A 199,240-nucleotide genomic window follows, 5' to 3' on the forward strand; every position below is an offset into this window, starting at 1 on the left:
CGTGAAGAGTGCTTTGGTGTCTTTGTAGCACTACCGGGTTAAGCAAAAGCAGGGCCGGTCAGTGACCGGCCCTGCTCAAAAATTGAAACCCTGAGGCCCCAGTTTCCCTAAGAAATTAGAGAGCCTGGATGTTGGTGGCCTGGGGACCCTTGGGGCCCTGCTCGGTTTCGAAGGAAACCTTCTGGTTCTCTTCGAGTGAACGGAAGCCGTTGGAGTTGATCGCAGAGTAGTGTGCGAAAACATCCTGTGAGGAGTCATCGGGGGAAATGAAGCCGAAGCCCTTTTCAGCGTTAAACCATTTGACGGTACCAGTAGCCATTATTTTTGTCCTTCGTGAAGGTGGAGGAAAAGTCCCGACTTTCGGGTCCTCCGGTGTGGGGTGTTCAAAACCGCTACTTCAGAAGAACGCGGACTTTCGACCGCGCGTACTGCCTGAACTACCAACTGCATAAACACAACAACAGGATCAACCCTACAGGAGTTTTTGCGGACGGATTACCACAGCGGCCGTGGTACCGAAGTTCCGAGACTTCACGCGCGGCAGCCCCACGGCGAAATGGCGGCGGGGTTGGCTACATGATGCCGGTGGGTACCAGCAGGGCCCAGGCCAGGGCCGGAGCAACCAGCACCACGCCGCCGGCGTACATCATGAGCTGCTTGTAGACGCGCTGCCGGTCGTTGTCGCGGGCGTTGGCAACCACCAGGGCCCCGTCGGTGGAGAAGGGCGAAACATCCACCACGGTGGCGGCGATGGCCAGTGCGGCGACGGTGCCGGAGGCGCTCAGGCTGCTGGTGGCCAGCAGCGGACCGGCGAGCGGGATGAACGCGGTCAGCAGGGCGGTGGAGGACGCAAAAGCCGAGCCGACGCCGATCACGTAGCAGAGGACCAGTGCCACGAGCAGGGGCGCACCGAGTGCCAGGGCCTGTTCGGCGAGGGTGTCGATGACGCCCACGTGCTGCAGGAGTGAGACGTAGGTGATCATGCCCGCCACCAGCAGGACGGTGGACCAGGAGACGCCGCCGATGAACGTCTGGTGTTCCTTGATGTTGATGAAGGCGAGCAGGAGCCCGGCGGACAGTGCCACGAAACCGATGGGCATGCGGAAGCCCAGGGTGCAGACAAGCATCGCGGCGATCAGGACGAGGGTGAGGATCTGCTGTCCGTGCGGGCGGCCGGCGCTGGTGGTGTCCACGTCGGCAAGCTGGCCTCCTTCGCCGTCGCGCAGTTTGCCCAGGAGGCCGAACAGCACGATGGTCAGGACGGAAAGGATGAGGTTCAGCGTGAAGCTGGCAATGAAGAGTGAGCCCTGCGAGATGGGGAACCCGTTGTCAACGGCGATGTTGTGCACCAGCACGCCGGCCACGGACAGCGGGGAAAAGCCGCCGGCGTGGGCGCCGTTGATGATGAATGCGCCCATAACAACCGGGTGGATGCGGGATTCGTAGGCGAAACCAAGGGCGGCCGGTGCCAGCAGGGCGACGGCGGCGGGCGAGAAAGTGCCCAGCGAGGTGAGCGCGGCGGCCATCAGGAAGAAGACCCAGGGCAGCAGCATCGTCTTGCCCCTGACCAGGCGGACGCAGCTTTGGACGATGATGTTGATGGTGCCGTTCCGCTGGGCCATGCTGAAGAAGTAGGTGACGCCGATGATGGTCAGGACGATGCTGGCCGGGAATTCTTCCAGGATCTGCTTGTCCGTCATTCCCAGCATGAAGTAGCCGACGCCGAAGGAGGCTACCAGCCCCATCACGCCGATGTTCAGCGGCCACTTGGTGGCGACGACGAACATCACCACGAGGATAACGAGCGGGATGATTTGTACGGCTGTCATGGTGTGCTCCGGGTCCGCGGCGGCCCCCGGGTTGAGGATGCCACCCCCCAGCACGAGGGCGGCCAGGCCCAGGATGGTCAGGCCGGCTACCGCCATCAGTAGGATACGGCGGCGGCGGTTGGGACGCGGTGGCTGTTCGTCCCGGCCCTCCTCAAGAATGTCAGTGGGTCGTTGGGCTGTTTTGGTCATGGCTTACTCCTCATTGAGTGGCTCCCGCGAGGACGGCAGGTGCAGCGCTGCCGGCTACCTCGGGGAGGTGGATGATGGTGGTGGCGATGGTGCGGGCAGTGCGGTCGACGCCGACGAGCAGGCTTCCGCCGTGCTCCTCGCTCCAGGTTTCAATCACGCCGGCGGGGGTTCGCAGCCGCAGGGTGGCTCCGGGAGCGCCGCCCGTGATGGTGTGCAGCACGGTGCCCGGGGTGCGGGCGGCCAGGGTCAGGGCGATGCTGCCGGTGATGGCCAGCGCCGGGTGCGGCCTGCCCATGGAGAGCATCATGACGTTGACGTCCGCGCCTGCTTCAGCGTCGGCGGGCGCGGCCACGATGGCGAGCTTGGGGATGGCCCTGGCAGCTTCGGCAGTGGTGGGAGCCAGGCCCATCCGCACGGCTGCCTGGCGCCGGATGTGCTCCAGGGTGTCCAGCTGCAGTTCCACGCCTGGGCGCCACGTCTCGTAGCGGGCGGGGTCCAGGCCCAGCTCCTCGGCGCGGACCATCACAACCGGCGCACCGGCGTCGACCATTGAAACGGTCCAGCCGGTCCCGCCGGCGGTGATGCTGTCCGTTGCCGCGCCGGTGGGAAGCAGGGCACCGGTGGTCTTGCCGGCCGGGTCCTGGAAGCCGAGGCCCACCGGGTAGCCGGGGAAGGGGACGCCGGGCATCTGTCCTTCCGGGATGACCGGCAGGGCGCCATCAGGGGTGGGGACGCGCTGGACGATGACCTGGTTGGTGTTGGTGTTGCGGGTGACGATCCGGGTGACGTCCCCGGTAGGCACAACCCAGCCCTTCTCGATCGCGTACAGGCCCACTACCGCGGAGCCGTTGCCGCAGTTGCTGCCCCAGTCCACGCCGGCCTCTTCGATCCCTACCTGGGCGAAGGTGTATTCGACGTCGATGTCCCCGCCGGCGGGCCGGTGCAGGATGATCGCTTTGCTGGTAGTGGAAGTGGCCCCACCCACGCCGTCAATCTGGCGCGCGTCCGGACTTCCGAACAGCCGCGGCAGCAGCACATCAAGGCTGGCACCGCCCTCCTGGAGATGCTCCGCTTCGAACACCCAGCACTTGCTGGTGCCTCCGCGCATCCATTCCGCTTCGATCTTCATCGACTCTCCACCTCTCCTTCGCCTCAAAACTGTTGAGGGCCTACGAAAAGGTTGAGCCGGATCACACTTTAGGACAATGTTGGATAATTGAAAGGGGATGTAGAGTTTCTTCAATCATTGGCTGCAAAGGGAAGTAGTCCACGCTTTCGGTCTCAGCTTTCCCGTCCCGGTAGCGGAAAGGGCCCGTCTTTACGGGCATCGTGCAGTGAATGAACGAAAAGAACAGAGAGGCGCACGGATGCTTAACGAAGAGGACCAGCCCTTGTTCGATATCCGCCGGCTTGCCCTGCTCCTGGAGGTGGTGGAGCAGGGGTCGATTACTGCGGCGGCCGAACTGATGATGTACACGCCTTCGGCCGTTTCCCAGCAGCTGCGAAAGCTCGAGCAGGAAGTGGGGCAGCCCCTGCTCAACCGCCGCTCCCGCGGGGTGGTGCCCACCGAGGCCGGGCAGGTACTCGCCGGGCACGCCCGCAAGATCGTCCGCCAGATGAAGGCAGCCCAGTCGGATCTCGGGGAGATCGCCGGGCTGAAGCGCGGATCCCTGACCGTGGGCACGTTCCCCACATTGGCCGGATCCTTCATTCCGATCGTCATCCGGACCTTCAAGAAGCGCTACCCCGCCATCGGCCTTTCCCTTCGCAGCGCCCGCTTCGATGAGCTCGTGGCGGACCTGGAATCCGGTGCCACAGGCTTGTGCCTGCTCTGGGACTATCCCTGGAACCGTTTTGAGGACGAGTCCATCCGGGTCACTGAGGTTTTCCAGGAGAGCACGGTGATCCTGGTGGCCCGTGGACACCAACTGGCAGGCCGGGAGGAGGTCAGCATGGAGGATCTGCGCAACGAGTCGTGGATCGTCCGGGCGGAGGCCCACCCCGTGGTGGAAGTCCTGCAGCGATCCGCCCACGACGCCGGCTTTGAGCCGACCATCGGGTTCCTGGCCAACGACTACCAGGAGGCGCAGGCGATGGTGAGCGTCGGGATGGGCGTGGCCATGGTGCCCAAAACCGCGGTCTCCCTCCAGCATCCCGATGTCAGGGTGCTCAGCCTGGGCGCCGCGGCACCCTTGCGGCGGATCCTGCTGGCGCAGCGCCAGGACAAGGTCTACGCCCCGGCCGAGGTCGCCTTCCACTCCACGCTGCTGGAAATCGCGCGGGAACGCTCCGGGGATTATCTATAGCTTTACGTGCTGACGCGCGTAGGCCACAACTTGCGACACTTGTGTCGACACCTCAGCCGTCCTGAAGCTGGTGATGGCGGAAGAAGAATCCGCAAGTGTTGCCGACTACCTCATGAGCCCGCGGCCAGACGCCTACGGCCCCGCGGTCTACGGTTAACCTCAGCAACGGAGCGCCTGTCAATTGTGAGATTAGCGGCAAAAGGGTGATGGACGCCGACTCCGCAAACAGGTCGTCCTGGACGATGAGCGCAGGACGTGGCTTTTGGGCGTAGGTGCCTCCGGAGACCGTCCATAGCTCGCCACGTTTCACTCCGGCCAGTCTTCCGAAATCTGCTCGATGAAGTCTTGGTCATCGGTAGCCCGGTCTGACGCGGCAACGGCCAATGCTTGCCGGCGCGCCTCACGCTTGAATTCTTCCGTCCGTGCGTCCGGCACCCACATCTGAATTTGCCGGAAGCCCCGCTCCCGCATCGCCAGACGGTGCCGGGCAGCCCAACCCCTTGCGCTCATAGAATCATGCTAGATGTAACGCTGGGCAGGAAGACGCCTGCACCTCCCGGAACACGCGCACATGCTTCCGTCGCGGATGCAGCGATTTACCCAAGTGGCATCCAGCTTCCCGCCGCTGACGCCGAGCCTGATCACCGGGGCCCGCACCACCGCGTCCTTCGAGGGAATACGGATCCGCGCGGACCACTGCGGCCTGGCGCCAATGGTTGCGCTCCCGGCAGGAATTTTCGGCCATCACCCATCCTCCACGCGACGTCCTGCGAATAGCTGGCATACCCCCTTGGGTCAGCCAAACCGGCAGCCCAACAACACAAACCGCATTCAGGAGGTCACCATGGCAACACACACCAGCACCGGCATGGCAGCACGCACCAATGTCCAGAAGGCATCGATGGTTGTGGGGGCGGTGTTCCTGCTGGTCGGCATCCTGGGCTTCGTGCCGGGCATCACAGGGAACTACGACCAGTTGGGCTTCGCCGGCCACCACTCCGAGGCCCTGCTGCTGGGCCTCTTCCAGGTCTCAGTCCTGCACAACATCGTCCACCTGCTCTTTGGCGCAGCGGGTATCGCCCTGGCAAGGTCTGCCGCGGGCGCCCGTTCATTCCTGCTCTACGGCGGGGTCATCTACCTGGTCCTCTTCGTCTACGGCCTGGTGATCCCCCAGGATTCCGTGGGCAACTTCGTGCCACTCAACGGCTTCGACAACATCCTGCACCTGCTGCTTGGCGTGGGGATGATCGCCCTGGCCGTAATCCTCACGAAGGGCCACAGCAAGGCACGCGCTTAAACGTCTTTCCCGGCGGACACCCCCCGGTTGCACAGAGAAGGGTATGGCCCCGGCCGCAGCTACAGCTGTTGCCGGGGCCATACCCGTTCAGGGGCTTGTGCCTGATCGGGTTACCGGGCCGCACGCACCTGTACCGCCTCCGCACCGACGGCGGGGGTGAACCGCAAGGCGTTAACAGCCCGGTCCGCGCTCACCTGGGCATCGCTGCCGGAATCGAGGATGGTATTCCGGGTCGATTCGGAATCCACCATCACGGCCGTGACGGCGAGGCCTGCCGACGTCCCGGTGGTCAACAGGGCATCCACCTGGGCTTCGAAGCAGGAGTCGCTTGATGCGGAGTCAACGTCCAAAGCCACCACGTGGTTGTTGGAGACGAAGTTGCCTGCCCCTGCCATCAGCCGGATGATCACCGGCCTTGCACCTGCCGGCCGGATGCCCTGGGAGTCGATGACCTCGGAGAAGTGGTTGCCGATGACCGAGTTGTTGCTGCCGCTGACGCAGAGAAGGCCGGTGAGATCGTCCAGTCCGTTGTCCACTCCGAAAAAGGGCGTCCACGGCTCATGGTCACGCAGGAAGTGGTTCGTGGCCACCAGGTTTTCCGAACTGTTCGCTGCGAGCATCACCATGCCCGGGTAGAACGAATGCAAACGGTTGTTGGTAACGCTGGACCGCGTAACGCCCTCGAGATGGACGCTGCTCGCACCCCGGGGGAAGACGTTGTTCGCGGTAATCAGCAGGCCGCCATGGTTCTGGGCGTAGATCGAGTGGCCCTTGAAGCCGGCCCCCACCAGATTGTCGGTGATCTTTGACGCCTGGCCCCACCCGCGCAGTTCGATGCAGCTTCCGCACTCCGCGATGAAGTTGCCGTGGATGGAGAGCGCGTCCGCGTGGTAGATAGTGACGGCGTTTTCCAGGTAGACGAACCCCATGCCGGTCACGCGGAAGGAGTCATTGGCGCTCGCCACATAGATGCCGGTCTTGCCGTTGACGTACGTGTTCTCCGCAGGCAGCGCCGAGCCGTCCGGCCTGAAGTGCAGTCCATCGATGCAGAAGTTGGAGAACTCGAGCGAGCTGATCCGCGGGCTCCCGCTCCGCTCAACGTAGAAGGCGGCTCCCTTCGATTCCTCTGCGTCTTCGGCCCGGGGGATGTCCACCAGAATGCGGCTCCCGCCGGGCCACAGCTCGTGCAGGTCGGGCCACTCGTCTTCGGGCACGTTGAACCGGATGCTCGATGACGTAAAGCCGTGCCCCGATCCCTCGATCCGAAGGAAGCTGATGTCGATCACCACCTGCGTACGGAGACGGTAGTCCCCCGGCGGAATGTAGATCACGGCGCCGGGCTTTCCGCCCTGGTTCACATCGGCGTCGGCCTGCCGGTCCTTGATGTCAGCGATGATGCTGTTGATGACTTCCCCGACGTCCTCATACGGGTTGCCGACCGGCCACGTCGTCACGTCGTAGCAGTTGTTGCTTGGCATGGGTTCTTCCCTTTCATTGTCGGAAGTCGTTGCACCAGGTTTCGCTCCGCCAAGATTCACTGTGCCACCGGCTGATGCTCGGGGAGGTCCGCCTGCAGTTCCTCCAATGTGGGAGGGTTGGCGCCCGGGCGGCGCACCGTGATGGCGGCTGCTTTGGCTGCCATGCGGCCCAGTGATTCCAGCACGGACGGTGCCAGCCCGTCTGCTCCGCGCATCAGGAGTCCGTAGATCAGGGCAGACATATACGAGTCGCCGGCCCCGATGGTGTCCACCACGGCAGACCTGACCGAAGGAACGGCTACCTGCGCGGCGCGGGTGGTAAGCCGGGACCCCTCCGCTCCCCTGGTGACGGCGACCAGCCCCGCACCCAACCCGAGGATGCGCTGGGAGATATCTTCCAGGGACACCCGCGGATAGAGCCACTCCGCGTCCTCGTCGCTGAGTTTCACTACTTCCGTGAACGGGACGAGTTCCTCGAAGATGGTTTTTGCCTCGAACTGGCTGCCAAGCAGTGCTGGGCGGATGTTGGGATCGTAGGTGACCACGCAGCGCCGGTGCGACTGCTCAAGAAGCTCCCTCACCGCTGCAGCCCCCGGGGCCAGGAACGTGGCGATCGAGCCGGTGTGCAGGATTTTGGGAAGGGCAGCCGGAGCGGTCCGCGCGAGGTCCCACCGGATGTCGAAGTCGTAGTGGGCGGACCCGTCGGACGCCAGCGTGGCAGTGGCCGTCGCGGTTGCGCCGCTGCCCTTGGACCCTCGCAGGAGATTAACACCAGCGCGGTGCAGGTGCTCCTCGATGGCGGCGGCATGGTGGTCGTCGCCGATCGACGTCAGCAATGCCGTGTCGGCACCCAGCCGTCCGAGCCCATAGGCAACGTTTGCGGGTGATCCGCCGGGGTGCTCCACAGTGCCGTGGGAGGAGATCACGATGTCCACGAGTGCTTCACCCACAACAAGGACATCAAGGCCCGCTCTGGGGTCACCGCCGGGGAGCTGGACTGGTGGCATTTTCTGGACCTTTCATGGAGTCAAGCATGTTGGTTGGAACCGCGCGATCAGGTAAGTGTTGAGACGGATAGCTTCAGTATCGTTGCCGGGCCGCCCTCGGCCGAGAGCCAGTTCTCCCCATGTTCGGCGTCAGGGAAGATGAGGTCCGTCAGGACCACCTTGCCGTCCTGCGCGAATACCTCAACTGAGCAATGGTCGACGACGATCTGCAGCTTGAGCACGCCGTCCTCGAGTACCAGCGGGGCTGATTCCATGGATGGGAACTTCTCGTGGAAGCCTGTGTTGCCCGATTGACGGCGGTCCAGGACCAGCCGGGCGCTGGCAGTGTTGTAGCTAAGAACAGTGCCCTCGCTCCCGTCGTGGCCCCCGAAGAGGCGGAGACCAACACGTTCGGAGGCGCCGGGCACGATCTCGGCGTCAATGATCTGTGCGCTGCCGGGCACCGCATCCGGCAACCGGCGGGCTGAGTTCCGCAGCTCAAAAGTGCCGGCGTTCAGCTGCTCCTCGGAAGCGAGTAACGCTCCCCCAGGCTGGGCCAGGACCGGTTGCTGGACCAGCCGGGCGGAGCCGTTGACTTCTGTCAGCCGCACCTCGCGGGCAAGGGTCATCGAGGACCGCCAAGGAGCGGTGGGCAGGTGGTTGGCGTAGTCCCAGTTGTTCATCCAGCCAATGACGATCCGCCGGCCATCCGGTGCATTGCTGAAGGACACCGAGGCGTAGCAGTCGCGTCCCCAGTCCAGCCACAAGCACTGCTGCAAGGCTGCCGAGCGCGCCTCCGGGTCGGGGAGGGAACTGAGCCCGCCAGGCGCCACGAGTGACCCGGGCTCGGGAACGAACCGGACGCCGTCGAAATGCCCCACGAAGTACTGGCCGCCGGACCCTCCCGCCACGGCACCCGGATTAACGTTGACGATCAGTACCCATTTGATGTTGTCCGGGTCTCCGTCCACCGCCAGGGGAAAGAGGTCCGGGCACTCCCATTCGCCGGCGTCGGCGTTAGCCGGGCCGAAGTCGCTGAGGAACTCCCAGGTCTTAAGGTCTTCGGAACGGTAGAGCACCACCGTCTGGTGCTGCGCTTCGACGGCGACCATCACCCAATAGTCTCCGGCCTCCCCCTGGTAGCGGAAGACTTTGGGATCGCGGAAGTGCGCCGAGTTTCGGGTGAGGACGGGGTTGCCTTCATACTTCCGCCACGTCATTCCTGCGTCCGTGCTGTAGGCCAGGGACTGGGCCTGCGTACCGTTGTATTCTGACGCGGCCTTGTAGGCGCTGGTGTAGATGGCGACGAGGGCAGGTGCTTCCGCGGTGCCGAAACCGGACGTGTTGCCGTGGTCCACCACCACGCTGCCGGAGAAGATGTCCTCGTTCCCGTCGCAAGCAATGGCTACAGGGTGTTCCGTCCAATGCAGCAGATCGCGGGAGGTGGCGTGGCCCCAGGACATGTTGCCCCAGACATTGCCGTACGGGTTGTTCTGGAAGAAGAGGTGGTAGAGGCCGTCGTGGAAAACCAGGCCGTTGGGATCGTTCAGCCAGGTGTCCCTTGCCGTGAAGTGGATGGCAGGCCGGAAGCCGGAGGTCTCGGCCGGGGCTGTTTCCAGGCGTGCGGCATCTAGGTAACTGGACATGTGGTGCGTTCCTCTTGGGACGTTGAAAGGGGGAAAGTGGAAGGGCAGGCTGCTACTGTAGCGGCGCCGCGATGGAATCGCGGGTCACGAGGGGGCAGCCCAGAATGGTCGGGTGGAGTGCCATGAGAGACAGGTCGGTCTTCCCCTCGACGGCGTCAATCAGGTGCTCGGTGGCCCATGCCCCCATCTCGTAATGGGGCAGGGCCACGGTGGTGAGGCCCGGGTGGAGGTTGGCGGCGATCAGTTCCTGGTCATCGAAGCCCACTACTGAAAGGTCGGCAGGAATGCTGAGGCCCAACTCGCCAGCGGCGCGGTAGGCACCCATCGCCATCCGGTCGTTGTAGCAGAACAGTGCCGTAGGCCGGTCATCCCGGGACAGGATCCGGCGGGCCGCCTCATAGCCGCCGTGCACCTCGGAGACCTCGGACTCGACGGGTGCCGCACCGCCGTCGAGTCCTGCTTCGGCCAGCGTGGTCCGGAAGGCATGGAGCCGCTGGCGGGTCGCGGGGACGTCGTCGGTGTTGTTAAGGAAGCCGATCCGCCGGTGCCCGGCCGCGAGCAAAGCCTGCACAGCGGTGCGGGCACCGCCTTCCTCGTCCGGGATGACGGCGGTGATGTTTCCGCCGGCGGCCACCGAGTCCACCAGGACCGAGGGAACGCTGCCGAGATTGGCCGGCAGCTCCACGATGCGGTGGTACATGGTGGCATAGAGGATGCCGTCCACCCGGCGTTCCAGGAGGGCCTCGACGTCGTCCCGCCGGGATTCGAGGCTGGCTGAGCCGGAGGTGTTGATGATCATGAGGTTGTACCCCCGGGCTTTGGCAGCCTCCTCCGCACCGAGGATGATCCGGCCGGCGTGGGGCGTGGTGGCGATGTCCTCGCTCACCAGGCCCAGCATGCCCGTCCTCTGGGTGCGAAGGGCTTGGGCCAGGCGGTTTGGCCCGTACCCCAGTTGTTCCGCCGCGGACCGGACCTTGTCCCTGGTTTCGGGGCTGATCCGGGCATAGGCCACTTCATTGAGGACGTGGGAGACGGTCGTCACGGACACGCCGGCGGCGGTGGCCACGTCCTTGATCCCGATGTTCTTGTTGCTCATCTGTCTCCCACGTCCTTATGGTCGGTGATGCCCCTGGGCGTCATCAGTAGGCTACTGGTTATTGGTGGTCTAGCCCTTGACCGCGCCGAGCGTCATGCCTGCGACGATCTTGCGCTGCAAAAGCAGGGTCAGGAGGATGACCGGGATGGAGTACACGGCGGCCAGGGCCGTCATGGATCCCCAGTCCAGGCCGAACTGGGTCTGGAAGTTCGCGATCACCACTGGCGTTGTCTGGGAGCGGATGGCCGTCATCAGGAGTGCGAACAGGAACTCGTTCCAGGAGGCCAGGAAGGCGAAGATCGCGGTGACCGCGATGCCGCCGGACACTACCGGGATTACCACCCGCCACAGGGCTCCGAGGCGGCTGCAACCGTCCACGGTTGCCGCTTCCTCCAGGTCCTTGGGCACCGCTTCGAAGAAGCTGGACATCAGCCAGATCGAGAGCGGCAGCGAGATGGTGGTATGCGCGATGGACAGTGCGATCGGTGTATCGGACAGGCCCATGGAGGCCATCATCGAGGCCAGCGGAATGCCGATGGCCACCGGCGGCACCATGCGGGTGACCAGCGCAGCCATGATGAAGATCCGGCCGCTCAGGGTCTTGTACCTGGTGATGCCGTAGGCCGCGGGTACCGCCAGCACCAGTGACAACAGGGTGCTGATGATGGCCGTCTGGATGCTGTTGATGAAGGACGCCACCACACCGCTGCGGCCCAACGCGTTGGTGTAGTTCTCCAGCGTCCACTCCCGCGGGAGGATGGTGGGCGGCACCGCGATGGTATCGATGGGCGTCTTGAAGGAGGTGAAAAGCAGGTACAGGAACGGGAACCCGTAGAGCACCATCGCCACGGCGAGGAGGACCCACAGCAGGGTCCTGGTGCTGCGGCGGCCCGCTTCCAGGCCTTCGCGGTTGACGCCGCGGCGCTTCCGGCCGCTGCTGCCTCCGGAGGTTGGCACGGAAGGTCCTGCAACCGCCGCAGGTGACTTCCCGCCGTCGTGCGTTGTTTTTTCAGCGACGCGCATCAGTTGTCCTTTCCTGGCCGCCAGATGGTGGACACCGCGACGAACGCGACGGCGAGCATGGCCAGCAGGTAGAGGGTGCCCATGGCGCTGGCCAGTCCGGGGTCGCCGAACCGGATCATGGTCCGGTAGATCAGCAGGCTCATGGTTTCCGAGGCGGACTGCGGGCCGCCGTTGGTTTGGATGAGGATGGTGTCGAAGGCCCGGGCCGCGTCGATTCCGCGGACCACGAGGGCCACGGCGATCACCGGCCGCAGCAGGGGCAGGATGATGCGGAACAGCATGGCCGGGGCGCGTGCGCCGTCGAGGCGGGCGGCTTCAATCAGGTCACCCGGGATGTTCTGCAGCCCGGCGAAGAGCACCAGGCACATAAAGGACGTGGTCAGCCAAATGTCCGGAATGGCCACGGAGTAGAGCACGATGTTCGGATCCGAGAGCCAGCCGATCTGGTTGGGGTTGGACAGGATGCCGGCCTGGTGCAGGAGGGTTCCGATGAGGCCGAAGTTGTCGATCATCAGGAACTTCCAGAGAAGGCCTGCCACGATGGGGGCGATCATCAGCGGGTACATAAAGACGGTCCGCCAGATTTGCGAGCTTTTGCCCAGCGTGGTGAACAGCAGTGCCATGCCCAGGCCGAGGGCGAATTCGAGCGTGACCACCACCAGGGTGTAGGCCAGGGTCCGCCAGCCGGCGCCGACAAAGGCTTCGGAGGCGAAGGCCCGGACGTAGTTGTCCAGGCCCACGAAGTCCCGGGGACCGCCGGCGATCGGTGAGATCTTGAAGAAGCTGTCCGCCACGAGGCGGAACAGCGGGAATGCGACAAACACTGCCAGGAACAGCGCCGCTGGTGTCATCAGGAACAATGCGAAGCGGCGATCGGAGATGCGCACGGTTTTCTCTTCCGCTGGTTGGGGCCGCGGCCGGCACCGGACTTGCTGTGCCTGTTCGGCAGGTGCCGGCCGCGGGGGTCTTACTTGACGAGGTCCTCGATCTGCTTCTTGGCATCAGCGAGGAGGGTGGCGGAGTCACCGCCGGCTACGGCTTTCTGCAGCATGGGAACCAGGACGGTGTCCACGATCTGCTGCCACTTCTCGGTGGCCGGGCGTGTGGCCGTCGCCGTCCCGTTCAGGGTTTCGATCAGCGGGCCGAAGCTTTCATAACCTTCCTTGTCCTGGTACTTCTCAAAGGCGGAGATGCGGGAAGCCAGGCCGAGGCTGGATTCGATGCCCATGCTGTTGTTGTCGTAAGCGCACTTGATGAACTTCTTGGCAGCATCGGCATTCTTGGTTGCCTTCGGGACGGTGAGGTACCAGGGCCCCGGGACGCCGCCGATGCCGGCAGATCCGGCGATCATCGGAGCGGTACCCACCTTGCCGGCCACCGGTGAATCCTTGGGGATTTGCCGGTAGGCGTGGGCCCAGAAGCGGGTCATGGCGGTCTTGCCCTGGTTGAACAGGTTCTGGGCGGCGGCCCAGTCAACCTGCGCGGCACCGGACGGAGCGGACTTGACCAGGCTGACGTAGAAGTCCAGGGCTTCCTTGTGCGCGGCGTTGTCGATGACCACCTTGTCGCCGTCCAGGACCATGGGCGAGCCGGCCTGCAGGACGTGGGCGAGCCATTCTGTTTCCACGCCGCCCTTCACGTCCGTGCCGTACATGCCGTCCTTGGTGAAGAATTCGGCGATGTCCTGGTACTGCTTCCAGGTGGTGGGGGCGGCCAGCTCGTAGCCGTACTTGGCCTGGAAGTCGGCCTTGTTCTTGGCGTCCTCGAAGAGGTCCTTGCGGTAGAGGATGATCTCGGCGTTGGTCCACGCCGGGAGGCCGATGAAGTGGCCGTCCACGTTCGCTTCCTTGACGAGGGCGGGGAAGATGTCCTTCTTAGCCTCGTCAGTGAAGATTTCATCGATGGGCTGGACAGCGTCCTTGAAGCTGGGCAGCCAGACGGAGTCCAGGGCCGCGACGTCGAAGGAGACGTTGCCGGAGGAGAATTCGCTGGAGAGGCGGTTGAACATGCCGTCGTAGGGCAGTTCGACGAAGTTGACACTGACTCCGGCGTCCTTTTTGCACTGTTCGGCGACACCGGTCAGTTCGGCTTTGCCGCCTGCTTCGACGAGGACGTTGACGGTGCTGGCGCCGGCGCTACCCGTGGTGGACGGGCCCCCTGCGCCGCACCCGGTGGCTGCCAGTGCCACGGCGGTGCAGATGCCGCCGATGGTGACGAACCTGTTGATGGTCTTTCGAGTGGACATCGCTGTCGACTCACTTTCTCTCGAACGGAAAGGGCGAGACAATGCTTGGGGTGAAAAATCGTTTTGCTAAAACGACTTGGCACCAAGATACGGCCACCTTTTGGGAGGTGTCAAGCGTCACTTTCCATCTGAAGAAACGTTTTGGCATTTTGGCAGCTAAAACTGGCGCTTCCGGGGCGCGCCAGGCCGAAGATCGGAACACCCCGAATCCCTACTACAAAAGTAGTGACACCCCGTGGAGAAAGTAGTACCTTGTGCTTACGATCGCTGGGGAGCTTCAAAGGAGAACCCCGTGCCAGCAACAGAAGAAAGCGTGGTCATCAGCCGGCCGATCCAGGAGGTCTTCGATTTCTTGGCGGATTTTGAGAACCTTTCGGCCTTCGATGCCTTCGTCACTGCGTCCGGACAGGTTGGGGACGGACCACCGGGGTTGGGAACGCGAGGTCGGGGAACCAGCCGCTACATGGGCCACCAGTTTGACTGGATGGTGGAGTTCACCGAATTCGAGCCGCCCCGGCGGATGGTGTCCCGCTCGGTCGAAGGAAAGCGCGACGTAACTGCGACCTTCACCTTGGAACCGGCCGGTGACGGCACCCGTGTCACGGAACGGATTGAAACCGCAGCGATGGGTGGCCTCCTGGGCAGGCTGCCTGATCCACTGGTGAACCGGCTGCTGGGCCGGTCTCTCCGTGGCAACCTCAAAACCCTGGGCCGGGTGCTGGCAGAAAACGCCTGAATCCTGAACCACCCGGGACACTTGTCCGACGAACACGTCACACCGGTAGGCTGGAGTTTCCACATCCAGTAAGCGAGGCATAACGTGCACCAGGACGCCGCCCGGTTCCTGTCCCAGCCGGTGGCCGCCCAGCCCGGCTCACCCCTCCGCGTCGCGGTGTACTCCCGGATCGCCGAGGCCATCCGCAACGGCCTCCTCACGCCCGGCTCCATGATCCCCACCGAAACCGAACTCGGGGCCGACATGAAAGTCAGCCGCACGGTGGTCCGCGAGGCCCTCATGCTGCTTGAGGAGGACGGCCTGATCAGGGCGAGGCGCGGCGTCGGACGCTTCGTCTCGGACACACTCCCCCGCATCGGTATCGAACGCATCCGCCCGTTCGAGGAAGTCCTTGCCGGCCCGGGGCAGCAACTCGAGGTCAAGCGCATCCAGGTGGTCCGCCAGCCGGCGTCCGAATTCGCCGCGCCCGGCGTCGGAATCGAGCCGGGCAGCGACACCTGGCTCTGGGAATCCGTCCTGATCCGCGACGGCGAGGCCATCGCCCATTTGCAGGAAAACATCTCGGCCCAGCCCGTCAGCCTCGGCAGCAGTCCTGCCGCACCCCTGGAGATAGAGGACGACGGCGGCACCACCCTGCTTGCCTCGCTCAACAAACAGCTGGGCCGGCTGCCCGGGCCCGGCGAGTGCCAGATCAGCCTCAGCCAGGTGGGCCCCAGCCGCGCCAAGCTGCTGGACCTGCGCCCGTCCGATCCCGTGCTGGTCCTCACCCAGTACGTCAGGTACGGCAACCAGCCGTTCTACCTGGCCAAGTGCCTGATCGCCGCCCGGGCCGGCCACCTTTCGGTGATGCAGTCGCTGCAGTCCTGATCCGGTCCGCGCCCAGCGCTATGGGCAGCCACCCACCGCTTTACAGGCGTTGACCCTGCCGTATGCCCAGTAGGTTTCCTGGCCGGACTTCTTCTCCGAGGTAAGTTCGACCTTTTCACGCACTAGCTTCGGGCCGGCACCAGGATTCTTACTCCAGACAAGCGCGGCGGTAGCAGCCACAATCGGTGAGGACATGGACGTGCCGTTCCCGATGTCGTAGCTCAAGGCCCTTTTATTGGGCGCCCGGAGCGCGAAGTCGTGGTTCGGGAAGGTTGAGTAGACAGCGACTCCAGGCGCCGCAACATCCACCCAACTGGCGCCGAACGTCGAGAAGGTCGCTTTGGCGTCATTGTTGTCCGTGGCGCCCACCGCGATGACGTTGGGGTACGCGGCGGGGTAGATCTTGGTCTGGTTAGCGCCGTTGCCTGCCGCGGCAACCAGTACCGACCCCTTGTTCCAGGCGTTGTTCACGGCAGTCTCCAGCGTGCGCGACGACCGCACCCCGATGCTCATGTTGATCACCTTGGCACCATTGCTGACTGCCCAGTTGATCCCGCTGGCAAGGCCTGAGCTGGATCCAACGCCGCTGTCGTTCAGGACTTTGCCTGCCAGGATGGTGCAATCCGGGCAAACCCCGGCTACGCCCTCCTTGTTGTTCTGTGCAGCGGCGACGATGCCGGCCACATGGGTGCCGTGGCCGTACTTGTCTTCGTTCGTGGTTGCACCGCTGAAATTGGCCCGTGCAACCACTTTGGGGTTGATGTCGGGATGGTCAAGGTCCACACCGGAATCCAGAACGGCAACCTTGATGTCAGTGCCCTTTGCGAGGCTCCACGCTTCGACGGCATCGACATCGGCGTCCGCTTTTCCAGCAGCCACAGGTATCGGGTACTCCGGATTGTTGTTGCTGAACGGTTGACCCACGTTCTGCAGCGCGTATTGATAACCGAAAAGCGGATCATCGGTAGCAGGGGTTACTGTTTGGTCGGGTTCGGCGTACTCCACCGCCGGGTTCCGGCCCAGCGCGTCCACAAGCTGGAGTTCCTTGCCGGCCGGAACCTTGATGAGGTGCGCACCCGTGTCCCCGATCCCGGGCCCGTCAGTCAGCCCGTGCTGGCGCAAAACGCCGGCCGCCACAGCGTTGTCCCGGAACTTCACCATGATCTGCCCGGGAACGTGCGACGGATCAGGCGCCGCGTTACCCACCACTGCCGGGTTGATTGCGCCAAACGCCAACACTGCCGCTGCGAAACCAGCAATCACAAGTCTTTTCATGGGGGAAATCTTGCTCCCACCCTGCACCCGTTGGATAGAGAAACCCACAACATTTCCCTACCTAATCCCCCGCCGGACCGACCGACCATTGTGGGGCATTAGAGGCAAACGTTACGATGCTCGCGGGGAGAGGTGCTGGTCTCGCATTGACGAGCGCAAAGGGGCCCATCCAATGACCGACTTCTTCACCATGCAGCCCGGCGAGACCGCAGCTCCAGTTCCCGCAGGACCCGTCTTGTGCGCAGGGACAGCCGGCATGCGTCGCATCCACCGCTTCTTCCTCTGGGCCTACGAGGAGGCTCCCGGCCTGGTGCGTTCCGCCGCGGCCGGAGACACCGCCCGCGCCGCGTACGTGGGCGAAGTGCTGGGGAACTTCGACAAGGTCCTCCACATCCACCACGAGGGCGAGGACATGCTGATGTACCCGCAACTGAAGGAACGGGCACCGGCATGTGCTTTGCATGTGGGGCTGATGCTCGAGCAGCACCGCCAAGTCACCGAACGGCTCGAAAGCATCGAACCGCTCCGGCTGCGCTGGATGCAAACGGCGGACGCGGAAACGGGCCAGGAACTCGCGGAACGCTACGAAGACCTGAAGGCTGTCCTCAACATCCATCTGCGCCGCGAAGTCACCGAGGTGATGCCCGCGGTGGACAGGGTGCTGACCGACAAGGAAATGCAGACAGCCGCACAGCACGGGATCAACCAGCTCGACAAGAAATTCCTGGTGGGCTACCTCGGCATGGTGCTTTCCACGAATCCGCCGGCGGACCAGAGGGAGATGCTCAAAGAAATTCCCCCGCCGGTCCGCCTCGGGTACCGCCTCGTCGGACGGAGGTTGTACCGCAAGCAGTACGCCACGCTCTTCCCGGGCCGCCCGATTCCCGAAACGCTGTAGGGCCCGTCATGGCCCAGGGAAGTTTCGACAACACCTTCTGGACAGGACGGTTCCCGAGGTGGGCCGGTGCAGCAGCGATACTCGGCGGATTGCTTTGCGCCCTCGCAGCCTTCCTGCACAACCTGCAACCCATCGGCTGTATCGGCATGGACTGCGAGACGACGGCGATGCGTTCAGCCACCGGGTTTGTTTCCGTCGCAGGCGCTGCCGCATCCCTCCTCACCTTGCTGGGCATCGCGGGGATGACCCTGCTTGCCCGGCGATCCGGCCACCACCGGAAACTCGCGAACGCCGGCCTGCTGACAGCCGCCGTCGGCTTCATCCTGCTGTTTGCCGGCTCGCTCATACAAACGGCATTCTTCGCCGGCGACTTCCCCGGTATGCCGTTCTTTGTCATCCCCGGACTGCTGGCCGTGATCGCAGGTTTCCTGATGATCGGAGTTTTTATTCTTCGCGCTGGAGTTTTTCCCCGCTGGCTGGGGATTTTCTTCGTGGTCAGCAGTATCGCTTTGCTGGCAGCCAATGAGCAGACGCCGGCGGTCCTGCTGGCCATACCTTTTGGGCTCGCCATGGTGCTGGCGGGCTACTTCATGCTGGGCGGCGTCCGCAGGCCTGACGCTGCTCCCGCGGGGAGGTAGGGCGCAGGCTCAGCCGATCGGCACGGGCTCAACCGCCGGCCGCAGCGTCAGTAGCGTCTCCACCAGGTGCGGGGCGAAGTCCTCCTCGAGCGAGAGCACCACGCGGCACCGCGCGCCCTTCACTGGCGGATAGCCGGCATACAGGCCACGCATATCGCAGACGGTCTGCCCGCGGCCCGGCCCGTCGGAGGTGTCGACGGCGGCACGCACCACGGGCGCTGAGGCGGCCTTAACAGCACCCACCGCGAGCGCTGCCGCCAGCGGATCGTGCATGGCGGAGCAGGGCCGGCCGTAGATGCCCTCGTAGAACCGGAAGTAATAGCCCAGCATCTCCCCCAGCGCCTGTGCCACCGGCGAACAAGACGCCAGTAGCTCCTGCCGGTGCGTCTCTTCCAGCACCGAAGCCATGGTCACGTCCAGCGGCACCAGGGTGATGTCCCAACCGGCGGCCAGTACCAGGGCGGCGGCCTCAGGGTCGTTGTGGATGTTGGCCTCCGCCACCGGCGTGATGTTGCCGGGAGCCAGGGCAGCTCCGCCCATCACGGTGATCGACTCCACCAGGGACGGAAGGGCAGGCTCCAGCTGAAGGGCCTCGGCGATGTTGGTCAGCGGCCCGATCGCCAGGACCTTCAGGGTGCCAGGGTACAGATGGGCCAACCGGACCAGCATCTCAGCCGCGGATTCCTCCACAACCGGAGCCGCCGCCGTCGTGAGCGCCACCTCACCGATTCCGTTCCCGCCATGCACCCACGGCGCCCCGCCGCCGAAGGAACCGGCGAGGGGGTCGTGCGCGCCGAGCGCCACGGGGATGTGGGCGTGCCCGGCGAGCTGGAGCAGGTCCAGGGTGTTGCGGGCGCCGACGGCGGCACTGACGTTGCCGCTGACGGTCCCGATGCCCACCACCTCGGCGGCGGGGGCGGCCAGCAGGTAGGCCAGGGCGAGGGCGTCGTCGATGCCGGTGTCGCAGTCCAGGTAGAACGGGGAGGTGGCGGTCATGGCGGTAATTCTCTTTCGGTTGAAGCGGGTTAGACGGTCTCGCCCTTGGGGGCGGCGACGAAGAGGCTGACGATGAACGCGGCGGCCGTGATGGCCACCGAGATCCAGAGGGCGGTGGCGTACCCGGCGGCCGTGGCCTGGGCAGCGAACGGTGCCACGAGGACGACGCCGAGGCTCGCCCCGATGCCGAAGGAGGCGCCGTTGATACCGGGCAGCGCGGCCGGGGCTTCCTTGGGCGAGAGCAGCACCGAGAGCCCGTTGATGGCCGTGAGGAACAGGCCGTTGTAGAAGATGCCCAGGGCCGCGACGGCGATCAGCACCGCCGTGTGGTTGGTGGAGAACGTGGCGGCAGCGATGGCGCAGGCCAGGCTGAGCCCGGTTCCAGCGCGGAGGGTCTTGATCCAGCCGCGGCGGTCGGCCAGCCAGCCTGCCAAAGGTGCGGCGAAGACGCCGATGAGCGCGGCCGGGGTGAGGAACAGCAGAGCCGAGAGGGAGGCACTGAGTCCGAAGCCGCCGTCGGGATCCTGGCTCAGCAGCACCACGGTGAAGTTGATGATGGCGAAGATGCCGGCGAGGGTGAGGACGGTGGTGGCGATGACCGGCCATACCTGGCGTGAGCGCAGGTGGTGGACGGCGATCAGCGGGTTGCTGCGGCGCTTTTCGATCATCCAGAAGGCGGTGAAGGACGCAATAGTGCCGGCCAGCAGGGCCAGGGTGGAGGGCGCGGTCCAGCCTGCTGCCGAGCCGTCGGAGACGAAGTAGGTGATGAACACCAGGAACAGTGAGAGGGAGCCGGCGCCCCACCAATCCATGGCGCCGCGGATGCCGGCGGGACGGCCCTTCGGCACCATTTTGATGATGCAGGCGGCGGCGATGGCGGTGAGGACCAGGACCACGACGAAGATGGACCGGAAGCCGAGTGTCTCGGCCATGAGCCCGCCGACGTAGCCGTCCACGCCGCCGATTCCGCCGTTGATGGCGGCGATGATGCCCACGGACGTGCCGAAGACCTTGGCCTGCAGGTTCTCGCTGAGCACGATGTAGGCGAGCGCGAAGACGGCGCTGGAGACGCCCTGCAGGAACCGGCCGGTGACCAGCAGCGGCAGCGTGGGCGCGGTGATGCAGAGGATGGTGCCGGCACCCATGATCCCGAGGACCAGGAGCAGCGCGGCGCGGCGGCCGATGAAGTCGCTCCACCGGCCGATCACGGGCCCGGCGATGGCACCGGCGAGGAAGAACATGGACTGCACGGGGGCGGCGCTGTCCGCGCCCTGGCCGAACTCGGCGGCGATCTGCGGCAGTGCGGGAGTGACCATGCTGGCGTTGAGCTGGAAGGACAGGACGCCGAGCAGCAGCGTGGAGATCAGCAGGGCGGCGCGGCGGCCCTGGAAGGCGGCTGGGTTCGTCTCGGGAACGACGACGGCGGGCGCGGCCTGGGCGGGAGGCGCGGCGGCCGCTGGGGTTGGGGTGTTCACATCAAACTCCTTTGTTTCAGCAGGCGGGTCCTGCGGTTGGGATGTGAGTTGTTATACAACCATGTATGACGGACAAGTACAACAGTGGCGTACACTATTTCCTAATCCGGCCGCTTCCGGCTCCTCCCGCGTAAGGAATCTCATGAGCAACCACCTTCCTGCCCTCACTGTTGTGGGCAGCATCAACCTGGACCTGATCGCCACCGCCCAGCGGCTCCCCACCGCGGGCGAAACCATCGGCGACGCCGTCCTGTCCGAACAGCCCGGCGGCAAGGGCGCCAACCAGGCCGCCGCTGCAGCCCGGCTGGGCGGCAGCGCACGCATGATCGGCGCCGTGGGCAGCGATTCGCACGGCAGGCGGATGCTCGACGCGCTGGCGAGTGCCGGCGTCGACACCGATGACGTGGCGGTCCTCCCCCAGCCGACGGGGACCGCGCTGATTGTTGTGGACCGCGACGGTGAGAACCAGATTGTGGTGTGCCCGGGCGCCAACTCCCACCTGTCGCTGAAGGGAGTGGAGTTCGCTCCGGACGAGGCGGTGCTGTGCCAGTTGGAGGTGGGCCTGCCGGTGGTGCTGGAAGCCGCGCGCCGCTCCTCTGGATTCTTTGTACTGAACGCCGCGCCTGCCATGAACCTGCCGGCGGAACTGCTGGAGCGCTGCGACCTGGTGATCGTGAACGAGAGCGAGTACGCCCTGATCCCCGCCCTTGCGTCGGCGAAGCTGGTGGCGGTGACGTACGGGGGTGACGGCTCGGCGATGTTTGAGCATGGCCGTAAGGTGGCGGAGGCTCCGTCAGCGTCAGTGCAGGTGGCCAACACCATCGGCGCCGGGGATGCCTTTTGCGCCGCACTGGTCCTGGCGCTGCAGCAGGGACTGGATTATGCCCGGGCGCTGGCCGTGGCCAACGCGGTGGGCGGAGACGCGGTGGGCGACCCCTCATCCCAGCCGGAGTTGGCACGACTGGGAAACTATATCGAGCGGACTGCCGCGACCACAGGCGTGCAGTGAGTGTCGCGTTCAGGCGGGCGGCGCCGTCGGACTTTCCGGACGTCCGGCGCATCACCCGCGATGCCTACCTGGCGGCCGGCCACTTCGAGGCCGACCATCCGTACATCGGCGTGCTCGAGGATGTGGAGCACCGGGCCGAGCATGCGCAGGTGTGGGTGGCGGAAGCTGCCGGTCGGGTGGTCGCGGCGGTGACATTGACGTTCTCCGGCGGGCCCTACAGCGAGATCGCCGTAGAGGGTGAGCTGGAGTTCCGCATGCTGGCCGTGGACCCGTCCTTCCAGGGCCACGGCATGGGCCGCGCAGTGGTGGGCAAGGTGGTGGAGCACGCCCGGCAGCTGCCCGGCATCGAGGCCATCAGCATCACCAGCGCCACGTTTATGGAACGGGCCCACGCGCTGTACGAGTCATTTGGGTTCCGGCGGGCGCCGGAGCGGGACTGGTACGTGCCGGGCGAGGACGTGCTGCTATGGGTATTCACGCTCAAGCTGTAATCCGGTGGTTGAGCCCGCCGAAACCGGGCCCGTCCAACCCGGCTCTCGAAGCTCCAATCCCTGCCCAAAATGACGGTGAGCTAGGTAAAATGGGCCATGGTGTTCATCGGGCTCCTGCTATGGATTTCTTTCCTTTTCGTTGCCCTGATCTTTTGCGGCATTATCTGGGCAGGATGCAAAGTGGCGCTCTGGCTGATGGACGTGGTGCCGCGGCTCACCGCGCCAAACTCCGGGCTGAAACCACCGCAGAACCCGGCCATCCGTCTGACGCCGAACGTGCCCCCGGCGCCATCCCCACGGAGCGTTCCCCGGGCTCCGGACCGGCCCGTTGCCGAGGCCCACACCGCATCCGATATCTGGCCGAAATGGACCGCCTCCTACCGGCGGTACGTGGACCAGGAAAAGTCCCTGTGGCAGGAGCAGTTCGACGCCTTGACCAGCCACAAGACCCTGCCGGACAGCCCCTGATAGCGAGCAATCGCTTATCCCTTGACGGAACAGAACCGGCACTGTAACAGTTAGTCGTGGACGGATCGATGGAGAACCACGGCGGGACTGGCGCGGATGCCATCCCTGGTGGGCTCCGCCAGGATTCCGCGGCCCCTCCCCCGCTCCTGGAAGTCCGTGGACTGACCAAAAGCTTCTTCGGCATTCCCGTTCTGGAGGACGCCCACCTGACCCTTCACCGCGGCGAGGTCCACGGGCTCGTCGGCGAAAACGGCGCCGGGAAGTCCACCCTGATGAAGGTGCTTGCGGGGGTCTACCAGCCGGACGCGGGAACGGTGCTCCTGGACGGCCGCGAGGTCAGTTTCAGCCACCCCACCCAGGCCCACGAAGCCGGCCTGTCGTCCGTCTTCCAGGAGTTCAATCTCCTCCCGGACCGGACGGTGGCCGAGAACATCTACCTGGGCCGTGAGCCCCGCCGCGGGGTCCTGGTGAACAAGGCGCTGATGAACGCCAAGACGGCGGAGCTGCTGGAGTCGCTGGGGATTACAGCCATCCGGCCCACGGCCCAGGTGCGGAGCCTGACCGTCGCTGAGCAGCAGGTGGTGGAGATTGCGAAGGCGGTCAGCTACGACGCCCGGATCGTGTCCATGGACGAGCCCACCGCCGCGCTGGCCGGCGCCGAAGTTGAGCTGCTCTACCAGATCGTGTCCCGTCTGCGGGAACGTGGAACGGGGATCCTCTACGTCTCCCACCGGCTCCGGGAGCTCTTTGATCTCTGCGACACCATCACGGTCCTGAAGGACGGCCGCGTGGTGAGCACCGGCCCCGCCTCCGAACTCGACGACACCAGGCTGGTCCGGCTGATGGTGGGCCGGCCTATTTCGGCCTTCTTCCCGGACAAGCTTCCCCGGACCGACGGCGACGCCGGAACCAGCCCTGCCCAGCCGATCCTCGAGCTGGAGGACGCCGGAAACGGACAACTGGACGGGATCAGCTTCAGTGTCCAGCCGGGTGAAATTGTGGGCGTGGCCGGCCTCCAGGGCTCCGGCCGGACGGAACTGCTGCACGCCATCTTCGGCGCCGCCCCCTTTACCCGCGGCACCATGAAAGTGGAGGGCAAAGAACTTCTGCCCAAGACACCGCAGGAAGGCGTCCGGGCGCGGATGGCCCTCATCACGGAAGACCGCAAGGCGGAGGGCCTGAGCCTCAACCAGTCCATCCTGAACAACGCGCTGACCGTCATCAGGTCGGTTTTCCCGCGCCGCACAGGTGCCGTCAGGACCGAGATCCCAGGAGTTTTTTCCTCCCTCGAGGTGGTGGCGCGGGACCTGGACCAGGAGGTGCAATACCTCTCCGGCGGGAACCAGCAGAAAGTGGTCCTTGCCAAGTGGCTGGCCATCCGCCCCCGCCTGGTCCTGCTGGATGAACCGACGCGCGGCATCGACGTCGGCGCCAAGGTGGCGGTGTACCGGCTGATGCGGCAGCTGGCAGCCGAGGGCAAAGCTATCCTGATGGTCTCCAGCGAGCTGCCAGAGGTCATCGGCATGTCCGACCGGATCCTGGTGATGCGCGACGGGCGCCTGGCCGGCGAGCTTCCGGCCGGCACGTCCGAGGAAGCCGTCCTGCAGCTGGGAACGGGAGCCAGAACTGCTTCCGGAGGAGGAGCATGAAACCACGTGGCAGCTTCTTTGACCGCCTGTCCTCCACCCAGATCGTCTACCTGGTGGCGCTGCTGACGCTGATCGTTGGTGCCGTCCTGGTGGGCACGGTGGGACGGAATTTCTTCAGCCAGGGCAACATCTCCAGCATCCTGACCGGAACAAGCGTCCTGGGTTTCATCGCCATCGGGCAGACGCTGGTAATCCTGGCCGGCAGCCTGGATCTCTCGGTTCCCTACGTCGCCAGCCTGGCCAGCCTGATTGCCGCCGGCGTGTTGGCGAACAATCCCGGCAATGTCCTGCCCGGCGTCCTGCTCACGCTGGGTGCCGCGGCGGTCATCGGCCTGGCGAACGGACTGATCGTGGCGCGCCTCAATGTGCACGGTTTCATCGCCACGCTGGGCATGGGCCTGATCATCAGCGGTTACCTCGGGACCAATTTCAAGGGCAGCTTCGGCCAGACCCCGCTCTCCTTCCGGCTGATCGGGGCCACCGGCCTGGGTCCCATTCCCATCTCCACCATCATCATGCTGGCCTGCGCGGGCCTGGCGATGCTGCTGCTCCACCGCACCCGGATGGGCCACCACCTCTACGCCGTCGGCGGTGACATTTCCGTGGCCCGGACCTCCGGGATCCGCGTCGATGCACCCGTTATCACCGCCCATGTGATTTGTTCGCTGCTCGCGGGAATGGCGGGGCTGCTCCTCGCCAGCCGGCTGGGCGTAGGCAGCCCGACGGTGGGTTCCCAGGGCGGCTACGACCTTCTCTCCATCGCCGCCGTCGTCCTCGGCGGCACCCTGCTGGCCGGCGGCAAAGGGACCATCACCGGCACCCTGGGCGGCGTCCTCATCTTCGCCATGCTGGACAACATCATGTCCGTCATGCAGATCAACCCCTTCCTCAAGGACGTGGTCAGGGGCGTGGTGATCGTGGTCGCCGTCGCCGTGTACGCCCGCCGCAGGATCGTCAACAGACCGGAACGGTTCGGCCCGAAGGGCTCCGCGGAAACGCCTGCCGCACAGGCCGTCCCCTCGGAGCGGCCATGAGCACGGCCTTGCCCTCGGAGCGCAGCGCCATTCTGCGGCAGAACCGCGCCAGCCGTTCCCAGCGGCTTTTACGGGCCATGCGCACTCCGGGCGGCGCCGTCTTCGTCCTGTTGATCGCCCTCCTGGCGGCCATCATCGCGCTGAACCCCTCCTTCGGCGAGCCGGGCTCCTTCATCCGGTTCATCGGCCGGACAGCCCCGATCGCCATCGCCGCCATCGGCCAGTACTTCGTTATTGTCGGCGGCGAATTCGACCTGTCGATGGGATCGGTGGTGACCATGCAGGTCATCGTTGCCGGCAACCTCATCCGGCAGGACGATTCCAGGGTGATCCCGGTCCTGGTCCTCATGTTTGTGCTCGGCGCTTTCATCGGGCTGGTGAACGGACTGATCACCACGCTGCTGAAGGTACCCAGCTTCATCGTGACGCTGGGCATGATGCTGGCCCTGCTCGGACTGGTGCTCTACTGGACCGGTGGCGCGGCCCAGGGAAACCCGGCGGACAGCTTCCGCCAGATCGGGCGCGGCGGGATCCAGGACGTGCCGGTCCTGGACATCATCCCCTACCCCGTCATCATCCTGGCGGCCGTGGCCGTCCTGGCATTCGTCCTGATGCGCCGCCCGTTCGGCCGCACACTCATCGCAGTCGGCGACAATCCACGGGCCGCCGAGCTGGCTGGCTCCCGCGTCTGGTGGGTGCGCACGCGGGCGTTCATCCTGTCGTCGCTGTCGGCCACCGTGGCCGGCATCCTGCTCGTGGGATACGCGGGAGTACACCCCTCGGTGGGGCGGGGTTACGAGTTCACGGCGATCACCGCCGTCGTGCTCGGTGGCGTGGTGCTGGGAGGCGGGCGCGGCTGGGTCCTGTCCGCGGCGGCCGGCGCGTTCGCGCTCGAGTCGCTGTTCACCCTCCTGAACTTCATGGGCGTCCAGGCCACGTGGCGGGACACGGTGCAGGGGGTCATCATCATCATCGCTGTGGCAGCAGCGTCCAAGTCATGGCAGCGCAAGCGCAAGGGAGCTACTTCCGCTGCCCATGACGAACGGCACCGGCTAAGCGCAGCACCCATGCCCCACAAGGGCACCCAACAAGGAGGAGATGGAGTCTGATGCGCAAACACTCAATCCGCGCGATCGCACTTGGCGCAGCAGTGCCGCTGGTAGTGCTGACTGCCTGTACAACGGATCCGTCGGTGACTGAAACGACGACGGCGGCGCCTGCCCCCTCAGCCGCCGAAAGCAGTCCGGCGAGCCAGGACTGGTTTGACCAGGCGCTGTACGACGAGCAGTTTGAGCAACGCTCGGCCACCTTTGAAGGGAACGCGGAACAGCCCTACCTGCAGTACATTGCCGGCAACATGACGGACACCGCCAAGTTCGCCTCACCCGGCGCGAAGAAGGCCTGCTTCGCCAATGCCTCCATCTCCAACCCATGGCGCCAGACCGGCTGGATCACCATGAACCAGCAGCTCCAGGTCCTGAAGGACTCGGGGGTCATTTCCGAGATGGAAACCCGGGATGCCAAGGACAACGACAACACGCAGATCGCGGACATCGACTACTTCATTGACGAAGCAAACTGCGACGCGTTCGTCATCTCGCCCAACTCCACGGCGGCCTTGACCCAGGCGGTGGAACGTGCCTGCGAGACCGGCAAGCCCGTGGTGGTGTTTGACCGCGGCGTGGAAACCAAATGCGCCACCACGTTCATCCACCCGATCGGCGGCTTCGCCTGGGGTATCGACACCGCCACATTCCTTACCGACAAGCTGCAGTCCGGTGACAAGGTGGTGGCCCTGCGCATCCTTCCGGGCGTGGACGTGCTGGAGCACCGCTGGGCGGCGGCCAAGAAGATCTTTGAGGAAAAGGGAATCCAGGCCAAGGACTACTTCACCGGCGCCGACCCCACCGAGATCAAGAAAATCATCTCCGATGAACTGGCCACCGGCGACGTCAAGGGTGTGTGGATGGACGCCGGCGACGGTGCCGTCGCTGCCCTTGAAGCTTTCGAGGATGCCGGCAAGGACCTGCCGGTGATGACGGGCGAGGATGAGATGAGCTTCCTGACCAAGTGGAAGGAAACCGGAATCGATGCCATGGCCCCGGTCTACTCCAACTTCCAGTGGCGGACCCCGCTGCTGGCTTTGGAAAAGATCTTCAAGGGTGAGCAGATCCCGGCCGAATGGGTCCTGCCGCAGAAGCCCATCCTCGCGGACGAACTGGACACCTGGCTGCAGCGCAACGAGGGGATGCCGAGCGGGCACTACGCCAAGTTCGGCGGGGAAGACCTCCCCGGCTACCCGGACGTCTGGCAGAAGCGGCAGATCCCCTGACACCGGACAGCCTTGGACGGAGCAGCGTGGAGCGTCCTATCGGGATCAGCACCTGGGTCTGGGATTCGCCCCTGACCGATGCCAACCTGGGCGGACACTTGGCGAGGATCGCCGCGCTGGGGTTTGACGCCGTCGAACTGCCGCTGGAAAACGACGGCGACTTCACAGCCGCCGCGGTGCGTGAAGCCCTGCAGTCCACGGGGCTGACGCCGTACCTTGTGGGTGCCATGGCGCCGGGGCGGGACCTCGTGTCCGCCGCCCCGGCGTCCGTGGAAGCGACGCAGGCCTACCTTCTGGCCTGCGTCGCCATGGCGGCTAGCATCGGTTCACCTACATTGTGTGGTCCTTTCTATGCCCAGACCGGCCGGACCTGGCGGATGTCGCCTGAGCAGCGGCGGGAGGCCTACGCCGAGCTGCGCCGCAACCTGAAGCCGGTGGCGGACCGGGCTTTGGAAGCGGGGGTGGTCCTGGGAATTGAGCCGCTGAACCGGTACGAGACGTCACTGATCAACACGGTGGAGCAGGCACTCGAGGCGCTGGGGCCGTTGCTTGGCAACGGCGTCGGCATTGCCCTAGACAGCTACCACCTGCACATCGAGGAGCGTTCGCTGGCCGCCGCGGTCCGGGCGGCCGGAGAACACGTGGTGCACGTGCAGGTTTGCGGGAACGACCGCGGCGCGCCCGGCGGGGACCAGACCGACTGGGACGGCTTCCTGCAGGCCCTGGACGAGGTGGGCTACACGGGGCCGTTGAACATTGAGAGTTTCACGGCGGACAATGCCGCGATTGCCATTGCGGCCTCCATCTGGCGGCCGCTGGCCCCAAGCCAGGACGAGCTGGCGGCCAAGGGGCTGGCGTTCCTGCGGGATTTGTGACCCCTATTACGACGGCGGGTGGCCGCCGGCCGCTGCCTCTAGACGGATTGCCGGTCCAGCCACTGCCGTACAGTCAAGGCCTCCGGCAGAATCCCGTGGGTGGTCTGCGTGCTCATGTCGAACTGCCCGGTCCGCAGCCACCGCCACATGGTGGTGAGGTCCTTCCCCACGAACCGTTCAAAAAGCTTCTCCGGCATCGGTAACCCACGCGGCTTCCGCCCGGTCCGTTCCTGCCACATGGCGCGGCATTGCTCGATCGACTGGACGTCGGACGCCAGACCCAGCACTGCACCGCTCCATCGAACGGGATCGGCGAACATCCGGGCGGCGATGGCACCCAGATCGTCGACGCACAGCCAGCCCACCGGCCGGGACGGACCCATCAGCTTGGGCATCAGATGCCAGGTGGAAAACTGCGGGTAGTAGCCCTTGTCCGTCATCAACTCCATAAACGCCATCGGGCGGAGCACAGTGAGCGGCAGTCCCAGGTCACGGAAACGCTGGGCAATGACCAGTTTCGAGTCCCACGAGTCCACACCGGTCCGGTTATCACCCACCCCTGCCGCGCCGTACACCACGTGCCGGATGCCGGTCCCGGCGGCAGCCTCGGCCACGTTGCCACCCTGCCTGACCTCGGCGTCGAACCCGATGGCCTGCGGATTCTGGACGTTGAAAAGTCCATACGCGCCCGCGAACGCCCTGTCGAGTGAAGCGGGATCCTCGGTGTCCGCGTGCTGAACCTCCGCGCCGAAATTGAGCAGCGCCTGGGCAGCTTCACTGGCGGGGTTCCGGGTGAGCGCCCGCACCTGCCAGCCGTCCTTTAGCAGGTGCTTGACCACAGCCGAGCCCTGCCGCCCGGTCGCCCCGACCACTGCTACAACGCCGGGACGGCTACCGTCAGAGGAAGAATCCATGGCTCAGTATGGCACTCGTGCACGCGAAAGTTGAGTCAGACAAGCCTGCCTCTTGGAGGTGATGGGGCGTTGGCCGGAAGGCCGCGTTAAGTGAGCGAGCGTCCCGGGATCGGCCGCGTTAAGTGAGAGAGCGTCCCGGGATCGGCCGCGTTAAGTGAGAGAGCGTTTGGGGTTAGAGGGAGCCCTCGAGCCATTCCGCAAAGTCCAACGCCAGCGCATCCGCGCCCGGGCGTGCAACAACCTGGACGGACAGGGGCAGGCCCTCGGATGACAACGCGACGGGCAGCGAAACAACAGGTGCGCCAACCATGGTCACGGCCCTGCATTGGCCCATGATGTCCCAGCCGAAAATGGATTGCCCGTCGATGTCCAGCTTTCCGGACACGTCGCACGCAGGACCGCCGGCCACCGGCAGGAGGACGATGTCCGCGGTATCGAAGACCGCCAAGTCCCGCCTTCTTGCCTGTTCGGATTCGGCAAAGGCCGCGTCGAGTTCGCGTGCGTCAGTTTCCATTGAACGCCGGATGACGTCGAGATTCGCGGGGAGAACCAGGCGCTCCCGGCCGGCGACAGCCGCGGCATGATCAATCATCGGATCAATCGGGCGGAGCCGGTTATAGGCCGCCAGTGATCCCGCAAAGAGATCCGGTACGTGCGTCAACGCCCGGACCTCCGGCCCGATCTGCTGCGCCAAGGAAGCCATCATCGCTGACACTTCACGCCGTACCGGCCCCAATGCGGATCCATCACTCCAAGCCACCGCAACGTTGCCGGGGAGAGCCCCGCCACCCAACGTCCCAACGCCGGGGCGTAGACCCGTAAGAACTGCGAGCGCCGTCCGCAGGTCCCGCACTGACCGCGCCAGCGGCCCCATGACTTGAGTGGCCGCTTGCAGGCGGGCACCGGGCGGGGACGGGTTGCCAACCCCGTACCAGCCGCCCGCTCCGGGAACGATTCCCAGGTCGGGAACCGTCCGCGGGGTGGGCCGCAGGGCGGTGATACCCACGCATTGCGCCGGCCACCGCAGTGATCCGCCGTAGTCGGTGCCCAAGCCGAGCGCCGAGATGCCGGCAGCGACGGCGGCAGCTTCTCCCCCGCTCGAGCCACCCGCCGTCGCGCCGGGAAACCGGGGGTTGAGCGTCCGGCCCCCGACAGCGCTCTCGGTGATGGCACCGAACGCAAACTCGGGGCAGTTGGTCTTCCCGATCATCACGGCCCCCGCCTCCTGCAGGCGCCGCACAGCAATGGCAGTGAATGAGGCGACGTTTCCGGCGTACGCGGCACTGCCGCCGGTCAGCCGCAGGCCTGCCACGGCGATGACGTCCTTGACGCTGAGGGGAACTCCGGCCAGCGGCCCCGGATCCTCCCCGCGGGCACGGCGGCGGTCCACCTCCTTCGCGGCGATGGCGGCACCGTCCCAGTCCTCCTGGATAAAGGCACAAAGAGAAGGAGCTGAATCGGCCCGTGACCGCGACTCCGCCAGAACGTCCTCGGCGGAGGCATCACCGGTGCGGACCGCGGAGGCGATCGCGGTGGCGTCACGGAGCGCTGTCTCCAGTGGGCCAGTGCCCTGCAGGCTATCGTCTTGCACGCCTGCACCGGGCTGGTGTCGGGCCTGGGAGCCTCAGTGTCATGGTCACGTGCAGCGCTCCTTGTGGGTCATTGGTCCCGCACTTCATAGCTCTCGCAGGGCACGTACGGGTGGTTGAACCGAATGTATCAGGACGATGTCTGCCGGAAGACACTCCCCCGCCAGGGCGGTTGAGCCGGCTGAGCTCAGGGCAGCTGATCTTCACCGGCGAGAACCCACTTGAGGCCGCGAGAGCTTTCGCGGCCGCCGATCCCTATGTCACCAACGGCGTCGTGACGTCCTGGACCGCCCGTAAATGGACCACGGTGATCGGACAAGAGGCGGCCACACCCGCCCGGCCCACATAGCCAACAACAGCGGTCCACATTCCCCTTGTTTACGTCCGGTTCGAGCGTAGGGTTCTGTCCATGGAACCGTTTCGGGCCATCCTGCTTCCTGGCGCCGTGCTCCCCGCGCACCTGGCCTACAAAGCGTTGATTGAAGCCCTTGGGCCGGACGTGCAGGCCGTCGCCAAGGAACTTGAGCTCTACAAGAAGGACGAGCCGCCCGCGGGCTGGACGCTGGACACCGAAGTAGAGGGCGTCCTGCGCGAAGCCGATGAACAGGGCTGGCAGACGTTCCACCTCGTGGGCTATTCGGGCGGCGGGGCGGCTGCACTCGCGTTTGCTGCCAAACATCCGGAACGGCTGGAGAGCCTCGCCGTGCTGGAGCCGGCCTGGGCGGGGAACTGGGACTGGAGCCCTGCCTATGCCGAGCATCGGCTGCACTACGAGACGCTGGAGGCGCTGCCTTCGGAGCAGCTCATGCCCGCCTTCATGAGGCTGGGAGTCAGGCCCGATGTCGTCCTTCCGCAACCGGAACCGGGTCCCCCGCCGCCATGGATGGCGCTGCGGCCGGCGGGTATCCTGGCGTTCCTGAGGACCTTCAGGGACTATGACCTGGACAGGTCGCGGCTGGCCGCTTTCACCCAGCCCGTGTTCTTTGCCCTCGGCGGACTGAGCCATCCCGACGACTACGGGGAGGTAGCCGCCCGGCTTTCCAGGGTTTTCTTCCCGGATTTCCATCTCGAGGTGTTTCCTCACCGCCACCACTTCGACCCGCCCCACCGGGCGGAGCCTGAACGGCTGGCCGAAGGGCTCCTGCGCCATTGGGCATCGGCGGAGGGCGGCCCTTCCAGCCGCAGCACCACCACACGGACTGAAACCGGAAAATCCACCGCCCGCCCGGGCATGCACGGCAGACCATGAATGGAGGACAACCTGGCACGGTTCCGCCGGCTCGGCTTCATCCTCTGACCGCCTGCAGAACGCTTCCGCCGCCCCTGGCCCAAGCAACCCAGCAGGACAGAGGCTACTCAGCGATGTCCTCTGCCCACAGCTCCGGGTGGGCGTCCTGAAACCTGCCCATCATGTCCACGCAACGCTGATCATCCAGAACCACCACGTCAACGCCGCGTGACCGCAGAAGCTCCAGCTCGCCGTCGAACGTGCGTGCCTCCCCCACCACCACACGGGGGATTTTGAACTGGATGATGGTTCCGGCGCACATGGCACACGGGGCGAGGGTGGTGTACAGGGTGGCGTCGCGGTAGCTCTTCTGCCGGCCGGCTGCGCGCAGCGCGGACATCTCCCCGTGCGCGATGGGATCAGCGTTCTGGACGCGTTCGTTGTGGCCGCCTGCAATCACCACGCCATCCCGTGCGAGCGCCGCGCCGATGGGGATGCCGCCCTCGGCCAGGCTCTTCTGCGCGGCCTGATAGGCGGCTTCGAAGGCGGAGAGGTCGGTGCTGTCCAGTTCCAGCATGGTGGATTGCGGCTGCTCGTGCGTCATGGCGCCATTGTTGCACAGCTGTTCCCACTCCCCTGGGCCGCCACAGCGCCTGTCGCGGCCACCAATGCGGCAGGAATACTCGGCAAAAACTGGGCTAAACCTGGGACACCGGCCTCCGCCCGGCCTATACGATTTCCGAGACATCCGGGACCCGGGGGCTTCCGGGAAACCAAAAAAATGGGGGAACTAATGCAGGAACTGGGCCGCATCTATTGGACACGGCAGGGCCTTCGCCTGGCCTACTCAGCCTTGATGGTGTGGCTTGCCGTCGCCGTGATGACGGCGCTTCTGCCGAAGGGAACATCTGTGGCCGGAACGGCGCCGTCCTCGGCCGCCGAGGTTCTGCGCGGCTTGGTGGACAGCGTTGTCGCCGCGGCCGCTCTCCCCGGCGTGGCCGTCGTCGTACTGGGCATTGTGGGCGCCGTCATCAGCGCCCGGGACGTCCGGCGCCGGGACCCGGTACGCCGCTTCACCCGCCAGCAGCGCCGCGAGGGGATGGCCCGGGCCGGTGGCCAGTGTGAGATGGAAAGCGGATTCGGCCGCCGCTGCGGCCGCCCGGCCGAGCACGGCGACCACTTCTATCCCTGGTCCAAGGGCGGCTCCACCAGCCTGCAGAACTTCGTCGCTGCGTGCGCCCGGTGCAACCGCGCGAAGCGTGCAAGGATTCCGTCGCCGGCCCAGCAGCAACGGATGGAACGACGACGGCGGGACTACGTTCCGCCGTCGTCCTCCGTCAGTGTCGGTGAACGCCAACCGCTTCCGTAGGTCCTTCCGCCTGGAACTTCCTGTTTCATAGACAGACCGTTCCCCCGGCTGTAACGCCCCAGTAACGCCTCCGGCGGTGTAATGCCCGCAGGGTCTGGGCTCGGTCGCAGAAGGTCGTGGGCAATGACTAGTTCTCTCCCGAACGCTACGGGCCGGATCTTCATCAGTTACCGGCGGGAAGAGACCGCCTACCCGGCCGGCTGGTTGTACGACCGGCTGGCGGACCGCTACGGCGGCGGCCAGGTCTTCAAGGACGTCGACTCGATCCAGCTGGGCGACGACTTTGTCGAGTCAATCACCAGGGCCGTGGGCTCCTGCGACGTGGTGCTCGTGCTGATCGGCGATGAGTGGCTGACCATCACTGACGAGGATGGCCGGCGACGGCTTGATGACCCTGACGACTTTGTACGCCTTGAGGTTCAGGCTGCCCTGACCCGGAACGTCCGGGTCATCCCGATCCTGGTGGACACGGCCAGGATGCCGCGCGCCGACGAATTGCCCGAGAGCCTGGCCCGGCTGGTGCGCCGGCAGGCCCTGGAATTCAGCCCGGCCCGGTTCGAGTTCGACACCAGCCGGCTTTTCAAGGTCCTGGACACCACTCTTGCCGAGGTGCGGAGAACCCAGGACGACGGCGAGACCGCGGCAGCGGCAGCACCTCCTCCAGTCCCTGCACCCCACCGCATGCCCCTCCCGCCGGAACACAACGGCGGAAACGAACCACCGCACCGCCGGCCCCTCTCCAGGCGGGCGCTCCTGCTGGCTGGGGCGGCCGCCGCCGTCGTAATCCTGCTGGTGGTCCTGGTGGTCGCCAATCTCCAGTCGAGGACGTCGCCGAACACCAACCCTGTTGATCGGCAGGTGCCAGTCCAGGGAAGCGGCGGGATCGACGTTGACTCTTCCCCCGTCACGAGCGAAGACGGACTTCAGCTGACGGATCTGCAGGCGGCCAGCCGGCGGGACCCCGATCCTCCCCGCGTCGGTGACACCATCACGGTGAGTTACGCCTTGACCAACACCACGGACCAGCCCCTGCAACTGGAATACACGTTTGTTGGAGCCCGGGATGCGGCAGGGGAACACCACGATGCCGAGGACATGAACGAAGGAAAAGCCCTCGAACCCGGAGAAACCATCAACGCCCAGGGCAGGGTCCTGATCACCAGCGCCGGCGGCTGGGAAATGTGGCCCTGCTACGTGCTGACCGGGGAACGCTTCTGCCCGGATAAGTGGCAGGTGTTTTTTGTCCTTGCTGAGTAGCTGACTTCAAGGGAAGGGAAAGCCCATGGCGCGCCGCGAGGATGGCCAGGAACCGGCACGGCCCATCACGGCCGTGCCCGCTCCCGCCGCTGAGGATCCCACGTGGGACCGGCTGGAGGACCAGATCAGCTGGTATGACGGCAAGAGCGCGGACAACCAGCGCCAGTACAAGTGGCTCAAGCTGCTGGAACTCGCGGTCGCCGCGGTGCTGCCCGTGGTGGCAGGCATCGGCAGCCCTGTCCTGGTGACCGGCGCACTGGCCGCCGCTATCGTGGTCCTGGAGGGCGCCCAGCACCTCTACCAGTTCCAGGAGCGCTGGATTACTTACCGTTCCACCGCTGAAGCCCTCAAGCACGAACGCTACCTGTACCTCGCCAAGGCGGGGCCGTATCTGCGTGCGGACCGGCACCAGCAGCTGGCAGAGCGGATCGAGGGCCTGATCTCCCAGGAACACGCGAAGTGGACCAGCAGCCAGCAACAGACCCCGAGCCACTCGGAGGAAGGCAGGTAGCCAGGATCCCCTCCCCGGCCCAGCAGCAACGGTTGGAACGACGACGGCGGGACTACGTTCCGCCGTCGTCCTCCGTCAGTGCCGGCGAACGGCAGCCGTTTCCCTGGGCAGGTACTCTGCTACCGCGTCTGCCGGGTCATTTTTGTAGCCCTGTTGTGCCGCCGCGACGGCTTCGACGGCGGACCGGGGGCTGGTGAGGACAGGTGTTTCGAGGCCGGCCAGCAGGGCGGCAGCAGGTTCCATGCTCGCCTGGGCGAGGACTACGACGTCGCAGCGGCTGGCGAGCACACGTGCCGCCTGGGCGATGCTCGAGTGGTAAGCCTCCGCGTCTCCGGCCAGGAAAGCGTCCCACGCACCCTCCACGAGGCTGACCTCAACGGTGATGTCAGTTTTCGCGTCCGCGGCCTCCTCGGCGAGGACGCAGGTGGTTGGCTCGATGGTGCTGGTCAGAGCCACGAGGACTCCGATTCGTGGGCCGAGGGTCACGGCCCGGCGAAGCATCGGCCGGTCGATTCTGATGACGGCCAGTCCGTCACCCGAGAGGTCCTCCGCTATCTCGCCCAGTGTGGAGCAGGTGCACAAGACGATTCCGCATCCAGCATTGCGAAGTTCCGCCAGATGGGCGGCCACGACGGCACGTACCCTCTCCGCGGCCCCGTCCTGCCGGGCAAGCTCCAGGGCTTCGGGATCCACGCGGTGGACCGTGGAGGCGGACGGCAGATGCTTACGGGAGAGTGCGTCGAATGTCGCCACATGGACCTCCGCCGTGTGGAGGAAGCCGACCTTACTGGCGGCATCGGTGCGATGATCGGTCATGGTGCCCGACTTTAACAGAGCGTGGGGCTGGGGCGCCCACACCAACCGGCACCCCAGACTAGGGAAGCGGCTTGACGGCGTTGTACGCGTTCACCCGGCCATGCGCCCAGTCGACCCCAATGACGCCAACTGGGTCGGTGGTCGCTTCGACCTTGGCGCGAACGTCCGAGTTCGTCCAGCCAGGGTTGGTACTCCAGGCGAGCGCGGCAACTGCAGCGACAATCGGTGAAGACATGGACGTGCCGCTGCCAATGTCATAACCCTGGGAACGGTTGTACTCCCGAGCAAGGACAAATCTGTGGTTGGGGAAGGTGGAGTAGACGCTGACCCCTGGCGCTGCGACATCCACCCACGTGCCATACGTGGAAAATGATGCCTTCTCGTCCCTGTTGTTGGTTGCCCCCACGGCAATGACGTTGGTGTAGGCCCCCGGGTACATCATGGTGGTGCTGTTTCCGTTGCCGGCTGCGGCAACGAGCAGCACGTTGGCGTTCCAGGCGTTATTGACCGCAGTCTGCAATGTGGTGGATGCCCCTACTGCGAGGCTCATATTGATGATCTTCGCGCCACTCTTGACGGCCCAGTTGATGCCGTTCGCAAGGCCTGAGCTGGACCCCATCCCCGTATCGCTGAGGACCTTGCCCGCCAGGATGGTGCATCCGGGGCAAACGCCGGCGACGCCAATGCTGTTGTCGGCGAAGGCAGCCACGATGCCGGCGACGTGCGTGCCGTGGCCGTAGTTGTCCTCGTTGTTCCTCGATGTGGTGAAGTTGGCCCGTGCCACCACCTGCGGGTTGATGTCGGCGTTGTCAGTTGCGACGCCGGAATCGAGGACAGCAACCCTGATCCCACCGCCCGTCGTGACGTTCCAGGCTTCGACGGCGTCCACATCGGCGTCCACCGCGCCAGCCGATATCGGGATCTTGCCGTCAGTGTTCGTGAAGGGTTGGCCGGTGTTTTCCAGGGCGTACTGGCTCGGGAAGTAGGTGTCGTTTGTGGCCGGAGTGACCACGTAGTCCGGTTCCGCATATTCAACCGATGGGTTCCGGCTGAGTGCTTCAACGAGCTGCAGCTCCTTTCCGGCCGGCACCTTGATGAGGTGCGCGCCTGTGCTGCCGACGCCGGGCCCGTCACTGAGACCGTGCGGGCGGAGGACTGCCGGGGCCGCGGCGTTGTCGCGGAACTTTACGAGGATCTGCCCCGCCGTGATCGAGGGGCCGGGAGCGGCATTGCCCGGGACGACTGCGCCCAGCAGGGCGCCAACAACCATAACAAGAGCGGTGAGACCGGCCAGCACGAGTTTTTTCATAGCGTCATCTTCCGCGCACGGGCACCTGCTGGATAGGGGGAAAGACCCTAATGTCCCGCAGCGGCCATCCGGGGCGAGCGCCGCCGCCCCCTCCGGATAGCCCGCCTCCAGCGCCCGGAGATCGTAATTGGTCTGCCGCGGCCCGGCCCGTCACGGGGCGAGAGCCGTCAACGCATGAGCACACTGAGTGCAACGAAGGCTTGGCGAATGGACTCCTCCGTCAGCCGCGCCAGTGGGACGTTCGGCCTCCGGCTGGCAAATTGCGTCGTGCGTAACGAGTCAGCCACTTCCACTAGCCCCGCAGCCCGTCCTAATTGCTCAAGGAACTCAGTCAGGACTGACATGTCCGGTTTCTCCTCAGGCGACAACTTAGGGATTCTGGTGAAGTCAAACTCCAAGGATGTGCGTTGGCCGGTGTAAAAATACAGCGAAATCCTCCCCAGCTGCTGACCGCTTGCGTTAGAGATCTCAAGACGAGCGGCCGGAGTGGAACTCCTCGAACCGATGAAGGGTAGCCCAGCTCGAGAGGCTTCACTGATGAACAGGTCAAAGTTTCCGATGCTCGTGCTGTCATTCGACTCGAGCCACGAGCGATAGGTTTGGGCATCCCACACCACCAGGTCGCCAGCGGCAGTTTTGCTCGCTCCTGCCCGGACTTCAGCCAGTTCCTGCCCGTAGACGCGCGGCGCCAGTATTTCGATGCTGCCCTGCGTGAGGCGTGAGTATTCGACGGCGACAACTGAAGTGTTTGGACCAGACATGAAGTTGAGGTACTCGACCATTCTCTTCAGGGGCGAGTTGATCGCATCCACGGCCAATACGATCCTGAACCGTCCCTCTGCGAGATTCCGTGCAAGCGCCTCTCGAAGGGGGACCCCGGTCTCGGAGTCTTCGCCGAAGATGGATTCTTGGGTGCGGCTCTGCCAGCGTGCCGCAAAATCATCAACATCCATTTTCCACAAGCGCGACGCATAGTCGAACATCTGCCCGATAATCTCGCGTCTGACCTGCGGGTTGGCCGCCAGCTTGCACTCAACCAGCGTCACGTCCCCTTCGGCACCGACAACCACTATGTCCGCTGGCCCCGCCTCGGATTGAAACTCACGGCATGTCCGCGCACCCTCGCCAACCCCTGGTATCAGGTCCGGGTGCCGAGCAAGTATCGCCTGCAGATCCGATTCCAAGGCGTATCCCGCATATGCAGCCTCGCGCCAATTTCCGTCACCCTGCCGAATCAATATGCCACTCATACGGGCGCCTCCGCTGGAATGATCCGGAGATGCCCATGGCAGAGAAGAACCGGTGGGCGCCCTCCGACAGGATCGCATTAGGCCTCATCGACCCGGTATTCGTCAGTTTGCGGCAGGAGACGAGAATTCTCAATGCATTCAGGCCCGTGGTCCATGCCCTGAATTAGGTGACGCGGGTGGAGCGAAGGTTAGGACCAGTGACACCTGGACACGAAAGAGGCCTCTCGGATCGCTGGTCTGAGAGCATTACGACAATCGGAAATTGAAGTTGATTGACGCTCAACTCGAATGCCTCAGGTTAGCGTCGCGTTCATTTAAAGCCCGCTGTACCGCCGCGAATACTTTGGCCGCAGAGCGAGGGCCCGTGAGGACACCCAGGCAGCTTCCGCCGGACTTCCAACACGCCGCCCACCATCGCATGACATCGGCGGCTGACCGGCTTGAGAGACTGATCCAGTACGTGAACCAGGAAAGAGGGGGCCCAATGGAGGCAGCAGCAGTAACCACGTGGATGTTCGTTGAAGAATGTCCCATCCCACAAGACGTCATGGAGTTGATGCTTGCCGGCGAGCAGCCGGTGGCCGCATACAGAACCTTCCGGGACAGCGCCATTTTCACCACGAAGCGCATGATCGTCCGGGACGCGCAAGGCATTACCGGCAAGAAGGTGGAGGTGTACTCGCTGCCCTACTCCACGATTAACATGTGGTCGTCCGAGAACGCGGGAAAATTCGATCTCGACGCCGAGCTGGAGCTTTGGACCCGGGCGGGACACATCAAGATCAAAGTCGGCAAAAAGGTGGACATCCGTCGTCTCGACATGCTGATCGCGCATTCGGTCATCGGCTCACAGCAGTAACCCGTAGAACCGGGTGGAAAGACGAATGGCTATTCCGAAGCCTCCGAGTTGCGTTGAGACAAGTGTCCCGGTGGATGAAGACCACCGGGGCACTTGTGCTCCTTTAGCCGCCCCTTAGGACGTCTTCTGCCGGCTATGTCAGTCGTCCCCATCGATCGATACGATGAGTCATGACCAGCCAGGACCCATTGGATTTCCTCCGTCAGACACATCAACGCCGCAGCCAAGAGCAATTTGAGCTAGCCGCAGGAGTGCTGGACACATTCAAAGCAATGCATCAGGCAGAGCAGGCCCTCTATCAAGCCAGGAGACGCTATATCGAGTCCTTCAAGAAGGCCACAGGCGGCGAATGGAAGGCGCAGGAACTACGGGATGCAGGATTTCCCACGCCAAAGGTTTCGGTCCTTAAACGGAGGATGGATTATCGCCACCTCATGACGTCGCCAGCTGATCCCATCCCTGAATCAAGCAACGAGGCGCCCAAGAACTGACCTGCCCATTGGGCCTCTACGGGTGCACCAGCACCTTCACCGCCGTGTCCTTGTGGTTGATCAGGATGTCGAAGCCCTGCTCCACCAGGTCCTCCAGCGCGATCCGGCCGGTGATGAACGGTTTGAGGTCCACCTTGCCCTCCTGCACCATCCTGATCACCGCGGGGTGGTCGCGGACGTAGGCGATGGTGCCGCGCAGGTCGATCTCCTTGAGCACCAGCTTCTGCATGTCCACCGTGGCGGGCGCGCCCCAGATGGACACGTTGACCACCACGGCGCCGGGCCGGACCGCGTCGAGCATGGTGTCCAGCACCGCGTTCACGCCCGCGCATTCGAACGCGACGTCGGCCCCGGATCCGCCTGTCAGTTCCCGCACCCGCGCCGGGACGTCCTCCTTGCTCGGGTCCAGCACATGGTCGGCCACGCCGCTGGAGGTGGCCTTCTCTTTGCGGGCCTGGCTCAGCTCGCTGATGATCGTGGTGACACCCATGCCCTTGAGGACGGCGGCGGTGAGCAGCCCGATGGGTCCGGCCCCGCCCACCAGCGCCGGGTCCCCCGCCTTCACGCCGCTGCGGGCCACCGCGTGGTGCGCCACGGACAGCGGCTCGATCAGCGCCGCCTCGTCCAGCGGGATGTCCCCGATGGGGTGCACCCACCGCGCGTCCACCACGATCTTCTCGCTCAGCCCTCCCCCGCCGCCGGACAGCCCGATGAAGCCCATCTGCCGGCACAGGTGGTAGCTGCCCGCCTGGCACATGTCGCAGTCGCCGTCCACAAAATAGGGTTCGACGACGACGTTGTCACCAACTCCCAGCCCCTCCACGCCTTCGCCTACTTCGGAGACAGTCCCGGAGAATTCGTGCCCCAGGGTCACCGGGGATTCCTCGTGGGAGAGCGGGTGCGGATGGCCGGGAGGCGGGCAGAAGATGGGCCCTTCCAAGTACTCGTGCAGGTCCGTGCCGCAGATGCCGCACCACGCGACGTCGATCTTCACCGCCCCGGCGCGGAGTTCCGGCTCCGGGACGTCCTCGATCCGGATGTCCTTGCGGGCGTGGAATCGTGCTGCCTTCATGATGGGTTCTTCCTTCTAGCGGGTGTGGTGGCTGGGCTGCAGTTCGTACACCGGCGTCTCCAGCCCTTCCATCCGGGCCTTGAGCTGCAGGGCCAGGTAGGAGGAATAGTGCCGGCTCTGGTGCAGATTGCCGCCGTGGATCCAGAGGTTGGGGACGTTGGTTGGTTTCCACATATTGCGCAGCTCCCCCTCCCATGGGCCAGGGTCTTTTGGCGTGTCTGAGCCGTATCCCCAGCACTTGCCCACGCGGTCCGCGATTTCCGGAGAGACCAGGTCCGCGAGCCAGCCGTTCATGGACCCGTATCCGGTGGCGTAGACAATCAGGTCGGCCTCCAACTCGGTCCCGTCCGCCATCACCACGGCGTTGCCGGTGATCTTGGAGACCTGCCCGGACTTCAGCTTCACCCGGCCGTCAATGATCAGCTGGGAGGCACCGACGTCAATGTAGTAGCCGGAGCCGCGCCGCAGGTACTTCAGGAACAGGCCGGACCCGTCCACGCCGAAGTCCAGCTCGAACCCGGCGGCCTCCAGCTGCGAATAGAAGTCCGCGTCCCGCTTCGCCATCTCCTGGTACACGGGCACCTGCGCCTCGGGCAGGACGCGCATGGGCAGGGACGCGAACAGCAGGTCGGCCTTCTCTGTGGTCACCCCGTTGGCCAGTGCCTTCTCCGAGTACAGGTCCCCCAGCGCAAGGTCCATCAACGATTCGCTGCGGGCGATATGGGTGGAGGAGCGCTGCACCATGGTGACGTCGGCGCCGTGCTCCCACAGGTCCGCGCAGATATCGTGCGCGGAGTTGTTGGAGCCGATCACCACGGCCTTCTTCCCGGTCCAGTCCCCACCGCCGGGATGCTGCGAGGAGTGCCGCTGCTCGCCCAGGAACGACTGCGCGCCGTCGAACGCGGGGATGTTCGGGTAGCCGGAGACGCCCAGGGCGAAGACCAGCTGCTTGGGCCGGAGGGTCACCGGTTCGCCGTTGCGGAGGACGCTGACCGCCCATTCCTGCGTGCCGTCGTCGTACTCGGCGCCCACGCACTCGGTGCCGGACCAGTAGTTCAGCTCCATGATGCGGGTGTAGTGCTCCAGCCAGTCGCCGATCTTGTCCTTGGCGGCGAAGACGGGCCAGTCGTCCGGGAACTTCAGGTAGGGCAGGTGGTCGTACCAGACGGGGTCGTGCAGGTGCAGGGACTTGTAGCGGTTCCGCCAGGAGTCGCCCGGGTTCTGGTTCTTCTCGATCACGATTGTGGGCACGCCCAGCCGCCGCAGCCGGGCTGCGAGGCCGATGCCGCCCTGCCCGCCGCCGATGATCACGCAGTAGGGCTGCTCCTCGTAGCCGAGCTGCGCTTCCTGTTCCTCCTTGAGTTCCTTCCACGAGCGGCGGCCGCGGATGATCTCGTGCGCCACGCCCTGCTCGCGGCGCGGACCTTTCTTCTCTTCGAAGCCCTTCAGCTCCTGCATGGTGGTGAGCAGCGTCCAGCATTTGCCGTTCCGCAGCCGGAGGTGGCCGTACCCGCGGGCGGCGCCGGTCTCAAACGTGATCCAGGCTTCCACGGTTCCGTCCGGGCTGGCGCTGCCGGTGGCATCCTCGGCGAGCGCCCAGTTGGCAGGCTGCACGTGGTCCAGCCTGGCCTCGAGCATGCGGCGGATGTCCGCCTTGCCTTCGAGGGTTTTCAGGTTCCAGGTGAACGCCACGAAGTCGCGCCAGTAGCTTTCGTCCTCGAAGAGGTCCAGCGCGGCGTCCATGTCGCGCCGCTGCAGCGCTTGGTCCAGGCTGGCAAGCCAGTCCTGCGCGGCGGCGGTGGGTGTTTCGGTCATCTCCACTCCTTTGTGTCGGTCCCTCAGGTGGTCCGGGCGGCTCCGTCCCGCCGGGGTCCCTGCGGTATGCTGGGGCGGTCGTGAGCTGCATCACTATTGGAACGCGGCGGGGGTAACAAGTGCGTTACATGGGCACTGCCGGCAAGGGCGCCGGGGGTGAGGAGGAGACGGTGGACTACGGCCTGAGGTTTTCGGACCCGGCGAAGTACGCGCGTGCCCTGCGCCGCGCCCACGAGCTGGTCATCTCCGGTGTCACTCGCCCGGAGATCCCCACACCCCTGGCCGAGTCGTGGCGCCGGTCCATGGCGTTGGGCATCAGCCCGGACCAGCACAGCCCGCGGCACCTTCACGATCCGTCCGAGGTGCTGCAGCTGCGGCGGGAGCACCGGCTGCAGCGGGTGATGCCGGCCCTGCAGGACCTGCTGGCCGACGATTCCAGTTCCGGCCGGCACCTTCTGGTGCTCACCAATGCCGGCGGCGAGATTCTGTGGCGGGTGGGCAGCCGGGAGGCGCTGCGGCGGGCGGACCGGCTGGAGTTCTCGGAAGGTGCGGACTGGTCCGAGGCGGGGATCGGCACCAACGCCATCAGCGAGGCGCTTGTCACCGGCGTGCCCGTGCAGCTGTTCTCCGCCGAGCACCTCGTCCGCACCCACCACGACTGGGCCTGCACCGCGGCGCCCATCATGGACCCTTTGACAGGCGCGTTGCTTGGTGTGCTCGATGTTTCCGGGCCGCTGGACACCATCAGCGCGGATACGCTCCGGATGGTGCGGTGCGCGGTATGGGTGGCGGAGTCACTTTTGGGAACGTCCGACGGCGGCGCCTCCTTGGGTGCTTCGTCTTCCGCGCGTGCGTCGCGGCAGGATGTCCGGCGGCCTGCTGTTGGGGTCTCGTCGCTGGAGCTGCTCGGGGACAGGCCCGCCGCGGAGTTTGCTGACGGAAGCCGGGTGCCGCTGACGCTGCGGCGGGCGGAGATCCTGGCGCTGCTGGACTCGCGGTCGCAGGGGTGGAGCGCCGAGGAACTGGCGTATGAGCTGCACGGGGATGCCGGCACATCGCAGGCCATACGGACAGAGATGTTCCGGGTGCGGTCGGTGCTGGGCGACGCCGTGGAGTCGAATCCGTACCGGCTGGCTGCCGGGCTGGCCGGGTGCTCGGACTCGGGCCGGGTGCTGCGGCTGCTGCGCGAGGGGCTGGTAGTGGAAGCGCTGGACGCTTACACCGCTCCGCTGCTCAGCCGGTCCGGCGTCCTGGCGGTGCAGCTGCTGCGGGACCAGCTGGACCTGGCGGTTGGTTCGGCTGTGCGGTCCAGTGGTGATGCCGGGCTGCTTGTGCGGTGGCTGTCCACGGACATGGGGGCTGCAGATGCGCAGGGTGTGAACGCGCTGGGACAGCTGGTGGGACATGCTGATCCCCGGTATTCGATGTTCCGCGCTTCCTCTGCGTTCTGTGGGTGAGCGTGCGGCCCGCGCGGGGCACGTCTCGGTGATGCAGCAGTCCCAGTCCTGACACCACGCCTCAGCGCGCCTGAACGCCGATGACTCGGAGTTTAGGAGACTGGGCGGGTTCGTGAAGCCAAGAAAAGGGGGCTCTTATGGAGGCAGCAGCAGTAACCACGTGGATGTTCGTCGAAGAATGTCCTTCCGGGTGACGCGATGGAGCTGATGCTCCCGGGCGAGCAGCCGGTTGCGGCTTACAGGACGTTCCGGGACAGCGCCATCTTCACCACCAAGTGCATGATTGTCCGCGATGCCCAAGACCCCGCTTGCCAAGGCGGCGGCGTGACCCGGGCCGTGGTGCGCGAGATCGTGGAGCACGCGCGGCAACTGCCCGGTATCGACGCGATCAGCATCACCAGCGCAACGTTCATGGAACGCGCCCACGCCCTGTACCGGTCGCTGGGCTTCCGCCGGGCGCCGACCGGGACTGGCACTTGCCGGGCGAGGACGTGCTGCTGTGGGCGTTCACACTCAAACTGGTGGAGGCTAAGCCTGCCGACACGGCAGCTGAGGTGTCATCCGTTAGTACCTAACCGGGCGCGTTCGGCCTGTTCAACTTCGCTGTCCCCCTCCGACCGGAATGGGTTCAGCAATGCATGCCGCCAGTGCGTCCACCTCTGCCATCAGGGCATCGGGTTGCTGATCTAGGTTGAGGGCATGGCAGTAAATGGTGATGACTGGCCGGTATTGAATCCCTGCGGATTACCTGTAGGCGTATTCATGTGCAGTCTTGCCGTAATGATTTGCCGAACGGCCAGTTTCCTACCGAACCCTGAGCACGCGGTGGGTGGTCTGGAAGAAAGGTGTAACAACCTGCCACTTCGGGCGACCGTTTTCCCGGTATTCGCCAGGCGCCACGTTGACTCCTTGACCTTCCCCTTGCAGCCGGTCGAGCCGCTCCACGGGGCGTTTGAGTTGGCGTTCCATCCATCTGGCAGCGAAACTGGCCGTAGCCATCTGGCGGTTTTTCTAAGCCAATAATTGTGAGGCCACCTCCGTCGTAGGCATGGTTGTCTAAGAGGTGGCTATAGCCCCATCCACCCTGCATCTAAGAGATGGATATGAACGCTGATCGCAGGATGTGCCTGACCAACCATCCACATACCCCCAATAAGGATAAGAATCCAAGGATGTCCAGATCGCGGCTTTTCAAGTACAACGTGTCCTCATCATCTAGCTTCCACCCTTTGCCGTGAGACCAGCGAATATCCACTGAGCGGGGCGTGAAGGCGGCGCAAGCTGACGGGATCAACGTGGTGGGCGCTCCTCGCGTAGCCTAGGGGCAAGAACGATTGGGGGGGTAGTAATTAGTTTGAGTCCAGCCTTCGGCATCATTGGCGTCCTATACGCGGTCTTCATGATCGCTGTAGCCTTCCTAGCAGTGTACGCCGTAGTCCTGGCCATCATCTTCCTGCGGCCGCGCATTGCGGAGCTGACGCGGGCTGCACGGCCCAAGGTGACGAAGCAGAACAGTCAATGACCCCAGCCAGGCGGCGACCTGCCCCGGCTGTCGAGTGGGTGCTGATGTACCGCAAAGGTATCCCGACCCCGAAGATCGCGGCGCTCGCCGGCGCTGCCGAGACGACGGTCAGATACCACATCGCGATCGCTGCCAAGCAGGATCCGAGCCTGCGGGACACCCATAAAGCAGCCCTTCCGGCATTCGATCCCAGAACCACCGAGGCCGGCCAGCGGAACGTCGAAGACCTCCTGGCGTTCTATGAAGTGGAAGGCCGCCTTCCGGTCCACGGCCGATCCGCTCGCGAGTCAGCGCTGGCGGGGTGGCTGACACGTCGCCGCGAACAGGCAGCCGCCGATACCCTCTCCCCCGCCTATAGCGAGGCCTTGGACGACATCCCTGGCTGGCGGGACTACCCTGGCAAACGCGGCGCGGACGCAGCCCGCTGGAAGCGGCGCCTAAACGAAGTGGCCTGCTACCTGGCCGCCGGCAACGACTGGCCACGACACAACAAGACCGAGGACAGCGAAGAACGCGTTCTGGGGATCTGGCTGCACACCCAGCGCATCGACTACCGCGCCGGGAAACTAGCGGCAGCTAAAGAAGCGGAACTCAACACAGTCATCCCGGGCTGGCGGCAGGGCCGACCGCACAGGGGCGGGCACGGTCGAGCAAAAAATCAGCAATCACCAGTAACGGGAGATCAGTGAGCATCGAGCAGATTTCTTCACCGTCTCAAGCCCCGCTCTAGGCGAACCCAGCGCGCGATCCTGAACGTTCGGCGTCGCAATATGCCCGATTGGCTATTCCTGGTCGCCGATCTCCGTGCCATCTTCGAGCTCACCAACAGCAATCCGCTCGGCGGTGCGCCGGTACGCCTGCTCAATGTAGTCCTCGACGTCCTGGCGGCCGATGCGCCAAAGGCCCCTGCCACCGACCTGAAAAGCCCGCAACTCCCCTGTCTTGATGAGGCCCTGAACAAGATTTTGCTTCACGTTCAACTCATCTGCGACTTGCGCCATAGTCAGGAAACGGGGCTGGTCTGGTTCAGCAGTCACCGGCCTATCCTACGCGGGTTTGGTTGCCGGTGTTCGAACAAACCGCACCAGCCCCCCCGGTGAACGGCAAGATATGCGCGGCCGCCTGTTTGGAAGGGGAAGCCGTAATTAGGGCCACTGAGAGGCTGAATTTTGACGCCCTGCAGCCGCGCTTAGTGGCTTCAAGAGCACAACTGCCGGCCCTTGTCCGGGAACAGCTGGCGTCGTTCGTTACCTCAGGGCCACGGGTTCTTTGTCCCGGTTAAACCTGTCCAGGGCTGTGCCTTTCACCGCTAGAGGAACCTATGGTTGTGGAGGTATCCTCCGACACGGCATGGCCAGGAAGATCCTTGCGGCACCCCTTACTGATACTTAGGGCCGCCTAGCTATCGTCTGAAGACGTCTCGCTGCCGGAACAGTTTCGCACGGGTTAGCGATCTGTACGAGGGATGAGAGCGCTAGTAATACTCCCTGATATAGCCCAGCGCCGTTTCGAAGACGTCGTTGTCTCGGATCTTGAACTGTATGTAAAGAGTCTTGCGGAGTGCCTGGCGTACCTCTTGATCCCCACGGATGGTTGACTGCCAGCCCACAAAGCGAACGGCTCGGACGACTTCATCGATGCGGCTAACAATGTTTTCGACGATAATCGGCGTTTCATCGGTCTTGACCGCTTCGAACAGCTCAGTGAGTGCTGCCTTGCCTTGTTCCTCGCGGGGAACCTCGTTGACGGCTTTCTCGGCCGCTACTGTGTCACGGGCGAGCTCCAGCAACTCCCGAAGGAACTCGAGACTCGACTGCTGGATGTCCGCGTACTTCGCTCGTAGAGCATTGAGACGCTGGCCGAGCGCGATAAAGACTGGGTTGTTCAGGTGACGGGCGATGCGAGCGGTAATTTGAGTCTCAATCTCTTCCGGGGAGATGTCCTCACGCTTACCGAGCATCAAGTCCTCGACAGTTTGGGCATCAAGCACAATGCTTTCATTACCCTGCGGGAGCTCGACCCGGATGTGCTGGTTGATCAGATCGACCGTCTTGGCACCGAGTGCGTGCCAAACCAGACGTCCCGTGATATCGGACGGACGCACCGACTCATAGACGTCAGTTAGCCAGCGGTAGTCGTCACGGTAAGACGCGAGCATCGGATCGGGACTGAGCGCCTCCCACAGCTGGGAGACGACGCTGTATCCCAAGCCGAAGGCATCCTTAGTAGCATCATCGGCAATCGCGGATTGCGCTTGAACCAAGCCCTCATACCCGCCCACCGTCCGGTCGACCCCAGGGAAGAAAGACAGGGCCGCATTTATCATCGGAGACAACTGCTTCTTGAGGTCCTCGATGTTTGAGATGACCTGCCGCACGGACTTCTCGTCGAAGGCCAGCGACTTGGCTACGTCGTCAAAGATGCCGAGGTAGTCCACGATCAGCCCGTGAGTCTTGTTGGGTGGGTACACCCGGTTGGTGCGGGTGATCGCTTGCAGGAGGGTGTGCTCCTTTAGGGGCTTATCGAGATACTGGCAGTATAGAATCGGTGCATCGAACCCGGTGAGGAGCTTTGCCGTGACGATGATGATCTTGAGCGGGTCCGCAGGGTCATTGAACCTCGCGAGGACCTGCTCCAGCTCCTCTGCACCGGGCGTCCATTTCGCCCAATCAGATGCATCGCCTCGCGTCTTTGACATGACGACCGTTGATGTCTCTGGGCCTAGGTGCTTGTCGAGTTCGCTTTTGTATGCGACACACGATGCCTTGTCGTAGGCGACGACCTGCGCCTTGAAGCCTTCGGGCTGGACCTTTTGCTGAAAGTGGCTAGCGATGTCGGCGGCAATCTTCGCTACCCTTGAAGGCGATTTGATCAGAACCTCGATCGAAGCGGCCTTCTTCGACAGGGTGATCTTGTCGCTATCGGACAGGTGGCGGTCGTCAGCGAGTTCTTCGAATGCGGCGTCGATTGCCTCCTGGTCCACATGAATTTCCGAAAGGCGCGGCTCAAAGTGCAACGGTAGCGTTGCCCCGTCACGGATCGAGTCTTTGAATGAGTAGCGGGACAAGTACCCACCGTCATCCTGCGGGGACCCGAACCACATGAACGTGTTGCGGTCACGCCTGTTGATCGGGGTGCCGGTGAGACCGAACAAGAACGCGTTGGGCAACGCCTGGCGCATCTTCTGGCCGTAGTCGCCCTCTTGAGAGCGGTGGGCTTCGTCGACCATCGCAATGATATTGCCGCGCGGATCCAGAATGCCGGGGGCCTCACCAAACTTGTGGATCGTCGTAATGATGATCTTCCGAGCACCTTGGCTAAGGAGCGTCTGCAACTGTTCTCTTGAGTCCGTCGACACCAGGCCGGGGACATCAGAGGCATTGAATGTGCCGGTGATCTGCGTGTCCAGGTCAATGCGGTCGACGACGACCAAGATCGTCGGGTTGGTCAGCTCCGCCATGGCTCTGAGCTTGAGTGCAGTGAATACCATGAGCAGTGACTTTCCCGAGCCCTGGAAGTGCCAGATAAGGCCCTGCTTGATCTTGCCGAGCAGCACCCGCTCTACAACCAGGTTGGTTGCCTGGAATTGTTGGAACCGCGCGATGATCTTGATTTTCCGGTGTTTATTGTCCGTCGCATAAAGGGTGAAGAACCGTAGGAAGTCCAGCACCGCGCAAGGGGTCAGGACACCCTCTACCGCCTCCTTCAGAGCCGCGAGCCCAATCTTGGCCGGCGTATCTTCGTCAGTGCTCTCTTCACGCCACGGACCCCACAGCTCAATGGGCATCCCAACCGTGCCATAGCGGAAGTCCTTGCCCTCGGTGGCGAACGAGAACACATTCGGCACGAAGAACTGCGGTACGCTCTGCTCGTAGTCGTCGTGGATCTGCGCGGCAGCGTCAATCCACGTATACGCCGGCCGAATCGGTGTCTTGGCTTCCCCGATTACAAGCGGTAAGCCGTTACACCACAGCACCAGGTCGAGACGTTTCTCCAGGCGACCTTGCTTGAATGTAACCTCGGTCGAGATGGTCCAGCGATTAGCTGCATCATCGTCCAGGCGATCAAAGTCGATAAGCCGGACAGTGGTGTGCTCACCATTCGGACCGAACGGCATCGACTTTTGCCCCGTCAGCCATGCCATAAATTCCTCGTTCGCCACCACTGGATGTGGGCTCGTGCGAGCAGACAGCAGGATAGCTCGGAGGTTGTAGATAACCTCATCTGCTTTTGCCGGGTTAGCGGCGATCTCGGGATTCAAGTCCATCAGTGCCCCCTTGAGCACGCCCTCCAGCATCACCTCGTCCGTGCGACGCGGGAGATTGGTACCTGGCACAAATGGCACGTCGGGCGCTTTCACCAGATCGCGCACGAAGTCGCGCACGGAGTTGGCTTCATTGAACTGAACCATCAGCTGCCCCCAAAAATATCCGCGAGAAGAGAAGAACGTAGATAGGCAATCATTACCGCCTCATCCTCGACCGCAGAACGACACGCGTCGAGTTGCATGAGCATGTTGAGGAGACGGTCCTGCTGTTCTAGTTCTACTTCTGGGACGGGCATGGCCTTCAGCACCGTGCTGTTGATGGTATTCAACCCGCTAGTGCTCTTGGCCACTGTCCGGATGTAGGCCCGACCACGCTCGCTGTTGATCCACTCCAATAAGAAAGCAGGGCGGAAACCGGCAGCAGCACGAACCCGGAACAAATGATTTTGGAATAGCGGTGACTCATCCTTATCCCAGATGGCAGCTCGTCCGATTTCATAAACCGATGCGTGCCCCTCCACCACGAGCACATCGCCGCGCTGCAGCCCCTTCGTCTCTATTTCGGCGGCTGTTGCTCCAACTTCCTTAATTTCGTCTAGGTCCAACGATCCTCGCTGTACGTTTGCCACGCGAAGATAGGGAGCCGTGTGGCGTATCGTCCGGCGAGCCGGCCCCAAGGTCACACCTGACACGACCGAGGAGACCGCACCCAGAGAAGTCTGACTGACTTCGCGGGGAAGTCCAGCCTCGATCCATCGATCTCGCACTTGACTCAGTACGGTCGCCTGGTCGGTCACTGACGCCCGGTGGCGCTCCAGAGCCCAGAGAAGATCAGCGATACGTTGCTGCTCGTCAAGGGGTGGGAGTTCAAACTCCTGGATCTTCAGGTCCCGCCAGTTGATTGTGGGCGAAAGCGAACCCACGGAGATAGCGATAGCACGTTCAAGGAAGTAATCGCTTGACAGGAAGACTGGCAAGAAATCTGGGCGAATGTACTCTGGCCGGGCTCTCAGTACTAGCGCGTGTGCTGAGCAGATGCCTTCGAATTCGGCCAGGCCCACCTTCTTCTGGTACGCGCGTCGTCGGCCAAAGATGACATCTTTCGGTTTAAAGCGCAGTTTCTGCGCTGCCACTTTGTCAGGAGTATCCCAGCGTTGGACCGTCATTACGCCGGGATCCAAGTGTTCGAGGCCAACGTAGCGATCGACTCCGGCCTCAGATGGGTCATTAACGCGTTCAGTAACGCTATCAATGACGTCGCCGAAGCTAACCCGCTTCCATGTGGATTTGTCGAGGCTGAGGCTCATGATGAAACCTCCTCGAGCAGAAACCTAACGACATGGCTGACGGCGGAATCCGAGGCCGTCGCAGCAGCGCGCCATTCAGTGGCTGCTTCTAGAACAGCCAAATGCCCACCGTCGGTTGCTGACCCTGCCCCCTGAACATAGAGCGGGATGGCGAGACTGAAGTTCTTGTCCGCAATTTGGTCGATCGTGGCAACCGCTGCGAACTGGTCGATGTCATTGAACTCGCCGTACGTGTTCAGGATCTTTGCTTGGTGTGTGTCACGGAGGAAAGACTGCGCCTGTTCACGGGCAACTTCGTTGACGGCGTTGATGAAGAGGACTTTGCCTTTGCGCTCCTCCGGCTTAGTCGTGCGCAGAATTATGACGACCGCCTCCATCGGGCTGTTGTAGAAAAGACCAGCCCCCAGACCGAGAACGCATTCAATGAGATCGGACTTCACCAGCGCTTCGCGGAGGGCGGCTTCTTCGCGGCGAAAGAGGACGCCATGCGGGAAAAGGATTGCAGCGCGGCCTGTCCTCGGGTCGAGACTCGTGGCTATGTGCTGAAAGAAAGCATAATCCGCTCGCCCCTGGGGTGGCACGCCCCACGTATTTCGGTTGTAGCGGTCTTTCGCGAAGGCGTCGCGGTTCCACGTCTTGATCGAGTACGGCGGGTTTGCGAGCACGACGTCAAACGTCTGGAGGCGGCCTTGGGCATCATGGAAGGCTGGCCGCGCGAGGGTGTCGCCGTGTGCGATGTGCCCGTCAGAGATGCCATGAAGGAATAAGTTCATTCGCGCGATCGCGGAGGTCCCGTAATTAAGCTCCTGACCGTAGAGCCGGAGGTTGCGCCATTCCTTGCTCCGGTGCCTCAAGTCAGCGACGGCGGAGATCAGCATTCCCCCGGTGCCGCAGGTGGGGTCGTAAACCGACTCTCCAGGCTCGGGATCCAGCATGAGTGTCATCAAATGAACCAGGGTGCGGTTTGTATAGAACTCTTGGGCAGTATGACCAGAATCATCGGCGAACTTCTTAATCAGGTACTCGTAGCCATTGCCGAGTTCGTCCTCGGGCAGGTTTGCAATGGAGAGGGTCTCTGTTGAGAAGTGCTCGATGAGGTCAGACAGCGTTGAGTCCGGTAGGAGGTTTTTGTTGCCCCAGTCTCCATCGCCGAACACACCGGTCAGAGTGTCAGGGTTGGCAGACTCGATCGCCCGCATCGCATTCAAGATCGTCGCGCCGATGTTCTCGGTAACGCCGCGGATATCGTCCCAGTGGCAACCTGTCGGGACGGCGAAGCGGTGGTTCTCCGGCAGGTCGGCGAGTTCGGGATCGTCGTAAATCGCCATCGCCGCTAGATGTTCTTCGTCGTACACGTCAGAGATACGTTTCAGAAATACAAGCGGGAAGATGTACTGCTTGTAGTCGCCGGCGTCGATGAGGCCACGCAGCACGACGGCAGCACCCCACAGGTAGTTCTCTAGTTCACGCTGTGTGATACGGGTAGTCACGCCAAAATCTCCTGTCCGACGCCCCACTTCGCGAGTTCGGCTTCGAGTGCTCTGCGGGTCTCGGCTGTCTTAGTATGGGCGGCTTCGAGATTCGCCAGCGCATCGGCCAGCGTCAGTTCCTCCCCTTCGTCCTCAGGTGCGACGTAGAGCGGGATGTTGAGGCTGTAGCCGTGACCAGCAATCTCCGCGAGGTTCACAACACGACTGAGTCCGTCCTGGTCCTGGTACAGCTCGTATGCGTCGAGCAACCGTTCTGCGTGCTCGGTTTCGAGAGTGTTCTGATTGCGTCCGCGCTTGAAGAGCTTGTTGCCGTTGATGAAGAGCACTTTGCCCTTCTTCTCGGGCCGCTTCTCGTGCCGGAGAATGAGAACGCAGGCGGCGAGTCCCGTACCGTAGAACAGGTTTGGGGCGAGCCCGATTACCGATTCGACGAGATCAGCTTTGAGAATATGTGTCCGAATTCTGGCTTCGGCGCCCTGCCGGAAGAGAGCACCCTGGGGCAGGACCACGGCAACCCGCCCGTTCTGGGTGCGTGCGGACGTGAGCATGTGCTGGACCCAGGCCCAGTCGGCGTATCCCTTCGGCGGAACGCCCCCAAGGTTATTCCGCCCCCATTTATCGGATACCCACTCACTCTCGCCCCAGTTCTTGAGTGAGAACGGCGGATTGGCCACGACGCAGTCGAACTGAGCGAGGTGGTTGCCGCTATAGAAGGCGGGTTCGCGGAGCGTGTCCTCACGAACGATTTTAAAGTCCTCGACGCCATGAAGCAGCAGGTTCATTCGGGCGATCCCTGATGTAGCGAGGACCTTCTCCTGACCATAGAGTTTGCCCCACAGAGATTTGGGGCTACCTCCTGCGGCCTTCACGTGCTCGATGACCTCGATCAGCATTCCGCCAGTTCCACAAGCCGGGTCATAGACACTCTCTTGGTCTACCGGGTTAAGGATGTTGATGAGCAGGCGGACAACCGAGCGGGGAGTGTAGTACTCGCCGGCCTTCTTGTTCGACTGGTCGGCGAAGCGCTTTATCAGGTACTCGTACGCGTTACCGAAGACATCTGGGGCAACCGCCGCGTTGGAAAGCGTCTTCGTTGAGAAATGTTCAACGAGGTCCGCGAGCTTGCGGTCAGGCAGCTTATCCCTGTTCGTCCAGCTTGCATTACCGAAGATCCCGTACAGAGTCTCAGGGTTCGCCTTCTCGATCTCACGGAACGCCGTCTGCAAGGCGGTGCCAATGTTCTCAGTCCGGTTGCGGATGTCGCCCCAAAGATGACCTCCGGGGATTGAAAACCGATGGTTTTCCGCGAACAGCGCGTACTCATGGTCGCCGCCGGAGTCCTCCAACGCCTGGGCAAACTCTTCCATATAGACGTCACTGATGCGCTTGAAGAACATCAACGGGAAGATGTAGGCCTTGAAGTCAGCTTGGTCGATGCTGCCCCGCAGGAGATCAGCTGCCCTGGCCAGATAGCTCTCCAATTCGGAAAGCGATAGCGGCTGAACTGCTAAGTGGAAGCCGCCCGCGTACTCCCTTGCCTCGTCCTCAGTCACGTTCTCCCTTACAAGATTCCAGTTCATCCCGCAATGGCGGGGGTAGGTCATCTATTCTGCCGGAATTATTTGGTCTATCAATTCAAGACCATGTGAGACGCGAATAGGCGCAGCACACTTTTACGCGGCACGGACAGGTGTTCCACGCTAGAGCGGTGGCCCGACGCTAGAGCGGTGGCCCGACGCTAGAGCGGTGGCCCGACGCTAGAGCTTGTCGATCCAGGTATCTTCTTCGCGGTTATCCCATGCCGATCCCGTGCTTACTGGCTTGCGACTATGCAAGCCCTCGATGCGCTGAAGAATCCGCTGTGCTTCGACGGCCTTTAGCTCGCGAAGGCTTGCGACCTCACGGACGAGGACTGATTCGATCAAAGCCTTGCGTTCGTCCTGACTGACCATCCCAGCCTCTTCAAAGGCATCACGAATCGTTTGTATTTGCTCGGGTTTGATCGGAAGCGGAGCAAGGACGTTGGGCGACGGGACAGGCCCGTCTATTTCAAACAGCGAGGAAGCTTCGTCGTACACAGGCATCGATCATACTGCCGTCCTGGAGGCTTGGAGGTCTCCTCTTTCCGACATAGCGGCGCCAGCTAATAAGGCTTAGCGCTTCGCCCACTCCAACGGGTGTCTCACTTCCGTTGAAAAAGTGGAAGCGAAGCAGCTGGCAGACATCGATGCCCTCGCAGGCCAGGGCGGCGAAGTCAACGTGTGGTGCGGCGGATCTTCCATCGACCAGATTCTGCCGCCGACACCATTGCGTCACCCACAGCGGACCGCGTCTAACATTTTGAGGATGAACTCGATTAATCTCACATCTGATGAGGTAACCGTCCTCACCGCGCTGATGGGTGACATCCAGGTGGCCGCATCGGCGTTCTACGCGAAAACCGCAACGTCGGCGGATGTGGAGTCACTGGGCACCGAGGTCCGAACATTCCTCTCCGCAGCTCAAACCTTGAATGAGCGCCTGGGCGGCAGCATCACTGAAAAAGAGGCGTACCAATCGGCGCTCTATGGGACAGCCATTGGAGAGCTCATAAACGCCATCAAGTATGTGCGAAACGTCAGCCAACACGTGCTCCATGTCGTCCGCCCTTCGGAGGACTCCGGCGCTCTGGTTGGAGGACTCCATGGCCTCCGAATCTATGTGGCCTGGGACGAAGTGCCCCCAGCAGCGCATGATTCCCTGCGTCCGCGCACTCAGTCGCTACGGCCGGCGTTTGAGGCACGGCTCCGGGGGCAGGAGGTCACTGGCACGATGCTTTCGGTGCTGCGCGCATTCGCAACGCTTGCGCCCCAGATCGTTCATCGTGACCAGCGTGGGGAGTGGACGGGGTTCCCTCTCAAAACTCAGCCGTCCATGCCGGGGCGTCTCCATCCCGATGAGCCTGAGGATCTGGAAGAGTCGTTCGCGTGGCTGAACTCACGCCCACCCAACGGAGATGCACGACTGGTGGTCGGTCAGGTGACCGTTGGGGGCCGTCGGCACCTTCTGGGTTACACCGTCGATGGCCGGCTGCTTCCTGGCAGGTTCGTCGAATCCAGTCGCCAAGTTACGGACGACATCGCTTCGGGTTTCAGATACCTCTCCGGTGATCCGGCGGGGCACGTAAAACTGGAACACGACTGCGTTGCCCGCCGTCACGTGCTCCGCATCCTGGACCCTATAAGCGAATGGGCGGCTCCACTAGGCGCGGAGCGGAGTGACGACTGGGGCGTTGATCTAACGGACCCAGAATGGGCACGCATGGTCAGATTTGCGCAAAACGACTACCTGCCTGACGTTGGCAGGTATGAAGTGCGACGCTCGCAGCGACTCAACGCGTAGCGAAATCATTGCCGAAGGGCAAGGAACTCGGAATGTTGTGCTGCACCTGCAACTACGAATTCCATTTCGAAAACGCCGCCGACTTGCAGCTTGTTTTCGTTCTCCTGCGTGTTCATCTCTTCCTCTTCCTTTGTTGATAATGAAAACGGAGAGGCTCTGTCCCCCGTAGCGAACAGAGCCTCTCCAGGTTCTTGGGATTCGGGAAAATCAGCCGATTCCTCCGCTAACAACAGCGCCCGGGAATCTAGTGGACCTCCTGCCGCGCCTGCACGGTTACAGTCTCCCGCGCGTTGCGTTACACATTCCAACCAGGCAATGACTACGCCACAGCCAATGGAGCACGAAACTGTATTCCGACTGGCACACCTCCTCGGGTCAGCCAATGCCCTGGGCAGTTACAGGGACGTCTCGGCAAAGGATCGTTTGCTGAATATGAGAATAACAGGCATCCGTTACCTGTTGGCCCTCAGAATCACAAGGTGATTGTTTTCTCATAACTCGTCGCATAATCGACGTCCCATAATCTCAAAAAATCCTTGAGTACCTGAGAATTTGGAGTCCACATGGCATTGGTCGGTTACAGGGGAGTCAGCACGGCGGATCAGAACACAGACGTCCAGCGGGACGCCCTGCTTGCGGCAGGTGTCAAGGATGACTCCCGGCATCTGTTCCGAGATCACGGCGTGAGCGGGCCAAGGCAAATCGCCCTGGCTTCGATAAGTGCCTTGACTCGCTGCGAGAAGGGGACACGCTGGTAGTAGCTAAGCTGGACCGCTTAGGGCGCTCCCTGGGGAATCTGGTGCACCTGTTCCAGGAACTAGCTGAGCGGGGCCTGGGCGTGCGGGTGCTGGACAACCCATGCTGGACAACCCATGCTGAGCACCGGCGGGAACAAGGCACAGGCAAAGCTCATGCTGGGCATCTTTGAGGCGCGTCTGAGTATGAACGGACTTGATTCTTGAACGCACTCACACTGGTCTTGCAGCGGCACGGGCCCGAGGCCGTGTAGGTGGGCGGCCCCGGTTGCTGAGCCCCAAGGTGGCGAGAGCAAAGGAACTCCATGCCGCTGGTGTCATGTCCCTAAGGAGATCGCAGACGCAGTAGGAGTCTCTGTCGCCACGCTCTATCGTTACCTGTCAAAGTAAAGCAACTCACAACGTTAACCGTCGCTGGCATCGCTCAGCCGCCCGTGACACCTACAGGGGGAACTGTCGCCCCCATTTGAGGGAAGCCAGCAGGAGCGTCGAGCGAAGTACCCGGCGTTCCTCCTTGTCGAGGGCTGAAAAGGGCCGGAGGTCCAGGTAGACGTGCCCGGGAGGAATCGGGGCAGGGGGCGCCTCGGAAGATTCGGCGTCATCTACCACACGACTTCCAACACTCCTTGCCTCGTCCACAGAGATGCACCACGTTCCCGCAGTGGAACCCTTCTTTTGACCGTTACGGAATTCATAAGCTGCTTTGGCCGTAGCTCTGCGGGATCGAGAGCCAGAAAGCTTTTCCCCATCGGATGAAGATGGTTTGAACATTAGATCGGATGGCTGGCCGGCCCTAAAAAACATTGGGTTGCACTGTCGAAAATACAACTCAGCTCCGTCCTCTACTTCGACCTCGCCGTCGATGAGGGGAACGAAGGGCAGCGGGCCGCCCACGGTGCTAGACATTCAGATGCCTCCTTACAAAGTCTCTCACTGCGGCGATTCCCACAGGATTTGCCAGCTCTCGGCTATCCGTCGAAGCATCCAGGAAAAACGCTTCAATCGTCAGATCAGGCTCCACAGTGATAGCTATATGCCGCTGTTGCGACAGCCACTCCAACTGAACACCGCCGGCCTCCGTTGGAAACACAGCCGGCTGCGCCAGTCGTTCCTCCTGGAGCGTCCCCAACAGGTCGCGAGCGAATTCTATTGACGGTAGCTCAATGATCTCCCCATCACCGTCGAGCCAACCCGGGTTCAGTGAAGCCAGTTCTGCCAACTCGACCGACAGCGGGCCTTTCTGCACGTCAAAAGACTCGAAGTTCTCAACATCGTGGATTCGTACAACGCGATCTTTCCTCTTTCCGTGCTTTATCGAAAATTCACACCGTAGCCGGACCCATGCCGCATCTGTTGGAAGATTCATCGCCTCGTGTAGCTCCTCGAACCTTGCTACATCGGAGTACTCGCCCGGGATCTCACCCCCGGCAGCAGTGCGAAGAACGAACGTTTGATCAAAAGGATCGAGCGACTTTATGTTTCCAACCAGGACACCACTGGATTTGGGAGGGGCGTCATCGAGCTGCCCGAGAAGGCGGCGCCTGAGGCGAGTGTTGTAAACCACTGCCTCTTCAGTGCCTTGCCTGAACTGATACGACTCTTTCGAATCAAGATCGCGGGCGATGGCCTTGAAGGCGCTGATGGTGTCTGGCGAAAGACCCGCAGGCAATTCAAAGTCCTGCACAATTTTCTCAAACGCGGCGTTGATGAACTCCTTGCTTTCCGCAAGGAGGTCGGGCTGCCCCTGCAGTTCCAGTTCCCTTGGTCGAACCGCTACCGGCACTGCACTGCCGTTTCGCACGACTTTCAAGCCGAGCCGCAACTGATCCTCAAAATGGCGTGGCAGCGTTTTCTTGTTTGGGTTTTTACTGCGCCACAGGTCTTTCGCAACTTCAAACAGGAGTCGCTGATAATTTGCCAGCTCGCCCATCGCATCGAGTGGAAATCCATCCACTTCAAATCGGCCACCGGAGAGCTTGAAGTCGAGAAAGTTCTCGACTCCTTCAGCGGGAACACTCTCACTGGTCATTTCTGCATCCTAATCAAACATGTGGTCAAAAGGCGTGAAGCACAGCATCGAGCGCCCCTGCCTTAGTCATAGCGGTTATCTGCTGCCACCGACTATCTTGGAAGCAAGCGTGCCTGTGTCAGAAGGCACGGCTGGTGGGCGGCTCAAAAAGCCTGTACGAGTCCCCCTGCTGAAATCGAATACGAGTCGCCGTCCCCCTCTCGCCAAACAGTGTCAATTTGGTACTCGCTCAATAGCTTCAATAGGTCGGCGTCCGGTCTTGCAGGTAGAAGCAAGCGGCAAGACTTTCCCGTGACATAGCGCCGGTAATCAAGGAGCTGGCCCAGCCCCAACCGCACACTGTGTCGGGTAGCGTCAGCTTTCGCCTCGTACAGGACTCCATTGGTCTTGTCGTGAATATCCGTGAAAAGGGGCTTGCTACTTCCCACGGGGTACACCTTGTGACGGTTCACCACGCTGCCCCGTCCTTCAAGTACCGCGCGGAAAGAGGCCACGAGCGCCAGCTCGCGCTTCTCAGCGATCCCAGCCTTCGTGGCCGCCTGCTCGAACGCGTCAACCTCGTGTTTTTCCATCGGCACTTCAGTCACTGAACCAGCAGCAGTGGGAGCCACACTTTGGTGGGTGACATCCTCAGCACGCCTAAGCACGTCGCCCACTGGCCGGAGGTGGAAGACGAAGACAGTGCGCATTACGCCATCAACTCCCGGGGCGTCCTCTACCGAGTAGGGCTGCTTGTCGTCTATGGCAAACTCTCCGAGATACACGCGAGGCAACCCACCCTTGCCGGATGGCTTATTAGCCACTCCAAAGAGCCTGAGCGCCTTTCCGAGCTTCTTGTGGTCCCGGGTCTGCAGATTGCCCTTCTGCATCTTCTGGGGCCCAACCCGGCCCATTCCTGTGTACGAGAAGACCTCGCCGTCGATAGACCACCCATCGAACTCATATCCGTTTTCACGACCCACCTCGGGATCCGTGAAAAGCAGAATATTCGGCGACGAGCTCGGCGTCTCCATGCCCGCATAGCGCGTTCCGCCGTACATGGCGGCTATCTCTTCCCTCATGCCCGTCCAACCGACAGGCGTCCCCCAACCAATCGTCATGCGTAAACCATAACCGGCACTTCTGGGCTGCCCTGCCACCTAAGGGCATCTGCCGGAGAATGACGGCAAATCACCGGGACGCAAGGCCGCGTCGGGCGGCCTCAGCCCGTCAAACTATAGCCATTTTGTAGCCACCAGCAGGAGAAATGGATAGTTTTCCAGGGAAGACGAGGACTACTCTCCACAGGCCCTTTGTGTCTAAACGCAAAAACCTCGGAATCTCGGGGATTCCGGGGGTTTAGCCTGTAGCGGTGGCGAGGCTCGATCTCCCGGCCTTACGATTACGAGTCATAAAGTCCAGACACCTCAACAACAGCCGCCGCTGTCGCAAACACATCTGCCGGCGTAAAAGCCGGACGGAGATCTGTAGCTCTCAGAAGATTGCTGAGGGAATCCGTGTCAAGGAGCTCGTAGAGACCCACTTGAAGGCGCTCTACCACCCCCTCCCGCAACACTTTCCAGTCATGTGCCACCTTGAGATACTGATAACAGTTCACCAGTAAAATACCGCGCAATGAGCCCTCAATCACCATCGGTCGTGAAAATAATGCAGCTTCATTTGTCGGTGAGGAGAAGGGCTTGCCTCACGCCGGAAGTGCTTGCGACGGCAATCTATTAACCTAATCGCTGATGGATCCTCTGGATCACGGGCATATCATTGAATACAGCCCTATCAACAGCCAACTCAAAAAGTCCGTCCATTTTGTGACTGACTGCTGCATCACCAAACTTCGAACAGACGGCATGGAAGGCTGCCAACAGGTCATGACTGTTCACCAAATAATTGCTCTCCACACTGCGCTGCAATTCATCAGCAATCGCATAAACTTCAGTTTCTTCACCGCTCGTACTCTTCGTTCTCTTCAGAGCTAGCCGCACAACCCGAACTAGGTCAACATGCCCCAATGCATCACCCATTATTAAGTGCATCGGAAAGTTCTCCAGGTAAAGATTGAAAGAGTGCAACCTTGAAACGTATCGAATGAGGCCGACTCTAGCTGCCGCTACGATGGCGGAATTGATACCCTCTTCGGGTGAGACCTTATGGGAACGTTTGAGAAAGCGACGTGCAACGCGCACAAGAGCATCGGGCTCACTAAAGTAAGCGTCCATATAAAGATCGTAAAAGTCCGTAGCCACAATATTATCGAGATAACTACTTGCAGCGCCAGTAAGCCTATCGAAGTCCGCGTCAATCAAGAAAACAACGTCAGGCAAGAGATCGAGGGAAAACTGACTTGCCTCTAGCAGACTCGTTTTCCCATAACCCACGATCACTTCCAACGCTTCATTTTGAAGAAAATCCGCCAAAAGGTTGTAATCGCTTTCGCCTTCGACAACTACAACTCGGGAGGTCCGCTGTCCGCGCTCCAACATAAGGCTGTTGAAGAGATCATTTCCATCAAGATCTTCAAGCATTTTCGCCCGGGCCTAGCTCTACAGTTCTTGACCACCATTTACCTATAATCTGTGGAGAATGGGTGGCCACTATGAAAGAAAAACCTCGCAAGTCTGCAACGCGCGCTACATCCGCAAGGAAACTCTTCTGCCAAGTCACATGTAGAGAGATTTCGGGCTCATCAATAAGAACTAAGGTACCAGGCTCTACTCGAAATAAAAGATTATACATGAGAACTAATTCATGTTGCTCACCGGTAGAAAGGCCACTGGCAGGAATCGGATGTCCGGATGTCAGAGATCGGACCGTCAGACCATTACGTGCATCTATGACAATTTCCTTGCGAAGAAAACGAGCGTTCACAAGCTCCTCGAGCAGACTGATTCGGAGCAAAAGGTCATCAAACGTAGATAGCTTTTGGGCGTTGTCTTGCAGATAGGTTGTTAAAACGGCGCGCTGCCAATCCTTGAGCTCTTTTGCGGGTAGAGGGACATCCATTTCTGCCGATGTCAACCCAATATCTACCAAGCGACGGCGATGCAAGTCCTGCTGCTGATATTGTTCACGAATGTCCTCTTCAGTCATCGCATCCTCAACTTGCTGGTCAATAATACGACGAGGAAAAGACCGATCTAGCCGTTGTGAGGCTAAAGAGTTGTCTGCCAGTGAACGTTCGATCCGCTGCTGGAGATCTCCCGCGTAGGCTTCCACATTCCACTTGGGCGACGACTGACTATCAACTCTGGAACGGTTATTTGGTGGCGGAACGCTTGCTAGTCGTTGAGTCTCAATCAGGTAAGTCTTATTTCTAGCCAAAAACGCTTTTAACGCATCAGGGGGGCTTGTTCGCACGGATCTGCGAGAAGAAGGAAAATGAGGGCTATACCGCTCGCGGAGCTCTGAATACTCTATTATCTCACCGTCGTGCGGATCACGCCAAAGAGTCGGTGAGCCTGGCACCGGTACATAAGGCGTATTCCTTTGAATGCGTCGCCGGAGCGAAAGGTCCTCTTCGAGCGGAGCGATCCATTCGACCAACTCTTCCTGTTCCTCCGCAATGAGCTGATATGTCACCCTCTCCACTGGCTCATCGTCGGTTTCAGCCGCAATCGAAACTTTGCTGACCGTTAGCCTGTCTCCGTTATCGGCCAGCAGATCAAGTCGTGTAAACCATGCGAGTGCGAGGCCACCTAAGTCGAGGTTTATAGAGGCATTGATCAACTCCAGAAATTTTGTCTTGCCCACGCCGTTCAACCCGTAAGCGATGGCGAACTGCCAATCAGGTTCTAGAGCTATCGTGTGGTTAAATTCTCCGACGAGTCCCCGAACGGCGGCCGTTGTCAGCATGTTTCTCCTTAATCTTCCTTGCAGCATCGTAGGTGATGGGTACAGAGTTGCTTGCCCGCACGGCCGATGAGCCGAACCAATAGAAAGGTAGGCTGGCTCACTAAAAGGCTGGCATATCGAAGCTTCCAAGGAACAGGTTCGCCGGTTATCGGCAGGACTGGCGGTAGCGCTATGCATTGCATGCTTCCCCCTCTGTCCGGTCCAGAACCAACGAACCAGGGCATCCGATCAGTCATGACACTTCGGGTGTCAACAAGATCCACCTCTGATTTGTTATTTGCTGGAAAACAGAGCTAGTAGGCGAAGGCGCCGGCCGCCATCCAGCCAGCCGCACCTGCCTCCGAGATAAAGCGAAATGTCTCGGTGATCCTCAGGCATGTACAGATAACTCGAAGTTCTCCCGTCCGTCCAGCATGTCTGTAATCGTCTTCCGTAGGTGCTTTGCCATTGGCCCCGGCTTACTGTGCACTACGACCTGATATCCCTCATCCACCAGTTGCTTGACGTACCGTGCGGTAACCCAGTTGTCACTGCTGTGATCATGCAAATGTCCATGAACGTGGACTTGGGTGCAGCCAACACAGTCCGATTTGAATATCTCCAACTCCACGTCCGTCATGTCGTGCAGATTTATCGCACATGGGTCATCTGCGTAACCGAGCCTGGCAACTGAGCAAATCCACTGGCTGTGACCGCTGGAAGCCCGATAATTCAGGTTGACCCGCCCTTGCGTCTCCGTCTCGAGCATCTCGAGTGAATCGAACCCGCCTCTTCCTCGAGCTTCTGCCATGAGCTCTTCTAACCCATAGTACGTATTAGACTCGTAATGAAGAGCAATATTGTTCGACTGGCTAAAGATCCGGAATGCTCGAGTGCCTTCATGCCTATGGGCGTTCAAAGCAACTTCGAAAACAACGTTCTCAGCTACAGATCTATCGGCCTCGCCGAGAAGCTGTTTGATTCCTACATCACCAAAAAAGTCAGTGATCCAGGAAGAGAGCTGTGCCCTGGCCGTCTTCTCATCCTCGTCGGTAAGAAGCGCTCGTTCATGAGAAAATAGCGATGTGGTATCCATGGCTCCAACGCTCCCCTGCCGCAACCGCGTCAATTCTTCTGCTCGGCTCTTCCAACTCTTGAGCAGTTCGACGGAGTACCGGGAGTACTCGGAGTCAACTAAAGAGGCGTGTTTTTTGCAGAGCCAGATGCCATTATCGGCGTGCCTACGCTCAGCTGGAGTTAGCCGTGAATCGTAGCGGGGCCCCAAAGGAGAAGCCGCAGTTATGTGCGCGGCATCTCCAGTATGGGCAATGCCAGAAACGGCGTCATCTGAAGGCCCGATAGTCTGGGTGTCACAATCAGGATCTGAACATACATAACCGACTCTTGAAGCGAGCTTTCGTTTTGTTGCCATCGTAAAATCGTCTCGCCCGTTCGCGGTACGTGCTGCAGTTGAACTCATGCCGGTCATTCAACCAGAAGCCACAGGGAGTGGCATCAATCTTAGATAGCCGGGGACGCATCATTATGAAATCGAGACGCCGAGGAGGAGCGGCGAGACCCCGGCAACGCGTTACAAGGGACGGGCCGGCCATACGAGGCACGCCCCAGATCAAACGGACGTGCGCTTCGCGGACAGGAACCTCCCGCAATTGCAACAAGCGCGTGCTTCAGTCGATGAGCACCGGCTGCTTGTCACCGTTTGAAGATTCAGCAGGCGGCCGAGCGTCCCGTTTACGGCGATTCATCCAGCACCCCACCGCCAGAACCGCCACGAGCGCGAATGTGCTCAGGAGTTGGGGTCGGGAATCCTCGCCGATGAAGCCCACCGTGAAGATTGCTGCGAGGATGACCAGACCAAGGGAAGTGAGCCACGGGAAGCCGGGCATCCGCAGGGGCAGTTCCGTTTCCTCTCGGTCGGAGCGCAGCCGCAGCGCGAGCTGAGCGAGGAGCGCTGACGTCCATACCAGCAGGCAGGTGGAGCCCACGAGATTGAGCAGGACGGGAAGGACCATCTCAGGGAAAGCCAGCTCCAGCACCACCGTAACAACGCCGAACGCGACGCTGGCCAGGACTGCAACCACCGGAACCCGCGCCTTGGAGACCGCAGCAAGCAGCCGCGGTGCTTCACCGCGCTCCGCGAGAGAGAAAGCCATTCGCGAGGCCCCGTAAAGGTTGGCGTTCAGGGCGGAGAGCAGTGCTGCGACGGCAACCAGGGTGATGGCGGTGGCGGCGCCAGGCATGCCAGCGGCGTCCAGCACGGCAGCGAACGGGCTCTTCAGCCCGGCCGAACCGACGGGAACCACGGCTGCGATCACGAAGATGGCACCGATGTAGAACACCAGGATGCGCCACAGCACGGTCCGGACGGCCTTCTTCACGCTGCGGGCCGGCTCCGCGGTCTCACCTGCGGCCACGGACACGATTTCCGTGCCGCCGAACGCGAACGCCACCACAAAGAGTGCCGTGGCAATCCCGGCAAAACCGCTCGGCGCGAAGCCGTCTCCCGTGAAGTTGGCCAGGCCCGGCGATTGCGCGCCCGGCAGCCAGCCAAACAGCAGGGCAGCGCCTACCAGGAGGAACCCGACGATCGCCGCCACCTTGAGCAGGGCGAACCAGAACTCGAACTCGCCGAAGTTCTTCACGCTCGTGAGGTTCACGGCAGTGAGCACCACGATGAACACAAAGGCCATCAGTCACACCGGCAGCGCCGGGAAGATCGTCGTGAGCAGGCCAGCCGCCCCAAGCGCTTCCGCGGCAATGACCACCACGAGCTGCAGCCACCAGAGCCAGCCCACCGTGGCACCGGCCACCGGCCCGTAAGCCTTGGCGGCGTAGACGGAGAAGACCCCACTACCCGGATTGGCGGCAGCCATCCCGCCGAGAGCGCCACCCTACAACCGCCGCTGCCGGAACATCGGGAACGAGTCCCGAACCCGGTCCACGGTCTCCAGCGAAATTTCCACCGCCCGTACCGCGGGCTCCAGGCCGAGGTCGGCTTCCGCAACGCCCATCGGATCCACCAGCACGCTCCGCCCCACCGACACCGGCGGCGCCTGGCACACCCCCGCCACATACACGCTGTTCTCGATCGCCCGGGCCGCGTTCAGCGCCAGCCACTGCTCCGTCTTATGCTCGCCCGGCACCCAGGACGAGCAGACCAGCAGGACCTGCGCGCCGGCGTCGGCCAGCGACCTGGCCAGCTCCGGGAACCGCAGGTCGTAACAGGTCATCAGCCCGAACCGCACTCCCCCGTGTTCGAACACCACCGGGGCAGTGGACGGGCCCGGCTTGATGAACGTTGATTCCCCGAAGCCCTGCGCGTCGAAAAGGTGGATCTTACGGTAGAAAGCCAGCCGGCCGCCGTCGGGCCCGAACGCCACCAGCGTGTTGTACGCCCTGCCCGGCTCCTCCGACGTTTCCACCACCCCTGCCACCAGCGCGATTCGGTGGCGGCGAGCAATGCCGGCAAGCTCCTGGCAGACGGGCCCGTCCAGCGGCTGCGCCACCCGAGGGAAGGTCGCGTCCACCTTCTTTTTCTCGTAGGTGGCGTACTCCGGGAAGGCGGCCAGCGCGGCGCCGTCGCGCGCTGCCTCGGCGGCGAACCGGTCCATCGCGGCGAGGTTGGCACGTATGTCGGCGCCCGACTCCAGCTGCCCCAACGCAATCCTCACAAGAGTTCCTTCCATCGGCCCACCGGCCGCACTACAAACTGACAGGCTCAGGCAGCCGCCTCGACCGTCGCCTTCTCCGTGGCCGTCATCTCCGGCGGCGCGGCCTTGAACCCGCGCGTGATCAGGGCCAGGACCAGCACGCCCAGCACCAGCCAGGACACCCCCAGCGTAATGGCGTTGCTGTCCAGCCGGGAGAGCAGGTAGGCGCAGATGATCGCGCCGATCACCGGGACCACCACGTAGGACACCGGGTTCAGCTGCTGCCCGGCACGGCGCTGGCGCACATAGTGGAACACCACCGAGGCGTTCACCAGCGTGAAGGCGGTGAAGGCACCGAAGTTGATGAACGACGTCGACGTGGCCACGTCCAGGAAGATCGCGATCAGGCCCACGATGCCCGTGATCACCAGGTTCGCCACGGGGGTGTGGAACTTCTCGCTGAGCTTGCCGAAGACGGCCTTGGGCAGGACGGAGTCGCGCCCCATCGCGTACAGCAGGCGGGAGGCGCTGGCCTGGGCGGCGAGGCCGGAGGCGAACTGCGCCACCACCAGCCCGGCCAGGAACACAGCGCCGAACAGCTGCCCGCCGATCTGCAGGGCGATCGAGCTGGCCGCGGAAGCCGAGTCCTCGAACACACCGCCGGGGTGGACCAGCTGGGTCACGTAGGACACCGCCACGAAGATGCCGCCGCCGATCAGGGCCACCAGCATGATGGCGCGCGGCACGGTCCGGCGCGGGTTGATGGTTTCCTCGGTGAGGGTGGTGACGGCGTCGAACCCCAGGAACGAGTATGCGGCGATGGCCGCGCCCGCGGAGATGGTGGTGAAGCTGGCGGTGTCGTTGAAGAACGGCTGGCCGCTGGCCAGTCCCCCGGCGCCGTTGGCGGACACTACGTTGCCGATGGCCAGCGCCACGAAGAACACGAGGACCAGCAGCTGGAACGCCATCAGCACGTAGTTGGCCTTGTCCGCCACCTTGATACCCAGGATGTTCAGCAGCGTGGTGATCACGATGAAGCCCACGATCCAGACGCCGATGGGGAGGCCAGGGAACTGGGCGGTCAAGTAGGAGCCGCCGATGAGCCAGATGACCATGGGCAGGAAGAGGTAGTCCAGCAGCACGGCCCAGCCCACCAGGAACCCGACGCGGGGGTCGATGGAGCGGCGGACGTAGGTGTAGGCGGAGCCGGCCACGGGGTGGGCGACGGCCATGCGGCCGTAGCTGTGCGCGGTGAACAGCATGGCCACGAGCGCCACGAGATAAGCGGCGGGCGCGGCGCCGCCGGTGGTTTCGGCGATGATGCCGAAGATCCCCAGGACGATGATCGGGGTCAGGTACGCCAGCCCGAACAGGACCAGCGAGGGCAGCTTCAGCGTGCGGGTGAGGGTGGTTGTCACGGTGTTTCCTTAGGGCTTGTAGGACGGCGGTGTCCAGGTGGCCGGGTTGATCCGGCCTTGGTAGACGGAAAGTTCGACGGCGGGCTCCCCCTCGCGGAACTGCGACCAGGGGCGGTTGAGGTTCTCCGTGCCGTGTGTGCGGACGCGGTCGACGGCGGCCAGGTCCAGTTCCGCGGTGAGCAGCTGCGGCTGGTCGTCCGTTGCTTCTGTGAGGGTGTTGCCCTCCGGGTCCACGATGATGCTCCTGCCCTGGCCGGTGGGGCCGGCGCAGTTGACGCTGACCATAAAGACCTGGTTCACGATGGCGTTGGCCTTGGCCAGGATCAGTTCCTGTTTGCGGTCCGGGGTGGTGGTTTTGACGACGTTGAGGATCACCTCGGCGCCCATCCAGGCGAGCTGGCGGGAGACTTCGGGGTACCAGGCGTCGTAGCAGATGTTCAGGCCCACCCTGCCGATGGCTGGCAGGTCCACGGTGGTGAACCGGTCACCGGGGTCGTAGGGCTCGAACGGGCGCCACGGGAAGATCTTCCGGTAATAGCCGACCAGCTCCCCTTCCGGGGACAGGACCAGCTGGGTGTTGAACAGCTGACCTTCCGGTCCGCGTTCGCAGACGCTGCCGGGGACCAGCCAGATGTTCAGGTCTTTGGCGAGCTGTTTGAGTTCTTTGACCCGTGGGCCGTCCAGCGGTTCGGCGCTTGCCTGCAGGATCTCGGTTCTTTGTAGGTCCGGGTTTTCGTCGCCGAAGAGGTGCAGCTCGGGGAAGACCACCAGCTTGCTGTGCGGCTGGGCGTCGAGGGCTTCTTTGACCTCGTCGGCGAAGGCCGAGACTGGTTCGCCGATGAGCCGCGGCCGTGCTTGGGCGGCGATGAGGGGAAGGATGCGTTGCATGGTTTTTCTCCACGGTGGGGGTGTGATCCGGGTTATATTAGATCAGAATGATCCAATAAAGGGAAGGGGCTGGTGTGGGCCGTAAAGTAGCGGATATGAGCCGTCAGCTGGAGGACACCGCCGAGCCCGCGCGCCTTGGTGCCGGCAGGATGTCCGGCATGGAGCGCCGCAGCGCCATGGACGCGGTGCGGATGCGGATCGGGATGGCGATTTCTTTAGGCCTCCTGAAACCGGGCGAGCGGCTGCCGGACCAAGAGGACGTCGCGCTGGGACTTTCGGTTAGCCCCATCACCGCCCGCCGTGCTTTGGCGAGCTTGGCGGAGCAGGGTGTTGTGGTGCGCCGGCGCGGCCGGGCCGGCGGAACGTTTGTGGCGGATTCACCGCCTACGGATGTTTTGGCAGGGCTTTCCGCGTCCCCTGCTGAGTCCCAGGCCGTGAACCGGCTAGTGGACCGGCGGCTGCTGTTCGAGTGCGCCGTTACGCATTATGCGGCGGTCAATGCCACGCCTGAGCAGCTGGATGAGCTGGAGCGGCTGACGCGTGAAATGGCGGAGTCGAACGACTGGTCCTATTACCACCGGATGGACGAGCAGTTCCATCAACTGGTGGGCACGGCGTCATGCCTGGACTCCGCCGTCGAGGTTTACCACGAGACCCTCGCCGAGCTCTACGACTACTTCATCCCCTACCCAATCGAGAAGCTGCACAAGTCCAACCAGGACCACATCGCCCTGGTGGCAGCCCTGCGGGCAGGGGATGTCCAGAACGCCGTCGAGGTGGCCCGGAGGCACGTGGACATCCTGCACCGGACGATGTTCATGGGGCTGGCGCAGGACGCACCCTCAGCGGCCATGCCGGACTGACGGCACTCTGACTACCATCACCTTTCGGCAAAATAGGCAACGCGAATTTCAGCAGAAGCTCGAGTGAGCCCAGAAAACATCAACAAAGAATCAAGATTAGCGATTGCTAATCAGGATTCGCGCAGTTTTCTCCCAGTAACCAAAATGCCGATGTTTTCTCGGATGTAATGAAATGACTTTGACGCTATTGGGGGAAGCGAAGATGCTATGTCTGTCGGCTGGATTGGTGTACCGTTCTGCGGTCGGCGCTCCACGCTGGATTTCCTCTATGTGCGTCCATCACTGCACCCACCCCGCACGCTTCGTAATCGCACGTCGGTCAGGTGTCCTATGGAAGGACTCTCATGAGCCAGCAACCCTACACTGCCCCCTTTCCCCCGAACTACGGCTATGGTCAACCGGCGGTAAGCCACAAGTCGTTCCTGGCCACGTGGCTGCTCTCACTTCTGCTTGGCGTTTTAGGTGTTGACCGCTTCTACCTTGGCAAGGTGGGAACTGGAATCCTGAAGTTGGTCACGCTCGGCGGCTTCGGTATCTGGGCACTGATTGACCTGATTCTGATTCTCACAAACAAGATGCGGGACAAGCAGGGCCTTCCGCTGGAAGGTTACGACAAGCACAAAAAAGTGGCCCTGATTGTCACAGGCGTTGTTATTCTCCTCAGCATTGTCGTCAACTCGGCCCGCGCGGGTTCAGCCCCTTCTGCTGCCCCCGCCGCTTCGACCGACAAGGTCACGACTGCAGCTCAGACCGCTTCGGCCGCCCCGAAGGCCACAAAGGATCCTGCCGTTGCAGCTGCGGAAGCTGAAGCCTCTGCCAAAGCCAAAGCTGACGCAGATGCGGCAGCTAAGGCAAAGGCGGAAGCTGACGCGGCTGCTAAGGCTGAGGCCGATGCGGCAGCCAAAGCAAAAGCCGAAGCTGACGCCGCTTCCAAAGCCAAGGCTGAGGCTGATGCCGCAGCAGCTAAGGCAGCTGCAGAAGCTGAGGCCGCAGCCAAACGGGGTACGGTCAGCCAGCAGAACGCATTGCGCAAGGCTGGGAGTTACCTCGATTTCACTGCTTTCTCCCGTACCGGCCTGATTCATCAATTGGAATTCGAGAAGTTTTCGACCGGAGATGCGACGTGGGCTGCTGACCGCGTCACAGTCGACTGGAATGAGCAGGCAGCCAAGAAAGCCAAGAGCTATCTTGAGTTCACTTCCTTCTCGCGTTCCGGCCTGGTCGAGCAGTTGCTCTTCGAGGGCTTCACCCCAGAGCAGGCCGAGTACGGAGCGAGCACGACAGGTCTATAGCGGCTCGTTCTATCGAGCGCTAAAGGCAACCATACCGATGCCGGCCGCAGAGGTGGGCAATCAAAACTGGACCTAATTCATCCATTAAGGGTGATGCACGAAAGCTCCAAAAAGTGCCTGAACTGGAAAGGGCACGAACAAAGCAAATAATTGTCGAACATTTTCAAGGAGAATTAGTTTGAAACTCATCAAAACTTTCGCGGGCAGCGCGCTTCTTTGTTTAGCCCTTTCAAGCTGCGCGGGATCACCGCAAGCCGTACCCACGGTCACGCATACAGTGACTGAGACGGCCACGGCAACAGTCACCGTGACGGCAACCGCCACTGTCACAGCTGAACCGGTTGCTCCTGCCGTTGCAGCGGCTCCAGTACCGGCTCCTGTTGCTCCAGTGGCTGCTTTAATCCCGGCCAACGCAGCCGGAATGAACGCGGAGGCACTTGATGACGAGCTATCGGCTTTGGGCTTCAAAAAGATCGTTTACAACTCAAACACTGGCAAAACGGTGCTTTTGCTCAGCAACTGGACAGTTACTGGAATCGACAATGCTGGAGCGGAACAATCCGTCGACAAAGCAGTGGTCGTTCACGTAACAAAGTAATTCTGCCGCCTCAAGCCAGCCGCCCCCGGGTACGCGCCACATACGGGCATCGAGGCTCAGGGACGGAAGCGAGTCCCGCGGGCAGGCTGCCTGAGGGGGAACGAGAGGAACAGTTCGGATGACACAAGCAACCGTCACTCATTACGAGGTGCTTGGAGTACCAACGACGGCAGACACAGCCGAAATCAAAAAGGCCTACCAACGCAGGCTCAGGACATCACACCCGGACACGGGCGGAAGCACCGGGTTGTTCCGCCTCGTGCAGGAAGCCTACGAGGTCCTCTCGGACCCGGACCGCAGGGCCGCCTACGACCGCGCTCCAAAGAATAAGAATTCTGGGAACACCGCAGGTAGCACCGGCCAGCGGCCCCAACAGGAACGGTCGGAGCCCCAACCGGATTCCTCCCAGCAGAAGCCGAAACCAGGCTTCGCTGATATGGAGCAGCCACCCGCCCCGCCGCCGTGGACTGGACCGCCCGTGGAGTACCGACCACCACTTGTCCGTCCGTCCGGCGAACCACAGACCGTCCGACGACCCGCACCTGCCTGGACACGCACTTGGCGTACCGTCTTCTTCGTCCTTGGCAGCGTCTGTACCGTCCCGCCCTTGTTCAGTACCATCTGGTACTTCAGCACTACACAGTCAAACCCCAACTGGTTGATCATGGGGCTGACCTGTTTTCTGATCGCCGTTCTGACTGTCGGATTCTGGTTCGTGGTCGCCATGCTCCCAAAGTGGTGGACAACCAGGAAGCGCCCAGCACCTCCCACTGATCTTGCCACTGCCTATTTAGCTGAGGAGATCGTCAGCCGCACCGTCCATGGCGTACCGGGGCGTGGTTTATCCGTGGGGCGGTTCGGCGAGAGGGCAGAAATCGGCGCAGAAGGCGAACGTCGCACCGCAAGACTCATCACTGGCTCGGTACTCCCTGCGATACCGTCCGCGCGGCTCATCAACGGCCTCCGATGGCCCGGCTCCGAACACGCCGACCTCGATCATGCCGTGATCGCTGGAAACAGAATTGCGCTGATCGACTCCAAGCTGTGGGCGGACGGCACCTATTGGTGGGACAACAAGCAGCTTTTCCGCAACGGCCGGGAGCTTAAAGCCTTCGGGCTGGGCGCAGGCGTCGAAGCAATTCGGGCAGCCTATCCCGGATACGTGGTTGACGGGTGGGTTGTGCTGCATTCGCCGTCGGGAAGCCTTACCCTGCCGTCGATCGAGCGTGCCGGCATGTTTCCACTTCCCGGCAGGGCGCCGGTCCGGCTGGTCACGCCACTTGAACTCGTCAAAGAGGTCCATGCCTTCTTAGTACAGGGCGATGCTCCGCATACGGTCCAGGTCCCCGCTCTGGCCGCACTTCTCCGCTCAATGGTGTAGAGCAAGAGCCGGTCGCCTTCGTGTTCCCTGAACCGGCGACGTTGTCCTGGCAAGCGGGCTTTCCCGAACGGCGCCGATAGGTCCCGCGGCCGCGGGAGGATTCCCCGGGGTGGGACCGCTCAAGGCAAGAACGCACCGGTACTGGCCATTTGTCTTTCCTTTCACTGCCTCGCCGAACCGGGCTGGGCCGAGCTCTCCCGCTTTGGGGGATACGTCTCCTCGCTCCGGGTCACCGTCCCAGCGGTGTCACCACCGTCGATGACGAATTCGGCTCCGGTAACGAACGAGGATTCGTTGGACGCAAGGTACAGCACAAGGTCTGCGACTTCCCCCGGATGCCCTATGCGCCCGAGCGCCACATGGCTCATATCCAAGGACATATCAGCCGTCATGGGCGTGGAGATGACTCCAGGGTGCACCGAGTTGACCCTGATGCCCTGGGGGCCCAGGTCCAGGGCAACGCTCTTGCTGAGCCCACGCACCCCGAACTTCGAGGCCGTGTATCCGGGGATCTGCTCATAGCCGCGGATGCCGGCGATCGAGGAAACGTTGATGATCGACCCGCCTTTGGACTGCTTCAGCGCCGGGATGGCAGCCTTGATCCCAAGGAACGTGCCGGTGAGGTTCACGGCGATAACAGTGTTCCACTGTTCCAGGGTGTAGTCCTCGATGGAGGCGAAGTTCACGAGGCCGGCATTGTTCACCAGGATGTTCAGGCCCCCGAAAGTGTCGACGGCGGCGCGCACCGCCGCCTCCCAGTCCTGCGGACTGGTCACATCGAGGTGGACGTACAGAGCGCCGGAGCCCATACGCTCCGCGGTTTCCTTTCCCTCATCGTCCAGGATGTCACCAATGACCACCCGCGCCCCTTCGCCATGCAGCCGCGATGCCACAGCAGCTCCAATCCCGCGTGAACTCCCGCTGACCAGCGCTACTTTGTCGATGACCCGTTCCACGTGATGCTCCTTCGGTGATGCTGGCGGACAGTGACGGAGGGGCCGGCACGTCTGGGCTCGGTTCCAGCTGTCAATGGTTCTATCGGACGCTCGTGCCGGCTTCGAGGGTAGAGTCCAAGGTCCCCGGCGTCGCAGGCCCGGGCATAACCAAGCAGCGCGCCAGCGGCCAGAGTCGCCAAAGTAGGGTATTTCTCCCCTGTCCACCGCCCGACGACGGGACTAACCTGAGCCGCGTCAGTGTCCACCCGCCGTCGAGGAGCCGTCATGGCCGGGTTTGTGCAGATCATCGAATTCAGGACCTCCCGCATCAAGGAGATTGAAGAGCTGGGCCGTCCCTCAAGAACCGAGGGAAGCACTGCGCCCACATTCCGCCGCATTGTTGCCACCGCGGACAGGGACCGCCCGGGGACCTACTTCACCATCGTCGATTTCGATTCCTTCGACTCGGCAATGGAGAACTCCGGCCGGCCCGAAACGTCGGAGTTCGCGGCCAGGATGGCGGCACTGTGTGACGGCCCGGTGATCTTCCACAACCTGGATGTCATGTGGGAGGACACCGGGGACGGTGCGGACAACAGGTAGGAGCAGGACGTGGCTTCTTTAGGACTGGTGCGGGACGACGCCGGAACGGGCCTGGTGGTTGACCTCCTCGAGCTGTCCTCGGCGTCGCTGGAATCAGTGGGCGGCAAGGCCCTTAACCTCGGCCGCCTTGCCGCTGCGGACTTTCCGGTTCCGCCCGGATTCTGCCTGACCACCGCCGGCTACCGGAAGGCGGCACCTGCGGAACTGGACATCATCACTGCCCGTCTGGACGCGGCGGAAAGGTCCGACGGCGGCCGTGGACTTACGGACGAACGGAACGGTCTCGCCCGGCAGGCCCGGGAAGCGATGACCGCGGCGCCGGTGCCGCCCGACGTCGAATCCGCTATCCGCGAGGCCTATGCCGCACTGGGCAGCGGGCCTGTGGCGGTGCGCTCTTCCGCCACCGCCGAGGACCTGCCCTTTGCCAGCTTCGCCGGGCAGCAGGACTCGTTCATGGACGTGGTGGGAGCCGATGCCGTCGTCGAAGCCGTCCGCCGCTGCTGGGCCTCGCTCTGGACCGACCGGGCCGTTGCCTACCGTACGACGAACGGGATCAGCCACCGCGACGTGGGACTCGCCGTCGTCATTCAAAAAATGGTGGGCGCCGGTACCGCGGGTGTCCTGTTCACCGCCAATCCAGTGACCGGCACCCGGACCGAGACGGTCATAGATGCCAGTCCCGGGCCGGGACAGGCGGTGGTATCCGGCTCCGTGAACCCGGACCATTTCGTGGTGGAGACGGCGTCGGGCCGGATCCTGCAGCAGCCGCAGGGCCGCGCGCCGAGCCTGACCGGGCCGCAGCTTCGCGAACTGACCGCCCTCGGGGACGCCGCCCAGCGCCTTTTCAACACGCCCCAGGATGTGGAATGGGTGATCGACGGCGGCGGCACGGCGTGGCTGACCCAGTCGCGGCCCATCACCACGCTGTACCCGCTGCCGGAGGAGGACCCGTTCCACGGGCCAACCGGCGGGGACGGGATGGCCCCTGCAGCCGGCGCAGCCTCCGGCACCGATACCCGTGTATATCTGTGCGGGACGCTGCTCCAAGGCCTCACGCGCCCCATCACGCCGATGGGCCTCCACGTCCTGGCCCTAATGCGCGGAAACAACAAAGGCCCATGGAAAACCGTGAACCCCGGATTGCGGATGTACGTGGACCTGACACCCATCCTCCGCAACAAATCCGGCCGCGAGATGATGGCTAAGGTGCTGCCCCTTGCGGACGGACGGTCAGCTGCCATCCTCCCAGCCCTCCTGGACGATCTGCGGTTCAGCGTGGCCCGGCCAGCTCGCAGGAAATCCGGCCACAAGGACAGCACCGCCTCTGCCCGGACTCACACCAAGGGCGCCGAAGGCACCCAGGGCCTGGGCGTCTTCCTGGGGCTCATTCCCGGCATGGTCCGCGCCCTGCTGTGGCCTGACCGGGAACTGCGGAGGGCACGGCGGTATCAAGACCGGCTTGCAGCCGGGCTGGCCCTCCCCTTGCCTGCCACTGCCGCCAGGCGGCTCCAGCACACCGAGGACATCCTGGCCACGTCGGTCAACAGCTTAATTCAGGCCTCGCTGCCGGCACCGGCCGCGGGCTACCTGACGCTGGCCGCGGCCCGCAGGCTCCTGCGCGGAATTGCCGAGCCGCGGGAACTTGAGGCTGTACTGCGCGGGCTTCCCCACAACGTGACCACCATCATGGACCTGGAGCTCTGGCACCTGGCAGTATCCATCGGGAGTGATCCGGAGGCACGCCGGACATTCACAGAACTGCAGCCCGGAGAGCTGGCTGCCCGCTACAAGGCAGGCGCGCTGCCCGCCGCAGCCCAGTCCGGGCTGCACGCGTTCCTGTCCCAGTACGGCCACCGGGCGGTCGCGGAAATCGACCTGGGGATGCCCAGGTGGTTCGAGGAACCGGACCACATCCTCGGCATGATCTCCAACTACCTCCGGGTGGACGATCCCGCACAGGCCCCCGACCGCCGGTTCGCCAGAGCCGCCGAGCACGCGGAGGCCAGGATCAGCGAACTGGTGGAGCGTGCCGGGACAAAGAGCCGGTTGCGGGGGCGCCTGGTGGCGTGGTGCCTGCGGCGGACACGGCAGCTCGCAGGCCTGCGGGAGCTGCCGAAGTTCTGCATCGTGCTGGTGCTGGCGGAGATGCACCGGCAGCTCACGGAGGTCGGCGCCACACTGGTCAAGGACGGAAGCATCACCGCCTCCCATGACGTGTTCTTCCTGGACTTCGACGAACTGCGCGTGGGCCTTCGCGGTGCGGACCTGAAGGGGATCGTTGCCGGCCGCCGCAGGCTGTACGACGTCGAACTGCGGCGCCGGCGCATTCCGCGCCTTCTGCTCTCGGACGGCACGGACGTGGAGGCAGCCATGATGGCGGTGGCTGCCGCGCTTCCCCAGCCGGTTGCCGCGGACCGGCTGACGGGCACGCCGGCGTCGGCAGGCTCCGCTACCGGGAAGGTCAGGGTCGTCATGGATCCGGTGGGCGCACACCTGGAGCCCGGGGAAATCCTGGTGGCCCCTTCCACTGATCCCGGGTGGACCCCGCTTTTCATGACGGCAGGAGCCTTGGTGATGGAGATGGGCGGTGTCGTCTCGCACGGAGCGGTGGTGGCCCGGGAGTACGGCATTCCCGCGGTAGTGGGTGTTGCGGATGCCACCACGCGGCTGCACGACGGCCAGAGCATCACCGTGGACGGGGCCGCCGGAACGGTGACGTGGTGACGTTGGTTCGCAATGCCCAGAGTGCCCGCGGTCTGCCGACCTGGCCGGGCGAGGGAATCTCATGCGGGGCATGAGTTGATAGGCACCGGCCAAAAGCCTGTTTAACGGAGCACTGAACCTCCCCCCGTCGTCACCTGCAGCCCCTAAGATGAGGCATGGATTTCGCGGACATGCTCTTGACGGTATTGGGGGCGGGGCTGATTCTGCTGATGCTCGCCGACGTTTTCCATACGCTTCTTTATCCGCACGGTTCCGGCCCTACAGGACGGGCCATTATGCATGGCGTCTGGGTCCTGACGAAGAAGGTACGGGGCCGGGCCTCCTCCGCTGCTGCGCCGCTGGCAATGGCGGCTGTCATCGCCGCCTGGGCAAGCCTGGCCGCGGTGGGCTGGGCCCTGCTGTATCTGCCCCATCTGCCGGAGGGTTTTGTGTACGGGGCCGGCGTTCCCCAGCGCGGGGACTTTGCCGAAGCGCTCTACATCTCGATGGTCACTCTTTCCACTGCCGGGTTCGGCGAGATCGTGGCCGCCGATCCGCTGCTGAGGCTGGTGTCCGCCTTGCAGGCCATCACCGGCTTCGGGCTGCTGACCGCCACGGTCACCTGGATCCTGCAGACATACCCTGCCCTGAACCGCCGCCGGGCCCTCGCCCACCAGCTGAACCTCTTCCGGGAGGCGGCAGGACCGAAGGGCCTGTCCGCTTTGGATCCCGGCCATGCCGCCGGGCTACTGGAGTCGATGGCCGCAGACGTTGCCACCGCGAGCATAGATCTGGTGGCGTTCCACGAAACCTACTACTTCCGCGAAGTCGATCAGCGCGGTTCCCTGCCCGCCAATGTCTCCTACGCCCAGCAACTGGCATCGCAGGCCGAGCAGAGCCCAAACCCGGAACTCAGCTTTGCCGGACGGATGCTGCACGCGGCGCTGGATGGCCTCGCGGAAGTCCTTCGCGGCAGGTTCGGCCATTCCGGAACAACATCCTCCGACGTCTTCGACAGCTACGCGTTGCACCACCGGCACCGGCGGGCGGACGAACCGGAAGACTGACGGCATCCCGCCCTGCCACTCTGGTGGTGGGGAAAGCAGAGGCGACGCCCCCGCAAAAGCCGGGGCGTCGCCGTCGTGCATGTCATTCTTTAGTCGATAAGCACCGATGGCTTGGCACGCTCGGAAGGTTCTACAACGGGCGCAGCCTTCCGGTTCCGGTGGTTCAGCCAGTTCGCCACCGCCAGAAGCGCCACGAGCCCGAACGTGCTCAGGAGCTGCGGGCGGGAGTCCTCGCCGATGAAGCCCACCGTGAAGATCGCCGCCAGGATCAGCAGGCCAAGGGAGGTGAGCCACGGGAAGCCGGGCATCCGCAGGGGAAGCTCGGTTCCCTCGCGGTCGGCACGAAGCCGCAGGGCGAGCTGGGCCAGGAGGGCGGACGTCCACACCAGCAGGCAGGTTGAACCCACGATGTTGAGCAGGATGGGAAGGACCATCTCGGGGAAAGCCAGCTCCAGCACCACCGTAACAACGCCGAACGCGACGCTGGCCAGGACCGCGACCACGGGAACCCGGGCCTTGGACACCGAAGCGAGCAGCCGCGGTGCTTCACCGCGCTCGGCAAGCGAGTAAGCCATCCGGGAGGCGCCATAGAGGTTGGCATTGAGCGCGGAGAGCAGCGCTGCGACGGCTACCAGGGTGATGGCGGTGGCTGCGCCGGGCATGCCGGCGGCGTCCAGCACTGCGGCGAACGGGCTCTTCAGCCCTGCCGAACCCACGGGAACTACGGCCGCGATCACAAAGATGGCACCGATGTAGAACACCAGGATGCGCCACAGCACGGTCCGGACGGCTTTCTTCACGCTGCGGGCCGGCTCGGCGGTCTCAGCTGCGGCCACGGACACGATTTCGGTGCCGCCGAACGCGAACGCCACCACAAAGAGTGCCGTGGCAATCCCGGCAAAACCGCTGGGCGCGAAGCCGTCTCCGGTGAAGTTGGCCAGGCCCGGCGATTGCGCGCCCGGCAGCCAGCCAAACAGCAGGGCAGCGCCTACCAGGAGGAACCCGACGATCGCCGCCACCTTGAGCAGGGCGAACCAGAACTCGAACTCGCCGAAGTTTTTCACGCTGGTCAGGTTCACGGCGGTGAGCACCACGATGAAAACGAAGGCCATCAGCCACACCGGCAGGGCCGGGAAGATCGTGGCCAGCAGGCCTGCAGCACCGAGCGCTTCGGCCGCGATGACCACCACGAGCTGCAGCCACCAGAGCCAGCCCACCGTGGCACCGGCCACCGGCCCGTAGGCCTTGGCGGTGTAAACGGAGAAGGCACCGCTGTCCGGGTTGGCCGCAGCCATCTCGCCGAGGGCCCACATCACCAGGATGATGAGGGTGCCGGCCACGAGGTAGGAGATCAGCACCGCCGGGCCGGCTGCCTGGATGCCGGCGCCGGAGCCGATGAAGAGGCCAGCGCCGATGGCGCTTCCAAGCCCCATCATGGTGAGCTGGCGGGGTTTGAGGGCCGCGCCAAGCGCGCGGGCAGACGTCTTTGTCTGTTGTTCCATGGGATTCCTCTAGTCAGTAGGTGGAACGGATTTGGGGGTGAAAGTTCAGGCTCCGTGGGCTGCCAGGATCCGGAGCACGCGGTCGTTGGCGGCGGCGTCGGCAACGGTGATCCGCACGCCGTCGCCCTGGTACGCCCGGACCATGATGCCGGCGCCGTCGAACGCCTCCATCAGCCGCGTCCGGAGCCCGTCGTCGGCGCGGATCCACAGGAAATTGCCCTGGCTCGGCTCCAGCTTCCAGCCCCGGGCTGCCAGCTCCCGAGACATCCGCGCACGCTCCTGCTTGACGACGGCGACCCGCGCCTCCATCTCCTCCCCCGCGTCCAGCGACGCGATGGCCGCCTTCTGGGCCAGCGCGCTCACCGCGAACGGAAGCGCGGTCCGGCGCAGCCCCTCGGCAATCTCCGGCGCCGCCACGGCATATCCCACGCGCAGGCCGGCGAGTCCGTAGGCCTTGGAGAAGGTGCGCAGGACGCAGACGTTCGGGTACTCGCGGTAGAGCGCCAGGGAATCGGGGCCGCTGCCCGCCTCGGCATACTCCACGTAGGCCTCGTCGATCACCACGAGGATGTCGGGGCGGACGGAGCGCAGGAAGGCTTCGATGCGGTCGTGGCTGATCGGGACGCCGGTGGGGTTGTTGGGGGTGCACAGCAGGATGACCTTGGTGCGGTCCGTGACGGCCGCGGCCATGGCGTCGAGGTCGTGGCCCTCCAGGTGGTCCAGCGGGATGCGGACCGGCCGGGCGCCTGCCAGCTCCACCAGGATGGGGTAGGCCTCGAAGGAGCGCCACGCGAAGATGACCTCATCTCCGGCGTCGCACAGTCCGGTGATGATCTGCTGGAGGACACCCACGCTGCCGGGTCCCACCGCGATCTCCCCGGCCGTGACGCCGAGGTGCCGGGCAAGCCGTTCGCGGAGTTCGACGGCGGCCATGTCCGGGTAGCGGTTCATGGCACCGGCCGCTCCGGCCACCGCAGCGATTGCCGCGGGCAGCGGCTCGTAGTGGCTTTCGTTGCTGGCGAGGGCTGCGATGTCCATACCGGCGCTGCGCCGGCCCGGGACGTAGGACGGGAGGCCGGTCACCGCGTCACGAAGGGTGGGGCGCGCGGCGGCCGGTGCCGATTGAAGCTGAGTGAGGGTCATGAGGACCGATCATGATTGTGACCCCGCGCACATTGCAAGATACGCTCAAGGCATTGGGACTTCTGCTCAACTTCTACTGCATGTGGTGAAAATATGACCATCGCTAACTCCCGCGCCCTGGATTCCCTCGACGGCAGGATCATCCTTGCCCTGGACAAGGATCCCGAAGCCAGCGCCCTGGCACTCTCCCGGACACTCGGCGTCGCCCGGAACACTGTCCATGCCCGGCTGTCACGGCTCGAGCGCAGCGGCGCGCTCCGTTCGTTCAGCCGCAGGCTGGACCCCGCCGCGCTCGGCTACGACCTGATGGCCTTCCTCTCACTGGCCATCAGCCAGACCCGGGCGGGCGCGGTGGAGAACGGGCTCGCGGCCATCCCGGAGGTGATCGAGGTCCACGCCACTACCGGGGACGCAGACCTGATGGCCAAGGTGGTTGCGCGGAGCACGGCCGACCTCTACCGCATCACCAACCAGATCCTGGCCATCGACGGCATCCAGCGGACCAGCACCGCCATCTCCGTCGTCGAACTAATGCCGCCCCGGTACGACGGCCTCCTGAACCGGCTCTCGAAGCAGGAATCCCACCCATCGGATGAAACTACGGGTGACGCAGGCCACAAGTAGGCATATTTTCAATTGCTCCTACTCCTGACTGCCAATAATCCCAGCCAGATCCAGCTCTATTGCTTATCCGCAAGCTGGCCCACAGGATTCCTGCATGACTACTCTCACCGTCTCGGGCCGCGTGGCACAGGTTCTCAGCAGCTACCTCAGCGACGTCTTCGGCGTTATGGGCAACGGCAACGTCTACTTCCTGGACGCCGCCGAAAAGATGGGCCTGCGCTTCTCCGCCGTCCGGCATGAGGGCGCCGCCATCGCCGCCGCCGACGCCTATTACCGGACGTCCGGACGGCTCGCGGCGGGCACCACCACCTACGGCCCCGGCTACACCAATGCACTTACCGCACTGGCCGAGGCGGTCCAGGCGCAAATCCCCGTCGTACTGGTCACCGGGGACGCGCCAAGCAGCGGCGCCCGGCCGCAGGACGTGGACCAGGCCGCCATCGCCGCCGGCCTCGGCGCGGCCACCTTCACCGTCACCCGCGATGCCGCCGGCTCCATCACCCAGCAGGCGGTGGAGTACGCACTCACCAAGCGCACCGCCGTCGTGATTGCCATTCCCTACGACCTCGCGTCACTCGAGGCTGCGGACGAGGAACTTCCGGCACCGCTCGCCGCTCAGGTGACGGACGACGTCGACCGCGGCCTTTCGCAGGCAGCCCGTCTGCTCGCCGGGGCCAAGCGCCCGCTGATCCTCGCCGGCCGCGGTGCGCACCTGGCCGGAGCCGGCACCGAGCTGCGGGAACTCGCCGACCGCCTGGGCGCCCTAACCGCCGGAACCGCGCTGGCGTTCAACCTCCTCAACGGCGAGGGGTACCTCGGCGTCGCGGGCGGCTTCGGCACGGATACCGCGGCCGGGCTCATGGGCGAGGCCGACGTGGTGCTAGTGGCCGGGGCGAGCCTGAGCCCGTTCACCATGCGGTTCGGGCACCTGCTTGGTCCGGACAGCACGGTCATCCAGATCGATACCGCCCTGCAGCCCACGAACCCCCGGGTGGACCTGTTCGTCAGCGCGGACGCGAAGTCCTCCGCGCGACGCCTTCTTCAGCTGCTGGATGACGCGGCTTCGGCTCAAGGTTGGCGCGCGGAAGCTTGTAAGCGTCTGGCTGCGGGACCGGGGCACCACCCGGGCTCCGACGAAACGCCGGACGGACGGCTGGACCCGCGCTCCCTTGCCACGGCACTCGACGCCGTGCTGCCGGAACGCCGTACGGTGGTCCAGGACGGCGGGCACTTCGTGGGCTGGGCACCGATGTACTGGAACATCCCGCGGCCGCAGGACCTGGTGATGGTGGGGACCGCGTTCCAGGCCATCGGGCTGGGCCTGGCCAGCGCCGTCGGGGCGGCCCGCGCAGTTGAGGACGGCCGTACCCTGGTGCTGGCCTCCGGCGACGGCGGTTTCCTGATGGGCCTCCCCGACCTCGAATCACTGATCGGTGCGGCGAAGAGCGCCATTGTGGTGATCTACAACGATGCCGCCTACGGAGCCGAGATCCACCAGTACGGCTCCCAGGGCCTGACCGAAAAGCCCATGCTGATCCCCGAGGTGGATTTCAGCGGGATTGCGCGTGCTTTGGGTGCGGAGTCGGCGATCATCCGGTCGCTGGCGGACCTTTCAGCGCTCACGGACTGGATCGACGCCGGCGCCCGGGGAACCTTCGTGGCCGACTGCCGGATCACGTCCAGCGTCCGCGCGCCGTGGCTGAACGAGTGGATGAACGCCAAGCAGGCGGCGAAGGCCACGGTGGCGGGCTAGGTGCGTCAGGGATGGGCCTCGCCGTCGGGGTCCATTCCGAGACGCTTGCCGAGCTCTCCGGCTACTCGTCCTACCCTAGTTTTGTCCTGAAGTTCACAACGCGTTGACACGACTATGCCGGCGGCCCACACTGGCGCTACACCTGCCAGGCAAGCCGCCCCGGCGGGCCTGTTCAGGGAGGGCTCTCATGCCTGTCATCGAAGAAAGTGTCTACATCGACCGACCGCCCGAAGAGGTTTTCGCATTCCTCACCAGGACTGAGAACATCCCCGTTTGGGACTCGTCGGTCACCCAGGCTGAACAGGTGGGTGACGGTCCGGTCGGTCCCGGCACACGCTCAAAGGGAACCAGCAAAATACTGGGCAGGCAGTTCGACTGGGTCACTGAGAACGTCCACTTCGACCCGCCAAGGCTTTCCGTCATCCGCTCCGTCGAGGGCAAATTTGGCTTCACCATCAGCAACATGCTGGAACCGGAAGCCAGCGGAACGCGGCTGACCTACCGCGTGGAAGTCGACACCGGCATGGGCGGATTCTTTGGCAAGCTTGCCGACCCGCTTGTGCAAAAAACACACACCCGGACCGTCCGCGCGAACCTGGAGACCCTCGCGGATCTGTTGGCTGAACATCCCGCCGGCATATGAGCCCGTTGCCGCTGGGGCGGACGGGAGCGGCTGCAATTATTTTAGGCTCGCCGAGGCCGGCGGTCCGGGCGCCCCGTGCACTATCGTTTCTGGGCAGATTCAACAGCTAGCGGCGCTACCTGGCTTTGTGGGTTGCATTCGCGGGGCACGGGAAAGATCAGCACAAGATTGCCGCAGAACGAGCCCTTTCAATCTCGTCCGGAAATAGCATCGAAGCATTAGCCGTATCAATTGTTGGGGGAAAAACGATGATGGGACCCAGTCCTGCAGGCGCACCGATGGAGAATTACCCTTTGGCAACCGATCCCGACAATGCCGGCTCGTTGCCGGTCTTCGATATCTCATTCGACTTCACAACCGACAAGCCTGCGAGGACCAGGCCCGACGCAGACAGGGACAGTCCGAAGCTCCGGTCGCTCCACGAGTTGCTGTGGACCAAAAGGCTCAACTCCGGGGTCCTTTTCGCCCCGAAAGCGCCACCTCGTCGTCGGGACGGCTACCTCATCTTCACCGACACTTCCGGGGCGAGGCATTGGTACGGCAGCGACGCCATCACGAACTCCTACTCGAGGTGGTCACGTCCGAAGTCCCTGGCCGAGGCAACCGCCTCGTTAAGCGAGGCGCAACGGTCCCGCTATCTCAACCCGCCATACACCATCGGCAGTTCCATGATTTGGCCGGTCAGGTCGAAGGACCGGCCCACCATAAATGCGGCACGAGGCTTCGGTCCCTCAGGTCGGCTGATCAGTGACCGCATGGATCTCACACTCGAATGCATTCGGCGCCACTACGCAGGAGAACTCGAGAGCCCCCTTGCCAGCGTCCTCACCGCCTACGCGGACTTCTTCGCGCTCTTCGACGGGTTCACGGAGTTCGTGGACTTCTTCCACTTCCAAGACCTCGTGACGCCCGGCTACAACGAAGTTCAGTTCTTTCTGCCGTTCGACGACTTCAACCGTCCCGGGACACCCACCACAACCGAGGAGTACGTAACGTACCGGGAGGCAACGCTGGATTTTATCGACAAGCGGAGCCGTCGGATGGCCAAGTGGCTTGGCGACAACGGTCCCGACGCCGGTGTTGCCGCGCTGGTCTGAAACCACGGCGGCTGTGGCCGGCTAACGTTCGCGGGGATAGCCTTGCAGGCCCGGAACGGCATCCTCGGTCCGGACGTTGTTGGGGTATGAGGAAGCGCGTTGTCATCCCGGCCCTGCTGCTCGTGGCTGTCATCGCGGTTAGTGTGGGGCTGTACCTTTTCCAGCCCTGGCGCATCTTCACGAGCTCAACGGTGATCGAGGACCTTCCGGCTGCTGCCACGCCAGCCGTCGAGCCAACGACCGAGCCGACAGAGCCCGCAGCACCCTCGGCAGCGCCCTCCGCCGTGGCACCCGTTGCCGCTCCGCGTGAGCGCGCAATAGGCCAACTCATCAGCCATGAACACGCAAGTTCGGGAACGGCGAGGATCCTGGAGCTTCCGGATGGGAGCCGGATCCTCAGGCTCGAAGGCCTTGATACGTCCGACGGGCCCGACCTCCAGGTATGGCTCACCGACGCACCGGTGATCGAGGGGACCGCCGGCTGGTACGTCTTCGATGACGGCGCCTACCTCGACCTCGGCGCGCTCAAAGCCAACAAAGGCGACCAGAACTATGAGATCCCGGCCGCCGCGGAGCTTGGCGACTACAGCTCCGTCAGCATCTGGTGCGCGCGTTTCGCGGTGTCCTTCGCCGCAGCCGAACTGAACACGTAGGCCAAGGCCCGCCGGGCATACCCTGAAACCGGTCAACATTCCCGACAAACCCCGGAAAGGCATGCACCCATGCGGATACTCGTCGTCGGAGCCGGAGCCACAGGCGGGGCGTTCGGTACGCTCCTGCAGGAAGCGGGACGGGACGTCACCTACCTGGTGCGTCCGCGCAAGCAGGAGGTCCTCAGCCGCGACGGACTGCGCTTCATCTCCCCCACCGCTGACCGGACGAACCGGGTGAAAACCATCACCGCACCGGACGCTTCAGGGGCCTTCGATCTGATCCTCGTCACGGTCAAAGCCACGGCGTTCGAGGGCGTACTCAGCGAGATCGGCGCCTTCGTGGGGCCGGGAACCAGCATCGTTCCCATCCTGAACGGCATGGCCCATGTGGACCGGCTGGAGCAGCAGTACCCCGGGCAGGTGCTGGGCGGGCTGGCCCGGATCGTGGCCACCCTCGACGGCGACGTGGTCCGCCAGCAGGTGCCCCTCACTTCCCTCATGGTGGGCGGGCTGAACGGAACTCCTGTCCCTGCGGAGGTTTCTGAAGCTCTGGACGTGCCCGGCGTCGACTTCTCGGTAGTGGACGACGTAGCAGGCGCACTGTGGGATAAATGGGCCTTCATCGCGGCCGCGGGAATCGTCAACTGCCTGTTCCGGGCCCCGGTAGGACGGATCCTCGAGGCCGGCGGACAGTCCAGGATCCTGGAGGCCATCAGCGAAACCGAAGCAGTGGCAGCAGCGGCTGGACATCCCGTTTCCGACGCCGCTCACGCACAGGCGGTCGGGATACTCAAGGAGCCGGGGTCGGCCTTCACGTCCTCCCTGTACCGGGACCTCACCGCGGGGCTGCCCTCCGAAGCGGAGCACATCCTCGGCGACCTCGCGCGCCGGGCCCGCGACCTTACCGTCCCCACCCCGCTGCTGGACCTCACCCTCATCCAGATCAGGGCCGGCCTCCCCCGCTGAGTGCGGGAGCGGGACCAAAGCCAAGCGCCGCCGTCGTACCTTCCAAAGGGTACGACGGCGGCGCTGGGCGTTCCGCTCTTTGCCTCCTGCCGCCTTATGCGGCGGGTGCAGTACGCACTAGATCCGCACGGATTCCTTCTCGCGGTCGGCCTTCTTGTAGGACTCCCAGAAGGTGGCACCGGTGATGCCGAGGGGGCCCGGGTCGAAGACGGGGTCGAGGCCAAGCTTCTGCTGCCGTTCGAAGTCCTTCAGCGCCTGGAACGCGGGCTTCTGCAGGACCAGGATGCCGACGATGTTCAGCCAGGCCATCAGCCCGACGCCGATGTCGCCCATCACCCACGCGTCCGCGGCCGTGTTCACGCATCCGTAAGCAGCGGCGACGAGGATGGCCACCTGCAGTGCGATGGTGGTGGCGCGGCCGAGGCTGGTCCGGAGGCCGGGAATCATCGTGGCTGACGAGTTGCCCAGGAGGAAACGCAGGTTGGTCTCCGCCATGTAGTAGTACGCGATGACCGTGGTCAGGCAGAAGAAGACCAGCGTGACAGCAATGAAGGCGGCGCCGACGCCGGGGAAGACGGAGTCGAATCCAGCCTGCACATACTGTGGCCCGACGACGGCGCTCGCCGACAGCAGGCCGCCTTCGGCGAGAATGTCGCCGTCTTCGCTGCCGCCGGAGAAGACGCGGTAGGCACCGGTGGAGAGGATCAGGAAGCCGGTGGCCGAGCACACGAACAGCGTGTCGATGTACACCGCGAAGGCCTGGACGAGGCCCTGCTTGGCCGGGTGCGAGACTTCGGCGGCGGCAGCCGCGTGCGGGCCCGTTCCCTGGCCGGCCTCGTTCGAGTAGACACCGCGCTTGACGCCCCACATCACGGCCAGGCCGATGATCGCGCCGAGGGCCGAATCCATGCCAAAGGCGCTGCGGAACACCAGCGAGAGGATCTCCGGCAGCTGGGCGGCGTTGATGACGACGACGATCAGGGCGAGGATGATGTAGCCGGCGGCCATGAACGGCACGACGAACGCCGCAACGCTGGCGATGCGCTTCACGCCGCCCATGACCACGAGGGCCAGGAGGATGACCGAGCCGACGGCCACAACCCACGGCTCGAGGGTCCACGCGCCGCTGATGGCGGTGGCCATGGAGTTGGTCTGGACACCCGGCATCAGAACGCCGCAGGCAAGGACGGTTACGGCCGCAAAGACGTAGCCGTAGACCTTGAAGAAGCCGGCGCCCTTGGTGTGGGCGAAGGCCCTGGAGAAGTAGTAGGCAGGACCGCCGCGGTACTCGCCGGTCAGCGGATCGCGGGTTTTGTAGATCTGGCCGAGGGTTGACTCGACGAACGACGTGGACGCGCCCAGGAAGGCGACGGCCCACATCCAGAACAGGGCGCCCGGTCCCCCGAAGGCGATCGCGGTGGCGACGCCGGCGACGTTGCCGGTGCCCACGCGGCCGGACAGGGACATGGCCAGGGCCTGGAACGAGGAGACGCCGGAGGCGGACTTCTCGCCGTGAAGCAGCTGCTGGAACATCCCCTTGACGTGCCGGACCTGCAGGAAGCGTGTCCGGATGGAGAAGTAGACACCGGTGGCGAGGCAGAGATAGACGAGCCAGTCGCTCCAGATCACGTTGTTGATGGCCGATAAGACGTCGCTCATAAGTGTGGGTTCCCTCCATGAAGAGCGTGGGTGATGCGGTTGGTGCTGCGCGGCGCCGGTCGACGCGTTGTGGCGCAGCACACCAAAACCTGTGAAGCCTCTCACAAAGCACGGCGCCCGTCCATTTGGGCATCCGTACGGCACTGCGGCGCCGCCGGACGTTGCCTTCCGTCCGTCCTGGCAATACCGTGAGGGGACCCGGCCGAGGCAGGTGCAGGCATGCGAAGGATTCCGTGGTCCCCGCCGTGTTTCCTGTTGTGCCTCCTGGCTGTTGCCTTGCCCTGCGGACTGAGCGTGCCGGCGCCTGCCGCCGTTGTTTCTAAGGCCGCGCCCGCCGTCGTTCCGGACCAGCACACCTACCAGGCGGTGGACGCTTTCCTGCAGGACCAGCTCGAAAGCATCGGGCTCCCGGGCGCCGCCGTCGTCGTTGTTCAGGACGGGGTCCCGGTGCATTCCGCCGCCTACGGCAGCGCCGACAACTCGGGCCGTCCGATGACCGCCGACACCCCGGTACTGCTGGCATCCACCAGCAAGTCCCTAACAGCCATCGCGGTGATGCAGCAGGTGGAGGCCGGCCGGCTTCGCCTGGACGAACCCGTCCGGACCTACCTGCCGTGGTTCACGCTCCGGGACAGCCTCGCATCCGCCATCACCGTCCGCCACCTGCTGCACCAGGCCAGCGGCATGGCGTCCAAGGACACCGCCTTCGAAGGCTCCTTCGCGCAGGACCCGGAGGCCCTCGAAGAAGGCGTCCGGGACCTTGCCGAGTCCCCGCTGGCGGGAGTCCCGGGTGCCGCCTTCGGCTACGCCAACGCCAACTTCAACGTCCTGGGCCTCCTGGTGCAGACGGTCTCCGGGCAGCCGTTCGCGGACTACATGCGGCAGCACGTTTTTGACCCCTTGGAAATGGGCCACAGCCATGCGACCCGCGCTGCTGCCCGTGCGGATGGTGCCGCCGCCGGCCACTCCCTGTGGTTCGGAACTTTCTGGCAGCAGACGGAGGTGCCCGCGCCCACCGTCGGGATGCCGTCGAGCACCATGTACGCCTCCGTGAATGACCTGGGCCGGGAGCTCAGCATGCTGCTGGGCGAGGGGCAATTCCGGGACAGCCGCATCCTTCAGCCCGGCAGCGTCCGGGCCATGCTCGAGCCCGGGGTCCGGGTTGACGGGTCAAAGATGTACGCGATGGGGTGGTTCACCCGACCGCTCGTCGAATCCGTCCCGGCCGCTGAAGCCCACGACGGCGCGTCCTTGCCGCTGCTCGCCGAGCACCAGGGCGAGTGGGGCAACAGCCACACCTATGTGGCGATGGTTCCGGACTCGGGCCTGGGCGTCGCCCTGGTCATCAATGCGAACGACACCTCGGCCCCATCCCGGCTCAAGGCCATCGACACCAACATCCTGCGGATCCTGCACGGGCACTCCCCCGTCCCCGCGCTGGTCCAGGAGGACTGGCTGCAGCGCTACAGCTGGGCGGTGGCGCTGGGGCTGCTGGTGGCGGAGCTACTGAGCCTGTGGCTGGCACTTCGGGTGCTGCTGCGGAGCAGTGGAACGTACGACGGCGGCGGGCGTCTTCCGCGGTTGGCGTCCGGTTTGGCGGCGCTGGCCCTGGACGTTTTCGCCCTGTGGCTGTGCTTCATCTACGCACCCGCCCGGTTCGACACCAACCTGCTGGTGATCATCCGCCAGTTCCCGGACGTCGGCGTCTCGCTGGTGCCGGTCCTCGGGCTGGCCATCGGGTGGGCTGTTCCGCGGACCATGTGGCTGCTCATCCAGGGACTGCGCCTTGGCCCGCGCGGCGTACCCTGAAAGCATGGCGGCGGACATCAGTGCTGCGCACACACTGGCGGCGCGGCTGAAGGCTGTGTACGAAAATCTTCCGCTGCCGGCGCCCGTCGTTGCCGGGATGGCCCTCGATCTCCTCCTTGCCAGGCTCCGTCCCCTGCCGCTTCCCGGACCCCGTTCCGTCCATAGGCTGGCAGGGGCAGGACTGGTGGTGGCAGGTATGGGCCTCAACGCCTGGGCCCTGGCGGAACGTCGACGGCGTTCAACCGGCCCCTTTGAGTTGGAGCGGCCCGAGGAACTGGTGGCCACCGGACCCTATGCCGTCACGCGCCACCCGATGTACGTGGGGTGGTGGCTCATTCAACTCGGCGCGGGAACCCTGGCCGGTTCGTCCTGGGTCCTCGTGCTGCTGCCGGCCGAGGTGCTGGTGGAGCACCGGTCTGTCCTCGACGAAGAGGCCACGCTCACCGAGCTGTTTCCACAGTCCTACCCGGACTATGCACAGAGGATTCCGCGCTACCTTGGGCTCCCCCGCACATAGGTTCCTTCGGCTGGGACTCAGGTGCCGCCGTCGTACGACCCCGCGTTACATCACCTTCGGCTTCCCTGGCCGCCCCTTGTGCGACTCCCGCGCGACCTCAAAGCTGCTCTCGAACGGCAGGGAGTCCAGGTCCAGCAAGGGGTTGTTGTCCTGCGTCTCCACCAGTTTCCGGGCCGCTTCCTCCGAGTCCACGCTGGGCATGGAGCCGGGCAGGTGCCGGCCGGCCGATTCGGGCAGGAACCGGATGGCCACGGCGGCAATCACGGCAACGGCCATGAGGTAGTAGGCGGGCATCATGTCATTGCCGGTCAACTCGATCAGGGACGCGATGATGAACGGGGCCGTCCCGCCGAAGATGGCCACCGCGAAGTTGTAGGCGATGCCCATGGCGGAATAGCGGTGCTCGGTGGGAAACAGCGCCGGCAGCGCCGAGGCGAGGTTCGGCACCGAGAACGCCACCGGGAAAGCCATGAGGGCCAGGCCCAGGAGCGTCGCAGGGACGGTGCCCACCGATATGGCCAGGAACGCCGGAACCGCGAACACCACGGTGCTGAACGCCCCGATCCACAGCACACGGCGGCGGCCGATCCGGTCCGAGAGGAGCCCGGTAAAGGGAATGCACAACGCCATGGCCACCAGGACCGGGAGGGTCAGCAGCGTCCCCTGCACCTCGTTGTACCCCTTGTTGCTGGTCAGGTAGGTGGGCATGTAGGACGTCAGCGCGTAGGCCACCGTATTGGCGGCCGCTGCCAGGATCATGGCCAGCATAAGCGGCCGCCAGTGCGCCTTCACGATGCCCACCGGGCCCACTGGACGGATCTCCTCGGCGCCGGGACGCTTTGCCGCCACGGCTTCGGCTTCCAGCGTGGCCTTGAAGGCGGACGACTCCTCGATCTTCATCCGGAAGTAGACGGCGATGATACCCAGCGGACCGGCCACCAGGAACGGGATCCGCCAGCCCCACTCCCCCATTGCTTCCTGGCCCAGGGTCAGCTGCAGGGCGGACACCACCGCCCCGCCCGCCGCGAAACCGAGGTAGCTGCCCATGTCCAGGAAGCTGACGTAGAAGCCGCGGCGCCGGTCCGGCGAGTGCTCGCACACAAAGGTGGTGGCTCCCGAGTACTCGCCGCCAGTGGAGAACCCCTGCACCAGCTTGGTAACCACCAGCAGCACCGCCGCCCAAAGGCCCAGCACCTCGTACCCCGGCAGCAGGCCGACGGCGAACGTTGCCGCGGCCATCAGCATCAGCGTCATGGCCAGAACCCTTTGGCGGCCGATCTTGTCGCCCAGCCAGCCGAAGAAAATCCCGCCCAGCGGCCGGGCGATGAACGTGGCGGCGAACGTTCCCAGCAGGAACAGGTTCTGCACCGCCTTGTCCGCCTCGGGCAGGAACACCGGCCCCATGGTGGTGATGAGGTAGCCGAACACACCGACGTCGTACCACTCCATCGTGTTGCCCACGATGGTCCCGCCCAGCGCCTTCCGCAGCGTCCGGTGGTTCACCACGTTGACGTCGGATACCTTCAACCGCCGCTGCCCGTTGCGTTCTGTCATGGCCCGCTCACCGCCGCCTCGCTCATCACGCTGGGCATACGTCGTCGTTCTTCCGGCCCGCCTGGCCGGCAGGAGCCCAACACCTTCGATCATCCTGCCACCGGAGCGCAGTGGCAATGGAAAAGCAGTAGGTGTCCGTAGGTGGAAGGACATCCAAGAGAAGGCCCAGGCCGGATGCGTAAATCAATTTCCTCAAGGTACGCCGAGCTTTCGCCAAGGATCGGGCATCGCGCATCCAGCTGCCCGCAGACTATTAGGAAAGGAGCAAACAGCGCCGTTTCGCTGATGCACCACAGTTATGACCAGAGTTCTTTGGGGGAACCATGAGCAATGAATACCAACTGGCCGACGGCTCGCCACGCTACGGGCACCGGACCGCGCCAACGACAGGCGAGCAGACAACGCCAGCCACTATTGCACCCATCGAAGAGGCAGCAGGTGGCGCCGCAAAACTAAGCCTGGATGCTTTGGCAGCCGCCATGGATCGCCGCCTGCGGAGCGCCTGGGCTGACAAACCGGACCCGGTTGTGGAGGCTCTGCGGGACAAAAATCCGGAGGAACTGGCCGCCGCGCGGGCCCTCGTGCGGATCCACCTCGGTTCGCAGCGGGAATGGCGTATCAAAGCACAGACTGTCCGGGACAAAGCGTTGGCCGGAACGATGACCAGGCGCAGGGCTGCAGGCCGTGCCCAGGAGATCATGGCACTTCGGTTCGTTCTTATGGCTGCGTTGATTGCCCTGCCCACGTTCGTTGTGGTCACAAGCCCGGACGACATCCTGAAGCTCCTTATGGTTGGTGCAGTTTGCATCGCCGCCGCTTTCGCGTGCGGCTACTTCCTTGCCTCCCGTGCCCGGGTGCCGGTCATGCCGAACATCCGCGGTCCCTGGCTAAACGAGCTCCGCGAAGACGTCGTTAACGCGACCCTCGTGGCCATCCTGCAGAACAAGGGGACGCCGGTGGATCCTTCCACTGCAGCGGCTGCCCGCCGAGGCTGGGAAAGCATTCAGGCTGCGTCCAGAGCGGTCGACGCGCTGCATTCCTGATCGCGTCGGGGCTTCTTCCTTGGCGAATCTCGTGTAGGTTCCTTCCGCTGATACCCGACTGCCGCCGTCGCAAGCCAACGGACGACGGCGGCACTTACCCCGCCATGTCCACCCGCACCCCGAGCCCCTGCTCAACGGCGGCGTTGTACAGGAGCCGCCCGATCGCGACGTCCTGCATGCCGATGCCAACGGAGTTGAACAGGGTGATGTCGCTTTCGTCCCTGCGGCCGGGGACCTGGCCGGCCACCACCTGCCCCAGCTCGCCGCGGATGTCGCCCACCGAAAGAGCGCCTTCGGAGACAGCCATCAGCAGGTCGCCGGATTTCTCGGTTACGGTCGCAACGCTGTCCACAAACAGGCTGGACCGGGCCATACCCTCGGAGTCGATCTCCCGGTGCGTGGGCCGCGGCCGGGCGCCCACCGCGTTCACGTGCAGCCCCGGCAGGAACCACTCCCCCCGCGCCAGCGGCTCCACCGACGGCGTCAGTGTGCACAGCACATCGGCGGCCTCCACCGCCTCCCGGACCCCGCCGGCAGCCACCACCTTCACCGGCAGATGGCTGATCTTTGCACGGAAGGCCTCCACCGTGGCCGCGCTGCGCGACCACACCATCACGGTGTCGATCGGCAGCACCGCAAGCATCGCTTCGACATGCGCCACCGCGAGCGCCCCTGCACCAATCAGCCCAAGCGTGGAGCTGTTGGGCCGGGCGAGGTGTTTGCTGGCCACCGCACTGGCGGCGGCGGTGCGCACGCGCGTGGGCACCCGGCCGTCCAGCAGGGCCAGGCACTCCCCCGTCTGCTGGTCCGAGAGCACAATGCTGGACCGCTGGGTGGGCAGCCCGGCGTCACGGTTCCCCGGGATGTCGGCCAGCAGCTTCACCCCGGCCAGCCCCTGCGCGTCGCCCAGGCCGGACATCAGGATGAAGCGGCCATCTGAAGACGGCAGGTGCAGGGACGTAGGTGCCGGCTGGCAGGCGTCTCCCGTGGCGATCGCGGCAAAGGCATCCTCGACGGCGGCGATGGTGGCCGGCATGTCGGCCAGGGTTTCAAGAACGGAAGCAGTGAGCACAAGCGTCATGGATTACCTCGGGTCGGGTGGTTGGAAAAAGGGGCCGTTGGAAGAGACGGACCAAACAGCAGCAGCTAGGCAGGGCTGCGGGTTTTGCGTCCGCGCCGGGGCACGGGCTCGCTGGGCAGGCGTTCACTCAGGTGCGGCAGGGAGGCATGCCGCCCCCGCTCCACATGGGCGCTGGCCAGGGCCTCGGCCAGCGCGGGCCGGCCTTCCGCGATGGCATGGACCAGTTCGGCGTGCTCCTCCCACATCCCCGGGGTATCGCGTTCCGGCGTGAGGCGGAACAGCCAGCGGACCCGGCCGTTGAGCAAACTGGACAGCCGGCGGAGCAGATCGTGGTCGGCCAGCCGGACGATGTCCTCGTGCAGGTCGGAGTTCCGGCCGGACGCCTGCTCCCCCGGAATTCCGGTCCGCGCGTACTCGAGCGACGCCAGCAGGTCCTCCGGACTGGCACCACCGGCCACCCGCAGCGCCGCGCACTGGGCAGCGAACGGCTCCAGCCGCAGGCGCAGGTCAAAGACCTCCACCGCGTCCCGCAGCGTGAAGGTGTGCACAAAGCTTCCGCGCCGGGCTTCCGAGTGGATAAAACCTTCGGCCTCGAGCAGCGGCAGCGCCTCCCGCAGGGGGATCCGGGAAACCTGCAGCTCCGCGGACAGCTCCCGCTCATTGAGCTTGCTGCCGCCCGGAAGGCGCCCGGAGATGATGCGTTCCCGCAGCGCCTCGGCCACCTGTTCGGACAGGCCGGTTCCCACCTCTGAAGCCTCCGGGTTTGCCATGGCTCCTCCTCGTCTTTCAGCATAAAAAATGCGTTTTGGTATGCCAAGCATGCACTTTTGGCTCTCTTAGCGCCAATATTGCTGCTTTTGGTATTCAAAAGTTTCCGGCATGTTTAACCTCGATGACGTTCCGGTCAACTCGGCCGAAAGCCCAAAAACCGCCCTTACGCTGTCATCGGAACCCCTGCCCGGGGGGAAAGCAACAACAACTTCCTGAGAGGGGGCACAGTGCCCCAGTACCTGATCAAACGCATCGGCCAGGCCGTCTTCACCCTTTTCTGCGTGCTGACCTTCGCCTTCGTCCTGGGCCGGGCCACCGGCAAGCCGGCCGGCCTGCTCCTGCCGGACAGTGCCACCCCGGCCGAGGTGGACGCCCTCAACGGCGCGCTCGGCTTCAACGAGCCCCTGCACGTGCAGTACCTGACTTTCCTGGCCAACGTGCTCCGCGGCGACTTCGGCATCTCCTACCGGCAGCGCGAATCCGCCCTGGCACTGATCGCCGAACGGCTCCCCGCCACTTTCGAACTCGCCTTCTGGTCCTTCCTTCTCGGCCTCATCCTCGCGGTCCTGGCCGCCACCGCCATCCAGCTGACCGGCAGCCGCACCCTCCGCTCCCTCTTCATCTGGGGCGGCTCGCTCCGCCACTCGGTCCCGGACTTCTTCTTCGCCCTGCTCGCCGTGCTCCTGTTCTCCGTGGCGCTGGGCATGCTGCCCTCCCTCGGCCGGACCAGCCCGGCAAGCCTGGTGTTGCCCGTCCTCACCATCGCCACGGGGCAGTTCGTCCTCTACGTCCGGCTCATCGACGCCGCCCTCAGCGACCAGGCCAACCAGGACTACGTCCGCACCGCCTTTGCCAAAGGCCAGAGCCGCGCCAGCGTGCTGTTCTCGCACATGCTGCCCAACTCCGTGCTGCCGGTGCTCACCATGGCCGGCCTGAACCTGGGCTCCCTGCTCGGCGGGACCGTCGTCGTCGAAGCAGTCTTCGCCTGGCCCGGACTGGGCCAGGTGCTCACCGAGGCCGTCAGCCAGCGCGACTTCCCCATCGTCCAGGCAGGCCTGCTGGTGGTGGCCCTGATCTTCGTAACCGTGAACCTGGCGGTGGACCTCCTCGCCGCCAAGGTCGATCCGAGAGTGAGCCTGGCATGACCCAGCAACTGCTGCCGACCGACCCCGCGTCGTCTCCCGCCCCTGCCGCCACCGGCGCACCGACTGCTGAAGGCCCGCAAGGCAAGGTACGACGCCGTCCTGCCGCCGGCCGCCGCAAGCGCGCCGCTGCTTCGCCCGCCTTTCTGGCCGGCTGCGTAATGCTGGGCCTGGTCCTCCTGCTCGCCGCCGGCGGGGCACTGCTGCCGGGCTACGATCCGTTCGGCCAGGACCTCTCGGCCGCCATGCGTAAACCCTTCACCGACCCGGACCACCTGCTGGGAACCGACTCACTGGGCCGCGACATGCTCAGCCGCCTGTCCCTGGCCAGCTTCGTCACCCTCGGTATCGCGCTCGCCGTCGTGATCCTCAACGCCGTGATCGGCACCGGGCTGGGCATGGCGGCCGGCTACTTCGGCGGCCGGCTCGACTCCGCCATCACCACCCTGGCCGACGTCAACCTGGCCATGCCCGTGGTGCTGCTCCTGATCGCCGTCGCCGCCGTCACCGGACCCAGCGCCACGGTGACCATCGCCACCCTGGGCCTGACCTACTGGGTGGGGTACGCACGGGTCAGCCGGAACCTGGCAAGGTCGCTGCGGAACCGCGACTTCGTCCTGGCCCCGCTCACCCAGGGCGGCGGGCATGGCTGGGTGATCCGGAAGCACATCCTGCCCAACGTCTTTTCCCAGACCCTGATCATCGCCGCCACGGACATCGCCACCATCATCCTGATCGAATCCTCGCTCGAATACCTGGGCCTGGGTGTCCAGCCGCCCGTTCCCAGCTGGGGCTCCATGATCTTCGAGGGCCAGAAGTACCTGGGCTCCAACCCATGGCTGGCGATTCTGCCGGGCATCGTGATGTTCCTGACCGTGGCCGGCGCCCAGTTCACCAGCCAGCGCTTCACCGCCGAGGGCAGCACCGGCGCACTCCTGCGGAAAGGACGCACAGCATGAGCACCACCAACTCCGGCCCGCTGCTGTCAGTGCAGGACCTCACCATCGAAGTAACGGGCGACGACGGCCCTGTGCGGCTGGTGGACGGCGTCACCTTCGAGGTTCGCCAGGACGAGGTGTTCGCCCTGGTGGGCGAGTCCGGTTCCGGCAAAAGCCTCACGGTCCTGGCCATCATGGACCTGCTGCCGCCGGGCGTGCGGATCGCCTCCGGGCGGATCCTGTTCCGCGGCCGGGATCTCGCCCGGCTGCCCGAGGCTGAGATGCGCGGGCTTCGCGGCAAGGACCTGGCCATGGTGTTCCAGGACCCCATGTCCGCCCTCAACCCGCTGCAGTGCGTGGGCCGCCAGCTCGCCGAAGCCGTGAGACTGCACGCCTCCGGGCTGAACCGCAAGCAGACCGCGGACAAGGTGCACAGCCTGCTGGCCGCCGTCGGGGTTCCCGATCCGGAAGGACGGGCCGCGTCCTACCCGCACCAGTGGTCCGGCGGCATGCGGCAGCGGGCCATGATCGCCATGGCCATGGCGCACGATCCCGGCCTGCTCATCGCCGACGAACCCACCACCGCCCTGGACGTCACGGTCCAGGCCCAGGTGATGGACGTGCTGGCACAAGCCCGGCGCCGGGCCGGCTCGGCCATGATCCTGATTACGCACGACCTTGGCCTGGTGGCCGAAGCCGCGGACCGGGTGGCCGTGATGTACAGCGGCCGCGTGGTGGAAACCGCCCACGTGCACCAGCTCTTCAGCTCCCCGGCCCACCCCTACACTGCCGGGCTGCTGGCCAGCATCCTGGGCGAAGGGACCGCAGGCGGACGAGCCTTCGCCATTCCGGGTTCGCCTCCTGCTGCTGCCGAACGGCCTGCTGGCTGCGCCTTCCAGCCCCGCTGCCACCTCGGTAGTGGCCGGGAGGAATGCAGCACGGCCAGGCCGGTACTCACGCTGCTGCCCACACCCCCGGCCGGCGCCGACGGCCCGGCCCACCCTGGAAACGCCGCACCCGGGAGCGCCGCCGCCTGCCACTTTGCCGGCGAAAGCACCCTGCACCTGCTGAAAGGACAACCGGCATGAGAACCGACACCCCGGCCCCGCCGTTCCTGGACGTCCTCACCGTCCAGGACCTGATGGTCGAATTCCCGGCCCGCGGCCCGCTGTTTTCCCGCCGCACCCTCAAAGCCGTCAACGGCGTCTCCCTGCACGTGGCCCCCGGCGAAACCCTGGGACTGGTGGGCGAATCCGGCTGCGGAAAGTCCACCCTGGTGCGCACCATCCTGGGCATCAACAAACCCAGCGCCGGCACCGTGGCGGTGGGCGGCCGGAACCTCGCCGGGCTGCTGAACGGCCGCCGCCGGCAGGAACGGGCCCGCATGCAGATGGTGTTCCAGGACCCGTACTCCTCCCTGGACCCGCGGATGACCGTGCACGAGATCGTCGCCGAGCCGCTGCGGATCAACGGCCAGTACACCGCCGCCGCCGTGAACCAGCTGCTCGAGCAGGTGGGGCTCACCCCGGCCATGGGCAGCCGCCGGCCCTCCGAGTTCTCCGGGGGCCAACGCCAGCGGGTGGGCATTGCCCGGGCCCTGGCGCTCAAGCCCGAGCTGCTCATCCTGGACGAACCGGTGTCCGCCCTGGACGTGTCCGTGCAGGCCCAGGTAATCAACCTGCTCCAGGACCTGCAGGCCGAACTGGGCCTGTCCTACCTGTTCATCGCCCACGACCTCTCGGTGGTGCGGCAGATCAGCCACCGCGTGGCCGTGATGTACATGGGCCGGATCGTGGAGGCCGGGCCGGTGGCCGAGGTCTTCAGCAACCCGCAGCATCCCTACACCCAGGCGCTGCTGTCCGCCGCGCCCGTTGCCGACCCGGCAGCAGCCGCCACCCGGCAGCACATTGTGCTCCGCGGCGACCTGCCCGACGCCGCCAACCTGCCGTCCGGCTGCTCCTTCCGCACCCGCTGCCCGATCGCCACGGAAGCCTGCGCCGCCGTCGTACCCCAGCTCCTTCCCCCGGTTCCCACGCAGGCGGACTTCCCCGTCCGCCCGGCCCACCAGTCCGCCTGCCTGCTGGTCCATTCCTAGGCACCCGCAGCTCCCGCCCACCCCCCGGCCGCACGGCCAACCACACCTTCAGGAGAACCCATGCCGATGACCCCTGCCCGCTCCCCGTTCCGCCGCGCCCTGCCGGCCCTCTCCGTGGGGCTCGCCTCCGCCCTGATGCTCACCGGCTGCGCCGGCGGCTTCGAGTCCAGCGCCGATTCCTCGGCCACGGCCGGAACCGGCGGCAAGATCGTGGCTGCGCTGCCCACGGATCCCACGTCCATGGACCCGGTCAAGACCGGCAGCCTGGTGGTCCTCTCCGTCTTCTTCAACACGTTCGACCAGCTCACCAAGATCACCGCGGACGGCTCGCTGGAACCCAAGCTCGCCACCAAATGGACGCCCAACGCGGACCTGACCACCTGGGACTTCACCCTCCGCGAGGGCGTCGCCTTCACCAACGGCGAGCCGCTCACGGCCGATGACGTGGTGTTCTCCTTCACCCGGATCCTCGAGGACCCCACCTCGGAAAACTTCGGCTACCTCAGCTCGCTGGCCTCGGTGGAGAAGGTGGATGACCTTACCGTCCGCTTCACCATGAAGGCGCCGTTCTCCGCGTTCCCCCGCAACACGTCCCTGATCTCCATCGTCCCGGACCAGGCGTACGCGGCGATGGGCCCGGAAGCGTTCGCGGCGGCTCCCGTGGGATCCGGCCCGTTCAAGTTCGAGAAGATCCAGCGCGGCGTCGCCTATGATCTGGTCCGCAACGAGACGTACTGGGGCGAACCCGCCAAGCTGGATGCACTCAGCCTGGTGCCGGTGGCCTCGGACGAATCCCGGGTCAACGGAGTTCTCTCCGGCTCGCTTGACGTGGCCCAGATCAGCCCGGCCCAGGTGGAACCGGTGAAGGGTTCGGGCGCGGCGAACGTGCAGTCCGAACTGTCCAACGGCGTGGTGTTCCTCGGGGTCAACTCCACCGCCGGTGTCCTGGCAGACGCGAAGATCCGGCGGGCCATTGGCCTGGCCATCGACAAGAAGGCCATCGTGGACACGGTACTGTCCGGCCTCGGCGAACCGGCCACCCAGATGCTCGCCCCGGCCGTTGAGGGCTTCGTCAGCGGACTGTCCGACGGCGGCTACAAGCCGGACGAGGCGAAGAAGCTGCTGGCCGAGGCCGGGTACAACGGCGAAAGCATTGATTTCGAGTACGCCCTGGACGGCCGGATCCCGCTGAGCGGCGAGGTGGCCCAGGCCATCCAGGGCTACCTCACCACCGCCGGGATCAAGGTGAACCTGGTGGGCGCGGACCAGGCCAGCCATACACTGAAAGTCCGTAACCGGACCATGAAGGGCATCTACTTGAACACCTGGGCACCGTCCACCGTGGACGGCGATCTGCCGCTGACCGACTTCTACGAGAAGGCCGGGAACAACAACTACGCCCAGGATCCCAAGACCGCCGAGCTCGCCGTCAAGCAGCGCGGTGTTGAGGGCGGGGACCGGCTGTCCGTCTTCAAGGAACTCCTGGGACTCAGCAACGGGCAGGGCTACTACATCCCGCTCTACGTGCCCGCCAACAACTTCGCCGTGGACACCAAGCTGGACTGGACCCAGCGCGCCGACGGCCTCTACGACTTCGCCACGACAGGACTGAAGAAATGACCCTGGTTCTCCGCAACGTCCGCCCCTGGGGCGGGGACGCCGCTGACGTAACGCTCGACGGCGGAGTGATCGCCGCCGTCGGGCCCGTCACCCCGGCCGGGGCTGCTGCGGCGGACGCTTCTCCGGCCGGCGTCGCTGCTGGCTCGTATTCAGGGGCACCCGCCGTGGTGGAGGGGCGCGGCCGGATCCTGCTGCCGTCCTTCTCCGACGTGCACGTGCACCTCGATTCCACCCGGCTGGGGCTGCCGTTCCGCCCGCACACCGGGGCGCCGGGGGTGTGGAACATGATGCTCAACGACCGGCACAACTGGCGTGACGCGGAAGCGTCCGTGGCCGAGCGGGCCACCCTCACGCTGGGGGCGATGATCGAGCGCGGCACCACCCGGGTGCGGAGCTACGCGCAGGTGGATGTTGACGCCGGGCTGAAGCGGTTTGAGGGCGTCCTCGCGGCCCGCGAAGCGCACCAGGACCGGGCCGACGTCTCAGTGATCGCGTTTCCGCAGGCCGGGCTGCTGCGGGAGGCCGGCAGTTCCGAGGTGCTCGAGGAGGCCCTCCGGCTGGGTGCCGATGTGGTGGGCGGGATCGATCCCTGTGCCCTGGACCGGGACCCGGTACGGCACCTGGACATCGTGTTTGGCCTCGCCGAAAAGTACAGCCTGCCGGTGGACATCCACCTGCACGAGCCGGGCCAGCTCGGGCTGTTCAGCGCCCAGCTCATCCTGGAGCGCACCAAGGCGCTGGGCATGCAGGGGCTGGTGACCATCTCGCACGGGTACGGGCTCGCGGACCTGCCCGCCGGCCAGTTGCAGGAGCTGATCGACGAGATGGGGGCGCTGGACGTTTCGATGGCCACCATCGCTCCGGCCGGCGCCCCGCTGCCGCTGCAGCAGCTGGCGTCCGCCGGCGTCCGGGTAGGCCTGGGCCAGGACGGCCAGCGCGATTACTGGTCGCCGTACGGGAACGCGGACATGCTGGACCGTACCTGGCAGCTGGCGTTCACCAGCAAGTTCCGGGCTGATGAGCTGATTGAGCATTGCGTTGCCGTTGCCACTGTTGGCGGTTCCAGCGTGATCGACCCGGCGGCGGCGCGGCTCACTTCTGTGGCCGACCGCCCCGGGCTGGCCGCGGGAGACCCGGCCGAGCTGGTGCTGGTGGAAGGTGACACGGTGACGGCGGCGGTAATGGACAGGCTCCCCGGCCGCACCGTCATTCACCGTGGCAAGGTTGTGGCGGACGGGCTCCAGCTGGCCTGAGCCGTGCGGGCCTGCTTGTACCCGTCGGGCGGTGACCGTTTTAGGCCGTTAACCGCTCGGTTGCGTACTTGTTCAGGGGCACCCCGTGATTGGCAGCCTCAATTGCCAACCTGCGGTGAAGTTCCGGAGGTACCCGGAGGTTGAGCCTGCCGCTAAACTTCTGGGTTGCAATTGGCTGGGGCACCTGCTCACCGGACTGGGTAAGTTCATCGATGACATCCGCCACTAACCGCTCAATGCCCCGGAGCGCCTCAAACTGGTCCTCATCCAACCAGGAGAGGGAAGGGAATTCCAGAACAGTGGCCACAAACTCCTGATCCTCCGGCGACCACTGGACAGAGTAGCGATACTGCGCCACCGTAGACGGCCCGGCAGCTGCTTTTTGAGTGGACATCTACTTCTCCTTGCTCCGATCGATGGCGGCCAGTGCTTGCTTCACCTGGTACGGCTTGGCCTTGCCGTTCTTGTTTTGCAGATTGATCCTGGGGTCTCCTGCCCAGGGCATTCTGAAGATTGCGTTATGGCTCCCGGAACCTGACCTGGGTTCGCCGAAATAATGGGTACAAAGCTTGATCATGTCGGTGTACGAGACGTTCTCGGGAGAGTTTCTAGCTTGCTTCTCGATCTTATCGATGCCCGCCACATCATTAATGGTGCCATTTTTGGCACCATACCTCAAGCTTTAGATGAATTGTAAGTGCCACATCTGAGAGCTCGAGGCTGTGCCGACATCGCAAAGCACTCGCGCTTTACCCTTGCGCACAAAGCCAGCGGCCGCCGTCGTAGATCACGACGGCGGCCGTTGGCTTGGGCGCGTAACTCCCCTGCTGCCCGGATTCCCCTACTGCCCCGGGGCCCGGTAGGACGGCGTCTTCTTGGCCGCTGCGTCGAGGTCCTCCACGGTGAGGAGCGGCTTCAGGCGGACGTTGACGTTTCCCGTCGAATTGATCAGCAGCGACAGTGCTGCCGCGCTGGCATCATCGGGCGCCTCGAAAACGCCCAGGACGTCGTAGTAACCAAAGGCGTAGTAGAAGCTTTCCAGCGATCCTCCCACCGAGCTGAGGGCCTCCGCCAGGGCGTCGCGCCGCTTGCTGCCTCCCTCCTGCATCAGCCCCTTGACGCCGGCGCCCACGTACGTTCCTTCAAACAGATACTTCGGCATGCTCTTTCCTTCCTATTTTTCATTCCACCCGCACTGTGGCGGACGTCTGCCGGCCCGTCCCCTGGCCGGGAGCACACGGCTAGGAGTCCCGGGTGTGGGACTACAGATCAGCGAAAGTCGAATTCCGGGTGACGAAGTCATCGTTGAGCGCGAAGCTGCTGTTGTACTTGATGACGGGGCCGGTCCACTTGTGCGTCGGTTCGGGAGAACGGGGGCATTGTCCATAACGAATCCTTGACCCTCAGGCGGTGAGCACTTTATGAGGCCCCAGCCTTCCCGAGCCTTAATAGTGGACCCGGCGCCCGCACCGGTGCAATGGGCTCCTGGGAGCACGTGCCCCGAAACAGCGCCCGGTTCTTCGACGCATTTCCCCAACCGGTCCGGACCGCAAAGGAACACATCGGTTGGGGAAAGTGATCGGATCAGTCGCAGGATGCTACTGACATGGCGCCGGCTGGAAGAAGTGACCGCTGAGCCACGACGCCACCTCGTTGCCCATCTCGGTTCCCTGTACGGCGGCGGTGCGGAAGTGGATGCCGCCCCAGACACGGGAATCAACGACCTCCTGTAACGCCGAGGAGAACCGGTCGAAGTGGCGTGGCACGCCCGGGAAGCGACCGGAGTTCACGTCGAAGGCGACCTTGTCCGTGCCGAAGAACTCCTGCGCCGCGTAGAGCGTGGCGGCGCTGACGCAGCCGTGGCCGGACGGGTGGTCCGGGAACGGCGGTGTGGCGAGCGGCGGGACGGTCACTGTCGATGGATCGAAGAGCGGCTTCCATGCCGGATCGGCTTTCGTCTCCGGATTGCCGTCGGTGTCGGCTTCGCGGATCGCCGCCATCGGCCGCCAGAAGTTCCAGTGGTACCTGTCGTTCCAGCAAGCGACCGCGCCATCGGCGGCGGCGAGGTTGGTCATCGCGAAGAGTCGGGCCGCGTCTGCCAGGTCGAGTCCGTGCTCCACGGCGAGGCCGCGGAACACGCCGTTCCAGAGCGCCACCGGCGGGGCTTGCCAGAAGATCGCGGCGGTGGTCTGGTCATCGGTTCGAGTGGTGCTTACGAGCGCACCGATCTCCTTGACCTCGTTGAAGTCTGCTGCGTACCCGGCACTCCTCAGCGGGTTGGGACCCTCCGAGCGGAACTGGTGGGGACTCTTGATGATGAACGGTTGGAGATTGGCCACCCAGGCGTCCGGATCGAGCGCAGTGGGTGTGACGGGCCGCCAGTCGCCGGGATCGGTTCCGATGTCGAACTCGAACGGGGCCATAAACCCGTCATCGGTGCGGGCGAGGATCATCGCCGCCGCTGCGGCCTCACCGGCGGCAACGCCTTCGTCCTTGTTCGGGCCGTCGGCGACGCCCGCGAGCGTTGCGTGGTACGCAGCGTCGAGGCCAGCTACTTTGCCCGCCGGGACAAGAGTGACGAGCACATGGTGTGCGGCGGTCGAGATCGCTGCATCGAGCGAGGCCTCCGGCCCGACGCCGGCCGAGTCGCCGTCGAGCAGATACGGCTGGTACCCGCGGTCAATGACGTTCACGGCGTCGTACACCGCGCCCTGAACCATCGCCATGCCGCGGAGCTGGCCGTGGGCCGTGGGGCGCAGTGGGATCACGTGGTCTTGGGCGATGGAGCTCCACTCGAGGAGGACTTTCGTGTTCGACGGCGCCGTGTTCCGCGCTTCCGAGGCGCCGGCGCTCGACACTGCCGATAAAACGAGTGCGGCGGTCAGTGCCGGAATCAAGCAGAGCGCCCACCGTCGGCGCGCCCCGTTCCTTGAAATCCGCCATGGTCGCCGGTGATGATCGTAAGCGTTGCTGTTCGTCATGTCGTCGGGTCCTTCAGTCGTGGAGACATGTTCAAGCGAACTCGACGGAGTCGACATCCCAGCCGTGCCCGACAGCGCCGGCACGCGACCGCCCGAGGTCAGCGCGATGCGCGGTGGGGGCGGTTACTCCAAGGGTGAGCCTCTGCCAGCGCGTTGTCCAGTGGAACTATATTCGGCAGCCGGGAGGCAGCGGGCCAGGCCCGGGTACAGCTGATCCAGCCCTCAATCCCCGCCCTGCGGCCGGGAGCCATAGTGCTCTGCCAGCCTCGCCAGCCCCTCATCAATCGAGACGGCGGGGGCCCAGTCGAGGAGCTCCCGGGTCTCGCGCTGGTCGAACCAGTGCGCCGTGGAGAGCTGCTCGGCGAGGAACCTGGTCATCGGCGGCTCTTCATCCCGCCCAGCCAAGGTCCAGAGTTTTTCCACCACGGCTCCCGCCGCCCGCGCCACTGCCCCGGGCACCGACCACGACGGCGGGCGGACGCCACCCGCGGCGCAGATGCCTGCCAGCAGCTCACCCACCGGGCGGGGCTCTCCGTTGCTCACCACCAACGCCCTGCCATGAATGTGGTCCATCCGGTGCAGCGCCGCGACGATGGCCGCGGCGGCGTTGTCCACGTACGTGGTGTCGATCAGGGCCGCACCGGAGTCGAGCAGCGGCAGGCGGCCCTGTCCGGCGCGTGCCAGGACCCGTTCCACCAGCTGGGTGTCCCCGGGACCCCAGACGACGTGCGGGCGCACCGCCGCCACTCGGAAGTCCGAGGCGTCCGCTGCGAGCGCCAGCAATTCGGCCTCGCCCTTGGTGCGTGAGTAGTCGCCGTGCGCGTGCTCCGGGTCCGCCGGTTCCGCGCCCAGCCCGGCGATGGCTGCGCCGGAATTGGCCACCGACGGGGAGGACACAAACACCACGTCCCGCACCCCGGCCTCCCGGGCGCAGCGGAGCAGGCGGCGGGTCCCCTCGACGTTCACCTCATCGAACTCCGCGGCCCGCCCGGTGAAGGAGACCTTTGCGGCCAGGTGGATGACGCCTTCGACGTCGGCCACTGCTCCCTGGACCGCCGCATCATCCGTGACGGCGCCGCGAAAGTCCGTGGCGCCGTCGACCCCTGACGGACGGCGCTGGAACGTCGCCACCTCATGGCCCTGGCGCACCAGCAGCCGGGCCACTTCTCCCCCAAGCAGTCCGCTGGCACCGGTAACGAGGACCCTCATGGCTTGCCAGGCCGTCCGCCGGCCAGCACCCGTGAAGCCCAGCGGGACAGGCGGGTCCTGTCAATCTTGGCGTTGTGCCGGATGTCAGTGGGCTGGGCAGGGACCGCGAGCACCGCGGAGACCTGGACGCCGGCTTGGAGGGCTGCCTTGCGTACCCTCCCGGCCAGCTCGGCCCCGGCAGGGCCGGCTTTCCGTACCGGCGGGACGGTCTCGACGACGGCGACCACGGCCTGGGTGCCCGCCGGTCCGACGCCGGTGATAGCCGCCAGCCGGACATCGTCCAGGCGTTCGATGGCCTGCTCGGCACCCACCGGCGTCACCACGCCGTCGGGCGCCGTGACCACATGGGCGAGGCGGCCTTCCACCCAGAGCCTGCCGGCGGCGTCGAAGTGGCCCACATCGCCCGTGCGGTGCCAGCCGGCCAGGCTGGCACTCTCCCGCTGGATCAGCCACAGCCTGTCGTAGGCTTCCTTGACATGCGGGGCGCTGACCAGGATCTCGCCGGTCACGCCGGGCCCGGTCACAGCTTCGGACCCGCGGGCGGTTCCGTCCGCCGCAAGCGGGACCACGGCCACCCGGGCGCCGTGCACCGGCCACCCCACACACACGCCGTTGCCTGCTCCCGCCACGGCGCCTGCTCCCGCAGAGGAGGCGGCGGCAGCATCGGCGTCGGCGGCAGCATCGGCGTCGGCGGCCCGGATCTGTTCGAGGCTGATGTCGGTGACCGGCAGCGCTTCGGTCATTCCGTAGGGGGTGTGCAGCGAAGCATTCGGTAGCAGCCGCTGGACCTCGGCCAACAGCGGTTCGGGGACGGGCGCCCCGGCGGAGAGCAGCAGCTCAACACGTTCCAGCGCCTTTTGCCCTGCAGCACTCAAACCATCACGGGTGGCAAGGACGTTGCGCAGCGCAGCCGGCGAGGCGAAAACCACAGTGGCGTCAATGGCCGCGGCGGCGTCGGCGAGCGCGCTGGCAGTCAAGGTGCGGGGCGCGGTGACATCCATGGCCGGCGTCACAGACACCGCTCCGAGCGCCGGTCCCAGCAGGGCGAACGGCGCGAAGCCGGCCACCAGCCGGGCGCCGGGCCGGATCCCGAAGGTTGCGGCCACGGTGTCCCGCATCGCGGCCAGTTGCCGGTGAGTGTAGAGCACCCCTTTGGCAGGCCCCGTGGAGCCGGAGGTGAACAGCACGGCGGCCGCGGCATCCGGATCCACCATGTCTGTTGACTGCCCCGTGCCGCGGCCGGCTCCGGAACGGGCCAGAAAGTCGAGGGACGTTTCCGCTCCCAGCAGCCGACGGCGGGCGGCCGGGAGGTCGTGCACGCTGATCCTCCGCCCCGGCCAGCCAAGCACCGAGGCAGCCGCGAGCGCTTTGTCGATGCCGATGATGAAATCAGGGGTGGCGCCTTTGACCGCGCGGCTCAGGCCCTTGGGTCCCAGTCCTGCGTCGGCCACCACCACTACGGCGCCCAGCCGCAGGCAGGCGTAGAGGGCCACGGTCAGGTCCACCCCGGGCGGAACCATCAGGCTCACCCGGCTGCCCCTCTCCACGCCGGCCTCCCGCAGCCCTGCCGCGACATCAAGGATCTTCCGGTCAAGCTGCCGCCAGTTGAGCGAGCGGGAGGCGGTGCCATCCGGAGCCATTTCGACCACGGCGGTGTCCCCTCCGGCCTGCCCTGCTGCCTGCTGCCCGAGCAAATCCCACAGGGGACGGAATTCAGATGGGGCGGGCGGGGCTGAGTCCTGATCCTGCTCCTGGTCCGCTGGGGCTTCAGCATCACCGGTCGCGCTTTCGCTGGCGTCAACGTTACCGGCGAGCCACTGGAAGACCGGGGCGGCAATGTTCCGGTCTTCCGCCACAAGATGGCCGGCGCCTTCGAAGCGGTGCACCTCGGCATGCGGCAGACGGTTGACGAGGTCCTTCAGGTACCGGTCCGAGAAAATGGGATCCCGGGGGCCCCAGAGCATCAGCGCCGGGACCTTCAAGCCGTGCAGCCCCTCGGCCACGCCGGTGAGCGCCGGGAAGCTCGGGTGGGAGGCGTCCACCGGAATGTCGGCCACGAAGTTCCCCACCCCGGCCCGGCGGTCGGCCCCGCGGTAAGGGGCCATGTAGGCGCTGCGGATATCGGCGGGCAGTGGCGGGTGCGCCAGCGAGTGCGTCACGCGCAGGAAAGCGTCCGACGTCGTGGTTCCCCACTTGTGCACGGCGGGGTGCAGGGCGAGCCGCAGGGCGGGCGGGATTTCCGACCCGGCGGGCTGGTGGACGGCTGTGTTCGTCAGGACCACCCCGGCCAGCTGCTGCGGATGCGCGAGGGCCCAGCCCAGGCTGATCACACCGCCCCAGTCGTGGCCCACGGTCACCACGGGCCCGTCCAGGGCCAGGGCGTCGGTGAGGTCACCCAGGTCGTTGATCCTGTCGGCCAGCCGCCGGAACCTGCCGGTCCGCTCCGAGTAGCCCATGTCCAGCTGGTCCACGGCGAGCACGCGCCACGGGTGCGCCGGATCGGATCCGGCAGCCAGCAGCGTCCGCCACAGGTATGACCAGGTGGGATTGCCATGCACGCACAGCAGTGTGCCGGCGGGAACGAGCCCGAGGCGGGAGAGTTGCGGCAGGTTGTCCAGGAGGTGCCAGCGGCGCGTTGTGCCCGGAGCATCGGCGGCGGAGCTGGACGCCACAGAGACCTCGCGGGACCATTCCGGGTCCACGCCGGGCCAGGCGGCGGCTACCAAACGATTTCCATCATGGCGGTGTTCAGGCCGGAGCCGACGCCCATGCAGAGGACCCGGTCCCCCGCCTCCAGCGACTGCGCCTCGGCCGCGAGAGTCATGGGGAGGGATGCCGGTCCCACGTTGCCCCAGTGCGGGAACGTGATGGGCACCTTGGCGGGGTCGAGGTCGATGGCGTCGATGATGGCCTGCGTGTAGGCGTTGCTCACCTGGTGCGTGACGTACCGGTCCATGGTGCCCCAGTCCCACTCAGGCCGGGCCTCATGCCAGGCATCGACGACGAGCTGCAGGCCGCCGTCGAGCAGGCCCTTGGTGTCGGTGTTCATGCCGTCAATGCCCCCCACGCACAGCTCGTGGTGTTCAGTGCCGGCGCGCATCACACCGCCGACGATCCGGTGCGCGCTCGGGTTCTCGTCCGCGGGGCCCAGGACGGCGGCAGCGGCTCCGGAACCCAGGGTCAGCGTGGCGAATTCGCGGTTGAAGTCCTCGCGCGTGGTCTCCGGCCGCTGCAGACGGGCCAGCGTGGCCTCCTGCGTGGCCTGGGCATCCTCGGCGTTGACGATCACCGCGTACTTGATCTGGCCGGAGTCGATCATGCTGGCCGCCAGGGTCAGTCCGTTCACGAACCCCAGGCAGGCGTTGGCCAGGTCGAAGTTCATGGCCGACGACGGCAGGCCCAGTCCGTGGTGGATCTTCACCGCGACGGACGGCTCCAGGTTGCGCCGCGTGACGGAGGTGTTGATCAGCAGGCCCACCTGGGACGCCTCGACGCCGGCCTCCGCCAGGGCCTTTGCACCTGCTTCGGCGGCAGCATCATCAAAGGACGTTCCGGCCGCCCACCAGCGGCGGTGCGTGACGCCGGCAACCCGCTCCAGCAGCCGGGGCGGGAACTTCAGCCGCTGCAGGGTGGAAGCCAACCGGCGGTCAAAATCCGTAGAGCTCACGATCCTCGGAGCCTCGACGCTGCTCACCGAGAGCAGCGCGGTGTTGCTGTGCCGGAAGGTTGCATTCCCTGCCAATTCAAGCCCCTGTTCGTCTGTCCTGCATCACGCGGCGATGTACCCATCAGGGCAAACGCAGAGCTTAATAATGCCGGTCCGTGCCCGGCATCCGCGAAATGCCGATGGTAAGCATGCTTAGGAAAGGATACAGCGGGATCCAGGGACTGCCCCTACGAAACAGGCTTAGGTAGTACTCCTCAGGGCTGGCCGGTGGGAACAAGCCGGTAGGCGAAGCGGCCCTCCAGCCCACCGTCCGGGATCATTGTGAGGTCCGCTCCCTCGGTGGGCAGCAGCACGGGCGCTTTGAACATCGTCCCGGTGCACGGCACCTGGACGGGAGCCAGGACTTCAACGCCGGCCGCTGTGGACACGGTCAGCTTGGCCCCGGGCAGCCAGTCGCAGACGAACTGGAGCTCGTACTGGCCCGGTGCTGCCATCAAAGTGGCGGTGCTGGTGGTCTTTCCGCTGCTGGCGCCACGAAGCTCGCCGGGCAGCCTCGGCTGCAGCTGCTCCGCCGACCACTCGGACAGATCTTCCAGCTCCGATGCCCTGCGGTCCGGGTTGGTCTGGACCTTGACCCCGGTTGCGGCAGGCTTGCCCGACGGCGGGACCGCGCTGATGGTGATCGGCCCGCCGTCGTGCCTGACAAAGCGGTCCAGCGTGGAACCGCACTCAAAGCCGGACGCCTCCGGCTGCCCGTCACCCTTCACGATGGTCAGTTTGGCCCCGTACGTCCCGGCGCAGGCGCCGGACACCAGATAGTCGCCGGGCGCCAGAACCAGGGACAGCTTCCCGGCGGGCTCTGCCTCTGACGGCATGCCCGGGTCTGTTGGGGACGCCTCGAGCCGACGGGCCACCTCATCCGCATTCTCCTCAAAGGACCGGGGCTGCGGTGTTGCTGCCGGCGGGGAGGCGGGAGCCGCTTGTTCATCCGGGCCGCTGTACTCACACCCCGCAAGGGCCATGGCCAGAACGGCCACCCCGAACAACATTCCACCGTGCCGTGCCGGCACTCCCCCAGAAGCTGACATGGCTCCGAGTCTAGGGCCTCCTGCCGGACGCCGTTGCCTGCGAAGACCCGCGGCTGCCCGGCGTAGGAATGCGTGGCGTAGGAAGGAATGGCCAAAGGGCGCATAGTTGAACCATGACCAGTCCTTACACCCGCGGCGACTCCTTGAGCAGCGGTTCTTCCCGGGAACACATCAGGCAGGCGCTCGTGGAATACGGCGCCACGGACGTTGTTTTCAGCCAGCGCGGAAATCAGAGCGCCATCGCCTTCAGGGGCGGCGGAAGGCAATTCCGGATAGTCGTTTCCTTGCCCGACTCTGAAGGGAGCGTGATCATCCCGGGGGACACAGCGCGGGGCCCCATCGGCGAAGCGAAGGAAAAGGCGCTTGAACGCGCCAACCGCAGGTTTTGGCACGCCCTGGCCCTGTCAATAGACGCCAAACTGGCCGCGGTGGCGGCAGGCCTTGCCACCCTTGAATCCGAATTCCTGGCCCATGTGGTTCTCCCGGGGAATCACACCGTATTGGACGAGCTGGAACCCGTCATCGAGTCTGCTTACCGCTCCGGCCGGCGGCCCTCCTTCGGCAATTCGGCCCCGTCGATGAAGCTGGACCCGGCGGTCCCATAGCTTGGCGTAGATTGCCCCGGCTTGACCCGCTGAATGTGCGGTGTTCAAGCGTAGACTCGCTGTACGTCGGGGACGCCGTGACTGGACATCCGGTCCCTGATTAACGAGGACGGCCATGAAGCACAGGCAGGAACGGGCATCAACCGTCGCGCCTCCTTGCAGTGACCCGGCCCCGGGCCGCTGACCCCCCAGCCACAGCCGTTCCACGTTTCCTGCGGACGGACAGTGCATCCACAAGATCGTTGGCACGCAATGACCGACACCTTCATCCAAGACCAGTGGCACCGGCTTCCCTCAACCGTTACGCAGTGGCTGATCGACAACCCCGGCTGCATGATCCTTCCGCGGACCTTGTCTGCGGAAATCAGTGCCGCCACCGGCCACCCCCTCAACCAGGACCCGCACGGCGAAACCGCGCTGGGCCAGGAAGACGTGGATTTCATCCGCAGGAAGTCGCATGAAGCCGAGACCGCGAAGCCTGATGCCGGGTACACGTTCTTCGACTCCGTGCAACCGTAGGTGCCTCCGGCAGACCGCACCAGGACTGACGCTGCGAAGATCCGTCAGATGGTGGCGAGGGCGCCTTTGGCACTCTCCACGAGGACATGCGTGCCCGCCTGGAGATGCACAACTTCGCCGTCGATCTGGCATGGAACGGCGTTGCGTGTGGTGAAGGCATAACTGCTGACGGCGGGTTGATGACCGAGTCCCAGTGTGACGGCCCGCAGTGTCATTAAGGCCATCTTCCACCGACCGGCGTGGGGCAGGGTTACCACTTCGAACCGGCCGTCGTCGGGGCGGTGCGCCTCGCTGACTGTTCCATACTTCGCCATCCGGGAGATGTTGGCCAGGATCAGGCTGTCGAACTGCGCCGTGGCTCCGTCGTCCCGCACCAGCTCGAACGGCCGCAGGTTGGAGAGGGTCCGGGCAACTGAGATGAGTTCGAGGACCTTTCCTTTGCCGCCCTTTTCGATACCGATCGCCATCAACGGCGTAAGCCCGAACCCCACGTAGGAGTGGGCGTACTGGACCTGTTCCCCGCCTGCCCGGCCGAACGTGATCCGCAGCAGGTCGATGTGCCGGACCCGGCGCTCACGGATAGCATCCGTGAGCGGCCTTGCCGGCAGACTTCGATGATGGTCATTGGCGTTACCCGCGGGCAGCACCGTGCATACGGCCATGCTGCCGGGGACGTCCATCACCCCGTTGACCACCTCGTTGTATCCGCCATCGCCACTGACTGACACGATGAGCGGGGCCCCGCGCCCTGCTTCGGACCTCGCCAGATCGCGGGCGTGCCCCGCAAAGTCTGTCGGCAAAAGCTCCACCGGCAAATCCTGCAGATCGAGTGCCAGATCCCGCTGCAGCGTTTCTATCCGCCCGGCCATTCCCGGCCTGCCCGGATTGAAGATCAGGACTAAGCGGTCGAAGGGGGCGGCAGGTGCCAGGTCATCAGCCATGGTGTTCATCCTTCAGGCGCTGCTGCGGTTAAGTCCAGCCGGGGCCCTGTGACCGCCGTTCCGCCGTGCTGAAAGACCCGCCGTGCCGTGGGACCCCAGAACGGGCCGGGCCCCGAAGAACCCGGGCACGCCCCAAGGTTATGGCCACCCGCCCGCGGCAGTGCCAGTATGTGGAGAACCAGATCGCTCCGGGCGCCCCATCCGGGCAGCAAGGACGCGTTCATGAGCTTCATCACCGATTTAGCCAAGGTGGGTCGCGGCGACGTCGCCGTGGCTGGCGGCAAAGCCGTGGGCCTGGGCGGCCTCATCCAGGCCGGCCTGCCGGTCCCGCCGGGGCTCGTCCTCACCACCGCCGCCTACTCGCACTTCGTCCAGGAGAACCAGCTCGAGGCTGCTGTCCAGGAACTGGCCGCGCTGCCCCAGGATGCGTCGCCCCGGGACTATGAGGACGCCTCGCAGCGAATCACTGCGCTGTTCAGGAGCGGTACCCTGCCGGTTTCGATCGAAGCCGAACTCGCCCAAGCATACGAGCGCCTCGGCGGCGGGGACGCTTCAGTGGCGGTCCGTTCCTCCGCCACCGCCGAGGACCTGGCGTCGGCCAGTTTCGCCGGGCAGCAGGAAACCTACCTGAACATCCGCGGCCTGAATGCGCTGACGCGTGCCGTCATCGATTGCTGGGCCTCCCTCTGGACCGCGCGCGCTATGGCCTACCGCACCCGCGAAGGCGTGGCACCGGACGAGGTGAGGCTCGCCGTCGTCATCCAGCTCATGGTGGAGGCAGACGCGGCCGGGGTGATGTTCACCGCCAACCCCACCAACGGGCGGCGGGACCAGACGGTGATCAGTGCCGCGTGGGGCCTGGGCGAATCAGTAGTCGGCGGGACGGTGGGCACGGATGACCTCGTGGTTGACACCGGAACCGGCACGGTGCTGTCGCGGCAGACAGCCGACAAGGACGTCATGACCGTCTACGCGGAGAACAGAACGCAGGAGCAGCCGGTGGCGGAAGCCCGCCGTCGTACACCCGTGCTTGATGACCGCGCAGCCGCCAATCTCGCGAACTACGGCCAGCAGATCGCCGACCATTTCGGTGCGCCGCAGGACATCGAATGGGCACGGGCCGGTGGCAGGTTCCACCTGCTGCAGTCCCGGCCCATCACGGCGCTGCCGGAACCGGCGGCCGACACCCCGGACACCTGGCCGCTGCCCTATCCGAACAGCCTCTACTTCCGCGCGAGCATCGTGGAACAGCTCCCGGACCCGCTCTCGCCGCTGTTCGCCGACATGATTGACGGCTCCGTGGCGCGGTCGCTGAAGTCCCTGATGGCCGAGGCCCTGGGCAGGAACGTCATCCGCGACGGCGACGTGGGATTGCCCACCATCAACGGCTACGCCTACTACCATTACCGCAACGCAGGCATGTGGCGGATGATGCGCAAGCTGCCACAGGCCCTGGGTGCCCTGGCCCGGGGCAAGGCGCACATGGGGGTGGCCGGCTGGCGCGAGGTTTCGCACCCGCGGTACGAACGGGTGATCAAGGAGTGGCAGGCGAAACCCCCGGCGGAGCTTCCGGGCGAGGACCTGCTGGCGGGAGTGCAGGCCCTCCTGGACGCGGGCACCGTCTACTACACCGCCGTGCAGTCCATCATTCCGCTCGCCGCCACCAGCGAAATGTCGTTCCGGGCGTTCTATGACAAGCTGGTCCGGCGCGACGGCGATCCCCCGGCCCAGACGTTCCTCCTGGGCTACGACAGCGAACCCATCCGCGCGGAAAAGTCCCTGTACGACCTCGCCGGCTGGGCCCGCAGCGATCCCGGCCTGACCTCTGCGCTGCTGGATGAGCCGACGGCGGCGCTCGCCAAGTCCCAGCGCACCGGCACCCCGCCCGCCGGCGTGAACGATGCCCTGTGGCAGGAATGGCGCTTCGCTTTCAGGGAGCATCTGGCCCTCTACGGGCACGCCGTCTACAACCTGGATTTCGCCAGCCCGGTGCCCGCCGACGATCCCTCCGCCCTGCTGGACACGGTGAAGTTCTACCTGCGCGGGCAGGGCACCGACCCGCATGAGCGGCAGCGGCTCTCAACGGAGCGCTGGGAAGAGCTGACCGAGCAGATGGCTGCCCGCCTGGGGCCGCGCCGCCGGGCTGCGTTCCTCCGGCTGCTCCGGTGGGCGCAGGACACCGCACCGATCCGCGAGGACGCACTGGCCGACGTCGGACTGGCCTGGCCGCTGTTGAGGCAGATGCTGCTCGAACTCGGGCAAAGGCTGGTTGATTCCGGCGTCATCGCTGCGCCGGACGACGTGTTCTGGCTCCGGTACCAGGAACTGCGGAGCGCGGTGGAGTTCGGCCTCGCCGCGCCCGGGGCACAGGGCGCCGTCGTTATTGCCGGAGCCCGGCGTTCCTCCGCGCCGCCGCCGTGGAGGAACGCAGGATGCTGTGGCGGGGCCAGGCGAAGGCCGCCGCCCCGCAGATGCTTCCCGAGAGCCGCTGGATGGACAAGGCCTTCGGGTCGATGATGCCGGCAGGTTTGCAGCACCAGGTTGGCGATGTGATCAAAGGCGTGGGAGCAAGCGCCGGCCGCGTCACTGCTCCCGCCCGCGTCCTCACCGGCCCACAGGACTTCGGCACCATGCAGCCAGGGGATGTCCTCGTGGCCCGGATCACCACCCCGGCCTGGACGTCGCTGTTCGCGATGGCCTCCGCCGTGGTCACCGACGTGGGCGGTCCGCTGAGCCACAGCTCCATCGTGGCCCGGGAGTATGGGATCCCCGCCGTGCTCGGTACAGGAGTGGCCACGCAGCGGCTTTCCACCGGCCGGCAGGTCACCGTGGATGGCGACGCGGGAACTGTGACACTGGAGCAGGACGTGCACAGAAGCGGTTAGTTCACCCGCTAAACTTGTTGGAGGAACTGTTAGGCCAGAAGCGCCCGGTTCCACACTCCCTCCCCCTTGAATGGAACACCCCTTAATGTCCTCCGCGATTTCCGCGCCGGCGCCCCAGCGTTTCCCGCTGGCCGCCATGATGGTCCTGGCCACCATCGCCTTCACTGCCATCACCACCGAGCTGCTCCCGTCCGGCCTGCTCCCCCAGATCAGCACCGGCCTGAGTGTGTCCGAACCGGTGGCCGGCTACCTCGCCGCCGCCTACGCCGCCGTCATTGTGGTCACCGTGGTGCCCGCCGCCCGGCTGCTCGCCAACATACCGAAGCGGCCTTTGCTGGTGGCGCTGGTCCTGACCTTCGCGCTCAGCAACGCCCTGGTGGGGCTGGCGCCGGACTTCACGTTCGCCATGGTGGCACGGCTGGTGGGCGGCCTGGCACACGGACTGCTCTGGACCACCATGGCACCGTACGTCGCCCGCGTGGTCCCGGCGGACAAGGTGGGCAAGGCACTCGCGATCGTCTTCAGCGGCAACAGCGTGGGACTGGCCATCGGCGCGCCGGTGGGCACAGCGCTGGGTACGGTCCTCGGCTGGCGCTCGGCGTTCCTGGCCCTCGCCGGGTTCGGCGTGCTCCTGGCCGTCCTGGGCTTCTTCTTCCTCCCGGCTGTCCGGCGCGGCGCCGGCGAGGCACGCCCCTCCATGCGAGCGGCCATCGCCCAGCCCGGCGTTAAGTCCGTGGCCATCGCCTGGCCGCTGCTGGTCCTGGCGCACTTCGCGCTCTTCACCTACATCGCCCCGTACATCCGTGAGGCCGGCCTGCCCGACTACGCCATCAGCCTCTCCCTCACCGTGCTGGGCGTCTCCGGCCTGCTCGGCATCTGGATCGCCGGCATGACCGTTGATTCCCACCCCCGCCGTTCGCTGCTGATCACGACGGCGGCAATTGCGGTTTCGATGCTCGCGTTGCCTTTTGTGGGCGGCAACCTGGTCTTCGCGCTGGCTTTGATGACGGTGTGGGGCGCCGGGCTGGGCGCCATCGGCATCTACAACCAGTCCGCCATCCTCCGCGCCGGCCGCGAAAACAAGGACGCCGCCAACGGGCTCACCGTCCTCACCATCCAGTTGGGCATCACCATCGGCGCCCTCTACGGCTCCGCCGCCCTGGTGGTGGCCGGACCCCTGCTGGTTCCGGCAGCGGCTGCCATTCCGGTGATCGCCGCCCTGGTCATCGCCTGGGCCGGAAAGACTGCGGCCTACCCGCCGGGCCCGCGCGAGTCCACCTGGAAGAGCCCGCGGCCTGTCACAGAATCCGAAGGTACGCACTAAGTCCACCGGGACCGGCTGGCTTCGGCTCGGGACCGGCTGGCGGAATTCACAGGTCAACCGCCTAACATGGCCTCCATGAAGCTTGCCCGGGAGGCCCGCTCCGCAGCCGTTGTGATCAATGCCGGATCACGCCGGGGAGCCGCACACGAACTGGCAGTGGACACCATGCGAAAAGCAGGCGTCCCCGTTTCGGCTGTGCACTGCGTACTGTCCGGGGCAGACCTTGCAGTAACGCTTGATCGGGTGATTGCCGACGGACACGACCTTGTGGTCATTGGCGGTGGCGACGGGACGGTGACCTTCGCCGCCGGCCGCCTGGCCGGCTCGAACGTGATGCTCGCCGTCCTCCCAATGGGGACCGCCAACGATTTTGCCCGCACGCTGGAGATCCCGCACGAACTTGGTGCGGCGTGCGCTGCCGTCGCCGACGGCAAGGTGGTGGACATCGACCTCGGCCGGGCCAACGGCGAGCCGTTCCTCAACGTGGCGTCGGTGGGCCTGTCGGTAGCGGTGACAAAGGCCCTCAGCCCCCGCCTGAAGCGCTACATCGGACCCCTGGCCTACAGCGTCGCCACACTCCGGGCTTATGCCCGGCACAAGTCGTTCCGGGCACGCCTCGAGTTCCCGGACGGAGACCACGAAGCCCTGGGGCTCGATGAGCTGCTGCAGGTGGCCGTGGGCAACGGCCGGCACTACGGCGGCGGCAACACGGTCTCCCCCACCGCGGGGATCGATGACCACATCCTTGACATCTACGCCATACCGGCGGGGCCGCTGCGGGAGCACGTGAACATCGCCCGGTTACTGAAGGACGGCAGCTTCGTCGAACACGAGCGGGTGCGCCACCTGACCAGCCGGAGTGTCCGGCTGGTCACCGAGCCGCCGCTGCCGGTGAACCTCGACGGCGAGATCGCCACGCACACGCCCACCGACTTCACCGTCCAGCGCAACGCCATCCACGTTGTAGTGCCCCAAAGCAGCACCGCTGCAGTGTTCGACGCACCCGGCCCCGCGGCGGGCCCCCTCATTTGAGACCCGCCTGGGCCTCACCGCAAGCCGGGGCTAGGAGGCGGGACCGCCGTCGTGCTTTGCCTCATGGTGGCCGGCCAGTGCGGCGCGGACGTCGCCCTCCTCGTGGCCGCCCTTCCCTTTGCCGAACGGCAGCGCCTTCAGCAGCGGGTGCAGCACGGCCATGACCGCGAGGCCCCAGATGATGCCGATCACGGCCGAGCACAGGGTGTTCACGAGCCAGGCCAGGAAACCGCCCACCACGGGGATCCCGGCGAAGGGGTGCTCGAGGGCATGGACCAGGTCATAGGGCGCGTGCCAGCCGAGGTCGTGTGCGCCCTGGAGCATGATGTGGCCGCCCACCCACAGCATGGCGATGGTGCCGATCAGGGTGATCGCCGCGAGTACGGCGGGCATCCCCTTGACGAGGAGCTCGCCAAAGCGCTTGGAACCGGCGGAGTCCTTCGTTGTGAGGTGCAGGCCGACGTCGTCCATCTTGACGATGAGTCCCACGGCACCGTAGACGGCCACAGTGATCACGATGGCCACGGCCACCAGGATGAGCGCCCGGATCCACAAGGACTCGGCGGCCACCTCGTTCATCGAGATGACCATGATTTCGCAGGACAGGATGAAGTCGGTGGTGATGGCGCCCTTGACCACCTTGTCCTCCGCGTCCGGACCACGTTCCACCGCCGGCGCCTTCTCGTCCGCGTGGTCTTTGCGGAGCTTGTGCCAGACCTTCTCGGCACCTTCAAAACAAAGGTAGGTGCCACCCAGCATGAGGATGAAAGGGATGATCCACGGGACGAAAGTGCTCACCAGCAGCAGCGCCGGCAGGATGATCAGCAGCTTGTTGCGGAGCGAGCCCCAGAAGATTTTCTTAATCATCGGCAGCTCGCGGGACGGGTCCGCGCCGGACACGTACTGCGGGGTAACGGCCGCGTCGTCAATCACCACGCCGGCCGCCTTGGCACTCGCCTTGGCCGCTCCGGCAGCGACGTCGTCCACGGAGGCCGCCGCTAGACGGGCCAGCGCTGCAATGTCGTCCAGCAGGGCGACGAGGCCGCCGCTCATCGCGCGCCCTCGGGCTGCTTAAGGGCGGGCGGCTGGGCGTGGAGTGCTTGGTCGAGACGCGTAATCAGCATGCTGGGAGTATACGGTGACTGGCTGAATGGCTGAATTCACTTCCCCTGGGCGTTACGGAAGGTTGGCCGCCTGCTCCCTCAGAAAGTCCGTGGCCTTCCTGGGGTTGATGCCCCGCTGCCGCAGGGGCTCATCGTCCCAAGTTGCCTGGAAAAGGTCCTGGTGCAGCCCGGCCCCGAAAACGGAGGCCAGGGCGTCGTTGCGGCGCCTGAACAGGCGCACCAAAAGACGGGCGACGGGACGGGGCATCCGCTGTATCTTCATCCTGCGGTGGCTGAGGTCCTGGGCTATCGCCACCACCTCGTTCTTCGTCAGCGGCTCCGGACCGCCGAACTCAACCAGTGCCGGCGGGGCAGCCTCGAGCGCCACCGCGCACAGCAGGGCGGCGACGTCCTCCGTGGCCACCCAGCGCCTTTTGGTATTGCCCTTGCCCACGATGGCCGCCTTCCCGCCAGCCATGTCGAAGCGTGCCATGGGGGTCAGGTGGACTTCCTGGAAGGCGTCAGCGCGGGCGATCACCGCCTCCATAGAGGAGTTCCGCAGGCGTTTCTCGACGGCGAGCTTGGCGTGTTCCAGCGGTGAACCGGTGGGAGCGTCAACGCCGGTGAAGGAAAGATAGACAAACCGGTGCACGCCGGCGGCCTCGGCGGCATCGACCAGCGCGAGCATCCCCTTCCCATCCACTTCCCCGATGGATGAGGAGCTGGCCCCGCTCAGGCGCCGGGTGATCGCCGTTGCGGTGGCGATCACGGTATCGACGCCCTCACAGGCAGCCTCGAGGCTGGCCGGTGCGGTGAGGTCGCCACGTACCACCTCGGCACCAAGCCCGCGCAGCGCGGTGTCGTCGGTTCCGGCCCGCACCAGGCAGCGGACCGGCTGCCCGTCGGCGCGCAGCCGGCGGGTAACCCGGCTGCCAAGGTCACCGGTGGCACCTACAACGAGAATCATGACCGCTCCATTTCTATAATTTCAGTCCGCGGCCAGGACGGTTCGCATCTTGACCAGTTCGTTCAACGGCGGGCGTGGCTCGCGGCGCAGCCTGATGTTTTCCGGCAGGCCCCGGACATCGACCGATTCACCCTCGATGTGGATCGAAAGCCGGTTGTCGTCCCCGGAGAAGGGGACATTGTCGAAGTGGAAGTAGGTGTTGTGTGCCGGCAGCGTAGGGGCAAGCCACACCTCGTCCCAGGGCAGCCCTGGGTCGAAGCGCAGCAGCGTCCGCATGAGCTGGACTGGGGCGGCCGACGCCCAGGCCTGCGGGGAACAGGAGGCAGGGTACGGGACGGGCTCGGGGTAGGCTACCCGGTCCAGTCCGCAGAAGAGTTCGGGCAGCCGCCCGCCGAAACGGTCCGCCGCCTCCAGCAGGGAGTACGCCACCTTCCGGGCTTCCCTAACGAAGCCGTGCCGCATGAGCCCGGCAGCGGCGATGGCATTGTCGTGCGGCCATAGGGACCCGTTGTGGTAGCTGGCAGGGTTGTAGGCTCCCATGTTCGATGCCAGGGTCCGGATCCCCCACCCGGTAAACATTTCGGGGGACATCAGGTGTTCCACCACTTTCGGCGCCTTGGAGTCATCAACAATCCCGGTCCACAGGCAATGCGCCATATTCGAGGCGAGTGCGTCAACGGGTTTCTTGTCCCGGTCCAGGGCGATCGCGTAGTACCCGCGGTCCGGCAGCCAGAACTGGTCGTTGAACTTTTGTTTGAGCACGGACGCTTTGGCCAGGCAGGTATCAGCCATCGCTTCGTCCCCCGAGGCGATCGCCATCAGCGCCCGGCCGAGGTAGGCGGCATAGGCGTACCCTTGGACTTCGCAGAGGGCGATGGGTGGCTCCGCGAGGGACCCGTCCGCGAAATTCACTCCGTCGGCGGAATCCTTCCAGCCCTGGTTGCGAAGGCCCTTCTCCGTTTTTCGCTGGTATTCAATGAAGCCGTCGCCATCGCTGTCACCGTAGTCCTCCATCCACCGGATGGCCCTGTCTGCCGCCGGAAGGAGCCGGCGGGTGGCTTCATCGTCAAGCCCCCACCTGCTGAGCTCGGCCAGGACAACGACGAACAGAGGAGTCGCATCGACGCTCCCGTAGTACACACCGCTGCCGCCCAGTGCCAGCCCCGACGTGGCGCCGAGGCGTACTTCATGCAGGATTTTCCCGGGCTCTTCCTCCGAGGCGTCATCCATTTTTGTGCCCTGGTAGTCGGCCAGGGTCAGGAGCGTCCCCTTGGCCAGGGAAGGATCCAGGAGCAGGGACATAAAGGAAGCCAGGAGGCTGTCCCTGCCAAACAGCGCCATGAACCACGGCGCGCCGGCGGCAACCACAGCGCGGTCAGGATGCCCGGGGTTGAAGATGCGCAGGGATCCCAGGTCTTCCTGGCTGCGCCTGATGATCTTCTCCACTGACCGGTTACGCAGGTTGGCGGTGGGCATGGACTTGCGCCATTCCATAACGCGGCGGACAGCATCCGCCGCGGGAGCGCCGGTGCCGGCGCCCGGGTCCCCGGCTGCCCCTTCCAGCAGGGGTGTGGCCGAGAGGGTGAATGACCACTGCCCGTGGGCTGCGATGGTGGTGGCCAGCACCAGCTTGTCCCCCTCGACTGCGGCACCGGGGCAGGCGACCGCGATGCGCCGGGTGTGGCCGTCCCGCACCGACTCCAGCGTCACTCCGTCCTGGATAACCCGGCGCGAGCGGCGCCGGGGAACCCGCTTACCTTCCTTCACCTCGAACAGGCTCGCAAAGTCGGCGTCAACAGACAGCTCCATGTGGCATTGCTGCGGAGTCCGGGAATAGTTATGCACGGTGACTACCTCGGTCAGGCCTGTCCCCAACTTTCGTTCCCGGTCAATGAGGAGGGAAGTGTCGGCACGATCGGGCCTGCGCGCTCTACCTACGAAGACTGCGTGGAATGGATCCGGAGTACTGGCCGACAACGCTTCAACCGGCAGGCCCTGGACTTTCAGGGCCCAATCACTGATGAAGCGGGTGTCCTGGAAAAACACTCCCTGCGGGAGGCCCGCTGCCATATCCCCGTTGGAGGACGATATGCAGAAGGAAGTTCCCTGGATCAGGGTCACTGCTCCGGGACCAGCGGAGCCGGTACTATTCTCGACATCCCCGATGGCCATCCCGGCTTCTTCCACGCACGTCAAGGTCGAAACATCTCCCCTAACTATCGGAGATCCTGCTGCCTCCGGCAAGGGGTCCCTGCCGGCCCTCTGTTCCATGGCAGGACAACCGTCGGCACCAGCCCTGTCGAACCTGAAAAGTCCGCGTCAAAATGAGCGCGGGTTTACCGGTCCAGCTTCACGGCTGTGAACAGCACGGCCGAGTCCTCTTCCGCCTCCAGGCTGTGCATCCCGTCCGGGACGATCAGGAGATCTCCTGCCTTGCCCTGCCATGCCTCGCCGCCGGACTTCAGCCAGACGGATCCCTTGATCACAAAGACCGTGGCTTCGCCGGGGTTCAGGTGTTCGCTGAGCTGGGTGCCCGCCCGGAAGGCCATGACGGTCTGCCGCAGCCGCTTCTCGTGGCCGCCGAACACTGTGTCTGAAGCGCGGCCGCTGGATCCGGATACGGCTGCTTCGAGTTGCTGACGGGCCAGGGCATCAATCGATATCTTCTGCATGAGGACACCGTACCCGCGGGGCACACTCGAATCCCGGCAAAGCTGCCCATTTTCCCCGGCCCACAACAGAACAGCGACGGCGGCACCCGGCCGGGTGCCGCCGTCGTACACCCTGGTCCCGGCCCGCTACGTGAGCTTCGGGACCAGCACCGGGGTGTCCTTTTTGTAGGCCTCATAGTCGGGCTGGCCGCCCCACTTCCTGTCCGCCTTCTCCTCCAGGGGCGGCACGCCGCTGCCCCGGATCAGCAGCAGGGCCACAAACACCGGCGACACCAGGGCAGCCCACTGCCAGCCCTGCAGCACCGGAAGGGCGATGATGGCCACCCCCACCCAGAGCGTGATCTCGCCGAAGTAGTTGGGGTGCCGGGACCTGGACCACAGGCCGGTGCTAATGAAGCGGCCCTTGTTGGCGGGGTCGGCCTTGAACCGGGTCTTCTGGACATCCGCCACCGTCTCCACCGTGATACCCAGCGCCCACACCAGCAGGCCCACCCAGAAGAACCCGTCCAGGCCCACTTGCTTATCCGAGGTGATGGCCACCCACGCCAGGGCGGCGGTGAGCACCACCCACAGCCCTTGCAGGGTCCAGGTGTTCAGGAAGCGGGCGAAGTCCGTTTTGAGCTCATCGAAGCGGTCGTCCTTGCCGTGCTTCATCACCCGCCGGAACAGGTAGCTGCCAAGCCGGACTGCCCACAGCACCACCATGGCCGCCAGCAGCAGTCCGCGTGCATCCACCCCGGGACTCGCCAGCACCAGGAACACTGTAATGGCGATGTAGGTCAGGGCGCCGGCGAGGTCGTAGAACTTTTCCGTCTGCGCCTTGTAGGACGGGACGAACACCAGCCACTGGATGACAAACGCGGCAGCCACCCCCAGCGCAAACACCGGCACCCCGCCAATCGCGGAGCCGCCCTGGCTTCCGGCAAGGGCAATAAGCAACCCCGCCACCACGGCGATGGGGATGCTGATGAGTGCCTTCCGGCTCTTCTCGTTCATTCGGTTGGGTCCTTTCCGGGCGATTGGCCTCGCTCGCTTAGTCTTCGGAGCCGGGACGGTGTTGTATGGGTATCGTCCACCCCCGTCCGACCAAAGGACCAGGCATGAACACCCGCACCAAGAATTGGCTGCTCTCCTATGCCGTCACCGCCGTGATTTTCGCGGTCCTGGACCTGGTCTGGATCACCTTCGTGGCAAGCACCCTGTACCAGAGCCAGATCGGACATTTGATTGCGCCCCGCCCCAACGCGGCCGGCGCCGTGGCCTTCTACCTGGTCTTCGTGGCAGGGATGGTGCACTACGGCGTACGGCCCCTGGACGCCGACGCGTCGGTGCGGCAGCGGGTCACCGGGGCAGGCCTGTTCGGCTTCTTCGCCTACGCCACCTGGGCCCTGACGGCGTTCGCCGTACTCAAGGACTTCACTCTGCTGGTGGCCGTGACGGACATCCTCTGGGGAGCCGGGGCCTGCACCTTGGTCACCTGGCTGACCGTCACCATCCTGCGGCGTGTCCTCGCTCAGTAGGGACGTTCCGCCCGCAAGCCACACCCGCAGAGCCATTCGGTAGTGTCTGATCATGGACAGCGACACCCTGCTCAACTTCCTGTTGGTCCTCTTCTTTGTGCTGCTGGGCGGCGTCTTCGCCGGCACGGAAATGGCGCTGGTCTCCCTCCGCGAGAGCCAGGTGCGCCGGATGGAGAAATCAGGAAAACGCGGCGCCCGGATCGCAGCACTGGCCGGCAACCCCAACCGGTTCCTTTCAACGGTGCAGATCGGCGTAACCCTCTCCGGCTTCTTCTCGGCGGCCTATGGCGCCTCCACCATCGCGCCCGACGTCGAACCCCTCCTGCGGGGCATCGGGTTCGGTGCCGCGGCCGAGTCCGTCTCCTTCATCGGCATGACGCTGCTTGTGGCCTACCTCTCCCTTGTGCTCGGCGAGCTGGTGCCCAAGCGGCTTGCCATGCAAAGCGCCGTGGGCTTCAGCAAAATCCTTGGCCCGCCCCTGCATGTCCTCTCCGAGATCATGCGGCCCGCCGTCTGGCTGCTGTCCGTGTCCACCGACGCCGTCGTGAGGATCTTCGGCGGTGACCCGAACGCCAAGCAGGAAAGCGTCACTTCGGAGGAACTGTGGGACATGGTGGCCGAGAGTGAGTCGCTCGAAGAGCACAGCCGGAGCATCCTGAACGACGTGTTCGGAGCCGGAGACCGCTTATTGCAGGAGGTGATGCGGCCACGCACGGAGGTGACCTTCATCAAGGGCGACCTCACCATCGCAGCAGCGCGCAGCATGCTCCGGGACGGCCCGTACTCGCGCTATCCCGTGATGGACAGGACGCCCGACGACGTCCTCGGCTTCATCCACATTCGTGACCTCATGCCCCGCGACGGAGAGTACGACGCTAGCCTGGTGCGGGACATCGTCCGCGAGATCCTCCCGCTGCCGGGAACCAACAAGGTGGTCCCGTCGCTGTCCCGGATGCGGAGGCAGGGCCAGCAGATCGCACTGGTGGTGGATGAATACGGCGGCACGGACGGCATCGTCACGCTGGAGGACCTCGTGGAGGAGTTGGTGGGCGAGATCTACGACGAGTACGACGCCGGCGCGGATCCCGAGGACCGGGTCACCAGGGCCGGCGGTTCAGTGGACGTCGACGGCGGGCTGATCCTGCAGGAATTCGCTTCGGCGTCCGGCTTCGAGTTGCCCGAGGGCCACTACGAGACGGTGGCCGGCTACGTCATCGACCGGCTGGGCCGGCTCCCCCGGACAGGTGACCAGGTGGAGGTGGAAGGCCACGTGCTGACCGTGACGGCGATGGACCGGCTGCGCATCGCCCGCATCCGGGTCACCCCCGTTGACGGCCAAGCGTAGACTGAGCCCACCCACCCACGGCGGAGGCAGGCAGCCATGAACAGCATCCGGAAACAGGTCCTCGAAGCCGAACAGCACGCCGAGCTGGGGCCCGGGGACGATGAGCGGTTTTCCGGGTACGGCGTGATGGGACTGACCTTCAGTTCCGGCCATGTGCTGGCGATGCGCCGCTTCCCTGTCACCAGCGTTGGCCCCGGCTACACCTCCATCTGGCTGCGCCGGCCCTCCGGTTCCTGGAGCATCTACGCCGACGCCCCGCCCGAGGTTTCCTGCGCCCGCTACTTCGGTGCAGCCCTGGAGCGGACAGTGCAATGCCCCGTCGCCGTCGACTGGAACGCCGACAACGGCTTCCGGGTGGAAGTCCGCGGGGAAGTGGACCTGGTGTGGGACATCGAACTGGAGGCAACGCCCATAACGCGGGCCATGACGGCGGCCCTCAGCGCGATGCCCGGCTCCCTCCTGGCGAGCAAGTCATTCCTCAAAGCCATGGGCGCCGCGGCAAGGCCGGCGCTGCGGGCCGGCCGGCTGGGGCTGACAGGCACTGTGCCCAACCGGCAGGGCTTCCGCGCCAACCCCCGGCGCATGTGGTTCATCTCCCGGACCACCGCCACCCTCGACGGCGAGGACCTGGGGAGCAGGCAACCCCTGCGCGTCCAGACCCGGCTGGGCGATTTCTGGATCCCACAGCGTGGCATCTTCCTGATCGGCTCATCGTCCTTCGACCGGTTCGATCCCGCCCGCCATCTTGCAGCCAGCACACGGTCAACGTGAAAGGGCCCGTCCTAGGAGCTTGAACGGTGATGCATGATCCGCATCTGGTCCCAGGTCCGTTCAGAAGCGGCGATGTTCTTATTGGACCGCTCACGGTCCAGTGAAGCGAGTTCGACGGCGATGGCCTGCACCGCCGCGACGGCGCCGGTCAGCGACGGGAAAAAGCCTGCGCCTTCGGTGGGGACAACGATGCGCTGCTCGGCGTGCTTCGCCACGGGAGACCCCGCGCTGTCCGTGATCGACGCGATGGCGGCGCCCGCATTGTGGGCGATGTCCATGGCCCGCACAGTGCTGTCGTAAACCCGCCACAGGCTGATCGCGATCACCAGATCCTCCGAGGTCACCCGGGCGAGGGTGTTCGTGAGTGCCGCGACGTCGGCGTCGAGCAAACGGACGTTGTAGCCGGCAATGACCGCATTGTGCTCCAGGGCCTTGCCCGGGATGGCGTAACTGCCCGCCGCGACGATCAGGGTCTGCCGCGCTCCCGCGATCGCTTCCGCAATGGAACGGACGGTAGCTGGATCGAGCGTGCGCTCCAGATGGGCGAGGTTTGCCCGGTCCGTGGAGACGGCGGCCTGGGCAGGGCTGCTGACGTGGCCGTTGTGCTCGGCCGCGACTTCGAGGGCGCTCAGGGACGCAAGGAACCGTGAGCGGAGTTCGAACTGGAAGTCGGCCCAGCCTTTGAATTCCAGCGCCTGCGCCGTCCTGGTCACCGTGGAAGCGTTCGACGACGCCGCTGCCGCAATGTCGCTGACTGACCCGTAGGAGGCAAGCCGGGGCTGCGAGCGCAGGACGCCGATGACCTGCATCTGCCGGGCAGCCAGTTTCCTCCCCTGCACCCGGCTGTCCAGCCACTCGGTGACCGACGAAGAGTCGTTTTCCTGTTGCACCACCTATTGACCTACCTCACACTCTGGCGTAATTTCGAATACGTCACATCTGCACAGATCCGTGCATATTCCTCAAAATGTACAACTTGGCCCACTTTGGCAGGAACCCCCAATGTCACTTACAGCACGCTTGGATCGCCTGGCTCTCAGTCGCCCACACTACAAGCTTCTCCTCATCGGAGGCCTCGGTTACTCGTTCGACGGAATGGACGGGGCAGTGGTCGCCTTCCTGCTCCCGCGCATCCAGGAACTCTGGGGCCTCAGCAACGCCAGCCTGGGCCTGGTGGGGTCCGCCGCCCCGCTCGGCTTCTTCTTCGGTGCCATCCTCTCCGGATGGATGGGCGACCGCTTCGGCCGCAAGAAGGTCATGCTGTGGGCGCTGGCCTTCTACTGCGTCATGTCCGTGGTAGCGGCCATGGCTCCCAACTTCGAAGTGTTCCTGATTGCACGGATCTTTGCAGGATTGGGTGCGGGCGCGGAGAGCGTGATCATTGCGCCGTTCCTGTCTGAGTTCATCCCGCCCAAGCGCCGCGGCTGGTTCATTGGAACGCTCGCCGGCTTCTTCTCCTTCGGCTTCGTGGGTGCAGCACTGATCGGCCGCTTCATCGTCCCGCTGGGCGAGGACGGCTGGCGCTGGGCCCAGGTGATCACCGCCGTCCCCATCCTCCTCCTGCTGTGGTGGCGCCGCAGCCTGCCGGAATCCCCGCGCTTCCTCATCAGCCGCGGCCGCATCGCCGAAGCAACCGAAGTGGTGGAGCGCTTTGAGCAGAGTGTGGTGAAGGCAACCGGCAAGGACCTCGCCACGCTCCCGCCGGCCACCGAAGAGATCACCAAGCACGAGCAGAAGATCAGCATCTGGAACGCCCTGAAGTTCATGTGGTCCAGGGCCATGCGCCGGCGGACCGCCGTGATCTGGCTGATCTGGTTCGTGATCACGTTCTCCTACTACGGCTTCTTCTCCTGGATCCCCACCCTGCTGGTGGGCCGCGGCATCACCGTCACCAAGAGCTTCGAGTACTCGATCATCATTTACCTCGCCCAGATCCCCGGCTACTTCTCCGCCGCCTGGCTTAACGACCGGATCGACAGGAAGAACACCATCGCCCTGTACCTGACCGGATCGGCGCTCAGCGCCTTCTGGCTGAGCCAGTCCAACGATTCGGGCATGATCCTGGTGGCAGCGGCAACCCTGTCCTTCTTCCTGAACGGCACCTATGCCGGCGTCTACGCCTACACGCCCGAGCTGTTCCCCACGTGGATGCGGGCCACCGGCGTGGGCCTGGCCAGTGCCGTGGGACGCATCGGCAGCATCCTGGCCCCGTCCATCATCGGCATCTTCTCCGTGGCCCTCGGCTTCGGCGGGGTGTTCGTGATGACAACCGTGGTCCTGACCATCGGCGTCCTGGGCGTGGTCATCTTCGGCGCCTCCACCGCCGGCAAATCCCTCGAGGACATCAACGCCCGCGCCGAGCATGACCCGGCGCCGGCGGGAACGGGACAGAAATGACAGGAACATCAATGAAACCGGACGTCGTCTTCCAGCAGGTCTTCGACGCCATGCGGCAGGACCCCGGCGTCATCCTCTTCACCGTCCTGCAATGGATCCCGGAGCGGTCCAGCCTGCGGCGGCTCTTCACCAGCCATCCGGCTGAATACCCGGTGGGCGGTGAGAAGACAGTGGAAATCTCTCCCGGCTGGCTGGGAACGGTCATCGAAGACAAAAAGCCGTTCCTTGCCCCGGACCTGGACGCGCTCCGCAAGGTCTTCGCCGATTCCGAACTCATCCAGCGGCTCGGCTGCGGCGCCGTCATCAACGTTCCCGTCCTCGACGACGGCGGCAACGTGGCCGGAGTCCTCGCCCTCCTTGACGCGGAAGGCAGCTACACGCAGCACAGCGTGGAAGCCGCCGTCGCCGTCGTCAAAGCGAACCTGACCGACCTCATCGACGCCTTTGCAGCCCATCCCCACGAAGTCCCAGGGAAGGACACCCCCTAAATGAGCACCACCCCGAATACCCAGTCCCCGGCAGAAGAAGCGGGCGGCAGCGCCGCCCTGGTGATCCGCAACGCCAGCGTGCTGGACGTGGACGCAGGCACCTACTCCATTGCCGACGTCGTGAGCATCGACGGGAAAGTAAGCCACGTAGGTCCGGACGCCGAAGCACCCTCCGGCGCCCGGGTCATCGACGGCACCGGAAAATTCGTCCTTCCGGGGCTGATCGACTGCCACGTCCACGTGGTCGCCTCCAGCGCCGACTTCCGCTCACTGACCTACACGCCGGCGTCGTACGTCTATGCACAGACCGCCCGGATTATGGGCGGGATGCTGCGCCGCGGCTTCACCACCGTCCGCGACCTCTCCGGCGCGGACTTCGGACTGGCCATGGCCCAGCAGGAAGGCCTGCTGGAAGGCCCGAAGCTCCACTTCTGCGGGCACGCGCTAAGCCAGACCGGCGGCCACGGCGACATGCGCCTGCCCGGTGAAGACCACGATCCGAACGGGCGGGGATGCTGCGGAATTGGCCGCGTGGCCGACGGTGTTGACGCTGTCCGGGCCGCCGCCCGCGATGAGATCCGCAAGGGCGCCCACCACATCAAGATCATGGCCTCCGGCGGCGTTTCATCCCCCACGGACCGGATCGACTCCACGCAGTACTCCATGGAGGAGATGCGGGCAGCGGTGGAGGAGGCCGAGGCAGCGAACCGCTACGTCGCCGCGCACGCTTACACGGCCCGTGCCATCAACCGGGCGCTGGAGGCGGGCGTCCGTTCCATCGAGCACGGCAACCTGCTCGACGACGAAAGCCTCCGCCTGTTCCTCGAGAAGGATGCCTTCCTGGTGCCAACCCTGGTAACGTACTGGGCGCTCAAGGAGGAAGGCCGGAACTTCGGCCTCACAGAAGAGATGTGGGCCAAGGTGGACTCCGTTCTCAACAGTGGCCTCGAAGCGATCGGCCGCGCCCATGAAGCCGGGGTCAAAATGGCGTTCGGAAGCGACCTGCTCGGCGGCATGCACCGCCACCAGAACGAACAGTTCCGGCTGCTGGGCAAGGTCCAGCCGGCCATCGATGCCATCCGTTCGGCCACCACGACGGCGGCCCGGCTGCTGGAGCGCGAAGGCCAGCTCGGCGTGGTGGCTCCGGGGGCGGACGCCGACATGCTGGTGCTGTCCGCGGACCCGCTCGAGGACATCTCGGTGCTGGCTGACATTGCCGACTACCTGGACGTACTGGTCCAGAACGGGAAGGTGGTCAGTCCCTGACGTGAAGGCCGCAAGCTGTTGGCTTTGCCGGGACGCGCGGCCTGAACCGTAGCACGGCTCGTTGACAGCCATCAGGGGCGGGCGTGGAATGTAATTGGCTCCGGCAAGCAGCCGAAGCCAAACCCTCGAAGCGGCCTCCGCTTCCGTGAGGCCGCCCAAAATTGGAGGTCCGCAATGGGACAAGCACGCGAAGTCATGGATCGCTTAAACCGGGCCATGGAATCAAAAGACAAAGACACACTCGCCAGCAGCTACGCCGCCGACGCCGTGGCCTACACCCCCGACCAGGGGGAGATCCGCGGGCGGGACGCGATCACCAGCTATCTCTTCGACCTTTGGGACGCAATGCCGGACGTCCGGTACAACCAGACGGGACGGCACGAGTCCGGGAACGTGGCGATCGACGAGGGCATCATCATCGGAACCAACACCGGGCCGCTGCGGATGCCCAACGGCGAAACCATGCAGCCCACCGGCAAGGAACTCAGGATCCGCAGTTGCGACGTGGCCACAGTGGAGAACGGCGAGATCAAATCTCACCACTTCTACTTCGACCAGGTGGAGTTCCTGTCGCAGCTCGGACTGATGCGCGAAATGACCTCGCACTGAGGGGTTTGAGTCATAAACAAACGACGATGCCGTGGACACCCGTCAGGGCGTCCACGGCATCTTGTCTAGTAGGCACTCATGCGACCATGAGCCAGTTCGTCAGTGCTTCCTACTTTTCGCACCCGATGCCGTCGCCATCCCTGTCGAGGTGCGTGCCGTAGCCCGGCATTCCGGCACGCACCGGTGCGGCACCTGCCGCCTTGGCGGCGGCACAGTTGGCGTAGTAGACCGACGCCGGTGCCGGCGCAGCGGGAGCAGGAACAGCGGGAGCAGGAACAGCAGGAGCGGGTGCTGCGGGAGCCGGTGCAGGCTTCGCTGCCTGCTGGGCAGCTGCTTGCTGTGCGGCGGCCGCGTCAGCTGCAGCCTTGTCGGCGGCAGCCTTTTCCGCGGCAGCCTGCTCTGCTGCAGCTTTCTCCGCAGCTGCCTGCTCTGCCGCAGCCTTCTCCGCGGCTGCTTTTTCTGCCGCTGCCTTCTCCGCAGCAGCCTTCGCAGCGAGGACGCGCTTTGAATCGGATTCGGTCATCCAGACCAAGCGCTCATCGCTTCCCGTGGTGCAGACATAGGTCTGGCTGTTGTACTTCTGCGTTGCAGCAGCGGTGGTGCACTTCGAGTTCGCGGGGTTCGTGGCGGTGGGTGTGGGTGTTGGTGTAGCAGTGGCCGACTTCTGCACCGGGCTGACGAGGGTTGCCTTGTCGGTGTCTTCGCGCGGAGCCGCCGTCGCGCCAACTATGCCCGAGCCGAGGGCAAACACCACGAAGCCTGCCACAGCTACCAGTCCTCCTGATTTCCGGTGGGGCAGCCCAACCCAGGACCGGCGCTTGAACAGCAGCGCATAAAGTCCGGTCAGCAAGGCAACCAGGCCAAGGAGGAACAGCACAATCCCCAGGCCACCCACTATGGCGAAGGGGATCAGTACCAGCAGCAGGACTGCGGCCACGATCCAGAAGAGCACGGTCGGCTTCCAGCGGCCCTGTTGGCGGCCTGGAATATATGGATTGTTTGTCACTGTTTCCCCCTAGGAATGTTTGTGATGGTGATACAGATGGGGTTTGGACGCCCCAAGACTTTGGGTCAGCTTTCGCAGGCGACGCCGTCCAGGTCGCGGTCCAGCCCCGCCCGGTAACCGGCCTGGCCTTCAAGAATCGGTGCGACGCCAGCGGCTTTGGCCGCCGCGCAGTTTGCGTAGAAGACGGCGGCAGGTGCGGGCGCAGCCGGGGCAGGGACAACCGGCGCGGGCGCCACAGCAGCCGGAGCAGGTGCGGCAGGTGCAGCAATGGCCGGCGCAGGTACAGAGGAGGCTGCAGGTGCCGGCGCACCAGCGGCGGCACCCTGGTTCCTCGGTGCCGGCTGGCCCGTGCAGCCGGCAAGGATGTTTGCCATCGCGTCGTGCTCGGCCTGGGTAACCCACAGGCTGTACGCCGCCTTCACGGAAATCTGCCGTGCGACGTACTCGCACCGGAAACCCTTGTTGGGCGGCAGCCAGGTGGCGGCGTCGCCGTCGCCCTTTTTCTGGTTGGTGGGGCCATCCGTCGCCTGCAGGTTCAGCGGGTCGTTGGCGAAGGCCGTCAGCTGCTCGGCGGTCAGCTGCTGTGCGCCCTTCTGCCAGGCATCGCTGAGGGCAACCACGTGGTCGATCTGGACGGCGGTGCTGGTCCCGCTCCCCCGCTGGAAGCTGATGCTGGTGCCCGTGTACGGGTCCGCCAGCGTTCCGGTCTGCACTTTGCAGGGAACACTGTTGGTGAAGGTGATGCCCGTCAGGTCGCGCTGGAGGATGTCGTTCCGGGTGTCGCAGCCGTTGCGGTCAACGTCCGCCCACGCCTGCCCGAACAGGCCCCGGTCGTAATCCGTTTTGGGTGCCCGGCCCTTGATGGGCAGCGTGGCCAGCAGGTCGACCGCCTTGCTGGCGAAGTCCGGCTGCGGGTTCGGCGCGAGGGCCGCCTGCGCCACCGCGTCGGCAGTTTCGCGGTCAGGCGGTTCCGCAGTTTCCGGGACGGCGGGAGCGGACGACGGCGCGGCGGCAGCTTCTGCAACTGCGCTCGCCTGGGCCGGGGCGGCCGTAGCCGTGCTCGCCGAAGCGGCAACTTCCAGGTCCGCAGACAGGACACGCGGCAGGGCGACAGCACCGGCGATAAAGAGTGCGAAAGAAACGCCCAGGGCGATTGTCCCTGACTTCCGTGCCCGTCCGGGTCTCCGTGCTGCCCCCTGCGCCTTCCCAAACTTTGACAATGTTTTCCCCCATAAAAAAGGCCCGGCAATGAGCCGGGCCTTTTGCCTAAGCCGCGTTGGTTACAGCTGGGAGCCTATGTGCCGGGAAGCGGGTAAAAGCCGAAATTCATCCAAACCTGAGGCAACTTTGACGTTCTCTTGATCCAACCTTGATGATGCTTGTCGCACAGCAATATTCGCGCTTCACAATTGCGGGCCCACAAGATAAAGCCCGCGCGGGCAGGCTGCCCGCGCGGGCTTTATCAAGCGCTAGGCGCGCTGGGTGATGTTGAGGATGTTGCCCTCGCTGTCCAGGAACCAGGCCGACTTTCCCCAGTCGCTGCTCGCAACGCCGTTTTCCGTCTTCAGGCCGGGAAAATCGTAGTCTTCGAACGTGACGCCGCGGCCTCGCAGTTCTTCCATTTCGCGGTCGAGGTTGTCCACTTCCCAACCCATCTGGGTGTTCTTGGCCGAGCCCGCATTGTCTGTCTGGTAAACGAGGAAACTCGTCCCCTTGCCACAGGTGTACATCAGGCTGTCCTCTTCCATGGAACCGCCGGGTTCAATGCCCAACTTGTCCCGGTAAAAGTCCCTTGCCCTGTTGATGTCCTTGGCCGGAAGGACAGCCATGATTGCTGAATCCTTGAGCATAATGAATTCCTTTTGTGCATTCTTATCGCGATGATGGCGATGCTCTCCCCCGGATGCAGTCCTGGAACGTCTATGTCCACGACCGCGTGGCCGTCCACTCCGCCTGCTGTGGGCGGCTACCTGGGACTCTGCAACGCCCCGCCAGCCATACCCGGCGCGAGGGTCCCCGAAGCCTATGTGGCCATTATGGGACTGAATTGCCGCTTCGGAAATAGGGAGCCCTAATCTCCCCGCTTCTGTTGCAGGCCCTTCGCATACGCGGCCTGCCCTGCATGCTGGAGGCAGTCCGCGATTGTGCTGACCAGCCGCACGCCCAAGGTGACCGGCGGGTCCCACCGCGTATCAACCACACGGTCCAGGTCCTCGTCGCTGAGTGTCCGCACATATTCAACCGTCTGCCGGTGAACCGCGCCGTAATACTCCTGCAGCAGCTCCGCCGGGGCCCGGACGGCATCCACCTGGTCACTGGTGTGCCCGTAGCCGGTATCCCGGGGCCGGAGCGGGAGGCCGAAGCGGCCCACGAAGTCCTGACTGAACCAAACCTGTTCCAGCCCTGCCGCATCTGCGACCTGGACATCCTCCACCCGCGCCAGGTGCCAAACCAGCCACGCGATGGAGTTGCCGGTGGCGGCCGGCCGCATGGCGAGGGAGCCGCCGTCGAGCCCTTCCAGCGTTGCTTCCACCGTTTCCCGGATCCTGCCGAACGCATCCAGCAGCAGTTCGTTGGATTTCATTTCGGCTCTTCGTTTTCCGGTTCCGGCTTGTCGCGGGCCTCCCGCAGGCGCTGCTCCAGTTTGGCCTCGGCATCCCTCCGCCGGTACCCGATGGATCGGGCTTGTTCAGCCGTGGGATGGCGGTGTTCCCGCTCCCATGCATGGTCATTCACCCCGGTGGAGGGCGCTGCACCGTCCACCGGTTCGCTGTTTTCACCCATACCGGATGGTCTCACAGGCGGTGAGGGGGTTCCAGAAGGAACAGCCCGGGCGAGCCGCCAGGTCATGCTCGTCAGAGGTACTGGCCGGGAGGTTCGACGTCGTGGGCTGGTTTGGCTTCGCCATGTCCCAGGGGGCCCGCATCCATCCCGGCTGCCGGAATAACGCCTGGCGGAAACGGACCAGGCTGCAGCGGCCCCAGCATTTGGCGTGTTGCCACCTGCTTGGCAGCTATGGCGGTCTGGATGTCCTGCACCAGCCCGCCGATCCATCCGGACAGCTGCGCCTGGCCAATCCGCAGTTCCTCCTCCGAGCCCGGCGATCCGCTGGTCAACGGCTGCCACAGCCGCTCGAGTTCCTCGGCCGGACCGGGCGCGAGGCTGTCCTGGAGTTCTTCGACGGACCGCTGGTGGATTTCCGCCAAACGTGCCCTCGCCTGCTCATCGAGCGGGCCTTTGTGTACTTCGTCCAGCAGGCGGAGGAGGCTGGTTCCGATGCGCATCACCTTGACCGGGTCTTCCACCAGCCGGGCGAGCGGGCCGCTGCCGGCCGCTTCACCGCTGGAATCGGTGGGCTGGCTTTCAGGTCCAATGGTCATGGCTATTCCTCCCAGCTGCTGCAATGCGGGTCGCCGATCAGGGACAAACTAAGGTAAGTATACTTACCATTTCCCGCAATGAGCAGCCGGCGAGGAAAACCCAGGATCAGGTCAGTCCCTGGCTTACTTCCGGATCTCCGCCATCCGCAGCCGGACCATCTCCTCCACCACGTCATCGGGAACGGGCTGGTCCGGGGTGAACCGGACAGTGCCTTTGGAGAGCGAATAGCCGACGAGTTTGGGGGCCACGGCGTCCACCACAGCGGGCGAGAACGGGAAGATGGAGAGGTGCTTGGCCGCCGCCACCACTCCGATCAACGGTTTGCCATCCAGCTTCAACGCGGGCATGCCGTAGCTCATTCCTTCGACGGCCTCAGGCGCGAGGCCGCGCGCAAGCCCAACGATGTGCTCCAGGCACTCGCGGTCAGGCTCGGACATTGCGGCGAGGGATTCGTCAACGGCACCCATGCGGTCATCTTAGCCCTGCAGAGTCGCACGACGGCGGGACACAGCTTCCAGCGCCGGCCACCCCTTCCCCTTGCAGTAAGAACGGTGAACCATGGGCCGTGAGGCCGCCGACGTTTGAAGGACTGCATCAATGAGCTATGAGAAGGACCCCCGCGTTGACCAATACATCGATCCCCTTCCGCCATGGCAGCAGGCCATTTGCCGGCAGGTGCGGGACCTGGTCCACGCGGCCGATCCCGCCGTCGAGGAAACCATCAAACGCACTGTCCAGCCCTACTTCGTCCTGCAGGGCAACATCTGTGCCCTGCTGGCGGCAAAGGACCACGTCAACATCTTCCTTTACGACGGCGGACTCACCCCGGACCCGAACCACATCATCACCGGCGGCCACGGGAACAAAACGGGCCGGATGATTTCCTACTATGAGGGCGACCCCATCCAGGAAGAAGCCCTGCTCGAGATGTTCCGGGCGATCATCAAGGTCAACCGAGCCGGAGGCTGGCGGAAGGCCAAGGCGGGTTCCGGCGATTGAGCCCGGCGCTCCGTCCGCCGGTGGTTGAGCTCGTCGAAACCCGATCGTTGAGCACATTGGAACCCAGTGGTTGAGCCCGCCGTAGTCAGGCGCGGGTTGGTCCAGCCGCCAGCGCCAAGGCAGCCGCGGGTTGAGCATGTCTGACCGCGGGAGGTTAGGGGGCGGCTGGGGGCGCGAAACCCGGCGACGAGTCAGGCGGGTGGGGCGTGCAGGAACCACTCGAGTGCTTGTTCTCCTGGGGAGAGCCCAAGGTAGATAAAGTCCGGCGGATCACCCGAGGCTTCGTGTAGTTGTTGGGGCCAGTGTGGTGGTTCCCAGTCGTGGTGTTCGGCTTTGTAGTGCCGGCCGGTGGGTGAGGTCCAGCCGGGTGGTTCGTTCCGTGTTGCCGGTGTTGGTGTCCAACTGGTGGCATGTTTGAGGCGGTGGTGTTTTGGGCAGAGTTGGGCCAGGTTGCTGATCCCGGTGTTGCCGCCGTGCTGCCAGGCTTGAAGGTGGTCTGCTTCGTTGTCAAGGGAGGGGTTGTTGCAGCCGGGGAAGGTGCATTTTCCGTCCCGGAGTTGCAGTGCTTTTTTCATTGCTTTGGTGAGCCGGTAGCTGGTGCGGCCGATTTCCAGCGGCGCGCCGTCCCTGGGGTCCACCAGTACCCGGTAGAACGAAGTGGCGCCGCCTTCGACGAGTTTGCGGGCCATGGACGCGGGGATCGGGCCGTAGCCATCCAGTATTGCTGGCTCATCGGTCGTGCCCATCAGGGAGAGGGCCGGCACGGTGACGAGGACATCCGCTCTGGGTGCCGGGACGTTGCCTAAGGCGGCACCCGCGTAGGTTTCACCCGGCTTGCCTGCAGCCGCGCCGCTTTGTCCCAGGCTGCTTTGTCCTGTGCCGGCCTGTCCCGCGCTGCTTTGTCCTGTGCTGCTTTGTTCTGTGCTGGTTTCAGGGCTGGCGTGAAGTGCCGTTCCGGCGCCGAGCAGGAGGCTGGCGGCGATGTCGGGGCGGAGTTGTGTCATGGTTCGGGGTTCGTCCGGGCCTTGGAGGCCGCGGGCGAGGGCGGTGGTGCGGTTCCAGATCGCTGAGGCCTGGTCCGCGGGAACGTAGAGGGAAACCCGGGCCATGCCGTCGCGGTCCGGGGTGTATTCCATCCGCCGGTCCGCGGCGCATTTGGCGTGGCGCTTCTCCAGGCTCTCCGGGTGGTGGCGTTCCCGCCAGGTCCTGGCCTTGGCACGGAACCTGTACGCGGGTATCTCCCCGATCGGGGCGGCCGTAGGCGGCCTGGGCACCTCCGGGTCCAGGAACTGCGCCTCCAGTGCCGCCGCACCGGCGGGGTCAAGGCCGGCGGTTTCCTCCACCATGACCAGGGCGTGCGGCCAGCTGATCGTCCCGGCCTGCAACGCCGAGAACGTCAGCGGCAACTCGTTGGCCACGGTGTGGGACGCGGCCAGGAACGCACCCGCTGCCCGGGGACCGAGGGCCAGGAGGGCGCCGATTTCCGCCGCGACAGCCATCTCCAGCGCCTGCACCGGCATGTCCGGCCCGGCGATGGCCTGGGCAGTGTCCGCGTACGTCACAGCAGCCCGGGCCTTCACAGCGGCGAACCCGGCCTCAGCGGTGCGCGCCCCGGCAAGGATGTCCAGGCACCCATCACCCAGGCCGGCCAACGGATCAGCAGCCGAGAACGGCTCCAACCCACAGCCCTCCGCCTCGGCATTGAGCACGGCAAGGGCAGCATTGATGTCCTCAAACGCCTTCATCACCGCCGCTTTCCCCATAACCCCATCATCACAGGGGGTCTGACAATTCCCTCGGCACCGTGAAGCCAGAGGGAGCCAAAGCGAAAAGCCAGGTCGCGCAAGGCTACATTGGTCCCTGCCCCGTGACCCTACTCCCGCACCCAGCCGACCTTCCCCAACCACGCGCGCAGGATCGGCAGGACCACCGAACTGTGCATCGCGCTGAGGTGGTCCAACCCGGGCAGGACCTGCACATCCCAGCCGGCGGCGGCCAGCGAGTCGCGGTGCCTGGCAAGTGGCTCACCGATACTGACGCGGACGCCGCCCCACTGCCCGCTGTAGTCGATCTGGTCGTTGGCCCCGGCAAACGCGAGGCGGGACAGGCCTGCCGGGACTGGAGCACCGACGTCGTCGAAATCCTGCAGCGCCTCATAGAGGGTGACGAACTGGCGGGTCTGGGCCTCAGTGGTCTGCACTGTCACTGAGTCCCAGTCCCCTGGCTCCGCGTCGGCAAGCGGAACGGCAGACGGATCAGGTGCCTGGGTGGACGCGGCATGCGCGGCCCGCGTCACCGCCAGCATGCTCCGGTAGGGACCATCCCACGGCGGGAAGCCACCCATGGCGAGCGCCCCCAGGCGGTCCGTGCGGAGGGCCAGCTGAAGCCCGGCGAGCGCGAGCCAGGAGTAACCGTAGTAGCCAAAATCGTGAGCACCGCCGGCATCAGCGATCGCGAGCAGGTCCACGGCAAGGTTGTCCGGCGTGAGGGTCTCCGCTGCGGGGTGGGCCATCCGATGCCCCTCGTAGTCCGCCACAATCAGCCGGTTCGATCCGGAAAGCCCGTCAACCAGGGCCGGCCCCAGGTCCGGGTCCCCGCCCCACTTCCGCATGGTCTCCGCCTGCTCCGGCGGATACGGTTCAAGCCGGACAGGCAGCAGCAGGGCGGGGCCAGCACCGTGGACGGCGACCCGGATGACAGACCCGTCATGGAGGACAGCGTCAGCAGTTGCAGCCATAACCAACCCCTTTCCCTGGACTTTGCAAACAGTTTCAGAATGGCATCGAAAACCGGCCATGTCCTGGCCGGGATCCCAGAAGGGCCATTCAGTTCGGGCGGGTACGCGCGTAGCATCGTCGGAGCCCGCGTCCGGATCGGGCGATCCCACAGCAAGGAGACAATGATGTGCCTTCATGACCACACCTCCGCCCCCACACCCCACACCAAGCTTCCCCGGCGCGGAATCCTCGCCGGCGCCGCAGCCCTCGCCGGAATCTCCGTTGCCTCCGTCGCCGCACAGCTCGGCGGCGCCCCCGCCGCACACGCCACGGGCAAACCCTCCGGCCCCAGCTACCCCGGCAACCCCATCGCCCATCCCCCGCTGATCATCGAAGGCGGCACCATCGTCGACCCCGAGACCGGAGACGCAGTCGAAGACGGTGTGCTGGTGCTCGACGGCGGCAAAGTCACCGCTGTGGGCACGCGCGACGAGACGCGAAAGGCGGTGGCCGCCGTCGCCGGCCGTGCGCAGGTCCTGAACGCCGCAGGCCGCTGGGTGCTGCCCGGCCTGGTGGACGTGCACGTGCATGCGAACGCACTTGCCGACGCCCGCGCCATCCTGCAGGGCGGGGCCACCAGCGTCCGCAGCGGCTCGAGCAGTTTCTACCAGGACGTGGCACTCGCAGCCCTCCCGGAGTGGGCGCCCGGGGTCTCACCGCGGATGACGCCGGCCGGCCTGTTTATCTCCCCGGACCTGGGCGACTCGCTCCTGGCGGATCCCGATCTTGCACCGCTCGCCACTCTCCCGGGCGGCGTCAAGGAACCCTCGGACCTGGCCTACCTCACGCGCGTGAACCTGCAGCGTGGAGCCAAGGTCATCAAGACCCGCGCCAACCCCCGCGCCGGGCTGCCCGAGCAGGATCCGCGCGAGCTGGTCTACAACCAGGAGCAGCTGTCCGCCGTGGTCAAAGCCGCCAAGGGGGCCGGCGTCCTGTGCCACGCCTACAGCGCGGAAGGGATCGACGGCGCAGTCCGGGCCGGGGTGCAGAGCATCGAACACGGCGTTTTTGTCACGGAAAGCACCATCACGGAGATGGCACGGCGCGGAACCTACTTCACGCCCACCATGGACGCCATCACCAGCATGGCAACATCGACGAACCCCATCCTGGCCGCGCGCGGCAAGGAGTACACACCCATCCTGCAGGCCGCGGTGCGGGCCGCGAAGGAGGCGGGCGTGACCATCGTGGCAGGCACCGACTCGTTCGGCACGGACGTCACACCCATCGGCACGGAAGCGCGCCTGCTCGCCGAAGCCGGCCTGTCGCCGCTCGAGGCGCTGCAGTCCGCCACCGTGCATGCCGCCCGCCTGCTCGGGCAGGACGACGTCGGGCGGCTGGTCCGCGGGTCCCTCGCCGACGTGGTGGTGGTCGACGCCGATCCGCTGGCAGATGCATCCGCCCTCGAGAAGGTGCGCGTTGTAGTGGCGCAGGGCGCCCTGGTGCGGAACGGGCTCTAGCTCACGTTGGGCGGCCGGGCGGGCGGGCAGCCGGCCAGCGCCCGCGACAACCAGGGATCAGTTACTGCGCAACTGGTCCACCAGCCGCCCGCCCCGGACCATCCGCATTTCCGGCAGGGCTTCCCACTCGGGCGGGAGCAGGCCGCGCTTGCCGTCCGGCTGGAAGCCATGCCTGCGGTAGAAAGCCTGTGCCCTGAGGTTGTCCTCCAGCACCCACAGGTACGCCGGCGACTCCCCGATCGCGGCACCCACCAGGGCCGAGCCCAGGCCGATGCCCTGTGCCCGTGCCCGGATGTAGATGGAATATAACTCCAGCGGAACGGGACCGTCCTCGTCCCGTCCGGGGCCGGCGTCGGCAAATCCCACCACGTCATTGTTGGCGTCCACGGCGATCACGCGCGGGTCCTCCACGTCCAGGTGATTCCGACGGCGGGCCACCCGTTCCGGAATCGCCTTCCGGCGGGCGGCGAAAAAGGCCGGGGACAGCAGGTGTGGATAGCACTCCTCGTGCGCCAGCGTATGCATCAGCACGATTGCTTCGGCATCGTCAGGAGTGGCCTGGCGAAGTACGTAGTCCATGCCCCAGCGTAACCAGTGACGCACATCAACCCCTTCAACCCTTGCCCCCGGCGAAGTGCAGCAGCATACTTATTAGCAGGACTAATTAGCATTGCTAAGCATTTTCGGGAGGCGCAAAGCCACAGTGACCAGCACCGCGAACGTCAAAACCAAAGAACCGATCACCGCCGATAACCTCGCCATCGAGCTCCGCACCGCCGTGATGCGCACATCCCGCAGGCTCCGCGTTGAAGCGACCGGTGATGTCATCACGCCGGGCCAGTACACAGTGCTGGCCCAACTCCACGGAAGCGGCGCCGCCACGCTGCGCGAACTCGCGGAGCGGGAGCACGTGCAGGCCCCGTCGATGACCCGCATCGTCAATGCCCTCGCCGACCAGGGCTTTGTGTCCAGGGCGGCCAATCCCGACGACGGCCGCCAGGTCCGCGTGGACATCACCGACGCGGGCCGCGCCGTCCTGGCCGAAGCCCGGAACCAGCGCACCGCCTGGCTGGCACAGCGAGTCGCGGGACTCAGCGAGGAGGACAGGCTGGTCCTGAGCCGCGCAGCCCACATCATGCAGGAGATGAGCGGCAAATGAGCGCCATGTTCCGGGCTTTGGAAAACCGCAACTACCGCATTTGGGCCGGCGGGGCCATCGTGTCCAACATCGGCACATGGATGCAGCGGGTGGCGCAGGACTGGCTGGTGCTGACCGTCCTCACCAACCATTCCGGCGCCGCCCTGGGCATCACCACCGGCCTGCAGTTCCTGCCCATGCTGCTGCTGGGCCCGTACGGCGGAGTGCTGGCGGACCGTTACCGCAAGCGCGTCATCCTGCTGTGGACGCAGGTGGCCATGGGCATCACGGGGCTGGTGCTGGGACTCCTGGTGGTCACAGGCACGGCCCAGCTCTGGCACGCCTACCTGGCCGCGCTCTGCCTTGGAATCGCCGGTGCCATCGACGCGCCGGCGCGCCAGGCATTCGTCTCCGAGCTCGTGGGACAGGACAACATCTCCAACGCGGTGGCACTGAACTCCGCGTCCTTCAACACCGCACGGCTCACCGGCCCGGCCATCGCCGGCGTGCTGATCGCCTGGGTAGGCACCGGACCGGTGTTCCTTCTCAACGCTGCCAGCTTTGCCGCCGTGATCATTTCGCTGTTCCGGATCCGGACTTCGGAACTGGTCCCTGCCGTCCGGCCGTCCCGCAGCAAACACCAGGTGGCCGAAGGCGTACGCTACGTCCGCCAGAGGCCGGATTTGGTGCTGATCCTCTTTATGGTGGGCATCCTGGGCGCCTTCGGCATGAACTTCCCCATCACCAACGCCCTGATGACAACCACCGAGTTTGGGGTGGGGCCGGGCGAATTCGGGCTCCTCGGCTCCATCATGGCGGTGGGCACACTGGCCGGAGCACTGCTCGCGGCCCGCAGGGCCGGCCCGCGGCTGCGGTATCTCCTGGGCGGGGCCCTGGGCCTGGGTGCCTTCACGCTCCTGGGCAGCGTATCGCCGTCGTTCTGGCTCTATGCGGCCGTCCTGATCCCCGTGGGCCTGGCGTCCATCACGTTCCTGAACAGCTGCAACACCACTATCCAGCTTTCGGTGGAACCGCAGTTCCGCGGACGGGTGCTGGCCCTTTACCTGGCAATCCTGCAAGGCGGAACTGCCGTAGGCGCACCCTTGATGGGATGGATCGGTTCCGAGTTCGGTGCGCGCTGGTCTGTTGCCGCCGGCGGTGCCGTGGTCCTGGCCACCGCGCTGTTCGCCATCATCGTGGTGAGCCGCCGGAACAGCCTGAGCCTCCGGGACAACCTGCGGATAGTGTTCCGCAGGAGGCGCGAGCCGGCCCTGTAACGGGCCGGCCGCCGAAAGTCAGCCCTTCCTGGCCGCGACTGCCTCGGACAATGATTTCAGGCCGCGTTCGAAGTCCGACCCCACCAGCTTGTCCATGTTCATAAAGAGCGCGAACAGCTTGGCCGCGCCCTTGTTTTCCCCGGTCATCACCCAGCTGACCTCGGTGCCGCCCGGTGCGGGGGTGAACGTGAAGGCGGTGGGGTTCAGGGCCTTGAACGGCTTGGTGAACTGCAGCCGGACCTTGATTTCACGGGACGGCACGGATTCGACGATCTCCATGGTTCCGCTGCCCGCTTTGCGGTTGCCGCTCCACTCATAGCCCGCGCCCACACCTGATTCGCTGCCGAAGTAGCGCCGGCTCATACCCGGATCCACGGCCTCCCACGGGGACCATTTCGTCCACTCGTGGAAGCTGTTGACCAGCGGAAAGATGTCTTCGGCAGGGGCAGGAATGACCGCGCTGCGGCGGACTTCATAGGTGGACATGGCCCTAAGCATAGGAGCCGCGCCAGGTTCTGAGTAGACCGCCTAGTCCGGCGCGCCGCCCAGCACCACGTTCACCGGCTCCTTGCCCGCCAGCATCAGTCCGATCTGCTGCTTGACCAGGCGGACCATGCGCGGGAACATCGCCGAACTCGCCCCGCCCACATGCGGTGTAATCAGCACGCCGGGCGTGGTCCACAGCGGATGATCAGCCGGCAACGGCTCCGGGTCTGTCACATCCAGGGCTGCCCTTAGCCGGCCGGACGACGTCTCCGCCAGGAGCGCATTGGTGTCCGCCACCGGTCCGCGTGCCACGTTCACCAGCAGAGCGCCGTCCGGCATTGCCGCCAGGAACTTCGCGTCCACCAGCTGCCGGGTCTGCTCACTCAAGGGCACGCTCACCACCACAATCTCGTGCAGCGGCAGCTGTTCATACAGCGAGTCAATCCCAAAAATCTTTCCGCCGGTGTCCTCGCGTTCGCGGCTGGCCATCCGGGTCACTTCGGTTTCGAACGGCAGCAGCCGGGCCTCGATGGCCTTTCCCACTCCCCCGTAACCCACCAGCAGCACCCGCCGGTCGGCAAGGCTGGGCCGTTGGCTGTTGTCCCAGGTCCCGGTGGCCTGGTTCCGGGCAAAATCGGCCATGCCTCGCTGGTTGGCGATCATCATGCCCAAGGCGAGTTCCGCCGTCGACGTCTCATGCACCCCCGCCGCGTTGGCGAAAACGCACCCTTCGGGCAGCACGTCCGCTACGCCGTCGTACCCGATCGACTGGCTTTGGACCAGCCCAACGTCCACGCCCTCCAAAGCCGCCAGCGCACCGGGCTTGCCCATGTAGGGCGGCACCAGCAGGTCAATCCGGCCTTCCGGAGCAGGGCCCGTGAGGTCCCACCGGAGAAGTTCGACGCCGGCACTCCCCTGGAGCGCATCCAGAAGTTTCTGATCGGGCAGGGCCACCCGCAGCGGCGCGCTCACGCGGCAACCACGAGTTTCACGTTGGCTGCGCCGAGTGCGTCCTCGATCTCCGGCGGCGGTGGTGCGTCGGTCACCAGCACGTCCGCGGCGTCGAATGCGGCCAGCCGGGCCAGTGCGTACCGGAGCATCTTCTGGTGCGTGGCCACTACGACCACCTGTTCCGCAGAGTTCATGAGGGCGATCTTAGTGGCGCGCTCCACGTCCCGCTCAATGTAAAACGCCTCGTCGTGGATCCCGCTGACGCCGATAAAGGCCGTTTTGGCACGAAGGCCGGCGGCGGCGCTGACCGTCATGGGGCCGTTGAACGCCTGGCTGTCCAGGAGCAGTTCACCGCCCAGGCAGATGGTTCGCGCCGCCGTCAGCTGCAGGCACCGCTGGATGGCGGGCGCCGAGTGCGTGATGATGGTGCCCGTGAAGGAAGCGGGGAGCTCCTGCGCGATCTGGTACGTGGTGGTGCCGGCATCCAGGATGATGGCGTCCCGCTCCCCGATCATTGCAACGCAGGCCAGTGCCACCCGCTGCTTGGCGTCCGCATCCTCCCGGACCCGGGCCGCGAAGTCGGCGTTCTGGCCGCCGGTGTGGAGGGCGCTGACGCCGCCGTGGACCACCCGGACCAGGCCAAGCTTGGACAGCACCCGGGTGTCCCGGCGCACCGTCATGTCAGAAACAGCAAACGTCTCGGCCAGGTCGGTAGTGGAAATGAAGCCCCGCCGGCCCAGCTCGTCCAAAATAGTGCGCTGGCGGGGCGTCAGCGGGCCCTCTTCACGTGCGGTGCTCATTTCCCCTTCTTCCTGCTCCACGTGCCGGAAATCGGCCCGGCGCAATGTTGCTATTCCAACACCAATCTACTTACTGACCTACTCGGGCACCGGCATTCGCAAGCTCCACGGGGCGCCCCTCCACAATTGAACGCTCTGCGGCCAGGCCCATCCGGACCGACTGGAGGCCGTCGGCAACCGTAACGTCCACCGGTCCTTCACCCAGGATGGCCTTCCGGTAACCAAGGTGCTCATAGTAGGTGGAACCATGGTGCGCGCCCGCTGCCAGGACCGCCTCATCCACCGGAACCTCGTGCTTTTCCGGGCCCAGCGGCGAGCGCGGGCTGAACTCCACCGTGGCTTCGGCTTCATCTCCGGGAATCCAGTGGTTTGCCGCCACCGGGATGAGGGTCTCGATCTTGGCTGCATCACCCACGATGGAGATCCGCTCCTGGAACTTGGATCCCTCGGCGAACATGGACAGCTCCAGCATGGCCCGCCGGCCGCCCTTGAAGTCCACAATCACGTAGGCGTTGTCGATCATGTCCGGGACCCGGCCCTCGTAGACCTCATCCATGTGGTTCACGTCGTGGGCCCCGCTGGCATAGACGCGCACGGGCTCGTCCTGCAGGATCAGCCGCATCAGGTCGAAGAAGTGGCAGCACTTCTCAACGAGGGTGCCGCCGGTCCGCTTCGCGAACCGGTTCCAGGAGTCCACCTTATGAAGGAACGGAAACCGGTGCTCCACGATGGAGAGCATGTAGATATTGCCGAGCTTACCGCTGTGCGCGGCCTGGATGACTTCCTGCACCGGCGGCATGTAGCGGTATTCCATTGCCACCCACACCGGGGCCGGGTAGCCGGCGGCCAGCACCTCGAGTTCATCTGCCTGCTCGGCGGTGGTGCATACGGGTTTCTCCACCAACACCGGGAGGTTGGTGCCGCTGGCGAAGATGTCCTTCAGGATGCCCAGGTGGGTGTCGTTGGGGCTGGCGATGACCAGCGCGTCCACCAGGCCGGAGGCGAGCAAGTCCTGGTGGGAGGAAAAAGCCTGCACCTCGTAGCCGATCTCCGCAGCGGTTTCCGCCAGGGAGGACGGCTGCGGATCGGAGACTGCAGTGATCCGGCTTCCGGGGATCAGGGCAAGGTTCCGGACGTGTTCGCGGGCCATGTGGCCGGCCCCGATAAGGCCGTAACGAATTGTCCGGACCGGTTCCGCAGAAGGCAATGACATGAGCTGCTCCGTTTCTCTACGTTGAGGGGGACCGCGGCGTTGCATCCCAAACACAACTATACAGAAAGTGTTGTTTTTCCAACATAGCGTGTGTATATTTCTTCAATACCAGCCGAAACTACAACGAGGTGGAACGTGCCCCAACCGTCAACCGGAACCCTGCTCTTCGTAGGCTGCGCCACCCTTGACTCCATCGCCCTGGTCCAGGATTACCCCGCCGAGGACAGCCGTACCGTGGCGTCAGACTTCGCGACGGCGGGCGGCGGCCCGGCTGCCACCGCAGCCGTTGCGGCAGCGAGGGCCGGTGCCAGCACAGCCTTCGCCGGTGTCCTCGGAACGGACGAGGAAGGCGAACGCATTATCCTGGGCCTGCAGGCGGAAGGCGTGGACACCTCCGCCGTGATCCGTGATTCGTCCGTCAAGACCGGCGCCAGCGTCATCGTGGTCAGCCAGGCCACCGAAAGCCGCGCCATCGTCACCCGCCCCGTGCCGCCGGTCAGTTTCCCCGCCGGCAGCCGCTTCCACGAATTGCTCGCATCCGCAGCCTGGGTCCACGTGGACCACCTGGGCTGGAACGCTGTCGCTTCCGCGCCTGGATTCACCCCGGGCCGGCTGAACATCAGCGTGGACGCCGGCAACCCCATCCCGTCCTTCAGTCCGCAGGACGTGGCCCTCTACGTCCCCACCATCGAGCGGCTCCGTGCAGACTACGGCGGGGACCACTCCGCCGGGGACCTGCTCCGGAAAGCTATCGACGACGGCGCCTCCGCCGTCGTCGCCACCGCCGGCTCTGACGGTGCGTGGGTCCTTGAACGGGACCGCGAACTTGTCCACGTTCCGGCCACGCCGGCCACTATCGTGTCCACCCTGGGCGCCGGCGATGTGTACCACGGCGCTCTGCTCGCCGCCGTCGCCGCCGGCCTCCCGTTGGTCGAAGCCGCCGCTTTCGCGGGCCGCACCGCCTCCGCATCCTGCGCAGGCCTCGACGGCCGGTCCGCCATCCCCCGCCAAACCATCAAACCCGTCCTAGCCTCCAACCTGCCTAGCTGAAAGAAGCAGCACATGACCGCCACAGACCTTTCCCCATTGCAACGCCCGTCCGGCGCCTTCGCAATGCTCGCCGTGGACCAGCGCGAGGCGATGCGCAACATGATCGCCGAACACCAGGAAGCCCCCGTCACGGACCAGGACCTGCAGGACTTCAAGCTGCAGGCCGCCAGAATCCTCACGCCCTACGCCTCAGGCGTCCTGATCGACCGCCAGTTCGCGCTGGATCAGGCCATCGCAGACAACGTGGTGGACCCCGGCTGCGGACTCATCGCCTCCGCTGACCACTTCGAACCGGCGCACGGCGAACTGGTGGGCGAGGTAACCATCGACCGCCTGGTGGACCCGCACAAATACAAGGCCCTCGGAGTGAAGGCCCTCAAGCTCCTGGTGCTGTACCGCCCGGACGAGCCCGCAGACGGCCGCGTGGCCATGGTCCGCGAATTTGTGGACAGCTGCCGGTCCGCCGGACTCATCAGCATCATCGAACCGGTCTCGCGTAAACCCCTGGCCGGCGGTGACTTCGACTGGAACGCCGGCATCCTCGCCGCTGCCAAGGAACTCGGAAGCCTGGGCGCCGACCTCTACAAGGCCGAGGTCCCCTTCCACGGCAAGGCACCCGAAACCGATGTCAGGGCAGCCTGCGCCGAACTGACCAACGCCATTGACGGCCCCTGGGTGGTCCTGTCCTCAGGCGTCCCCGAGGACGTCTTCCCTGACGCCGTCCGGTGGGCCTGCCTGGAAGGCGCCAGCGGCTTCCTCTCCGGACGCGCCGTCTGGGCGTCCTGCATCGGTGCGCCCGACGTCGTCGAATCCCTGTCCACTGACGCCGTCCGCCGGCTGCAGCGCCTCTGCGCCGTGGTTGACGACGTCGTCTCGTCGCAGAGGTCCAACGCCTAGCGCTTCGGGACCACCACAGCGTCCCGGCAGTGCCCACCCGCTTTTCCGCAGTCATGTAACAAGGCATAGCAAACTCAACGAGGAGATTATTGTGAGTCAGATTTCACGCAGGCAGGCCATGGCCATTCTCGGGGCGCTGGGCTTCGGCGCCACCGCGGCAGCATGCGCCGGACCCGGAGGATCCACTGCGCCCGGTGGCGCCACCGGACCGGCCGCGCCCGCTACCGGCAACGTCACCGGCAGGGTGTCCTTCGCGCACTGGCGCGGCGAGGACAAAGCGGTATTTGACGAACTCATCAAGCGCTTCGCGGCAATGCACGACGGCGTGGAGGTGGCCCAGGACATCTCCACCTCCAACGACTACAACGCCCAGGGCCTGCAGAAGGTGCGGGGAGCAGCCATCGGCGACGCCTTTGCCACTTTCCGCGGTGCCCAGTTCACGAACTTCACCGAAGCCGGGATCTACACCGAACTCAAGAACAGCAAGGCTGTTTCCAACTACCAGGACGGCCTGCTGTCCGCCGGGAAGTCCGGTGAGAGCCAGCTGGGACTGCCGTACCAGGTGGTGTTCCCCATGCCGATGGCCAACGTGGACCTGTTCGACAAGGCCGGTGCCGACATCGCGCCCAAGGACTGGGACGCGTTCCTGGGCATGTGCGAAAAGCTCGCTTCCTCCGGCGTGGTTCCCATCTCCTGGCCGGGCGGTGATGTGGGAAACGGCGGCCAGCTGTTCAACTGCATGATCGCCAACAACGCACCGGTCGATGACATGTGCGCCCAGATCGAGCAGGGCAAGCTCAAGTGCACCGACGACTGGTTCATCAAGATGCTGAACCAGTACAAGCAGCTGGTCCCGTACCTGCAGCCCAACGCCACCGGCACGGCGGTGGAACCGGCGCAGAACCTGTTCTCGCAGGGCAAGGCCGCCATGCTGGCCACCGGTTCGTACCATATCGCCGCAGTCCGCGGGTTGGGCGCCACCTTCCCCATCGAACTGGTGTTCCCCAACACTTCGGACGGCAACGGCAAGTATGAGGGCGCCTATAACGCCACGTTCATCCTGGGCGTCAACGCCGCCAGCAAGAACCAGGCGGCCGCCGCGGCGTGGATCGACTTCCTGTCCGAGCCGGAAAACGCCGGCTACTACGCCAACCAGACGGCCCAGCACGTGTCCGTCAAGGACGTCGAATACACCAACCCGGACCTCAAGCGCCTGAGCCCGTGGCTGGACAAGAAGACGGCCCTGGCCGCCCGGTTCCAATTCCAGAACCTGGACGTCCGCAACGCCGTGGAGGCCAGCGCGACGGCGGTCATCTCCGGCACCAGCCCGGAGCAGGCAGCCGAAGCCGCCCAGAAGATTGTTGATGAGCGGCTATGAGCATCCATCCCGGCACGGCGTCGGAGCGAAGGGCGCCGGACACACACACCGAAACCGGCGCGAAGAAGCGCCGCCGCTCCCCCACCAGGGTGAATCCGGCGCTGTACCTCTTCCCGCTTCCCGCCGTCGCCATCATCGCGTTCTTCCTGGTGATGCCCACCCTGCAGGCCTTCCAGTACGCCATCACGGACTGGAACGGCTTCTCGGCGGCCTTCAACTACGTGGGGCTGGACAACTTCATCCGGGCCTTCACCAAGGACTCGCTGTTCACGAACGCGCTGACCAACAACCTGAAGTTCGTGCTGCTGGTGGTGATCGCTCAGACGCTGTTCTCACTCATCCTGGCGCTGCTGCTGACCAAGAACTCCCGGGGCAGCATCCTGCTCCGTGCCCTGTTCTTCTTCCCCACCATCCTGTCTTCCGTGTCCGTGGCCTTCATCTGGAAGTTCATCTACGACCCCAACTTCGGCCTGGCCAACGCGGTCCTTGGCACTGTTGGCCTGGACGCACTGCAGGGCTCCTACCTCGGCAACAACGCCCAGGCCCTTTATTGGGTGGCCGTCACCCAGGTGTGGTTCCACGCCGGCCAGATGATGGTGGTGTACATCGCCGGGCTGCAGTCCATTCCCCGCGAACTCTATGAGGCAGCGGAGATGGACGGCGCCGGCAGATGGCAGCAGTTCAAATCCATCACCTGGCCGTTCGTCGCCCCCGCAACCTCCATCGTGGTTGCCTACACCACCGTCCAGTCGTTCAAGGCCTTCGACCTGATCCTTGGCATCGCCGGCAACCCGCCCAAGCAGTCCCTGGACATCCTTTCCACCCGCATCTACAGCACCTTCGCCAACTCCGAGTTCGGCTACGCCGCCGCCCAGTCGATCATCTTCATGGCGATGATCGCTCTGGTCACCTGGCTGCAGCGCCGGCTCCTCCGCCTCACCCCGAAGGGGGAATGACAGCATGCTCGCGTCAATAACCCGCCGCGGAATCCTCGCAATCTACGCGGTCATCATCATCGTTCCGCTCACCGTGGTGGGGTTCGGCAGCTTCAAGTCCACACAGGAACTCTTCGCCGGGCCGTTCAGCCTGCCGCAGTCCCTTTCCCCCGGCAACTACGCGGAAGTGATCGGCGGCCAGGACCTGGGCTCGTCCTTTATGAACAGCGTGATTGTCACCGCCGTCTCCGTGCCGGCCACCCTGTTCCTCGCAAGCCTGGCCGGCTACGCCATCTCCCGGCTCAAGGGGTTCATGTCCTGGGCCATCTTCGGTTTCCTGGTCCTGGGCATGGCCATCCCGGCGCAGGCCAACATGGTGCCGCTGTACGTCCTGTTCGGCCGGTTGGGGCTGCTGGACAACCTCACTGGCCTGATCCTGGCCAACGTGGTGTCCACCCTGCCCATCGCCGTCTTTATCCTGGGCGGGTTCATGCGGACCCTGCCCCGCGAACTGTACGAAGCATCCTCCATTGACGGAACCGGCCCGTGGCGGACCTACGTCTCGATCGCGCTGCCGCTGTCCGCTCCGTCCATCGCCGCCGCTGCAATATTCCTGTTCGTCATCCACTGGAACGAACTGCTGTATCCGCTGCTGTTCATCCAGTCCCCCGGCAACCGCACACTGCCGCTGGCACTGCTCAGCTTCCAGGGCGAGTTCCAGACCGACTACCCGCTCCTGTTCGCCGGTGTCATCCTGGCCTCCCTGCCCGTAGTGGTGGCGTACATCTTCCTGCAGCGGTACTTCGTGGCCGGCATCACGGCCGGCGCAAGCAAAGGATGAGGCGCCGGCAAGAGTTGACCGGACCCCGCCTGGCCCAACGAAAGGCACATCAGTGAACCTCAAATCAGCCCGTCACCTGGTGAACGGCACCTGGCATACGGCCGGAACGTCGAAGGACGTCACGGATCCCGGAAACGGCAGCACCGTGGGTGAGGTCGCCTGGGGCACAGCCCAGGACGCCACCCTGGCTGCCGATGCGGCCGCCGAGGCCTTCGCCTCCTGGTCCCGCACCACGGTCCGCAACCGTGCGGACCTGCTCCGCAACGCCGCCGACCTCCTGGCCGAACGCCGGGACGAACTGGCCCACACCCTGGCGCTGGAAGCCGGCAAACGGCTCCCGGAGGCGCAGGGCGAAGTGGACTTCTCCGTGGAATACTTCCGCTGGTTCGCCGAGCAGGTCCGCCGCTCCACCGGCACTGTCAGCCCGCCTGAGCTGCACGGCCGCCGCCACCTCAGCCTCCGCAAGCCGATCGGCGTCGCCCTCAGCCTCACGCCCTGGAACTTTCCCGTGTCCATCCAGGCCCGGAAACTGGCAGCCATGCTCGCCGCCGGCTGCACGGTGGTAGGCCGGGTTTCGGAGAAAGCACCGCTCGCGGCCACCGGGTTGTTCGAGGTACTGCACGACGCCGGCTTCCCCGCAGGGGTGGTCAACCTGGTCCACGGCCCGTCCAGGGACGTTACCGCCGCGCTGCTCCAGCACCGGGCCGTGCGGGCCGTCAGCTTCACGGGCTCCACCGGCGTGGGCCGCCAGATCATGGCCTCAGCGTCCGAGCGGGTGGTCCGGCCGCTGCTGGAACTCGGCGGCAACGCGCCCTTCATTGTGTTCGAGGATGCGGACCTGGACGCCGCCGTCGAGGGTGCTGTGCTGGGCCGGCTCCGCAACACCGGCCAGTCCTGCGTGGCGGCCAACCGCTTCCTGGTACAGGACAGCATCGCCGAAGAGTTCGCCCGGAAGCTGGGCGCCCGCTTCGATGCAATGAGCATCGGGCACGGCGTTCCCGACGGCGGAACACCCGTCCCGGACCTTGGCCCGATGATCGACGCCGACCGGGTCTCGGCCGTCCAGGCCCTCGTTGACGATGCCTTGGAGCGTGGCGCCCGCCGCCTCACGCAACGGACATCGGTCCCTGGGCAAGGCGCGTTTATGGCGCCCACTCTGTTGATGGACGTCCCCGGGGACGCACCCCTGGTGGGTGAAGAAGTCTTCGGCCCGGCGGCCGGCGTCGTCACCTTCTCCTCGGAGGAGGACGCGATCCGCAAGGCAAACGCCACCGAAATGGGACTCGCCGCCTACGTGTGGAGCGGTAATGCCAGGCGCGCCTGGGATGTTCCGGAGCGGCTGGAAGCGGGCATTGTGGGGGTCAACGATCCCCTGCCGTCCGTGGCGTTTGCCCCGATGGGCGGCGTCAAACAGTCCGGCCTGGGCCGCGAAGGATCGGACCTCGGCCTGGAAGAGTTCGAGGAGGTCCAGTACGTGGCCTGGCGGCCGTAAGTGCTGACCACAGGACTGGTGCTGGCCGCCGTTGTGATGGGCGCGGGGATGCAGCGCATCACGGGGATGGGCTTCGCGCTGGTCGCGGCTCCCTTCCTGGTCCTGCTGCTGGGACCGGTGGAGGGAGTGGTCCTGGTCAACCTCTGCGGAGCCGTAACGGCGGGAGCCATCATCTTCCGGGTGGTGCGGGACATCGACTGGAAGCGGTACGCGGCGCTGGCGGCGTCGGCACTGCTGGGGATTGTCCCCGCCGCTTTCCTGATCCGGCTGATCCCGGCGGCGGTCCTGGAAATCTCCATCGGCGTGATCCTGGCCGTGGGGCTGACGGTGCTGCTGGTCCTGAAATCCGCGGTGCTGCCGCCCCGCCGGCGCTACCTGTTGACCGCCGGTGGGCTGAGCGGTTTTATGAACACGGCGGCAGGGGTAGGCGGGCCGGCGGTCAGCATGTACTCCATCGCAACCCGCTGGCAGCACAAGTCCTTCGCCGCCACCATGCAGCCCTACTTCTTCACCATCGGCACCTTCTCCCTGGTGTCCAAAGCCCTGACGGCACCTGCCTCGTTTCCGGCCCTCCCGTTTGCCATGTGGGCAGCTGTTGCTGCGGCCTGCCTCGCCGGCCTGGTACTGGGAGATGTCGCCTCGAAGTTCGTTCCCGCCCGCGCCGCTCAGCTCCTGCTGATCGTTCTGGCCTACCTGGGAGCGGCCGCCACCATCATCCGGGGCGTACTGGACGCCGCCGGCTGACCTGATTTTCACTTGCACCAGCAACTTTGCACCAGCACCAGCACCAGAGAGGAAATAACATGACGTGGCTGAACAGTGCCGCTCACGCACGATGGCTCGAGGCAGAAACCGATCGGCTGATCAATTTCGCCGCGGCTTCAAAGGTCCCCACGGGATTTGGCTGGCTCGACAACAACGGCGTGGTATTTCCAGACAAGCCCACCCATCTCTGGATCACCGCCCGGATGGTACACAGTTTCGCTGTCGCCGCTTTGATGGGACGGCCGGGTGCCGCGAAATTCGTCGACCACGGCATTGCCGCCCTCAACGGAGCCCTCCACGATGACGAGTTCGGCGGTTGGTATGCCGAGGTGGACCAAAACGGTCCTGTGAACGACACCAAGTCCGGCTACCAGCACTCTTTTGTGCTCCTCGCCGCTGCCAGCGCCGTTGCGGCGGGACGCCCGGGAGCCCGGGAACTGCTCGACGAGGCGCTGCGGATAGCCGACAAAAAGTTCTGGGACCATGAGGCCAACATGTGCTTCGACTCGTGGAACCGGGACTTCACCGAAACCGAGGCATATCGTGGCGGGAACGCGAGCATGCACTCAGTCGAGGCCTACCTGATCGTCGCTGATGTGACCGGGGAAGACCGGTGGCTGGAACGGGCCCTCCACATCGCCGAGGTGCTCATCCACAAATTCGCGCGCAACAACAACTACCGGGTCTTTGAGCACTTCGACCCGGAGTGGAACCCCATGCCGGAATACAACACCGATGACAGGGCCAGCCAGTTCCGAGCGTACGGTGGAACCCCCGGCCACTGGGTTGAGTGGGCGCGCCTGCTCCTCCACCTGCGCGCCGGGCTTGAAGCCCGCAGCCTGGAGGTCCCCGCCTGGCTCTTGGAAGACGCGCGGGGCCTGTTCGACGCCGCCATCCGCGACGCCTGGGAGCCGGACGGCAATCCGGGATTCGTTTACACCGTCGACTGGGAGGGCAAGCCGGTTGTCACCACCCGGATTCGCTGGGTTCCGGCGGAGGCCATCGGCGGTGCTGCTGCCCTCTACATCGCCACCGGCGAGAAGGAGTACGCGGACTGGTACGAGCGTATCTGGGACCACGCCCGCGACTGGTTCATCGACTACGAGCACGGCTCCTGGAAGCAGGAACTCGACGAGAACGGCAACGTCACCTCAACCGTGTGGTCCGGCAAGGCGGACATCTACCACCTCTGGCACTGCCTCGTGGTCCCGCGCCTTCCGCTGGCGCCCGGACTTGCTCCGGCTGTCGCGGCAGGCCTGCTGGACGCACGGCTTGGCGCACCAGGGCAAGGCCAGTAAGCAGTTTCAACCAGGCATCAATCGTAAATCCCCTTATGAAAGGACAGCCATGTCTGCCACTTCCTCCGAAGAAACCGTGGTCCGCGTCTCCACCGTCAACCACGAGCCCATCAATCTGAGCCTTGAAGCCGGGCGGCCGGTGATGGTGCGGATTGAAGTCGAAAGCAATTGCAGCTGCCACAGCGGATACCGCAGCCGGCCCGGCTCCTACACTGACATCGATTTGGGCACCGGCAGATAGCGGGCCGCAAGCCCGAGGCACAGGCTGTCACGGGTTCCGGGTGAGTACTTGCGCCGTTGCCAGGATGATGTTGCGTTCCTCGGCGTAGTGGCCGGCCAAGGAGCTGTTCAGCTCCGTGAGCCAGCCACCCTCGGATTCGGGGACAGTAGCGTCCAGATCCAGGACTGCGGAGGCCTCGAGGATTTGCCGTGCTGCGAGCGCCGCCCGGCGAAGGTGCAGGTCCTCAAGGCTCACGGCCAGCCCGGCCCTCCGCTCGTAGCCCGACAGGAACGCTTCCAGGAGTTCAGGGTGTTCCGGCGCGCCGGGACTTTTGCCGAGGAGGTCCCGGACCGCCGACGCCACATCGGCGGCGGCGGGCATCACGCCGCTTTCGTCGAGGTCGAAGCAGGTTGCATGTCCTTGTGACCACCGGAGGTTGTCGAGCTCAAAGTCACCGTGCCCGATCAGGCGCGGCCCCGGTTCCCGGCTTTCGAGCAGCACGCTCAGGGCGTGGGCAGCGTGCGCAAGGTCCTGGTCTGGATGTGAAACCAGGCCGGCAAACACATCCGCCGGCTCGTTACCATCTGCGGATTCCACCCGCCCGGCGGCGAGATGGAAGCGCGCCAAGGCTGTTCCCCAGGCGGCGGCAGCATCGGCGTCCAGCTCTTCCACGTCCAGCTCGTCGCCGTCGACCCTTCGCACTACGCACGCGGCCATCTCCCCGAGCAACGTCGGAATCAGTTCCACCGCCCGGCCCGCGCTGGACCGCACGAGTTCCGCCACCGGCGCTCCCGAGTCGCTGAGCCGCGCATGCAAGCGGGCTCCTCGATGAAGGCGGGCTCCCGCCGTCGAACTGGCCGGGGCGAAGCGCGCGTACAGAACCCCGCGCCCGTCACCACCCGGCGGGATGACGAAGACATGCGCCGCCGAGGATCGCCAGTAGCGGAGGACTCCGGCCGGGATATCCCAGTGCCGGCCAACAGCGTCTGCCACCGGAGAGCGCCAGTCGCCGTCGACGGTGGAACGCATTTCTGCGATCTGGCTCAAAGGCAGCATAAGGACCATCCTGACATGCAGGTATCCCCACTCGCACATGGCGGGGAGCCCCAACCCTTGATATGTGACCAATTAGTCACCTATCATGATTCCTATGGATGCCGTATTCAAGGCACTTGCAGACGCCACCCGCAGGGACCTCCTAGACGAGCTCTTCCGCGAGGACGGCCAGACCCTTGGCGCCCTCGAAGGCCGGTTCGACATGACCCGTTTCGGGATCGCCAAGCACCTCAGGATCCTGGAAGAAGCAGGGCTGGTGGTGACCCGCCGTCGGGGGCGTGAAAAGCTGCATTTCCTGAACCCGGTGCCCATCCGGCTCGTCCACGACCGCTGGGTGAGCAAGTACGCCGAACCATGGGCCGCTGGCCTCAGCGACCTCAAATCAAGATTGGAAAGTCCCATGGAAAAAATCTTCGAGATCTACATCAAGACCACGCCCGAGCGGCTCTGGGAAGCCATCACGGACAGCGGCATCCGCAGCAAGTACCAGTTCGGGAACACCATCGAAACGGACTGGACCCCGGGCAGCAGCTTCACCATGAACAACGTCAAAGCCGGCGCACCCCTGGGCGAAGGCGAGAACCTGGAGGTGGACCCGCCGCGCCGGCTCGTCCAGACGATGCGCGCGCTCTGGGGCGAGGACGTCAAGGCCGAGGGAACCTCGAAGGTCATCTGGGACATCGAGCCCGTGGGTGATTCCTGCCGCCTCACCGTCACCCACAACAACCTCCGCGAAGGCGCCAACGAACAGCTCTACGGCGGCTGGCCCATGATCCTCTCCGGTCTGAAGACCTGGCTGGAAACCGGCGAGAAGCTCACCACGCCGGGTTCGCTGATGTACACCTGAGTCCTGTTGAACAGCTAAGGAACGGACGACGGCGGGAGGCGGGCTGGGTGCCGCCTCCCGCCGCTGTTTCCGAAACAGGCACGCCTCCGGTGTCTCCCCCCTTAGTGTTGTTGAGGCACATCACGTAACCGTTTACGTAAACCGTTTGCGTACTGCCGGCCCAGCAGCAGTAAAGCCCCAAGGAGAACCAGTGGTCACCATCAGGGACGTCGCCATGCACGCCGGCGTATCTCCCGCCACCGTCTCCCGGGTGGTGAACGGGCTGGTGGGCTACTCGGAAGAGACCCGCGAGCGTGTGGAAGAAGCTGTCCGAAAGCTCAGCTATGAAACCGACTCGCTGGCCCGCGGCCTGAAAACCCGGCAGACCTCGGTGATCGGCCTGCTGGCGCCAATGGTGTCCGATGCCCTCGCCTCGCAGGTGATGCAGGGTGTAGAGGAGGAGGCGCAGGAACGCGGCTACGCCGTGATGCTGGGCCGCACCGGTGCGAAATCCGCCTACATCGCCAGCTACCTGCGGACCCTTCGCACGTACCGGGCGGCCGGCGTCATCCTGGTGTCCGCGGTGATCAAGCCCGAGATCCGCCAACTGCTGGGACCCACCATCCCGGTGATCTCGGTTGCCATCAGCGACAAGTCCGGCTCACCCAGCGTGGCCATCGACGACGAAAAAGCAGCCTACGACGCAACCCGCCACCTGCTGAAGCTGGGCCACCGACGCATCGGACTGCTCGCGGGCAACCCGGAGTCCGTTTTTGTGGCGCAACCCCGGCAGCGCGGCTACCTCCGCGCGATGGCCGAGGCCAAGTGTGAGCCGGTCACTGCTTCCGGAACGTTCTTTTATGAAAGCGGCGCCCCCGGCCTGGACCTCCTGCTTCAGCAGGACCCCGGACTCACCGCCATCTTTGCCGTCAGCGATGAGATGGCGGCCGCCGTGGTGAACGAACTGCAGAAGCGCGGCCGCCGCGTCCCCGAGGACGTGTCCGTCCTGGGCTTCGACAACACTTCCACGGCCCTCCATGTCCACCCGCCGCTGAGCACCATGGCCCAGCCGCTTGAGGAAATGGGCCGGATGGCCGTCAAGAAACTCCTCCGCTCCCGCGACCTCGGGCCGCGGATCATGCCGCACAAACTCATCGAGCGGGGCTCCACTGCTCCGCCCGGAGCACAGCCGCCTTACCCGCACACCTAACCCTCTCAACCCCGCCAAAGGCGACAGCCGGCACCTCCGCGTGCGGCCGTCGTCGTGATCCCCTGCGCCCCAAAACACCCCAAAACAGGCAAGAACCCCCACTGAAGGAGCAACACATGAGGCAGCGTCGCCACACCTGGCAGACACTCATCACCACCACCGCGCTGATAACGGCCGCAGCCGTCGGCCTGACAGCATGCGGAGGGTCCTCCGCGGAGCCGAAGGCCGCCCAGAGCGCACCCGCCTTCGAAGGCAAAGGCCCCATCAACTACGTGTCCTCCCGCGATGCCTCCGGCGCCGCCAACAAGAGCATCGAGGAGTGGAACGCCTCGCACCCGGACGAGAAGGTCACCTTCATCGAACTGCCGGATTCCGCCGACCAGCAGCGCCAGCAGCTCATCCAGAACGCACAGATCAAGTCGGACACGTTCAGCGTGCTGAACCTGGACGTGGTGTGGAACTCCGAGTTCGCCGCAAACAAGTGGATCCTGCCGCTGCCCGAGGACGCCGTCCCTACGGACAAGATGATCCCGGCAACCGTCAACGCCGCCACGTACCGCGACACACTCTTCGCGGCCCCGTACTACACCGACGGCGCACTCTTCTACTTCCGCCAGGACCTGCTGGCAGCGGCCGGGATCGCCGCCCCGCCCAAGACCTGGGACGAGATGAAGTCCGCCTGCGAAAAGATCCTGGCCCTTCCGGAAGCGGCCGGCATGTCCTGCTACACCGGCCAGTTCGACAAAAACGAAGCCCTCACCGTGAACTTCTCCGAGGCCGTGGCTTCCGCGGGCGGCTCGGTGGTGGACGCCGAAGGAAAGCCCACCGTTGACAGCCCCGAAGCCAAAGAAGGCTTGAACCTGCTGGTGGACGGCTTCAAGGAAGGGCTCTTCCCCTCGGACGCCATCACCTACCTCGAGGAGCAGGGCCGGCGCGCCTTCCAGGACGGCAAAGTGGTGTTCCTGCGCAACTGGCCGTTCCTCTACTCCTCGCTGAGCGCCACGGACGGCTCCAGCAAGGTGGCCGGCAAGTTCGGCATCACCTCCATCCCGGGAACCGACGGCACCGGCGTCTCCACCTTGGGCGGCCGCAACCTCGCCGTTTCGCCGTTCACGCCCAACAAGGCCACTGCCCTGGAATTCATCAAGTTCTTCACCGGCGAGGAGCAGTCCCGCAAGCGCCTGGAACTCAGCTCCCGCGCCCCGGCCTACGCCGGCCTCTACGAGGACCCGGCCGTGGTGGCCAAGCGCCCCTTCTTCCCCACCCTGCTTGAGTCCCTCGAAAACGCCCAGCCCCGCCCCAAGGTGGTCCAGTACGGCGCCACCACCAAGGCCATCCAGGAGGAGGCTTATGCCGCGCTGACCGGTGAAAAGGACACGGACATGGCATTGAAGGACATGCAGGCCAAGCTCGAGGAGCTCTCCGCCAAATGACCACTGCTTCCATCGACCGCCGGCGCTCCGGCCCACCCCGCACCCCGGATCCGGGACTGAATGCCGGCCGGACCACCGGACGCGCACCCGGCGAAGGCAGGATGGCAGCCCTGCTGCTCTCCCCCACCCTGCTGGTCCTGGCCCTGGTGATCGCCTACCCGCTCATCTCCGCCATCCACCAGTCCCTGTACCGGGCAGAATCGGGCCTGGACGCGGACGGCTTCGTGACGGAGGGCGAGGCGTTTGTGGGCCTGGCCAACTACCTGGACCTGTTCGCCGGTGAATCCGGACAGCGGTTCCTGAACGCGTTCGGCAACACCACGTTCTTCACTGTCACTACGGTGCTGCTGGAGACAGTGCTGGGCCTGGCCCTTGCGCTGGCCATGAACAGGGCGTTCAAGGGCCGGTCCTTCCTTCGCGCCAGCATCCTGGTCCCCTGGGCCGTCCCCACCGCGGTCTCCGGCCTGCTGTGGCGCTGGATCTTCCAGTCGGACGGCATTGCCAACACCCTGCTGGGCAGCGAAATCCTCTGGACTGCCGAAGGTACGGCATCCAAGCTGGCCGTCATTATTGCCGAGGTGTGGAAGACCGCTCCGTTCATTGGCCTGCTGGTCCTGGCCGGAATGCAGATCATCCCCGAGGAGGTCTACGAGGCAGCGAAAATCGACGGCGCGGGCTGGTGGCGGCAGCTCGGCTCCATCACCCTGCCGCTGGTGAAACCCACACTGCTGGTGGCCGTCCTGTTCCGCATGCTCGACGCCCTGCGGATGTTCGACCTCCCGTTCGTCCTCATCGGCCCGGGCAAGGAATCCGTGGAAACCCTGTCCATGCTCGCCTGGGACGAATCCAACCAGCTCCGGTACGGCTCGGCGTCGGCCTTTGCCGTGGTCCTGTTCCTCTACGTCGCCGCCGTCGCCATCGTGTTTGTGAAGGTGCTCGGCGCGGACGTGACCGGAGCCAGGCAGTTGGGCGCCAGACGCCGGGAACGCAAAGTACACCGCATCCAGAAGGCAGAGGCCACCCGATGACCATCTCCGACCTGCGCGGCCTCGCCGCCAACCCTGCCAGCGGCACCGGCAACCTGCCGTCGAACCCGCTGAATCCGAAGCAGAAGCGCACATGGCGCTCCTACTCCGTGTATGCGGGCCTGGCACTGATCTTCGTTTACTGCCTGGCGCCCTTCTACTGGATGATCGTCTCCAGCCTGCGCCGCACCGCCGACATTTTCGACAACACCCTGCTCCCGGCCCCGTTCTCCCTCGAGAACTACGCCAAGGTGTTCGACGGCTCCACCATGTTCGGCCAGGCACTGCTGAACAGCCTGATCGTGGCGGGCGTGACCACAGTGGCCGCCCTGGTCCTGGGCATCTTCGCTGCGTACGCCATCTCGCGGCTGAACTTCCGGTTCAAGTCCGTGATCCTCGGCGTTATTATTGCGACGTCGATGTTCCCGGGGATCTCCGTGGTGGTGCCCCTGCTGAGGTTCTTCACGGATCTTGGCTGGATCAACACCTATCAGGCCATGATCATCCCCAACCTGTCCTTCGCCATTCCGCTCGCCGTCTGGAACCTGACCACGTTTATGAAACAGCTGCCGTTCGACCTCGAAGAGGCCGCGATGATCGACGGCTGCACCAAGTGGCAGGCCTTCCGGAAAGTGCTGCTCCCGCTGGCGGCGCCGGGCGTGTTCACCACCGCGATCCTGACCTTCATCCACAGCTGGAATGAGTTCATCATCGCGCTGTCCATGATCAACGACCCCAAGATCCAGACCGCCACCGTGGCCATCTCCAAATTCACCGGCGCCACCGAGTTCCAGGCGCCGTTCGGTGAGCAGATGGCTGCCGGCGTGATCGTGACGGTCCCGCTGGTGATCATGGTGCTGGTCTTCCAGCGCCGGATCGTGGAAGGCCTCACCGCGGGGGCCGGCAAATGATGCACGACGGCGGCACCCGCCCGGCAGGTCCGGTCACCCATGCCTGGTGGGACTCCGCCGTGATTTACCAGGTATATCCCCGCTCCTTCGCGGACGGCGACGGGGACGGCGTGGGCGACCTCGCGGGGCTGACCGCCCGGCTGCCCTACATCGCATCACTGGGTGTGGACGGGATCTGGATGACCCCGTTCCAGCCCTCACCGCAGGTGGATCAGGGCTACGACGTCAGCGACTACTGCGGCGTTGACCCGTTGTTCGGCACCATGGCGGACTTCGACCAGTTCCTGGACCTGGCCCACTCGCTGGGGCTGCGCGTCCTGCTCGATGTGGTTCCCAACCACTGCTCGTCCGCGCACCCGCTGTTCCAGCAGGCCCTGGCCGCCGGGCCGGGCTCGAAGGAGCGGGAGCTGTTCCATTTCGTGGAGGGCCGCTCCTCGGCACCCGGACCGGACGGGACCGCCCTCAGTGACCTGCCGCCCAACAACTGGCAGAGCGTCTTCGGTGGCCGGGCCTGGTCCCGTGCCACCCCGGGTTCGGACACTGATACCGAGTGGTACCTGCACCTGTTTTCCGCCGGCCAGCCGGACTGGAACTGGCGGAACCCCGCGGTGGGCGGCTACTTCGAAAACGTCCTCCGCTTCTGGTTCGACAAGGGCGTGGACGGCCTCCGGATCGACGTCGCCCACGCGCTGTTCAAGGCTGACGGGCTGCCAGACGCCCCCTCCGCCAGCCCCGTCGTTGACGGCCTGCGCTCCAACCCGCTGGTCTCGGACCAGGAGGAAGTCCACGAGGTTTACCGCCGCTGGCGCCGGCTCGCAGAGAAGTACCAGCCGCACCGGCTGCTGGTGGGCGAGGTGAACCTGGAGCCCGCCCGCGCCGCGCGCTACACCCGCGGCGACGAGATGCACCAGGCCTTCGCGTTCGCCTTCGTCCGGCTGGGCTGGGACGCTGCTGCCTGGGCGGCCGTGGGATCGGAGTTGGAAACTGCCCGGAAACTGCACGGCGCGGCCCCCACCTGGGCGCTGGAGAACCACGACATTGTCCGCTCCACCACCCGCTTCGGCGGCGGTGAAACGGGCAGCCGGCGGGCCCGGGCGGCCCTGGTTGCACTCCTCGGCCTGCCCGGCTCCGCCTACATCTACCAGGGCCAGGAACTGGGGCTCCCCGAAGTTGACGTCCCCGTGGAGGCCCGCGTGGATCCCATGTGGGCTCGCGGCGGCGTCACCCGCGACGGTGCCCGGGTCCCCCTCCCCTGGACGGAGGACCCCGCACTGACTCACGGTTTTTCGCTGCAGGAGCCGTCCACCGGCCCGTGGCTGCCGGTGCCCGCGGGCTGGGGCAGCCACGCCATCGACCTGCAGCAGGCGGACCCGGACTCGGTGCTCCGGCTGGCAACCCAGGCGATCGGCCTGCGCCGCCGGCTGTGGGACGAGGGCGTGTTCACCGCGGACGACGGCGGCACCTGGCGTGTGGAGGAAGGGAACCTGCTGCTCTGCGAGCGCAGCGGCGGGTTCCTGGTGGCGGTCGCGATGGGGACCGAAGCGGTGAAGCTGCCCGCCGGCGTCGTACTTTTCAGCGCCTTCCCGCTGAAGGAGGACGGCTGGCTCCAGCCCGACAACGCGGTGTGGCTCCGCCGGGGCTGACCCCCACCAGGGACGGCACGTTGCTCAGTTGACGGGCATCATGTCCGGCTCGTGCCGTCCCACCTGCGCCTGCGGAGCTTACTCGTGGCCATCAGCGATCCGCCGATGAACAACACTCCGAGGACCACGGTGGCCACACCCACGTAGAACCATGCACCCCGGCCGAAGATCATCAACGCCGCGCCCAGGATGCAGAGGCCTTTTGCGGTGATATCGAGGTACAGCTGCGCCTTTGGAGAAGCCATACCTCCACGATAAACCCGGCTTCCAACAGGACGCTTAGTCCGTCCGCTGCCTCCACAGCAGGAACACACCGAACGTCACTACGCACAGGACCAGCATGGCCATGACCATCCGCGCCCAGTTTTCCTGGTGCACGCCATCCGCCGCGAACACACCGATCATCACCGTGGCGGTGATGGCGCCGACGTACCGGCAGGTCTGGTAAATGCCCGCCGCCACGCCACGCTCCTGCGGCCGGGTGGAAACGAACATGCCCTGGTTGGTGGCGATGCCCACCGTTCCGTACGGGACGCCCATCATTGCCGTCAGCACCACCACCAGCGGGATCACCAGGGTGCCGGTCAGCAGCCACATCAGCGCGGCCACCGCTGTCAGGAGGACGACGCCGGCAAGCAGCACGCGGCGCACGCCGAACCTTCCGATGGCCCTGACCGCCCACGGGGTTGCTACAACAGACATGGCAGCCAGCGGCAACATCAGCAGGCCGACGACGCCGGGATCGTAGCCGCCGGCCTCCTGCAGCAGCTGGGGCAGTCCGAAGAAAACGAAGTAGTACACGCTGCTGAACACCGCGAAGCCCAGATACACCAGCAGCAGCGGGCGGTTGCGGCCCAGCAGCCGAAGGTCCAGGAACGGCCTGTTGAAGCGCAGCTCGCGCCAGGCGAACAGCGCTGCGATCAGGGTGCCGGCCGCGAGCATCCACCAGCGGTATCCCGGCGCCACATTCAGCGCCGCCATCATCACCAGCAGCAGGGCGGAGACGAATGCCAGGATGCCCGGGATGTCCGAGTCCCTGACGAGCTCGGCCACGCTGCCGCGCTCCCGCGCTTCGTCCTTCGGGGCTGCCTGCCGCACCATCAGCAACGCGGCGAGCGCCAGCGGGACGTTGACCAGGAACAACGCTTCCCAGCCCACCAGGCTCACCAGCAGGCCGCCGACTACCGGGCCGACGGCCGCCGCGGAGGTGTTGGCCATCTGCAGCCGGCCCAGCGGCCGGGCGGAGTCGACATTGGCGCGGTGGGCTATCGCTCCCACCATCACCACCGCACTGGGATAGGCCGTTGCAGTGCCCAGCGCCATGACCGCCCGGGCCACGCAGAGGAGGGCGAAGTTCGGCGCGAGCGGTGCCAGCGCGCAGGTGACGGCGACCAATGCCATGCCCAGCATAAACATCCGCCGTGGCCCGAACCGGTCCGCCAGCCGGCCCATCACGGGTTGACCGGCGGCCGAGGCCAGGTAGAAGGAGGTGACCACCCACGTGACGGCCGCGACGTCCAGCCCGAAGTCGGCGCGAAGCACCACCAGGGCCACCGCGATCATCGACGAGTTGAGGGGGTTCAGTGCCGTGCCCAGGCTGAGGCCGGCCACGGCCAGGGCAGTCCGGCGATTGTTGCTCACGGAAACAGTCTTACCCACCCACCCGGACGTTAACGACTTTTGATGACCCTACGGTGCCTTGTTGCCCGCCTGGACCGGAGGAAAGAGCGTTTTTTCAACCACACCGGTGAGCTCCCTGATGACCTCCGCCTGCCCGGCGTCTTCGGTGCCATCCGCGTTCTCGGTGTAAATCACCAGCACAAAAGTGGAGCCGCGGTAGGCCAGCACGGCGGCGTCGTGGAGTTCGCCGCCGATTTCACCGAATTTGTGGAACACCTCCACTCCGTCCTGGGAGCCGGCGGGGATGAGTTCCTCGTTGTTGGTGTCCTGCATGTAGCCCAGCAGCTGCGCGGTGTTTTCCGGGTTCAGCAGGTCTCCGGCGTACAACTGCTTCAGGACCAGGGCCATCTCGGCCGGAGTCAGCAGGTTCTCCTCCGGGTCATAGGCGACGCCGATGGAGGCCGCGTATTCAGTCAGCTGCGGATAGCCCACGGCATCCATCAGCAGCAGCCAGGAATCGTTGTTGCTCTGGTTGACCATGGCTTCCAGCTGGAAGGCGGCGTCGTAGTCCCCCAGCGGGTCATCCAGGCTCGCCTCGCCGTTCTCCACGAGGTGGTAGAAGGCGGCGGCCGTGATGATCTTCGCGGTACTGGCGGCGGTGAAGGCCTCCTGGTCCCCGAAGGTGAGTGCGGCGTCGCCCGAAATGTCTGCCATGGCCAGCCCGATCCGGTAATCCGGATTTTTGTCCAGGACGGACTCGATGCTGTCTTGGAGGGAATCCGGGGCCACGGCCACAGGTGCCTCGGGAAGGGCTGCCGGAACGGAGTCCGTTGTGCCATTGAGCGGCCCCGACTTCATCACGGCGAACACAACAATGGCCACTATCACCAGCGCAACGGCGGTGAACAGCAGTGCCAGCCTCGTCCGGGCACGCCGGGTTTCCGGGACATTCCGCCCGGCCGCAGGCATCTCTTGGTCCGACATAGGGCTCCTGTTCCAACTCAACAATCTGATCCGCATCCAGCGGGCCCCAGCGCACGCGATGCGGTGTCGATTAGATCATCGAAGTTTGGGAACTGCCTGTTAGCGGGTGCGGGCAGCCAGTGCGGAGTCCAGGAACTCCAGGTGGGCCGGCGCTACGCGGACAGTGCTGCCTTCGTATTCGGGATGTTTGGTGAGGAACTTCTTGATGAACGGGCACACCGGAACGATGCCCGTCCCGGCGCTGACCGTCTCGTCCAGGGCCACCGTGGCGAGCTGGCCTGCCAGGCCCTGGCCGCCGTATTCCTCGTTGATCACCGTGTGGTAGAAAATCCGCTGCGGTGAGCCGCCGCCGTCGTACTCCTTGTACGCTGCCTTGCCGATCACGTTTCCTGCGTCCAGGATTTCGAAACGCTCGCGGCCGGCGTTGTGGCGGACGGTGATCTCACTCAAGGGGACTCCTTCGATGCGGTTGCGTTGCTGCCCTTGCCAAGCCTAACCCGGCGCGGGCCGCCCTTATTTCCGCTCCAGGGACCCGATGACTTCCATGCTGAAGCCTTGTAGTGTCAGCACCGGAAGCAGCCAGCCGCAGGGCAACGTTGATGAAGGAGCAGACCATGGCAGTCAGTGACGAGGAAGCACAGGTGCTGGAGCAGTGGAGCAACAGGCTTGCCCAGGCGCTCCAGATCCTCGACCTCAAAGTGGACAACGAACTGCTCCTTGATCTGGCCCGGCGGTCCGCCGATTCGATCATCCACCCCGCAGCGCCGGTCACCACGTTCCTGGTGGGCTACGCCGCGGGCCTGGAGGCCGGAACCGGCAGTGCAGGGTCCAGGGAAGCATCCAGCGCGGCGGTACAACGCGCGGCGAGCGTCGCATTCGGCCTGTGCGAGGACGGGCACGACGGCGGCCCCGCCAGCCAGGGCTGGGCGGACACGGCCCAGTAGGCCCCGGTGATTGAGCCCGTCGAAATCTGCAGGCCTGGTGATTGAGCCTGTCGAAATCTGGCTGATGACTGCAGCTTCGGCGAGCTCAACCGCCGGCTACCCCGCCGCCGTCGGCTCCTCTTCGAGGACCAGAACCGGCTCGAGCTTCACGATCACGGCCTTGGACACGGGCGTCTGGCTGCCCTCGGCCACGCTTTCCAGAGGCACCAGGACGTTGGCCTCCGGATAGTAGGCGGCGGCGCATCCCCGGGCCGTGGGGTAGGACACCACCCGGTAGTTCCGCAGGACCCGCTCGGCGTTGTCCGGGTAGACACCCCAGATGTCCACGTGCTGCCCGTCCTCGAACCCCAGTTCGGTGAGGTCTGCCGGGTTCACGAACACTACCTCGCGGCCCTTCTTGATGCCCCGGTACCGGTCGTTGTGGCCGTAGATGGTGGTGTTGAACTGGTCGTGCGAGCGCATGCTCTGCAGGATCAGGGTGCCCGGCGGGCGTTCCACGAGTTCGAGTTCGTTCACCGTGAGCACGGCCTTGCCCGTGGGGGTGTGGAAGGTGCGCGAGTCCCGGGGCCCGTTGGGCAGGATGAAGCCGCCCTCCTGCCGGATCTTCCGGTTGTAGTCCTCACAGCCCACCACCACGTGGGAAATGTGCTCCCGGATGAGGTCGTAGTTTTTTTCGAAGCCCGCCCAGTCCGCAGCGATCCGGTCCCCCAGCACACGCCGCGCCAACCGGCTGACGATCGCCACTTCAGAGAGCAGCCCCGGCGCCACCGGCTCAACCGTTCCGTGGGAGGCGTGGACAGCGCAGACGGTGTCCTCCACCGAAACGAACTGCGGCCCGGATTCCTGCCGGTCAATCTCGGTGCGCCCCAGCGTGGGCAGGATCAACGCCTCGGCGCCGGTCACGGCGTGGGAGTGGTTGAGCTTGGTGGAGATCTGGACCGACAGCTCGGTGCGCTCCATCGCGGCCTCGGCCGCGTGGGTGTCCGACATGGCGCCCACGAAATTTCCGCCCAGGCCCACAAAGACCTTGATGCCGCCGTCGCGCATCTGCCGGATGGTTTCCACCGCGTCCGCGCCGTGCTCCCGCGGCGGATCGAAGCTGAATTCCTTGCCCAGGGCGTCAAGGAAGGCCGGCGGCATCTGCTCCCAGATACCCATGGTGCGGTCGCCCTGGACATTGCTGTGTCCGCGGATAGGTGAGGCGCCGGCGCCGGGTTTGCCGATGTTGCCGCGCAGCAGCAACAGATTGATGATCTCCTTGATGGTGGCCACGGCCTTTTTGTGCTGGGTGATGCCCATGGCCCAGGTGATGATCACCTTGTCCGCCCGCAAGTACCGGTCCGCGAGTTCGTCGATCTCCTCGGAGCGCAGGCCCGTCGCCTCAAGGACACTGGCTTCGTCCAGGGTGGCAAGGTGTGCCTTCAGTTCCTCAAGGCCCTGGCAATGTTCCTCAAGGAATTGATGGTCAAGCACCGTCCCCGGCGCTGCGGCCTCGGCCTCCAGGACGCGCTTGGAAACTGCCTGCAGCAACGCCATGTCACCGCCGAGCCGGATCTGCAGGAACTGGTCGGCCAGCTCGGTGCCGTGCCCAACGATGCCTTTCACCCGCTGCGGATTCTTGTAGCGCATCAGGCCCGCCTCCGGCAGCGGGTTGACTGCAACGATCTGCGCGCCGGCGTCCTTGGCTTCCTCCAGCGCGGTGAGCATCCGCGGGTGGTTGGTGCCGGGGTTCTGGCCCAGGATGATGATCAGGTCCGCTTTTTCGAAGTCGTTGTAGGAGACCGTGGCCTTGCCCACGCCGATGGTCTGGCCCATCGCCCAGCCGGAGGACTCGTGGCACATGTTGGAGCAGTCCGGCAGGTTGTTGGTGCCGTATGCGCGGATGAACAGCTGGTACAGGAACGCTGCTTCGTTGGAGGTGCGGCCGCTGGTGTAGAAGGCTGCCTGGTCAGGGCTCGGCAACGAGTTGAGCTTGTCCGCGATGATCCCGAACGCCTCGTCCCAACCCACGGGCCGGTAATGGTCCGCACCGGCCCGCTTGTAGACCGGCTGTGTGAGGCGTCCCTGCATCCCCAGCCAGTATTCTGATCTCTCCCGGAGCCCGCTGACCGGATGCTCAGCCCAGAACTCCGGGCCAATCACCACCGGCGCGGCCTCCCAGGTGACTGCCTTGGCACCGTTCTCGCAGAATTCGAACGTCTTGCGGTGGCCCGGGTCCGGCCAGGCGCAACTCATGCAGTCGAACCCGTCCTTCTGGTTCAGCGCCAGCAGGGTTTTCCGCGACCGCTCCAGGCCCATGTGCTCCAGCGCGGGCTTCATGGAGTGGTAGACCCCGGGGACGCCGGCGGCCCAGGTTTTGGGGTGTCCGCTCACCTCAAGCTCGGATTCGTCCGCCTCTTCGACCTTCGGATTTTTGCGCACCACGCTGCATCCTCCTCGCTTTGCCGGCCCCGAAAATACAGTGCAAGTGCTCTGGGTCCAGTTGCTTCCACAGTTGTTCACAGATGGCCGGGAAGTCAAGGACAGCGGCGGGGTGTGCATAAGAAGACCGCCGGTTTGTCCACATAGCCCCGGACACCGACGACGGCGTGTCCCGGCCGCGCTAGGCTGTTTACCTCGGCTGAAGCAACCGGCCGCAGGATCCACTGTGCGGAGCCGCTGTTTATGTCCGACGATCATGCCCTCGCCGCCCTGGCGGCGTCTTCTTTCTCCCTTCCCCACCTCCGTGACGGCCAACTGGCTGGCATGGCTGCCCTTGCCGGCGGCCGCGACGTCCTGGCGGTGATGCCCACCGGCTATGGGAAATCCGCTATCTATCAGGTCGCTGCCCTGCACCTGAAGAACACCACGGGACGGCCCGCCGTCGTGGTTTCACCGCTGATTGCCCTGCAGGAGGACCAACTGGACGGGCTGTCCGCCGAACTGGGTGACGGGGCCGCCGTCGCCATCAACTCCTCCCACAGCGATTCGGAGCTGGAGGCCGCGTGGCATGCCGCGGAGACCGGCAAGGCGGCCTTCCTGTTCCTCGCCCCCGAACAGCTCGCCAAGCAGGAAACCGTGGACCGGATCGGCAAGCTGGACATGGCCGTTTTCGTGGTGGACGAGGCCCACTGCGTTTCCTCATGGGGCCACGATTTCCGCCCCGATTACCTCAACCTGGGCAACGTCCGCGAACACCTGGGCAATCCGCCGGTGGCGGCACTGACTGCCACCGCGTCGCCTCCCGTGCGCGATGAGATCGTGGAGCGGCTGGGCATGAGGGACCCGCTGGTCCTGGTCCGCGGCTTCGACCGGCCCAACATCACCCTCGATGTGGTCCGGCACCAGGAGGACAAAGGCAAACGCAAGGCCGTGCTGGAACAGGTCACGGCGCTGGCCCGTGAACAGGGGCAGGGCCTGCTCTACGCCGCTACCCGCAAGGACACCGAGAAGTACGCAGCCAAGCTGGCCAAGGAAGGACTCCGGACCGAGGCGTACCACGCCGGCCGGTCCGCCGCCGACCGGGAGCGCATCCACGAACTGTTCCTCGACGACCAGCTGGACGTGGTGGCCGCCACCACCGCTTTTGGAATGGGCATCGACAAACCGAATGTGCGTTTTGTGGTGCACGCGGACATTCCCGAGTCGTTGGACGCGTACTACCAGGAGATCGGCCGGGCGGGCCGCGACGGGGACCCCGCCTCCGCCGTGCTGCACTACCGCGCTGAGGACCTTGGCCTGCGGAAGTTCTTCGGTACCCACTCCCCCGATCCGGACCGGCTGCTGGCCGTCTTGAAGGTCCTCAAAGCCGCTGGTGCACCGGCTCCCAAAACGTCCCTTGCTGAATTGACGGGGTTCCCCGCGCGCCGGGTCACCGGAATTGTGAACCAGCTGGAGGAGGCGGGCGCGGTCACAACCGGCAAGCGCGGCATCCGGCTGGCCTCCAAAGCCAAACTGCCCGCACTGGTGCAGCGCGCCGTCGAGCTGGCCGAGGCCCGGCAGCGAGTGGACCAGTCCAGGCTCACCATGATGCGTGCCTACGCCGAGACTGACGGCTGCCGGCGGCAGTTCCTGCTGGGGTACTTCGGCGAGGAACTGCCGGAGCCGTGCGGCAACTGCGACGCCTGCGCCGAGGCCGCGAACCAAACAGCTGGGCTGCCTGCGGCAAAGGAAACGTCCGACGCCGGCGGGCCGGGATCGGTAGGGAAGGTTCCGGCCGGGAAGGTTGCCGCTGGGCAGTCCGCCTCCAGTGGCGGCGAACCATTCCCGCTGCAGTCCGCCGTGATCCACAAGGAGTGGGGTCCGGGGCTGGTGATGCGGCACGAGGACGACGTCATTACCGTCCTGTTTGAACAGGAAGGGTACAAGACGCTGTCCCGTACCGCCGTCGTCGAGCATGAACTCCTGCGGCCTGCTTAGGTAAGCATGCTTTCGGTAGGCTGGGAAGACATTGACGACGAAAGGCCCGGCGCGTGGAAGTACCTTCTTATGTCTGGACGTTGACCATTGCAGGGATTGTTGGCCTGCTGGCTTTCGATTTCTTTTTCCATGTGCGGAAGGCACACACGCCGTCACTGAAGGAATCCGCCACCTGGTCCGCCATCTACGTGGGCATCGCGTTGCTCTTCGGGCTGGGTGTGCTGGTGTTCGGCGGGCCGACGATGGGCACAGAATACTTCGCCGGCTACGTCACGGAGAAGGCGCTCTCCGTGGACAACCTCTTTGTGTTCCTCATCATCATGGCGAGTTTCCGCGTCCCCCGGGCGGACCAGCAGAAGGTGCTGCTGTTCGGGATCGTTTTCTCGCTCATCGCCCGCACGGCATTTATCTTCCTGGGCGCCGCGCTGATCAACAGCTTTGCCTGGGTGTTCTACATCTTCGGGCTGATCCTGCTTATCACCGCCGGCAACCTGCTGCGCCCCAACAGCCACGACGACGACTCCGAAGGATTGGTGGTCCGGCTCGCCAAAAAGTTCCTGCCGGCGTCGGAACACTACGACGGCGACAAGCTCTTCACCATGGAGAACGGCAAGCGCGTCCTCACTCCGATGCTGCTGGTGATGGTAGCCATCGGCGGTACGGACATCCTCTTTGCGCTGGATTCCATTCCGGCCATCTTCGGCCTGACGCAGAACGTCTTTATCGTCTTTACCGCCACCGCGTTCTCCCTGATGGGCCTGCGGCAGCTGTTCTTCCTGATCGACGGACTCCTGGACCGGCTCATCTTCCTTTCGTACGGCCTGGCCGTCATCCTGGGTTTCATCGGCGTGAAGCTCATCCTGCACGCACTGCACGAAAACACGCTGCCGTTCATCAACGACGGCGAACACGTGAACGTGGTGGAAGTCAGCACCGGGGTGTCCCTGAGCGTGATCCTCGGCGTCCTGGTGGTCACGGTGCTGGCATCTATTTTCAGCCCCAAGGGCAAGGCCAAGAACGCTGTCTCCGGTGCCAAGCGGCACGCCACCGAGTACCTGGACCTCAACTACGAGACGGACATGGTGGAGCGGGACAAGCTCTTCGCGAAGATGTGCCGCGAAGAGGACCAGATCCGCAAGCTGCCGGAGAAGTACAAGCGGCTCATCCGCAACGAGACCGAGTTCCTGGACCTGCTGCGGAAGGCTCACATCGAGCATGACAAAGCCCAAGTGCGCGCGGACGCGAAGGGCTGACCGGCCGATTGTCGGTGCCCCTTGCTAGGTTGGTTCTAAGGCCAAAGGAAGCGTCCTTTGGCTAAGGATCACAGCCCGGCTGTCGATGGGGAGGCCCTGTGTTTTTGCTCGAAGCTGCAGCTGCCGGCGCGCCGCCGGAGCTGGTGTTTTCTGCCAGCGATCTGGTGGCGGCCAGCGAGTGTGAATACCGCACGCTCCGGGTCCTGGACGAAAAACTGGGCCGGTCCCCCAAAGCCGACTTCGCAGCGGACGAGATGCAGGTCCGCGCCGGCGAACTGGGCGACAAGCACGAACAGACCGTCCTTGCCAGCCTGATCGCCAAGTACGGCGAGTGGGATGCCAGCCGCGGTGCGGGTGTGTACTCGCTTGAACGCGGGCAGAACCTGCGCGGGGAGCTCCAGGCCAAGCACGCGGAAACTGAGCTCGCGCTGCGCTCCGGTGCCGACGTCGTTTTCCAGGCCACCTTCTTCGACGGCGAATTCCTGGGTTACGCAGACTTCCTCGTCAATGAGGCCGCCGGTACCGGCAGCCCCGGGCGTTACGAAGTCTGGGATACGAAGCTGGCCAGGCATGCCAAAGTAGGTGCCCTGCTGCAACTCGCGGCATACGGGGACCAGCTCCTCGGGATGGGCCTGGAGCCCTCCCCCACCGTGACCCTCGTGCTGGGAACCCGGGTGGGTGATGACTGGTTGCGCAGCAGCCACTCCCTTCCGGACCTGTTGCCTGTTTTCCGCGAACGACGCCGGCGCTTCCGCCAGCTCACAGCGGAGCACCGCGCCGCTGATGCCACCGTGCAATGGCAGCAGGCCGGAATCGTCCACTGCGGCCGCTGCGACTATTGCGCCGAACAGGTACAGGAGCATCGGGACCTGCTGATGGTGGCCGGGATGTCGGTGGTGCAGCGCCGGAAGCTGCATGCCGCCGGAATCACCACCATCGACCAGCTCGCAGCCATGCCTGCTGAGGAGGCGCGGAACTCCATGGTCCGGCTCAGGGCGCAGGCGCGGATGCAGCTGGGCCTGGATGCACCCGCCGGATCCAGGACATTCACCAAAGACGGCCAGCCCCACACCGTTTCCTTCACGGTCCTGCCGGAGAACAGCATTGGGGCGCTCCCGGCGCCGAGCCCGGGCGACATCTTCTTCGACTTCGAAGGCGATCCGCTCTGGCAGGACCCGGCCACTGGCGTATGGGGTATCGAGTACCTCTTCGGGGTGATCGAAGCACCGGTTGCCGGGCATTCCGGTGATCCTGTTTTCCGTCCGTTCTGGGCGCACTCCCGGTCAGAAGAGCGCCGGGCCTTCCTCGACTTCCTGGGCTACGTGGAGAAGCGCCGGGCCCGCTATCCGGACATGCATGTGTACCACTATGCCGCCTACGAAAAGACTGCCCTGCGGAACCTTTCCCTGGCGCACCAGGCCGGTGAGGACACCGTGGACACCTGGCTTCGGGAAGGCCTTCTCGTGAACCTCTACGCCACTGTGCGGCAATCCCTGCGCATTTCCGAAGCATCGTACTCCATCAAGAAGCTCGAACCGCTGTACATGGGAGACAACCTCCGCTCCGGGGACGTCAAGGACGCCGGTGCCTCCGTGGTCGCCTACGCCGCATACTGCGCGGCCCGTGATGCGGGTAACGAGGCGGAAGCGGCGGCAATCCTGGCGTCCATCTCCGACTACAACCGGTACGACTGCCTGTCCACGCTTCGTTTGCGCGACTGGCTGCTGGAGATCGCCGGGCCAGCCGGGACGTCGCCCGCCGAAGCGGTTGTTCCGGGAGCACGGGCCGGTTCATCAGTGGCTGAACCGGGTGAACGCCCGGCAGCACCGGACCAGATTGCCGGGGCTGCTGAAACTCCCGAAGAGCGCCGGCTGCGCGAATACTTGGCCGGGCTGCCGGACACCCGCCCCTGGACCGATGATGAACGCGCCATCGCCATGGTTGCCGCGGCTACCGGCTACCACCGCCGCGAACGCAAGCAGTTCTGGTGGCAGCACTTCGACCGGGTGGAAGCACCTATCGAGAACTGGTCTGACCAGCGGAACGTTTTTGTGGTGTCTTCGGCGGAAGTTACCTCGGAATGGGCGGTGGCCAAGCCGCGGGAACGCATGCGGACAAGGGTCCTTCGGCTGCGCGGCACCATGACGGAGGGCTCGGACTTCAAAGCTGGCTCGAAGTGGTGCCGGCTCTACGATTCCCCTCCCCCTGAGGGGATGGCCGCTCCTGACGCCGCTCCCGGTTCGCGGGCGTATACCTTCGCGACCAAGATCAGTGAGGTCGCGCCTGCTCCGGACAATCCGGAGCACACTTTCATCACCATCACCGAGCGGGAGACCGGCAAGGTTGCCGCCTACCCGCATCTGCCGGTGGCGCTCACAGAAGACAAGCCGATCCCTACGGACAGCATCGAAGCTGCCATCGCCGAAATTGCCGCCAGCGTCGGAGCGTCAGTGCCTTCGCTGCCGGCCCATCCGGGACTCGACATCCTGCGCAAGCGATCCCCGCGCTTCCGGACACTGCAGCAACCCGTGGACGTCCCGCACGCCCCTGACGGTTCTGCCGATTACGCCGCGGCGATCACCGAATCCGTCCGCGACCTCGACCGCTCCTACCTCGCCGTCCAGGGCCCTCCGGGGACGGGAAAGACCTATGTCGGTGCCCACGTCATCGGCAGGCTGGTAAGTGAAGGCTGGAAAATCGGCGTTGTGGGCCAGTCGCACAATGTGATCGAAAACCTGCTCTGCTGTGCCATCGCCCAGGGCGGGGTGGATCCGTCCAATGTGGCCAAGAAGCTGATGTCCCCGCACGATGTTCCGTGGCAGGCCACCGCCGAAGGCGATGTTGCACGGCTCCTGTCCTCCCCCGGCGGCTGCCTGGTGGGCGGTACCAGCTGGATCATGACAGGCAAGGAGGTGCCGGCCGGCTCACTGGACCTGCTGGTTATCGACGAGGCCGGGCAGTTCTCACTGGCCAACACCCTGGCTGTTTCCCGCGCGGCGAAGCGGCTCCTGCTGCTGGGTGATCCCCAGCAGCTGCCGCAGGTCACGCAGGGGGCACACCCGGAACCCGTGGACGAATCGGCGCTGGGGTGGCTGGCTGCGGGGCACGCCACGCTGCCGGCCAGCCTTGGCTACTTCCTGGCGGACAGTTGGCGGATGCATCCTGAGCTGTGCCGCGCCGTCTCGCAGCTGAGCTATGAGGGAAAGCTCCAGGCTGCACCGGCGGCCTCGCTGCGCCAGCTCGAACAGCTGCCGCCCGGGGTGGAAACGGTCTTCGTCAACCACAGCGGCAACGCCACCGCGTCCAAGGAGGAAGCGGCTGAAGTGGTCCGCCAGGCGCGCCGGCACCTGGGGCTGAAGTGGACGCCCGGCCAGGACAGTGAGTCCCGTCCGCTAGGCCAGGAAGACCTGCTGGTAGTTGCCGCCTACAACGCCCAGGTCCACCTCATCCGGAAGGCCCTTGAGGAGGACGGCCTGGCGGACGTCCGGGTAGGGACCGTGGACAAGTTCCAGGGCCAGGAGGCGCCGGTAGTGCTTGTCTCGATGGCCTGCTCTGCCGTCAGCGAGGCACCCCGCGGCGCCGAGTTCCTGCTGAACAGGAACCGCATCAACGTGGCGGTCTCCCGTGGCCAGTGGCGGGCCGTGATCATCCGCTCCCCCGAGCTCACCAGCTACATGCCGCACCGGCCCGCAGCCCTGGAGGAGCTGGGCGCGTTCATCGGGCTGAGCCCAAGGGAATGAGGCCCGCCGGGACGAAGCTCATCCTGTGTGGCGGTGTCAGCGGGCATTAAAGCCGCGAAAAGTTCCCTCAGCTTCGGAGATGGAGTCCTCCACCCGTTCCACCCGCCCGGGGGTCCGGTTCGAGTTCAACCATTCCCGGAGTTCATGGACTTTCCACTGCGGCCCCTCAGCAACTACGGCGACCGAACCGTCGTCGAGGTTCTTCACCTCGCCGCTGAGGCCGAGCTCTTCTGCCTTGCCCATGGTCCAGTAGCGGAACCCGACACCCTGCACCACGCCAAAAACGCGGGCGGTCAGCCGCACAGCCCCGGCATCCGCGTCTGACGGATCAGGCTCTTCGGACGGTGAACCTGCGTGCCTCGCCATAGTGCCTGCCCCTCTTTCGCCCGCTTACTGCCCAGGAATTCTCGAGGGCACTGTCCAACAACCAAGCCTCCCAACTGAGCCGCAGTTAACGCTTCGAAAAACGGGTTTTCGCGACGTTAACTGTCAGCCAGTTGGGAGGGCGGAACGGTTAGTTGATGGTGATGTCGCGGGTGCTGTGGTTGTAGCGGATGGTGACCGTGCCGCCGTCGTGGTACAGCTCGTGGTTCGGGCCATCGAAGGTGCCGAAGGCGCCGTAGTTTTCGCTCCAGGACCGGTTCAGGGCGATCTTGAAGGTGTAGTGGCCGGCCGGCAGTTCAGCGGTCTTCTTCCAGAGCTGATCCAGGAAGTCGAACTCCATCTGCGCTTCGTCGTACTGCGGAGCCCAGTTTTCGGGCGCACCAAGGATGGTGTTGAAGTCGCCTGCAACAGCCACTGCCTCAGGCTGCGGAAGCGTCTCAACATCCGGGCCCTCAAACGGTTCGGCTGCAGCGGCAGCCTCATCAGCCTTGGCCGGAGCCTTGCCCTTACGAACTGCCTTCACCACGGGCTCAACGGCGTCTTCGATGACCTTGGCAGCCTTGCCCACAGCCGCGGCGGCCTTCTTGGCAGGAGTCTTCCGGGCGGTCTTCTTGGTTTCCGTCTTGGCGGCCGGCGCCGGAACTTCAGCAACAGCGGTGGTCTTACGGACGAACCCTGCGGGAGCCGCAGGAACCGGAATGTCGGCAGGAACAGGAGTGCCGGCGTCGAGCGCGGTAGCGAAGGACACAGCGTCCGGGTAGGCCACCGTGGCACGCATGCCGTCCTCGGTGATTGTCCAGCCGGAGCGGCCCTTGACCAGCCAGCCCGCCTTGACGAGCTTGGCGGTGGCGGAAGTCAGCGTCTTGTGCCCGCGGGGAATCCCGCCGCTGAGCAGTTCGGCTTCGTGCTCGTTGAACGGCACGCGTGCCGTAGCCTCCGCGAGGACCTGCCCCGCGTTCAGTGCATCACCGGACCACACACCTTCGGTCAGGACATCCAAAACGGTCTTGAGTCGAAGGAAGGTGTTTTCTGCGGTGGACTTGGCCATGATTCCCCTTTTATAAAAGCGATCGGTCTTAGGCATCTTGCCAACTGCCCGTTACATCGCGCGACTTGAATTGGTTAACTCTGCGTGTCGTGACCGACTATGAAGCGGAAATTCCGACAAGTGAGCCTGGAGTATCGGGTGTAGGGCTGGCTGCACAACCCCGGAGTGATTCCACAGGTTCCGCCCTGCACCCCTCCGGACACGCCTGCGGCACCAAGTTTAGCGGCAAGTCGGCGCGGTTGTTGTCTGGGACACAGCGGGCGTCACTGCGGCGCTTCAAGTCCGTTCAGCTCGGCCAGCAGTTCAGACTTCCGTTCCTCTGAGGCAAACGACGAGTGGATGGAATTTGCCGCGAGCCTGGCTTTGTCGAAATCGGAGAGTTCGAACACCGCGTCCAGCTGGCTGAAGTTGTCATCCACGTAGCCGCCGAAGTAGGCGGGGTCATCGGAATTGACGGAGACGTTCAGGCCCGCGGCGAGCATGGCGGGCAGCGGGTGGTCAGCCAGGGTGTCCACCGCACGGAGCCGCACGTTCGACAACGGGCAGACGGTTAGCGGGATCCGCGCGTCCACGAGCCGCTCCACCAGGTCGGGATCTTCCATGCAACGGATGCCATGGTCGATCCGCTCTACGCCCAGGATGTCCAGCGCCTCAACGATGTACGACGGCGGCCCCTCCTCGCCCGCGTGCGCGGTGAGCCGCAGGCCGGCTTCCCGGGCTTTGGCATAGAGCCGCTCGAATTTCGACGGCGGATTGCCCACCTCAGCTGAGTCCAGCCCCACAGCGGCGATGGGGGCGTTCATCGCCATCAGGCCGTCGAATACTTCAAGCGCAGACTCTTCGGAAAGATCGCGCAGGAAGGCTGCAATCAGCAGGGTGGAGATCCCGAACTCTTCCTGCGATGTGGCCAGGACGGAGGCGACGCCGTTGACGCAGGTCTCCAGCGGAATGCCCCGCGATGTGTGGGCCTGCGGGTCCATCATGATCTCGGCGTGCCGCACACCGGCAGCAGCTGCGCGCTCCAGGTAGGCGCGGGTCATGTCCGCGAAGTCCTGTTCGGTCTGGAGCACGGCCATGTTGGCGTAGTAAAGGTCGAGGAACGACTGCAGGTCGGTGAACTCATACCGCGCCCGCAGCTCGTCCAATCCTGAATAAGGAAGCGTGATGCCGTTCCGCTCCGCCAGCGCGAAGATCAGTTCCGGCTGGAGGGTCCCCTCGATATGAAGGTGCAATTCGGCCACCGGGAGGGGCTTGGAGGACACCTCCGGCTCAGCTGCATCGGGTTCGGTTTCAGGCACGGCAGTACCGCCTGCAAAGTTATCCATCCGGTCAGGATAATGCCCTGTCCGGTAAACGCCACTAGAGTCGAACCAATGCAGAACGCCAAGCACGCTGATGACCTGCAGTATCCAGTTCCTGCCCACGCAGCCGATGGCTTTGTCCGGGTGCGCGGAGCCCGCGAAAACAATCTCCGCAACGTGGACGTGGATGTTCCGAGGGACGCGATTGTGGCCTTCACGGGAGTTTCCGGCTCCGGGAAGTCATCCCTGGCCTTCGGCACGATTTACGCCGAGGCCCAGCGCCGTTACTTCGAATCGGTCGCCCCTTATGCACGCCGTCTCATCCAACAGGGGCACAATCCCAAGGTGGAGCTGATCAGCGGCCTGCCGCCCGCCGTCGCGCTTCAACAGCGGCGTGGCGCCCCCAGCAGCCGGTCCACGGTGGGAACGGTCACCACGCTCTCCAATTCCCTGCGCATGCTCTTTTCCCGGGCCGGCACCTACCCGGCAGGCAGCACCCAGCTGGACTCGGATGCCTTCTCCCCCAATACAGCCGCCGGGGCCTGCCCCGAATGCCACGGCCTGGGAACCGCGCATACCGTCACGGAGTCATCGCTCGTCCCCGACCCGTCCTTGAGCATCCGCGACGGTGCCGTCGCTGCCTGGCCCGGGGCATGGCAGGGAAAGAACCTGCGGGACATCCTCACCCACTTGGGATACGACGTCGACATCCCGTGGCGCAAACTGCCCAGGAAGCACCGGGAGTGGATACTCTTCACCGAGGAACAGCCCGTGGTTGAGGTGACCCCGCAGCGCGACCGGGTTGCCAAGCCCTATAAGGGGCGGTTCTGGAGCGCCAGGAGCTACGTGCTCCACACGCTGGCAGACTCGCAGAGTGCAGCGATGCGTGGACGGGTGCTTGCCTACATGGAGTCGGGGCCGTGCCCGCGCTGTTCGGGCACCGGGCTGACGCCGCAGGCCCTGGCCGTCACGTTCGCGGGCAGGACCATCGCGGAACTCAACCGCCTTCCCATGGCGGACCTTGCCGAGGTTGTCCGTCCCACCTCGGAGTTGCACGACGCCGGTACGGCCTCGCGCAGGCAGCTCACCGGTGAGTCGAATGAGGTTGCAGTGGCGATCACCCGGGACCTGCTCCAGCGCCTCACTGTCCTGCTGGATCTCGGGCTGGGCTACCTGGCCCTGGGCCGGGCCACTCCCACGTTGTCGCCGGGCGAGATGCAGCGGCTAAGGATCGCCACACAGCTGCGGTCCGGCCTCTTCGGCGTGATCTATGTGCTGGACGAACCTTCGGCTGGACTCCACCCGGCGGACGCCGAGCCTCTCCTGGACGTGCTGGAACAACTGAAGTCGTCAGGCAACTCGGTGTTCGTAGTGGAGCACAACATGGATGTGGTGCGCCGGGCCGATTGGCTTGTGGACGTGGGCCCCCGTGCCGGCGAAGGCGGCGGCGAGGTGCTCTACAGCGGACCCGTTCCGGGGCTCGCTGACATCGACGCTTCAGTCACCAGGCCCTTCCTGTTCGGCGACGCATTGCCGCAGGTCCCAGGCGCCGCCCCAACAAGGCAGGCCCGGGAGCCCGGCGGATGGCTGGAGCTGAAGGACGTCCGCCGGCACAACCTGCGCGGACTCGATGCGCGCTTTCCCCTTGGCGTCCTGACTGCAGTCACCGGTGTATCCGGCTCGGGGAAGTCCACTCTGGTGAGCCGGGTGCTCGGTGAGGTGGTGGGTTCAGGACTCAAGTCCCCCGTTGAGGCAGGGGAAGCCGACGACCCCTTGGCCTTAGCAACCGTTACCGGGAACCACTGCATCGACCGCCTGGTGACAGTGGACCAGAAACCCATCGGACGGACACCGCGTTCGAACCTGGCCACCTACACAGGACTCTTTGACGCGGTCCGCAAGGAGTTTGCCGCAACTCAACAAGCCAAGGACCGGGGCTTCGGTGCCGGCAGGTTCTCCTTCAACGTTGCCGGCGGCCGCTGCGAGGTCTGCCAGGGCGAGGGCTTTGTGGCGGTGGAACTGCTTTTCCTGCCCGGCAGCTACGGCCCGTGCCCGGAATGTGCCGGGTCCCGCTTCAATCAGGAAACGCTTGAGGTGGAGTACCGGGGCAAGACTGTGGCCGAAGTGCTGGCCCTGACGGTGGATGCTGCTGCGGAGTTCCTGGCCCGGGTCCCTGCCGCGGCGCGGAGCCTCAAAAGCCTCCAGGATGTGGGGCTCGGCTATCTCCGCCTCGGGCAGCCCGCCACGGAGCTCTCCGGCGGAGAAGCGCAACGCATCAAGCTGGCCACGGAACTTCAGCGGGCGCAACGGGGGCACACCCTGTACCTGTTGGATGAACCCACCACCGGGCTGCACCCGGCGGACGTGGAATTGTTGATGGCGCAGCTCCACGGTTTGGTGGATGCCGGAAACTCGGTGGTGGTTGTCGAGCACGAGATGGCGGTGGTGGCCGGCGCTGACTGGGTTATCGACCTTGGCCCGTCAGGCGGGGACAAAGGCGGGCAGATCATGGCCACCGGCACTCCCGCCGTTGTGGCGCAGTCCCGTGAAAGCCGCACAGCACCTTACCTGGCTGCCGCGCTTGGTCAGGGAACTACCAGAGAACGCCCAGAAAAATCTCGATTTGATAACGCCACTGCTATGTCCTAGCGTGAAATACATGCCCGGCCAGCGGGCGACATGAATGCCAGGTGCTGCCTCCACCAGAACTGCCCAGCAGGCAGCCACCGAAATTGACCTCTATTCGTCAGGGGCGGGCAGTGGCGCGATGATCTCCGGGGACGGAACCAGCGCAGGTGGCCTTCAGGAGCATAACCATCATGAACAACACCAAATTCCGTACTGCCGCGCGCCGTGGAGCCACCGTGGTGGCCATTTCAGCCGCAGGGCTTGCACTGTCGGCAACCGCGGCCAACGCCACCACCAGTGCTTCTACCTGGGACGCCCTGGCACAGTGCGAGAGCGGAGGCAACTGGGCCATCAACACGGGCAACGGCTATAGCGGCGGCCTCCAGTTCAGTCCCAGCACCTGGGCAGCGTACGGCGGCACGGGATCGGCATCGGACGCCAGCCGTGAACAGCAGATTGCCGTGGCTGAGCAGGTCCAGGCAGCACAGGGTTGGGGAGCATGGCCCTCCTGCGCAGCCCAGCTCGGATTGAGCGGCGGCGCTACCGGCGTGGCACCGCAGAGTGTGCCGGTGCAGAGTGCTCCCGTCCAGGCGGCGCCAGTCCAGGCTGCCCCGGCGCAGAGTGCTCCCGTGCAGAGCGCTCCCGTCGAAGCAGTCCCGGCCGCGGCTCCGGCCGCCAAGCACGTCACTAACGTTGCCCTGAGCGGCGACACCTACACGCTCCAGGCGGGCGACACCTTGAGCATCGTGGCTGAAAAACTGGGGATCGACGGCGGCTGGCAGCACCTTGCCGACGCCAACCTCGACACCATTTCCGACCCCGACCTCGTCTTCGAGGGACAGGTCATCCAGCTTCCCGCGTAATCACTGCCCGCAACATGGCGGCAGTGACCGAGGCCGGCACGGCCTCTCCAGACAGGTCGGCGATAGACAAATTCCGTTGACCAAAAACGACGCCGGCGTGCCCCCAGAAGGGGCGCGCCGGCGTCGTACTTTTTAAGCTGTTGAGAATCCCTAGCTGCTGGCAGGAATCTCGCGGACGATCCGCACCTTCCAGGCAGACTCGTCGCTGGTGTCCAGGAGGGCAACGGTGCCGTGGGCCAGGTTGAGGGCGACGCGCTTGACCGCCAGGAGCTCCAGGTACAGGTGCTCGTTCATGCGGCTGGGGGTGTCAATCATGTACTTCACGGCGTCGCGGACCTTGCGGTAGTTTGCGCTCTTCTCCCGGTGCATGTGCAACTCCAGCGCCGACTGCTGCTTGAGGCGCGGCTCATGCCGGTTCAGCAAAGTGACGGCGGTGTGCACCGCGACGACCAGGGCGAGCGAAACGCCGTAAATCCACCACCCGCTGGAGAGCAGGAACAGTGGAAGATTGCCGATGGCCACGATCGCGATGATCACACGCAGGGCTGCGATCCGGCGGACCGTCCGGGCGACGGCGGCGATGCCATCGCGGAAACGGTGCTGGTCTTTCCGCGCAATCTCGGGGTCCAGGGTAAATTCGTCAAGGACGAGGATGCCCTTTGCTTCCGGACTCAGCATCTGCCCGTAGCGGGGCGCGAAGGAGTGGGGAATTCCGGCGGTTTTTTCAGGTGTTGATGTCATGAGTGGGCTTCCAAAACGGTGGGGTGTTGCGGAGATCTTAGTGGTTTTAACTACCCGGCGTATGCATAGGTCCACTATGTGAACACTTCGGCGCTGCCTGTGTGGCGCCCGGCACTGTAATTGGCACATCCGCAAGCTGCCGTCAGACTGAAGGGATGCAAACCTTCCTCCCGTACCCCGATTTCCGGCAGAGCGCCGCTGCCCTGGATACCGCCCGTCTCGGCAAGCAGCGTGTCGAAGCGCTCCAGACGCTGCGCGCCCTGGTGATTCCCGGATATGGCTGGCAGACCCACCCGGCGATCCGGATGTGGATGGGCTATGTGCCGGCCCTGACGATGTACGGGCTGGCGATGGTGGACGAATGGACCAAGCGCGGACACCCGGATAAGACGCGTGAGAACATCACCGAATTCGCGCCGCAGGCAGCCCACCCGGACTACGCCGCGAAGATTCCGATGCCGCCGTGGCTCGGCGATCCCGATTTCCACCTCAGCCACCGCTCCAGGCTGGTGCGCAAGGAACCCAAGTTCTACACCTCCGTATTCGAGGATGCAGTACCGGACATGGACTACATCTGGCCGGAGCCGAAGCACGAGTTCCTGCCGCAGGAACCCGAGGGGGACATTTTGTGGATCCTCCGCTCCCCGCATCACGACGTCGATCCCCAGACCCTGGACACGGTGGCGCTTCCGCCGGTGCACGGTTTCCCCGCTGCCGCGGCCGCCGGCTCGGACGAGCCCGATGACGGGTACTCCCCTGTCTACATTGACGACGGGTCCCGCCGGCCGTCGAAGCAGCCGCGGAAGGCGCCGCCCAAGCCGCAGATGAAGAAGCCCACGCGCAAGCGCCTGGCGCAGGAGGAGGCGTTCGCCACGCTTCCCGGGAAAACGCCGGTCGCCGTCCCCTTCGAACACGGCCACAAGTTTGCCGTGGGGCAGGTGGTGGGCCGGCCGATCACGCTGGACGACGGCAGGTTCGGCAGGAACTTCACGGTTACCGAGATCATTGACCGCTCGGCCTTCACGTACCCGGCGCTGCTGCAGGATCCGCGCGTGTTCTTCCCGGTGGAGGCACCGTAGGCCATGACAATCCTCCTGGCCGGCTGCGGCGACCTCGGCACGGAAGCGGGCTTGCGGTTCGCGGCCCAGGGTCAGCGCGTGGTGGGGTGGCGCCGGTCCCCTGCGAAACTGCCAGCGGGCATCGAAGGTGTGGCGGCTGACCTTAGCGCTCTCGACCTGCCACCGGTTCCGGCGGACACCACCGCCGTCGTTATTGCCGTAGCTGCCGATTCCCCGTCAGAGGACGCTTACCGGGCCGCGTACGTGCGGGGCGTCAGCAACGTCCTGGACGCTTTGGAGCGCGACGGCGTGACGCCGGGCCGTGTGCTTTTTGTTTCCTCCACGGCCGTTTACGGCGACGCTCGCGGCGGCTGGGTTGATGAGGGCACGACGCCGGCTCCTGGCGGATTCTCCGGCCGGATCCTGGTGGAAGCCGAGGAACTCCTGCAGGCGCGGTTCCATGGGACGGGCACCACCAGCATCGCCCTCCGCCTGGGCGGCATCTACGGCCCGGGCCGGACCCGGCTGATAGACCAGGTCCGCAGCGGTTCGGCCGTGATTCCGGACGCACCCCGTTACACGAACCGCATCCACCGGGACGACGCTGCCGCTGCGATTGTCCATCTGGCCACCATGAGTACCGCTCCGGCGCCCGTCTATGTTGGTGTGGATGACGATCCAGCCGATCTCGCAGCTGTGCTGCGGTACCTCGCCGATGAACTCGGCCTGGCAGAGCCGCCCGCGGGCGACGCCGGACCTGCCCGCGGTGGAAACAAGCGCTGCAGCAACGGGCTTCTCCGAAGCACCGGTTTCAACTTCACGTTTCCGTCCTTCCGGGAGGGCTACCGGGACATTCTGGCCGGGAACGGCGTCCGCCACCCGTAGGCTGGCCTTTGAATGTCAGCTACCGTGACGCGGCGCAGATGAGGCAGGGTACGTGGATTTTCGGCACATCATTGAGACGGTCGGCCAGTTCGTGGACTTTGCGGGCGTGGCCGTTATGGTCATCGGGGCGCTGATTTCCATCCCGTTGGCCGTCCGGGGCCACCAGCCCCGCAGGCTTCCTGCCGGCGCCGAAAAACTGACCGTGTACCGTTCGTACCGGCAGTTACTGGGGCGGTCCATCCTGCTCGGACTCGAACTCCTGGTGGCGGCCGACATCATCCGCACCGTGGCCGTCACCCCCACCTTTGAAAGTGTGGGTGTCCTGGCCATCATCGTGTTGATCCGGACATTCCTCAGCTTTTCACTGGAGCTGGAAATTACCGGGCGTTGGCCATGGGAGAAGGAGCCCAAGCCCGCCGATTCTGCTGAAGCTGCCGCGCGCTAATCCCTCTGTTTGTCTGCCGTTGCCGTTGGCACTTCAGGGTTTTCCACATAGCTTCTGTTCCAGCCAGTTTTGTCAGTGCCCTCTGGCAGAGTTGACCTATGGAAGCCATCGGGGAACGGCCTGAGCAGTACGGCAGCAACGTCGTGGTGCTGGGGCGGGCCGGGGTTACTACCCCTGCTGTCCCTTCGGGCTTTGACGATCCGGTGTCAGGCAGTTCCGGTGCTTTTGCCGCTGCCGACCCTTCCGTGTTCAACGACTATGACGACGGCAGCCGGCTGAGTCCCGGCTGGCGCCTTCATGCTGTGCCCGCCGAGCCCACGCGGGCTGCCGGGACCGATTCCGAACCCGCGGGGTCCCTAACAGGCCCCGGGGCGGCAGATTCCCTCCGTGCCGCGGAGCCGCTGGGTCTGGCGGAGCTCGGCAGGCTGGTAGCCCAGGCTGCTGTCGCCGCGCCGTCGATACTTGCGGGGGCCAGCTATGTTGAAGCCGCTAAATACGCCGCTGGAGTGGAGGACCTCTCCCGGACTGTGGAGTACCTGCAGGTCCTGTCGGCCGGGACCGTGGACCGGACCCGGACCCAGGCCATCGCCGCCGCGGACGCGGCACGCGCCAACCGGTCCCGCACCGGCAAGGGCTGGGTCACCGGCTGGGACAACGGCGTCGAAACCCTCAACGAAACAGACACCAACTGGCCTGGCCAAGCAACAGCACGGGACGCCGGGAGCGATGCTGCAACAGGGACCGGCGGGCGGGGCCGGGACCGGGTGATTACTTCACCGGCTGATGACGGCTGCGCCAACACCGGCGAGTCCCTCCGGCTCCTGCTGCGGATCGGTAAAAGCGAAGCCAACCGCCGCCTGGCCCTGGCAAAAGACATCCTGCCCGCCAGCACCCTTACCGGCGACGTCATCCCCGCACCCCGCGAACACCTCGCCGCCGCCTTCACCCCCAGCACCAGCACCAGCACGGGCACTCCCAACACCGAAGACTCCATCGGGCCGGAAGACGGCACTGGCACCGGGGACAGCACCGGCAGCGAAGAGCCCTTGGGCGCCGACAACCGAGTGCAGGGCACAGCCGCTGCCTGCCCGGCGGTCTCGTCCCGGGCCGGGACCATCATCGCCCTGACCCTGAACCGGCTCCAGCACCTCACCACACCCGAAAAACTGGCCCTGATCGAAGAAAACCTCACCGCCACCGCGGCCACATCAGACCCCGACTTCCTCGCGCGCGTCGCCCGCCGCTGGGCCGACACCATCGACGCCGACGGCACCGAACCCAGCGAAGAAGCCCTCCGCCACACCCAAGGCGCGTTCATCCGCAAACCCCGCCACGGCCTGCACCACCTGGAAATCTTCGCCACCACCGACCAATACGAACACCTCCTCACCGTCATGAACACCGCCACCAACCCCCGCACCACCACCGGCCCGATCCCTGCACGCACCTCAGGGACCACCGACGGCGGCACCACCGGCGGTGTCACCGGCACAACCCGCGGCCAGGACGGAAACACCCAGCACGCAACCACCCAGGACGGGAACACTCAGGACCGGAACACTCAGGACCGGGTCTGGAACGAGACCAACACCGGCCCGGACCTGGACCGGCGCACCCGCCCGCAAAAACAACTCGACGGACTCGTCGGCGCCGCCAAGATTGCCCTGGCCACCAACACCCTGCCCGCCACCGGCGGCAACCGCCCCCAAATCATCGCCACCATCAACTACCAAGACCTCTTCCCCCACCACACCCCCACAAACACAAGCACTGCCACGAGCACAGGCACAGGCACCGGCAGTGGCAGTGGCAGTGGCAGTGGCACAGGAAGCGAGACCGGCACCAGGTCAGGCCCTAGGACCAGCACCGCCATTGGGACCAGCCACGGCACCGGCACAGGCGCGAACACAGACACGACCGCCACAGACACCAAGTCAGGCCCCGGCACCGGCACGGGGAACTTCGTGTTCACCGGCCCCGTCGCCGCCGCAACCCTGCGCAAACTCGCCTGCGACGCCGACATCATCCCCGCACTCCTGGGCACCCACGGCGAACTCCTGGACCTCGGCCGCAAAACCCGACTCTTCACCCCAGCCCAACGCACCGCCCTCACAGCCCGCGACCAAGGCTGCGCCTTCCCCAACTGCACCATCCCCGCACCATGGTGCGAAGCCCACCACATCACCTACTGGTCCCACCACGGCACCACCCACACCAACAACGGCGTCCTGCTCTGCAGCGGCCACCACCACCTCATCCACAAAGAACAATGGACCATCACCACCACCAACAACACCCCCTGGTTCACACCCCCAAAACACCTCGACCCCCACCAAAAACCCCAACAAAACACCTACTTCAAACCACCCCCACCACCAACACCCCGCGAATAAACCTGTGCCGGAGCGACAAAGGTGCAGCGGCGACGACCTGAAAGAACATAAGAACCCGGCGCGAAACACGGAAACTCAGCGCTGCCCCAGCTCTTGCGGCCACCGGAGAACATAGCTGGCCGACCGAAGTGGCTCAACGCGAGGTCCGGCTCTGGCTACATCAGGCAAGGGTCATTCCTGCCGGGAATCAACTCAGCCTCGGCGGACTCAGGCGGCAAAGACGAGCGGTCCAGGCGAAGCCGGGGCTGGCCGCATCTTGTTAGGGCAATTCCTGCCGCCAACCAACTGAAGCCTCAGCGATCCTCAGCCCGTGTTCAGCCCCATGTTCAGCCTCTGCAGAAGTCCCATTAAAGAGCTCCGTCCCGGCGAGAACCACAAGTTCCACCGGGACGGAGCCCACCCGCCACAGACCCCAAAACGGGCGGACGATGCGTAACTGAACTAAACGTCCTGCCAGCCCCGGCCCTCCGCAAAGGTGGCCACGAGGGTGCCGACGCCAGCGTTGAGCGAGTTGGACGGGTCGAAGTATAGAGAAGCCTCACTGGCACGGCTGTGGGTGATCAACTGCTCGGCCTCCAGCTTCGCCTCGGGAACGGTGGCTCCAATGATGCCCGTCCGCGCCGGCAACTCAGGGGTATGCACAACTTCAGCTTTCGTCTGGGTCAGCGGAACGGTCGTGCCGGAGTTGATTTCATCGTGAGGGAACTCGAACTCGGCGTCGTCGGCGGATGCAGGAATTGTGTACTCAAGGAAATAGGTCATGAACCCACCTTTTCAGAAACGCACGATCATCGAAAGTGTGCTTACCAGTTGGGGCGCACAACGTATTTCCACGTCAAACAGCTACTCCTATACTTGCGGCATGATGATGTCGCTGGTCTTTGGCGTCATAGCATCCAGCGCACTGGTCCTGGGTGCCTTCATCGGAGTCCGCTTTGAACTTCCAAAACGGCTTCTGGCCATGCTGCTGGCATTCGCCGCCGGGTCGCTGATCACGGCTTTGGCCTTCGAATTGTTTGAGGACGCCTACGAACGGGGCGGCATTATCCGTGCAGCCATCGGCCTGATCGCGGGTGCTGTGGTGTTTACAGTCCTCAGCGCGCTGCTGGACCGCTGGGCGCAGCCGGGAGAGGCGAAGCAGGCAAAAGCCGCGGACGAAGTCCAGGGAAGCGCCAAGCTCGATACAGACGCTGCTGCAGTGGAAAAAGCCCCGACCCCCGCCTCAACCCGCGGGGCGGCAGGCCTGGCACTCCTGGCCGCCGTGACCTTGGATGGGGTGCCGGAAAACGTGGCACTTGGCATCTCGCTGGGAGAAGGAACTGGAGGGCTGGCACTTCTCGCCGCAATCTTCGTGTCCAATTTTCCGGAAGCGCTCGTTGGTTCGGCATCCATGCGCAGCCAAGGCCGCTCAGCCGGCAGCATCATCGGACTGTGGGTCGCGTGCGCCGTCCTGCTGGTGATCGCCGTTGTCCTTGGCGCCGGGCCACTGTCCGGCACCGACCCGGAAACCATTTCGTTTCCGCTGGCATTCGCTGCCGGCGCTGTGATCGCCTCGCTGGCGGACACGCTGATGCCCGAAGCCTACGAACATGGCGGCCCCGCAGTCGCACTCAGCACCGCAGCCGGATTCGTCCTCGCTTTCACGCTGTCGCTAGCCTAAGCAGCACCACCGCCTTCCTTGACGCTGTCGCTAGCGCCTGAGCAGCCCTAACGCCTTCACGCTGTCCCTAGACGAAGCAGCACCACCCCTGTACTAGCCTAAGCAGCACCATCGCTGTCACCTGTCCCTAGCCGACGCAGCTTCAACAAGCCCCAACAAGCTCCAAGGGTGCCTTAGGCTCCGGCCGATCCCACCTACCGAGATCCCTACTTACCGAGACCGGCCTTCCGCAGCGCCTCGGCCATGGCCGTGTTGATGGGCGCCGGTTGGGGTAAAGGATTGCGCCCCGGCGACGGTACATTGCGGTTTGGCGTACTGCCCGACCGCCCCTGCTCCTGGCGCCCGCCCCGCTCGGATCCTTGACCACGGCCTCGGTCAGCACCGGAGCCGCCACGCCCGCCGCTCTGGTTCCTGCCTCGCTCCCTGTTCGGGGACTGGCCCTGCGATTGGTTCTGCGGCTGGTTCTGCGGCCGGCCAGAGGAGCGGCCGGAAGACGTCCCACCCGAGGACGGTTCGTCATCGAGCCGCAAGGTCAGGGAAATCCTCTTCCGCTCAGGGTCTGCTTCCAAAACCTTCACCCGGACTACCTGCCCGGATTTCACCACCTCGCGGGGATCGGACACGAAGCGGTTCGCGAGCGCAGAGACGTGGACGAGGCCATCCTGGTGGACGCCCACGTCAACGAAGGCACCGAAGGCCGCAACGTTAGTCACAGTCCCTTCCAGGATCATCCCGGGCTTGAGGTCGGAAATTTTCTCGATCCCTTCGGAGAAGGTCGCGGCCGCGAACGCCGGGCGCGGGTCCCTTCCCGGCTTGTCCAGCTCTGCCAGGATGTCCTTGACGGTGGGCAGGCCGAAGGTGTCGTCCGCAAATTCACGGGGATCCAGGGAAGAAGCGGGCGCCGAGCCCGCCGCAACCAGGATCTTGCGCGCAACAGAGTAGGACTCGGGGTGCACACTTGAAGCATCCAGGGGTTCCGCTCCCCCGGTGATCCGGAGGAAGCCGGCGCACTGTTCAAAGGCCTTCGCACCGAGCCGCGGCACTTTTTTCAGGTCGGCGCGCTTGGCGAACGGGCCGTGCTCATTGCGGTAAGCGACGATATTCTCGCTCAGCAACGGCCCCACGCCGGCCACCCGGCTCAGCAGTGCCGGCGAAGCGGTGTTCACGTCGACTCCCACGGCGTTGACGCAGTCCTCCACCACGGCGTCAAGGCTCCGGTCCAGCTTCGACGCGGTCACGTCATGCTGGTACTGGCCCACGCCAATGGATTTCGGATCAATCTTCACCAACTCTGCCAATGGGTCCTGCAGCCTGCGGGCAATGGATACAGCTCCGCGCAGCGAAACGTCCATCCCGGGGAGCTCGGCCGCGGCAAGCGCGGAAGCCGAGTAGACGGATGCCCCTGCTTCGGAAACCACAAGCTTCTGCGGTTTCCGGTCCACATCCGGCAACCGCTTGATCAGCTCGGCGGCGAGCTTATCGGTCTCCCTGGAGGCAGTTCCGTTGCCAATGGCGACGAGTTCGACGGCGTGCTGGCGCGCCAGCCGCTCCAGCTTCGCCAACGCCTCGTCCCATTTCCGGGCAGGCGCGTGGGGGTACACGGTGTCGGTAGCGACGACCTTGCCCGTGCCATCCACCACAGCTACCTTGACGCCGGTTCGTAGCCCCGGGTCCAGGCCGAGCGTTGCCCGGTTTCCGGCAGGCGCAGCGAGCAGGACATCCCGAAGGTTGGCAGCGAAAACGCGCACCGCCTCGTCTTCAGCTGCGGCGAACATCTTGCCGCGCAGGTCAGCGGTGAGCCGGGCGAGCACGCGGGACCGCCAGGCCACTTGGGCCGTCTCCATCAGCCAAGCATCGGAGGGACGTCCGCGGTCGGCGACCCCGAGGCACTTGGCCACCGCTGACTCGTACCGGGAACGCGCGGCGGCGAGGGCGGCGTCGTCCGTGGGATCCGCTTCGGCGAGGTCCAACTCAAGGACGCCGTCCTTCTCGCCACGCAGCAACGCGAGCACCCGGTGGGACGGCATGCCGGCGGGAGCCTGCGAAAACTCGAAGTAGTCCGCGAACTTCTGTCCGTCCGATTCCTTCCCCTTTTTCACTCGCGAAACCATCCGCCCCTGCGTCCACAGCCGCTCCCGGAGGGTGGCTGCGAGGTCGGGGTCCTGGGCAGCACGTTCCACCAGGATGGCACGGGCACCCGCGAGCGCAGCGGCGACGTCGTCCACAGCATGTTCAGCATTCAGGTACTTGGCGGCCTCGTGCTCGGGGCTGAGGTCGGGACGCTTGAGCAATGCCTCGGCCAGCGGTTCCAGGCCGGCTTCACGCGCGATCTGCGCCTTGGTCCGCCGCTTCGATTTGAACGGCAGGTAAATGTCCTCGAGACGGGACTTCGTGTCCGCGGCAAGGATGGCCTTTTGCAGCTCAGGGGTCAGCTGGCCTTGGGCAGCAACCGCGTCAAGCACCGTACGACGGCGGTCCTCCAGTTCGCGGAGGTAGCGCAGCCGCTCGTCGAGGTCACGGAGCTGCGTATCGTCCAGCGTCCCGGTGGCTTCCTTGCGGTAGCGGGCGATGAAGGGCACGGTGGATCCGCCGTCGAGCAGTTCCACTGCTGCCTTCACCTGCCAGGCTTTGACCCCCAGTTCTGTGGCAATCTGGGTGTAAATACCGTCCTCCCGTTTCTGGGGTGTGGACGGAACATTGGAAGGGGCCTGCGGCAGTTGAGTCACCAGAACATCTTGCCCTAAGCGCCTGCGCGGCTCCACTGCCTTGTGAGACGGGGCCTGCCGGTAAGGGTATTCCGCTACCGCCTCCAAAGTGCTGTAGTTGAAATGCCGTCTCAGGCAACCCAACGCTCGAGGAAGAGGGCATGATGCGGGAACTGCTTATTGTGTTTCAGGAGGGGTTCGAGGAGGCAAACATCACCGTGACGGTGAACGGCAAGCAGGCGCGGCGGGATTTGGACGTTTCCACGAATCCGATTCTCGGTATCGCGAACGAGGTGTCGGTAGAGCTTCCTGCAAAGGGTGCGCACGTGGGGGTTGAGGTGACGAACCGCGGCTTGAAGGCGATCACGAAGGTCAGCGGAAAACCCAAAAGCGTCCTCGTTAACATCCAGGACGGGAAGCTTGTGATGTCTGAAGGCACGGGCCGGGAGGCGGTCCTTTAGCCCTTCCTGGCAGGCGCAGACCGGACTCTAGCAAAACTCCATTTGTTGGAGTATCATCTGATCACCGCCGGCTTCCCCCGAGGAGCCCGGCGGGCCAACTTCACCAGCCAAAGGACGTCGGATGTCCTTTGGAGCCCGCTGCCCGGGACAGCACACCGAGCAGCAAGCGACGGCGGCACCCAAGCCGGGTGCCGCCGTCGTCTGTGTTTCTAAGGAACGTGCCTAGCCGGCGTACGCGGGGTAATCCGTGTAGCCCTCGGCACCCTCGGCGTAGAAGGTGGACGGGTCCGGCTCGTTCAGCGGCAGGCTCTCGTTCCAGCGGCGGGCCAAGTCCGGGTTGGCGATGGCGGGGCGTCCCACCACCACAGCATCCGCGTGACCATCAGCCACCAGTGCCACTGCTTCCTTGCGGGTGGTGACAACACCAAAACCGGTGTTGACCAGGAAGGTCCCGCCGAAACGTGCGCGGAGGTCCTGGACCAGTTCCCCGGCTGGTTCATGGTGCAGGATGCTCAGGTAGGCGAGGTTCAGCGGGGCGATGCTGTCAACCAACACCTCGTAGGTGGCGCGGACATCTGCTGCGTCAACTTCGGCAATGCCCTGCACGTTGTGCTCAGGGGAGATGCGGATGCCGACGCGGCTGGCTCCGATTGCTGCCACAACAGCGTTGACCGTCTCGATGACGAACCGTGCCCGGTTTTCCGGGGAACCGCCGTAGCTGTCCGTGCGTACGTTTGAGTTCGGCGCCAGGAACTCGTGGAGGAGGTAGCCGTTGGCGGAGTGCAGTTCCACGCCGTCGAAGCCCGCTTCGATGGCATTCAGCGAGGCGTCGACGATTTCCTGCATCACGAGCGGCAACTCGTCAGGGTTCAGCGCGTGCGGCACCGGGTAGGGCTGCTTACCTGACGGGGTGCGAACCTCACCGTCAATGGCAACTGCGCTGGGGGCAACGATGGGGTGACCGCCGGTGATATCGGGGTGCGAAACCCTGCCGCCGTGCATGATCTGCGCGAACATGCGTCCGCCTTCGGCGTGTACGGCGTCGGTGACGTTCTTCCAGCCGGCAATTTGCTCGTCCGTGACGATGCCGGGCTGGCCGGGGTACGAACGGCCTGCAGGGCTGGGGTAAGTTCCTTCGCTGACAATCAAGCCCAGGGAAGCCCGCTGGCGGTAGTGCTCGGCGAGGAGGGGCCCGGGAATACCTTCTTCGCCTGCGCGGAGACGGGTGAGGGGCGCCATGACAAGGCGGTTCGGGAGCTCAAGTTCGCCAAGGGCCAGGGGGGAAAACAGCATGCGCGGTTCCTTTCGGGATTTCCAGTGTTCTGTTAGGCCCAACTGGAACGCGCGTGCAACTATTCCGGGTGCGGTGCGAATCACAGGGCATCCGACGGCGGGTGTGGTGGGAGGGCCCGCACGTCCTAGGAGACCGCTGAAATATTCGCTGGTCGGGCGCGTCGGCTGGACTGCTGGGGCTGGTGATTAAGACTGGTCTTATGCAGGGACGCGAGGATGCGCAACGCGGGTATTTGGATGTGGAGGCGCTGGCCGGTGAGTTGTTGGCTCCGGGCAGTGTCTTCGCTTTTCTAGCCGGGCACAGGGGGCGGCTGTTCCCGGATTCGATGATGGAGGACCTGTTTCCGTCGCGGCGGGGCAGGCCTTCGGTTCCGGCGCCGGTGATCGGGTCGGTGCTGGTGGTGCAGGCGTTGCAGGGCCTCTCTGATCGGGAAACCGCGGAGGCTTTGACCTTCGATCTGCGGTGGAAGGCAGCGTGCGGGTACGGGCTGACTGATACCGCGTTCCATCCGAGCACGCTGACGTACTGGCGGAAGCGTCTGGCCGGCTCGAAGAATCCGCACCGGATTATGGAGGCCATCGCCGAAGTCGTCGCGGAAACGGGGTACTGAAGGGCAAGCGCCGGCGGGCGGTGGATTCGACGGTCCTGGACGACGCGGTCGCCAGGCAAGACACCATCACGCAGCTGATCGCCGCAGTCCGCCGCTTCGGACGGGACATCCCCGGCGGCCAAGAACTCGTGACCGCCCATGCGAGGGGGTATGACTACACCCGCACCGGCAAGCCGGACATCGCCTGGGATGACCAGGACGCCAAAGACGGGCTGATCTCGGCCCTGGTCACCGACGCGCTTGCCCTGCTCGCCGCGGTGGATCCAGAGACGCTCGAGGGTAAGGCTGCTGATGCGTACGCGCTGCTGGCCCTGGTCGCCGGACAGGACGTGGAACCAGCCGAGGACTCGGACGGGACCGACGGGCGGTGGCGGATCGCCCGCAAGGTCGCCCCGGACCGGATGATCTCCACCGTGGACCCGGACACCCGGCACGCGCACAAGACCCAGTCACGCCAGCAGGACGGATACAAGGCCCACATCGTGATCGAACCCGACACCGGGCTGATCACCGCCGCGGAACTGACCAAAGCCTCCGGACCGGAGAACAGCGACGGGACCGTCGGTGCCCGCCTGGTCGGCATGGATCCCACGATCGCCGGCACCAGAGTGGACGTCCTGGCCGACTCGGCCTACGGTTCCGGTGAAATGCTCGCCGCTATGGCCGGCACCGGCCATAGCCCGGTGATCAAACCATGGCCGCTGCGCCCGACCGTTGAGGGCGGGTTCACCCTCGATGACTTCACCGTCGATGAGGCAGCCGGCACTATGACCTGCCCGAATGGCCTCACCCGCAAGATCACCGCAAAACGACGGGTCACGTTCGGCGCCGCCTGCACCGGCTGCCCACTCCGGGACCGGTGCACCGCATCGCCACGGGGACGCAAGATCCAACTGCACGAACACGACGCGCTGCAGCGCGAACACCGTCAACGCGCCGCGGATCCGGCCTTCCAAGACGACTACCGCACGCACCGGCCCATGGTCGAGCGGTCCATCGCCTGGCTCACCCGTGGCAACCGCCGCGTTCCACACCGGGGCATCAGACGGAACAACGCCTGGCTACGCCTACGGATCGCGGGACTGAACCTACGACGCATGCTCGCTCTCGGACTGACCGTAAACGAGGGATCGTGGGCGCTGGAATAAGCCACCGTCAGAACCCTCGGCTCATCAACAAAATCACCTGGACGATGCACCAGATTCAGAGGCAGAATGAAGTCAAGCGGGCGGAACGACCCCGTTGTCGCACCCAAGGGTGCTGACCAGAACACGCCGCTAGACGGCCATTGGTGGCGTTCCGCCCGCCTACAACCCGCCTTAGTTCAGCAGCCTCCTAGGCTGGCGGGTCGCTTGGGATTGGCGGATAACTTCGATTCGCGGCGCCCTACCGGGTGGCTCCAACTCCTGGACAGCCCTGGCCCTGGGGGTTGGCGTGGCAGTCGTCGGCGTAGTTCCGGGTCAGGGACCGCCATACGCTGATGGTTTGCGGCGGCGCGTTGAACTGGCCTTGGCCCGGGATGGGCAGCGGAGGGCCGGCGTTGACTGCGTATGTTCCTTGGAAAGACGTGGTCAACACCACTTGGAAGTCGCCGGTGGATCCGTAGGCATGGCTTGTCCTGGTCTTTTCGCCCCAGCGGTCCTGTGGCAGCGAGCCTCCCATCGAGGGCTGCGGCCCGAAGACGGTGCCGTCGCCGTAGTTCCAGGTGTATTGGATCGGTGTGGCGACGATGTGCACCTGCTGCCCGAACATGGTGACATCGAACTGCTGTTCTACGGCTTCGGCATAGAAGTTGGTTTCGGCGCCTCGGAGTGTGTGCGGGCTGGGCTGCGCCACCACCGTTCCGGCGTTTACGGGGAGGCTTTGGAACTGCCGCTGAATGTCGGCGGCGATGCGTGGCAGCAGGTCCTCGGGCCGGGCGTCAAAGAGGCAGGTCGGGCCGGAGTGGATCGCCCAGACGGCACCAGGAACACCGCGCGGCTTCGAGTACCAGACAACAGGAATCCCGTCTTCGCCATCCGGCCCGTCTTTGCACTCCAACTGCCGGCCCAGGCAGGGAGTGTCGAAGTCACCCCCGCCGAGGTGGCACTGAAGTTCGTACTTATACTCGTTGGGGTCGGTGTTGACTGCTCCAGGAGAAAGTGGGGCAAAGTCACCTGTGACTGAGTCCCTGGCCCAGCCGGTAATGTCCGTTCCGGTCGCTGACCATACACCTTTAGGTGGAGGCGCTTTGGGAGGTTGGCTTTTATCGTCGCTAACGCGAACCAATGACTGCACGCTGGCAAATCCAGGGGTAATAAATCCCGTTCCGGCCGGGATGAGCGCGGCGGCTAGGACTCCAAGCAAGCAGCGAAGCAAGACGCCTTTCATTATCAGCCAGCGATCGGCTCGATGGTATTTACATACCAGGCACCATCTCTGTAAACCACAAACATGAGGCTTCCAGAATCTGCTGGTTTAGCGTCGGTGCTATCCAGAGTTCCATCCGCGTTGTAGTAGCTCAGAGCCTCTTGTGAGACCTGTACGGCTACTTGGTACTGACCATCAGACGATCTATTGAAAGAGGTATCGACGACGGGCGTTGTCACCTTTCCACCCGCTAGCCATCGGCCCTCTTCGTGCCACCCGGTCTGCACCTGTTTACTGCGTTCGCACATAACGCAGTTTGCGCTCGTGATTGCCGACACCGCTTTCGTATCGCCTGTTTCATATCCGTAGCTCAGAAGCGCAAACCAATACTTGGCGAATGCCTCGAGCCCTTCCTTCGTCTCCGTCTTTGCCACCTCAGGCAGCACGGGAACGGGGACATTTTGGGCTGGCCCCGAGGCGTCGGCGGGTTTGTAGACGGCGCTGGGGGTCGGCGTCGGGGTGGATGTTGGACTGGGCGACGTGGTCTCCGCAGCAGTGGGTGATGACGTGCCGGGATCTGCAGGTGCTCCGCCCGAGCAGCCGGCCAGCAGGAGGGAGCCAGCAACCGCAAAGGCCATGGCGCCAACGCGCATGCCATCACCGAACGTACGACTGTTGTGCGATGTCATGGGCCGCTATTCCCCCAGTAGTTTTAGACGGCTTACTCCGGACAGTGACTTAAGGGTAGCCCACATCACATTTCAGCGATAAGAGTTATCCACAGGCCTATCGTCCTTGGTTCTACCAGTGGCGGGACCCAAATAAAAAGTCAAGAGAGAAGGCCGGCGCATCAAATGCGCCGGCCTTCGTCAATAACAACCGAAGTCAATAAAGACCGAAGCCGATAGCAACCGAAGCCGATAGCAACCCGAGGAGCTAAGGCTTCGGCGGCAGTACCAACTCCCCCGTCTTGTCCGTCGAAAGGG

General features: G+C 65.0%; 178 protein-coding genes and 6 pseudogenes. 95 read left to right on the forward strand and 89 right to left on the reverse strand.

The window, feature by feature from the left end:
- Window positions 1-115: 115 nt before the first annotated feature.
- The 3 genes from ARTSIC4J27_RS15010 to ARTSIC4J27_RS15020 all read right to left on the reverse strand — a co-directional run bounded on the left by ARTSIC4J27_RS15010 (window position 116) and on the right by ARTSIC4J27_RS15020 (window position 3,147).
- Window positions 116-319, reverse strand: coding sequence for a cold-shock protein (locus tag ARTSIC4J27_RS15010; RefSeq protein WP_050056011.1), 204 nt, complete (start codon window positions 317-319; stop codon window positions 116-118).
- 253 nt (window positions 320-572) lie between these two features.
- Window positions 573-2,018 (reverse strand): SLC13 family permease, encoded by a 1,446-nt coding sequence (locus tag ARTSIC4J27_RS15015; protein ID WP_050056012.1) that lies wholly within the window; start codon window positions 2,016-2,018, stop codon window positions 573-575.
- Window positions 2,019-2,028: 10 nt separating this feature from the next.
- Entirely contained in the window at window positions 2,029-3,147 is a 1,119-nt protein-coding gene (locus ARTSIC4J27_RS15020; protein ID WP_050056013.1) for a PrpF domain-containing protein, read from the reverse strand.
- A 238-nt stretch (window positions 3,148-3,385) separates the two neighbouring features.
- On the opposite strand from ARTSIC4J27_RS15020, the gene ARTSIC4J27_RS15025 reads away from it, so the two are divergent.
- The gene (locus tag ARTSIC4J27_RS15025; protein WP_050056014.1) at window positions 3,386-4,324 is read left to right on the forward strand and encodes a LysR family transcriptional regulator; all 939 of its coding nucleotides are present in this window, start codon (window positions 3,386-3,388) and stop codon (window positions 4,322-4,324) included.
- 52 nt (window positions 4,325-4,376) lie between these two features.
- Here the strand turns inward: ARTSIC4J27_RS15025 and ARTSIC4J27_RS23585 are convergent, their stop codons facing one another.
- Both ARTSIC4J27_RS23585 and ARTSIC4J27_RS15035 read right to left on the reverse strand, forming a co-directional pair.
- Window positions 4,377-4,634, reverse strand: a complete 258-nt coding sequence (locus ARTSIC4J27_RS23585) for a type II toxin-antitoxin system PemK/MazF family toxin (protein ID WP_050056015.1) — start codon at window positions 4,632-4,634, stop codon at window positions 4,377-4,379.
- Window positions 4,631-4,834, reverse strand: a complete 204-nt coding sequence (locus ARTSIC4J27_RS15035) for an antitoxin MazE family protein (RefSeq protein ID WP_050056016.1) — start codon at window positions 4,832-4,834, stop codon at window positions 4,631-4,633. Before ARTSIC4J27_RS15035 ends, ARTSIC4J27_RS23585 begins: the two co-directional genes overlap by 4 nt.
- 334 nt (window positions 4,835-5,168) lie before the next feature.
- Here ARTSIC4J27_RS15035 and ARTSIC4J27_RS15040 point away from each other — a divergent pair, with 334 nt between their 5' ends.
- The gene (locus tag ARTSIC4J27_RS15040) at window positions 5,169-5,621 is read left to right on the forward strand and encodes a DUF4383 domain-containing protein (RefSeq protein ID WP_050056017.1); all 453 of its coding nucleotides are present in this window, start codon (window positions 5,169-5,171) and stop codon (window positions 5,619-5,621) included.
- 110 nt (window positions 5,622-5,731) lie between these two features.
- On the opposite strand, the gene ARTSIC4J27_RS15045 is transcribed toward ARTSIC4J27_RS15040, so the two are convergent.
- From ARTSIC4J27_RS15045 to ARTSIC4J27_RS15075, 7 genes are all read right to left on the reverse strand, one after another.
- A complete protein-coding gene (locus ARTSIC4J27_RS15045) occupies window positions 5,732-7,099 on the reverse strand; it encodes a right-handed parallel beta-helix repeat-containing protein (RefSeq protein ID WP_050056018.1) in 1,368 nt (455 codons plus the stop codon).
- Between the two features lie 56 nt (window positions 7,100-7,155).
- Window positions 7,156-8,106 carry a carbohydrate kinase family protein gene (locus tag ARTSIC4J27_RS15050; protein ID WP_050056019.1) on the reverse strand — a complete coding sequence of 317 codons (951 nt, stop codon included), beginning with the start codon at window positions 8,104-8,106 and terminating at the stop codon, window positions 7,156-7,158.
- Between the two features lie 47 nt (window positions 8,107-8,153).
- Window positions 8,154-9,731, reverse strand: coding sequence for a glycoside hydrolase family 32 protein (locus ARTSIC4J27_RS15055; RefSeq protein ID WP_050056020.1), 1,578 nt, complete (start codon window positions 9,729-9,731; stop codon window positions 8,154-8,156).
- A 52-nt stretch (window positions 9,732-9,783) separates the two neighbouring features.
- Window positions 9,784-10,827, reverse strand: a complete 1,044-nt coding sequence (locus ARTSIC4J27_RS15060; RefSeq protein ID WP_050056021.1) for a LacI family DNA-binding transcriptional regulator — start codon at window positions 10,825-10,827, stop codon at window positions 9,784-9,786.
- A gap of 69 nt (window positions 10,828-10,896) precedes the next feature.
- The gene (locus ARTSIC4J27_RS15065) at window positions 10,897-11,850 is read right to left on the reverse strand and encodes a carbohydrate ABC transporter permease (protein WP_050056022.1); all 954 of its coding nucleotides are present in this window, start codon (window positions 11,848-11,850) and stop codon (window positions 10,897-10,899) included.
- Complete coding sequence (locus ARTSIC4J27_RS15070) at window positions 11,850-12,737, reverse strand: carbohydrate ABC transporter permease (protein WP_050056023.1); 888 nt, start codon at window positions 12,735-12,737, stop codon at window positions 11,850-11,852. The genes ARTSIC4J27_RS15065 and ARTSIC4J27_RS15070 overlap by 1 nt, the downstream gene beginning before the upstream one ends.
- 80 nt (window positions 12,738-12,817) lie before the next feature.
- On the reverse strand, window positions 12,818-14,095 hold the full coding sequence (locus ARTSIC4J27_RS15075; protein ID WP_050056024.1) for an ABC transporter substrate-binding protein: 1,278 nt from the start codon (window positions 14,093-14,095) through the stop codon (window positions 12,818-12,820).
- 292 nt (window positions 14,096-14,387) lie between these two features.
- Between ARTSIC4J27_RS15075 and ARTSIC4J27_RS15080 the strand changes: the two genes are divergently transcribed.
- Window positions 14,388-14,831 carry an SRPBCC family protein gene (locus ARTSIC4J27_RS15080; RefSeq protein ID WP_050056025.1) on the forward strand — a complete coding sequence of 148 codons (444 nt, stop codon included), beginning with the start codon at window positions 14,388-14,390 and terminating at the stop codon, window positions 14,829-14,831.
- 84 nt (window positions 14,832-14,915) lie between these two features.
- Window positions 14,916-15,698 carry a GntR family transcriptional regulator gene (locus tag ARTSIC4J27_RS15085; RefSeq protein WP_050056026.1) on the forward strand — a complete coding sequence of 261 codons (783 nt, stop codon included), beginning with the start codon at window positions 14,916-14,918 and terminating at the stop codon, window positions 15,696-15,698.
- 18 nt (window positions 15,699-15,716) lie between these two features.
- Here the strand turns inward: ARTSIC4J27_RS15085 and ARTSIC4J27_RS15090 are convergent, their stop codons facing one another.
- On the reverse strand, window positions 15,717-16,973 hold the full coding sequence (locus tag ARTSIC4J27_RS15090; protein ID WP_050056027.1) for a S8 family serine peptidase: 1,257 nt from the start codon (window positions 16,971-16,973) through the stop codon (window positions 15,717-15,719).
- A 172-nt stretch (window positions 16,974-17,145) separates the two neighbouring features.
- Between ARTSIC4J27_RS15090 and ARTSIC4J27_RS15095 the strand changes: the two genes are divergently transcribed.
- Together ARTSIC4J27_RS15095 and ARTSIC4J27_RS15100 are read left to right on the forward strand one after the other, a co-directional pair.
- The gene (locus tag ARTSIC4J27_RS15095; protein ID WP_050056028.1) at window positions 17,146-17,871 is read left to right on the forward strand and encodes a hemerythrin domain-containing protein; all 726 of its coding nucleotides are present in this window, start codon (window positions 17,146-17,148) and stop codon (window positions 17,869-17,871) included.
- Between the two features lie 8 nt (window positions 17,872-17,879).
- Window positions 17,880-18,509, forward strand: coding sequence for a hypothetical protein (locus ARTSIC4J27_RS15100; protein WP_050056029.1), 630 nt, complete (start codon window positions 17,880-17,882; stop codon window positions 18,507-18,509).
- A gap of 9 nt (window positions 18,510-18,518) precedes the next feature.
- Here ARTSIC4J27_RS15100 and ARTSIC4J27_RS15105 read toward each other — a convergent pair whose 3' ends face one another.
- Both ARTSIC4J27_RS15105 and ARTSIC4J27_RS15110 read right to left on the reverse strand, forming a co-directional pair.
- The gene (locus tag ARTSIC4J27_RS15105; RefSeq protein WP_050056030.1) at window positions 18,519-19,505 is read right to left on the reverse strand and encodes a nucleoside hydrolase; all 987 of its coding nucleotides are present in this window, start codon (window positions 19,503-19,505) and stop codon (window positions 18,519-18,521) included.
- A 29-nt stretch (window positions 19,506-19,534) separates the two neighbouring features.
- Entirely contained in the window at window positions 19,535-20,980 is a 1,446-nt protein-coding gene (locus ARTSIC4J27_RS15110) for an MFS transporter (RefSeq protein WP_050056031.1), read from the reverse strand.
- A 142-nt stretch (window positions 20,981-21,122) separates the two neighbouring features.
- Here ARTSIC4J27_RS15110 and ARTSIC4J27_RS15115 point away from each other — a divergent pair, with 142 nt between their 5' ends.
- From ARTSIC4J27_RS15115 to ARTSIC4J27_RS15150, 8 genes are all read left to right on the forward strand, one after another.
- On the forward strand, window positions 21,123-21,989 hold the full coding sequence (locus ARTSIC4J27_RS15115) for a ribokinase (RefSeq protein ID WP_050056032.1): 867 nt from the start codon (window positions 21,123-21,125) through the stop codon (window positions 21,987-21,989).
- On the forward strand, window positions 21,986-22,480 hold the full coding sequence (locus ARTSIC4J27_RS15120) for a GNAT family N-acetyltransferase (RefSeq protein WP_050056033.1): 495 nt from the start codon (window positions 21,986-21,988) through the stop codon (window positions 22,478-22,480). Before ARTSIC4J27_RS15115 ends, ARTSIC4J27_RS15120 begins: the two co-directional genes overlap by 4 nt.
- Window positions 22,481-22,576: 96 nt before the next feature.
- Window positions 22,577-22,948 carry a hypothetical protein gene (locus ARTSIC4J27_RS15125; protein WP_050056034.1) on the forward strand — a complete coding sequence of 124 codons (372 nt, stop codon included), beginning with the start codon at window positions 22,577-22,579 and terminating at the stop codon, window positions 22,946-22,948.
- 68 nt (window positions 22,949-23,016) lie between these two features.
- Window positions 23,017-24,597: a sugar ABC transporter ATP-binding protein gene (locus ARTSIC4J27_RS15130; RefSeq protein WP_083435506.1), complete on the forward strand. Its 1,581-nt coding sequence runs from the start codon at window positions 23,017-23,019 to the stop codon at window positions 24,595-24,597.
- Window positions 24,594-25,631, forward strand: coding sequence for an ABC transporter permease (locus ARTSIC4J27_RS15135; RefSeq protein WP_050056035.1), 1,038 nt, complete (start codon window positions 24,594-24,596; stop codon window positions 25,629-25,631). The genes ARTSIC4J27_RS15130 and ARTSIC4J27_RS15135 overlap by 4 nt, the downstream gene beginning before the upstream one ends.
- Window positions 25,628-26,740: an ABC transporter permease gene (locus ARTSIC4J27_RS15140; RefSeq protein ID WP_050056036.1), complete on the forward strand. Its 1,113-nt coding sequence runs from the start codon at window positions 25,628-25,630 to the stop codon at window positions 26,738-26,740. The genes ARTSIC4J27_RS15135 and ARTSIC4J27_RS15140 overlap by 4 nt, the downstream gene beginning before the upstream one ends.
- Window positions 26,740-27,963, forward strand: a complete 1,224-nt coding sequence (locus tag ARTSIC4J27_RS15145) for a substrate-binding domain-containing protein (RefSeq protein ID WP_050056037.1) — start codon at window positions 26,740-26,742, stop codon at window positions 27,961-27,963. Before ARTSIC4J27_RS15140 ends, ARTSIC4J27_RS15145 begins: the two co-directional genes overlap by 1 nt.
- Before the next feature lie 26 nt (window positions 27,964-27,989).
- The gene (locus ARTSIC4J27_RS15150; protein ID WP_050056038.1) at window positions 27,990-28,838 is read left to right on the forward strand and encodes a sugar phosphate isomerase/epimerase family protein; all 849 of its coding nucleotides are present in this window, start codon (window positions 27,990-27,992) and stop codon (window positions 28,836-28,838) included.
- A gap of 38 nt (window positions 28,839-28,876) precedes the next feature.
- Here ARTSIC4J27_RS15150 and ARTSIC4J27_RS15155 read toward each other — a convergent pair whose 3' ends face one another.
- Together ARTSIC4J27_RS15155 and ARTSIC4J27_RS15160 are read right to left on the reverse strand one after the other, a co-directional pair.
- The gene (locus tag ARTSIC4J27_RS15155; RefSeq protein WP_083435489.1) at window positions 28,877-29,752 is read right to left on the reverse strand and encodes an NmrA/HSCARG family protein; all 876 of its coding nucleotides are present in this window, start codon (window positions 29,750-29,752) and stop codon (window positions 28,877-28,879) included.
- A 172-nt stretch (window positions 29,753-29,924) separates the two neighbouring features.
- Complete coding sequence (locus ARTSIC4J27_RS15160; protein WP_235436705.1) at window positions 29,925-31,343, reverse strand: amidase; 1,419 nt, start codon at window positions 31,341-31,343, stop codon at window positions 29,925-29,927.
- A 170-nt stretch (window positions 31,344-31,513) separates the two neighbouring features.
- On the opposite strand from ARTSIC4J27_RS15160, the gene ARTSIC4J27_RS22950 reads away from it, so the two are divergent.
- On the forward strand, window positions 31,514-31,690 hold the full coding sequence (locus tag ARTSIC4J27_RS22950; RefSeq protein ID WP_167344681.1) for a YciI family protein: 177 nt from the start codon (window positions 31,514-31,516) through the stop codon (window positions 31,688-31,690).
- Between the two features lie 60 nt (window positions 31,691-31,750).
- On the forward strand, window positions 31,751-32,590 hold the full coding sequence (locus tag ARTSIC4J27_RS15165) for an alpha/beta fold hydrolase (RefSeq protein ID WP_050056040.1): 840 nt from the start codon (window positions 31,751-31,753) through the stop codon (window positions 32,588-32,590).
- A 103-nt stretch (window positions 32,591-32,693) separates the two neighbouring features.
- Here the strand turns inward: ARTSIC4J27_RS15165 and ARTSIC4J27_RS15170 are convergent, their stop codons facing one another.
- Window positions 32,694-33,146 (reverse strand): nucleoside deaminase, encoded by a 453-nt coding sequence (locus ARTSIC4J27_RS15170; protein WP_050056167.1) that lies wholly within the window; start codon window positions 33,144-33,146, stop codon window positions 32,694-32,696.
- Between the two features lie 204 nt (window positions 33,147-33,350).
- Between ARTSIC4J27_RS15170 and ARTSIC4J27_RS15175 the strand changes: the two genes are divergently transcribed.
- The 3 genes from ARTSIC4J27_RS15175 to ARTSIC4J27_RS15185 all read left to right on the forward strand — a co-directional run bounded on the left by ARTSIC4J27_RS15175 (window position 33,351) and on the right by ARTSIC4J27_RS15185 (window position 35,706).
- On the forward strand, window positions 33,351-33,938 hold the full coding sequence (locus ARTSIC4J27_RS15175) for an HNH endonuclease (RefSeq protein ID WP_235436706.1): 588 nt from the start codon (window positions 33,351-33,353) through the stop codon (window positions 33,936-33,938).
- Between the two features lie 123 nt (window positions 33,939-34,061).
- Complete coding sequence (locus ARTSIC4J27_RS15180) at window positions 34,062-35,195, forward strand: toll/interleukin-1 receptor domain-containing protein (protein WP_050056042.1); 1,134 nt, start codon at window positions 34,062-34,064, stop codon at window positions 35,193-35,195.
- Window positions 35,196-35,220: 25 nt separating this feature from the next.
- On the forward strand, window positions 35,221-35,706 hold the full coding sequence (locus ARTSIC4J27_RS15185; protein WP_050056043.1) for a DUF4231 domain-containing protein: 486 nt from the start codon (window positions 35,221-35,223) through the stop codon (window positions 35,704-35,706).
- Window positions 35,707-35,781: 75 nt separating this feature from the next.
- Here the strand turns inward: ARTSIC4J27_RS15185 and ARTSIC4J27_RS15190 are convergent, their stop codons facing one another.
- The 3 genes from ARTSIC4J27_RS15190 to ARTSIC4J27_RS15200 all read right to left on the reverse strand — a co-directional run bounded on the left by ARTSIC4J27_RS15190 (window position 35,782) and on the right by ARTSIC4J27_RS15200 (window position 38,877).
- Window positions 35,782-36,522, reverse strand: coding sequence for a hypothetical protein (locus tag ARTSIC4J27_RS15190; protein ID WP_050056044.1), 741 nt, complete (start codon window positions 36,520-36,522; stop codon window positions 35,782-35,784).
- A gap of 58 nt (window positions 36,523-36,580) precedes the next feature.
- Entirely contained in the window at window positions 36,581-37,831 is a 1,251-nt protein-coding gene (locus ARTSIC4J27_RS15195; protein WP_050056045.1) for a S8 family serine peptidase, read from the reverse strand.
- 167 nt (window positions 37,832-37,998) lie between these two features.
- Window positions 37,999-38,877, reverse strand: coding sequence for a hypothetical protein (locus tag ARTSIC4J27_RS15200; protein WP_152683889.1), 879 nt, complete (start codon window positions 38,875-38,877; stop codon window positions 37,999-38,001).
- 688 nt (window positions 38,878-39,565) lie between these two features.
- Here ARTSIC4J27_RS15200 and ARTSIC4J27_RS15205 point away from each other — a divergent pair.
- Together ARTSIC4J27_RS15205 and ARTSIC4J27_RS15210 are read left to right on the forward strand one after the other, a co-directional pair.
- On the forward strand, window positions 39,566-39,940 hold the full coding sequence (locus ARTSIC4J27_RS15205) for a PH domain-containing protein (protein ID WP_050056047.1): 375 nt from the start codon (window positions 39,566-39,568) through the stop codon (window positions 39,938-39,940).
- 170 nt (window positions 39,941-40,110) lie between these two features.
- Window positions 40,111-40,431, forward strand: a complete 321-nt coding sequence (locus ARTSIC4J27_RS15210; protein ID WP_050056048.1) for a hypothetical protein — start codon at window positions 40,111-40,113, stop codon at window positions 40,429-40,431.
- Between the two features lie 16 nt (window positions 40,432-40,447).
- Here ARTSIC4J27_RS15210 and ARTSIC4J27_RS15215 read toward each other — a convergent pair whose 3' ends face one another.
- Together ARTSIC4J27_RS15215 and ARTSIC4J27_RS15220 are read right to left on the reverse strand one after the other, a co-directional pair.
- Window positions 40,448-41,503, reverse strand: a complete 1,056-nt coding sequence (locus tag ARTSIC4J27_RS15215; RefSeq protein WP_050056049.1) for a 2,3-butanediol dehydrogenase — start codon at window positions 41,501-41,503, stop codon at window positions 40,448-40,450.
- 15 nt (window positions 41,504-41,518) lie between these two features.
- On the reverse strand, window positions 41,519-43,318 hold the full coding sequence (locus ARTSIC4J27_RS15220) for an NAD(P)/FAD-dependent oxidoreductase (RefSeq protein ID WP_050056050.1): 1,800 nt from the start codon (window positions 43,316-43,318) through the stop codon (window positions 41,519-41,521).
- A gap of 128 nt (window positions 43,319-43,446) precedes the next feature.
- Here ARTSIC4J27_RS15220 and ARTSIC4J27_RS15225 point away from each other — a divergent pair, with 128 nt between their 5' ends.
- The 3 genes and pseudogenes from ARTSIC4J27_RS15225 (at window position 43,447) to ARTSIC4J27_RS15235 (ending at window position 46,986) form a co-directional block, all read left to right on the forward strand.
- Entirely contained in the window at window positions 43,447-44,775 is a 1,329-nt protein-coding gene (locus tag ARTSIC4J27_RS15225) for a GAF domain-containing protein (RefSeq protein WP_050056051.1), read from the forward strand.
- 137 nt (window positions 44,776-44,912) lie between these two features.
- Window positions 44,913-45,350: pseudogene (locus ARTSIC4J27_RS15230) on the forward strand (GNAT family N-acetyltransferase).
- A 943-nt stretch (window positions 45,351-46,293) separates the two neighbouring features.
- The gene (locus ARTSIC4J27_RS15235) at window positions 46,294-46,986 is read left to right on the forward strand and encodes a helicase associated domain-containing protein (protein WP_152683890.1); all 693 of its coding nucleotides are present in this window, start codon (window positions 46,294-46,296) and stop codon (window positions 46,984-46,986) included.
- Window positions 46,987-47,079: 93 nt separating this feature from the next.
- Here the strand turns inward: ARTSIC4J27_RS15235 and ARTSIC4J27_RS15240 are convergent, their stop codons facing one another.
- From ARTSIC4J27_RS15240 to ARTSIC4J27_RS15265, 6 genes are all read right to left on the reverse strand, one after another.
- On the reverse strand, window positions 47,080-47,334 hold the full coding sequence (locus tag ARTSIC4J27_RS15240) for a helix-turn-helix domain-containing protein (RefSeq protein WP_050056053.1): 255 nt from the start codon (window positions 47,332-47,334) through the stop codon (window positions 47,080-47,082).
- Window positions 47,335-47,771: 437 nt separating this feature from the next.
- A complete protein-coding gene (locus ARTSIC4J27_RS15245) occupies window positions 47,772-50,708 on the reverse strand; it encodes a type I restriction endonuclease subunit R (protein WP_050056054.1) in 2,937 nt (978 codons plus the stop codon).
- Entirely contained in the window at window positions 50,708-51,871 is a 1,164-nt protein-coding gene (locus ARTSIC4J27_RS15250) for a restriction endonuclease subunit S (RefSeq protein ID WP_050056055.1), read from the reverse strand. Before ARTSIC4J27_RS15250 ends, ARTSIC4J27_RS15245 begins: the two co-directional genes overlap by 1 nt.
- Window positions 51,868-53,361, reverse strand: a complete 1,494-nt coding sequence (locus tag ARTSIC4J27_RS15255) for a type I restriction-modification system subunit M (RefSeq protein ID WP_050056056.1) — start codon at window positions 53,359-53,361, stop codon at window positions 51,868-51,870. Before ARTSIC4J27_RS15255 ends, ARTSIC4J27_RS15250 begins: the two co-directional genes overlap by 4 nt.
- A complete protein-coding gene (locus ARTSIC4J27_RS15260) occupies window positions 53,358-54,914 on the reverse strand; it encodes a type I restriction-modification system subunit M (protein ID WP_050056168.1) in 1,557 nt (518 codons plus the stop codon). Before ARTSIC4J27_RS15260 ends, ARTSIC4J27_RS15255 begins: the two co-directional genes overlap by 4 nt.
- 204 nt (window positions 54,915-55,118) lie before the next feature.
- Window positions 55,119-55,439, reverse strand: coding sequence for a hypothetical protein (locus tag ARTSIC4J27_RS15265; protein WP_235436707.1), 321 nt, complete (start codon window positions 55,437-55,439; stop codon window positions 55,119-55,121).
- Window positions 55,440-55,560: 121 nt separating this feature from the next.
- Here ARTSIC4J27_RS15265 and ARTSIC4J27_RS15270 point away from each other — a divergent pair, with 121 nt between their 5' ends.
- From ARTSIC4J27_RS15270 to ARTSIC4J27_RS23595, 3 genes and pseudogenes are all read left to right on the forward strand, one after another.
- A complete protein-coding gene (locus ARTSIC4J27_RS15270) occupies window positions 55,561-56,742 on the forward strand; it encodes a hypothetical protein (protein WP_050056058.1) in 1,182 nt (393 codons plus the stop codon).
- Window positions 56,743-57,305: 563 nt separating this feature from the next.
- Window positions 57,306-57,670 (forward strand): annotated as a pseudogene (locus ARTSIC4J27_RS23590) (recombinase family protein).
- A 157-nt stretch (window positions 57,671-57,827) separates the two neighbouring features.
- Window positions 57,828-57,887: pseudogene (locus ARTSIC4J27_RS23595) on the forward strand (helix-turn-helix domain-containing protein); the annotation flags it as partial.
- 508 nt (window positions 57,888-58,395) lie between these two features.
- Here the strand turns inward: ARTSIC4J27_RS23595 and ARTSIC4J27_RS15280 are convergent.
- The 9 genes and pseudogenes from ARTSIC4J27_RS15280 to ARTSIC4J27_RS15320 form a co-directional block, all read right to left on the reverse strand.
- Window positions 58,396-59,526, reverse strand: a complete 1,131-nt coding sequence (locus ARTSIC4J27_RS15280; protein WP_050056060.1) for a hypothetical protein — start codon at window positions 59,524-59,526, stop codon at window positions 58,396-58,398.
- A gap of 143 nt (window positions 59,527-59,669) precedes the next feature.
- Entirely contained in the window at window positions 59,670-60,587 is a 918-nt protein-coding gene (locus tag ARTSIC4J27_RS15285; RefSeq protein ID WP_152683891.1) for a restriction endonuclease, read from the reverse strand.
- Between the two features lie 654 nt (window positions 60,588-61,241).
- Window positions 61,242-62,045, reverse strand: coding sequence for a hypothetical protein (locus tag ARTSIC4J27_RS15295; RefSeq protein WP_083435492.1), 804 nt, complete (start codon window positions 62,043-62,045; stop codon window positions 61,242-61,244).
- Window positions 62,038-63,372, reverse strand: coding sequence for an AAA family ATPase (locus tag ARTSIC4J27_RS22235; RefSeq protein ID WP_161799581.1), 1,335 nt, complete (start codon window positions 63,370-63,372; stop codon window positions 62,038-62,040). The genes ARTSIC4J27_RS15295 and ARTSIC4J27_RS22235 overlap by 8 nt, the downstream gene beginning before the upstream one ends.
- Window positions 63,373-63,742: 370 nt before the next feature.
- Window positions 63,743-64,831: a hypothetical protein gene (locus ARTSIC4J27_RS22585; protein WP_152683892.1), complete on the reverse strand. Its 1,089-nt coding sequence runs from the start codon at window positions 64,829-64,831 to the stop codon at window positions 63,743-63,745.
- Between the two features lie 208 nt (window positions 64,832-65,039).
- Window positions 65,040-66,257: pseudogene (locus tag ARTSIC4J27_RS15305) on the reverse strand (amino acid permease); the annotation flags it as partial.
- A 6-nt stretch (window positions 66,258-66,263) separates the two neighbouring features.
- Entirely contained in the window at window positions 66,264-67,043 is a 780-nt protein-coding gene (locus ARTSIC4J27_RS15310; RefSeq protein WP_050056065.1) for a carbon-nitrogen hydrolase family protein, read from the reverse strand.
- 47 nt (window positions 67,044-67,090) lie between these two features.
- Complete coding sequence (locus ARTSIC4J27_RS15315; RefSeq protein ID WP_050056066.1) at window positions 67,091-68,440, reverse strand: APC family permease; 1,350 nt, start codon at window positions 68,438-68,440, stop codon at window positions 67,091-67,093.
- 9 nt (window positions 68,441-68,449) lie between these two features.
- Window positions 68,450-69,328: a carbon-nitrogen hydrolase family protein gene (locus tag ARTSIC4J27_RS15320; RefSeq protein ID WP_083435494.1), complete on the reverse strand. Its 879-nt coding sequence runs from the start codon at window positions 69,326-69,328 to the stop codon at window positions 68,450-68,452.
- 95 nt (window positions 69,329-69,423) lie between these two features.
- Here ARTSIC4J27_RS15320 and ARTSIC4J27_RS15325 point away from each other — a divergent pair, with 95 nt between their 5' ends.
- The 5 genes and pseudogenes from ARTSIC4J27_RS15325 to ARTSIC4J27_RS23260 all read left to right on the forward strand — a co-directional run bounded on the left by ARTSIC4J27_RS15325 (window position 69,424) and on the right by ARTSIC4J27_RS23260 (window position 73,462).
- A complete protein-coding gene (locus tag ARTSIC4J27_RS15325) occupies window positions 69,424-70,191 on the forward strand; it encodes a FadR/GntR family transcriptional regulator (RefSeq protein WP_050056067.1) in 768 nt (255 codons plus the stop codon).
- 344 nt (window positions 70,192-70,535) lie between these two features.
- Window positions 70,536-71,483 (forward strand): Ltp family lipoprotein, encoded by a 948-nt coding sequence (locus ARTSIC4J27_RS15330; protein ID WP_050056068.1) that lies wholly within the window; start codon window positions 70,536-70,538, stop codon window positions 71,481-71,483.
- 178 nt (window positions 71,484-71,661) lie between these two features.
- Entirely contained in the window at window positions 71,662-72,081 is a 420-nt protein-coding gene (locus ARTSIC4J27_RS22955) for a hypothetical protein (protein WP_167344682.1), read from the forward strand.
- A gap of 118 nt (window positions 72,082-72,199) precedes the next feature.
- Window positions 72,200-72,382: pseudogene (locus ARTSIC4J27_RS23600) on the forward strand (J domain-containing protein); the annotation flags it as partial.
- A 306-nt stretch (window positions 72,383-72,688) separates the two neighbouring features.
- Window positions 72,689-73,462, forward strand: a complete 774-nt coding sequence (locus ARTSIC4J27_RS23260) for a nuclease-related domain-containing protein (protein ID WP_235436708.1) — start codon at window positions 72,689-72,691, stop codon at window positions 73,460-73,462.
- Window positions 73,463-73,623: 161 nt separating this feature from the next.
- Here the strand turns inward: ARTSIC4J27_RS23260 and ARTSIC4J27_RS15345 are convergent, their stop codons facing one another.
- Window positions 73,624-74,418 (reverse strand): glucose 1-dehydrogenase, encoded by a 795-nt coding sequence (locus ARTSIC4J27_RS15345; protein WP_050056071.1) that lies wholly within the window; start codon window positions 74,416-74,418, stop codon window positions 73,624-73,626.
- 264 nt (window positions 74,419-74,682) lie between these two features.
- Between ARTSIC4J27_RS15345 and ARTSIC4J27_RS15350 the strand changes: the two genes are divergently transcribed.
- The 3 genes from ARTSIC4J27_RS15350 to ARTSIC4J27_RS15360 all read left to right on the forward strand — a co-directional run bounded on the left by ARTSIC4J27_RS15350 (window position 74,683) and on the right by ARTSIC4J27_RS15360 (window position 78,770).
- A complete protein-coding gene (locus tag ARTSIC4J27_RS15350; RefSeq protein ID WP_050056072.1) occupies window positions 74,683-75,000 on the forward strand; it encodes a hypothetical protein in 318 nt (105 codons plus the stop codon).
- Window positions 75,001-75,009: 9 nt separating this feature from the next.
- Entirely contained in the window at window positions 75,010-77,724 is a 2,715-nt protein-coding gene (locus ARTSIC4J27_RS15355; protein ID WP_050056073.1) for a PEP/pyruvate-binding domain-containing protein, read from the forward strand.
- 155 nt (window positions 77,725-77,879) lie between these two features.
- The gene (locus tag ARTSIC4J27_RS15360) at window positions 77,880-78,770 is read left to right on the forward strand and encodes a potassium channel family protein (RefSeq protein WP_050056074.1); all 891 of its coding nucleotides are present in this window, start codon (window positions 77,880-77,882) and stop codon (window positions 78,768-78,770) included.
- Window positions 78,771-78,859: 89 nt separating this feature from the next.
- On the opposite strand, the gene ARTSIC4J27_RS15365 is transcribed toward ARTSIC4J27_RS15360, so the two are convergent.
- Window positions 78,860-80,272, reverse strand: a complete 1,413-nt coding sequence (locus ARTSIC4J27_RS15365) for an amino acid permease (protein WP_050056075.1) — start codon at window positions 80,270-80,272, stop codon at window positions 78,860-78,862.
- Between the two features lie 45 nt (window positions 80,273-80,317).
- Window positions 80,318-81,415 carry a histidinol-phosphate transaminase gene (hisC, locus tag ARTSIC4J27_RS15370; RefSeq protein WP_050056076.1) on the reverse strand — a complete coding sequence of 366 codons (1,098 nt, stop codon included), beginning with the start codon at window positions 81,413-81,415 and terminating at the stop codon, window positions 80,318-80,320.
- Between the two features lie 93 nt (window positions 81,416-81,508).
- On the opposite strand from hisC, the gene ARTSIC4J27_RS15375 reads away from it, so the two are divergent.
- The 6 genes from ARTSIC4J27_RS15375 to ARTSIC4J27_RS15400 all read left to right on the forward strand — a co-directional run bounded on the left by ARTSIC4J27_RS15375 (window position 81,509) and on the right by ARTSIC4J27_RS15400 (window position 87,151).
- Window positions 81,509-82,039 (forward strand): Lrp/AsnC family transcriptional regulator, encoded by a 531-nt coding sequence (locus tag ARTSIC4J27_RS15375; protein WP_050056077.1) that lies wholly within the window; start codon window positions 81,509-81,511, stop codon window positions 82,037-82,039.
- Between the two features lie 94 nt (window positions 82,040-82,133).
- Window positions 82,134-83,792, forward strand: coding sequence for a thiamine pyrophosphate-binding protein (locus ARTSIC4J27_RS15380; RefSeq protein WP_050056078.1), 1,659 nt, complete (start codon window positions 82,134-82,136; stop codon window positions 83,790-83,792).
- A gap of 187 nt (window positions 83,793-83,979) precedes the next feature.
- The gene (locus ARTSIC4J27_RS15385; protein ID WP_050056079.1) at window positions 83,980-84,435 is read left to right on the forward strand and encodes an SRPBCC family protein; all 456 of its coding nucleotides are present in this window, start codon (window positions 83,980-83,982) and stop codon (window positions 84,433-84,435) included.
- Window positions 84,436-84,728: 293 nt separating this feature from the next.
- Window positions 84,729-85,532: a DUF6994 family protein gene (locus ARTSIC4J27_RS15390; protein ID WP_235436709.1), complete on the forward strand. Its 804-nt coding sequence runs from the start codon at window positions 84,729-84,731 to the stop codon at window positions 85,530-85,532.
- 86 nt (window positions 85,533-85,618) lie between these two features.
- On the forward strand, window positions 85,619-86,185 hold the full coding sequence (locus ARTSIC4J27_RS15395) for a DM13 domain-containing protein (protein ID WP_050056081.1): 567 nt from the start codon (window positions 85,619-85,621) through the stop codon (window positions 86,183-86,185).
- A gap of 69 nt (window positions 86,186-86,254) precedes the next feature.
- Window positions 86,255-87,151: a ketopantoate reductase family protein gene (locus ARTSIC4J27_RS15400; RefSeq protein WP_050056082.1), complete on the forward strand. Its 897-nt coding sequence runs from the start codon at window positions 86,255-86,257 to the stop codon at window positions 87,149-87,151.
- Between the two features lie 117 nt (window positions 87,152-87,268).
- On the opposite strand, the gene ARTSIC4J27_RS15405 is transcribed toward ARTSIC4J27_RS15400, so the two are convergent.
- The gene (locus tag ARTSIC4J27_RS15405; protein WP_050056083.1) at window positions 87,269-88,810 is read right to left on the reverse strand and encodes an alanine/glycine:cation symporter family protein; all 1,542 of its coding nucleotides are present in this window, start codon (window positions 88,808-88,810) and stop codon (window positions 87,269-87,271) included.
- Window positions 88,811-89,029: 219 nt separating this feature from the next.
- On the opposite strand from ARTSIC4J27_RS15405, the gene ARTSIC4J27_RS15410 reads away from it, so the two are divergent.
- Together ARTSIC4J27_RS15410 and ARTSIC4J27_RS15415 are read left to right on the forward strand one after the other, a co-directional pair.
- On the forward strand, window positions 89,030-90,619 hold the full coding sequence (locus ARTSIC4J27_RS15410; protein ID WP_050056084.1) for a serine hydrolase domain-containing protein: 1,590 nt from the start codon (window positions 89,030-89,032) through the stop codon (window positions 90,617-90,619).
- Between the two features lie 4 nt (window positions 90,620-90,623).
- On the forward strand, window positions 90,624-91,136 hold the full coding sequence (locus ARTSIC4J27_RS15415; RefSeq protein ID WP_050056170.1) for a methyltransferase family protein: 513 nt from the start codon (window positions 90,624-90,626) through the stop codon (window positions 91,134-91,136).
- Between the two features lie 45 nt (window positions 91,137-91,181).
- Here the strand turns inward: ARTSIC4J27_RS15415 and ARTSIC4J27_RS15420 are convergent, their stop codons facing one another.
- On the reverse strand, window positions 91,182-92,690 hold the full coding sequence (locus tag ARTSIC4J27_RS15420) for an MFS transporter (protein ID WP_050056085.1): 1,509 nt from the start codon (window positions 92,688-92,690) through the stop codon (window positions 91,182-91,184).
- A gap of 323 nt (window positions 92,691-93,013) precedes the next feature.
- On the opposite strand from ARTSIC4J27_RS15420, the gene ARTSIC4J27_RS15425 reads away from it, so the two are divergent.
- Window positions 93,014-93,733 (forward strand): hypothetical protein, encoded by a 720-nt coding sequence (locus tag ARTSIC4J27_RS15425; RefSeq protein WP_050056086.1) that lies wholly within the window; start codon window positions 93,014-93,016, stop codon window positions 93,731-93,733.
- A 94-nt stretch (window positions 93,734-93,827) separates the two neighbouring features.
- Here ARTSIC4J27_RS15425 and ARTSIC4J27_RS15430 read toward each other — a convergent pair whose 3' ends face one another.
- Both ARTSIC4J27_RS15430 and ARTSIC4J27_RS15435 read right to left on the reverse strand, forming a co-directional pair.
- Window positions 93,828-94,814 (reverse strand): ornithine cyclodeaminase family protein, encoded by a 987-nt coding sequence (locus ARTSIC4J27_RS15430; protein WP_050056087.1) that lies wholly within the window; start codon window positions 94,812-94,814, stop codon window positions 93,828-93,830.
- A 65-nt stretch (window positions 94,815-94,879) separates the two neighbouring features.
- Window positions 94,880-95,584: a GntR family transcriptional regulator gene (locus ARTSIC4J27_RS15435; RefSeq protein ID WP_050056088.1), complete on the reverse strand. Its 705-nt coding sequence runs from the start codon at window positions 95,582-95,584 to the stop codon at window positions 94,880-94,882.
- Between the two features lie 228 nt (window positions 95,585-95,812).
- Between ARTSIC4J27_RS15435 and ARTSIC4J27_RS15440 the strand changes: the two genes are divergently transcribed.
- Genes ARTSIC4J27_RS15440 through ARTSIC4J27_RS15465 form a run of 6 tightly spaced genes read left to right on the forward strand, consistent with a single transcriptional unit; the run spans window position 95,813 to window position 102,633 of the window.
- Window positions 95,813-96,730 carry an ABC transporter permease gene (locus ARTSIC4J27_RS15440; protein WP_050056089.1) on the forward strand — a complete coding sequence of 306 codons (918 nt, stop codon included), beginning with the start codon at window positions 95,813-95,815 and terminating at the stop codon, window positions 96,728-96,730.
- The gene (locus ARTSIC4J27_RS15445) at window positions 96,727-97,686 is read left to right on the forward strand and encodes an ABC transporter permease (protein WP_050056090.1); all 960 of its coding nucleotides are present in this window, start codon (window positions 96,727-96,729) and stop codon (window positions 97,684-97,686) included. The genes ARTSIC4J27_RS15440 and ARTSIC4J27_RS15445 overlap by 4 nt, the downstream gene beginning before the upstream one ends.
- On the forward strand, window positions 97,683-98,753 hold the full coding sequence (locus ARTSIC4J27_RS15450; protein WP_050056091.1) for an ABC transporter ATP-binding protein: 1,071 nt from the start codon (window positions 97,683-97,685) through the stop codon (window positions 98,751-98,753). Before ARTSIC4J27_RS15445 ends, ARTSIC4J27_RS15450 begins: the two co-directional genes overlap by 4 nt.
- Window positions 98,750-99,760: an ABC transporter ATP-binding protein gene (locus tag ARTSIC4J27_RS15455; protein WP_083435498.1), complete on the forward strand. Its 1,011-nt coding sequence runs from the start codon at window positions 98,750-98,752 to the stop codon at window positions 99,758-99,760. The genes ARTSIC4J27_RS15450 and ARTSIC4J27_RS15455 overlap by 4 nt, the downstream gene beginning before the upstream one ends.
- Before the next feature lie 60 nt (window positions 99,761-99,820).
- A complete protein-coding gene (locus ARTSIC4J27_RS15460) occupies window positions 99,821-101,380 on the forward strand; it encodes an ABC transporter substrate-binding protein (RefSeq protein ID WP_050056092.1) in 1,560 nt (519 codons plus the stop codon).
- The gene (locus ARTSIC4J27_RS15465; RefSeq protein WP_050056093.1) at window positions 101,377-102,633 is read left to right on the forward strand and encodes an amidohydrolase family protein; all 1,257 of its coding nucleotides are present in this window, start codon (window positions 101,377-101,379) and stop codon (window positions 102,631-102,633) included. Before ARTSIC4J27_RS15460 ends, ARTSIC4J27_RS15465 begins: the two co-directional genes overlap by 4 nt.
- Window positions 102,634-102,673: 40 nt before the next feature.
- On the opposite strand, the gene ARTSIC4J27_RS15470 is transcribed toward ARTSIC4J27_RS15465, so the two are convergent.
- From ARTSIC4J27_RS15470 to ARTSIC4J27_RS15505, 8 genes are all read right to left on the reverse strand, one after another.
- The gene (locus ARTSIC4J27_RS15470) at window positions 102,674-103,027 is read right to left on the reverse strand and encodes a type II toxin-antitoxin system HicB family antitoxin (protein ID WP_050056094.1); all 354 of its coding nucleotides are present in this window, start codon (window positions 103,025-103,027) and stop codon (window positions 102,674-102,676) included.
- Window positions 103,028-103,276, reverse strand: a complete 249-nt coding sequence (locus ARTSIC4J27_RS15475) for a toxin HicA (protein ID WP_050056095.1) — start codon at window positions 103,274-103,276, stop codon at window positions 103,028-103,030.
- 198 nt (window positions 103,277-103,474) lie between these two features.
- Window positions 103,475-103,795 (reverse strand): GYD domain-containing protein, encoded by a 321-nt coding sequence (locus tag ARTSIC4J27_RS15480; RefSeq protein ID WP_050056096.1) that lies wholly within the window; start codon window positions 103,793-103,795, stop codon window positions 103,475-103,477.
- Between the two features lie 436 nt (window positions 103,796-104,231).
- Window positions 104,232-105,614 carry a vanadium-dependent haloperoxidase gene (locus ARTSIC4J27_RS15485; RefSeq protein WP_161799582.1) on the reverse strand — a complete coding sequence of 461 codons (1,383 nt, stop codon included), beginning with the start codon at window positions 105,612-105,614 and terminating at the stop codon, window positions 104,232-104,234.
- 222 nt (window positions 105,615-105,836) lie between these two features.
- Complete coding sequence (locus ARTSIC4J27_RS15490) at window positions 105,837-106,823, reverse strand: NAD-dependent epimerase/dehydratase family protein (RefSeq protein ID WP_050056098.1); 987 nt, start codon at window positions 106,821-106,823, stop codon at window positions 105,837-105,839.
- Window positions 106,820-109,549, reverse strand: a complete 2,730-nt coding sequence (locus ARTSIC4J27_RS15495; RefSeq protein WP_050056099.1) for an alpha/beta fold hydrolase — start codon at window positions 109,547-109,549, stop codon at window positions 106,820-106,822. Before ARTSIC4J27_RS15495 ends, ARTSIC4J27_RS15490 begins: the two co-directional genes overlap by 4 nt.
- Window positions 109,543-110,565 carry a 3-oxoacyl-ACP synthase III gene (locus ARTSIC4J27_RS15500; RefSeq protein ID WP_050056100.1) on the reverse strand — a complete coding sequence of 341 codons (1,023 nt, stop codon included), beginning with the start codon at window positions 110,563-110,565 and terminating at the stop codon, window positions 109,543-109,545. The genes ARTSIC4J27_RS15495 and ARTSIC4J27_RS15500 overlap by 7 nt, the downstream gene beginning before the upstream one ends.
- Window positions 110,566-110,744: 179 nt before the next feature.
- Entirely contained in the window at window positions 110,745-111,578 is an 834-nt protein-coding gene (locus ARTSIC4J27_RS15505) for a hypothetical protein (protein ID WP_152683893.1), read from the reverse strand.
- Between the two features lie 113 nt (window positions 111,579-111,691).
- Here ARTSIC4J27_RS15505 and ARTSIC4J27_RS15510 point away from each other — a divergent pair, with 113 nt between their 5' ends.
- Window positions 111,692-112,183, forward strand: coding sequence for a hypothetical protein (locus ARTSIC4J27_RS15510; protein WP_050056102.1), 492 nt, complete (start codon window positions 111,692-111,694; stop codon window positions 112,181-112,183).
- Between the two features lie 252 nt (window positions 112,184-112,435).
- Window positions 112,436-112,702 carry a hypothetical protein gene (locus ARTSIC4J27_RS15515; RefSeq protein WP_050056103.1) on the forward strand — a complete coding sequence of 89 codons (267 nt, stop codon included), beginning with the start codon at window positions 112,436-112,438 and terminating at the stop codon, window positions 112,700-112,702.
- Window positions 112,703-112,746: 44 nt separating this feature from the next.
- Here ARTSIC4J27_RS15515 and ARTSIC4J27_RS15520 read toward each other — a convergent pair whose 3' ends face one another.
- Window positions 112,747-113,643: a diacylglycerol/lipid kinase family protein gene (locus tag ARTSIC4J27_RS15520; RefSeq protein ID WP_152683894.1), complete on the reverse strand. Its 897-nt coding sequence runs from the start codon at window positions 113,641-113,643 to the stop codon at window positions 112,747-112,749.
- A 222-nt stretch (window positions 113,644-113,865) separates the two neighbouring features.
- On the opposite strand from ARTSIC4J27_RS15520, the gene ARTSIC4J27_RS15525 reads away from it, so the two are divergent.
- The 4 genes from ARTSIC4J27_RS15525 (at window position 113,866) to ARTSIC4J27_RS15535 (ending at window position 118,884) form a co-directional block, all read left to right on the forward strand.
- Entirely contained in the window at window positions 113,866-116,160 is a 2,295-nt protein-coding gene (locus ARTSIC4J27_RS15525; protein WP_161799583.1) for a PEP/pyruvate-binding domain-containing protein, read from the forward strand.
- Window positions 116,136-116,528: a PEP-utilizing enzyme gene (locus ARTSIC4J27_RS23265; protein WP_235436711.1), complete on the forward strand. Its 393-nt coding sequence runs from the start codon at window positions 116,136-116,138 to the stop codon at window positions 116,526-116,528. The genes ARTSIC4J27_RS15525 and ARTSIC4J27_RS23265 overlap by 25 nt, the downstream gene beginning before the upstream one ends.
- A gap of 85 nt (window positions 116,529-116,613) precedes the next feature.
- On the forward strand, window positions 116,614-117,852 hold the full coding sequence (locus tag ARTSIC4J27_RS15530) for an MFS transporter (RefSeq protein WP_050056105.1): 1,239 nt from the start codon (window positions 116,614-116,616) through the stop codon (window positions 117,850-117,852).
- A gap of 75 nt (window positions 117,853-117,927) precedes the next feature.
- Window positions 117,928-118,884, forward strand: a complete 957-nt coding sequence (locus tag ARTSIC4J27_RS15535; protein WP_050056171.1) for a lipid kinase — start codon at window positions 117,928-117,930, stop codon at window positions 118,882-118,884.
- A gap of 30 nt (window positions 118,885-118,914) precedes the next feature.
- Here ARTSIC4J27_RS15535 and ARTSIC4J27_RS15540 read toward each other — a convergent pair whose 3' ends face one another.
- The 5 genes from ARTSIC4J27_RS15540 to ARTSIC4J27_RS15560 form a co-directional block, all read right to left on the reverse strand.
- The gene (locus ARTSIC4J27_RS15540; protein ID WP_050056106.1) at window positions 118,915-119,937 is read right to left on the reverse strand and encodes a DUF808 domain-containing protein; all 1,023 of its coding nucleotides are present in this window, start codon (window positions 119,935-119,937) and stop codon (window positions 118,915-118,917) included.
- Window positions 119,938-120,060: 123 nt separating this feature from the next.
- Complete coding sequence (locus ARTSIC4J27_RS15545) at window positions 120,061-120,954, reverse strand: SDR family oxidoreductase (protein ID WP_050056107.1); 894 nt, start codon at window positions 120,952-120,954, stop codon at window positions 120,061-120,063.
- Window positions 120,955-120,975: 21 nt separating this feature from the next.
- Entirely contained in the window at window positions 120,976-123,126 is a 2,151-nt protein-coding gene (locus ARTSIC4J27_RS15550; RefSeq protein ID WP_050056108.1) for an amylo-alpha-1,6-glucosidase, read from the reverse strand.
- 164 nt (window positions 123,127-123,290) lie between these two features.
- Window positions 123,291-123,626: a cupin domain-containing protein gene (locus tag ARTSIC4J27_RS15555; RefSeq protein WP_050056172.1), complete on the reverse strand. Its 336-nt coding sequence runs from the start codon at window positions 123,624-123,626 to the stop codon at window positions 123,291-123,293.
- Between the two features lie 126 nt (window positions 123,627-123,752).
- Window positions 123,753-124,622 carry a DUF1295 domain-containing protein gene (locus ARTSIC4J27_RS15560; protein ID WP_050056109.1) on the reverse strand — a complete coding sequence of 290 codons (870 nt, stop codon included), beginning with the start codon at window positions 124,620-124,622 and terminating at the stop codon, window positions 123,753-123,755.
- A gap of 104 nt (window positions 124,623-124,726) precedes the next feature.
- On the opposite strand from ARTSIC4J27_RS15560, the gene ARTSIC4J27_RS15565 reads away from it, so the two are divergent.
- From ARTSIC4J27_RS15565 to ARTSIC4J27_RS15575, 3 genes are read left to right on the forward strand one after another with little or no spacing between them, the layout of a single operon-like run.
- Window positions 124,727-125,146: a DUF2177 family protein gene (locus ARTSIC4J27_RS15565; protein ID WP_050056110.1), complete on the forward strand. Its 420-nt coding sequence runs from the start codon at window positions 124,727-124,729 to the stop codon at window positions 125,144-125,146.
- A gap of 52 nt (window positions 125,147-125,198) precedes the next feature.
- Window positions 125,199-126,491 (forward strand): hemolysin family protein, encoded by a 1,293-nt coding sequence (locus ARTSIC4J27_RS15570; protein WP_050056111.1) that lies wholly within the window; start codon window positions 125,199-125,201, stop codon window positions 126,489-126,491.
- Window positions 126,492-126,527: 36 nt separating this feature from the next.
- Window positions 126,528-127,262 carry a hypothetical protein gene (locus tag ARTSIC4J27_RS15575; protein WP_050056112.1) on the forward strand — a complete coding sequence of 245 codons (735 nt, stop codon included), beginning with the start codon at window positions 126,528-126,530 and terminating at the stop codon, window positions 127,260-127,262.
- 11 nt (window positions 127,263-127,273) lie between these two features.
- Here ARTSIC4J27_RS15575 and ARTSIC4J27_RS15580 read toward each other — a convergent pair whose 3' ends face one another.
- Window positions 127,274-128,155, reverse strand: a complete 882-nt coding sequence (locus ARTSIC4J27_RS15580) for a MurR/RpiR family transcriptional regulator (RefSeq protein ID WP_235436713.1) — start codon at window positions 128,153-128,155, stop codon at window positions 127,274-127,276.
- Between the two features lie 109 nt (window positions 128,156-128,264).
- Here ARTSIC4J27_RS15580 and ARTSIC4J27_RS15585 point away from each other — a divergent pair, with 109 nt between their 5' ends.
- The 4 genes from ARTSIC4J27_RS15585 (at window position 128,265) to ARTSIC4J27_RS15600 (ending at window position 132,022) form a co-directional block, all read left to right on the forward strand.
- Window positions 128,265-129,659, forward strand: a complete 1,395-nt coding sequence (locus ARTSIC4J27_RS15585; RefSeq protein ID WP_050056113.1) for an MFS transporter — start codon at window positions 128,265-128,267, stop codon at window positions 129,657-129,659.
- Between the two features lie 11 nt (window positions 129,660-129,670).
- Window positions 129,671-130,147 carry a GAF domain-containing protein gene (locus ARTSIC4J27_RS15590; RefSeq protein WP_152683895.1) on the forward strand — a complete coding sequence of 159 codons (477 nt, stop codon included), beginning with the start codon at window positions 129,671-129,673 and terminating at the stop codon, window positions 130,145-130,147.
- Entirely contained in the window at window positions 130,148-131,413 is a 1,266-nt protein-coding gene (locus tag ARTSIC4J27_RS15595) for a metal-dependent hydrolase family protein (protein WP_050056115.1), read from the forward strand.
- Window positions 131,414-131,608: 195 nt separating this feature from the next.
- Window positions 131,609-132,022 (forward strand): ester cyclase, encoded by a 414-nt coding sequence (locus ARTSIC4J27_RS15600; RefSeq protein ID WP_268794401.1) that lies wholly within the window; start codon window positions 131,609-131,611, stop codon window positions 132,020-132,022.
- A 109-nt stretch (window positions 132,023-132,131) separates the two neighbouring features.
- On the opposite strand, the gene ARTSIC4J27_RS23485 is transcribed toward ARTSIC4J27_RS15600, so the two are convergent.
- The 7 genes from ARTSIC4J27_RS23485 to ARTSIC4J27_RS15635 all read right to left on the reverse strand — a co-directional run bounded on the left by ARTSIC4J27_RS23485 (window position 132,132) and on the right by ARTSIC4J27_RS15635 (window position 136,876).
- Window positions 132,132-133,028 carry an excalibur calcium-binding domain-containing protein gene (locus ARTSIC4J27_RS23485; RefSeq protein WP_327077657.1) on the reverse strand — a complete coding sequence of 299 codons (897 nt, stop codon included), beginning with the start codon at window positions 133,026-133,028 and terminating at the stop codon, window positions 132,132-132,134.
- A gap of 65 nt (window positions 133,029-133,093) precedes the next feature.
- Window positions 133,094-134,248: a GmrSD restriction endonuclease domain-containing protein gene (locus tag ARTSIC4J27_RS15610; RefSeq protein WP_235436717.1), complete on the reverse strand. Its 1,155-nt coding sequence runs from the start codon at window positions 134,246-134,248 to the stop codon at window positions 133,094-133,096.
- Between the two features lie 249 nt (window positions 134,249-134,497).
- Window positions 134,498-134,878: a VOC family protein gene (locus tag ARTSIC4J27_RS15615; protein ID WP_050056118.1), complete on the reverse strand. Its 381-nt coding sequence runs from the start codon at window positions 134,876-134,878 to the stop codon at window positions 134,498-134,500.
- Window positions 134,879-135,099: 221 nt separating this feature from the next.
- Window positions 135,100-135,612: a mycothiol transferase gene (locus ARTSIC4J27_RS15620; RefSeq protein ID WP_050056119.1), complete on the reverse strand. Its 513-nt coding sequence runs from the start codon at window positions 135,610-135,612 to the stop codon at window positions 135,100-135,102.
- Entirely contained in the window at window positions 135,609-135,812 is a 204-nt protein-coding gene (locus ARTSIC4J27_RS15625; RefSeq protein ID WP_050056120.1) for a hypothetical protein, read from the reverse strand. The genes ARTSIC4J27_RS15620 and ARTSIC4J27_RS15625 overlap by 4 nt, the downstream gene beginning before the upstream one ends.
- A gap of 71 nt (window positions 135,813-135,883) precedes the next feature.
- A complete protein-coding gene (locus tag ARTSIC4J27_RS15630) occupies window positions 135,884-136,408 on the reverse strand; it encodes a proteasome activator (RefSeq protein ID WP_050056121.1) in 525 nt (174 codons plus the stop codon).
- Window positions 136,409-136,531: 123 nt separating this feature from the next.
- Window positions 136,532-136,876 carry an iron chaperone gene (locus ARTSIC4J27_RS15635; protein WP_050056122.1) on the reverse strand — a complete coding sequence of 115 codons (345 nt, stop codon included), beginning with the start codon at window positions 136,874-136,876 and terminating at the stop codon, window positions 136,532-136,534.
- Between the two features lie 130 nt (window positions 136,877-137,006).
- On the opposite strand from ARTSIC4J27_RS15635, the gene ARTSIC4J27_RS15640 reads away from it, so the two are divergent.
- Entirely contained in the window at window positions 137,007-137,408 is a 402-nt protein-coding gene (locus ARTSIC4J27_RS15640; RefSeq protein ID WP_050056123.1) for a DUF1801 domain-containing protein, read from the forward strand.
- 191 nt (window positions 137,409-137,599) lie between these two features.
- On the opposite strand, the gene ARTSIC4J27_RS15645 is transcribed toward ARTSIC4J27_RS15640, so the two are convergent.
- Entirely contained in the window at window positions 137,600-139,171 is a 1,572-nt protein-coding gene (locus ARTSIC4J27_RS15645; protein ID WP_050056124.1) for an HNH endonuclease signature motif containing protein, read from the reverse strand.
- 110 nt (window positions 139,172-139,281) lie between these two features.
- Entirely contained in the window at window positions 139,282-140,145 is an 864-nt protein-coding gene (locus tag ARTSIC4J27_RS15650; RefSeq protein ID WP_050056125.1) for a hypothetical protein, read from the reverse strand.
- Window positions 140,146-140,310: 165 nt separating this feature from the next.
- Here ARTSIC4J27_RS15650 and ARTSIC4J27_RS15655 point away from each other — a divergent pair, with 165 nt between their 5' ends.
- The gene (locus ARTSIC4J27_RS15655; RefSeq protein ID WP_050056126.1) at window positions 140,311-141,645 is read left to right on the forward strand and encodes an amidohydrolase family protein; all 1,335 of its coding nucleotides are present in this window, start codon (window positions 140,311-140,313) and stop codon (window positions 141,643-141,645) included.
- A 57-nt stretch (window positions 141,646-141,702) separates the two neighbouring features.
- Here ARTSIC4J27_RS15655 and ARTSIC4J27_RS15660 read toward each other — a convergent pair whose 3' ends face one another.
- On the reverse strand, window positions 141,703-142,224 hold the full coding sequence (locus tag ARTSIC4J27_RS15660; protein WP_050056127.1) for a GNAT family N-acetyltransferase: 522 nt from the start codon (window positions 142,222-142,224) through the stop codon (window positions 141,703-141,705).
- Between the two features lie 202 nt (window positions 142,225-142,426).
- On the opposite strand from ARTSIC4J27_RS15660, the gene ARTSIC4J27_RS15665 reads away from it, so the two are divergent.
- Together ARTSIC4J27_RS15665 and ARTSIC4J27_RS15670 are read left to right on the forward strand one after the other, a co-directional pair.
- A complete protein-coding gene (locus ARTSIC4J27_RS15665) occupies window positions 142,427-142,804 on the forward strand; it encodes a MarR family transcriptional regulator (RefSeq protein WP_152683898.1) in 378 nt (125 codons plus the stop codon).
- Window positions 142,801-144,060 (forward strand): MFS transporter, encoded by a 1,260-nt coding sequence (locus tag ARTSIC4J27_RS15670; protein WP_050056128.1) that lies wholly within the window; start codon window positions 142,801-142,803, stop codon window positions 144,058-144,060. The genes ARTSIC4J27_RS15665 and ARTSIC4J27_RS15670 overlap by 4 nt, the downstream gene beginning before the upstream one ends.
- Before the next feature lie 18 nt (window positions 144,061-144,078).
- Here the strand turns inward: ARTSIC4J27_RS15670 and ARTSIC4J27_RS15675 are convergent, their stop codons facing one another.
- The 4 genes from ARTSIC4J27_RS15675 to ARTSIC4J27_RS15690 all read right to left on the reverse strand — a co-directional run bounded on the left by ARTSIC4J27_RS15675 (window position 144,079) and on the right by ARTSIC4J27_RS15690 (window position 147,510).
- Window positions 144,079-144,546, reverse strand: a complete 468-nt coding sequence (locus tag ARTSIC4J27_RS15675) for an SRPBCC family protein (RefSeq protein WP_050056129.1) — start codon at window positions 144,544-144,546, stop codon at window positions 144,079-144,081.
- A 42-nt stretch (window positions 144,547-144,588) separates the two neighbouring features.
- Window positions 144,589-145,518 (reverse strand): 2-hydroxyacid dehydrogenase, encoded by a 930-nt coding sequence (locus ARTSIC4J27_RS15680; protein WP_050056130.1) that lies wholly within the window; start codon window positions 145,516-145,518, stop codon window positions 144,589-144,591.
- Complete coding sequence (locus tag ARTSIC4J27_RS15685; protein ID WP_050056176.1) at window positions 145,515-146,297, reverse strand: DeoR/GlpR family DNA-binding transcription regulator; 783 nt, start codon at window positions 146,295-146,297, stop codon at window positions 145,515-145,517. Before ARTSIC4J27_RS15685 ends, ARTSIC4J27_RS15680 begins: the two co-directional genes overlap by 4 nt.
- 70 nt (window positions 146,298-146,367) lie before the next feature.
- Window positions 146,368-147,510 carry a Gfo/Idh/MocA family protein gene (locus ARTSIC4J27_RS15690; protein WP_050056131.1) on the reverse strand — a complete coding sequence of 381 codons (1,143 nt, stop codon included), beginning with the start codon at window positions 147,508-147,510 and terminating at the stop codon, window positions 146,368-146,370.
- Between the two features lie 135 nt (window positions 147,511-147,645).
- On the opposite strand from ARTSIC4J27_RS15690, the gene ARTSIC4J27_RS15695 reads away from it, so the two are divergent.
- From ARTSIC4J27_RS15695 to ARTSIC4J27_RS15735, 9 genes are all read left to right on the forward strand, one after another.
- Window positions 147,646-148,560, forward strand: a complete 915-nt coding sequence (locus ARTSIC4J27_RS15695; RefSeq protein ID WP_050056132.1) for a PfkB family carbohydrate kinase — start codon at window positions 147,646-147,648, stop codon at window positions 148,558-148,560.
- 12 nt (window positions 148,561-148,572) lie between these two features.
- Window positions 148,573-149,457 carry an aldolase gene (locus ARTSIC4J27_RS15700; protein ID WP_050056133.1) on the forward strand — a complete coding sequence of 295 codons (885 nt, stop codon included), beginning with the start codon at window positions 148,573-148,575 and terminating at the stop codon, window positions 149,455-149,457.
- 91 nt (window positions 149,458-149,548) lie between these two features.
- Entirely contained in the window at window positions 149,549-150,835 is a 1,287-nt protein-coding gene (locus ARTSIC4J27_RS15705; protein ID WP_050056134.1) for an ABC transporter substrate-binding protein, read from the forward strand.
- Complete coding sequence (locus ARTSIC4J27_RS15710; RefSeq protein ID WP_050056135.1) at window positions 150,832-151,791, forward strand: carbohydrate ABC transporter permease; 960 nt, start codon at window positions 150,832-150,834, stop codon at window positions 151,789-151,791. Before ARTSIC4J27_RS15705 ends, ARTSIC4J27_RS15710 begins: the two co-directional genes overlap by 4 nt.
- A 4-nt stretch (window positions 151,792-151,795) precedes the next feature.
- Window positions 151,796-152,611 (forward strand): carbohydrate ABC transporter permease, encoded by an 816-nt coding sequence (locus ARTSIC4J27_RS15715; protein ID WP_050056136.1) that lies wholly within the window; start codon window positions 151,796-151,798, stop codon window positions 152,609-152,611.
- Window positions 152,612-152,663: 52 nt separating this feature from the next.
- On the forward strand, window positions 152,664-154,103 hold the full coding sequence (locus ARTSIC4J27_RS15720; protein ID WP_050056137.1) for an NAD-dependent succinate-semialdehyde dehydrogenase: 1,440 nt from the start codon (window positions 152,664-152,666) through the stop codon (window positions 154,101-154,103).
- A complete protein-coding gene (locus ARTSIC4J27_RS15725; protein WP_050056138.1) occupies window positions 154,104-154,847 on the forward strand; it encodes a sulfite exporter TauE/SafE family protein in 744 nt (247 codons plus the stop codon).
- Between the two features lie 59 nt (window positions 154,848-154,906).
- Complete coding sequence (locus ARTSIC4J27_RS15730) at window positions 154,907-156,166, forward strand: AGE family epimerase/isomerase (RefSeq protein WP_050056139.1); 1,260 nt, start codon at window positions 154,907-154,909, stop codon at window positions 156,164-156,166.
- 49 nt (window positions 156,167-156,215) lie between these two features.
- Entirely contained in the window at window positions 156,216-156,407 is a 192-nt protein-coding gene (locus ARTSIC4J27_RS15735) for a hypothetical protein (protein ID WP_050056140.1), read from the forward strand.
- A 27-nt stretch (window positions 156,408-156,434) separates the two neighbouring features.
- Here the strand turns inward: ARTSIC4J27_RS15735 and ARTSIC4J27_RS15740 are convergent, their stop codons facing one another.
- Entirely contained in the window at window positions 156,435-157,442 is a 1,008-nt protein-coding gene (locus tag ARTSIC4J27_RS15740) for a phosphotransferase (RefSeq protein WP_050056141.1), read from the reverse strand.
- A 94-nt stretch (window positions 157,443-157,536) separates the two neighbouring features.
- On the opposite strand from ARTSIC4J27_RS15740, the gene ARTSIC4J27_RS15745 reads away from it, so the two are divergent.
- From ARTSIC4J27_RS15745 to ARTSIC4J27_RS15770, 6 genes are all read left to right on the forward strand, one after another.
- A complete protein-coding gene (locus ARTSIC4J27_RS15745) occupies window positions 157,537-158,289 on the forward strand; it encodes an ArsR/SmtB family transcription factor (protein WP_050056142.1) in 753 nt (250 codons plus the stop codon).
- Between the two features lie 190 nt (window positions 158,290-158,479).
- Window positions 158,480-159,478: a LacI family DNA-binding transcriptional regulator gene (locus ARTSIC4J27_RS15750; RefSeq protein ID WP_050056143.1), complete on the forward strand. Its 999-nt coding sequence runs from the start codon at window positions 158,480-158,482 to the stop codon at window positions 159,476-159,478.
- A 116-nt stretch (window positions 159,479-159,594) separates the two neighbouring features.
- Entirely contained in the window at window positions 159,595-160,911 is a 1,317-nt protein-coding gene (locus tag ARTSIC4J27_RS15755) for an ABC transporter substrate-binding protein (RefSeq protein WP_050056144.1), read from the forward strand.
- Entirely contained in the window at window positions 160,908-161,939 is a 1,032-nt protein-coding gene (locus tag ARTSIC4J27_RS15760) for a carbohydrate ABC transporter permease (protein WP_235436719.1), read from the forward strand. The genes ARTSIC4J27_RS15755 and ARTSIC4J27_RS15760 overlap by 4 nt, the downstream gene beginning before the upstream one ends.
- Complete coding sequence (locus tag ARTSIC4J27_RS15765; protein ID WP_235436720.1) at window positions 161,936-162,847, forward strand: carbohydrate ABC transporter permease; 912 nt, start codon at window positions 161,936-161,938, stop codon at window positions 162,845-162,847. The genes ARTSIC4J27_RS15760 and ARTSIC4J27_RS15765 overlap by 4 nt, the downstream gene beginning before the upstream one ends.
- Window positions 162,844-164,490 carry an alpha-amylase family glycosyl hydrolase gene (locus ARTSIC4J27_RS15770; RefSeq protein WP_050056145.1) on the forward strand — a complete coding sequence of 549 codons (1,647 nt, stop codon included), beginning with the start codon at window positions 162,844-162,846 and terminating at the stop codon, window positions 164,488-164,490. Before ARTSIC4J27_RS15765 ends, ARTSIC4J27_RS15770 begins: the two co-directional genes overlap by 4 nt.
- A 38-nt stretch (window positions 164,491-164,528) precedes the next feature.
- Here ARTSIC4J27_RS15770 and ARTSIC4J27_RS15775 read toward each other — a convergent pair whose 3' ends face one another.
- From ARTSIC4J27_RS15775 to ARTSIC4J27_RS15790, 4 genes are all read right to left on the reverse strand, one after another.
- The gene (locus tag ARTSIC4J27_RS15775) at window positions 164,529-164,735 is read right to left on the reverse strand and encodes a hypothetical protein (RefSeq protein WP_050056146.1); all 207 of its coding nucleotides are present in this window, start codon (window positions 164,733-164,735) and stop codon (window positions 164,529-164,531) included.
- Between the two features lie 34 nt (window positions 164,736-164,769).
- A complete protein-coding gene (locus tag ARTSIC4J27_RS15780) occupies window positions 164,770-166,131 on the reverse strand; it encodes an MFS transporter (protein WP_050056147.1) in 1,362 nt (453 codons plus the stop codon).
- A gap of 48 nt (window positions 166,132-166,179) precedes the next feature.
- Window positions 166,180-167,094: a serine hydrolase gene (locus tag ARTSIC4J27_RS15785; RefSeq protein WP_050056148.1), complete on the reverse strand. Its 915-nt coding sequence runs from the start codon at window positions 167,092-167,094 to the stop codon at window positions 166,180-166,182.
- 99 nt (window positions 167,095-167,193) lie between these two features.
- Complete coding sequence (locus ARTSIC4J27_RS15790) at window positions 167,194-167,544, reverse strand: GNAT family N-acetyltransferase (RefSeq protein WP_050056149.1); 351 nt, start codon at window positions 167,542-167,544, stop codon at window positions 167,194-167,196.
- Between the two features lie 164 nt (window positions 167,545-167,708).
- On the opposite strand from ARTSIC4J27_RS15790, the gene ARTSIC4J27_RS15795 reads away from it, so the two are divergent.
- Window positions 167,709-168,038 carry a DUF6457 domain-containing protein gene (locus ARTSIC4J27_RS15795; RefSeq protein ID WP_050056150.1) on the forward strand — a complete coding sequence of 110 codons (330 nt, stop codon included), beginning with the start codon at window positions 167,709-167,711 and terminating at the stop codon, window positions 168,036-168,038.
- Window positions 168,039-168,134: 96 nt separating this feature from the next.
- On the opposite strand, the gene ARTSIC4J27_RS15800 is transcribed toward ARTSIC4J27_RS15795, so the two are convergent.
- Window positions 168,135-170,462 carry an FdhF/YdeP family oxidoreductase gene (locus tag ARTSIC4J27_RS15800; protein WP_050056151.1) on the reverse strand — a complete coding sequence of 776 codons (2,328 nt, stop codon included), beginning with the start codon at window positions 170,460-170,462 and terminating at the stop codon, window positions 168,135-168,137.
- A gap of 240 nt (window positions 170,463-170,702) precedes the next feature.
- Between ARTSIC4J27_RS15800 and ARTSIC4J27_RS15805 the strand changes: the two genes are divergently transcribed.
- From ARTSIC4J27_RS15805 to ARTSIC4J27_RS15815, 3 genes are all read left to right on the forward strand, one after another.
- Window positions 170,703-172,436, forward strand: a complete 1,734-nt coding sequence (locus ARTSIC4J27_RS15805) for a RecQ family ATP-dependent DNA helicase (protein WP_050056152.1) — start codon at window positions 170,703-170,705, stop codon at window positions 172,434-172,436.
- A 53-nt stretch (window positions 172,437-172,489) separates the two neighbouring features.
- Window positions 172,490-173,689, forward strand: a complete 1,200-nt coding sequence (locus ARTSIC4J27_RS15810) for a TerC family protein (protein WP_050056153.1) — start codon at window positions 172,490-172,492, stop codon at window positions 173,687-173,689.
- A 98-nt stretch (window positions 173,690-173,787) separates the two neighbouring features.
- A complete protein-coding gene (locus tag ARTSIC4J27_RS15815) occupies window positions 173,788-177,429 on the forward strand; it encodes a TM0106 family RecB-like putative nuclease (protein WP_050056154.1) in 3,642 nt (1,213 codons plus the stop codon).
- Between the two features lie 36 nt (window positions 177,430-177,465).
- Here the strand turns inward: ARTSIC4J27_RS15815 and ARTSIC4J27_RS15820 are convergent, their stop codons facing one another.
- From ARTSIC4J27_RS15820 to ARTSIC4J27_RS15830, 3 genes are all read right to left on the reverse strand, one after another.
- Window positions 177,466-177,795 (reverse strand): acylphosphatase, encoded by a 330-nt coding sequence (locus ARTSIC4J27_RS15820; RefSeq protein ID WP_083435503.1) that lies wholly within the window; start codon window positions 177,793-177,795, stop codon window positions 177,466-177,468.
- 148 nt (window positions 177,796-177,943) lie between these two features.
- Window positions 177,944-178,861, reverse strand: coding sequence for a pullulanase X25 domain-containing protein (locus tag ARTSIC4J27_RS15825; protein WP_050056155.1), 918 nt, complete (start codon window positions 178,859-178,861; stop codon window positions 177,944-177,946).
- A gap of 263 nt (window positions 178,862-179,124) precedes the next feature.
- The gene (locus ARTSIC4J27_RS15830) at window positions 179,125-180,186 is read right to left on the reverse strand and encodes an adenosine deaminase (protein ID WP_200900842.1); all 1,062 of its coding nucleotides are present in this window, start codon (window positions 180,184-180,186) and stop codon (window positions 179,125-179,127) included.
- 48 nt (window positions 180,187-180,234) lie between these two features.
- Here ARTSIC4J27_RS15830 and uvrA point away from each other — a divergent pair, with 48 nt between their 5' ends.
- Window positions 180,235-182,811 (forward strand): excinuclease ABC subunit UvrA, encoded by a 2,577-nt coding sequence (gene uvrA, locus ARTSIC4J27_RS15835; protein WP_083435504.1) that lies wholly within the window; start codon window positions 180,235-180,237, stop codon window positions 182,809-182,811.
- Between the two features lie 170 nt (window positions 182,812-182,981).
- The gene (locus tag ARTSIC4J27_RS15840) at window positions 182,982-183,653 is read left to right on the forward strand and encodes a LysM peptidoglycan-binding domain-containing protein (RefSeq protein ID WP_050056181.1); all 672 of its coding nucleotides are present in this window, start codon (window positions 182,982-182,984) and stop codon (window positions 183,651-183,653) included.
- 150 nt (window positions 183,654-183,803) lie between these two features.
- Here the strand turns inward: ARTSIC4J27_RS15840 and ARTSIC4J27_RS15845 are convergent, their stop codons facing one another.
- On the reverse strand, window positions 183,804-184,394 hold the full coding sequence (locus tag ARTSIC4J27_RS15845; protein WP_050056157.1) for a hypothetical protein: 591 nt from the start codon (window positions 184,392-184,394) through the stop codon (window positions 183,804-183,806).
- A 155-nt stretch (window positions 184,395-184,549) separates the two neighbouring features.
- On the opposite strand from ARTSIC4J27_RS15845, the gene ARTSIC4J27_RS15850 reads away from it, so the two are divergent.
- From ARTSIC4J27_RS15850 to ARTSIC4J27_RS15865, 4 genes are all read left to right on the forward strand, one after another.
- Window positions 184,550-185,473 (forward strand): MSMEG_6728 family protein, encoded by a 924-nt coding sequence (locus tag ARTSIC4J27_RS15850; RefSeq protein WP_050056158.1) that lies wholly within the window; start codon window positions 184,550-184,552, stop codon window positions 185,471-185,473.
- Between the two features lie 3 nt (window positions 185,474-185,476).
- Window positions 185,477-186,337, forward strand: coding sequence for an SDR family oxidoreductase (locus ARTSIC4J27_RS15855; RefSeq protein WP_050056159.1), 861 nt, complete (start codon window positions 185,477-185,479; stop codon window positions 186,335-186,337).
- Between the two features lie 52 nt (window positions 186,338-186,389).
- Window positions 186,390-186,782, forward strand: a complete 393-nt coding sequence (locus ARTSIC4J27_RS15860) for a DUF1622 domain-containing protein (protein ID WP_050056160.1) — start codon at window positions 186,390-186,392, stop codon at window positions 186,780-186,782.
- A gap of 98 nt (window positions 186,783-186,880) precedes the next feature.
- Entirely contained in the window at window positions 186,881-189,175 is a 2,295-nt protein-coding gene (locus ARTSIC4J27_RS15865) for an HNH endonuclease signature motif containing protein (RefSeq protein WP_050056161.1), read from the forward strand.
- A 441-nt stretch (window positions 189,176-189,616) separates the two neighbouring features.
- Here the strand turns inward: ARTSIC4J27_RS15865 and ARTSIC4J27_RS15870 are convergent, their stop codons facing one another.
- Window positions 189,617-189,937 (reverse strand): hypothetical protein, encoded by a 321-nt coding sequence (locus ARTSIC4J27_RS15870; protein ID WP_050056162.1) that lies wholly within the window; start codon window positions 189,935-189,937, stop codon window positions 189,617-189,619.
- Between the two features lie 100 nt (window positions 189,938-190,037).
- On the opposite strand from ARTSIC4J27_RS15870, the gene ARTSIC4J27_RS15875 reads away from it, so the two are divergent.
- Window positions 190,038-190,835 (forward strand): ZIP family metal transporter, encoded by a 798-nt coding sequence (locus ARTSIC4J27_RS15875; RefSeq protein ID WP_050056182.1) that lies wholly within the window; start codon window positions 190,038-190,040, stop codon window positions 190,833-190,835.
- A 206-nt stretch (window positions 190,836-191,041) separates the two neighbouring features.
- On the opposite strand, the gene ARTSIC4J27_RS15880 is transcribed toward ARTSIC4J27_RS15875, so the two are convergent.
- Complete coding sequence (locus ARTSIC4J27_RS15880) at window positions 191,042-193,561, reverse strand: Tex family protein (protein ID WP_050056163.1); 2,520 nt, start codon at window positions 193,559-193,561, stop codon at window positions 191,042-191,044.
- 143 nt (window positions 193,562-193,704) lie between these two features.
- Here ARTSIC4J27_RS15880 and ARTSIC4J27_RS15885 point away from each other — a divergent pair, with 143 nt between their 5' ends.
- On the forward strand, window positions 193,705-194,001 hold the full coding sequence (locus tag ARTSIC4J27_RS15885; protein ID WP_050056183.1) for a hypothetical protein: 297 nt from the start codon (window positions 193,705-193,707) through the stop codon (window positions 193,999-194,001).
- A 222-nt stretch (window positions 194,002-194,223) separates the two neighbouring features.
- On the opposite strand, the gene ARTSIC4J27_RS15890 is transcribed toward ARTSIC4J27_RS15885, so the two are convergent.
- Window positions 194,224-195,294 (reverse strand): alkene reductase, encoded by a 1,071-nt coding sequence (locus ARTSIC4J27_RS15890; protein ID WP_050056164.1) that lies wholly within the window; start codon window positions 195,292-195,294, stop codon window positions 194,224-194,226.
- A 200-nt stretch (window positions 195,295-195,494) separates the two neighbouring features.
- Between ARTSIC4J27_RS15890 and ARTSIC4J27_RS15895 the strand changes: the two are divergent.
- A pseudogene (locus ARTSIC4J27_RS15895) lies at window positions 195,495-197,053 on the forward strand (IS1182 family transposase).
- A 238-nt stretch (window positions 197,054-197,291) separates the two neighbouring features.
- Here ARTSIC4J27_RS15895 and ARTSIC4J27_RS15900 read toward each other — a convergent pair.
- Entirely contained in the window at window positions 197,292-197,945 is a 654-nt protein-coding gene (locus tag ARTSIC4J27_RS15900; RefSeq protein ID WP_235436721.1) for a hypothetical protein, read from the reverse strand.
- A 332-nt stretch (window positions 197,946-198,277) separates the two neighbouring features.
- The gene (locus tag ARTSIC4J27_RS22250; RefSeq protein ID WP_083435505.1) at window positions 198,278-198,943 is read right to left on the reverse strand and encodes a DUF6318 family protein; all 666 of its coding nucleotides are present in this window, start codon (window positions 198,941-198,943) and stop codon (window positions 198,278-198,280) included.
- Window positions 198,944-199,240 lie beyond the last annotated feature (297 nt).

It is taken from the genome of Pseudarthrobacter siccitolerans (genome assembly GCF_001046895.1).
GTDB classification, from domain to species: Bacteria; Actinomycetota; Actinomycetes; order Actinomycetales; family Micrococcaceae; genus Arthrobacter; species Arthrobacter siccitolerans.

Excerpts from the sequence above, each read along its gene's own strand:
- ARTSIC4J27_RS15710 (WP_050056135.1), top strand. The coding sequence starts at position 150,832 with ATGAGCATCCATCCCGGCACGGCGTCGGAGCGAAGGGCGCCGGACACA.
- ARTSIC4J27_RS15190 (WP_050056044.1), bottom strand. The coding sequence starts at position 36,522 with ATGACCGATCATCGCACCGATGCCGCCAGTAAGGTCGGCTTCCTCCAC.
- ARTSIC4J27_RS15865 (WP_050056161.1), top strand. The coding sequence starts at position 186,881 with ATGGAAGCCATCGGGGAACGGCCTGAGCAGTACGGCAGCAACGTCGTG.
- ARTSIC4J27_RS15415 (WP_050056170.1), top strand. The coding sequence starts at position 90,624 with ATGGCGGCGGACATCAGTGCTGCGCACACACTGGCGGCGCGGCTGAAG.
- ARTSIC4J27_RS15625 (WP_050056120.1), bottom strand. The coding sequence starts at position 135,812 with ATGGGTGAAAACAGCGAACCGGTGGACGGTGCAGCGCCCTCCACCGGG.
- ARTSIC4J27_RS15180 (WP_050056042.1), top strand. The coding sequence starts at position 34,062 with ATGACTAGTTCTCTCCCGAACGCTACGGGCCGGATCTTCATCAGTTAC.
- ARTSIC4J27_RS15635 (WP_050056122.1), bottom strand. The coding sequence starts at position 136,876 with ATGGGTGCCGTTGACGAATCCCTCGCCGCAATGTCCGAGCCTGACCGC.
- ARTSIC4J27_RS15890 (WP_050056164.1), bottom strand. The coding sequence starts at position 195,294 with ATGCTGTTTTCCCCCCTGGCCCTTGGCGAACTTGAGCTCCCGAACCGC.
- ARTSIC4J27_RS15375 (WP_050056077.1), top strand. The coding sequence starts at position 81,509 with ATGACCATCGCTAACTCCCGCGCCCTGGATTCCCTCGACGGCAGGATC.
- ARTSIC4J27_RS15755 (WP_050056144.1), top strand. The coding sequence starts at position 159,595 with ATGAGGCAGCGTCGCCACACCTGGCAGACACTCATCACCACCACCGCG.
- ARTSIC4J27_RS15075 (WP_050056024.1), bottom strand. The coding sequence starts at position 14,095 with ATGTCCACTCGAAAGACCATCAACAGGTTCGTCACCATCGGCGGCATC.
- ARTSIC4J27_RS15820 (WP_083435503.1), bottom strand. The coding sequence starts at position 177,795 with ATGGCGAGGCACGCAGGTTCACCGTCCGAAGAGCCTGATCCGTCAGAC.
- ARTSIC4J27_RS15845 (WP_050056157.1), bottom strand. The coding sequence starts at position 184,394 with ATGACATCAACACCTGAAAAAACCGCCGGAATTCCCCACTCCTTCGCG.
- ARTSIC4J27_RS15280 (WP_050056060.1), bottom strand. The coding sequence starts at position 59,526 with ATGACCAGTGAGAGTGTTCCCGCTGAAGGAGTCGAGAACTTTCTCGAC.
- ARTSIC4J27_RS15585 (WP_050056113.1), top strand. The coding sequence starts at position 128,265 with ATGTCACTTACAGCACGCTTGGATCGCCTGGCTCTCAGTCGCCCACAC.
- ARTSIC4J27_RS15530 (WP_050056105.1), top strand. The coding sequence starts at position 116,614 with ATGTCCTCCGCGATTTCCGCGCCGGCGCCCCAGCGTTTCCCGCTGGCC.
- ARTSIC4J27_RS15325 (WP_050056067.1), top strand. The coding sequence starts at position 69,424 with ATGAGCCGTCAGCTGGAGGACACCGCCGAGCCCGCGCGCCTTGGTGCC.
- ARTSIC4J27_RS15805 (WP_050056152.1), top strand. The coding sequence starts at position 170,703 with ATGTCCGACGATCATGCCCTCGCCGCCCTGGCGGCGTCTTCTTTCTCC.
- ARTSIC4J27_RS15210 (WP_050056048.1), top strand. The coding sequence starts at position 40,111 with ATGACCAGCCAGGACCCATTGGATTTCCTCCGTCAGACACATCAACGC.
- ARTSIC4J27_RS15740 (WP_050056141.1), bottom strand. The coding sequence starts at position 157,442 with ATGCTGCCTTTGAGCCAGATCGCAGAAATGCGTTCCACCGTCGACGGC.
- ARTSIC4J27_RS15405 (WP_050056083.1), bottom strand. The coding sequence starts at position 88,810 with ATGAGCGACGTCTTATCGGCCATCAACAACGTGATCTGGAGCGACTGG.
- ARTSIC4J27_RS15575 (WP_050056112.1), top strand. The coding sequence starts at position 126,528 with ATGAACAGCATCCGGAAACAGGTCCTCGAAGCCGAACAGCACGCCGAG.
- ARTSIC4J27_RS15320 (WP_083435494.1), bottom strand. The coding sequence starts at position 69,328 with ATGCAACGCATCCTTCCCCTCATCGCCGCCCAAGCACGGCCGCGGCTC.
- ARTSIC4J27_RS15065 (WP_050056022.1), bottom strand. The coding sequence starts at position 11,850 with ATGCGCGTCGCTGAAAAAACAACGCACGACGGCGGGAAGTCACCTGCG.
- ARTSIC4J27_RS15855 (WP_050056159.1), top strand. The coding sequence starts at position 185,477 with ATGACAATCCTCCTGGCCGGCTGCGGCGACCTCGGCACGGAAGCGGGC.
- ARTSIC4J27_RS15045 (WP_050056018.1), bottom strand. The coding sequence starts at position 7,099 with ATGCCAAGCAACAACTGCTACGACGTGACGACGTGGCCGGTCGGCAAC.
- ARTSIC4J27_RS15760 (WP_235436719.1), top strand. The coding sequence starts at position 160,908 with ATGACCACTGCTTCCATCGACCGCCGGCGCTCCGGCCCACCCCGCACC.
- ARTSIC4J27_RS15020 (WP_050056013.1), bottom strand. The coding sequence starts at position 3,147 with ATGAAGATCGAAGCGGAATGGATGCGCGGAGGCACCAGCAAGTGCTGG.
- ARTSIC4J27_RS15830 (WP_200900842.1), bottom strand. The coding sequence starts at position 180,186 with ATGGATAACTTTGCAGGCGGTACTGCCGTGCCTGAAACCGAACCCGAT.
- ARTSIC4J27_RS15035 (WP_050056016.1), bottom strand. The coding sequence starts at position 4,834 with ATGAGCGCAAGGGGTTGGGCTGCCCGGCACCGTCTGGCGATGCGGGAG.
- ARTSIC4J27_RS15505 (WP_152683893.1), bottom strand. The coding sequence starts at position 111,578 with ATGTCAGCTTCTGGGGGAGTGCCGGCACGGCACGGTGGAATGTTGTTC.
- ARTSIC4J27_RS15590 (WP_152683895.1), top strand. The coding sequence starts at position 129,671 with ATGAAACCGGACGTCGTCTTCCAGCAGGTCTTCGACGCCATGCGGCAG.
- ARTSIC4J27_RS15765 (WP_235436720.1), top strand. The coding sequence starts at position 161,936 with ATGACCATCTCCGACCTGCGCGGCCTCGCCGCCAACCCTGCCAGCGGC.
- ARTSIC4J27_RS15470 (WP_050056094.1), bottom strand. The coding sequence starts at position 103,027 with ATGTCCACTCAAAAAGCAGCTGCCGGGCCGTCTACGGTGGCGCAGTAT.
- ARTSIC4J27_RS15145 (WP_050056037.1), top strand. The coding sequence starts at position 26,740 with ATGCGCAAACACTCAATCCGCGCGATCGCACTTGGCGCAGCAGTGCCG.
- ARTSIC4J27_RS15825 (WP_050056155.1), bottom strand. The coding sequence starts at position 178,861 with ATGGCCAAGTCCACCGCAGAAAACACCTTCCTTCGACTCAAGACCGTT.
- ARTSIC4J27_RS15660 (WP_050056127.1), bottom strand. The coding sequence starts at position 142,224 with ATGGACTACGTACTTCGCCAGGCCACTCCTGACGATGCCGAAGCAATC.
- ARTSIC4J27_RS15425 (WP_050056086.1), top strand. The coding sequence starts at position 93,014 with ATGAGCAATGAATACCAACTGGCCGACGGCTCGCCACGCTACGGGCAC.
- ARTSIC4J27_RS15730 (WP_050056139.1), top strand. The coding sequence starts at position 154,907 with ATGACGTGGCTGAACAGTGCCGCTCACGCACGATGGCTCGAGGCAGAA.
- ARTSIC4J27_RS15715 (WP_050056136.1), top strand. The coding sequence starts at position 151,796 with ATGCTCGCGTCAATAACCCGCCGCGGAATCCTCGCAATCTACGCGGTC.
- ARTSIC4J27_RS15055 (WP_050056020.1), bottom strand. The coding sequence starts at position 9,731 with ATGTCCAGTTACCTAGATGCCGCACGCCTGGAAACAGCCCCGGCCGAG.
- ARTSIC4J27_RS15435 (WP_050056088.1), bottom strand. The coding sequence starts at position 95,584 with ATGGCAAACCCGGAGGCTTCAGAGGTGGGAACCGGCCTGTCCGAACAG.
- ARTSIC4J27_RS22235 (WP_161799581.1), bottom strand. The coding sequence starts at position 63,372 with ATGCTGACAACGGCCGCCGTTCGGGGACTCGTCGGAGAATTTAACCAC.
- uvrA (WP_083435504.1), top strand. The coding sequence starts at position 180,235 with ATGCAGAACGCCAAGCACGCTGATGACCTGCAGTATCCAGTTCCTGCC.
- ARTSIC4J27_RS15640 (WP_050056123.1), top strand. The coding sequence starts at position 137,007 with ATGAGCTATGAGAAGGACCCCCGCGTTGACCAATACATCGATCCCCTT.
- ARTSIC4J27_RS15205 (WP_050056047.1), top strand. The coding sequence starts at position 39,566 with ATGGAGGCAGCAGCAGTAACCACGTGGATGTTCGTTGAAGAATGTCCC.
- ARTSIC4J27_RS15885 (WP_050056183.1), top strand. The coding sequence starts at position 193,705 with ATGCGGGAACTGCTTATTGTGTTTCAGGAGGGGTTCGAGGAGGCAAAC.
- ARTSIC4J27_RS15395 (WP_050056081.1), top strand. The coding sequence starts at position 85,619 with ATGAGGAAGCGCGTTGTCATCCCGGCCCTGCTGCTCGTGGCTGTCATC.
- ARTSIC4J27_RS15175 (WP_235436706.1), top strand. The coding sequence starts at position 33,351 with ATGGGGGAACTAATGCAGGAACTGGGCCGCATCTATTGGACACGGCAG.
- ARTSIC4J27_RS15215 (WP_050056049.1), bottom strand. The coding sequence starts at position 41,503 with ATGAAGGCAGCACGATTCCACGCCCGCAAGGACATCCGGATCGAGGAC.
- ARTSIC4J27_RS15565 (WP_050056110.1), top strand. The coding sequence starts at position 124,727 with ATGAACACCCGCACCAAGAATTGGCTGCTCTCCTATGCCGTCACCGCC.
- ARTSIC4J27_RS15570 (WP_050056111.1), top strand. The coding sequence starts at position 125,199 with ATGGACAGCGACACCCTGCTCAACTTCCTGTTGGTCCTCTTCTTTGTG.
- ARTSIC4J27_RS15195 (WP_050056045.1), bottom strand. The coding sequence starts at position 37,831 with ATGAAAAAACTCGTGCTGGCCGGTCTCACCGCTCTTGTTATGGTTGTT.
- ARTSIC4J27_RS15770 (WP_050056145.1), top strand. The coding sequence starts at position 162,844 with ATGATGCACGACGGCGGCACCCGCCCGGCAGGTCCGGTCACCCATGCC.
- ARTSIC4J27_RS15700 (WP_050056133.1), top strand. The coding sequence starts at position 148,573 with ATGACCGCCACAGACCTTTCCCCATTGCAACGCCCGTCCGGCGCCTTC.
- ARTSIC4J27_RS15420 (WP_050056085.1), bottom strand. The coding sequence starts at position 92,690 with ATGACAGAACGCAACGGGCAGCGGCGGTTGAAGGTATCCGACGTCAAC.
- ARTSIC4J27_RS15125 (WP_050056034.1), top strand. The coding sequence starts at position 22,577 with ATGGTGTTCATCGGGCTCCTGCTATGGATTTCTTTCCTTTTCGTTGCC.
- ARTSIC4J27_RS15450 (WP_050056091.1), top strand. The coding sequence starts at position 97,683 with ATGAGCACCACCAACTCCGGCCCGCTGCTGTCAGTGCAGGACCTCACC.
- ARTSIC4J27_RS15165 (WP_050056040.1), top strand. The coding sequence starts at position 31,751 with ATGGAACCGTTTCGGGCCATCCTGCTTCCTGGCGCCGTGCTCCCCGCG.
- ARTSIC4J27_RS15620 (WP_050056119.1), bottom strand. The coding sequence starts at position 135,612 with ATGAAATCCAACGAACTGCTGCTGGATGCGTTCGGCAGGATCCGGGAA.
- ARTSIC4J27_RS15875 (WP_050056182.1), top strand. The coding sequence starts at position 190,038 with ATGATGATGTCGCTGGTCTTTGGCGTCATAGCATCCAGCGCACTGGTC.
- ARTSIC4J27_RS15365 (WP_050056075.1), bottom strand. The coding sequence starts at position 80,272 with ATGGAACAACAGACAAAGACGTCTGCCCGCGCGCTTGGCGCGGCCCTC.
- ARTSIC4J27_RS15655 (WP_050056126.1), top strand. The coding sequence starts at position 140,311 with ATGTGCCTTCATGACCACACCTCCGCCCCCACACCCCACACCAAGCTT.
- ARTSIC4J27_RS15510 (WP_050056102.1), top strand. The coding sequence starts at position 111,692 with ATGACCAGTCCTTACACCCGCGGCGACTCCTTGAGCAGCGGTTCTTCC.
- ARTSIC4J27_RS15010 (WP_050056011.1), bottom strand. The coding sequence starts at position 319 with ATGGCTACTGGTACCGTCAAATGGTTTAACGCTGAAAAGGGCTTCGGC.
- ARTSIC4J27_RS15245 (WP_050056054.1), bottom strand. The coding sequence starts at position 50,708 with ATGGTTCAGTTCAATGAAGCCAACTCCGTGCGCGACTTCGTGCGCGAT.
- ARTSIC4J27_RS22250 (WP_083435505.1), bottom strand. The coding sequence starts at position 198,943 with ATGACATCGCACAACAGTCGTACGTTCGGTGATGGCATGCGCGTTGGC.
- ARTSIC4J27_RS15560 (WP_050056109.1), bottom strand. The coding sequence starts at position 124,622 with ATGAACGAGAAGAGCCGGAAGGCACTCATCAGCATCCCCATCGCCGTG.
- ARTSIC4J27_RS15095 (WP_050056028.1), top strand. The coding sequence starts at position 17,146 with ATGACCGACTTCTTCACCATGCAGCCCGGCGAGACCGCAGCTCCAGTT.
- ARTSIC4J27_RS15250 (WP_050056055.1), bottom strand. The coding sequence starts at position 51,871 with ATGAGCCTCAGCCTCGACAAATCCACATGGAAGCGGGTTAGCTTCGGC.
- ARTSIC4J27_RS15115 (WP_050056032.1), top strand. The coding sequence starts at position 21,123 with ATGAGCAACCACCTTCCTGCCCTCACTGTTGTGGGCAGCATCAACCTG.
- ARTSIC4J27_RS15285 (WP_152683891.1), bottom strand. The coding sequence starts at position 60,587 with ATGAGGGAAGAGATAGCCGCCATGTACGGCGGAACGCGCTATGCGGGC.
- ARTSIC4J27_RS15515 (WP_050056103.1), top strand. The coding sequence starts at position 112,436 with ATGACCGACACCTTCATCCAAGACCAGTGGCACCGGCTTCCCTCAACC.
- ARTSIC4J27_RS15465 (WP_050056093.1), top strand. The coding sequence starts at position 101,377 with ATGACCCTGGTTCTCCGCAACGTCCGCCCCTGGGGCGGGGACGCCGCT.
- ARTSIC4J27_RS15485 (WP_161799582.1), bottom strand. The coding sequence starts at position 105,614 with ATGACGAACAGCAACGCTTACGATCATCACCGGCGACCATGGCGGATT.
- ARTSIC4J27_RS15350 (WP_050056072.1), top strand. The coding sequence starts at position 74,683 with ATGGCCGGGTTTGTGCAGATCATCGAATTCAGGACCTCCCGCATCAAG.
- ARTSIC4J27_RS15015 (WP_050056012.1), bottom strand. The coding sequence starts at position 2,018 with ATGACCAAAACAGCCCAACGACCCACTGACATTCTTGAGGAGGGCCGG.
- ARTSIC4J27_RS15100 (WP_050056029.1), top strand. The coding sequence starts at position 17,880 with ATGGCCCAGGGAAGTTTCGACAACACCTTCTGGACAGGACGGTTCCCG.
- ARTSIC4J27_RS15870 (WP_050056162.1), bottom strand. The coding sequence starts at position 189,937 with ATGACCTATTTCCTTGAGTACACAATTCCTGCATCCGCCGACGACGCC.
- ARTSIC4J27_RS15220 (WP_050056050.1), bottom strand. The coding sequence starts at position 43,318 with ATGACCGAAACACCCACCGCCGCCGCGCAGGACTGGCTTGCCAGCCTG.
- ARTSIC4J27_RS15380 (WP_050056078.1), top strand. The coding sequence starts at position 82,134 with ATGACTACTCTCACCGTCTCGGGCCGCGTGGCACAGGTTCTCAGCAGC.
- hisC (WP_050056076.1), bottom strand. The coding sequence starts at position 81,415 with ATGACCCTCACTCAGCTTCAATCGGCACCGGCCGCCGCGCGCCCCACC.
- ARTSIC4J27_RS15550 (WP_050056108.1), bottom strand. The coding sequence starts at position 123,126 with ATGGCCATCGGGGATGTCGAGAATAGTACCGGCTCCGCTGGTCCCGGA.
- ARTSIC4J27_RS15025 (WP_050056014.1), top strand. The coding sequence starts at position 3,386 with ATGCTTAACGAAGAGGACCAGCCCTTGTTCGATATCCGCCGGCTTGCC.
- ARTSIC4J27_RS15600 (WP_268794401.1), top strand. The coding sequence starts at position 131,609 with ATGGATCGCTTAAACCGGGCCATGGAATCAAAAGACAAAGACACACTC.
- ARTSIC4J27_RS15455 (WP_083435498.1), top strand. The coding sequence starts at position 98,750 with ATGAGAACCGACACCCCGGCCCCGCCGTTCCTGGACGTCCTCACCGTC.
- ARTSIC4J27_RS15430 (WP_050056087.1), bottom strand. The coding sequence starts at position 94,814 with ATGACGCTTGTGCTCACTGCTTCCGTTCTTGAAACCCTGGCCGACATG.
- ARTSIC4J27_RS15630 (WP_050056121.1), bottom strand. The coding sequence starts at position 136,408 with ATGACCATTGGACCTGAAAGCCAGCCCACCGATTCCAGCGGTGAAGCG.
- ARTSIC4J27_RS23265 (WP_235436711.1), top strand. The coding sequence starts at position 116,136 with ATGGACAAGGCCTTCGGGTCGATGATGCCGGCAGGTTTGCAGCACCAG.
- ARTSIC4J27_RS15295 (WP_083435492.1), bottom strand. The coding sequence starts at position 62,045 with ATGCTTGAAGATCTTGATGGAAATGATCTCTTCAACAGCCTTATGTTG.
- ARTSIC4J27_RS15665 (WP_152683898.1), top strand. The coding sequence starts at position 142,427 with ATGCGCACATCCCGCAGGCTCCGCGTTGAAGCGACCGGTGATGTCATC.
- ARTSIC4J27_RS15650 (WP_050056125.1), bottom strand. The coding sequence starts at position 140,145 with ATGGCTGCAACTGCTGACGCTGTCCTCCATGACGGGTCTGTCATCCGG.
- ARTSIC4J27_RS15090 (WP_050056027.1), bottom strand. The coding sequence starts at position 16,973 with ATGAAAAGACTTGTGATTGCTGGTTTCGCAGCGGCAGTGTTGGCGTTT.
- ARTSIC4J27_RS15105 (WP_050056030.1), bottom strand. The coding sequence starts at position 19,505 with ATGACCGCCACCTCCCCGTTCTACCTGGACTGCGACACCGGCATCGAC.
- ARTSIC4J27_RS15235 (WP_152683890.1), top strand. The coding sequence starts at position 46,294 with ATGACCCCAGCCAGGCGGCGACCTGCCCCGGCTGTCGAGTGGGTGCTG.
- ARTSIC4J27_RS15040 (WP_050056017.1), top strand. The coding sequence starts at position 5,169 with ATGGCAACACACACCAGCACCGGCATGGCAGCACGCACCAATGTCCAG.
- ARTSIC4J27_RS15535 (WP_050056171.1), top strand. The coding sequence starts at position 117,928 with ATGAAGCTTGCCCGGGAGGCCCGCTCCGCAGCCGTTGTGATCAATGCC.
- ARTSIC4J27_RS15690 (WP_050056131.1), bottom strand. The coding sequence starts at position 147,510 with ATGTCATTGCCTTCTGCGGAACCGGTCCGGACAATTCGTTACGGCCTT.
- ARTSIC4J27_RS15360 (WP_050056074.1), top strand. The coding sequence starts at position 77,880 with ATGGATTTCGCGGACATGCTCTTGACGGTATTGGGGGCGGGGCTGATT.
- ARTSIC4J27_RS15140 (WP_050056036.1), top strand. The coding sequence starts at position 25,628 with ATGAGCACGGCCTTGCCCTCGGAGCGCAGCGCCATTCTGCGGCAGAAC.
- ARTSIC4J27_RS15135 (WP_050056035.1), top strand. The coding sequence starts at position 24,594 with ATGAAACCACGTGGCAGCTTCTTTGACCGCCTGTCCTCCACCCAGATC.
- ARTSIC4J27_RS15840 (WP_050056181.1), top strand. The coding sequence starts at position 182,982 with ATGAACAACACCAAATTCCGTACTGCCGCGCGCCGTGGAGCCACCGTG.
- ARTSIC4J27_RS15050 (WP_050056019.1), bottom strand. The coding sequence starts at position 8,106 with ATGCCACCAGTCCAGCTCCCCGGCGGTGACCCCAGAGCGGGCCTTGAT.
- ARTSIC4J27_RS15795 (WP_050056150.1), top strand. The coding sequence starts at position 167,709 with ATGGCAGTCAGTGACGAGGAAGCACAGGTGCTGGAGCAGTGGAGCAAC.
- ARTSIC4J27_RS15525 (WP_161799583.1), top strand. The coding sequence starts at position 113,866 with ATGAGCTTCATCACCGATTTAGCCAAGGTGGGTCGCGGCGACGTCGCC.
- ARTSIC4J27_RS15850 (WP_050056158.1), top strand. The coding sequence starts at position 184,550 with ATGCAAACCTTCCTCCCGTACCCCGATTTCCGGCAGAGCGCCGCTGCC.
- ARTSIC4J27_RS15685 (WP_050056176.1), bottom strand. The coding sequence starts at position 146,297 with ATGAGCACCGCACGTGAAGAGGGCCCGCTGACGCCCCGCCAGCGCACT.
- ARTSIC4J27_RS15445 (WP_050056090.1), top strand. The coding sequence starts at position 96,727 with ATGACCCAGCAACTGCTGCCGACCGACCCCGCGTCGTCTCCCGCCCCT.
- ARTSIC4J27_RS15480 (WP_050056096.1), bottom strand. The coding sequence starts at position 103,795 with ATGCCGAAGTATCTGTTTGAAGGAACGTACGTGGGCGCCGGCGTCAAG.
- ARTSIC4J27_RS15735 (WP_050056140.1), top strand. The coding sequence starts at position 156,216 with ATGTCTGCCACTTCCTCCGAAGAAACCGTGGTCCGCGTCTCCACCGTC.
- ARTSIC4J27_RS15675 (WP_050056129.1), bottom strand. The coding sequence starts at position 144,546 with ATGTCCACCTATGAAGTCCGCCGCAGCGCGGTCATTCCTGCCCCTGCC.
- ARTSIC4J27_RS15170 (WP_050056167.1), bottom strand. The coding sequence starts at position 33,146 with ATGCTGGAACTGGACAGCACCGACCTCTCCGCCTTCGAAGCCGCCTAT.
- ARTSIC4J27_RS15155 (WP_083435489.1), bottom strand. The coding sequence starts at position 29,752 with ATGGATTCTTCCTCTGACGGTAGCCGTCCCGGCGTTGTAGCAGTGGTC.
- ARTSIC4J27_RS15615 (WP_050056118.1), bottom strand. The coding sequence starts at position 134,878 with ATGCTCAAGGATTCAGCAATCATGGCTGTCCTTCCGGCCAAGGACATC.
- ARTSIC4J27_RS15330 (WP_050056068.1), top strand. The coding sequence starts at position 70,536 with ATGAGCCAGCAACCCTACACTGCCCCCTTTCCCCCGAACTACGGCTAT.
- ARTSIC4J27_RS15645 (WP_050056124.1), bottom strand. The coding sequence starts at position 139,171 with ATGGGGAAAGCGGCGGTGATGAAGGCGTTTGAGGACATCAATGCTGCC.
- ARTSIC4J27_RS15670 (WP_050056128.1), top strand. The coding sequence starts at position 142,801 with ATGAGCGCCATGTTCCGGGCTTTGGAAAACCGCAACTACCGCATTTGG.
- ARTSIC4J27_RS22585 (WP_152683892.1), bottom strand. The coding sequence starts at position 64,831 with ATGAGTTCAACTGCAGCACGTACCGCGAACGGGCGAGACGATTTTACG.
- ARTSIC4J27_RS15185 (WP_050056043.1), top strand. The coding sequence starts at position 35,221 with ATGGCGCGCCGCGAGGATGGCCAGGAACCGGCACGGCCCATCACGGCC.
- ARTSIC4J27_RS15545 (WP_050056107.1), bottom strand. The coding sequence starts at position 120,954 with ATGATTCTCGTTGTAGGTGCCACCGGTGACCTTGGCAGCCGGGTTACC.
- ARTSIC4J27_RS15490 (WP_050056098.1), bottom strand. The coding sequence starts at position 106,823 with ATGAGGGTCCTCGTTACCGGTGCCAGCGGACTGCTTGGGGGAGAAGTG.
- ARTSIC4J27_RS15785 (WP_050056148.1), bottom strand. The coding sequence starts at position 167,094 with ATGTCGGACCAAGAGATGCCTGCGGCCGGGCGGAATGTCCCGGAAACC.
- ARTSIC4J27_RS15775 (WP_050056146.1), bottom strand. The coding sequence starts at position 164,735 with ATGGCTTCTCCAAAGGCGCAGCTGTACCTCGATATCACCGCAAAAGGC.
- ARTSIC4J27_RS15595 (WP_050056115.1), top strand. The coding sequence starts at position 130,148 with ATGAGCACCACCCCGAATACCCAGTCCCCGGCAGAAGAAGCGGGCGGC.
- ARTSIC4J27_RS15555 (WP_050056172.1), bottom strand. The coding sequence starts at position 123,626 with ATGCAGAAGATATCGATTGATGCCCTGGCCCGTCAGCAACTCGAAGCA.
- ARTSIC4J27_RS15520 (WP_152683894.1), bottom strand. The coding sequence starts at position 113,643 with ATGGCTGATGACCTGGCACCTGCCGCCCCCTTCGACCGCTTAGTCCTG.
- ARTSIC4J27_RS15540 (WP_050056106.1), bottom strand. The coding sequence starts at position 119,937 with ATGAGCGGCGGCCTCGTCGCCCTGCTGGACGACATTGCAGCGCTGGCC.
- ARTSIC4J27_RS15745 (WP_050056142.1), top strand. The coding sequence starts at position 157,537 with ATGGATGCCGTATTCAAGGCACTTGCAGACGCCACCCGCAGGGACCTC.
- ARTSIC4J27_RS15460 (WP_050056092.1), top strand. The coding sequence starts at position 99,821 with ATGCCGATGACCCCTGCCCGCTCCCCGTTCCGCCGCGCCCTGCCGGCC.
- ARTSIC4J27_RS15410 (WP_050056084.1), top strand. The coding sequence starts at position 89,030 with ATGCGAAGGATTCCGTGGTCCCCGCCGTGTTTCCTGTTGTGCCTCCTG.
- ARTSIC4J27_RS15385 (WP_050056079.1), top strand. The coding sequence starts at position 83,980 with ATGCCTGTCATCGAAGAAAGTGTCTACATCGACCGACCGCCCGAAGAG.
- ARTSIC4J27_RS15225 (WP_050056051.1), top strand. The coding sequence starts at position 43,447 with ATGGGCACTGCCGGCAAGGGCGCCGGGGGTGAGGAGGAGACGGTGGAC.
- ARTSIC4J27_RS15130 (WP_083435506.1), top strand. The coding sequence starts at position 23,017 with ATGGAGAACCACGGCGGGACTGGCGCGGATGCCATCCCTGGTGGGCTC.
- ARTSIC4J27_RS15060 (WP_050056021.1), bottom strand. The coding sequence starts at position 10,827 with ATGAGCAACAAGAACATCGGGATCAAGGACGTGGCCACCGCCGCCGGC.
- ARTSIC4J27_RS15400 (WP_050056082.1), top strand. The coding sequence starts at position 86,255 with ATGCGGATACTCGTCGTCGGAGCCGGAGCCACAGGCGGGGCGTTCGGT.